We start from the raw sequence: 207,524 nt of genomic DNA on the forward strand, positions 1-207,524 counted from the left end.
TGACGCAGAGCGTCACGAACTGCATGCCTACGCGGAGCGCAGGCACGATAATCAACAGCCCTACCACGATCGCGAAGAGGTCACCTGCCACCTGCGCAGGCACGATAATCATCTTTGTTATAAAGATGAGCGAGCATGAGCCGAGCATTCGTGCGTATCACTCGCGCCACTCAACCAAACCCCACAATAGCCTTGGTCTCCAGATACTCTTCAAAGCCATGCACGCCATACTCACGGCCATTGCCCGAGCGCTTGTAGCCGCCGAACGGGGCCATCGGGTTCCAGGCGGGGTAGTTCAGATGCACTTGTCCGGCACGAATGCGCGAAGCCACCGAACGGGCCTGATCAAGATCCTGCCCCTGTACATGCGCGCCCAGACCGTAAACGGTGTCGTTGGCAATCGCCACCGCCTCATCAACCGTGTCGTAGGCAATCAGGCACAGCACCGGACCAAATATTTCTTCCCGGGCGATACGCATGGACGAGTCCACTTCGGAAAATACCGTCGGCCGGGTGTAGAAGCCTTGCTCATGGCCTTGCACACGCCCTGGCCCGCCGCAGACCAGCTTCGCGCCTTCACTCAGCCCGGCATCGATCATCGCCTGTACGCGGTGAAACTGTGCCTCGTTGGCGATCGGCCCCAGCACTGTTTCCTCCCGCTGCGGATCTCCCACAATGATTGCCGCAGCCGTTTCGGCAGCCAGCGCTTCAACCTCCGCCAGTCGGTTCCTGGGCACGATCATGCGGGTCGGCGCGCTGCACGACTGGCCAACGTTGCGGAACGCGGCCATCACGCCGGGCGGCACCGCTTTGGCGAAGTCGGCGTCGGGCAGCAGAATGTTCGGTGATTTACCGCCCAGTTCCTGAGTTACCCGTTTCACAGTCGGTGCGGCGGCCTGCGCCACCAATGCGCCTGCACGGTTGGAACCGGTGATCGAGATCATGTCGATGTCAGGGTGCGCAGCCATCGCGCCGCCCACTTCAGGGCCGCTGCCATTGACCAGGTTGAACACTCCCGGCGGCAGGCCCGCGTCGTGCACCAGTTGCGCGAACAGCAAGGCGCTCAATGGCGAGAGTTCACTGGGTTTGAGCACCACCGTGCAGCCAGCGGCAATCGCCGGGGCGACTTTTGCAGTAATTTGATACAGCGGCCAGTTCCACGGCGTGATCAGCCCGCACACACCGATGGGTTCGCGTTCAATCGCGGTGCCGCTTTCGACGCTCTGGAAGCGATAGGTCGCCAGCAGGTCACGCGCAACACGAACGTGCTCTGCGGCAAGCGGCACCTGCATCGCCCGCGCAGAACTGATAGCTGCGCCCATCTCCAGCGAGATGGCCTGCGCCAGTTGTTCCTTGCGCTCGAGGATAAGCTCGTGGATGCGCCCGATTATCTCGGCCCGGGCGGGTGCCGAGGTGCCGGACCAGCCCGCAAAGGCTGCCCGCGCCGCTGCAGCCGCGCGGTCGACGTCGGCGGCCGAGCCACTGGCAACGTGCGCCACCACTTCTTCGGTCGCCGGGTTGATCACCGCAATACTGGCCGGGTTGAGCGGCGCCGACCAGCGACCATCGATATAGAATTTCTGCGCGGTGTCTGGATCAACGCGATGGCTGTTCAAGGACTGTGAGGTCATCCAGTGGGCTCCCTGGAGCGATAATGGGCGAGGTCAGGCCGTTTGATATCAGGCCGTTATATGCCTATAAGCTAACAAAGCGGTCTGGATAAAAAGCGCCGATCTGCCTTGCTGCAAAGAATAATCTGCTGTATGCAACCCGCTAACATTGCGGACCTGTTCCGGGGCGTTATCCGCGCCGATTTCAGCCTATGGCCTGGGTCACCAGCGCAAACTGCTGCACGTCCTTGCTTGATGGCGGTGGCGTTCCGAGCACCATGCGCGGTGCCCTGTCGACACACGGCAGGCCCAGGCTTTCGAGCCACGGCGCCAGGCCGCAATCAGCCAGAATGTCGAAGCGCACGAACATGCCGGGTATCCGTTGCAGCAGATGGGCAATCAACTGCCGTGCCTGCCCCACGTCACGGGCCACCAGCGGGCCGATGATATGCCCGCGGCCGAAGCGACGCAGCAGGGCGATGCCTGTCAGGCGCCCCTCATGGTCGATGCCCACCACCTCTTCTGCATCGCGCGACAACAGGTCATTCAGCACGACGGTGCGATCCAGACCGCTGCCCGCGTTGGCCAGCCTGATCAGTTCGGCATGGTCGGCCTGACCTAGCGTGCGAATCGGCAGACCATCGCTCGGTGTCGCCAGCCCTGACAGGTCAGCAATGCCCTGATGCTGCTGGATCCGCGCAAAATCGACAAAGCCAAGGCTCCGGTACAACGGCGCGCCCAGTTCCGTGGCATTGAGGATCGGTGTGCGCGGTGCGGTTGCGTCAAGGCACAGATGCATCAGGCGGCGACCGATGCCTTTGCCCTGATGTTCATCGCTGACAATCACCAGGCCGATGGATGACCAGTCGCCCTGATGGCAGGTGAATGCCACGCCCACCAGTTGGCCGTCACGTTCGGCGACAAAACCCTCTGAGGTTCGTTGCACCATGGCCCAGTCTTCTTCGCGGTGCGGCCATTTGAGGTGTACCGAGAGGGCATGGGCCGCAGGAATGTCCGCCTCAGTCACCGGGCGATATCGATAGAGGGTATCTGGGGTCGCGTGCATGGAGCCTCCGTTGCGAGGGTGAAGTGGGTCGTTTCGGCTCATATGAGCTTGCCTGTGCTCATCAGGCTGGACGTGAACGGCATCTCGATAGCCGTCGGGTCAGTGAAGCGGCGGATATCGAATGGGGAGATCAGCGTGCGCGTGCTGCCGGTGCTGATCAGCTCGGCCATGACATCGCCGACGCCGGGGCCGAGCTGAAAGCCGTGGCCGCAGAAGCCAAACGCGTAGAACAGGCCGTCCACCTTGCCACTGCGGCCCATGATCGGCAGCGAATCCGGCGTATAGCTCTCGATGCCGCTCCAGACACGGATGATGTTCAGCTTCTCTGCGCCGGGTAACAGGCGTTTCATCTGCTTCATCTGGTTGATCAGGCTTTCCGGCTTGAAGTAGGCGCGGCGATTGAGCATGTCCGGTTTGTTGCGATTACCACCGCCGATGATGATGTTGCCGCGCGGTATCTGGCGGAAATAGATCACTTCTTCCTTGATTTTGGTGAACACTCCGATCACCGTCGGCAGGGCGTAGGGCACCGGTTCGGTCACTGACATTTGCGGCCCGTTGGGCTCCAGCGGAACCGGCTCGCCGAACTGCTCGGCCAGCTTGGCCGCCCAGGCCCCGGCGGTGATCAGCAATTGCTCGGCGACGAACAACTGGCCGTCGGTGGTGCTGACGTGAAACTCGCCGCCGACCTTCTGCACCTCTGCCACCTCGGTGCGCTCTTCGATTCTTGCCCCGGCGCGAATCGCCGCACGGGCGAAGGCGGGTGCGGCCAGGCGCGGGTTGGCGTGCCCGTCGTGGGGCGCATAAGAGCCGCCTTTGACCTCCGGGCCGAGAAACGGGAAGCGCTCATGCAGCGTCTTGCCCCTGATCACCTGCAAATCCAGCTCGCGGGCTTCGGGTGCGGCGGCATAGGCCTCCAATTCAGCGATTTCGTCTTCGCGATAACACACGCGCATATGGCCGCTTGGAATGAACTCCAGGTCTTCGCCGATCAGTTCGGGCAGGCGTTTCCACAGCGCCCAGGAGCGATTGGAGAGTTCCAGCTGGCCGAGAAAGCGGCCCTGGCGGCGCACGTTGCCGAAGTTGACGCCGCTGGCGTACTGGCCGATCTGGTCGCGCTCCAGCAGAGTTACCGAGCGCCCGTGCTGGCGCAGGAAAAACGCTGATGACGAGCCCATGAAGCCGCCGCCGATAATCAGAACGTCGCTTTTTTGCGGGGTCATGAGGTGCTCCCGATAGTGTTCATCGTACGGTGCGCGCCAGGGCTTCGATCTCGATCAGGTAGCCGTGGTGCAATTCTGGAACCGGCACCACGGCGCGGGCCGGGCGATGGTCGCCTAGATAGCCTGCATAAATGCGATCGAAGGCCTGCCAGTGCTGGATGCCTGCGATGTAAATGGTCACTTTCAGCAGGTCATCGGTCGTGCATCCTGCTGCCTCAAGAATGGCAGCCAGGTTGTCCAGCGCAATAACGGCCTGCACCTCGAATGGCTCGTCGACGCTGTGGCTGCCGTCAGCGCGCACCGGCAGTTGCCCGGAAACATGCAGCGTGCCTTCATGCAACACTGCCTGGGAATAATGCCCGCCTGGCGCGGCGGCCAGGGGTGTGCGAATCAGTTCGATATCACCAGCCATGCAAGCGACTCCAGGTGTGAATTGCGCCTTCGGCATCGCAGGCGTGGTAGTCCGGGAACTGCGCACCGGTAGCACAGGCGTGGTTGGGCAGAATGCGCAGCCGGCTGCCGATGGGGAAGCGCGTAGTAATGTCTGCCTGGCTGCCGGTGGCGAGCGTGATGATGCCATGCTCCTGATTGGCACCCGTCACCCGCGCGCCGTCGATCCACTCGCCGGTTTCGCTGCACACCTGGCCGTAGCCGAAATCCTCACGCTGGCGCTGGGTGCCGCGATCCCGGCTCATGGCCATCCAGCCTGCGTCAACGATGATCCAGCCCTTGTCTTGCTGATGGCCGATGACCGTGGTCAGCACACTCAGGGCCAGTTCGTCGGCGCGGCACACGCCGATGTTGTGCATCACCAGATCGAAGAATACATAGACCCCGGCACGTACTTCGGTCACGCCTTGCAGGCTCTGCGCCGACAGCGCGGTAGGCGTCGAGCCGATGCTGACTTCCGCGCAGGGCAGCCCCGCTTGCCGAATGCGCTCGGCGGCGCTGACGCAAAGCCTGCGCTCCTGCTCGGCGAGGGCTTGCAGCGCTTCGGGGGTGTCGAGGTCGTAACTGGACCCGGCATGGGTCATGACCCCTCGCAGGTGCATGCCGCCCTCGATCAGCGTTCTCGCGACTTCGACGAGCGAAGGGTCGTCGACGGTCAGCCCGGAACGATGGCCGTCGCAATCGATTTCGATCCACACATCAAAGTTCTCATCATGTCGCTGGCCGAAGGCGACAATCGCCTGGGCAGCGACCATGCTGTCGGTCAGGATGCTCAGGCGGCAACCGTTGCGCCGCAGTTTGAGTGCCTGGTCCAGTTTGCCAGGTGCGATGGCGACGGCGTAGAACACGTCGTCGATGCCCTCGGCAAAGCAGTGTTCGGCCTCCTTCAGGGTCGAGACCGTCACGCCGCTGGCACCTGCAACTATCTGCGCCTGAATCACCGGCAGGCATTTGCTGGTCTTCACGTGCGGACGCAAACGCACACCCAGCTCATTCATGCGGTGTTGCATGCGCTGGATATTGCGCTGCATACGCGGCACATCAAGCAACGCGACAGGCGTATCGAGAGAAGACAAAAGGGCAGACATGGACAGAGCTCGCGTGACTGGGGACGGCTGCCACTCTACTCACGGGTGATGAAGCTGTGGTTCAATGCCTTGTCATCAATCCTTAAGCTGAGCTGAATGATCGCTATCGAAGACCTGCGTCTGGCCGTGGCGCTATCGCGCTGCGAGTCCCTCAGTGCTGCGGCCAGAGTCCTGAATGTCTCGCCGCCCGCGCTGTCGATGCGCTTGCGCAAGCTGGAGACGCAGCTGGGCATTACCCTGGCCAATCGCGACGCCAGACGCCTGAGCCTGACGGCAGATGGCGAACGTTTCGCACAGGAAAGCGCGCATCTGCTGGAACAGCTTGAAGCGCTTCCGGAATCGTTCAAGCAGCACGATGAGCGACTGGTCGGCACCCTGCGTCTGGCAGCGCCGTTTGGTTACGGTCGCCAGCGCATTGCGCCGTTGCTGGCGCGCTTTGCCAAACTGCACCCGCAATTGCGTCTGCACCTGGACCTGCGCGAAACGCCGTGGCCCGATCGGCATGACAGCGACGCAGTGATTCATATCGGCAGCCTCAATGACAGTCTGTGGATCGCCAGACCTCTGGCGCACAACCATCGCTGGCTGTGCGCCAGCCCGGCTTATCTGGAGCAGCACGGCGTGCCTTCGACGCCTGACGAGCTGGCGTGTCATCGCTGCATCTGCATCCGCGAAAACGATGAAGACGTGACCCTCTGGCACCTGAGCAAGGGCCAGGCGAAAAAGACCCTGCGCATCGAGCCTGCGCTGCTCAGCAACGACGGCTCGGTTGCCCGGCGCTGGGCCGAGCAGGGGCTGGGCATCGTCTTGCGCTCGCAGTGGGACGTCAGCGACGCCATTGCCAGCGGCAGGCTGGTGAGGGTGCTGGCCGATTGGCAACTGGCCAGCGCGCCGATCAACCTGCTGGTGCCCGTGCGCAAGCACCGCAGCGCCAGGGTGCAGGCACTGACGGAGTTTCTGGAGACGGCGCTGAAGGGCTGATCACATTAATCGCGTAGGCGCTGTTGGTCGCAGTATCGAACACCTCAATTGACGCTCACGGCAACGCGCGGGTATAAACCGCGTCTTGTGTTTTTGTCGGATTTTTCTCCATGAGCTTCAGCCCCCTGATTCGCCAGTTGATCGATGCCTTCCGCGTGCTGCCGGGCGTCGGTCAGAAAACCGCTCAACGCATGGCGTTGCAGCTGCTGGAGCGCGACCGCAGCGGCGGCTCACGGCTGGCGCTGGCCTTGGGGCAGGCGATGGATGGCGTTGGTCATTGCCGCTCATGCCGCACCCTCACCGAAGAGGAGCTCTGCCCGCAATGCGCCGACCCGCGCCGTGATGACACGCTGCTGTGTGTGGTGGAAGGGCCGACGGATGTCTACGCGGTGGAGCAGACCGGTTATCGCGGTCGCTACTTTGTGCTCAAGGGCCATCTGTCGCCACTCGACGGCCTGGGACCGGAAGCCATCGGCATTCCGCAACTGATGGAGCGTATCAGCCAGCAGGGCACCTTCACTGAGGTGATCCTCGCCACCAACCCGACGGTGGAAGGCGAAGCGACGGCGCATTACATCGCCCAGTTGCTCCACGAAAAAGGCCTGGTCGCGTCGCGCATCGCCCACGGTGTGCCATTGGGTGGCGAGCTGGATCTGGTCGACGGCGGCACCCTGGCGCACTCGTTTGCAGGGCGCAAGCCGATTTCGTTGTGATGCGCACTTGTTCCTGCGCTATCAGTAGCGCGGGGTAATATCCCGCTCCACAGGCGGCGCATCCGGGTCCTGGCCTGCCGGAAACTTGCCTTTCAGGTGCCAGGCGAAGGCGATGATTTCGGCAATCGTGCGGTACAGCGGCTCGGGGATGCTATCGCCCAGTTCCATGCGTGCCAGCAGTTTGACCAGTTCGGCGTTCTCGTAGATCGGCACTTCATATTCACGGGCAATGGCCAGAATGGCCTCGGCCAGCTGGTCGTCGCCCTTGGCGCTGAGCGTCGGGGCCTGTTGGCCGTCGTAGCTCAGGGCAATAGCCTGGCGCGGGACATGGTCGGGTAGGGACATCAGGCGTTCTCGTCAATCCAGCGTTGTTCAAGGGCGGTGCGCGGACCACTGGGCGGTGCGCCGTGGCTGCAGGCCAGTTCGCCGACTGCCAGGCCGCAGGCAATCAGCCGCTCGCGCAAATATCCCAATTCATGTTCAATCAAGACCGCGCTGTCGGGCCGCTCGGCCCACAGCTGACTGGACAGCGTGCCGCGCAACAACTGCGCGTGCACCTGCAGCGGCCCCAACGGCTCAAGGTCGAATGCCAGATCGACTTTCCAGAGCTTTTCCCGGGTTTCCTTGACCTCGACCTCGTCACGGTCTTCGGCAGCTTCCTGATCCGGCTTGTCTTCACGCTGCACCTTGACCTGCAAGGGTACGATGTCATGCGCGTTACGCATTGGCACTTCCAATTGCCAGGTAGTCACCTGAGTGCCGTCGGTATTGGTGCGGGTCTGCTCCAGACCGCCCAACTGGTGGCTTTGCAGGCGCGAAACAGCTGCCGCAGCCAGCTTGAGCAGAATCTCCAGGTCGTCCTCTTTTTCGCCACCGCTGACGTTGCGCGACGGCAGCGGAAAGATGCTCGGCTGGGTGCGTGCGGCAACCAGCCCAAGGGTGCCCAGGGCATTGCGAATCGCGTTGGGCATGGCCCGCGCCAGGGTATTGGACGCAGCGGCGGCGCTGTAAGTGGTGTTGTCCGGCAACCCCGGAAGAATCTGCGCAATCAGGCGCATCAGGTTGGCTTTCATGTCCGGAACCTGAGCCGGATTGAGCCCGGCAAGCAGCTTCGCTTCCAGAAACACGCCGCTGGCATTGAGGGCCTGGGCGACGCCTTTCGGTGTGCTCATCTGCTCTATGTCGGGCAGATCGTCCAGCAACTGGCTGATGGCGGCTTGCAGCGGGGCACTGATCGCTGAGTTGCTGGCAGGGCTGGCACTGGTTGTATTGGCTGATTGCAGGTTTTGCAGGGCGTTGATCAGGTTATCCAGCGAGCCCTGGCGGTTTTGCTGAGCAGCCAGTTGCTGCGCCACGGCCAGTTGATCGAAACGACCGGGCAGGGCGACGAAGTTCAGCGCCTGGTTGCCTTGTACCTGCGCGCTCAGCAGGCTGCCGACCGTCAGCGGCTGCGGGCTTTCGATGGTCAGGCTGGAGCCCGCCAGCGCAGTATTGAGCAGCATCACGATGGAGCGATAAGTGGGCGTTGCGGCACCCGGGTTTTGCGTGGCCAATTGATTGACTGCCTGCGCGATCACCTGGCTGGTCATGACCTTGCCCTGCAACAGCGTGCCGACCGGCAATTGTTGCGTATCGATGCTGGTCATCGAGTTTTTCAGCGCGCTGTTGATCTGTTGCAGCGTCAGTGTCAGCTCGTTGGGCGAGGCTTGCGCCACCTGTAACAGACTGCCGGGCGTGAACGGTACGCTGCTGGTGACCTGCAGGTTGGTCAGGCTGCCATTGGCGAGTACCAGCCGCAGCAGCAACTGGAAGTTCTGGTTGACCTGCTTGAGGGTCAGCACTTCGGCGTCGACGGTTTCGCCTTCGGGAATCAGATTATCCGCCGATTGCAGCAGGGTCAGCACCTGCGCAGGGGAGATGCCGGCGCGCAGCAGGGTGGTGGTAGGGATTGTCGCCGGGACGCTGGTGATGTCGCCTGTCATTGAAATATCGACCTGAGGAAATTGCCCCTTTGATAACAGGACTCGCATGTATAATACCGGCCAAAACCGGACCAGCCGCCATTAACTTCTCTTCATGTAACGGCCATATCACCCCCGACTTGAACCGCCTTTTACTGCGTATGTGTCTGTTTTGGTACATTTCGCGACGCTCCAGCACTGGAAACGCCCGATGATCCCAGCCCCCCCATTTTTGCAAACGACGGCTCTGACGTGTGAGCGGGACGGGCGGATGCTGTTCGAAAACCTTGATCTGCAGGTGCGCACGGGGGACATGCTGCAGGTCAGCGGCCCCAATGGCAGTGGCAAGACCAGCCTGCTGCGCCTGTTGTGCGGGCTGATGCAACCCACGGCCGGGCACGTGCTGCTCAACGGCCAGCCAGCGGGCCGCCAGCCGACAGCGCCGGGGCTCAATCTGTTGTGGGTTGGCCATGCGTCGGCGCTCAAGGACCTGCTGACACCGCTGGAGAATCTTTCCTGGCTCTGTGCGCTTCATCATCCTGCCGATGCCGAGGCCATTTTCAATGCGCTTGACGCGGTCGGGCTGGCAGGTTTCGAAGGTGTGCCGTGTCACACCTTGTCGGCCGGGCAGCAGCGTCGCGTCGCGCTGGCGCGTCTGTATCTGCCAGGCCCGCCACTCTGGTTGCTCGATGAACCGTTCACCGCGCTGGATCGCCAGGGCATTGCCCAACTGGAAAACCATCTCGCCGGGCACTGTGAAAAGGGCGGCATGATTATCATGACCACTCATCACACCCTGAGCCGCCTGCCTGCGGGCTATCGGGACATCGATCTGGGGCAGTGGGCAGCATGAGCAACGTCTTTGCCCTGCTGATCGCTCGTGAGTTTCGCCTGCTGGCCAGGCGTCCGGCAGAGCTTGCCAACCCGCTGGTGTTCTTTGCGATAGTGGTCGCCTTGTTCCCGCTGGCGCTGGGGTCGCAGACGCAATTGTTGCAAGCCTTGTCACCGGGGCTGGTCTGGGTCGCGGCGCTGCTGGCCGTGTTGCTGTCGCTGGACGGGCTGTTTCGCAGTGATTTCGAGGATGGCTCGCTGGAGCAGTGGGTCCTTTCGCCGCACCCGCTGGCCCTTCTGGTCTTGAGCAAAGTGCTGGCACACTGGGTTTTTTCCGGGCTGGCACTGGTATTGTTGTCGCCCTTGCTGGCGCTGATGCTGGGGCTGCCGGTGCGGTGCCTGCCGGTGTTGATGGTGTCGCTGCTATTGGGCACGCCAGTGCTCAATCTGTTGGGTGCAGTGGGTGCGGCGCTGACCGTGGGTTTGAAGCGCGGCGGCCTGTTGCTGGCGTTGTTGATTCTGCCGCTGTACATCCCGGTATTGATTCTGGGCAGCGGTGCGTTGCAAGCCGCGCTGCAAGGCATGCCAGCGACTGGCTATCTGCTGTGGCTGGGCTGCCTGAGCGTGCTGGCGATCACTCTGACCCCCTTTGCGATAGCCGCTGGCCTGAAAATCAGCGTCGGTGAATAAATTGAGGTTCCGGGATCGAGAATTCGATGCCGGTCAACACCCTGGATACACCTGATGAAAAGCAACGCCATGAAAAGCAGCATCGGTTGGGCCTGGCTGCACACACTCGGCTCACCGAAAGGGTTTTACCGCATCAGCGCACGTCTGCTGCCGTGGCTGAGTGTGTCCGCTGCACTGCTGCTCGGCATCGGCATCATCTGGGGGCTGGCGTTTGCGCCGCCTGATTACCAGCAGGGCAACAGCTTCCGGATCATTTATATCCATGTGCCTGCTGCCATGCTCGCCCAGTCCTGCTACGTCATGCTGGCCCTGTGCGGCGTGGTCGGGCTGGTCTGGAAAATCAAACTGGCCGATGTCGCGCTGCAATGCGCTGCACCCATTGGCGCGTGGATGACCGCGCTGGCACTGGCGACCGGCGCGATCTGGGGCAAGCCGACCTGGGGCGCGTGGTGGGTCTGGGACGCGCGCCTGACCTCAATGCTGATTCTGCTGTTTCTGTACTTCGGCCTGATCGCGTTGGGCAGTGCCATCAGCAACCGCGCCAGCGCTGCCAAGGCCTGTGCACTGCTGGCCATCGTCGGCGTGGTGAATATCCCGATCATCAAATATTCGGTCGAGTGGTGGAATACCCTGCACCAGGGCGCGACGTTCAGCCTTACGGAAAAACCGGCCATGCCTGCCGAAATGTGGCTGCCGTTGCTGCTCACGGTGTTGGGTTTCTACTGCTTCTTCGGCGTCGTATTGCTGCTGCGTATGCGCCTTGAAGTGCTGCGTCGCGAGTCGCGCACCCAGTGGGTCAAGGCCGAGGTTCTGCGGAGCCTGGGGCAAACGCCAGAACCGTCGGAGGGCAGGTCTTGAACTTCGCGTCATTCAGCGACTTTCTCGCCATGGGCCGCCACGGGCTGTTTGTCTGGTCGGCCTACGGTCTGTGCCTGTTGGTGTTGCTGATCAACGTGGCAATGCCGCTGGTGGCGCGCCAGCGGTTCCTGAAACAACAGGCGCGTCGCCTGAAACGGGAGAATCGTTGGTGAACCCGTTGCGCAAAAAACGTCTGTTGACCATTGCCGCCCTGCTGGCTGGCGTCGGGCTGGCCCTGACCCTGGCGCTCGGTGCGCTGAAGGAAAACATCAATCTGTTCTACACCCCAAGCCAGATCGCCAACGGCGAAGCACCGCTGGACACGCGCATTCGTGCTGGCGGCATGGTGGAAAAGGGCTCATTGCAGCGTTCGGCGGACTCGCTGGATGTGCGTTTTGTGGTCACCGATTTCAACAAGTCGGTGACCATCACCTATCGCGGCATTCTTCCCGATCTGTTCCGCGAAGGGCAGGGCATTGTCGCGTTAGGCAAGCTCAATGCGCAGGGTGTGGTGGTGGCCGATGAGGTGCTGGCCAAACATGACGAGAAGTACATGCCGCCCGAAGTCACCAAGGCGCTACGCGACAGCGGCCAGGCGGCACCGGGCGGCTCTTCCACACCTGCGAAACAGGGCTGATCGATGATTCCCGAACTCGGCCATCTGGCGATGATTCTGGCACTCGGCTTTGCGCTGGTGCAGGCCATTATTCCGCTTATCGGTGCATGGCGCGGCGACCGCCTGTGGATGAGCCTGGCGCGTCCGGCGGCGTGGGGCCAGTTCAGTTTTCTGATCTTTGCCTTCGGTTGCCTGACCTACGCGTTCATGACCGACGATTTTTCCGTTACCTATGTGGCGCAGAATTCCAACACGGCGCTGCCCTGGTATTACAAATTCAGTGCCGTGTGGGGCGCGCATGAAGGCTCGTTGCTGCTATGGGCGCTGATTCTCGGCGGCTGGACCTTCGCTGTTTCGGTGTTTTCCCGGCAATTGCCTCAGGTAATGCTGGCGCGGGTGCTCGCCGTGATGGGCATGATCAGCCTGGGCTTTCTGTTGTTTCTGATCCTCACCTCCAACCCGTTCGCCCGTCTTCTGCCGCAAATGCCTGCCAACGGACGCGATCTCAACCCCCTGTTGCAGGATATAGGCCTGATCGTGCATCCGCCGATGCTCTACATGGGCTATGTCGGTTTTTCCGTGGCCTTTGCCTTCGCCATCGCCGCCTTGCTTGGCGGCCGACTCGACGCCGCCTGGGCGCGCTGGTCGCGGCCATGGACGCTGGTGGCCTGGGCCTTTCTCGGTGTCGGGATCAGCCTTGGCTCATGGTGGGCTTATTACGAACTGGGCTGGGGCGGCTGGTGGTTCTGGGACCCAGTGGAAAACGCCTCGTTCATGCCATGGCTGGTGGGCACTGCGCTGATTCACTCGCTGGCGGTCACGGAAAAACGTGGTGTGTTCAAGAGCTGGACGGTGCTGCTGGCGATTGCCGCATTTTCCCTGAGCCTGCTGGGCACGTTTCTGGTGCGTTCCGGGGTGCTGACTTCGGTGCACGCTTTCGCCTCGGACCCGGCACGCGGCGTGTTTATCCTGATGTTCCTGCTGGTCGTGGTGGGCGGCTCGCTGACCCTGTTTGCGATTCGTGCGCCGGTGGTCAAAAGCCATGTCGGATTCGGCCTGTGGTCGCGGGAAACCCTGTTGCTGGGCAATAACCTGTTGCTGGTGACTGCTGCGTCGATGATCCTGCTGGGTACCCTTTATCCGCTAGTGATCGATGCCATGAGCGGAGCCAAGATGTCGGTCGGCCCGCCGTATTTCAATGCGTTGTTCGTACCGTTGATGGGGCTGTTGCTGGTGGTCATGGCGGTCGGCGTGCTGGTGCGCTGGAAGGACACACCGCTGAAATGGCTGCTGGGCATGTTGGCACCGGTACTGGTTGGCAGCGCCGTGCTGGCAGTGCTCGCCGCTCTGCTCATGGGTGATTTTCAGTGGGCGGTGCTGGCCACCTTAATGCTCGCCGCCTGGGTGCTGCTGGCCGGGGTTCGCGACCTGCTCGACAAGACCCGTCACAAGGGCCTGCTTCGCGGCGCGCTTGGCCTGACCCGCAGTTATTGGGGCATGCAGCTGGCGCACCTTGGCATTGTGGTGTGCGCGCTGGGCGTGGTGTTGTCCAGCCAGAACAGCGCCGAGCGCGATTTGCGCATGGCCCCTGGCGAGTCCACTGAGCTGGGCGGTTACGTCTTTGTATTCGAGGGCGCGAAGCATTATGAAGGGCCGAATTTCACCTCCGATCGCGGCACCGTTCGCGTCCTGCGCAACGGGGCGCAGATCACTGAATTGCACCCGGAAAAACGTCTGTACAGCGTGCAGCAGTCAATGATGACCGAAGCAGGCATTGAGGCCGGTTTCAGCCGTGATCTTTACGTAGCATTGGGTGAACCGCTGGACAATGGCGCCTGGGCCGTACGGGTTCACGTCAAACCGTTTGTGCGCTGGATCTGGCTCGGCGGCCTGCTGACCGGTCTGGGCGGTGTGCTGGCGGCGTTTGACCGTCGCTATCGCACGCGGGTCAAAAGCAAGGTGCGCGAGGCGTTGGGCATGTCGGGAGTTGCACTGTGAAGCGCTGGGTCATGCTCCTGCCGCTGGCGTTGTTTCTCGGCGTGGCGGCGTTCCTGTATCGCGGTTTGTATCTGGACCCCGCCGAGCTGCCGTCGGCGCTGATCGGCAAGCCGTTTCCGCAGTTTTCGCTGCCCGAAGTTCAAAGCAGCCGCGTATTGACCCGCGCCGACCTGCTGGGCAAACCCGCACTGGTCAACGTCTGGGGCACCTGGTGCGTGGCCTGTCGGGTGGAGCATCCTGTGCTGACCCGGCTGGCGCAGCAGGGCGTGCTGATCTACGGCGTTAACTACAAGGACGTCAACGCCGACGCGCTGAAATGGCTCAAGGAATTTCACGATCCTTATCAGCTGAATATCCGTGACGACGACGGCTCGCTGGGGCTGAACCTGGGCGTGTACGGTGCGCCGGAGACCTTCCTGATCGACCGTCAGGGCATTATTCGTTACAAACATGTCGGGGTCATCGATGAGGCTGTGTGGCGAGAAAAGCTCGCTGCCCGTTACCAGCAATTGGTTGATGAGGCGCAGCCATGAAGCGCTGCCTGATGATTGTCCTGCTCAGCGTGCTGTGCTCAGGCATCGCCCACGCCGCTATCGACGCCTACACCTTTCGCGACGATGCCGAGCGTGCCCGCTACAGCGAACTGACCAAAGAACTGCGCTGCCCCAAATGCCAGAATCAGGACATTGCCGATTCCAATGCGCCGATTGCCGCCGATTTGCGCAAGGAAATTTACCGCATGCTGGGTGAAGGGCAGAGCAATCAGCAGATCATCGACTTCATGGTTGATCGCTACGGTGACTTCGTTCGTTACAAACCCAGCCTCAATGCGCGCACCTGGTTGCTCTGGTTCGGCCCGGCCGGTCTGCTGATCGGCGGTCTGGTGGTGATCGGTTTCATCGTCGGGCGGCGTCGCAAGGCGCACTCCGAACAGGCCGATGTGCTTTCCGAGGATGAGCGACAACGCCTCGCCGCTTTGCTGGATGACCACCGCCCATGATCGATTTCTGGATCGCGACCGGGCTTCTTTTGCTCGTGGCGCTGGGTTTTCTGCTGATACCAGTGCTGCGCGGCCATCGTGCGCAACGTGAAGAAGACCGCACAGCCCTGAACGTGGCGTTGTATCAGGAACGGCTGGACGAGTTGCAGGTTCAGCAAGAGCAGGGCGTGTTGTCGGTGACGCAATTGCAAGGCGCTCGTGCCGAAGCTGCGCGCGAGCTGCTCGCCGACACTGAAGGCGCAGAGCCTGCCCGCACATCGCGTCTGGGCAAGCCCTCGCTGGTGCTGGCTGCGGTGCTGGTCCCTGTATTGGGGCTGGCGGGTTATCTGCAACTGGGTGCCAGTGACCGGGTTGAACTGAGCCGCGAATTCGCTCGACCACCGACCTCGCTGGCAGACCTGACCCAGCGCCTGGAGCGCAGCGTGCAGGCTCAGCCGGATTCAGCCGAAAACCTGTATTTTCTGGCGCGCAGCTACATGGCGCAGAACCGCCCCGGTGACGCCGCGCAGATGTTCGAGCGCTCGGTGACACTGGCCGGAAGATCGCCAGAGCTGCTCGGGCAATGGGCGCAGGCGTTGTATTTCGCCAGCGACAAACACTTCACCGCACAGGTGCAGGCGCTGACCGACGAAGCGCTGCAGGCCGACCCCAACGAAGTCACCAGCCTCGGCCTGCTGGGGATTGCCGCGTTCGAAACACAGCGCTATCAGGCAGCCGTGGATTACTGGACCCGCCTGCTGGCGGCGTTGCCCGCGCAGGACGCTTCGCGCTCGGCGCTGGAAGGCGGCATAGCCCGCGCCAGAGAAAACCTTGCCGGGCAGGCCGCGCCGGTCAAGGCCAGGGCGCTCAAGGTGCGTGTCACGCTGGCTGCCTCGCTCAAGGGTAACGTTCAACCGGGTGACAGCGTGTTCATCTTCGCCCGTGCAATCAACGGCCCGGCCGCGCCACTGGCGGTCAAACGCATCACGGTGGCGGACCTGCCTGCCGAGGTTGAACTGAGTGATGCCGATGCAATGATGCCGCAACTGAACCTGTCGAACTTTGCGCAAGTCCAACTGGTTGCGCGAGTGTCTCGCGCAGGGCAGCCAACCACCGGTGAGTGGGTTGGCCGCAGTCAGCCGCTGGCCAGCGACATCGCGGCGCAGCAGTTAGTGACCATCGACAGTCCGGATAACTAGAGAAATTGCTTATGTACCGTACCGCACGCATCACCTTGTTGGGGCTGGTCGTTGGCCTGAGTGCCTGTGCTGTCCAGCATCCGGCACCGCCTCACAGCCAGGATCCGATCCTTAACCTGCCGGGCGGCCAGCAACCCGGCGCACCGCGCCCGAACACGGCGCCTGCCGAGCCTGCCAAAGCGCCAGCCGCAGCGCCGAAGACCTCGGCCAGTTTCGCCCCGCCACCGGGCGGTGGCAGCCATTGGGACCCGCGCCTGGGGGTGTACGTGATGGACGATCAGCCCAACACCTTCTATCGCCAGCGTACTTACTATCAGTGGAACAACGGCTGGAGCTGGGCAACCAACCCTAACGGTCCGTGGCAGGCGACCGACGCCAGCGGCGTTCCGGCCGGGCTGGGTAAGCAGTTCAGTAACTGATTCAAGCCTGCAAATGAAAACGGCGACCTGATGGGTCGCCGTTTTGCGTTTCGGGGGACTTATTTGCCCGGATAGATCTGGTCGAACACACCACCGTCAATGAAGTGGGTCTTCTGCACTGTGCGCCAGTCACCGAAGGTTTTCTCGACCGACAGGAAGTCCACTTTCGGGAAGCGGTCGGTGTATTTGGCCAAGACCTGCGGGTCACGTGGGCGCAGGTAGTTTTTCGCCGCGATTTCCTGACCTTCCGGTGACCACAGGTATTTCAGGTAGTCTTCGGCCAAGGCGCGGGACTGTTTCTTGTCCACGACCTTGTCGACCACACTCACTGGCGGCTCGGCTTCTGCCGACACGGACGGGTAGACCACTTCAAACTGGTCGCGACCGAATTCACGAGCGATCATTTCCGCTTCGTTTTCGAAGGTCACCAGCACGTCGCCGATCTGGTTGGTCATGAACGTCGTGGTCGCGCCTCGACCGCCCGTGTCGAGCACTGGCACATGGCGGAACAGTTCACCGACGAATTTCTTCGCGGCCGCTTCATCGCCACCTTTTTTCAGGGTGTAGCCCCAGGCCGACAGGTACGTGTAGCGGCCGTTGCCCGAGGTTTTCGGGTTAGGCACGATGACTTCCACGCCATCCTTGATCAGGTCCGGCCAGTCTTTGAGGGCTTTCGGGTTGCCCTTGCGCACGATAAACACAGTGGCCGAGGTGAACGGCGCACTGTTATTCGGCAGGCGGCTGACCCAGTCTTTCGGCACCAGCTCGCCATTGTCGGCCAGCGCGTTGATATCGGTCGCCATGTTCATGGTGATGACGTCAGCCGGCAGCCCGTCGATGACCGAGCGCGCCTGCTTGCTCGAACCGCCAAAGGACATCTGCACGGTCACGTCTTCATTTTTCTCGGCTTTCCAATGCTTCTGGAAGGCGCTGTTGTAGTCCTTGTAAAAATCACGCATCACGTCGTAGGAGACGTTGAGCAGCGTCGGGGCTGCCTGGGCAGCGCTGGCAAAGGCCAGGCCAGCGGCCAGTAGCGAGGCGGCGAAGAGTTTATTCACTGCAGGGTCCTTGAGATGAAGAGTCGTGTGTAAAGCCTGATGGCGTAATGCCGCGACACTATCAGTATCGCGCCTGCTGTTTAAAGACTGAAAAGGTCTTTGCTTATGCCTTGGACTCTACTTTTGCAAACAATTGATTACCGCAGCGTGAACAGAACGCAGCGCCGTGCTCGTGGAAATTCTTCGAGCACACCGGGCAATCGTGTTTCAGCTGTTCGCCGCGCATGGCGTTGGCCAGTTCGGCGGTGAATATACCGGTGGGCACGGCGATGATCGAGTAGCCGATGATCATCACCAGCGACGAGAGCATCTGCCCGACCGGCGTCTTCGGCACGATATCGCCAAAGCCCACAGTGGTCAGGGTCACGATAGCCCAGTAAATGCCTTTGGGGATGCTGGTGAAGCCATGCTCCGGGCCTTCGATCACGTACATCAGCGTGCCGAACACCGTAACCAGAGTGGAAACGGTGACCAGAAACACGATGATCTTCTGCTTGCTGCCACGCAGCGCAGCCAGCAAATAGTTGGCCTGGCGCAGGTAAGTGCCGAGTTTGAGCACGCGGAAAATCCGCAGCATACGGATGATCCGCACGATCAGCAGGTACTGCGCGTCGCTGTAATAGATCGACAGAACCCCCGGCACAATGGCCAGCAGGTCGACCAGCCCGTAGAAACTGAACGCGTACTTCAGCGGTCGGGGCGAGCAGTACAGGCGCAGGATGTATTCGATCGCGAACAGCAGCGTAAAGCCCCATTCGATCCAGGCGAACAGCATTGCGTAATCGCGATGAATACTCTCGATGCTGTCGATGACCGTGACCAGCAGGCTGAGCAGAATCGCGACCAGCACAATCTTGTCAAACGTTCTGCCGGCAGGCGTATTCGCCTCGAAAATAACGATATGCAACCGCTCGCGGCGGCTGAGAGAGGTGTCCATGGTGCTTCCCGATTCGAATATCGGCAGAGCCTAGGAGCATTGGGCAGGTGAGTGCAAGCACACAACACCTGCGGGAGCGAGTCGTGCGACGCTTCGCCTGCTCGCGAAGAGGTCGTTATAGCCCGCGTAAACAGGGTGTTTGGAGCAACGTCTTCGTGAGTAAGCTCACTCCCACAGAAGTCTTTACTCACAGTTCGACAGGCGGCAGCTCCCGCTTTTCGGGTTCTTGTAAGACCTACGTAGACAGATCGGCGCTGGAGCGTAAGGAACGACAGCCTCAACTATCGTGCGTCGCTCTGCGTCGCATGCCGTTCTGGACGCTCCGCGTCCTCTTGTGGCGCAGAGCGTCCAGTGCTTGAATCATCAGGGCTGCTTATAACAAGCCAGGTGGTGAGCGTCGGCAATGGCTGACGCGGGAGGATGCATGCAGTATTCAGGTGAGGGCTTTTCGATCAGGGTATTGGCGTTTGATGATTGCGAGTTGATCAACCGGTACGAAAAGGCCAATCGCAAGCATCTGCAGCCTTGGGAACCGTTCAGGGATGATGACTATTTCATTCTCGAAAACGCCAGATCCAGGGTTCAGCAGCAGTGGGAAAGCATGCAGTCCGGCAGCGCGGTTTTCTTCCTCGTCATCGACTCAGACGGCGGCGAATTGCTGGGGCGGTGCAGTTACACGAATATCGTGAGGGGCGTTTTTCAGGCCTGCAACCTCGGCTTCTCGCTGGCAGAGACTGCTCAGGGGCGTGGCTTGATGCAAAGGGCGCTTGAGGTGAGCAATCGCTATTGTTTCGAACAGATGGGGCTGCATCGAATCATGGCCAGCCACATGCCAGCCAATGTACGCAGCGAGCGACTTCTGCAATCACTCGGCTTCGAAAAGGAAGGGTACGCGCGCGCCTACCTGAAAATTGCCGGAGTTTGGGAAGACCATGTCCTGAGGGCACTGATCAATCCGAACGAGGCCTGATGGCGAGGCGAGCGCCTTTCCTACTTCTGCGCCACGTCATCCTTCTCCCAGCCGCCGCCGAGCGCCAGAAACAGGTTTATCTGTCCCATGGCCACCTGGGTGTTGGCTTCGGCCATTTGTGCGCGCACGTCGGTGTAAGTGCGTGTGGCTTGCAGGTCAGCGAGGAACGAGGCGCGTCCGGCCTGATAGAAGCGGTGGGTCTGGTCAGCCGCTTCCTTGGCCGATTGTTCGGCTTCCTTGAGAGCATCGCGACGGTCGAGCAGGGCGGTGTATTGCGCCAGACCGGTCTGGGTTTCACGGATGGCGTTGAGCACTACACCGTCAAAGCGCGCCAGAGCAGCCTGGGCCGAAGCTTCGGCCTGATGGATGCGTGCGCGTGAGCCGTTGGACGGGATGGTCCAGTTCAGCAGCGGCCCGAAGCCCCAGCGGTTGGCGGCCGGTTTGCCGAGGTTCTCGATCAGGCCGGTAGTGCCGATGCTCGCGCCGATGCTGATGTCCGGATACAACTCGCCGGTGGCAACACCGATCTGCGCAGTCGACATCGCCAGATGACGTTCAGCCTGACGCACATCCGGGCGGCGTTTGAGCAGTGTTGCGCCGTCGCCTACCGGCATGACCTGCGCAATGTGCGGCAGCGCATTGCAGCTGCTGACCCCGGCGGGCAGTTGCTCTACAGGTTTTGCCAGCAGCATCGACAGGCGGAACATCGCCGCCTGACGCCGCGCTTCGTAACGGGGCATTTCGGCTCGCAGTGACTTGAACTGCGTCTGCGAGCGAGTGACCTGGGTTTCATCGCCTCGCCCGGCATCGCGAAGACGCTGGTTGAGGGTTACGCTCTGTTGCTGCAGGTCCAGCGATTCGCGGGCGATGTCGAGTTCTTCGTTGGCAGCGCAAATCTGCGTGTAGGCGCGCACCACATCGGCGACTACGGTGATACGTGCCGTATCCACCGCAGCCTGATTGGCATCGACATTGGCCTGCGCTGCTTCGATGCCGCGCTGCAAGGTGCCGAACAGATCGAACTGATACGACGTAGTCAGACCCACATCCCCGACGTTGGCGACCGGCACCTTGTCGGTCAGCAGAAACGCTTCGCCCGATTCCTGCACGCGCTGTGCGCCGATTTTCGCGCCGTTGGTAAATCCGCCCGCCGCCTCGGCCTCCGAGGTCTGGTAGCGGGCGCGCTGCAGGTTGGCGGCGGCGATGCGCAGGTCGGTATTAGAGGCAATGGCCTGGCGCACCAGTTCATCCAGACGCGCATCCTGATACAGCCGCCACCAGTGCGCAGGCACCGGGGCCGATACCGTATTGACCGAGCGCCCGGCCAGTTCGCCCTGTAAATCCGGACGATTGATCGCGCCATCCTTGGGCAGTTGGTAATCCGGCCCGACTACCTGACAGGCCGACAACACGGCAGTAAAACCGAGTGCGGCCACGCGTAAGGCACGTTTCATCGTGTGCCCTCCTGCGTATCGTCGATGATTGACACCGTTGCAGTACGCCCGGCGATCATACGGAAGTCGGCAGGCACGTCATCGAAGGCAATGCGTACCGGAATGCGCTGTGCCAGACGCACCCAACTGAAGGCCGGGTTGACGTTGGGCAGCAGGTTCGAGCCACTGCTGCGGTCGCGGTCTTCGATGCCGGCAACGATGCTCACCACATGGCCGGTCAGCCGTGCGTTGTCACCGATGACACGAATGTCGACGCCCTGGCCGACATGAATGCCGTCCAGTTTGGTTTCTTCGAAATAGCCGTCGATATGGAACGATGCGGCATCGACCACCGATAACACCGGACGCCCGGCGGTGACAAATTCATGGTCGCGGGGCGCGCGGTCGTTAAGGTAGCCGTCCACCGGGCTGCGGATCACCGAACGATCCAGATTCAGCTGCGCGGCATCCACTGCGACCTTTGATTCACCAAGCGCAGAAAGGGCGCGGGCTTCGCGGGACTGGCTTTCTTCCAGTTGCTCACGCGCCACCAGGTTGCCCAGGCCACGGTTACGCCTGTTCTCGCGGCGTGCCTGCTCCCAGGTTTCCTGGCGCTCGGCGACTGTCGCCTGCGCCTGACGCAAGGCCAGGCGGAAGCGGTCCTGATCGATGGTGAACAGCACCTGGCCCTTGTGCACGGGCTGATTGTCGGTGACCTCGACCTTCTGGATCAGCCCGGACACGTCCGGCGCGATCTGCACGATATCGGCGCGAATATGCCCATCGCGGGTCCACGGCGCGTACATGTAATACATCACCATGCGCCATACAACGACGGCAGCCAGAGTGACAACCAGCAGGGTCAGGACCACGCGGCCCAGTGTCAGTATCGGTTTTTTCATGTCATCAGGTATCGACTTAGAGTATCCACGGCGCCGAGCAACAAAGCGTATAGACCTACGTTGAACAAAGCCCGGTGCCAGACCAGACGGTAGAAGTGGGCACGCGACAGCAGCGCGTGCACGGCGAGAAACAGCAGATAGGCGATGCCCATCATCGCCAGGAACGTGGGGATGAAGATCCCGCTGATATCCAGATCACCGATCACAGGGGCGCTCCATCGATGTTATGCGGCAGTTGCTCGGTCAGTTCGCCGCCCACGGTGACAATCTCGACCCCCGGCAACAAGGCCAGACGCAGGCCGCTGAGGGCGTGCAACAGATGCAACCGGGCCGGGTTGTCGCCCATCTCCTGAGCCGTCAACGAACGGCGTGCGCGGTCCATGGCCATCAGCAGGCCGCGGGGCGCGGGCAGCCTTTCACCGTTCTTGCGACAGTGTTTGAAATAGCCGCTGACTTCATCGATCACCTGACGCAACAGCACCTGGGCCGCAGGCGTGGCGCGTCGGGTGTAGGCCAGCAGGTCGAGCATGTTCAGCGCGACGCGCAATTCACGCAGGGCAATCCCGGTGTCCTGCGCGGTGAGTGTCAAACGCGGCAACTGCTGCATCAAACGGTCGAGCATTTGCACGCCCATGCGCCGGTGTTCGGCCAGAGACGCGTCTTGGCTAAGGCTGGCGATGTCACGCCAGCTGAAACGGGTCAGACGCTTGACCGCCAGTTCAACCCCGAACGGGCGGAACACCAGCGTCCAGATAAAGGCGAACAACAGCCCGGCAGGTCCGGCCAGGTTGGAGTTGAGAAAGTTCATGAAGTCCGCGTCGTAGGCGCTCTGAATGCTGATGAACGACGAGGTGTTGACGATGGTCAGCAGCGTGCCGAGAAAGAAGCGCGGTTGCACAGTCAGGGTGCCGACGCAGATGAAGGGCACCGCAAAGGCCAGCACCAGCATCGGAAAGTCGTGCAGGTTAGGCAGCACCACGAACAGGTACAGGCTGGCAAATACCACCGAAAGCAGAGTCCAGAAAAAGAACCGGTAGATTTGCGGGGCAGGGTCGTCCATGGCTGCAAAGAAGCTGCACGACACCGCTGCCAGCGCCACGGCACTGGCGCCGTCTTTCCAGCCCAGCAGAATCCACAACACCGATGCAGCGATGATCGCCAGCACCGTCGAGGTCACTGAATAGAGCATCAGGCCGCGGTCCAGAAACGGCGTCAACCGACCCAGACGCCAGTGGCGATAGACCGCTCTCCATGGCGATTGATCGTCTGTCTTGATCGCATATTGCAGGGTCCGGCAATCCAGCCACAGGTCAATCCACTCGCCGAGCCTGAAAAGCGTGTTGGAGAGCAGCAGCTGATCGCGGTCGTCCAGTTGCGTAGAGTTCGGCTGAAGGCGTTCCAGCTCATCATGCAACTGTTGCCATTGCTCCCGTTGCGGGCCGTCGGCAGTGCTTTCAAGCCAGTCGCAAGCCTTTTGCAGCACGGGTTTCAGGCTGGCCAACAGCTCAGGCGTGCGTCGCTCCAGCGCCCATAATGCGTCATCCAGTGCATCGATGACCGGCAAGAGATGGATCATCCGGCCGCGCAGCTCATTGGCGTTGCGTACGGTTTGCTTGCGTGCGCCCTCGTGGCTCAACTGGCCGATCATCATTTCCAGAGAGTTGAAGCTGCCAACCATCGAATTGCGCAGTGCGCCGATTTCCTCGGGCTGACAGGTGCGGCTGATAAAGCGCTGGCTGTAGGTCGAGGCGTCACTGAACCATTTTTCCGTGGTGGCCTGAAATACCGGTGCCAGACGTCTGGGCCAGAACATTGCACCCACGACGGCGGCGCAGATGATGCCGAGGAAAATCTCTTCGGTACGCGACACGGCGATGTCGAACACGGCCTGCGGGTTGTCGACCACCGGCAGGGAAATCAGCGGCATGGTGTAACCCGCCAGCATCAGTGCGTAGCTGTTGGCCGTGCGCAAGTGCAGGGAAAGGAACAACAGGGTGCCGGTCCACAGTCCGACCACGATGGCCAGTAGCAAGGGCGTCTGTACGAACATCGGTACCAGCAGCACCGACGCCGCTGCACCCGCCAGGGTGCCGGCGGCCCTGTACAGGGCTTTGGAGCTGGTCGGGCCGACAAAGGGGCTGGAGACAATGTACACCGTGGCCATGGCCCAATAGGGGCGAGGCATTTCCATCAACAGCGCGATGTACAGCGCCAGCATCGACGCGCCGAAGGTACGCACGCCGTAGAACCAGTCGCGTGCCGGTGGGACGCTGGAGAAAAATCCGTTCAAACCTGCCCCCCGTGCTCACCTTGTGCAGCCTCGGCGAAGGCCTGAAATACCCGCAAGGTGGCTTCGAGATCGGCAGGTTGAAGGCCCTGAAGCACATCCGCCCGCAGACGCGTCAGCTCCTGTTCTATCGAGCCTGCCAACGCACGACCCTTGTCCGTAAGGCTGAGGGCCTTGGCGCGGCGATCATTGGGGTCTTCGCTGCGGCAGACGATGCCGGCCTTGCACAGTTGGTCGAGCAGGCGCACCAGTGTCGGGCTTTCCATGCCGGCCGCCTGCGCGACTTTTACCTGATGCACGCCGTCACCCAGGCGCGCAATGGCCAGCAGTGGCCCGGCACATGCTTCAGAAATTTCATAGGTGACCAGTGTGTTCTGGCAAATGCGTCGCCATTGGCGAGAGGCGGCTACCAGGCCGCTACTGACAGCGCGATGCAGTGGGTCGACAAGCATGAATCACCGGGGGCTGAGTCGTGAACAATTTAGTTAGGAACAATATTGTTAGGGAGGATATTAGTAGGATGCTAACTAATATCTCGTAACAAGTTCTTACAGTCAACCCGTAACTGCCCAGTGGGGCTTTTTGGGTTGCAGGCACGCCCGAAAGGGTTTTTGAGGGGGCGTAGAGGCGATGAACGGCTGTTTGCGTCCGCTTTTAGCGGGGAAAGTTCATTATTTCAAAAAATAATTGCTACCGTTCGTCGGTAATAAGCCCAAAAATCCCGCGCATCTACGCAGCACCATTCAAAAAAATGGCGCGGCACCCGATAAGAGGGTCCTGATGAATCGCCGTCTGCAGCAAATGGATGGCAATCTGCCTTGTGTCGTGATCTGACATCAAAGTAGTGGCATCGGTCTTTTTGTGGCGGTTTATTGGCGTCATTGCGTTGTCGTTGCTGTTTAAAAAATAAACGATTGAGCCGATAGTCTGGTTGACCACAACGGGCCAGCACGCCCGTTCCAGAGCCATTCTGTCGGTGCGCAATGCGTACCTTGCGAGCTACTCCATGATCGACCTTGCCACCTGGAATCTTTCCGTCCCTGTCGGAAGTCCCGCTACCATCATCGAAACCCCCAAGTTGGTTAAGGGTTATCGGGATGGCTATTTTCAATCCGGGGATACGCTGTTTTTCTGGGCACCGGTGACCGGTTCCACCACAGAGAACGCCAAGTACCCGCGCTCCGAATTACGCGAGACGACGTCCGATGGCAGGGTCTTCAACTGGGCCTACTCAAGCGCTGACAATTTTCTGCGCGCGACGCTGGAGGTCGATCAAGTGCCTTCCACGGGCAAAATCGTGATCGGTCAGATTCACTGCTACCAGAGCACCGAGCCGCTGCTGAAGGTGGAGTACCAGTACAAGGAGAAGCTGCAGACCGGCAATATCGTCGCCAAGTTTCGTCGTACGCCAGACTCGGAAATCGAGGTCATTACCATTGCGCAGGGCGTGCCGCTCAACAAGCAGTTCAACTACACCATCAACCTGTCGCCCAGCGGCGACCTGACGGTCAATGCCTTCGACGCAGTCTGGTACGCCAAGCTGGATTCAGCCTGGGCCAGTAAACTGTTCTACTTCAAGGCAGGGGTCTATACCCAGGACAATACCGGTTACACCACTGAAGGCGGTTCGGCCACTTTCTACAAGCTGGCCATTGCCCACGAGAAAAAGAATTGATCGTTACGGTCTGGAAGATTCAGACCGCTGGAAATATCAGACTGAAGCAGATTCTGCCGGCGGCGGGTTGAGCCACTTCGACCCGCCCGCCATGCAGGTGCATGATTGCTGTAACAATGGCCAGCCCCAGGCCGTTGGAGTCCGAGCGCTCATGGCGCGAGGCGTCACCCCGATAGAAGCGGTCGAACAGTCGCGCGAGCGTGGCTTGGGGTAATACCGGGCCCTGATTTTCTACCTCGATTCGCCACTGACGATCAACTGCCGCAACACGAATCAGGATTTCGCTGTTTTCATTCGCATAGCGAATTGCGTTGGCGACCAGATTGCTCAGTGCACGGCGCAGCAGGATCGGGTCGGCCAGCAACGTGCCTTGTCCGCTGTGGCTCAGCCGCAGATTACGCTCTTCAGCCAGCCCTTCGAAATAACCAGCCACGCGTTGCAATTCATCGTGCAGGTCCAGCGGCTGGCGTTCCAGCGCAGCCTGGGCTTCGTCCGCTCGAGCCAGAAACAGGATGCTTTCCACCAGCCTTGAGATACGTTCCAGCTCTTCCAGATTGGAAGCCAGCAGGACCTGATATTCGTCGGCGCTACGGTTCTGGCGCAAGGCAACCTGGCAGTGGCCCATCAGCGAACCGACCGGCGTACGAATCTCGTGGGCCAGATCGGCGGAGAACTGCATCAGGCGTCGATAGCCATCGTCCAGACGGTCAAGCATGGCATTGAAGGCATCGCTCAATTGTTGCAGCTCGACAGGCGTGTCGTGGCTGTCGAGCCGTTTGTGCAGGCTGGCCGGGGTTATTGCGGCAGCGTGGGCGGCCATTCTGCGCAGTGGGCGCAAGCCGCGTCGCAGCAATATGTAACCCAGCACGGCGGTAATCAGGAACGCCAGCGCAACGGCGATATAAATGCTCTGCCGGAAGCTGGCGAGCATGGCCATCTCCTTGACCATCAGGTGCGCGGCCTGCAAACGCACTGCAACGCCATTGGACATTACTTGCACCGCCGCGGCACGCAACGGCACGCCTTGCAGGCTCAGGCCACTGCGCAGGTCATCGACCCGTAAAGGCTGATCCTGCGCCACGGTCGGTAGCTCTGGCAGTGGCGCGCGTTGCGGGTTGACCGATATCACCGGTGGCTTGCCCGGTTCGCCGATGATGAAAATATCTTCCTCGCTGTCGAGCATGTTCTCGAACAGTTGCGGGCTGCCTTTGAGGTTGTCCATCGTCAGGTCATAGCGCAACAGCTTGCGAAAGTGGTCCAGTCGCGCGAGCACGGCATGGTCACTGCGTTGCATCACTGTTGCTTCGATTGACTGATACAGATACAGGCCGGCACCGCTGACGGTGAGCATCGCCACCAGAGCAAATGCCAGGGTAGAACGCAGGGTCAGGGAAGGCTGGCGTCGCATGGCCGCACCTCACACACATAACCGATACCGCGCACGGTGTGGATGAGCTTGACCGGGTAGGGCAGGTCGACCTTGCTGCGCAGGCGCTTGATGGCGACGTCCACAACATTGGTGTCACTGTCGAAATTCATGTCCCAGACTTCCGAGGCAATCTGTGCCCGTGACAGCACGTCGCCTTCGCGGCGCAATAACAGGTGTAGCAGGGCAAACTCCTTGTTGGTCAGCACGATGACCTGCTGCTGACGCGTCACGCGGCGGCGCAGCAGGTCCAGTTCAAGGTCGGCCAGATGAAAATGGTCTGCCTCGCGCACCACGCCCCGGCGCAGGATGGTGCGGATGCGCAGCAGCAGTTCAGTGAAGGAAAATGGCTTGACCAGATAATCGTCGGCGCCCAGTTCCAGGCCGCGAATCCGGTCCTGCAACTGGTCGCGCGCGGTGAGAAACAGCACCGGCACGTCCTGCCGGGCGCGCAGTACTTCGATGATTTGCCAGCCGTCGATGCCTGGCAGCATCACGTCCAGCACGATCAGGTCGTAGCGGTTTTCCAGTGCCAGGTGCAGGCCGTCGGCACCGTGCTGGGTCCAGTCGACCTTGTAGCCGGACTCACCCAGGCCCTTCTTCAGGTATTCACCGGTTTTGGTGTCGTCTTCAATCAGCAGGATATGCATCGTTTTGTCCGCTACGCTTTTGCAGGCACCCACGGTGCGCCGATGCCAAAGTCTAACCAGTTGCCGACAAGGTGTCCGGCGAATGACAAAAATGTCATTGCCCGGTCATTCTGCGGTGCCGGTAACGGTGCAAGGATGGGTTTCAGATATCAACTGCCAAGGAAGTACCGATGAAGACTGCACTCTCTACAACGTTCGGCCTGCTGTTGCTCAGCGCTGCTGTCATGACTCAGGCTGCTGACATGAAGGTGGTTAAACCGATGCGCGGGACCGTCGACAGCGTCAGCGCCGACACCCTCGATTTCACCACCCGCTCGGGTCAGCACGAAAGTATCAAGCTGACTGACAAGACCGGTATTCGTCTTGTGTCCGAAGCTGACTTCAAGCAAATCAAAGGTGACAGTTTTGTCGGTTCGGCTGCCATCCCGCAGGCGGACGGCACACTGAAAGCGCTGGAGGTGACCGTTTTTGAAGCCAGCCTCAAAGGCAGCGGCGAAGGCCACTATGGCTGGGAAAACGCTGATGGCAGCACCGGCACCATGACCAATGGCACCGTTGGCACGTTGGCTGGCACCGATGGCCGCACGCTGACCGTCAAATACGAGGGTGGCGAGAAGAAGCTGGTGGTGCCGCAGGATGTGCCTATCGCCTACGTCGAGCCAGGCAAGGTTGATCAGTTGACCAAGGGCGCCAAGGTCGTGGTGTTCCCGGCTGACGACGGCAAGTCTGCTCGTGGTGTGGCAGTCGGCAAGGACGGGTTTACCCCGCCGATGTAATCACCGCCAGGGCTGTCAGGGGCGCAAGGCTGCCCCTGGCAGCCTTTTCCATGCCTGATCAGAGGGATCTCGACATGAAAACCCGCCCCATTCATCCGTGGCCGGTGCGCCTGACGCACTGGGTCAATGCCGTGGGCATGGTCTGTATGTTCATGAGCGGTTGGGCGATCTACAACGCATCGCCACTGATGCCGTTCACCTTTCCCAAAATCCTGACACTCGGCGGCTGGCTGGGCGGTTCCATTGCCTGGCACTTCGCGGTGATGTGGCTGTTGGTCATCAACGGTCTGACTTATGTGCTGTATGGCGTGTTCAGCCGCCATTTCAAACGCGACCTGCTGCCGGTCCGACCGTCCGAAGTGACGCGTGACATGAGTGACGCGTTGCGTTTTCGACTGGTCCACGTCAAAGGCCGTTACAACGCGGTGCAACGGCTGATGTACTGGCTGGTGCTGGCCATGGGTGTGTTGGTGGTGGTGTCCGGGCTGGCTATCTGGAAACCGGTGCAGTTTCAGGGCTTGGTTGCCCTGCTGGGCGGATTCGATTTTGCCCGCTGGGTGCATTTTGGCGCGATGACGGCCATCGGCGCGTTTGTTGTTGTTCATCTGGTGCTGGTCGTGCTGGTGCCTAGTACCTTGTTACCCATGATTACCGGCGGCCGCCAGCCGAACGAAGACGGAACTGCGCAACCATGAACGAACCTCGTAAACGCATCACCCAGCGCATTCGTCTGGAGCCTGCGCAGCAGAGCCAACTGGTCGATATTCAGCGCCGCTCGTTTCTACGCGCCGGGCTGACAGTGGGGGCGATGTCGATGCTCACCGGCTGCAACCTGCAGGATGGCGATCAGGTCGACAAAGTGCTGTGGGCCATGTCGCGCTGGAATGACCGGGTTCAGGCCTGGCTGTTCAACGGCCAGAAACTGGCCCCGACCTACAGCAAGGCGCAGCTGACCAACCCGTTCCCGTTCAATGCGTTCTACCCCGAATACAACGTGCCGGAGGTGGAGCTTTCCGACTATCGGCTGGCAGTGTCCGGGCTGGTGCGTGACAAGCAGCCGTGGACGCTGGATGCACTGCGCAAGTTGCCGCAACGCACCGACATCACGCGGTTGATCTGCATTGAGGGTTGGAGTGCGATAGGACAATGGGGCGGTGTGCCGCTGAAGACTTTTCTGGAGTACATCGGTGCCGATACCACGGCACGTTTCGTCGGCTTCAAGTGCGCCGATCGCTATTATTCAAGCCTGGATATGCCTACTGCGCTGCATCCGCAGACATTGCTGGCGCTGGACTTCGGTGAAGTCGCCCTGCCACCGGATTACGGTTACCCGCTGCGGGTGCGAGTGCCGACCAAGCTGGGCTTCAAGAACCCCAAGCACATCGTCGAGATCTTCGTCAGCAACGAGAATCCTGGCGGGTATTGGGAGGATCAGGGCTACAACTGGTTCAGTGGGATCTAGGCGCGGACGCAGAGCGTCCAGAAGGGCATTCGACGCAGAGCGTCGCACGATGGCGGTAGTGAGATTATCGTTCCTCACGCTCCAGCGTGGGAATGCCGTTCGTGACGCTCTGCGTCACATGGCGGTTTTTTCTTTGTCAGGTGGATGTAGGCTCGACTCAAGTCACCTTTTCGCCCCTCGGCGAGTTACTTTGATGGGGCCAAAGTAACCAAACCCCCTCGCTCCTGTTTCCGGCCCGACTTCGTCGGGTTCCTTCGCCCTGTCACTGATCCGGGGGTCGCCGCAACGGGCCATCCATGGCCCGGTGCGGCTAGCCTGGCGTCCTGCCAGGCTACCCCCGGATCAGCGCCAGGACTCAGCCGTCACTAACGTCGCACTCTGCGTCGTCAGTGCCATCGTGGTTGAAAAGCATTTCGGTGGTAGTTAATGCGATTTTGACTATCGTTCCTCACGCTCCGCGTGGGAATGCCGTTCGTGACGCTCTGCGTCACACAGCGGTTCTGTGGTGTCAGGTGGATGTAGGCTCGACTCAAGTCACCTTTTCGCCCCTCGGCGAGTTACTTTGATGAGGCCAAAGTAACCAAATCCTTTCGCTCCTGTTTCCGGCCCGACTTCGTCGGGTTCCTTCGCCCTGACACTGATCCGGGGGTCGCCGCAACGGGCCATCCATGGCCCGGTGCGGCTAGCCTGGCGTCCTGCCAGGCTACCCCCGCATCAGCGCCAGGACTCAGCCATCACTGACGTCGCACTCTGCATCGTCAGTGCCATCGTGGTTGAAAAGCATTTCGGTGGTAGTTAATGCGATTTTGACTATCGTTCCTCACGCTCCGCGTGGGAATGCCGTTCGTGACGCTCTGCGTCACACAGCGGTTCTGTGGTGTCAGGTGGATGTAGGCTCGACTCAAGTCACCTTTTCGCCCCTCGGCGAGTTACTTTGATGAGGCCAAAGTAACCAAAGCCTTTTGCTCCTGTTTCCGGCCCGACTTCGTCGGGTTCCTTCGCCCTGTCACTGATCCGGGGGTCGCCGCAACGGGCCATCCTTGGCCCGGTGCGGCTAGCCTGGCGTCCTGCCAGGCTACCCCCGGATCAGCGCCAGGACTCAGCCGTCACTAACGTCGCACTCTGCGTCGTCAGTGCCATCGTGGTAAAAAAGCGCTTTCAGGTGCAGTAACCGCTGGTACGGCAAAAAGCCGCACCTCGAACAGGCGCGGCGTTTCAGGTCAGTTCAGGCCCAGTTTGCCGCGCAGGGTCGAGAGGTCTTCGGCCAGGGTGTTGACCGGGCCGACCAGGGCTTTGCGGTCGTTCTCTTTCACCTTGTCGTAGGTTTCAAAGCCACCGTCCTTGGTCTTGTACTTGGCCAGAATCTTGTCCACGGTGGCGAAGTTCTTGTCGACTTTGCTGGAGAAGGCTTTGTCCTGCTGCTCGATCTGCGGGCGGAACAGGTCGACGATTTTCTTCGCGCCGTCGATGTTGCCCTGGAAGTCGTACAGGTCGGTGTGGCTGTAACGGTCTTCTTCGCCGGAGATCTTGGTCGCCGCAACTTCTTCCAGCAAGGCGGCTGCGCCACCGACGACTTTTTCAGGCGGGAAGGTCAGTTCGGCTACGCGCTTTTCCAGGTCCTTGACGTCGCTCATCAGTTTGTCGGCGATAGGGCCCTGGTCCTTGGTGGTGTTCTGCGAGAACAGCGCGTACTCCAGACGATGGAAACCGGTGAAGTCTTCTGCCGTGACGCCTTGTTCGTGGTCGTCGACGCGTGAGTCGATGGACGCGTCCAGGTCACTGAACAGTTCGGCAATCGGCTCTACCGACTCGTAGTACACGCGGGTAGGGGCATACAGCTTTTTGGCCGTCGCGATGTCGCCCTTCTTAACGGCATCGGTGAACTTCTGAGTGTGGCTGACCAGTTCTTCGATGTTTTCGGTCACGTAAATCTTGTAGTCCGAAACCGGACCTACCAGGTCCAGCGGCGCGGGGGCGGCAAAGGCAGCCAGTGGCGTCTGGAGCAGGCCAAGGGTCAAGAGCAAAGCCAGGGGCGTCTTTTTCATGGGTGTCTTCCGGGTCTGGAGTGGGTAGGTCATGCGGTTTTAGTGGGCGAAGCAGCTGCCAGCAGCGAGCGGCCGATGAAATCCTGGTCACCGGTTACCCCCGGCAGGGTGAAGAAATAACCACCACCGACCGGCTTGAGGTACTCCTCCAGCGGCTCGCCGTTGAGGCGGCTCTGAACGGTGATGAAGCCTTTTTCCAGGTCAGCCTGATAGCAGATGAACAGCAGGCCCATGTCCAGCTGACCGTTCTTGTTCACCCCATTGGAGTAATTGAACGGACGGCGCAGGATCAGGTTGCGCTGGCTTTCGGCGGTACGCGGGTTGGCCAGGCGGATGTGCGAATCCAGTCGGGTTTTCTTGCCTTCCGGGTCTGCCGCGTAGTTGGGTACGTCGGTCTCGACCTTGCCGTCCATAGGTGCACCGGTGCTTTTGCTGCGGCCGAAAATCGATTCCTGCTCCTGCAATGGCGTGCGGTCCCAGCGTTCCACGAAGTTACGGATGATCCGCACGGCCTGATAGCTGCCGTTGGCGGCCCACGCTGGCTCGTCGCTGCCCGGCTGCACCCAGACCAGCTCGTTCATGGTCTTCTGGTTGTTGGAATCCGGGTTTGCCGAGCCATCCCGGAAGCCGAGGAAATTGCGCGCGCTTTCCGGCGGCTGACCGGGCTTTTTCGGTGCCTGGGGCGGCACGGTGCCTTCCTGTTTCCAGCGCACCAGCAACAGGTCAGGCAGGTTCTTGACGATGTCGCGCAGGGCGTGAATGTTGCTGTCGGCGGTGTTGGCGCAGAACTGGATGCTCAGGTCGCCATGGCAACTGGCCGGATCCAGCGCGTCGTTGGGGAAGCCGGTCATGCGGATCAGACGTTTGGGTTTGACCGGGGTCAGGCCAAAGCGCTCATCGAACAGCGATTCGCCTACCGACACGGTAATGGTCAGGTTGTCCGGGGTGACCACAGGGCCAAGAATGCCGGAATCAGGCGGTGGCAGTTTCGGATCGATCTCCGGCACCGGGCCGCCGGTCATCAGGAACGCGATGCGCTCATTGAGCGTGCGGAACAGGCGCTCGAGATCTTCGCGGTCGGCAGCCAGCACGTCGAACGCGACCAGCATGCCTGCGGCCGGACGCGGGTTGACGATGCCGGTCTGATGCAGGCCATGAAAGTCGTTGTGGTCCTGGGTCTTTTCACTGTTCGGTGCTTCGGTGACTTGCGCCGGCGTTGCGGCCAGTACGTTGCCGCTCAGGCTGCTGCCAGCCAGCGCGGCACCGGCAGCACCGAGACCCATCAGGACACGGCGACGCTGTATTGAAGCGGGGGCGTTAGTGGCTTCTGGACTGTTGTCTGGGTTTTTCATGGTAGTGTGCTGTGCTCCAGTGAATCAGAGGTCAGAAAGGCCAAGTGCCGCGTCGATGCCGTTGAGTGCGTCAGCCAGCGCGCCAGCCTTGGCGGCGATTTGCCGACGCTGCGTCTCGTCCACCTGGTCATAGGGGCGCATGCCTCCCTCAGTGGTGCTCAACGCATCAAGTGTGGTGTCCAGATCAGCCATGGCCGCATCGATCTTCTGCAGCAGATCGGCAGCACTGCGGGTCAACAACGGACGCAGCAGATCGACGATTTTGCGGGTTCCGTCCAGGTTGGCGGCAAAGCCGTTGAGGTCGCTGTGGCTGTAGCGTTCCTCTTCGCCGTTACTGCGTACGTCAGCCAGGCTGCGCATCGTGCGGGTGGCGATGGCGGCCAGTTGTTCGGGGGCCAGCGATTGCGCCATCAACTGCTGTTTGAGCTGAGTGACATCGGTTTGCAGGCGCTGCGCGACGGGCGACAGGCCCTCGACGCTGTGCTGATCGAACAATGCGTATTCAATGCGGTGGAAGCCGGTAAAGCCCGGATCCTGTTCACGCTTCTCGTAGTAATCGGCGCGGGCATTGATGGCATTGTCCAGTTCCGAGAGGCGCTGAGCAGCCGGAGCAATACGCTGATACGCGGTGCGGGCGGGCAGGTAGGCCGCCTGAGCGGCGCTCAGGTCGCCAGCTTCAATGGCTTGTTGCAGAGCCGTCACGGCCTTGATCAGCGCCGAACCTTGCAGGCTCAGGTACACCCGGTATTCGGAAAGAGGGCCGATGAAGGCGGTCATCGACGGGCGCGCCTTGGCTTTTGCATCGGACTCGGCGGTCGGGGTGACGTGCAAGGTGCCGCGCGGGTTGCTGAGCAGGCCGCAGGTGATCGCGTAATCGCCGGGTGCCAGGTTGGCATTGATCACCTGGCTCAACCCCGGCGCAATGTTTTCCCGCTCTTCAACCACCAGCACGCCATCAAGAATTTCCCATTCGACGGCGCGTTCCGAGCGGTTGACGATGCGGAAGGCATTCTTGCCCGCCGCCACCGTCAGCACATTTGGCTCACAGTTGCGGGCGTGAATATTGACCACGGTTTCAGTGCCGGCATTGGCCGCGCGCTTTTTTGCCGCGACCTGCGAGGCGTAATAGAACAGCCCGCCTGCGGCAATCATCAGGATCACCGAACCGGCGACAGCCAATTGCAGGACACGGGGCGGCCGGGCGTTCTCGGAAGGCCCTGGGGTACGGATAGACATGGGTGCCCTTATTCGTTCGTCACAGAAGATGTTTTCGGCTGTACGGTCTTGCCGGACGCCGGGGTGTGCGGCATGAAGAACAGCAGCAGCGCCCCGATCAGGTAAATCAGGTAGACGCTCAAGGTGCTGACGGTCGGAGCGTCCTGGTAACCGAACATGCCAGCCAGTACCGAGCCGGCAGGCCCATCCATCGGCAACAGTGCGCTGATGTCGAAAACCACTTCCTGCAGATGATTCCAGACTCCGGCTTCATGTAGCGCCTGAACGGAATTAGCGAGAATGCCCGCGGCCACCACCAGAATAAACAGCCCGGTCCAGCGGAAAAACAGGCTCAGGTTCAGACGCATGCTGCCGCTGTAAATGGCCACGCCGAAGCCCACGGCCAGCAACAGCCCGAGCAGGGCACCCAGCGGCGCGCCCGAGCCTTCACTCTGCTGGAATACTGCGAGCAGAAAGAATACGGTCTCCAGCCCTTCGCGGGCCACGGCGAAAAACACCATGGCGATCAACGCGTAGGTCTGGTTTTTCGAGCCGGTGAGGGCAGCGTCCAGAGACTCATGCAAAGCGTGCTTGATCGAGCGGGCGACCTTGCGCATCCAGAACACCATCGAGCTTAAAATGCCCACGGCGATCAGGCCGACAATGCCTTCGAACAATTCCTGTTGCTTTTGCGGGAACTCGGCGCTCATCAACTCAAGCCCGCCACCGACGAACAGCGACAGCGCGGCAGCGAGGAACACGCCGATCCACACCGCAGGCATCCACTCGCCGCGGCCGGTCTGCTTCAGGTAACTGGCGATAATGCCAACAATCAGCGCGGCTTCGATGCCTTCGCGCAGCATGATCAAAAACGGAACGAGCATATCTCACCGGGTCAAAACTGTAGGCTGAACGTGCTTCAGCGAGCCATAAGCCGGAAACACTGCGTAACATAATGATACTCATTCTTGACTGCGGGTAGTTGTTTTTTATCTGCATCCCGGTTTTGGCAGGTTGTTCAGGTCAGGTTCAGCTGGGCTGGCTTGAGCGTAATAAATACCGGGGCGGCCTACTGTGTGGTCTGACCTGCCTATTTCAATTTGGGAAAACACGATGTCATCAGAATCAGACGCACCTGATAGCGAGTGCGTACCGCCACGTGACGCGAACGCTGCTGCACATGCAGAGGCGGTCGAAATGCTCAAAGCCATCGACAGGCGATGGGAATTACTGATCAATCACGTCGGCCCCTGCCTGCACCCGGTCACTGCCGCGCAGGATCCATTTCAGGCGCTGATCAAGGCCGTCGCCTATCAACAACTGCATGCCAAAGCGGGTGACGCTATGGTGATGAGGCTGCGCGCGCTGTTTCCAGACGCAACCTTTCCGGCCGCGCAGGCATTGATCGATCTGGATGAGCAAACACTGCGCTCCTGCGGTTTCTCGGCGTCCAAATGTCGAGCGATCAAAGCCATTGCCGCGGCACGGGTCGATGGTCTTGTCCCCGATGTCAGCGCTGCATTGGCCATGAGCAATGAAGCGCTTGTCGAACGCCTCATACAGTTGCCGGGCGTAGGTCGCTGGACGGTTGAGATGATGCTCATTTACGGTCTGGGCCAGATGGACGTAATGCCCGCCAGCGACTATGGCGTGTGCGAAGGCTATCGACGGCTGTATGCTCTTGAACTCAAACCGGGTCATAGGGAAATGGCCAGAATTGGCGAACGGTTCGGCCCTTACAGGACGATTGCCGCCTGGTATTTGTGGCGAGTACCGGCCAACTTCAGCGACATCGATTTATCTCGAATTTGAGAGCAAGACTCGGAGTGCCTGTGTGTTGCGACAGGGATAGGCTCATCGAAACCCAAGACAGGCCATCAGCATGGAAAACATGAAAGGCACGTTGAAAACGCGTGCGCCACGAACCGAAGAGGACCCGCGCTGGGAGATCCTGCTCAATCGTCGTTCAGGCGCGGGCGCTGACTTCGTCTACGGTGTGCTGACAACCGGTATCTATTGCAAGCCCGGCAGCCCTAGCAAACTTCCAAGGCCGGAAAACGTCGTGTTCTTTTCTTCGGCGAGCGAGGCTGAAGCTGCCGGGTTTCGCCTGTCGCGGCGCAGTGGCAGTGATCAGCAAAGCGTGGACCTCAAGCATGCTTCGGCCGTTTCCGAAGCCTGCAGGCTGATAGACGCCTGCGACTCGATGCCCAATCTCGCTGCGCTTGCAGAAAAGGTCGGGATGAGCAGTTTTCATTTTCATCGCACTTTCAAGAAACTCACCGGGTTGACGCCCAAAGCCTACAGCGTCGCGTCCTTGCGCTCGCGAGTGAAAGTCCAGCTTTCCCACGATGTGACCATCACCAGTGCGCTGTATGAAGCAGGTTTCAACTCCAACAGCCGATTCTATGAGGCTTCGCAAAAAATGCTGGGCATGAAACCTTCTGAGTACCGGGCAGGCGGGGCCAATGTCGACATCAGGTTTGCACTGGGTGAAAGCTCGCTGGGCTCGATTCTGGTGGCCAGAAGTCCCAAGGGTATCTGCGCCATTTCACTCGGAGACGACCCCAATGTGCTGGTCGAAAAGTTTCAGGATCAGTACCCCAATGCCAATCTGATCGGCGGGGATGAAGAGTTTGAACAACTTGTCGCCAGGGTCGTGGGCTTTGTCGAGTCGCCTGCGACCGGACTCGCGCTGCCGCTGGACATCCGCGGCACGGTTTTTCAGGAGCGGGTATGGCAGGCGCTCAGGGATATACCTGCCGGATCGACCGCAACCTACACCGATATCGCCACGCGTATCGGTATGCCCAGCGCAGTTCGCGCAGTGGCGAATGCGTGCGGTGCCAACACGCTGGCAGTTGCCATTCCCTGTCATCGGGTCGTGCGCAGCGACGGGTCGTTATCCGGTTATCGCTGGGGTGTCGAGCGCAAGCGCAAGCTGCTTGAAATCGAAGCTGCCGGGGGAACAGGGCTTCTTTCAGGGCTTTGAACAGCAGCCTGACTCGCCGAGAATCCGGTAGGCCAGCCTTACCCGTTCTTCATTCGGATAGTTCTTGTTGGCCAGAATCACGATGCCGAGCTGTTTTTCCGGTATGAACGCGACATAGCCACCGAAACCGTTGGTTGATCCGGTCTTGTTGACCCAGACCGCAGATTGCGCTGCCTGCGGCGGCTCGATCACTTCGGTTTTGAGGGTGTTCAGCATGGCACTGGCGTTGCCTTCAAGCAGCTGCCCCAAGCCAACCGGCATCGGATACTGCTCCCAGATCAGGTCCTGAGTCATGCCGCCGACTTTGAAATAGCTGATCCGTGTGTCACTGAGAGCGCGTTGCAGCGGCGCGTCGTACTGACCAGGCCCAAGGTGTGCCTCGACAAAACGAATCATGTCCCGAGCACTCGATTTCACGCCGTAGGCTTCACTCGCCAGAGGACCTGGGTTAACCCTGACCGGTTCGTCGAGTTTGTTGTAGCCCTGCGCATAAAGCTTCTGCTTTTCGTCGGGCACGTTCACGTAGGTGTTGCTCAGGTTCAGCGCCGGAAACAGGCGCTGCTGGAGGGCTTTTTCGTACGGCAGCTTCATGCTGCGCGCCGCAACCATGCCGAGCAGGCCCACACTGGGGTTGGCATAAGTGCGGTGGGTGCCGGGCAGGTAGTCGGGCTGCCAGGCCTTGAAATAGTCCATCAATTGACGAGTGTTCTGCACCTTGTCGGGCACTTGAAGGGGGAAGCCGCCTGCTGTGTGGGTGCCGAGGTGAAAGACCGGTATTTTGCCCAGGCGTGTGTCATTCAATTGCGGCAGGTAGGTGTCGATGCTGTCGGTCAGCGACAACTGCCCATTGGCCTGCGCCCAGGTGGCCAGTGTGGCGGTGAAGGTTTTGCTGATCGAGCCCAGTTCGAACAACGTATCGCTGGACACCGGCTGGCCGGTTGTTTTTGAGGCGACGCCGTAGTTATAGAACTGTTGTGTACCGTTGCGGGTGATAGCGATGGACATGCCTGCAATGTTGTTTTCCTGCATCACCTGCTGCGCCGCTTGCTGCACAACGGCATCAAGGTCAGGTGCCGGGTCTTGAGCGCAGGCAAGGGAAGCGTTCAGCACAAGCGCCGCGCATAACAGTGTCTTATTCCTTGGCATCACATGATTCCTTGTTGTTTTGGGTCGCCGCCGATCATCGAAGAACGCTGTTTTGAAGCCTTGCTGCGGTGGTCGGTGGCGGCGGGTTTGCGTAATATGCCTCCTTTTTTGCGCTTCCTCCACGGGGCGCGGTTCAGGTAACCCATGAAATCAATCCGTATACGCGCCGAAGTCCTGGCCGGGCTCACGACATCTTTTGCCTTGGTGCCCGAGTGCATTGCCTTTGCACTGGTGGCCCATCTCAACCCGCTGATGGGGCTCTACGGGGCGTTCATCATTTGTACGCTGACGGCCCTGTTCGGCGGGCGTCCGGGCATGGTTTCCGGCGCGGCCGGTTCGATGGCGGTGGTGATCGTCGCGCTGGTGGTGCAGCACGGCGTGCAATATTTGCTGGCGACCGTATTGCTGGGCGGTTTGATCATGATCCTGTTCGGGCTACTGCGGCTCGGCAAACTGGTGCGGCTGGTGCCTTATCCGGTGATGCTGGGCTTCGTCAACGGCCTGGCGATTGTCATCGCGATGGCGCAATTGGAGCACTTCAAGGTGGGTGAGTCATGGCTCAGCGGTACGCCGCTGTACGTGATGCTCGGTCTGGTGGCGTTGACCATGGCTATTGTCTATCTGTTGCCGCGCCTGACCCGTGTTGCACCGCCTGCGCTGGTGGCGATCCTGAGCGTCGGGCTGGCGGTTTATTTGCTCGGCCTGCCGACCCGCACCCTGGGCGACATGGCGCACATTGCCGGTGGCCTGCCGGTATTCGCCATGCCGGACATTCCGTGGAGCCTGGACACCCTGCGCATCATCGCCCCGTACGCCATCCTGATGGCGCTGGTCGGTCTGCTCGAAACCCTGCTGACCCTGAACCTGACCGACGAGACCACCGAAACCCGTGGCTATCCGGATCGAGAGTGCGTAGCGCTGGGCGCTGCCAACGTGGTCTCCGGTGCCTTTGGCGGCATGGGCGGTTGCGCGATGATCGGCCAGACGGTGATCAACCTCAGTTCCGGCGGCCGCGGTCGTGTGTCGGGCGTGGTGGCGGGTTTGATGATCCTGATGTTCGTGCTGTTTCTGTCGCCGCTGATCGAGCGCATTCCATTGGCGGCGCTGGTCGGGGTGATGTTTGTGGTTGCCCAGCAGACTTTCGCCTGGGCATCGTTGCGTGTGCTGCGCAAGGTGCCGGTCAATGACGTACTGGCGATCATTGCCGTGACCGTGGTCACGGTGCTCACCGATCTGGCCACTGCGGTGCTGTTCGGCATCATCATCGCGGCGATCAACTTTGCCTGGCAGCAGGCCCGCGAGCTGTATGCAGACAGCCATGTAGAGGCCGATGGCAGCAAGGTCTACCACCTGCACGGCACGCTGTTCTTCGCCTCGACCACACCGTTTCTCGACCAGTTCAACCCGGCCGAAGACCCGGCGCAGGTGACACTGGATTGCCGCCACCTGAGTTTCGTCGATTACTCGGCCATTGCTGCGCTCAAGACCTTGCGCGAGCGCTATGTCAAAGCGGGCAAGCATTTGCGCGTGGTGCATCTGTCCGAGCGCTGCAAGCGGCTGCTCAAGCGCGCCGGCGTGCAGCACGCATGAGCCGTTTTTAGACCGTATGTCTTTTCTCTGATACCGAAGGTGTGTGCCTGATGGATGCCGTTTCCCCGCTGCAAGCCTACGAACGTGCCGTCCAGCGTGGTTTTCAGCCTGATCAGGCGCAGTTGCAGGCTGCCCGACAGTTGCAGGCGTGCTATGAGGCCCTGGCCGATGCGCGGGGTCGGGCACAGGGCGTCTATTTGTGGGGGCCGGTCGGGCGCGGCAAGACCTGGTTGATGGACCGCTTTTTCGAAAGCCTGAGCGTGCCGGCCCGGCGTCAGCATTTTCATCACTTCATGCGCTGGGTGCACAAGCGCATGTTCGAGCTGATGGGCACGCCTCAGCCGCTGACCGTGGTCGCCAAAGAGCTGGCGCGGGAAGTGCGGGTGATGTGTTTCGATGAGTTGTTCGTGACTGACATCGGCGACGCAGTGATTCTCGGCGGGCTGCTGCAAGTGATGTTTGAAGAGGGCGTAGTGCTGGTCTGTACGTCCAATCAGCCACCGGAAAAGTTGTACAGCCACGGCCATAATCGTGAGCGCTTCCTGCCAGCGGTCGCCGCGATCCTGAAATACATGAATGTGGTGGCGGTCGACGGCGGCGAGGATCATCGCCTGCACCCCGGACAGTTGCACCAGCGTTACTGGGTTGCACAGGCCGGTCAGCCAAGTGCATTGAAGGGAATATTCGAAGCGCTGAGCGCTGGCCAGCCGGTTCACGACTCGCAGGTCATGCTCGGCTATCGCAGCATCAATGTGGTTCAGCATTCCGATACGGCAGTGTGGTGCCGCTATCGTGATCTGTGTGAACAACCGCTGGCGGCGATGGATTTTATCGCGTTGTGTGATCGTTTCTCGGTGATTCTGCTCAGCGAAGTGCCGCCCCTCAGCGCCGCCCAGCGCGAGGCGAAGATTGCCCGTGGCACCGAGGATGGCGTGGAGCAGGTGACGGCAGGCGACCGCGAGCTGCCGCAGTTATCGCCCAACGACGACGGCGTGCGACGTTTCATTGCGCTGGTGGACGAATGTTACGACCGACGCATTCCGCTGTATGTCGAAGCGCCTGTGCCGATGGACGAACTGTACACCCAGGGTTATCTGTCGTTTGCCTTTCGGCGCACCCTGAGTCGGCTTCAGGAAATGCAACTGGAGCGTTTCACCGAGACCTGAGCTTCAGGCTGCATCCCGACGGCGCTGGGTCAGCACGTGTTTGGCACCTTCGATCATCAGCACCACGACGGCCAGCCAGATCGGCAGGTAAGTCAGCCATTCATCGCGGCCGATGCTCTCGCCCAGCAACAGGGCGACGCCGACCAGCAGCACCGGCTCGACATAACTGAGCAAGCCAAACAGGCTGAACGGCAGCAAACGGCTGGCAACGATGTAACTGACCAGTGCCGAGGCACTGATGACCCCGAGCACGGGAATCAGCAGGTACAGCAGCGGTGCCTGCTGGATGGCTTGTGGATGACCGTTGGCGATAAACCACAGGCCGATGGGTAGCATCAGCAGCATGTCGAACCAGAGCCCGCCGAGGTGGTCGGTCTTGAGCTTGCGTCGCAGCACGAAGTACAGCGGATAACCGCCCGCGACCAATAGCGTCTCCCAGGAAAAGCTGCCCAGCCGCCATAGCTCATGGCCAACACCGATCATGGCAAATACCGCCGCGACCTTTTGCAGATACGAAAGGTGCTCGCCGTACACGATGCGGCCGGTGAGAATCATGCTCAGCGGCAGCAGGAAATAACCCAGCGATACCTCCAGACTGCGCCCGTGCAGCGGTGCCCACATGAAGATCAGCAATTGCGCGCCGAGCAGCACCGAAGACAGCAGCAGCGCGAAGATCAGCAGCGGTTGCTGCCTGAGCCGGACAGTCACTTCGCGGACTCGCCGCCAGTCTCCGCTGACCAGCATGAACAGCGTCGCGCATGGCACGGTGAGCAGCATGCGCCAGCCGAAGATCTCTTCACCGTCGAGCGGGGTCATCAGTGACGTATAGAAATACATGACCCCGAACAGCGTTGACGCCAGGATCGACAGCACCACACCTTTGTACACGACGGCCTCCGCGACAGCTGATTCGACAGATTGCGCACCTGTCTGGTGCGCGTGGTCGTCAGTCTACTGGCCTGAGGTGCAAAAAGCTGCAAATCGGACGGCCCTTGCACGACGATGGAACGAGCCTCATGCAAGTGCATCAGAGGTTTTGGCTAATCGATCAGCTTTGTTAGGCTGTCGCGCTGGCCGGTGTGACCGTACTCGGCAAATTACAAGGAGCATGCATGACCTCTTTCAGCACCGCAGCCCAGGATGCCAAGGCTCGGGCGGAGCAGTCTTCGACGCGTATCGCGTTTTTCATTGCCGGTTTCAGTGTCGCCTCTTGGGCGCCGCTGGTGCCTTACGTCAAACAGCGGATGGGCCTTGATGAGGGCACGCTCGGGCTTTTGTTGCTGTGCCTCGGCGTAGGCTCGATTCTCTCGATGCCGTTGGCCGGTGCGCTGGCAGCGCGGTTTGGCTGTCGGCGGTTGCTGGTCTGCTCGACGGTGTTGATCTGTCTGTGTCTACCGCTATTGGCGACGATATCCAGTCTGCCGCTACTCATAGCCACGCTGTTCCTGTTTGGCGCGAGCATGGGGGGAGTGGATTGCACGGCCAACGTTCAGGCGGTGATTGTCGAGCGTGCCAGCGGCAAGACCATGATGTCGGGATTCCATGGCCTGTTCAGCCTCGGTGGGATTGTCGGTGCCGCGGGTGTCGCCGGCTTGCTCAGTCTGGGCATCTCGCCGTTCACGGCGATGCTGATCGTGGTATTTCTGACGTTGGTTGCGCTGGCCAAAGCGGCGCCGAATCTGTTGCCTTACGGCAGTCCGGCCGATGGGCCAGCCTTTGCCATCCCGCGTGGCGTGGTGCTGTTCATCGGCCTGCTGTGCTTCACCGTATTTCTGGCCGAAGGCGCAATGCTTGACTGGAGCGCGGTATTCCTGACCTCGTTGCGTGGTGTCGAAGCGTCGTATGCCGGACTGGGCTATGCGGTATTCGCCGCGACCATGACCCTGGGGCGGTTGTTTGGCGATGCGGTGGTAAAACGGGTGGGCTCCAATCGAGTGATCATTCTTGGCGGGCTGTGTGCCGCAGCGGGGCTGGCCGTCGCGACATTGATCCCGGTCTGGCAGGCGGCGCTGCTGGGGTATGCATTGGTAGGCGCGGGTTGCTCGAACATCGTACCGGTCTGCTACAGCGCAGTCGGTCGGCAGAAGACCATGCCGGAAAGCGTGGCGATTCCGGCGATCACCACGGTTGGTTACGCCGGGATTCTGATTGGTCCTGCGGCAATCGGTTTCATCGCCCATGTCAGCAGCCTTGAGCTGGCGTTCATGATCGTTGCCGTGATGCTCTTGGGCGTGGCTATCGGCGGCAGCAAACTCAGGACCTGATTCTGACTACAACCTGCGCGCCATCCCCGACACCCGGATCGAACTCCCGGGCTGCTCGGGGATTTCGGCGCGCAGACGTGACGGGCTGCCCATGTCCTCGCCCTGAATAATGTCTATCAGGCCACCGTGCGGCCAGCCTATATCGCGCAGATAACCACCCAGGGCCGCCGTGGCCGCACCGGTAGCCGGGTCTTCATAAACGCCGCCGAAGGCAAACGGGTTGCGAGTGTGGAACAGCTGTTCGGTTTCGGCCCATACCAGCAAAATAGTCGCCCAGCCTTCGCGTACCATCAGCTCTCGACCGGCCTGCTGGTCATAGTGCATAGCCTTGAGCTGTGCCCGGCTGTTCAGCGCCAGCACAAGGTGCCCGGCACCGCCGTTGATATGCGCTGGCTTAATGCGTTCATCCAGATCGTTGTGCGTGTAGCCGAATAGCGCCAGGGCCTCTTCCAGCAACTGCGCGCTGATCGGCTTGCTGAAGGTCGGTGGCGATTGCAGTGCTGCCGAAGTCAGGGAGCCTTGCGCATGACCCTCGACAGTGATCTGCGCCTGATTGAGCGTCAGGTTGAACACGCCGTCGCCTTGCCGTGCCGCCAGCGCTGCGCCCAAAGCGATGGTCGCGTGTCCGCAGAACGGGACCTCTGCCAGCGGCGAGAAATAACGCACACGCCAGCAACCTTCCACAGGAGCGGCAAACACGGTTTCGGAAAAGCCGACCTCGGCGGCAAGCTGCTGCATGACGACGTCATCGGGCAGCGCATCGCCAATCCACACGCCTGCCGGGTTTCCACCGCGATCGCCATCGCTGAATGCCGCCAGTTTGAGTATTTCAGTTGTCATTGAAGGGTGTCCTTGCCGTGGTCATTGGGCGACAGTGTGCAACGGAGCTGATTTGATAATCCAGTGAGAAGAACTGATGCGGTGCATCTATATGGCTGATGCCTGAGCGCCCGCGCAGACGTCTTCTCTCAAAGCACCTCACACCTGGCCATACGCCGCTGCACTACACGTGCACGCAATGCGTCGTAGGCCCAATTGAACAGCATGGTGTAAGGCAGAAACATCAGCAGCAGACCGATATCCAGCCAGAATGCTTCCATCAGGCTGATCGTCAGCCACCATGCGGCCAGTGGCACGACGGCCAGAATCAGTCCGGCTTCGAAACCTGTTGCGTGCAGCACGCGAGTGGTCAAGCTCATGGCAAATCCGTACCTGTTGCGCAGCCTGTCGAACAGGGCGTTGTAGAGCATGTTCCAAAGCATGGCGATGGTGGAGATCATCACTGTCATGGCGCCCATCATTGCCAGCGAATGGTTCATGAGCCAGGCCAGCAGCGGTGCGACCAGAATCACGCCACCGATCTCGAACAGGCTGGCGTGCAGCGCCCTTTCACGCAGGGTCTTGGACGCTACGGATGCGTGCTGGCTGGCGTGTTGTGGGCTGTTGCTCATGATAAGACTGTCCTTTGTGCTCGTGGGTGGCAGCATTATCATCGGTGTTTGCGTTAACCTGAAAATCAATACCATCGGTAAAGCCGATAAGAGAGTGTCATGAGTTATTCACCGGAAGCCCTGGAAGCCTTCGCCCAGATTGCCGCGCTGGGTTCGTTCAGTGCAGCTGCACGCCGTCTGGGCAAGAGTCAGTCGACGATCAGTGAAGCAATTGCCCGCCTGGAGATCGATTTTGGGCTGGAGCTGTTCGATCGCTCTTCCAGGCAGCCGGTTCTGACCGAAGCCGGGCGGGTCATGCTTGGCCGTGTCGATGACCTGTTGTGCGCCTCGGACCGACTGCGCCGGGCTGCTGCAAGGCTTGCGGCAGGCGTCGAGCCAAGGCTGACGCTGGTGCTGTCGGACGCCAACCAGTTCGCCGATTTCGAGCGGCTGATGACCGAGCTGGATCAGCGCTTTCCAGAGTTGGAGATGGAATGCGTATTCGCCGAGCACGGTGATGCCATCAGCCTGGTGCAGTCGGGCAGGGCATCATTGGGGCTGCTGTCGGCGCAAGCCAGCTACCCACCGGAGATCGGTCACGCGACCATCGACGAAAGTGCCGATTTCGGTCTGTTCGTCTCGCATAAACATCCGCTTGCCGCGCTGGAACGGGTCGATTATCAGCAACTGGCGGGTTACCGCGCATTGCGCCTCAACACGCTGGTCGAGCACAGCATCCCCACCGACGACCTGCCCACCAGCGGTCACCGTCATTGGTCAGCGCCCAATTACCTGCTGTTGATGGACATGGCTGCCTTCGGTTTTGGCTGGTCGGCGTTGCCGCGCTGGCTGGTGTCGCGCTATTCGGGCGGGCTGCTCAAAGAGCTGAAAGTCTCGGGCTGGCCGCGTCGCTCGGCGGTCGATGTCATCTGGTCATTCCAGCGCAGCCTGGGGCCAGCAGGTGCATGGCTGCTGGAGTCGCTGGTGCCGTTTGCCGGAGAGTAAGCGGATCGGCTCTCATAACCGGCAGTCAGCAGTCGCGGGGCCTGCTGATTTCCAGCTATAAAGCACAGACTTTCAACACTGTCGGGTAGGGTAACGCATGACATTCGACTGGCACTCCGATCCTGTTACACGTGATACCCCGGTGGACGACCGCTACCGAAATACGCAGAACGTGAGGCGCTTCATGACCGGACAATGCGGGCCGTCGTTCAGGTTCGACCGGCCATTCATGGCGTGGATCACTGATGGCGAGCCCAAAAACATGGGCCAGGTCGTGGATGAATGGTTGCTTCTGCGAACAGCAGGATCGGAATGAGCTGACGTTGTGTGCTGTTGGAGGGCTGCTCGGCCGGGCTCGCTCTGGCTGTATCGAGAAGCACATACCGCCCTGACTTTCGAAAATCATCGATTTTCGAATGCAAAATGCCATTATTTTTGCAACTGAGCGTTTTTTCTCGTAGCGTGCTCGTGCCGCCCTGCCTGAAGGGAACTCGGCGCAACCCACACCGCAGGTGCCTCCGCCGTGACCCCGACAGATCTACAACATCTCCAGAGCCGATTATCGGCTCTGGAGCAGGAAAACGCCTCGCTTAAAGAGCGCCTGAGCGTCAGTGGTCAGGAGGCCGAAAACGCCCTGGCGCACTCTCAGGAGCGTTATCGTTTTCTGTTCAACGCGATGGATGAAGGCTTTTGCATCATCGAGTTCTTTGACGGCCCGCACGGCCCGTTGAGCGATTACATTCATATTGAAGCCAACCCGGCTTACGAGTATCACGCCGGCATTCCCAATGTGGTGGGCAAGAAGCTGCGCGAGATGGTTCGCGAAGAGGCGGATGGCTGGGTCGAGTTCTACGGCAAGGTATTGCGCACCGGTGAGCCGGTCCGCTTCGAGCGCGAGCTGGTGGCGACCGGGCGCTACCTGGCACTGACCGCGTTCCGCATCGAGCCGGCCAGCCGCAAGCAGGTAGCGGTGTTGTTTCAAGACATCACCGAACGCAAGCGCGCAGAGCTGGCGTTACAGCAGATGAATGAAACGCTGGAGGCTCGTATTGTCGAGGCCGTCGCCGAGCGCAATGTGCTCGCCGATGTCGTCAATGGCACCAATGCATTCATCCATGTCATCGACGCCAATTACCGCTGGATGGCCATCAATGGCTCAGCGCTACGCGAGTTCGAGCGTCTTTTTGGCGTCCGTCCTCAGGTAGGCGACAATATGCTCGACCTGCTGGACGACTGTCCGCAGAGCAAAGCGGGCCTTAAGCAGCGCTGGACGCGGGCGTTGGCAGGCGAGGAGTTTGCCGAAAGCGTCAGCTTCAGCGATTCGAAGGATCCGGCCAGCCACTTCGAAATGCGTTATAGCACGCTTCGCGATGCACAAGGCCAGGCCATTGGCGCGTACCTGTTTGCCTACGATGTCAGCGAACGGTTGCGAGAGCAGGAACGCTTGGCTCAGGCTGAGGATGCCTTGCGCCAGTCGCAGAAGATGGAAGCGGTTGGTCAGTTGACTGGCGGTATCGCCCACGACTTCAACAACCTGCTGACTGGTATCACCGGCTCGCTGGAACTGCTCAAGACGCGCATGAGCCAGGGCCGTTTCACTGAAATAGATCGCTACATAGGGGCTGCGCAGGATGCATCCAAGCGTGCAGCGTCGCTGACTCACCGGCTGCTGGCGTTTTCACGTCGACAAACGCTGGACCCCAAGGCGGTCGACATCAACCGGCTGGTGATCGGGATGGAAGAGCTGATTCGACGTACGGTCGGACCTCACATCACGCTGGAAGTCGTGACCTCAGTCGGGTTGTGGTCGACGTTCATTGACGCCCCGCAACTGGAAAATGCGCTGTTGAACCTGTGTATCAATGCCAGGGATGCCATGCCGCGAGGCGGGCGAATCACCATCGAAACCGCTAACCGGTGGATTGACGAGCGCGGCTCCCAGAGCCGGGACCTGACACCGGGGCAATACCTGTCGCTGTGTGTCAGTGACACCGGTACCGGCATGTCGCCTGAGGTTATCAACCGCGCGTTCGACCCGTTTTTCACCACCAAGCCACTCGGGCAGGGCACGGGTCTGGGATTGTCGATGGTGTACGGTTTTGTGCGCCAGTCCGGTGGGCAGGTGCGTATCTACTCTGAACCTGAGCAGGGCACGACCATGTGCCTGTACCTGCCGCGTCATTACCTTGGGGCTGCGGAAGAGGTCGAGGCTGTCGAGACTTGCGAATCGGCGCCTGCGCAGACCGAGCGTACGGTGATGATTGTCGACGATGAGCCGACCATCCGCATGCTGGTGGCCGAAGTGCTGGAGGATCAGGGGTATATCCCGATCGAGGCGGGCGAGGGCGCGTCTGCGCTGAAGATGCTGGAGTCCGATATGCGTATCGACCTGCTGGTAACCGACGTCGGGTTGCCTGGCGGCATGAACGGTCGGCAACTGGCGGATGCTGCGCGCATCATTCGACCAGACCTTAAAGTGCTGTTCATCACCGGTTATGCTGAGAACGCCATCATTGGTAACGGCCATCTGGATCCGGGGATGTGGGTGCTCACCAAGCCGTTCACCATGGACGCGTTCGCCAGCCGCATCTACGAAATGATCGAACGCAAGGATTGAGTCCAAAAAACGTCAGCGGGCAGGCAGTGTCTGGAATTCGCCTTTCGACAAGCCCTGCACGTCGTTGCCCATGCTGTCACGGATGGTCAGGTCGGCACCCCGGTCGGTCAACGCCTTGAGCACTTCAGTGCGTTTGAACAGCGCCGCGTACATGGCCGCCGTCTGCCCGGCATTGTTGGTCAGGTTTGGGCCGCAATCGGCCTGAACCAGGCGCTTGGCGATGCTCAGTTCACCCTTGAAAATCGCGCCCATCAGTGCAGTGTTGCCGCGATTGTCCTTGGCGCAAGGGTCAGCACCGGCATTGATCAGGCGTTCCACCGAATCTTCATGGCCGTGATAGGCGGCCAGAATAAGGCCGGTATAGCCCTGTTCGTCACGCACGTTGAGGTCGTAATGGGCTTCGATGAAGGTGTCCAGCATCGGGTTGTTGCCTTCACGGGACGCGTCGAAAAACAGCGTGCGCAACTGGCTGGCGGTCTGTTCAGCGGTCAGTTCGGAAGCGGGTACAGGGGCGGGTGGGGTTGCGTTTGCGGCTGCAGCAAACAGCAGCAAGGCATAGATCAGATTTTTCACAGGCGTTCTCCTGGCTGGAACCGCCCCGGCGTCGTAAACGCCGGAGCGGGACATCAGATCATCAGTCTTTGAGGCTTGCAGCCAGCGACTTGACCTTGCTCAGATCGCCCTTGGCGACTTCGGTTACCCGAGTGCCGTAGTCCGGATCTGCCTTGTACAGGAACGACAGCATAATGTTCTTGCTTTCGGTGTCGGTGTCAGCCAGCGACTCGCCAAAGCTCTGTACCAGGTCGGTCTTCTCTTTAGGGCTGTAGGAGCGATACAGATCACCCGCCTGCTTGAAGTTCTGCTCACGCGTAATCTTCGCCTGCTGGGTGGTGCCGCTGATCGGCAGTTCGCTGTAGCGCGCTTTTTCGTCGGCTGGACGTGGCTCCAGACGGCTCGGCTCATAGTTGACGCCGCTGGTGGTGTGACCGGTATTCAGAGCACCGTCCTGATTACCGTTGTTCACCGCAACCTTGGGCTGGTTGACCGGCAGGCTCAGACCATTCGCGCCCAGGCGATACATCTGGGTGTCGGCGTAGGAGAACACACGGCCTTGCAGCAGACGGTCCTCGGAAGGCTCGATACCAGGAACCAGGTTAGCCGGGGCCATGGCGACCTGTTCGGTTTCCTGGAAGAAGTTGTCGACGTTCTTGTTCAAGACCATCTGACCGATTTTCTTCTCAGGGACATCAGGCCAGATCTTGGTGGCGTCCAGAGGGTCGAAGTCGAATTTCGACAGCTCTTCAGGCTTCAGGACCTGAACGTACAAGTCCCATTTCGGGAAATCGCCTTTTTTGATGGCACCGACCAGATCGTTGGTCAGGTGGCTGTAGTCCTTGGACTGGACCTGAGCGACTTCTTTCGGATCAAGGTTCTTGATGCCTTGCAGGGTCTTCCAGTGGAACTTGACGTAGTGCACTTCGCCTTTGGCATTCACCAGTTTGTAGGCGTGTACGCCGTTGCCGTCCATGAAGCGATAGCCTGCAGGCGTACCCTCATTTGAATACAGCAGTGTCAGCGTACGGGTGGCTTCTGGAACATGCGAGAAGAAGTCAAAGCGACGCGAATCGTTGTCCAGGTTGGTACGCGGGTCAGGCTTGAAGGCGTGGACCATGTCCGGGAACTTGATGGCGTCACGGATGAAGAAGGTTGGAAAGTTGTTGCCTACCAGGTCCCAGTTACCGTCTGCCGTGTAGAACTTGGTGGCGAAGCCGTGTGGGTCGCGCAGGGTTTCAGGCGAGTGGTTGCCATGGACAACGGAGGAAAAGCGCACGAAGACCGGGGTTTTTTCGCCCGATTTGAACACCGTGGCCTTGCTCAGATCGCTGATATCGGCCGATGCGGTGAACTCACCTTTGACACCCGTGCCGCGAGCGTGGACCACGCGCTCCGGAATACGCTCGCGATCAAAGCGCTGCAGCTTTTGCAACAGCTGCACATCTTGCAGCAGGACAGGCCCTTGGGCGCCTGCAGTCTGAGAGTTCTGATTGTCGCCGACGACGGCACCATTGTCGCGAGTCAGGGTGTCTGCTGCATAGGCGGTCGGAACAGTAACGAGACCGACTGCAGTCAGACACACCATGTGTCTGGACCAGTTTAATAACGGCATTTTGAATCCCTCATATTTTTAGTAGGCCGGTTTATCTTAGGCGCGTGAGGGCAGGGCGGTGATTATAAAAATATATCGGGGTGATTAAGATAAATACTGAGAGGGGAGAGGAACCGAGTAAAAAACTTTCCCAATTAGTTGAATAATTTCCTTAGTTATGAGAAAGACGGGCTACAGGTGAACGTATAAAAAATCATGGTTTTAGTTATGTATGACAATGAAAATAAAGGAATTTTTATTAAATGTTGGTATTAATAAAAGGCACGTTTAATCACGCTATTCAAGGTTAATAGTAATCATTATCATTTTGAAAGCTCGTCAATAATAAAGTGCTGGCGTCCCGGTATGGAACGATCGTGCAACTAAATAATGTGACATTCAAGATTGCTGGCTTTTTGATATTGTCTTCTGAGGTCGTCGTATAAGTTACAACTAAGTTATCCTGCGGCAAAGTGACATTATCGGTTTTGAAAGCGTTGACGCGCTATCATGTGGCCACATCCTGTGCAGCCACACCCCGTTCAATGGAGCCCCTCGTCTCATGCCCACCATCATGTTGCTACAAACCCCGCCACCGGAGTTCATCCGTAGCCAGATCCAGCAGATGGTCGTGGACTACGTGACCGACATCAGCATGGTAGCCATTGCGCCGAGCAATCCGCTGTACAACTTGTATCAGTATGGCGTGGGGTATGAGGTGCATCTCTACCTGAACGCCATGGACGGCTCGCAAAACCTGGCGGTCGAACTGATCGTCGCGCTGGACGATGAGGACCCGGAAACCGTATTGGGGTTTTTACTGTACCTGCCTGTGCAGGATGATCCACAGGCTTGTGCCGTGGCCTATATGGCGGTGCGCGAAAGCCATCGTCGCCAGGGCATTGCACGCTCGATGCTGAATAAGATGGTCGGCCGCTACCCGCACGCAGAACTGTATTGCGTGGTGGGCAAAGTGGCGTATTTCGAAGCGCTGGGCTTCCAGGTCCTGGGCGCACGCGGCCCGCAGGTCATCATGAACACCTTGGATCATGGAACGGATGGCCTGCTTGCGGTCATGGACATCGCTCCGATCTACAGCTCGGTGGAAGTGCGTCAGATTCATGCGTACTTGCTCAAACAGCACGGCAAGAGAGCGATGGTCGATGCAGAGAAGCAGCGTGACCGTCATCTCGACCGTATGACCCGGGATGCCAGGGCGTTCGCCGAGCAGCGTCTTGAAAATCGTGGCGTGCCGGAAGGTGTTGCGCAAGCGTCAAGGCTGCACTGACAGCCAGGGTGTCGCGCAGGCAGACCTGTATTGATAGACGGAGGTAGTTGCACAAGCGCTATCTATCAAAAAGTGGGGAGTGCGTTGGAACGATCCAAATGGAGTGAAGTCATTATGACATCACGACTATTTGGTCACTCTCAGGCACGGATGTCGCCCCTCATTCAGCAACAGGTAAGCCCCATGAATTTCCTGCGTCAGTCCAAGTTTTCGACCAAGCTTCTTTCGGCATTCATTGTTTGTGCACTGATCACACTGGCCGTTGGCGGCCTGGGCATGGTCGGGGTTACCCGCTTGGGCAACGCGCTTGAGCTTACCTTTTCCAACAACCTTGTTTCTGTCAGCAACACTAATGAAACGCTGACCAGCCTCACCGCTCACAACCGTGGACTGTACCGTTTGCTGGATGCGCAGGATGGCGGCGTTCCTGAAGCCGACAAGGAACGTGTTCGACAGGCGTTGAGCGAAGATCTGGCTCGCGCACAGAGGGTATTCGCGATTTACCGTGCCACGCCGCTGGAAGATGACGAGCGTGCCGCCGGTGACCAGTTTGAGCTGATGATGCCCGGCTACGTTGCCGGAGCCCAGCAGGTTGTCGATCTGATCAAGGCCGGTGATTACGACGCTGCCCGCACCCGACTGAACACACTGTCTTCGGAAGGCTTTACCAAGGTGCGCAGCTATTTGCGCATTATGATTGATTCCAACAACCGTCAGATCAAAGAGGGTGCTGCGGCTGCCGCCGATCTACGGAATTCTTCGGTGATGATGCTTGAAATCGGCGTAGTCATCGCCTTTCTGGTGGCAATCATGTTGGGGCTGTTGATCACCCGCATGATTACCCGGCCGTTGGCGGTCGCGGTAGCAAGTGCTCAGCGCATTGCCGGTGGCGACCTGACCCAACCGATTGTTTCTGATCGTGGCGATGAGGCCGGACAACTGCTGGACGCACTGTCCGACATGCAGACCGGTCTGAAAAATACCATTCAACAAATTGCCAGTGCTTCAGACCAGTTAGCCTCTGCTGCCGAAGAATTGAGCGCCGTTACCGATGAAAGCACCCGCGGACTGACTCGCCAGAACGACGAAATCCAGCAGGCTGCGACTGCCGTGAATCAGATGACTGCTGCTGTGGAAGAAGTGGCGCGTAATGCGGTGTCGACCTCCGAGGCGTCGAAGGCTGCAACCGATGATGCAGTCGATGGACGTGGTCAGGTGGATCATACGGTCAAGGGCATCACCACCATGGTGCACGAGATCACCGAGTCCACTGGCGCTGTGTCAGAACTGGCCGGGCATGTGCGGGAGATCAGCAAGGTGCTGGACGTGATTCGCAGCATCGCCGAACAGACCAACCTGCTGGCGTTGAATGCCGCCATCGAAGCCGCGCGTGCCGGCGAACAGGGTCGTGGTTTTGCGGTGGTGGCTGATGAGGTTCGTGCCCTGGCACACCGTACTCAGGCATCGACAGTGGAAATCGAAGGCATGATCAGCACCGTGCAGTCCGGGGCCGATGGCGCCGTTGCTGCGATGGGCAAGAGCCTGTCTCTGGCCACCAATACTCAGGAGCTGGCGCTGCGTGCCGGTGCCGCGCTGGAAAAAATCACCCAGGGTGTGGCGACCATCAACGAGCGTAACCTGGTCATTGCTTCGGCTTCCGAAGAGCAGGCCCAGGTCGCACGCGAGGTGGACCGCAACCTGATCAACATTCAGGATCTTTCGACCCAGAGCGCCGCAGGTGCCAACCAGACCAGCGCTTCAAGTCAGGAACTGTCGCGACTGGCCACCTCGTTCAATTCGCTGGTCGCCAACTTCAAGCTTTGAGCCGTTTCAACACGGTACTGTCTGGCGCACGTCTTTGCCTTTTCGGTGGCTAATTTCCGCACTGACATGAAAAAGGCGTTGCGCCCGACCGGGTCATTTCGCGCATCATAGGCGGACTCAGCCCGAGAGAGACTTTTCATGCCTGTCATTTTCAACACCCTGCGCCTGTCGCTCCCGAGAGTATCGTTATCATTTGTGACCGTGCTGTGCTGTGGAATCTTTGCCAGTGCTGCGTTGGCCAGCGACGATACGCAACTGATCGAATCCATCAACGCCTATCGTGGTCAGGCACAGCGCTGTGGCGAGCAGGTATCCATGGAACTGCCGCCACTGACCAGTGATGCACGTCTGGTGCTGCCCGCCAGTGGCAATCTGGACCTGCAACAGGCGCTGACGCGTGCCTCCTATCCAATGGTCACTGTGCAGGCGATCAGTCTGTCCGGCCCAAATGACGCTGACTCGGCACTTAAAGCGGTGCTGGAGAGTTTTTGCCGGGTAGTGCTGGACCCGCAATTTGTCGACATCGGGGTTAGCCGGCAGGGGCGAGACTGGCGCATTGTCCTGGCACGCTCGCTGGTGGCTTCGCGTCTTGGCGATTGGCAGGTAGAAGGGCAAAAAATTCTGGAAATGGTCAATAACGCCCGTACCCAGGCGCGTCAGTGCGGAACGCAATCCTTCGCTGCTACCACGCCACTGGTCTGGAACGCTGTTCTGGGCAGTGCCGCACAACGTCATTCGCAGGCAATGGCCAATCAGAACTTTTTTGACCACAAGGATCGCGACGGCCGTACGCCTGGCGATCGGGCCGAACTTGCTGGCTATATAGGCCAGCAGGTCGGTGAGAACATCGCTGCAGGCCAGGACAGCGCGCGCAAGGTGGTGGATGGCTGGCTGCTGAGCCCCGGCCACTGCGCCAACCTGATGAGTCCTGATTTCCGCGAGTTGGGAGCAGCTTACGCGATGGACCCGAAAAGTGACGCAGGAATTTACTGGACGGCGATGTTCGGCACGCAGCAGTAGCGCCTGCTGCTGCCTTGAACCGGTGGGTTTAGAAGCGGAATGCCTGACGGCCGATGAGCAGCCATTGGCCATTCTGCTTCTGCCAGATCTGGAAGTTCTCGATTTCGGTCGGCACAACCTTGCCGCTGTTCACTGCCTGTGCCGAGAAATGATTGCGCACCAGGGCGGTGTCGCCGGAAAGAATGATTTTCTGATTGAGCATCTTCAGTTCGTTAAAGGCGCTCTTGCCGGTCTCGATGTCTGCGATGAACGCTTTCTTGTCCTGAATGGTGCCGCTGGAGTGTCCGTATGTGAGGTTGTCGGCGGTCAGCGCATTGAGTTGCTTTATGTCCTTGTGCCACATGGCTTGCGTGAGCTTGTCTACCGCCTCGGCAACATCAGTCTCGTCAGAAGTTGCCGCAGCGGCGTAGCCGGTAAACAGGCACAGAAACGCCATTAGCAGTGTCAGCTTTTTCATGTTCATCCCTTTTTCTTGTCGTTATTGAATGTGAGCGAAGCCCGCGCAGATGAGTAATTCATCTGTCGTCGTACAACTTAGATCAGGGCAGGCCATTCGACAAGGGGAGATGCCGGGAAGCGCGCTTCCCGGCGATAGAGCTTAAACGCGGAACTGCTTGGTAAGACGGTTCAGGCCTGACGCCAGCGTCGACAACTCGGCAGTGGCGATGGCGGTCTGATTGGAGCCCTCGGACGTCTGACTGGACAGGTCACGAATGCTGACCAGGCTCCTGTCGACCTCACGAGCAACCTGGGCCTGTTCTTCGGCAGCGGTAGCGATCATCAGATTGCGTTCGTTGATCTGGCTGATGGAGTCGGTAATTTCGAGCAGCGCCTTGCCGGCGCCATTGGCCATCTCCAGGGTCTTGTGTGCCTGAACGCTGGTCTGCTCCATGGCAGTGACAGCGTTGCCGGTGCCGGTCTGAATCGAGCCGACCATCTGTTCGATTTCGCGGGTCGATTGCTGGGTGCGGTGTGCCAATGCGCGTACTTCGTCCGCGACCACGGCAAAACCTCGCCCTGCTTCGCCTGCACGGGCCGCCTCGATCGCAGCGTTGAGTGCCAGCAGGTTGGTTTGTTCGGCGATGGCGCGGATCACATCCAGCACCTTGCTGATGTCCGTTGCCATGACCGCCAGGCCCTGCACCTCGGTTGAGGTGATCTGCACTTTGGAGACCATCAGGTTGATCGCCGTGACAGTCTCATCGACCTGCGCACGTCCGGCCATGGCTGCGGTGCTCGATTGAGACGTCACTTCCGATGCCGATGCGGCGTTGCTGGCCACTTCCTCTACCGCCGCGCTCATCTGGTTGACGGCCGTAGCTGCCATTTCGATCTCATTGCTCTGACGCTGAATGGTGCGCGATGCATCTTCGGTGACTGCGTGCATCTCTTCGGAAGTAGCGGCCAGTTGGGTGGACGAGTCGCCGATGAGAGTCAGGGCACTGCGCAGGTTGGCTTGCATCAACGCCAGTGCGGCGATCAGTCTGGCCGCTTCATCACTGCCGTCTTGTGGAATGTCTTTGCTCAGGTCATTGGCCGCAATGCGTTGCGCAATGTTCAGCGACTCACCGATCGGCTGAGTCAGGCTGCGGGTGTACATCCAGGCCAGCAGCAGGGTAGTAATCACGCCGACCGCGATAAAAATACTCACCATCAACAAGGTTTGCTGATAAGCAGATTCGGCTTGATCACCCGCTTTTTCCGCTTTGCTGTCGTTGATGCCGATGAGTTTTTTCAGCGTGTTTTCGACCTGATCCGCCGCAACTTTCATGTCGCCATTGGAAATGGCAACTGCCTCTTCCAGATTGCCCGCTGCAACAGAGGCCAGGTAGCGATCCTGGGCTGTTTGATAGTCGGCGTTGGCTTTGCGGAGCTCGTCGAATGCCTGACGCCCTTGAGGGGTAACGATCAGTTTGCTGAGAGAGTCCGAAAGACCGGCAATCAGCGAGCGGGCCTGCTGAATGTCGCTAAGTGCCTTGGTCCTGCGATCCTGCGGCTCAAGGGGGTTACGAAGTCGGGCGTTATTGCCCCTGATACCGACAAACTCCCTGTCCAGAGAGCCGAGCAGTTTTACGCTGGGTAGCACGTTGGTTTCGATGAATTTTTCTGCTGTGTTGAGAAGTGCTGCCTGACGCAAAGCCAGCAGGCCCAGTGCAACGATCATCAGGCAAAAAATACCGAAGCATAAAGCCGAACGCGGTGCAAGATTGAGTTTTCGCAGGATCATTATTATTTCTCCGAAGTGGGCAATAGGCTATCGCCTGCCTTCGGGTTTTCTTGACGAGCTATACGGGCCCGGAATCGAGGTTTGAATCAGGTTGTCCGGATAAATCGTAAGCAAATATGTCACGGCCTGGCAGCTTTACATTTTAACCAGCATTTAAAGAGGGCTACCTGTCGCAGCCCGGTGAATCAGCGCTTTTCCATGCCCAGCATAAAAGTATCAATTGCTCGTTTGACCATGCTTTGAATCTGCTCGACGCTCAAGCGTGCGGGTGTTTGTTGATAGAGGCGAATGTCGGTTTCCGCGGTCAGCAGCGAGGTGAGTTGCAGCGCTGCGATATGCGGATCAGTGGTACGTAGCTGGCCACGTTGCATGGCCGCATTCATCAGCGTCGTCACCGTTTGCAGGAATTCCCTGGGGCCTGAGTCATAGAACATTGTGCCGATGTCGGAGTGCCCGGATTCGGCCACTACCATGCGGTACACCGCCAACGCGCTGTCATCATTGATGAGTACCATCAACATTCGCTCCCCGAAGCGCGTGAACAGCGTTCGCAGGTCTAATTCTGCATCTGTGTCCTTGTCGACAGAGATCGCCAGTTCCGAAACGGCCTCGGCAAGATGAGCGGTTGCAACCCTGTTGACCACGGCGATGAACAGCTCCTCCTTGGAGGGGAAGTAGCTGTAGATCGTTGCTTTGGAGCCGCCCATCCGTTTGGTGACTTCATTCATCGACGCACGTTCGTAGCCCATTTCAAGGAAGACACTTGCTGCGGCATCGATGATGGCTTCGCGGCGTGCTTCAGTACGCACCTTCATTTATATCCTCAATCCCTTAGTGAACCGGGTAGTACAGTAAATGCAAAATTCTCTAGACTGGAACTGAACCGTTCGGTACGATTTCAGCCGGTTTCAAGGAGCTTACTGGAAAAGACAGCGCAGATAAATGCCGACGGATCGAGGCGCTCTATATTTTGCAAATCCGATGGCTGGGCCCAGCCATCCATTGCCCGAATTCATTCAACGATGGAGTGAACAGGTCCATGAACATCATCGATTTCAAGAAACCCGTCAAACGCTCTTTTCGTGGTAATACGGCAGTGGTGCCTCAGCTTGAGAAAGTGCTCACCGTCATTCTGAAGACCGACGTTCCTGTGCTTATGGGCATATGCAGCGATGGACTGCGTAGCAGCAGCAGGATTCTGGGCGGAGAGTTCCATGCCGAATATTTCAGCGGCTCGGTGCAGGCTGGCGGCAGCAGTATGCAGGTTGAATTGTCATCCGAGCTTGCCTTTCTGGACACTCGTTTCACTCTGGTCACGCAATTGGGTGAATTGATCAGCGTTGAAAGCCAGGGTGTCCTGCTCATGGACGAAGTGGGTCAGCAGGAATTGCAGAACGGGGTCTGGCCGATCAGTGACGGCCATTACCAATGCACATGCACGCCGCGCTTCAAGGTTTCCCTTGGGCCTAATGAATGGCTGGAAAAGAGCGCCTTCATTGGCAAGACCGAATACATTCAAGACAATGAAACGCTGATCAGTTTTTATCGGATGAAGTCCTGATTCGTCCCATTGGTTAGGCGTGGAGCAGGCCGTTGCAGGCCTGCTCCGTTGTAACTGGTTAAAAAGTGACACTGGCGCTCAGGCGCGCGGTGCGCGGCTCGCCAACGTTGACCTGCAACTGGCTGCCTGTACTGGACGGGTAGTACTGCTTGTCGAACAGGTTATCGACATTCAGTTGCAGGCGCGTCTTGTAACCGGCCATCGGCACATCCCAGCGTAGAAACGCATCGGCTACGGTGTAGCTGCTCATATAGAAGGTATTCGCATCATCACCAGCGCGCTCGCCCACATAGCGTGCGCCGCCACCTGCATGCCAGTCGCCCAGACCGGACGGGACTTGCAGATGGTGGGTGAGGTACAGGCTGGCCGTATGCTTGGGTGCCTGGCTAAGACGATTGCCCTTGTTGCTTGGATCATCCAGCACTTCGGTGTGGGTGTAAGCGTAAGTGCCGATCATGTCCCAGCGCTCGGCTATGCGCCCGGTCACGTCCAGCTCCACCCCTTGTGAGCCGACCTTGCCAGCTGCTTCGCTGACGCCGGTCACGCCAGTGGGGGTGACGACGTTTTTCTTCTCGATGTCGAACACCGCGAGGTTGAGGTTAAGCGCCGGTGCCAGTGCATATTTGGCACCGACTTCGTAACTGCGGCCTTCTTCCGGGTCGAAGGTCGTGCCGTCATCGTTCACATCGTCGTTGGGCACGAACGAACGGCTGTAGTTACCGTACAGCGAGAGGTCTTCATTGACCTTGAATACCAGACCGGCCATTGGCAGAAATACATCGTCATTCTTGTCCAGATTGGTGACTCGGCTAGCACCAAGGCCTTGTTTGATGTACTGGTCATAATGCTGATAGCGACCACCCAGGACCAGAATCCAGCGGTCATTCAGGTGCCAGTTATCCTTGAGGTACAGGGAAGATGAGGTCAGTTGATTGCTCAGGTTGCTGTTCGCCGCGCTGACCACACTGGGCTCGGCCAGGCTGCCATACACCGGTGAGAAGATATTGAAGCCGTTTTGAGCCGTGTTGCGGTAGGTCTTGCCACGATACTTGTCGGAGTCTTCCTGCTCGGCACCGATCAACAGATCATGTTGCTGGCCAAGAATCTCTTGCTTGCCGATGAAGTCCCAACTGGCATAACGCGTTTCATAATCATAGTGGCCGCCATTGGCCTGACGACGCAGCACACCGCTGCTGGACAATGTGCTTGGCTGGGCAATCGAGAGGCTGTAGCGGTCGTTGTTCCAGCCGTAGGTCAGACGGGTTTTCCAGTCATCACTAAGCTGGTACTCGAAGCGCGCGGTTGCGGTTTCGCTGATGCCCACGGTATTGGCCCACTTTTCGTCGAGCCGCTTGTCATAGCTGATATCGGCCGGATGACCACCTGTGAACACCGTGCCGCGGTCGAACGGGCTGATGTAGTCGTTGTATTCGTAGGCGAGCGTCAGGCTGGCGCGTTCTCCGGTCCAGGACAACGAGGGCGCGATCAGGGTGTGCTGATCGATGCCATAGTTACGCCAATAGTCCTCGCTCTGACGCTCTGCCACCAGTCGGTAGGCCAGCCCGGAATCGCCCAGCGGTCCGGTGGTGTCGATGCCGAAACTGCCACCGCCTTCGCTGTAGGCCGAGCCACTGAGCGTGGTGCTTTGCACATATTGCGGTTGTTTGCTGATCACGTTGATCACGCCACCCGGCTCCATCGCGCCGTACAGCAGCGATGCCGGACCTTTGAGTACTTCAACGCGCTCGGCTGTGGCACCGAAGTTTTTCGATACTACCGAGCGTACGCCATCGCGCAGGATCGAGCCGTCGTCGTTGGTACCGAAGCCACGCTTGATCACCGAGTCCTTGGTGTTGCCCAGTGTGTTGCCCTGGCTGACGCCGCTGACAAACTTCATGGCATCGTCCAGCGAGCGCACGTTGTAGTCGGCGATGGTCTGCGGCGTTACCACATTGACCGACTGTGCCTCCTCCTTGATCGGTACATCACTTTTGCTCGCGGTACTGGTGCTTTCGGCGCTGTAGCCTTCCCGGCCTTCGGTAGCGGCGGCGGATACCTGGGTGGCAGGCAAGGTTGCGGTTTCAGCAGCATGCACTGCGCCGCTGGCGCACATCGCCAGTGAAAGTGCGGACAGCAAAAAAGGGCCGGGACGGCGAGGGCATTGGGAGGAGGTGCTCAAGGGAAATGCTCAGCAAGGACGTTAATAGCAATAATTGTAATTTGATACTGATTCTCATGTAAATAAATGATTGAGCCCGGTGCTCTGCAAACAGGGGCGTTTTCAGGTTATCAATGACTATCGACGTTGGCGTCAATCCGCTTGCCCATGCTGATGATGGGCTCGGGCGTGTACCCCAATGTTTGATAAAAAGCCTGCACACTTTCGTTGAACGTATGAATTTGCAGATTGATCTTGACGCAGCCAAGGTCCGTAAGAGCTTGTTCTGCGTGCCTGACCAGTGCTGTTCCCAGTCCTTTGCCACGCTGGTGCGGGGCAACTGCAACCGAATACAGCCAGCCGCGATGGCCGTCGTAACCGGCAAGAATGGTCCCGGTCACGCGGCCGTCCATGACGGCGACGAAAAACAGCCGGTCCCCGGCAGCCAGTTTCTTGTCGATCGACAACTCCGGACGGTTATGCGGCATGGGGTCATTGAAGACGGTCTTCCACAGCTCGATGACGGCAAGGCGGTGATGCGGGTCTGAATACTCGACAATGCAGTTCATTGCGCGGTCTCTGAGTGATGAGCCCAGAGACTACTGCGTCGTGTCCGGCCATGTCTAACCGGCGTTCTTTGACGGCTGGTCCTGTGTTGTGACCCTGGGCAGTGATGCCGGTGTATCAAGCAACGTACGGATGGCCCGACTATAAGCGGGCTGTCCGATCTGCATGCTGTTGTTGTGTGTACCGCCAGGCACCAGTATCAGCTTCTTGGGTTCCCGCGCTGCTTCGAACAGCTGCTCGCTGAAGCGTGCCGGTACGTAGCGATCCTCGGTGCCGTGCACGATCAGCACTGGCATGTGGATGTCTGCAATCTTGTCCAGAGAGTCGAACTTCTGCGACAGCAACCAGCGCACAGGCAGCGAGGTATTGGCCAGCGCAGTGGCCACATCGGCCAGGTTGGTGAAGGTGGATTCTATTATCAGCCCGCGGGCCTGAATCGGCGCGTTGTCCTTTTCTGCGTCATTGCCCAGTTCGGCTGCCAGATCCACCGCAACTGCACCGCCCAGCGAGTGCCCATATATAAGTCTGCGTTGCGGATCGGGCTGCAGTTGTTTCAGGCGTGCCCAGGCGATGCGTGCATCTTCGTACACCGACTTCTCGGATGGCAGCTGGCCCATGCTCTGACCGAAACCCCGATAATCGATTGCCAGTATCGAGTAGCCCTGCGCCTTGAGTTGCTGGATACGGAACAACTGGCCGGTGAGGTTCCATCTTGAGCCATGCAGGTACAGCACGGCTGGGGCGTTCTTGTCCGATGCGGGCCACCACCAGGCGTGGATATTCTGCGATGGTCCAAATGACGGTGTGCTGAGTTCGATCTCCTGCACATCGGCGGGCAGGCCGCTGTACCAGCTTGCGGTGCCGGGCTCGATGCGAAACACCAGCTCGCGTTCCTTGTGCTCAAGCACTGCACAGCCGACCGGGAGGCCAATAATGATGGCTAATATGCAGATCCATTTGATCGGACGAGCCTTGAAGCGAGCCAGGGGCGAAATCGGCATAAGACGCATGATCCAGTCAACAAAGTGAAATAAATGCCGGTTCTGCGTCAGGGTTGCAAGATGAACCACCAAACATGGGTTACAGAATATTGCACAGCGGGGTTCCGGGTATGTTTTCAAGCTGAGCAATCATGATGTACACGCAAACCCCTACACTTCAATACGTTGCGCCAAGAGGTCCGAATGCAGCGTCAACAAAGGCGCTCAATAGCACAATTCGTTATTGAGGTGCCCTTTTCGATAGCCGGGGATATGCTGTGAAGGGACAGGCGCTGTATTTTTGTCACCAGCTGTCGCCCAAATCGCCGATCTGCTTAACGTTTACTCGCGCTTTCTTCAATTTCTTCAAGAGGTTACCGCTCATGTTCCATCACCGCCCCCTGGAAGAAAAAGACATCCCCACGATTTGCGAACTGCCGCAGAATGCCGACGAACTGTTCTACATGTTCCCCAGAGCGACTTACCCGCTGACTGCCTCGCAACTCAGCGAAGCACTGGAGACCCGACACGACTCGACCGTCATCGAGATGGATGGCGAAGTTGTCGGTTTTGCCAATTTCTCTCAATGCAAATTTCGCGGCCGTTGCTCGCTGGGTAATGTGATCATCGCTCCGAAGGCCCGCTCCAAAGGGGTAGGGCGTTACTTGATTACCAGTATGATGGGGATCGCATTTGACAAGCACGAAGCGACTGAGCTGATTGCATCCTGCTACAACCATAACGTCCCCGGGTTGCTGTTTTACCCGCGGATGGGCTTTCGCCCTTATGCCATCGAAGAGAAACGCGATAAACAAGGTGCCCGGGTGGCGCTGATCCATCTGCGTCTGTCTGGCTCGGAACAGTAAGTTTTTCATGCGGGGGCACGCACGGCCATTATTGCATCGGCCCGGGCGTGCCTTTTATCTTCAACCCGTTTTTCAAGCGACTCGATAACAGTGTCTGGTTATTTTTTCAGATAACGCCGTCCCGACAGTCGACCGTTCGTCAGTATTTATGCTGCTTTCTAGTGTGACTTCTGTACGCCGTGATTCACGTCAGGCCGTAGTACGCTGGAAATCATTACGGTGAATCGTTTTTTCTGTTGATTCTTCAATAAGGGACAGCATTAAAAGGAGCAAGGATATTCGGTTGTGGAAGTTGCTAGAGGGGCTGCGAGAGGTGTATAACTCGTTTAAGCATAACGCGAGTGACGACAGATAATTGGCGGGCTGGTCTGGGCCGTTTTTTAAAAGAGTCATCAACAATAAAAATTGTCAAAATTTGTCATGGTCGGGACATGCTTACACCCATAAGGAGATAAAGAGATGATTACGAGTGGACTGTCTGAGTTAGAACTCAGGAGTATCGTTGAACGTGCATTCCTGCCGTTGCGTTGCACCTGCACCATTGCCAACGATCAGATGACGGTGCAAATAAGCGATCCGGTGTCCGGGCGTACCCATCGTCAGACGAGCCTCCCGCTCAGCCGTATCAAGACTGTCCGGGATATCTCTGCACTGGTAGCCGGGTTGCGTGAAGAGCCGGCAAAAGCCAAGGCGTCACAAGCGCATTACAGCGCTGCCTGATACTGCTTCATCCCTCTGATGCCCAGGCATCACGCAGCAGGGCCTCGATCAGTGTTGATCGGGGCCTTGTCGTTTGTGCGGTTGCCGGTTCTACTTTTTCGGGCAAAACTCGCTGCCCGGTCGCCCGTCAATTTAACAGCGTCGGAGTCATGCTGTTTCGGAGATGGGCGATAAAAAAATAATAGAAATTCATGAAACTTTTTAACCGTCTTGAACCATGCGCACGTCAAGGTTTTAAAAAGGTACAAACGCCGTGAAATCATCAGGTTATAGCGCGCTATTGAACGGGTTGCTCAACGCCCTGCCTATTTGACACTTTTGCGTTTCTTTGCAACTATTTGATTGCCTCCTGAATGCGTAACGCATTGTCACGCTTTTCCACTTGATAAAAACGCCGCCTTAAAAAAAAGGGCGGTAGCATTGAGCGGTTTTTTACTGCCCACTCCGCTACTTCAAGGTCCCGCCTGTTTTACGTGTTGTAACTTTCTGTAAAAAAACACTGTTTCATGACGACTCATCACGTCGGTGAATGAGCCTTTGTCGGTGTTCGGTTGTATGTGTTTCGCCTCGAATCGTGCAGGGACGCTGGTTCGCCTGATCAGCCAGGCACTCGATCATCCAGAACTTCTGTGCTGCACCAACGTATGAAATGACGATGGAGCATCATCATGTTTGATAACGGTATGGAAACAACCTGCGGCTGCGTCGTCGGAGGGGCCGGGCTCGCCGGCATGGGTTTTTTGTTCAATGCCCTGAAAACCGGCGCAATGCCAAGAATTGCCGCGAAAGGATTGGTCGTCATTGACGCAAGCGACCGGCCCGGAGCAGGCGTGCTGGGGGAGTATCGGATTACCGCCAATTCTGTGGGCGATGTATTCATCGATTGCCTGCGCGATCCGGCCTTACGTGAGGTATTCGAGCCTTTGGAAAACTCGGCAGCGTATTGGCGTATCAAAGCGCAGGCGCAAAGCGCGCCGCAGCTGTCTGATGCCGGTCTGCTCATGGCCGAGGCCGCCAAGCTGGTACTGGACCACATCGTGCAACGCTACGGAGTAAAAGTCTGGTCCGGTACGACCATTAATGAAGTGGTCAGTGACGGCGACACATTTTGCCTGCACGTTGACGGTCCGTACGGCAAAAGACGTGTGCGCTGCCGGGCGCTGGTACTCAATCTGGGTGGGCGTCAGGATCCACAGCACCTGATTGATGCTCTTGCCGGGCAGGGGCTGGCGCTGCCAGGCAATGTGAGTATTCAGAGCGCCGACAGGTTGCTGCGTATGAATGCGGTGCAATTACGCGAAGTGTTCGGTCCCGCGCTGGCCGGTAAAGGGCGAATCACGATTGTGGGTGGCTCACACAGTGCCTTTTCAATGCTGGAAAATCTGGCAGATGCACTGGAGTTCGCGGGCTTGCAGGAACTGACGCTTATTCATCGAAGCCGGATCAGGCTGTTTTACGAAAGTGTCGAACAAGCACAGGCAGCTGGTTACCTTTTCGACGCCCAACACGATGTGTGTCCGGTATCAGGCCGAGTCAACCGCTCCGGCGGCTTGCGTTATAGAGCGCTGGACGTTGGGCGCGAGGCGCTGTGTAGCGGCCGTGTCGGCAAGACGGGCGTGCGGGTGCAGATGTTTCAGACGCTGGGCGGGCGACCTGGTTACCACGAGCCGGCCCGGCTCGCGCTTGCCGACTCGGCGGTGATCGTGCAGTGCTCTGGCTATCAACCTGTGCTGCCGACGCTAAAAGATGCCGAAGGCAACTTCATCAGCCTGCGCGAGACAAAGGGCGGTCTTGAGTCCGACGCTTGCGGCTGTCCGTTGGACCAGCAGGGTCGTCGAATGAAGGGCCTGTATCTTTTTGGTCTGGGGGCCGGGCTTGGCGCCGATCCGCATCTGGGCAGTGAACCCGCCTTCGATGGACGTATCTACGGCGTCTGGCAGTTTCACCATGATGCAAGCCGAGCAGTGGTTGAGGCCGTCACCAGCAGGCTGTCCTGTCCAGCTGCTGTTCCCGAGATGATCGGTATGGACTTATTCATGCAGGCAGCGCTTCACATTCAGGCGGGTTAGGCAGCAATTACAGGTAAACAGCACCATAAAAAACGGCGCCCCAAGGACGCCGTACGGCTGTCTGCCAGTAAATGGCAAATCAACATTGAATAAGGGGTACTGCAGGAATTATTGTGGGTCCTGGTTCGGAGCCAGTTCTGCCTGGATACGTTTGTAGATTTCTTCACGATGCACTGAAACATTTTTTGGTGCATTGATGCCCAGGCGGACCTGAAGCCCTTGAACGCCAAGAATCGTGACAGTGATCTCGTCACCGATGTTTATGCTTTCGCCTACTTTGCGAGTGAGTATCAACATAATCTTTTCCTTGATGGCCTCTTGAAAACGCCTCTCTCAAGAGGCTGGCGTTTGCCTTTGCGTGGTGATTGTTGCCGAGTGCATCCAAATGCATCCGTCTTATGACGTCACATGGGTGAATTAAATTCCCTCGGTTCATTTTCTTGTCATCGAGATTTGCATCTGCGATACGACGAGCGCGCCAATTCTGCCCGTTTCGACGTGAAAATGCCCGTATTTACTGGCGTCATGTAAAAAGTATCGTGAACCGCTGCACGCTGTGAGGTCGTCATCGTCTCACTCGACGAGGCGGGATAAGCCCATCTCGGCATGAGTGTAAGCGTAGGCATGACTTTGCGAGATTGCTCGGACTTTCTGAAAATTCAGTTGAAAGTGTCGAACAAGGATGTAGGAAAGGGCTGCCGGGTCGCCATCGCTACTACGCTCAGGCGTGTTGACGCTATCAGGGACACTGGGTGGCCGATCCAGAGTGCGCGCTGTGGCGCAGAGATGCGATGTACAGCAAGGCGTTGGCCTTCGCGGGTTTCATTGCCCGCAAAGGCCCTGCCGGAATGGGCTTAAAGCGCCATCGACAGCAACATGATGAAGATCAGGCCGACCACCGACAGGATGGTTTCCATCACCGTCCAGGTCTTGAAGGTTTCGGCAACCGTCATGTTGAAGTACTGCTTCACCAGCCAGAAACCGGCATCGTTGACGTGCGAGAGGATCAACGAGCCGGCACCGGTTGCCAGCACCAGCAGCTCGCGGTTGACGCCAGGAATCAGGCCGACCACGGGTGCCACGATCCCTGCGCCGGTGATGGTTGCCACGGTAGCCGAACCGGTTGCAATACGGATGACGGCAGCCACCAGCCAGGCCAGCATGATCGGGTTGATCTGAGCCTGCACAGCCATGTGTCCGATGACGTCGCCCACGCCGCTGGCGACCAGCATTTGCTTGAAGCCACCGCCTGCACCCACGATCAGAACGATTGCGGCAACCGGTGCCAGGCTCTGGTCCAGTAGTTTCATGATTTTTGTACGGTCAAAGCCACGCGCCGCACCAAAGGTGTAGAACGCCAGCAAAAGCGCTGCGAGGAGGGCGCTGATCGGGTGACCGATCAGGTCCATCCAGATGCGGAACATGTTGTTTTCCGGCAACACCACGTCGGCAAAGGTCTTGAGCAGCATCAGGAAGACCGGCAGCAGAATGGTCACCAGCGTGATACCGAAGCCTGGCAGGTTCTCAGTGCTCGACTCTTTGGCAATCTGGTCCATCAGTTCCTTTGAAGGAGTGCCAGGGATGCTTTTTGAAATCCAGCTACCGAAGATCGGGCCAGCGATGATGGCCGTCGGCAGTGCAACGATCAGTCCGTAGAAAATGGTCTTGCCAATGTCGGCACCGAAAATGCCGATGGCCAGCAACGGACCCGGATGTGGCGGAACCAGACCGTGCACGGCTGACAGGCCTGCCAGCAATGGAATGCCGATCTTGACGATGGATACGCCGGTACGACGGGCAACAATGAACACCAACGGGATCAGCAACACAAAGCCGATCTCGAAGAACAGCGGGATGCCCACCAGAAAGGCCGAGAACATCATGGCCCAGTGCACTTTCTGCTTGCCGAAGGTGCGTATCAACGTTTGCGCAATCTGGTCCGCGCCGCCCGAGTCCGCCATCAGCTTGCCGAGCATGGTGCCCAGGCCGAGGATGATACCGACGAACCCCAGTACGCCGCCGAAGCCGTCCTGAAACGATTTCATGACTTTTTCAACCGGCATTCCCGAGGTCAGGCCAAGAAAGCCTGCCGCCAGGGTCAGCGCGACGAAAGGGTGTACCTTGAAGGTGGTGATCAACAGTACAAGGCCGACGATGGTCACCAGCGCATCGACGAGCAGGAACGTCTCATGGGTCATACCGAACATGGGTGTTTCTCCGGTTTATTGTTTTAAGGAGCTGTTAACAGCGCCGACGTTAATATCGTGTGTACGCAAGACAGCGCTGTCTTCTGCGCTCACGCCTTTATCAGGCGTGGGAGTCTTTCCACCATGCTGCGGCTTGTTCACCGATGACATCGATAGGCTGCGATGCGTCGACGATCAACGTCAGCGGCTCGCCGTAAGGCGGCTCGAGGGTTGCGAACTGGCTGTCCACCAGACTGGCGGGCATGAAATGCCCCGGCCGGTGCGAGCAACGTTCGGCGGCAAGTTCCTTGGTAAGTTCCAGGAAAACAAAACCCAGGCCGGGTACGGCATCGCGCAGACGCTGGCGATAGATAAGCTTGAGTGAAGAGCAGGTCAGCACAGGGTGCTCACCGTTTGCCAGGGCAGCAGCCATCTCTTCGCCCAGGCGGGTCAGCCAGCCGGCCCGGTCGTCATCATTGAGAGGGGTTCCGGCGCTCATTTTTTCGATATTGGCGGGAGGGTGGAACGCATCGCCTTCGATCAGGCGACCGCCGCTGTTACGGGCGATCTCGGCACCGACGGCGCTTTTGCCGCAGCCAGAGACACCCATTACCACAAGGGCGGAAATAGCAGTATTCGCAGTTGTCACAGTAGGCACCTCATCTGGAGACAGCGCTGTCTTTGTCCGGTGGACATCAGGCTCAGCCCGGGCTGTTCCAGTTTTTGTCGTTGTTTTGGGCTCGTCAATAAGCATTGGAGGCTGTTCTCCGCGGCGACCCTGACCGGGTGGCCCCTGTGAAACCAGCGATAAAGCATTGTCACCTTCCATGAGACAGCGCTACCTTATGGGGCATTCGACACATTTGGCAACCCCTATGTTAGTTGGCAACGCATGATCCGCATTGGTTCCCGCTCTACTGGTCGCCCTACGCTCAATGAGGTGGCGAGGCTTGCTGCCGTGTCGCCGATCACGGCCTCCAGGGCGCTGCGCGGCGTCACCACCGTTGCGCCGGAGCTGGTGGAAAAGGTCCGCGCTGCGGCACAGACCCTGGGCTATGTCGCAAATTCTGCAGCCAGGGCGCTGGCCTCTTCCTGCAGCCAGACCGTCGTTGTGCTGGTGCCTTCACTTTCCAACCAGTTGTTTATCGAGACGCTGGAGGCCATTCAGGACGTGTTGCGCATCCGTGGTCTGGACGTGGTGATCGGCAACTACCACTACTCACCCGATGAGGAAGAGAAACTGCTGCGCAACCATCTGGTCAATCGTCCGCGCGGTATTCTGCTGACCGGTTTCGATCACACCGCAGCGTCGCGCCAGATGCTTGAAACCAGCGGCGTGCCTTGCGTGCACATGATGGAGCTCGATACGCGACTGGGTACCTATTGCGTCGGCTTCTCGCAACAGCAGGCAGGAGCCGAAGCCGCACGCCATCTGTTGGGCCGTGGTCGTCGCCGACTGGCTTACATGGCCGCTCAGCTCGACCCTCGCGTATTGCAGCGCGGGGCCGGGTTTCGCCAGGTGCTGGAAGACGCCGGGCTGTTCGACCCCGAGCTGCAGGTCTCGACGCCTCAGTCGTCCTCGATTGGCCTGGGTGGTGAGTTGTTTGCCCGCCTGCTGGAGCAACATCCGGATGTCGACGGAGTTTTCTTCTGCAATGACGACCTGGCGCAGGGCGCTGCCCTTGAGGCTTTGCGTCTGGGCGTCGCCATTCCCGAACGCGTATCGCTGGTGGGCTTCAATGACCTGCCCGGTTCTGCCCACATGGTGCCGCGCCTGACCTCGATACGCACGCCCAGGGAGGAAGTCGGGCAGCGTGCTGCACAGGTGCTGCTGGGCCTGCTCGACGGGGTCACGCAGCATTCGCAGGTGGATCTGGGGTTTGAGCTGGTGGTACGGGAGAGCTCCTGAGTATTGATTAAGGCCATCCCTGCATGCTTCCCCCCTGGCCATCACGCTGACCAGTGGTCGTTGCGCTCCGGGCCTTCCCGACGCTGGGCTGGAGTGCCCGACGGCCCTGTCCTGCAACGCTGCTGATACCCTCATTCGGACGGTTTCGGTGCGTCTGGACTGTTATTTCTGACAGTACCCATCCCCTCGTGTTGAGTATTCAATGACCCTACGTTTTTGGATCGGAGCGGCATAAGTGTCTTGGCCGCATCGTTGGATGACGGGGATATATCTTCTTATCTATTCCCCGTCCTGGCGGTCTTACAAGACCTATTGAAGGGTGAGAGAAATGCAAAAAAAAGCATCTCAAAACGTTAGAGCTCTGACTCACATTGCAGACCCGGTCGGTTCAGGAGTCCCTCTGGACATCGCATGGTTGACCGGCATTATCCCGCTGGGCTTTGTACCCGCTGAGATCGTTATCAGTCCCGATGAAACTACGCTGTATGTCGCTCATGAGAGTGGCCGCGAAGTCAGCGTGGTCGACATCGCCAGTGCAAGCGTGGTCGGCAGTATCAAGCGGGCAGGCGCGGGTGCGATTACCCTGAGCCCCGATGGGAAACGGCTTTATACCATTGGTCAGAAGAGGTGCTACGTGGTGGACACTCGCTTGCGCGAGGTCATCAGGATACTTCCGGCTGCCAACGTCAACCGCATCCTGTGCAGCCCGGATGGCCGGTTTATCTGCCTGTCCTTTCAGAATGCGCTTGGCGGGCTTATCCGCCTGATCGAGACCGAGAACTACACGGTCGAAAACGAGTTTGATCTGGGTGCCCTGACCAATGCGTCGCTGGCCCTCGGGATCAGCCCCCTGAATGACCGGTTTTACGCAACGATGCTGGTCGACCGGACGGCACCCACCGATGTTCTTGCAATCAGCAGGGTGGATTACCTGCAGCATGATATTCCCGGGTTTTCAGATCCGCGGTCGATGGCCTTCAGTTCCGATGGCGCCTGGCTGTATGTGGGCGGAATTGACGAGGTGTACATTATCGATGCCGCCACCAACAAAATGTTTTATCGGGAGAAGATAGGTACCCAAGGCTATCCGGTAAAAGTCATAGGCGTCACGCCGGATGAGCGCTATGTGTATGCGATCTACACCTGCAATTACGACGTCTACCGGATCGACACTGTGAAGGGAATCGCCACCTGTATCGCCTATTTTCCTTCGGTGGGCGGCGCAGTACTCAACAGGACCGGTACGTATATCTACTCCTCCCACCCGGACATGAGCTGGATTTCGATCTACAGGCTGTAGGTGCGCCTGCCAAACCTGCCACGGCGGATGACGCAGGCGCAGTGGCCGGTTGTATATAGTCATCGGCGGCTTGCGCTGTCAGTCGGCATTCAGCGCCGCGATGCCGGCCTTGGCCACTTGTGCATCCTGCTCGGCCTTAACGCCGGAAACACCCACCGCGCCAATCACCTGACCGTCGACGATGACCGGAACGCCGCCTTCCAGCGAGGTCAGCAGCGGGGCGCTGAGAAATGCCGTACGCCCGCCGTTGACCATTTCTTCGTAACCTTTGGACTCACGTTTGCCGAGTGCCGAGGTACGGGCTTTTTCGATCGAGATATAGCTGCTGATCGGCGACGCGTCGTCCAGTCGCTCGAATGCGAGCAGATGGCCGCCGTCATCAACGACAGCGATGGCCACAGCCCAGCCATTGGCCTGGGCCTCGTCGCGTGCGGCACCGAGCATCAGGCTCACTTCGGTTTGGGTAAGGACGGCTTTGATTTTCATGGGTTGCTCCGGAGCAGTGGTTATTGGATAGGAGTTCAGCGAGATTCTGGAGTGCCAAGCGCTTCATCAATCAGCTCGATCCAGTGCCGTACCGAAGTTCGGTTGGCGCTGGCCAGGTGAGTCTGACAACCGATATTGGCGGTGGCGATGACCTGAGGTTTGCCGCTTTCCAGCGCGTTCATGCGGTTGTCGCGCAATTGACGGGCCAAGGCCGGCTGAGTGATTGAATAGGTGCCGGCAGAGCCGCAGCATAAATGGCCGTCCGGCACCTGGGTCAGGTTGAAGCCTAGACGAGTCAGTACGCGTTCCACTTCACCACCGAGTTTCTGTGCGTGCTGCAAGGTGCATGGGCAGTGGAACGCCAGTCGCGTATCGACCTTTATGCCCAGGGTTTCCAGCGGCTCGTCACGCAGTACTTCGACCAGATCCTTTGTGCACGCACTGATGCGCTCGGCCTTGTCTGCATAGGCTGGGTCGTGGCGCAGCAAATGGCCGTAGTCCTTGACGAATGCACCGCAACCGCTGGCCGTCTGGATGAGGGTTTCGGCACCGCCTTCGAGCGCGGGCCACCAGACGTCGATGTTGCGCCGCGCCCGGTTCAGACCGGCCTCCTGTGCATTCAGATGGTAATCCACGGCGCCGCAGCATCCGGCCTTGCTGACCGCAGTAATACCGATGCCCAGACGATCAAGCACGCGTGCCGTGGCAGCGTTGGTATTAGGTGACAGACCTGGCTGCACGCAACCATCAAGCAGCAGCGCCTGACGCGCATGACGAGTGGTCGGCCGAAGCCCGGCAGCATGGACTGTTGCAGGCAGTTTGGTTGCCAGTGTCTGCGGCAACAAGGGCCTGAACTTCATGCCCATTCCGGTCAGCAAACGGAACAATCCGGCATTGGGAATTACCTGGCGCAGGCCTTCACGCAGCAACCGCTGGCCAAGCGGGCGGGGCACCAGGGCCTCAACCGCTGCACGGCCGATGTCCAGCAGGTTGTGATAATCCACGCCGGACGGGCAGGTGGTTTCGCAGTTGCGGCAGCTCAGGCAGCGGTCCAGGTGCAAGCGGGTTTTTTCGGTGACTTGCTGGCCTTCGAGCACCTGTTTGATCAGGTAGATCCTGCCGCGCGGGCCGTCCAGCTCATCACCCAACAGTTGATAGGTCGGGCAGGTGGCATTGCAGAAACCGCAATGCACGCAACTGCGCAGGATGTGTTCGGCCTCTTCGGCGCGGGGCAGGGTTCTGGCGTGTTCACTCAATGTGGTCTGCATGCTTAAAACTCCGCGTACAGTCGGCCGGGGTTGAAAATGCCCTGCGGGTCGAGCCGGGCCTTGAGGGCCTGGTGGTAACGCAGTACAGGTGCGGCCAGCGGCTGGAACGGGTTGTCGACAACGCCCTGGCTGTAGCAGGTTGCATGCCCGCCAGCCGCCGTGGTGATCGCTCGAATGGTTTCGCCGTCTGCGTCGGATTTCAGCCAGCGTTGTGCGCCGCCCCAGTCGAGCAGTTGCTCGCCTGGCAGTTCCAGTACGGCGCTTTGGGCAGGTACGCAGAGCCGCCATAAAGGTCGCGGGTCCAGAAAAAAGGGCAGACGCTGCTCATTCAACTGCTGCCAGTAAGCGCCATCGAACACTTCGCCACCGAGCCGCTCATGGGCTGCTGCCACCGAGCCTTCGCCGCCCTCAAGACGCAGGCGCAGCACTTGACCGTCGTGGCTGGCTGCGCTGATGGGCATAGGTTGCTGACCCCATTCGGCAAGGCGGGCCAGGGCTTGCGAGCTGTCCATCTGCAGCGCGATGCTGCTGCACAGACGCGGTTTGGGCAGCACCTTGAGCGACACCTCGGTCAGCACCCCAAGGCAGCCGAAACTGCCTGCCATCAGGCGTGAAACGTCATAGCCTGCAACGTTTTTCATGACTTCGCCGCCAAAGCGCAGATGCTTGCCGAGGCCGGTAATGACCCGGGTGCCCAGCACGAAATCACGCACCGACCCGCTCCAGGGGCGGCGCGGGCCCGACAGTCCTGCGGCGACCATGCCGCCGAGCGTTGCGCAGCCAAAATCGGGCGGCTCACAGGGCAGCATCTGGCCTGCGGCGTCCAGCACCTGCATCAGCTCGCTCAGCGGCGTACCGGCGCGGACGGTGATCACCAGTTCTGTCGGGTCGTAACTGACGATGCCACGGTGTTCGCGGGTATCGAGCACCTCACCTGTTGTCTCACGTCCAAGCAAGGCCTTGCTGTTGCCACCCTGAATACGTAACGGCGTGCTGTCCCGTAGCGCTTGATCGACCCGTTCGAGTAGAGCCTGGCTGACGTCTTTGTCCATCTCGCTCATCAGAAGCGCTCCAGTTCGGGAAACGGCAATTGCCCGGCATGAATATGCATGGCACCGAATTCCGCGCAGCGATGCAGGGTCGGGATGTTCTTGCCGGGATTGAGCAGGCCGCTGGCGTCGAATGCGGCCTTGATGGCATGGAAAAAAGTCAGTTCGTCACTGTTGAACTGCGCGCACATCTGGTTGATCTTCTCGCGACCGACACCGTGCTCGCCGGTGATGCTGCCGCCGACCTCGACGCACAGCTCAAGGATCTTGCCGCCCAGCGCCTCGGCGCGCTCCAGCTCACCCGGCTGATTGGCATCGAACAGGATCAACGGGTGCATGTTGCCATCGCCAGCATGGAACACATTTGCCACGCGCAGGCCGTACTGAGCTGACAACTCCTTGATGCTGCGCAATACCCCTGGCAACTCGCGTCGCGGGATAGTGCCGTCCATGCAGTAGTAATCCGGTGACAGACGGCCCACGGCGGGGAAGGCGTTCTTGCGCCCAGCCCAGAAGCGCACCCGTTCGGCCTCGTCTTTCGCCTGACGCACTTCGGTCGCGCCAGACAGTGTCAATACCTCGCGAACCCGTTCGCAATCGGCATGTACATCGGCTTCGACCCCGTCCAGCTCGCAAAGCAGGATGGCTTCTGCATCAACCGGATAGCCTGCGTGAATGAAATCCTCGGCGGCACGAATCGCCAGATTGTCCATCATCTCCAGCCCGCCGGGGATGATGCCTGCGGCAATGATATCGGCCACTGCACCGCCGGCTTTTTCCACGGAATCGAACGCCGCCAGCAGCACTTTGGCCACTTGCGGCCTGGGCAACAGCTTGACCGTGACTTCGGTAATGACACCGAGCATGCCTTCGGAGCCGGTAAACAGTGCCAGCAAGTCGAAGCCCGGTGAGTCCAGTGTGTCGCTGCCCAGGGTCATTGGCTCGCCTTCGACGGTCAGTATCTCGACCTTGAGCAGGTTGTGCACGGTCAGTCCGTATTTGAGGCAATGCACGCCGCCTGCATTTTCTGCCACGTTGCCGCCGATGGAACAGGCGATTTGCGAGGAAGGGTCGGGTGCGTAATACAGACCGTGGGGTGCTGCTGCCTGGGAAATGGCCAGGTTGCGTACGCCGGGCTGGACCCGCGCCAGACGAGCAGCCGGATCAATAGCGAGGATCTGATTGAAGCGCGCCATCACCAGCAGCACGCCTTTCTCCAGTGGCAGTGCGCCACCCGACAACCCGGTGCCCGCGCCGCGAGCGACCACCGGCACGCGATGCGCATGGCACAGTTTGAGCAGCGTCTGCACTTCTTCGACATGGCGTGGCAGCACCACCAGCATCGGCGTGGTGCGATAGGCCGATAACCCGTCGCACTCGTAGGGCCGAAGCTCTTCGGCGCGGTGCAGAATGTCCAGGTCGGGCAGTTGGCGTCGTAGCTCGTGCAGCAATTGTTGCTTGTCGACTGCGGGCAGCACGCCGTCGATGCGTTCGTCATAAAGAATATTCATGCAGGCACCCAGCGTTGTTTTTATCGGGTTAATGCATCCTAGCTCATTCAGCACAAGGCTTGAGTTGACAGCGTCAGGCGGATCGCGCAATTTACGCATTACGTAATGTGGTTACGAAAATAATAAACACAGCACCCGTGCGTCAGGCAGGCGACTTCCGTGGACCTATTCACTTACTACCGCTCGACCTCAAGTTACCGTGTGCGTATTGCGTTGGCCCTAAAAGGGCTGGATTACGCTGCGATCCCGGTCAACCTGCTGCTTGATGGCGGCGAGCAGCGCACACCCGGCTACAAGGCGGTCAACCCGCAGGGCAGGGTGCCTGCATTGAGGCTGGACGATGGCGTGGTCATCACCCAGTCACTGGCGATCATTGAATACCTGGAAGAGTGCTACCCGCAGCCTGCGTTACTGGCGCAGGATGCTGTTCTGCGTGCGCGCCAGCGGGCCGTTGCGGCGCTGGTCGGCTGTGACATTCACCCCTTGCACAACGTTTCGGTGCTCAACCGGTTACGCGGTCTGGGTCACGACGAACCCGCTATTCTGAGCTGGATCGAGCACTGGATCGGCGAAGGTTTGCAGGCCGTCGAGCAGTTGATCGAAAAGGATGGTTTCTGTTTTGGTACGAGCCCCGGCCTTGCGGACATTTACCTGTTACCACAGCTGTATGCAGCCCATCGCTACAACGTCCAACTGAGTGCATACCCGCGTATCCAGCGGGTCGAGCGTCTGGCCATGCAACATCCGGCCTTTCAACAGGCACACCCTAATGCACAATCGGACAAGCCGGAGTAGGCTGCCCTCATGAAGATTCTTGGTCTGCAACTGATATTCGGTGATTTTCTCGCGCGCAGCGTGCGAGGGATCCCGTGTGCGCCGCCCGCAGGACAGTGATTGCGCTGGTTTAACCACTCTCACTTTTCCTGCAAGGAGCCAGTCATGGCTGATCTCTACGAAAACCCCATGGGCCTGATGGGCTTTGAATTCATCGAATTCGCGTCACCGACCCCCAACAGCCTGGAGCCTGTGTTTCAGATGATGGGTTTCACCAAAGTCGCAACCCATCGCTCCAAGGACGTGACCCTGTATCGTCAGGGCGCGATCAACCTGATCCTCAACAACGAGCCGCACAGTCTGGCCTCATACTTTGCCGCCGAACATGGCCCTTCGGTGTGCGGCATGGCGTTCCGCGTGAAAGACGCGCAAAAGGCCTACAACCGGGCACTTGAACTGGGCGCACAACCGCTGGAAATCGCCACCGGCCCTATGGAATTGCGCTTGCCCGCCATCAAGGGCATCGGTGGCGCGCCGTTGTACCTGATCGACCGTTTCGGTGAAGGCACCTCGATTTACGACATCGACTTCAACTTCATCGAAGGCGTCGATCGCCACCCGTTCGGTGCCGGCCTTAAATTCATCGATCACCTGACCCACAACGTGTATCGCGGGCGCATGGCGTACTGGGCAGGGTTCTATGAAAAGCTGTTCAACTTCCGCGAGCTGCGCTATTTCGACATCAAGGGCGAATACACCGGTCTGACCTCAAAGGCCATGACCGCCCCGGATGGCATGATCCGCATTCCCCTGAACGAAGAGTCGTCCAAGGGTGCGGGGCAGATTGAAGAGTTCCTGATGCAGTTCAATGGCGAAGGCATTCAGCATGTAGCGTTCTTTACCGATGACCTGATCAAGACCTGGGACGCGCTGAAGACAACCGGCATGCGTTTCATGACGGCGCCGCCGGATACTTACTACGAAATGCTTCAGGGAAGACTGCCCGATCACGGTGAGCCGGAGGCCGAGCTCAAGTCACGCGGTATTCTGCTCGATGGCTCTTCCGAAGGCGGCGAGCGTCGCTTGCTGTTGCAGATATTTTCCGCAACGCTGATGGGCCCGGTGTTTTTCGAATTCATTCAGCGCAAGGGCGACGACGGGTTTGGCGAAGGCAACTTCAAGGCGCTGTTCGAATCCATCGAGCGTGACCAGATACAGCGTGGCGTACTGACGCCGGATTGAGCGATAAGCGGAAGTGTCCGCCTTGCGATCAGACGAGCCTGCTCAGGCTCGTTCTGAGTCATTTGTGCTTGAGCACGTCAGCCTGCCGATTGAGAGACGAGATATAACGCTCGGTAAATTCATGCGCTGGCATGGGACGACCATATAAATAGCCCTGACCCTCGTCGCACACATAATGGCGCATCAGACTTTCCTGCTCGCGGGTTTCTATGCCTTCTGCCGTGACCTGGAGATTGAAGCCGTTCGCCAGCCTGATAACGGCCTCAATGATGACTTCGTCTTTCTTGCTGCGCTCCACGCCACTTACGAATGAGCGGTCAATTTTCAGCCGTGTCACCGGATAGTCTTTCAGCAGGCTCAGGGACGCATAGCCGGTACCGAAATCGTCGAATGCAATGCCCACACCCAATGAGCGAAGGTGGCGCAACGGTTCCATAATGCGTTGTTCGTTTCGCAGGATGATGTTTTCCGTGATCTCCAGCTCGAGTGAGTGTGCCGGCAAGGAAAAGTCTTCAAGCGCACTTTCAACCATTTCGGCAAAGTCACGCATGCGAAACTGAGCGGCGAACAGATTGACGCCGATGCGAAATTCGTCACAGCCGGTGTTTCGCCATTGCGCTGCCTGCTCACAGGCTGAGCGCAGGATCCATTCGCCCACCGGTACCGCGAGAAGACCCGCTTCCAGTGCAGGTAGAAAAACCGCCGGAGACACCACACCCAGTGTCGGATGGTTCCAGCGTATAAGGGCTTCGGCTCCGGTAATACGACCGTCCGCAAGTCGTACCTGAGGCTGGTAGTACAGCTCGAACTCTTTGTTGGCCCACGCCTGACGCATCGATGAGCTGAGCGCGCCTCTTCTTGACGCGGTCTGTCGATGCTCGGAGGTGAAGGTGCGAACAAGGGAGCGTCCGTCAGACTTGGCCTGGTAGAGCGCCAGATCCGCATTGCCGAGCATTTGCTCCTCGTCGTAGTCGGAGCCGGACCTTACGGAGACGCCGATGCTGGCACCGATGTAGATTGAATTGTCTTCAAACTCAATCGGCTCCTCGATGACCGCTATGAGCGCCAGGCCCAGACTGGTTGCGTTGTCAGGGTCTGTCGTGTCTGACAGGAACACGACAAACTCATCGCCGCCCAGACGGGCGACCATATGGCAGGCCGGTACGTGTTCGCGAAGACGCTGAGAGGTCACCTTGAGCACAAAATCACCCGCAGCGTGGCCCAGCGTGTCGTTGACGTCCTTGAAACCGTCCAGATCGATCAGCAGGATAGCTGCTGGCAGCTGCGCATCGCACGCCTCCTTGATCCGCCTTTTGAGTGTCGATCGATTGGCAAGCCCGGTCAGATGATCGTATTCAGCCGCATGCTTGAGTAATTTGTCCGCCTCGACACGCTGGGTGACGTCACGAATGATCGCCCCGAATTGTGGCTCGCCGGCATACGTCCATTGTGAGAGCGAAAGCTCGATCGGGATTGTATGACCGTCGCGATGTATGGCCGTCAGGTTAATGGATTTTCCGATAATGGAGGTCGGGCCGCCTGACGCCACCCTCGACAAACCTGCATGATGCCTGGAGCGCATTTCGGGCGGAATAATAATGTCGAGAGGTTTTCCCATGGCGTCCTCGGATCGATGCCCGAAAATGAGCTCGGCCGAATTGTTCCATGAGATGATCCGGTTTTTGCTGTCCGAGCAGATAATCGCGTCGGGTGAAGTCGAGGTGATATTCATGAAGCGGGCGTGGCTGTCTTCATTCTCAAGCGCAAGCCGACGCAACTCCATTCTTTCGATGACTATGACCGCCAGATCCTGAAGAACCCATTGATCTCGCTGTGAGAAAGTCTCCCGAGGTTTATTGTCGATCAGGCACAGGCTGCCCAGCACATGACCGCTGGCGGTTATCAGCGGCGCCCCGGCATAAAAGCGAATATAGGGAGCGCCTACTACCAAGGCGTTTGAGCTGAACCTCTCATCCTGCAATGCATCAGGCACCAGAAAAACGTTACGGCCCATGAGCGCAAAATTACAGAATGAGACGTCACGGCCCGTTTCGCAGACATCGAGGCCGATACGCGCCTTGAAGAATTGCCGATCGCGATGAACCAGCGAAATCAGCGCAATGGGCACATCGAAAATCCGCGATGCCATTTGCACGATCTGATCGTATTCGTGCTCAGGTGGGGTATCCATCAACGAAAAAGCATTCAAAATCCGAATACGCTCTTCGTCGTCATCGCCGACTGGGTAAGTACTCATTTGAGGTCATCGCTATAAGCTGATCGCGCCTGAAACGCGAAGCGATCGATGTACAATGCCGCTGTGCCGGCATCGGTGAAAACACCCTGCCAACACGCGCTTGCGCCATGCCGGAAAAGCAAAGTTCGATACATTGCAGCACCTCTCACAGTAGTGTATCGGTAGCTGTCTCTAGCAGCCTAGAAGCTGTATCGTCAAAAAACCGAATACCTGTAATGACTTCTTGAGCAACTAGCCTGCGGGGCATTCATTCAACTAAGCCCCGCGTGACCTCGGTGTAACAACGTATTCGGGTTAGTGGCGCTAAGGTATGGAAACTGCATGGCGGGGTTCACTGCCAATTTGATGACAACCCTATGAAACGGCTTTCCTTTATTTCGACGAGGCTTACACCTTCGGCGCTCAGCAAAGCGTTGATCGGCTTCATTGCCCTGGTTTGTCTATCGCTGACCCTGGCTACCGTCTGGCAGATGAACCAGTCGAAGCTCGAGCGCGCGGCCACCGCCAGGATTGCGGTGTCCAATATCGTGCTTGCCGCTGAGCAGCAGGCTCAGGACACCCTGCAACAGGCTGACAATACGCTGCGTGACCTTGTCGAGCGTGTGGAACAGGACGGGGTCGCAGGCCAGCAGCAAAGCCGCTTGACCAGGCTGATGGCTCAAGACCTGATAAACGTCAAAGGGCTTCAGGGGCTGTTCATCTACGATGCTCAGGGCAACTGGGTCGCCAATTCCTTTGCCAACGGCGTGCACACCAGAAACAACGAAGACCGCGATTACTTCATTTACCATCGCGATAACCCTGACCCGTCCATTCATGTAGGGTCTATCGTAGAAAGCCGTAATACCGGGGATATGGTCATCCCGGTCAGTCGGCGTATCAATGCTGCGGATGGCAGTTTTGCTGGCGTTGCACTGGCCACCGTACCGGTGGCTTATTTCCAGGCGTTTTTCCAGCGCATGGATGTAGACGACAAGGGGGTGATCTTTCTCGCTCTGAACAATGGCGACCTGCTGGCGCGGCGCCCCACATTAACCGCACTGATGACCACCAATGTCGCCAAGGGCGATATCTTCACTCGCTATCTGCCCTACAGCGACAGCGGCACCGCGTTGATCAACTCCGTGGTGGACGGGGTGGAAAGGATCTACGCCTATCGGCGGGTGTCCGGGTTGCCGATCGTCGCCGCTGCAGGCGTCTCCTGTCAGCATGTGTTCGCGCCTTGGTGGGCCTATGCATACCGGTCCATGACCATCACCGGCATTATTATCCTTGCGCTGGTTTTGCTTGGCGTCCTGCTGTACCGGCAAATCCAGCAGTTGATCAATGCGGAAGGTGAACTGAACATCGCCAGGAACGAGCTGGAGATCATCGCTCACACGGACAGCCTCACGCACCTGGCCAATCGACGCTGCTTCGATGCGGCCTTGCAGCAGGAGTGGGGGCGGGCGAGTCGGAATACTGCAACTATCGCAATTATTCTGCTGGATATTGACTGGTTCAAACAATACAACGACACCTACGGTCATCTGCTGGGAGACGACTGCCTGAAGCAAGTGGCTGGGCTCATAGGCAACAGTCTTGACCGGGCTGGGGATATCGCGGCACGTTACGGCGGCGAAGAGTTTGTCATTCTGCTGCCTGAAACCGACCTGGCAGGGGCGCTGAAGATCGCGGAAAAAATCAGATCATCCGTTGAAACCAATCGTATAGAGCACTCGGCCAGCCCGCTGGGCAAACTGACCATCAGCTCGGGCGTGGTGTCGATCAACGCAGCAGAGAAGGATGGACATACCGCCGCGTTGGCGGAAGCGGATCGGCTGCTTTACCTGGCCAAAACCAGAGGGCGTAACCGCGTCGAAGGTCGGCTGATTCACGGCTGGCATGGAGCGAGCCATTTTGCCAGGGTATCAACCGCCTCTTCCTGAGTCAGTCTGACGGACGGCTACCGCCCATACGCTCGCTGATGGCCTGCGCCGTTTGCAAAAGCCGCCTGGCCGCCAGATTCTGCGTCTCGTCGTTCAACACCGATCCCGGCCCAACCACGGTGATCACGCCCACCAGCTTGTTGCCCATGGCGAACAGCGGCGAAGAGGCTGCGTTTATGCCCGGCATCAGCAAGCCCTGAATCTGGTGGACGCCCGTCGTACGGATCTGCTCGATATGCAGCTTGACGTCGCGCAACTGGTCGGCACTCAGCAAAGGCATTTCCTGCTCGCGAAGCGCAGCGGTTTCGCGCTCGTTCAGAAAGCTGTCGAATACCAGGCCGGTAGACGAGCCGAGCAACGGCAGCACCGAGCCGATTTGCGTCACCAGCGTCACTGCGCCCATCGACGCTTCGACATACACCACGGTCGGCCCTTTGTTGCCCCATACCGCCAGGAAGCACGTCTGGTTCAGTTCATCACGCAGGCTGGCCAGCCACGGCGCCGATACTTTCAGCACGTCCAGTTTGCCGAGTGAGGCCAGCCCGACCAGCAACGCTTCGCGCCCCAGCCCGTAGTGATTGTTGACAGCATCCTGCTCGGCAAAGCCACTGGCAATCAGCGCCTGTAGATAACGATGAACCTTGCTGGCAGGCATGCCCAGATGCTCGGCCAGTTTCGACAGGGAAGTGGAGGGCGACAGATCGGCCAGCGCCTTGAGCACGCCCAGTCCAACTTCGGCGGCCTGAACCTTTTGCTGACGTCCGCCTGTCGGGCTTTCGATGTCCTGGGTCATGGGTGCTGTGCGCCGATCGGGAAAGGCAGCTTTATAGCTTGACCGGCTGGCAAACTCAAATTACGTTATGCGTAATCGTTTTACGTTAAATGATGTTTTACCCGTCTCTGCCCGACCCCATAACAACAAGAGGTCCAGATGGCTATCCACTCCCGTTCCGACGCATTGGCTTATCAGTCGGGCTTTGGCAACCAGTTCAGCAGCGAGGCGCTGCCCGGAGCATTGCCGATTGGCCAGAACTCTCCGCAGAAGCACCCGCTGGGGCTGTATGCCGAGCAGTTCTCGGGTACTGCCTTCACGGTCGCGCGCAGCGAAGCCCGGCGTACCTGGTTGTATCGCATCAAACCTTCGGCGGCCCATCCGCGTTACCAACGCATGGGTCGGCAGATCGCCGGTCAGGAGCAGGGCCCGATCAACCCCAACCGGCTGCGCTGGAACGCTTTCGATATCCCCGCAGAGCCTGTCGATTTCATTGACGGCCTGATCCCTTTGGCGAGTACCTCGGCGGCGGATCAGGCAGACGGTGTGAGCGTCTACGTATACGCAGCCAACACTTCGATGCAGCGTGCGTTTTTCAGCGCCGATGGCGAATGGTTGATTGTGCCGCAACAGGGGCGACTCAGAATCATCACCGAATTAGGTCTGCTGGACATCGAGCCGCTGGAAATCGCCGTCTTGCCGCGAGGCATGAAGTTTCGCGTGCAACTGCTCGACAGCAGCGCCCGCGGTTACATCTGCGAGAACCACGGTTGCGCCTTGCGCCTTCCGGAGCTTGGTCCGATCGGCAGTAACGGGCTGGCCAATCCACGTGATTTTCTGACGCCAGTGGCCTGGTTTGAAGACAATCAGCAACCGGTGGAGCTGGTGCAGAAGTTCCTTGGTGAACTGTGGTCGACACACCTGGAGCATTCACCCTTTGATGTGGTGGGCTGGCACGGTAACAACGTTGCGTACAAGTATGATCTGCGGCGTTTCAACACCATCGGTACGGTCAGTTACGATCACCCGGACCCATCGATTTTCACTGTGTTGACTTCACCAGGTGCCGCCCACGGCCAGGCCAATATCGATTTCGTTATATTCCCGCCGCGCTGGATGGTGGCGGAAAATACCTTTCGCCCGCCGTGGTTCCACCGCAACCTGATGAACGAATTCATGGGCCTGATCGATGGCGCCTACGACGCCAAGGCTGAAGGCTTCATGCCCGGGGGCGCCTCGCTGCACAACTGCATGAGCGCGCACGGCCCGGATAATGTCACGGCAGAAAAGGCCATTACTGCCGAGCTGAAACCGCACAAAATCGAAAACACCATGGCCTTCATGTTCGAGACCGGCAAGGTATTGCGTCCCAGCCGCCACGCGCTCGGCTGCCCGCAACTGCAAGCCGATTACGATGCCTGCTGGAACGACATGACCAGGACATTCAACAAGGAACCGCGCCGATGACTGGCTCTCTCAATCGTCGCAGTTGGGTGGCATCGGCCAACGAGCACGCTGATTTTCCGTTGCAGAACCTGCCGCTGGGTGTGTTCAGCCATGGCACTACCGGCCCGCGTGGTGGCGTGGCGATTGGCGATCTGATTGTCGATCTGCGCGCAGCAACAGCCGCGGGGGTTTTTCACGGGCAGGCCGCTGAAGCTGCCGAAGTGGCCAGCCGTGACCAGCTCAACGATTTCTTTGCACTGGGCGCTCCAGCACGTCAGGCATTGCGCAGCGCATTGCTGCAACTGCTGGATGCGGACAACCCGCAACGTGACAGTGTGCAGGCGGTTGAAGGTTTGCTGCTGCCGATGAGCGAGTGCAGTCTGCACATGCCGGCGCGGGTAGGTGATTATTCTGACTTCTACGTTGGTATTCACCATGCGCTGAACGTCGGAAAGCTGTTCCGTCCGGACAATCCGCTGCTGCCCAACTACAAATATGTGCCAATTGGCTACCACGGCCGGGCATCGACCCTCTGCACATCCGGTACGCCGGTCCGGCGGCCCAGTGGGCAGACCCTTGCGCCGGGTCAGGATGTTCCCGTTTTCGGTCCCTGCAAACGCCTGGATTACGAACTGGAGCTGGGTGTGTGGATCGGGCCGGGGAATGCGCAGGGCGATGCCATCGCGATTGACCGGGCCGCCGAACACATCGCCGGGTTTTGCCTGCTCAACGACTGGTCGGCGCGTGACATTCAAGCGTGGGAGTACCAGCCGCTGGGACCGTTTCTGTCCAAGAGCTTTGCCACGACGATCTCGCCCTGGGTGGTAACCGCCGAAGCGCTGATACCCTTCCGCAGCCCCCAGTCACTGCGTCCGGAGGGCGATCCTCAGCCGCTGCCGTACCTGCTTGATCAGAATGATCAGCAGGGTGGCGCGCTGGACATCGAGCTGGAAGTGCTGCTGCTGACCGCGCAGATGAAGGCCGAGGGGCTGGAGCCTTACCGGTTGGGTCTGAGCAACTCGCTGAACATGTACTGGACCGTGGCGCAGATGGTCGCGCACCACAGCGTCAACGGTTGCAAGCTGCAACCGGGCGACCTGCTTGGCACCGGTACGCTGTCCGGCCCTCAGACAGGTCAGTACGGCAGCCTGCTGGAGATGACCGCAGGCGGCAAGCAGTCAGTGGCGTTGCCCAACGGTGAAAAGCGCATATTCCTGGAAGCTGGCGACGAGGTCATCCTGCGTGCCCGTTGTCATCGGGAAGGGCAGGTGTCGATTGGCTTTGGCGAGTGCCGGGGCGTAGTACTCGACTGAAAAACCGGATCAGAAGCCTCAGGGAGTCACTTCGTACCAGCCCAGAAACATGTTCAACGCCGACTCGACCACATCACTTTGCTCCTGAGGGTTGAGCAGTGCGGCATTGAAGGTTACCTGTGGCCAGAATGCGAACGACTTGAGCAACGCGTGCATCTGCGTTGCCGCAAAACCGGGGTCGACAGGCTTCAGGCGACCGCCTTTCTGGGCCGCCCGGATCCACGCGCTGAAGGTTTCTTCGCGCTCATTGATACGGGCCATCCACACTTGAGCACGCTCGGGCGAGTGAATGGTCGCGCCCACCACGACACGCGCCAGGTCGAGAAAATTACTGTTGGTCAGGTTGCGCATCTTGCCCCACAGCAGGTCTCGAAGTTGCTCGCGCAGACTGACATTGGGGTGATAAATCACTTCCGATTGCGGCGGGGCACAGCTCCACAGACGCTGCAGCATCTCGGCGAACAGCTCTTCCTTGCTGGGGAAATGGTTGTAGACCGTGCGTTTGGACACCTCGGCCCGAGCAGCGATGCGGTCCATGCTGGTGACCTCGAAACCACGATCGCCAAATTCGGCAATAGCTGCCTGGACGATGGATTCGCGTTTCTGATCGGTGAGGCGCATGGGTGCGGTCATAGGTTCGCTTCAAACGGACGTTTAGAGAAAGTTACACTCAGCAGTTTACTTGTCGCCAAGGATCATGCAAGCTTAAAACTACACCGTGTAGTGTAAAAAACTGTTACATATCTTTCATCGAGCATCCTGCAACGGGATCACGTACAAAGTATGCACGGCTGGAGCCTCAACCTGTTCCCAGGAGTCAGCAAACCATGGCCTCGACACATCAGAAAAAGGATGCTTCTTCACTGCCTGTCCTGTCCCGTCATGAGGGGCGATATCGGAATCACGCGACGATGAAACCGGCGAGTCTGCTGCGAACACTCCGCATTTTCTGGGATCAGGCATTCAATAAGCCCAAGGACACGCGTCCCGCAGGCGAAATTCCGGTACAGCCGCTGTCGCGTCAGCAGTTGCTGGCAGCGCCGAACAACACGGTGTATCGCCTCGGGCATTCGACGATCCTGCTCAAATTACGCGACCAGTTCTGGCTGACTGATCCCGTGTTTGCCGAGCGCGCGTCGCCGGTGCAGTGGGCGGGGCCGCAGCGCTTTCATCAGCCGCCGATCAGCCTCGAGGAGTTGCCACCGATCAAGGCAGTGATTCTTTCGCACAACCACTACGACCATCTGGATCGTATGGCGATCAAGGCGCTGACCGACAAGACCGAGCATTTTCTGGCACCACTTGGTGTAGGCGATACGCTGATTGAATGGGGCGTACCCGCGCACAAGGTCCGCCAACTGGACTGGTGGCAGTCCACCGAAGTGGCGGGCATCGAGTTCGTCGCTACGCCTTCGCAGCATTTTTCCGGGCGTACGCTGCTCGACAGCAACCGTACCCTGTGGGCGTCCTGGGTGATAATCGACGGCGATCAGCGGATCTTTTTCAGTGGCGACAGCGGCTATTTCGATGGCTTCAAGACCATCGGCGAGCAATACGGGCCGTTTGACCTGACGCTGATGGAAACCGGGGCCTATAACGTCGAATGGCCGCATGTGCACATGCAACCCGAGCAGACGCTGCAGGCGCATCTGGACCTGCGTGGTCGCTGGTTGCTGCCGATTCACAACGGCACCTTCGACCTGTCGATGCACGCCTGGCACGAACCGTTCGATCGTATCCTGGCGCTGGCCTGGGAGCAGAATGTTTCGATCACCACGCCGATGATGGGCCAGCCGTTCTATGTGCAATACCCGTGTCGCGGTTTGACATGGTGGCTGGGCGTCGATGAAGTTGCCGAGCCTGAACCCGAGCCCGAGCAGCACGGCCGAGTAACGAACTGCAAATGCCCTCGGCAGAATGCCTGAAACTGCCCGCGCCATTGCTGAACTGATTTTTAAATAGCAGCACCCAGATTTTGATTTGTCATATGAGCACGCGCCCGGCCTAATCCTGATCATCGAAAGTAATGGTGACGGTATGCAGGTGCGTAGCTTGGCGGTTCGGAATATGGGGTTGATGGTCAGTATCGTACTGGTGGCGCTCAACCTGCGCCCATCGATGGCAGCGGTCGGTCCGTTGCTTGCGGCGATTCGTCTGGAGGTGCCGCTGGGCTTCGGGATGGCGTCATTGCTGACCATGCTGCCGATCATGGCCATGGGGCTGGCGATGTTTTTCGGCATCGGCATCGCGCGTTACCTGGGGACGCATCGCAGCATCCTGCTTTCACTGGTGCTTATCGGCCTGGCAACCCTGGCGCGTCTGGTTCTCGATTCTGCTGTCGAACTGATTTTCAGCGCTGTGCTGGCAGGTCTTGGCATTGCCTTGATTCAGGCGCTGATGCCCGCATTGATCAAATCGCGTTTCAAGGCCAACGTCTCATTGTGCATGGGCCTGTATGTAACCGCGATCATGGGTGGCGCGGCCCTTGCCGCATCATTCAGCCCATTGGTGATGAGCAGCAGCGGCAGTTGGCGCGCTGGTCTGGCGGTGTGGTCGCTTCTGGCACTGTTGGCAGTGTGCGTCTGGTTCGCCCAGCGGCGCGTGTTACAGGTCGACACTTCAAACGCTGCCGGGCCCCGGCAGGCTTTTTTCCATATACCTCGGGCCTGGATGCTGGGAGTTTTCTTCGGCCTCGGTACTGCGTCCTATACCTGCGTACTGGCCTGGCTTGCGCCTTATTACCTGGAGAACGGCTGGAGCGAGCAGGATGCCGGTCTGTTGCTGGGCTTTCTGACCCTGATGGAGGTCGTATCGGGTCTGCTGGTTCCGGCGCTGGCTAACCGCAGTCGCGATAAACGCGTAGCGCTGGCGATGCTGCTGGTGTTGATGATGATCGGTTTTGCCGGGCTGATTCTGCTGCCGCAGCGGCTGGGCCTGCTGTGGACCTGTTTGTTGGGGTTGGGGATCGGCGGTTTGTTTCCGATGAGCCTGATTGTGTCTATGGACCATGCCGATGATCCTCGACAGGCAGGCGGCCTGACCGCATTCGTGCAGGGCGTGGGTTATCTGATTGCCAGCCTGTCGCCGCTGTTTGCCGGAATAATCCGCGACCTGACGGGCAGCTTTGCAGGCGCATGGTGGTCACTGATGGCGTTGGTCGCGATCATGCTGTTGATGGTGGTGCGGCTCGATCCCCGACGCTATGCTGAGCACCTGCGCAGCGCCGGCGTCAAACCGGTCACTATTGGCGAGGGGGCGGCATGATTGCATTTTGATGCTATCTTGTCCGCGTGGACCTGATCGTCCGGTCGCAGCGCCAGCGAGATGCCTCAATGCTCAACAGTAATGCCCTGAGAAAGCTGGACATGCAGGACCTGATGGTCTTTGTCTCGGTGTATGAACAGCGCAACCTGACCCTGGTCGCAGATGCGCTGCATGTCAGTCAGTCAACGGTTAGCTACTGCCTGAAAAAGCTGCGCGCCAACTTCGAAGACGATCTGTTCATCTGCACCCGCAATGGCATGCGTCCGACCCGCAAGGCATTGGCCATGCACGCCCATGTGCAGCAGATTCTCGAGTCGGTCAATTTGTGTCACGACGGCCTGGGCCTGTTTGATCCGACCCGCAGGCAAACCACCTTCACGGTATGTGCCCCCGAGTATTTTGAACTGCTGGTATTGCCGCACCTGATGCGCGACTTTGTCGCCGCTGGCTTTTCGGTAACGGTCAATGTGCAGAAGCTTGAGAAGCAGTTACCCGCCGAGCAATTGAACGATGGTCGTTTTGATCTCGCCCTGTGCTTCGGACCGGGCTTTCACCGAGTCCCGGACGGCCTGGTTTCACAAGTGTTGCTCGAAGATGACCTGGTCTGCGTCATGGACGCCCGGTTCGCGCCGCTCAGCGCCCTGATCGACATTCAGACCTTCATCGGGCACCGCCATGTGTACCCGACGCCATGGACGTCCGACACCAACATGGTCGATGGCTGGCTGCAACGTCAGGGGCTGGAGCGCAACATTGTCGCGCGCGCGAACAGTTACCGCGCGGCGTTGCAATTGCTCGAGGGCACAGATTTCATTCTGGTGCTGCCAAGGCGCATTCAGACGCTGCTGGGCAATGAGCCATGGATTGCCGTGTTCGAGCTGCCGCCGGATCTGCCTGGTTTCAGTCTGGACATGCTGTGGAGCGCTCAGGCCGATCAGGACGAGGCCAGTGGCTGGCTGCGTGAGCAAGTCGTGAAGGTCTGCGCCGAGCGCGGTCTGCTCTGACGCGTGGTCAGTTGCCAGACTTGTCTTTCTGCGGGTCTGGCGAAGTACCAGGCCGCGGTTGCTCGCCCTGTTGATTGAGCTGTTTGTTCTTCTCGCCCACCTTGCCGGCGTTTTCCGGTTTGTGCTCGAGGTCTTCGCGTTTGGATTCATCTGCCATGACCGTATTCCTTTTTGTCGGGGGGTGTGGTGATTGGTCAGTGTGGCGGGTGCAAGATTCGATTTAAATGACGCGCGGTTCATTGTCCGGTGCTGTTAGCGTCGGACGCTGAACCGCGCACATCGATCAGCTCAACAGAGTGATCAAGTCTTTGGCCGCCTGCGCAGAGCTGGCCGGGTTCTGGCCAGTTACCAGCTTGCCATCGGTCAGCACGTAGACGCCCCAGTCGTCGCCCTTGGAATAGTCACCGCCCAGTTGCTTGAGCGTGTCTTCGACCAGAAAAGGCACGACATTGGTCAGGCCGACCGCTTCTTCTTCACTGTTGGTGAAGCCTGTGACACGGCGGTCCTTGACCAGCGGTTGGCCGTCCGGCGACTTTACGTGACGCAATACGCCAGGTGCGTGGCAGACCATCCCGTGTGGCTTGTCTGCATTGGCAAAGGCCTCGATCAGCGCGATGGAGTCCTTGTCTTCAGCCAGGTCCCACAGCGGGCCGTGACCGCCCGGGTAGAACACGGCATCGAAATCGGCCGCATTGACGCCAGACAGAAGGCCCGTATTGGCGAGCGCTTTCTGCGCATCGGCATCTTTGGAGAAGCGCTTGGTGTCGTCGGTCTGAGCGTCAGGCTCATCGCTTTTCGGGTCCAGCGGTGGTTGACCGCCTTTCGGAGAGACCAGCGTAACGTCGGCCCCTGCCTCTTTGAATGCGTAATACGGCGCGACGAACTCTTCGAGCCAGAAACCGGTTTTCTTGCCGGTGTCGCCCAGTTGGTCATGGGATGTCAAAACCATCAGGATTTTCATGTGCATGCTCGTCTTCGAAGGGTGAGAGGGTGTAGACAGGCGAAACCCTCAAGTGTTGTGAGAATTTTTTACCTCCGGAACAAGCAGGGCCGGATGTCGGCACAATCGCTTGCGTCGACATCCGGCCCTGTTTCACCGCTGCGTTGGAGAAGCGTCAGATGAGGATCATTGCTCCTTGGTCAGATCCACCAGCGGCTCTTTGCGCACCTCAGTCTCGCGACCGTCCTGAATGCTCTTGACCTGGCCAAGCGCCTTGTCGACCGCGCCCTTGTCAGCCAGCAGGCTGTAGCTGATCTGGAACTGACGTTGCTCTTTGGACGCTATGGTCGGTACCAGATTCAGCGGACGCTGGAAGCGGCGGTTGTAGGAGAAGCTGGTGCCCGGTTCCAGCCCGGTCACGTAACCCTGGCCTTTGGTGTCAGTGTTTTTCCACAGTGAGAACACCGGCAACTGCCTGGTATTGAAACCGACCGACACACCCAGGTTGCCCGCCTTATTGTGCAGCACGGTCAGCGTATCGCCCTTGGCATCGCCATAAGGCACGACGTTGTAGACCGTTTCGTCGTAATCCGGCGTCGGCGCACGGTAGGTCTGCCAATCGCCCAGATCACCCTTGGCTTTCTCGTTGAACGGTGAAACCTGCTTGACCGGTGCTTCGAAGCGCGCCCCTTGCTCGAGGAACGGTGTGCTGAAGTTACTGTGGTACAGCGCCTGGTATTCTTTCGGATAATCGCCATTGTTGGTCAGCGTATCGTTGAGCGAAAAGCTCGTGCTGCCTGGCTCGGTGACCAGTTCGGTTTGCACTGAAAAGTCGACCTTCTTGAACGCCTGCTCCTTCAATTCACCCTTGAGGCGGATCGCGTAAGGCGGCTTTTCGTCGATCTGCAGCGTCACTTTGCTGGCCGGAATGTTGGCAGCGCGACCATGCAGGGTCAGCAGTTCGCCATTGTCCATGCCCGGGTGGCCCACCCACTCGTATCCGCAACGGGTCACCAGTTCGTTGAAACCCTCCAGCCAGCCCAGCCCGCCGCGGCCATTGAGTTCGATAAACGCCGGATTGACTACATCCTTGACCGGCGAATCCCAACCCATACGTACATCACCTACCGATGCCTGCAGCACATTCATGCCGCGGGTAGGCACCACCGAAATCTTCATTGTGCCGTTATCGATATCAATGATGCTCACGCCTTCCTGACGACCGCCGTGCAGGGTTCGCATCGTGACAGTGAACGGCTTGTCGGTCTTGACGCCCAGTTGCTGACTGGTGATCTGCTGATTCTGCGCAGCCTTGTCGGTGTCGAGCAGCACGTAATCCCAGGCAAACACACTGGAAGCGGCTGTGAGGGCACCGAGGCCCACGAGCAGGGGAAGGGATTTCATGGTGGTGGTCCTTCTGTAATTATTGGAATTATGGTGCTGCATATCGTTTGAACAGCTATTTAACGCCTAGTTAATCGATTCAGCAATGGGCCGAGTCCAGGCAAAGCGCTTTTCAATCACCATGGCACTGAAGACACGGAGTGCGACGTTATCGAAGTAACTCGCCGAGGGGCGAAAAGGTGACCTGAGTCGAGCCCCAATTCACCTTACACCACAGAACCGGCGTGTGACGCGGAGCGGCACGATAGTCATATCTGAATCGTGCCTTTAACCGGATTGCTCTAAGCGCTTTTCAATCACGATGACACTGACGACGCAGAGTGCGACGTTAGTGACGGCTGAGTCCTGGCGCTGATCCGGGGGTAGCCTGGCAGGACGCCAGGCTAGCCGCACCGGACCATGGATGGTCCGTTGCGGCGACCCCCGGATCAGTGCCAGGGCGAAGGAACCCGACGAAGTCGGGCCGGAAACAGGAGCGGGGACTTTGCTTACTTTGGTCCCTCAAAGTAAGGCGCCGTAAGGGCGCAAAGGTGACCTGAGCCGAACCTCAATCCACCTGAAATAACAGAACCGCCGTATGACGCAGAGCGTCACGAACTGCATTCCCAAACGGTGCGTGAGGAACGAGGGGTACCTCTGCCAAACTGTCGTGACTCAAGTGAGCATAGGCATGCCCGACGCCCGTTTTCGAACCTGCGGTACTCAGCCATTAATAACGGATGCGTTGCAGGAACGGTCATTGAGGCTCAGGTGACTGCCCCCGGACCTGATCGGCCGCCTCACCCAACAACCGCTCGATCTGCGCATGCTCCCAGCCACTGAGCAAACTGACCGGGTCGGTGCGCAACCAGCTTTCGAACGAGCCCTCCCGGCCTTGCGGACAGCAGCACGCCCGACAGCGCATCGGGCTGCCATCGGTTATTTCCAGCATCAGCAGCCAGCCGTCGATATCGACCTGTTGCAGCCCGGAGCCGGAGGTTGTGCCGATAAGCCTCAACGACCGTGTGCCCATCGCAGCATCCCGCAGTTGCTGATACACCTCACGAGTCGTCAGAGCTTTCAAAGGCGTCACCCGATTCCATTTTTTTGAGTAAAGCACGATTTCGAAGCGTGCAGGATGAGATAACTGTCAGCTCAAACGCCCTTCAGGGCGCCGCGCCAAACAGGCGCTCGATCTCGGGCCGGGTCTGATTGATCGCACCCAGTTGGCGGATCAGCTCGGCCTGTCTGCTGCCACGTATGCCTGCGGTGGTCATGACCGCGTCGCGCACGTAGGTATAGACACCGCTGACGCCAAACGGCGTGATGTAACGCACGTGCTCGCTGATCCCTCGAGTGATGGCCTTAAAGTGCTCGCTGGCGTAATAGGTTCGACGGGCCCAGGCCGATTCGAACACCAGTTCCATCATGATGATGTTCAGGCGTGACGCCTCGACCTTGTGATCAACGTCGGGCGCAGGCGGTGCCGGCTGCGCGTTGTCGTAGGGTTGCGCGAGGTGCAGGCGCAGTTTGAGTACGGCATCGGCACCGGCCATTTCATTCGCGAGCTTTTCAATGGCCTTGCGGGCGGCGGGCAGGTCATCGCTGGCGAGATGGAAATGCAGGTGCATTTTGTCCAGCGTCGCCGTTTCGTTGGGAATCGGATCGGGCAGTCGATCCACCAGTGTGCTGGAGCCATCCGGCACGTCGTAAGCAATGGTTTGCTCAAACATGTTCTGCTCGTCGGAGAACAGCAGAGCGCTGGCGTCCTTGAATTGTCGCTGACTTTCGGCGGATAGAAAGCCGATCTCCACACCGCCATCCAGCACGTAGCCCGGCAGTGGCGTGACGCCTTCGATCAGCGGCCATAAATGACCATCCTTTTCACGCGTCAGGTGATGCTGCACATACCAGCCAAGGCCCTCAAGCCTGGCGCACAAAGGGCCGTGGACATCGCGCCAGTAGGTGGCGAACAAGTCATGGGGAACGCCGTTCCTGCGCAACACCGTGGTATACGAATTGATAACGATGTTTTCATCGCGAGCGCCGTAGTTACCGGAAAATTCTGAGATATGCATGAGTGCTCTTTGTCCTGAAGATGTTTCTCTCAGGCGCTTCGTCCGCGAGGTAAGTTCAAGGGAAATTACCGGCGGACACATTGGCTCGAAGCGATGCAGGGCGAGACGAACAGATGTCCCCGGTAGGCGCCTGCCAGAGTACGTGCCGACACCACCGACCACATCAGTGCCAGCAGCGCGACAAGCCCGGTACCAAACACGTCGAAAAAGCTCAGGTGCAGGGTAGCGCCGAGTTTGAGCGTCGCCAGCGCATACACGCCGAGCGGGAAGGTAAATGCCCACCAGCCCAGATTGAATTCGATACCCTGCTTGAAGTAACGCGCGGTGATCAATACAGCCAGCGCCAACCACCATAGCCCCAGCCCCCAGAACAGCGTACCGACCATCACACCGATGCCAGCCACCACCGTGCCGAGCGACGCCAGGCCGTGGGCGGCAAAGATGACCGGGGCCTCGTTGCCCATCACCAGCATGCCCAATGCGCCTGTGCCGATAGGGCCAAGTGCCAGCCAGCTCGACGCCGCCATGCTTTCATGAGGCAGTTTGTGCAATGCCAGACGCAACAGCAGAATCACCAGAATGCTCAATGCCACCGGTACCGAGTAGGCCCACAACACGTAGCTGGTGATCAGCACGGTGAACTGCGAATCAGCGGCTGCGAGGTGCGGGGTCAGCAGTCCGCCGCAGGCTGCTGCAACTTCTGCTGCCACCACTGGCAACAGCCAGACAGCGGTCATCTTCTCGATACTGTGTTCCTGACGGGTAAACATCATGAACGGAATCAGCACGCCACACGCCAGGGCCATTGCTACATCCAGCCACCACAATGCTTCGGCCAGCGGCACGATGGCAGTGCCCCAGCGCGCCGGGCCATACACCAACAGGCCGCTGATGACAGTTGCCAGCCCCATGGGAATGGTGCCGAAGAACATCGACACGGTGGAATGCCCGAACACCTGACGCGCCTCGTCGAAAAACAGCAGCCAGCGACTGGCGTACATAACGCTGAAGAGGGTGAACAGGCCGATGTTCAGGAACCATAACGCTTCACCCAGCGTGCGCCATGCAGCAATGTCCCCCGGCAGTTGCGCCAGCGCCAGTGACAAAATTCCGGTGCCCATAGTCACTGCGAACCAGTTGGGGGTGAATTGTCGAACGGCCTCCAGCGGGCTCGTCAGCGCTGCGAGAGGCGCGTTGCCCTTGTTGATAATGGTGAACCTGCTCATGGCCGTGTCCTGCTGCTGAATGGGAACAGGTTTTCAGTCTACGCAGTCACAGAAAATCTTCTAAACGGGTAATCTATCTTCTTGTTACCTGATTTTCAGGTAGGTTTGCCCGGCTACGGAGTTCAGCCTTGAGACTCAACCTGCGTCAATTACAGATTTTTTGCGCAATCACCCGCTGTGGCAGTACCACCAGCGCGGGTCATGCCTTGTCTTTGTCCCAGTCGGCTACCAGTGCGGCATTGAACGAGCTGGAAAGTGCGCTGGGCACCCGGCTGTTCGACCGGGTAGGCAAGCGGCTGGTCCTCAACGATAACGGCCAGACATTGCTGCCACGTGCCATGAAGATGCTGGAAAACGCCCAGCAGATCGAAGACAGCTTTCTATTGCCGGGCGCGACCTTGAATGCTCGCCTGCGAATCGGCAGTAGCAGCACCATTGGCAATTACGTCGTGCCGCAGATAGTCGGCGCACTGCGCAGTTCGACGCCTCTGCTGCGAGTCGATGTGGACATCGGCAACAGCACACTGATTGCTCGCAAGGTCGCGCAGTTTGAAATCGATATGGGCCTCATCGAAGCACCGTGCCATCTGCCAGAGCTGATCGCCGAGCCATGGCTGGTCGATGAAATGGTCATTGTTGCCGGCAGCGCTCATCCGTTGGCTCGACAACAGCAGGTTTCACTGGGGGAGCTGCAAAACGCTGAATGGCTGTTGCGTGAGCAGGGTTCGGGGACCCGGGAGGAGGTCGAGCACTTGTTGCTCAGGCATTTGCACGATCTGCAGGACATGCGCCAGGTAGGCAGTTCTGAAGCAATAATGCGCACCCTCGCTCAAGGCATTGGCATCAGTTGTCTGTCTCGTCGTATCGTCGCTGATCTGCTGCTGAGCGGGCAATTGCGCACGCTCGCCAGCCCGCTGCCGCCGCTCAATCGTCGGTTCTTCATGATCACTCACCGCGACAAGTTCGTCTCACCGAGCCTGGAGCGGTTCAGGGAGGCCTGTCGGCAGTCTGCCGATCAGGCAGGCACGTTGCGCCATGGTTTGAGCCACAACGCCAGCCCGAGCAGCAGCAAAGCGCCGTAAACACAGCTCAGGCCCAATTGCAGCCAGGTGTCGTGAAGCGGGTGCAGGAGCAGGGCGGCGAAGATCATCAGCAGGCTGGCCAGCAGCCAGTGACTGCGCCACGGCAAAACGCCGAGCAACGCCTGACGGCGCATCAGCAGCACGCCTGTGACCAGCGCGCCGCCCAGCGCCGCGATGGCGATACCGGTCAGGCCGAAGACAAAGGGCAGCGTCGCCAGCAGCAGCGCGTTACACAGACTGCCGATCAACTCGCAGTTGAGCGGCAGGCGCGTGTCACCGGCGGCGTAGGCGTAGCGCGCCAGCAAGGCGTTCCAGGCACCAAACATCAGCGGCACGGCAAACCAGGCCAGCAGCTCAGGCAACGGACCCTCATGGCTCTGATTGGGCAGCAACAGGGTCACCAGCGCACCGGCCGCACCGATCAGCCCGGCTACGGCCGGCAGGGTCAGTAATGTGGCGCTGCCCAGCCCGCGTCTGAGTAGCGACAAACGCTGCTCGCCCGCGCTGCCGCTCATCAGTCCGAGCAGTACCTGGTTCAGGCTCATCAATGCAATGAGCGGCAGGTTGATCAGTTTGCGCGCCAGATTGACCCAGGTTACCGCGCCTTCACCGAGCAACGACGCGACCATTCGCTCAAGCAAGGCAAGGCCCTGGCTGGCCAGGTTGCTGCTCAGCAGTGGACCGATGCGTTGCAGCAGTTCGCGCACGGCACCGGCTTCTGATTGCCACTGCCAGGGTCGCCATCCCGAACGATACAGGGCAGGCAACAACACGCCCGGCATCAGCACGCTGCCCAGTACGCACGCGCTGGCTAGCCCGGTCGATGTTGCGGCGTGGCTGAACGTGGCGAGGTAGATAACGGGCGGCAGGTTGAACAGCAGCGAGCCGAGCCCGGTCAGCACGAAGCGCGAACGGGCCTGCAAAGGTACGCAGAACAGCGCGTGAAGCATGAAGCCGGGTGCGCACCAGGCCAGCCAGCGCAGGCCGCTGGCTGCCTGTGCATAGCCGTCGGCGTCCAGCCCTGGACCGATAAGACGCACCAGAAACCCTGCACCGATCGCCAGCACTGCGCTCAATGCCACCCCGGTCAATAACAAACGCGGTGTCATGCCGCCCAGCCAGCGTTGTTGCCGGTCAGCCGGACGCTGCTGATAAAGGGGCAGGGCGGCAGCGCTGAGCAGCCCCGCGGCCAGTGACATGCGCAGCGCTTCGGGCAAAAACATCGAGACCAGAAAGGCATCGCTCTGACTGCCGGCACCCCAGGCTGCTACCAGCAGCCATTCACGGGCAAAACCGGCTGCCAGGCCGGTGAGGGTGGCCAGTGTCAGCCAAAGTGTCGAGCCCAGCATCGCGCGCCCTGCCGATCAGTGAAACAGGGTGAACAGGCCTTTGCCGCCCACCTTGTAGTTGAGGCCGCGGGCGCGCTCACCCTTGACCTCGGCATTCGGCCCGCTGACGATCGCATACGGCGCGACAGGTTTGGACACCACACTGTTGCCGCCCACTACCGCGCCTTCGCCGATGTCTGCACCGAACGAGAGCAGCGCGCGGCTGCAGATCCATGCGTAGTCGCCGATGAACACCGGCCCGCCGACCGCCCAGAATTCGGGCTCGGCGAGGTCGTGTCCACCCGCGATAATCAGCACGTGTGAAGCGATGGTGACGTGATCGCCAATCACCAGCCCGCCACGGGCGTCAAGCTGGCAGTGCCAGCCCACGGTGGTGTCGTTGCCGATGCGCAGGCTGTCGACGCCCAGCACCTCGGTATTGCGCCACACCGTCGAACCCTTGCCGATTTTCGCTCCACCGATGCGCAACCACAGCAGGCGCAGGGTATGGCTGGGGATCTTGCAGATCAGGATGTTGTAAGCCTGTTCCCAGGTACGCAACATGCGGTCACGCAGGGTCGGCCAGTTGATTCCGTACAAAGGAATCAGCGCACCCAGGGTTTCGCTGGACAGCAGCTTGTAGAAGCGCCGCGCCAGCGGGTTTTCGATTCTTGGTTCGATATTCAGGTAGCAGATGAACGACAGGGTGCGATCCTTGATACGTGTTTCAAAGCACACTTCGTTGTCCAGCATCCACTGGTAGGCGGCTTCCAGCTCTTCGAGCGGCACCGCCATCTTGCGCGCGTAGTCGGGCAGTGCCTCTCTGAGATTATGAGAATGCATCATGCGGTGTTTCATGAGGAGGCTCCCGGCTCGGGTGAGGCGTCAGGGTGTTGAGGAGGCGTCGTGGTCCTGGCGCGCAGGCGTCTGGTTTCGTGCAGGCTGATGCCGACAAATAGCCAGAACAAGGCAACCAGCACGCTGGTGAAACTGAAGTAGTGGTCAAACAGGCCGCTGAACAAAGCAGACAGCACGCCCGTGGTGCAGCCCAGCGCAATGGCGTTTTCCCGAGTCAGCACTACCCGGTCGCTGCCTGGGCGAACTTCTTTCCACCAACTGATGGTCACGGCGATGAACAGCAACATGCCCGGCAGGCCGATCTTGTAGATGAAGTTCAGCCACAGGTTGGAAATACCGAATTTTGTATAGCCCAGTACCGGCGGGTCGACCTTGAAGCCGATGCCGAACGGGAAGGTGGCGACTGCGTCGGGAAAATGACTGTATTCCAGGAAGCGAATCGCGGTACTGGCGTCGTCGGAGGTGAACAACCCCATCAGTCGGTCCTGCAGCGGCGGGTAGAACGCCAGCAGGAAAATACCGGCGACCAGTCCGCCCATCAACAGCCGTCCCAGATGCGGAATGCGTCGTCGGGCCATCAACAGCATCACGGCGATCAGGCTCAGCAGCGCGCCGCGTGAGCCGGTCAGCAACAGACCGATGGCACCCAGTGCCGCCACCGTCAGGCCCAGCCTGCGCGCCGAGCCGGTGCGCGTCATACCGAAGCAGAATGCCAGTGGCAGCAACATGGCCAGAGCACCGCCTGCCACGTTGGGGTGCATCCACGGTGAGCCCATGCGGCTGGCAAGCGAAAGCAGGCTCTCGCTCAAGATGTCTGCACCGCTGTAGCCCAGGCTGCCTAGGATCGGAATGATGGCGGTTGCCGAGCCTTTGGTCACATACACCGAGATCGACAGCACCAAAAGCAGCAAAGTCCCGCCGAGCAGCGCCATGACCGCCTTTTCCAGGGTCTTGAGGTCGGTCAGCAAGCGCGGCACCAGAAACAGGATAGACAGGTTGAACAGCCAGCGAACCCAGTTGATCGGGCCGTTGCCGTCGGCGACGACGGTCAACTGGCCGACCAGAAACGGGAACGCACTGAACAGCATCAATGCCACCAGCAGTTTTTCGGTGCTCAGCATTTTGGGCACAGTGTTGCGTTCCTGAAAGACTGCATGCAGCAGGTAGCTGGCCCAGGTCAGCATGATCAGCGCTTCGGACACCGTGGTACGAACGCCAATCTGAATTGTAGAGTAGGGCAGGAAGGTCCCGATCAGGCAGAACAGCACGAGCCCACGGACCGGGCGGCGAATGATCGTGGCCGCCGCTGCCAGACCGATTGCTGCCGCCACGACGAACGGTGCAGGCAGCATGCAGATCATCACACCGAATATCAGGCTGAACATCAGCCCCAGGGGTAAGGCCAGTGGCATCAGCGCAATTCCTCCAGCGTCGCGTGCACGCGTTCGCAAAAGGCTTTCAACTGGTAGCGCTCTGTCCATTCCCTGGCAACTGCGGGGTCCTCTTCGGGCGCATGCGACAACGTGCCCATCAGTCTGATCAGGTTGCCACTGTCGACAGGTGAAAAGCGCGGGCTGTCGGGCGGAGCGATTTCATCCAGCGAAGAGCCGGTGGCCACGGCAACCGGCGTGCCTGTGTTCAGTGCTTCGATCACCGGTAGCCCGAAGCCTTCGCTTCTGGACGGCTGCCAGAGTCGCTCGGCACTTTGGTAGACCGCGTGCAGTTCTGCATCGCTCAGGCCGCTGAGCACGTGCAGGCCCGGTAACTGGCGCTGGGCTTCGGTCAGCGGATCGTCGCCACCGACCAGTACCAGTTCCGGGGTGTCGACAAATTGCATGCGTGCGGTCTGCCAGGCATCCACGAACCACTTGATGTTCTTGCGCGGTTCGCGTGTGCCCACGCATAGCCAGTAACGCAGGGGCATTCGCAGTTGGCTGATATCAGCCGGCTCACCCTTGAAACCTTCTACCAGCAACGGCACCACGCGCAGCTTGCCTTTGACCCTGGGAAACAGGCGCGCGACTTCGTTGGCAGTGAATTGCGACGGCACCCAGATCTGGTCGGCCACTTTCAGCGACCAGGCAATCGACAGGTAGTCGGTCAGCCGGTAAATCCTGGCTTTCAGTCGTGAGCCGTGACTGTTGTGCTGAGTGATCTGAAACAGATCGTGCAGCTGTAATACGTAGCGCATGTCAGCCGGTTTGCGCCCCAGCGGCAGGCCCATGTTGATGTTGGCGAAGTAGATCTGCACCCCGGCATCACGCAGGGCGCCCGGCAGGAACATGCCTTCGAAGCGCAAGCGATCCGGCAGGCGATGAACCGAGTCCAGTGGTGCCGCCCAGCGTGGGGTGTGCATCAAACGGCGTACCGGATGATCGTAGGGGGCCACGCCGAACAGCTGCAATTGCACGTCCGGATGTTCACGAAACGCCTGTTCCAGCGCGAAATTCTGGCGACCGATGCCGCTGATGGGGTAACCGGCTGCCGCGCGGTAGTCGAGTCCTATACGCATGAGCGCGATCCTTGCTTGGGGAGCGAAAAGCGGGTGTAGATCACTTCCAGCTGGGCGGCCGAAACGGACCAGTCGTGCCGGGCACGCACATAAACGCGGCCGGCTTCGCCAATCTGGTCGAGCCGTAACGGTTTATCGGTGTATTCAACGATCAGGGTTGCCAGCCCGGACGCGTCTTCGCTGCCCAGGTAATGTTCGCCATTGGTGACCGACAACCCGGAAACGCCTTGCGCGGTAGTGACTACCGGCAGTCCGGCGGCCATGGCTTCCAGTGTCTTGAGCTTGGAACCGCCGCCCTGGCGCAGGGGCGCGAAGAACATTGAGGCACTGGCCTGCAAGACGCGCAGGTCAGGTACGAAACCCAGCCATTCGATACGCGGGTCAGGCCAGCGTTCACGCCAGGCTTCAGGCAGCCCGAAGCCGCCGATGGCAAAGCGCACAGCAGGTGCCTGAGCCCAGACCAGCGGCATGATTTCGTCCAGCGCCCATTCGATGGCATCGATATTGGGGCCATATTCGTAGTTGCCGATGAACAGCAGGCGATGGCTGTTTCGGTCCGCATGAACGCTGGCGTAGTAAGCGCAGTCGACGCTGTTGACGACATAAGACGTGGCCCTGCCGCTCAAGCGCGACAGCACCTTGGCGTCGTCTTCGGTGACCGCGATCAACTCGCCGGTCTGGCGAAATACCCGGGTTTCCCAACGCCGGTAGCGCCAGCGGTCATACACGGCGAAGGCATTGGCCCAGCGTGGCAGGCGGTCGTAACTGGCAGCGCCAAGGTCTGATTCAACATTATGTTCGGTCAGCACGAACGGTTTGCCCGAACGCTTGAGTACGCGTTCGAATGGCTGAAAGAAATAGGTGTGCTGCAACTGGATGATGTCCCAGTCCTCTTCAAGCAATTGCTCGAAGACTTTTTCCAGTTTCGGGGCGTAGCCGTTGACGCTGGCGAGCATCGGCGCAGGTGCAAACGCCACGGCCAGCAACGTGCGCAGGCTTAACAGCGGGCGTCGATCGATCACGATCAAGCGCTCCAGCCAGGGTTCCAGTGCCGAACGAGCGCTATCGTCCAGCGCGTTCTTGGACTGCACCAGCAGGGTGATGCGATGGCCGCGCGCTGCCAGATTGCGCAGCAAATGGTATTCCCGGGTTTTGCCGCCGCTGGTGGTAGGCCAGGGCAGGTAAGGGAGCGTCCATAGAATTCGCATACTCAGGGCTTCCATTCCAGAATTTGCAGAGTCGGCTTCAGCAGCAGAGTGACACCCTGGCTTGCGGACAATGGAGTGCGGCTGCCGCTCAGCGGGTCATGCACGACCGCGTCGGTGATGTTCGGGAAATTCAGCGAGGTGCCGGTCGCACTCCAGAACATCAGTAGATGAGTGCCATCGTCACGGGTCCACGGCACTGCGTACAGATCGTCCGGTACACGGCTCACTGCGGGCGGCTCGGCGGGTTGCAGGCGCGGGCCGGTGATCTTGAGAAAATTCTGCAGTGCGGTGTAGACCGGTTTGGGGCTGGCTTGCAGGTCAAGCAGGCCGTAACCCTGATCGCGGGCCGAGGCGCGCTCATCCAGATCACTGAGATTGAACAGGAAGATGCGCTGAAAATCCATCGCACTCATCAGTGCCAGACGGCGCAGGGTGTAGTCGGCCTGACCTGAAGTGCCAATCAAATGTTGCATCTCCACTGGGCCTGCATAGCTTGACCAGCCCCATTCAGTGGCCCACACCTGCTTGACGCCATTGCTGTGCAGCAACTGGTTCATGGCATTGGCGCGCACCAGAAAATCGCGGTCCGGTAGCGAATCGCCTTCGGGGTACTCGGAGTACGGATGGTATGCCGCCACGATGTTCTGCTGGCCCAGGCCATTATCGAGCAGGGTCTGCATCATGTAGCCAGAGGTACTGTGCATCTGACTGTAATAAGCCATGCCCGCAGTGACGATGGTCTTGTCCGGCAGGGCGGCGCGAATCGCGCTGGCAGTGGTGGTCAGCAGGCGTCCATAGGCGGTCGGGTCTTCCTTGGGCAGCCAGACAATGTTCGGCTCGTTCCAGACCTGCCAGTTGTTCACCTGTGGATAGCGCTGGGCCAGGGCGGTCATGCGTGCGGCAAATACGTTGAAATCCGTGGGCGGATACTGATCGCGGCTTTTCGCACCGGCCGGTGCGCTGCTGGCGAAAGGTGCCGCGCCCACCAGATAAGCCACCGTGTTGTAGCTGTGCGCCTTGATTGCGGCCATGGCGGCATCCAGCTCGGTCAGTGCGTAGTGATCCTTTTGCGGCTCGATCACCGGCCAGTGAATGGTCAGGCGCACCCAGTTGAGGCCCAGTTCGTCCAGGCGGCTCATCTGTTGTTGATAGATATCAGGCGCAAAGTACTGAAACTGCACATTGACGCCCAGAAAGTCCGCCCAGACCACCTCGCGAGGTGCCTTGAGGACCGTTGCCGCGTGGGCCGCGCCAGTCATTGCTGCGCTGAGCAGTGCGCTCGCGACGATTTGCCGGAATCTGGATGGACGCTGCATGTCACTTCTCCTCGCACGCCTGGCGGAATACATCCCGAAAATGCTCTGCGGTGTGGCTCCAGACTCTGGCCTTGCCCATGTGCGAGGCGTTTTCGGCCCATTTTTTGACCAGCTCCGGATCCGCGCAAGCTTGCGTCAGAGCCTTTGCCAGTCCGTCCACATCGCCTTGCGGATAAATCATGCCGTTGCCGTGCGAGACTTCTTCGGCAAACGAGCGTGCATCAGAAGTAATCACGCCCCTGCCACACGCCACCGCCCATGACAGCGCGCCGCTGGTGCCGCGCAGTTTGCCCAGAAGCTTCAGTTTGCTCGATTCGCGATAAGGCAGGACCATCACGTGATGGGCCTGGATTACCTGCGGGATCTGCTCGGCAGGCAGGTCCAGTTGCCAGTCGATCAGATCGACAAGGCCCAGTTGGCGGATACGCAGGCGCAGTTGCTCCAGGTAGCTGCCGGACGGGCCGAAGGCCATTTCCGGCTCGCTGCCGCCTGCCAGGGTCAGGCGTACGGTCGACCTCAACGCAGGCTGCGCGGTGAAAACGCTGGCCAGCGCATCAAGCAGGTCTTCGATTCCCTTGCCGCGATAAATGAAGCCGAAATACAGCAGGCGCAATGGCTTCAGAGGTGGTAGCGGGGCGGGAGCGATGGCAACGTTGCCGTGACTGATCACCGCCATCTGTGCGGTTTTCAGCCCCATGCGCTGACGCAGGCTCTGGCTGCCCGCCTGGGTCAGTGTCACCAGACGGGTCATGTGCTGCGCCAATTGCCGTTCTTCACGCAGGCACAGCGGGTCGGCCAGCACCGTCGCCATTTCCGGCAGCGGTGAGCGCATGCCGCTGGCGATCGATAAGGGCCATGGCAGTTTTTCGCGCCGCCACACCAGCCGCTCGGGATCGTGCACTGTCGCGGTCAACGGCAGCTTCGGGAAGCGTCGACGCAAGGCACGCAGGGCCTGAAACTCTGCCAGCCGTCCGCCGCCCAGTTCGGCATGGACCAGATCGATTTCGCTCCAGTCCGTTTCGGCCACGCGCCGTTCTGCGGCACGTGGATCGTTGCCGACACCCAGCAGCGGTGTACTGACCTGCAGGCCGAGGCTTTCGAGCGCATGCCGCAGGTGACCGGCATAATCGGCGATGCCGTTCTGCTCGGGTGGCAGCGGCGCAAGCAGGGCAATGCGCATCAGCCTCGGCTCCCGATCCGTTTGAGGAAGTTAAGTACCTGCTCCGGTACCTCGAAACGACGGCGGTTGATAATGATGCCGTCGACTTTCTTGAATGCGGTGTTGAGGTTATTCAAGGTGTCTTCCAGCATCGGCACGGTGGTGTCTTCGGCACGCACCACCAACACGATCAGGTCAGCCTTGCGTAGCAGCACAAAAGCATCCTGATTGGCGGAAAGTGCCGAAGCGTTGATCAACACGATTTCGCCAGGACTGGCCGGCCCGCGGCCTTCGGTGCGGACCTGATGACCCTGTTCGATCAGCAAGGTGCTGAGCCGCTCGATCACGAACGACACGCCCGCGCCTGACTTGACCGAGGTGAAGCCGATGGTCAGGCCGCGCTCGTCTACCTGATCGAGCGGCAGAATGCCGTATACCCGGTGCAAATTGGAGGTGAAGGCTGCACTGCGCTCCTGAGCACGTTCCAGGTCGGGCAGACTGGTCCAGACCGGGACGCCGAAGCTGCTCTCGATCTTGTCGCCGTCGTGGATGCGCTGGTCCAGCAGGTAGAAGAAGTAAAGCGCCACGGCACCGACCACAATACTCAGCGGGAATGCCAGAAACAGCATCAGCAGGCTTTTCGGGAACACCCGGCTGGGGTTGAAGGTGGCGTCTTCGATGGTCGCGATATTGCTGATCTGGCTGTTGTCCAGCTCACGGTCAATACGCGATTTTTCCAGGCTGTCCTTGTACAGCGCATAGCTTTTCTCGGCCGCATCCAGTTCGTTCTGCAGGCGCGAAAGCTCCGGCTCCAGATTCAGTGCCTGCTGGCGGTCGCTTTCCAGCTGCGCGATCTGCGCATTTTGCTGAACGAGCTGGGTTTGCAGGCGCGCGTAGCTGGTCTGCTGATCGGCGTACACGTTCTGCATGCGGTTGTAGATGGGGTTGGGAGTGATGCTTTCAGAGCGCTGGACGGTGGCTTCCTGTTCCTTGAGCAGCTTCTTGAGGTTGTTGACCTCCTCATTGATCGCCCGGATTGGCGGCGCCTCTTCCTTGAACGAGCGGAGCATTTCCTGACGCTCCACTTCCTTGCCATTGATGCGGTTCTGCAAGTCCTGGCGATTGGGGTTCAACGCCAGTTCGCGACCTGCCGAGACTGTCTTGGGCTGCTCTGCCAACTGCTTTTTCAGCAGGTCCAGGCCGGCCTTGGTAGACGCAATGGAACGGGTTGTGTTGTTGCGCTCGGTACGCAGATCGTTGAGCCCCTGCGAGGTATCCGCCAGGCGCTGGGAAATGCTCACTGCGCTCAACTGGTTCAGGTAATTCTGGATTTGCTTCTTGTACTCGATGATGTTCGCGCCGGTCGTTTTCACTTCCGATTCATAGAACGCGTACAGGCTGACCCGGCCCAGTGTCTTTGTGCGTTGCAACTGGTACTCGGTGATCCAGGTCCTGAGCACGGTCTGGGCGATGTCCGGGTCGTTCCAGGTAAATCTCAGCTCCATCACCGACGAGCCCGGTTCGTGGCTGACCTTGAAGTTTTTCTCCAGATCCTCGGCCAGGCGTTCGGCCTGCGAGCGATGCTCCACCAGACCGATAAATTGCAGAACGTTGCGTACGCCGTTGACGACTGCCCCGACGACTGCCTTGAGGCCGTTTTTCACCGACGCCAGAACGCCGGTTTCAGGCGGCACCATAGACAGCTCGGCGAGGTATTTTTCGGACACGGCACGCATGATCGGCCGCCCGCTGAGCATGCGCTCTTCGTCGAGCAGCGGATCACGCAGGCCGCTCGGTATAACGATAGCCTGACGGTCGGACAGCTCGATAGGTACAGTGCTGCTGTCACGGCCGGGCTTGACCAGCAGCAAAGCTGTGGACTCGTAGCGGTTGGGGAGCAGAAACGCGCCCAGAAGGATGATGACGAAGGTCGCCAGCACGGTGATCCTGACTTCGCGCTTGAAAATGAACAGCAGGCGCAGCAGGTCGCGGAATGAGCGGATGTTGATCATGTCTGTTTCCCTGACAATTAATTGTTGTTGCGCAGCTCGTAGTTCATGCCCAGTCCGATCGACTTCGCGAAGGGGATCAGCTGGTTGAAATACAGGGATACGCCGTCAACCTTGTTGCCGACCGATGATTTGGGAACGAACACGATATCGCCACGTTTCAGCAGTACCGGCGCTGTAGGGCCACCCGCACCGCCCGCCCAGAGAAACTTGCTGTAATCAAAGAAATAGGTCTTGTAGAGCCCGTTTTCTTCCTGACGCAGCAGCGCGACCTGACCGGCATCGGCATCCAGCGCCACACCGCCCGCGCCGACAATCGCCTGATCGAGATTGGTAGCAACGTTAACCGGCAACGTTACCGAGTTACGTACGGCGCCGCCGACAAACACGGTGTTGCCCGGTGACTGGGAAATGTTGATGGTCAGTGCCGTCTCGCGGTAGACATTCTGCAGCTTGCTTTCCAGCAGGTCATTCAACTGCTGGAGTGTCAGGCCCGCAGCCTTGACAGTGCCGATGTAAGGGTAGGAAAAGGTGCCGTCGTTGAGCACCTGAAACAGGGTCAGCTCGTAGATGGAGTTGGCGGTAAACGCCGAAATCGACGGTGCCTCGCCACTGTTGCGCACGATTCGCAGGGTATCGCCAGGACGGATTCTTTCCGGCGGCAGCGGTTTGCCCGCCAGTGCGCGACCTGCCGCCTGACCGGCTTCAATTTGCGCACGGTCATCCGGCAAGCCCACCCTGGACGGGGTGTTACATGCACTCAACAGCAATAAGCTTGCGATCAGCATCATGCTTTTCATTGGTCCTGAACTCCTGTCGAGCACAAATACGGCTCCCTTGCGGGTAATAAATTCATGTTGGCGGGTACTGCCTGTTCCGGTTGCTATCAATTGAAAACCGAGTGAATCAAGCGGCGTTTGCCGCTCGTGGATCAGCTCTTCACAGTCTTGTCGGGAACACGTCCGTAAATATCGGTGAAACGCACGATATCGTCTTCGCCCAGGTACTCACCGCTCTGCACCTCGATCATCACCAGGTCGATGACGCCCGGATTGACCAGCCGGTGCGTGAACCCCGGTTTGATAAACGTCGACTCGTTGGTATCAAGCATGAATTCACGCTCGCCGTTGGTGACGGTGGCCATGCCGCTGACCACGATCCAGTGCTCGCTGCGGTGATGGTGCATCTGCAATGAGAGTGATGCCTGCGGGCGAACCACAATGCGCTTGATCTTGAAGCGCTTACCTTCTTCGAGCACCGTGTAGGTGCCCCACGGACGCGTGACGGTGCGGTGCAGACGGTAGGCATCATGGCCCTGGCGCTTGAGCTCCTGAGCGATGACCTTGACGTCCTGACTGCGGCGTCCGTCTGCGATCAGCAAGGCGTCGGGGGTGTCGATGATGATCAGGTTGTCGAGGCCAATAGCGCCCACCAGACGTTTGGGTGAGTCGATGTAGCAATTGCTGACGTCATGCAGCACGGCTTCGCCATTGCAGTAATTGCCTTGAGCGTCGACGGGAGACAGTTCACGCACGGCCTGCCAGGAACCGATATCACTCCAGCCGAGCTGGCAGGGCACTACGGCGACCTTTTCGGAGCGCTCCATCAGCGCGTAGTCGATGGAAATGTCCGGGGTCAGGGCAAACGATTCGCTGTCCAGCTCGACTTGCAGTTCACGATTGCCTTCCTTGCGCGGGCTCGATGCCAGGCAACTGCTGACCGCATTCAGCACGTCAGGTGCGTGAGTACGCAGCTCTTGAAGCACGGCATCGGCACGCATGCAGAACATCCCGGCATTCCAGAAATGCAGACCACCGTCCACATAGCCCTGGGCGGTGACTGCATCGGGTTTTTCGACAAAACGGGCGACCTGACAGGCATCGGCGTCAAGTGCCGGGCCTTTTTCGATATAGCCAAAACCGGTTTCCGCTGCGGTCGGCACGATGCCGAACGTCACCATCCAACCCTCAGTGGCCAGCTTCTGCGCGGCCGTCACTGCTCTGGAGAATTCCTCGACATTGGTAATCAGGTGATCAGCAGGCAAAACCAGCAACTGCGCGTCATCGCCATACAGCTGGCTGACATGCAGCGCAGCGGCAGCGACCGCCGCTGCGGTATTACGCCCGAAGGGCTCGAGGATGAAATCCAGACGCGCATTGCCTTTGTTCAACTGGCGGTAGTCGTCCACCGTGCGGAAGTACACCTCCCGGTTGGTAACCGTCAGCAGGCGGTCGACTCCGGGCAGGCCGACCGCACGCAGGAAGGTTTTCTGCAGCAGGCTCTGGCCGTCGGGAAGGCGCATGAACGGCTTGGGCATGGCTTCTCGCGAGACCGGCCACAGACGGGTGCCGGAGCCACCGGCGATGATGCAGGGAATAAGCGTGCTCATCAGTAAGCCTCGCGAGTGAATAGCACTGCAGGCACAGTGCGCATAAGGATGTACAGGTCGAACCAGACAGACCAGTTTTCGATGTACTCGAGATCAAACTCGACGCGTTTTTCGATTTTTTCCACGGTGTCGGTTTCACCACGATAGCCGTTAATCTGCGCCAGCCCGGTGATCCCCGGTTTGACGCGATGCCGCGACGTGTATTCTTTCACCGCTTGCTCGAACAAAATCCCTGCAGCCTTGGTGGCCGTCGCATGTGGGCGTGGCCCGACCATTGACATGCTGCCTGCCGCTACGTTGAACAGCTGTGGCAATTCATCCAGGCTGGTCTTGCGAATGAAGCGCCCGACCCGTGTGATTCTGGCATCGCCACGGGTGGTCTGGCGCTCGGCCGTTGCATCGGCCTGGTGCTGATGCATGGAGCGGAACTTGAATACTTCGATCAGGCGATTGTTGTAACCGTAGCGCTTCTGGCGGAAAAACACCGGGCCTGGGGAGTCGAGCTTGATCGCCAGCGCAACCAGCAGCATTACCGGTGACAACACCAGCAAAGCGAGCGACGACAGAACGATATCTTCGGCGCGCTTGATGAATGGAGACCAGCCACTGAGCGGCAGATCCGACGCATTGAACATCGGCAGCCGGGCCACTTCGGTAATGCGGTTGTGGGTATGCCGGAAGGCAATCATGTCCGGCACCAGCAACACGTTGACCGGTAGCCTGCGCAGTTCGCGAATGATGTAATCCATGCGGTTTTCCGCCGTCCAGGGCAGGGCGACCAGCACCTGGGTCACTTTCTCTTCGCGAATCAGCCGTTCCAGGTCGCTGGTATTGCCCAGCAGGGGCAGGTTGGCCACAGTCTTGGGCATGCGACCGATCCGGTCGTCGATAAAACCGGTGACACCCGAACGGATGTCCTGATGCTCAAGCAGGTACTCGGCCAGGCGCAGGCCATTTTCCGTCGCGCCCAGAATCACAGCGTGTTGCAGGAATACACCCTTGCGCATCTGCCGCTTGAACAGCATCAACAGCAGCAGGCGAATGATGCCGAACAGCGCCAGGCTGGTCAGGTACCAGATCAGCGATTCTTCGGGAGAGAGATAGCCGAACAGCCCCATTGCCTGTTGCATGAACAGCAATAGCCCGAAGGCTGCGGTCCAGGCAACTGCCAGCGCGCCCATGCGCAGATCGTTGCTGAACAACGCTTCGGAATAGACGCCCATGGCCTGAAACACCAACACGCCGACAAAGCCGAAAAACAGCAGCATGGTCATATAACCCTGCTGTGTTTCCGGGCCGTCATGCTTGATAAGCATCATGATTGCAAGGCCGGGCAGAATGCAGGCAATGCCATGGGCCAGCCGAATACCGAAAAGATAGTATTCGACCAGACTGGTGCGGGTGAGCGAAAGACTGTCGACCGGCTGCAACCTCATAGAACTCCCTTACTCCCTGTATGCGTCTGGATCCTGCTGATCCTGGGCGTTTTGCGATGACGCTTTTGCAGCTTCAAATAGGCATCTGTTCACAGATAGTGTCCAAGCGTAGCCAGTTACGTGTCGAGGTCATGACGAATCCGGCCTGTCTTTTGTGAATATCACTTTATATATGTCGTCCTGTTCCGAATTTTATTTAAGACTTTTCAACCATTTGTAGATGAAACTTCCCTCAAGTGAGGGGCCTGCTGTCAGTAAAGCTCATGAAACAAATAGCGTCAGTACAAAAGTGTGCCAACTCTGATGCAATCGTTGCTCCAGAGCTTCTGCTTCCGGGTTTTGCCCAGTATTGGCGGGGGTTGATCTGTTCTTGATGACGTGAAAAAAATTTCTGTGACGGGTGGGCCTTTTTGACATGTGCGGGGTCACAGTCATGCGTCGTGCGAAATGTATGCGGGCGCTGACTACAGAAAGAGCGTCGCTCGCAGGCTTCAATTCGTAGGGTTCGTCAGAGGAGGTGTCATGACACAACGCAGGGCAATGCTCATTCTTCACGGTAAACAGGCGCTCAACGAAGACGTGCGTGATGCCGTTGCAGACAAGCGCAAGCAGGGCTGGGAGCTGGACGTGAGGCTCACCTGGGAAGCTGGGGATGCCCAGCGCCTGGTTGGCGAAGCGCTGGCCGCCGGGCATCGGCATATCGTGGCGGGCGGTGGTGACGGTACCTTGCGAGATATCGCCGAGGCCCTGGCGCTGGCCGAAACACAAGCCAGCCTGACTATTTTGCCGCTGGGCACTGCCAACGATTTTGCCCGCGCAGCCGGGGTGCCTCTTGAGGTTTCCAAGGCTCTGCAACTGATGGACGTAGCACCGCGTGCCGTCGATCTGGGTGAAGTCGGCGGCAAACTGTTCCTCAACATGGCTACCGGCGGCTTTGGCAGTCAGGTAACGGCCAACACATCCGAAGACCTGAAAAAGGTATTGGGCGGGGCGGCCTATCTGTTTACCGGCCTGACAAGGTTCAGCGAATTGCATGCTGCCCACGGCGAACTCACCGGGCCGGATTTCCACTGGCGCGGCGATCTTCTTGCCTTGGGTATCGGTAACGGCCGGCAGGCTGGCGGTGGACACGAGCTGTGCCCGACCGCGTTGGCTGATGATGGCCTGCTCGACATCAGTATCCTGCCAGCGCCTCAGGAAGTGGTCGGCACGCTGAGAAGTCTGCTGGAAGGCGGACTGGGCATCGACAACATGTTCATCCGCGCGCGTCTGCCCTGGGTAGAACTCAAGTCGGCTCAGGGGCTGGATATCAACCTCGATGGCGAGCCGTTATCTGGCGAGGACCTGCGCTTCGAGGCGCGACCGGGCGCGCTACAGGTGCATTTGCCGGCCGATTCACCGGTGCTGAGCCGTGCACCGATGCTCAATCGTCCAGACTGATAATCCGTTCGCGAACGCAAAACAGGACCAGCCCGGCGACATCGAATATCTGCAGCCGCTTCATGACCTGGGAGCGGTGGGTCTCGATAGTCTTGATGCTCAGCCCCAGGCCGTCGGCGATCTCACGCGTGGACTTGCCACGCACGATCAGGCGCAGGATTTCCAGCTGGCGAGCGGTCAGGTGATATCGCTCCTTGGCCGCCTGGGCCCTGTCCGAGCGTGTTCCGCGCAGGGCGCGCTCGATAACGGTATGAGCGATGGCCGGGCTCAGATAGCGTTCGTTGTTGCGCAGCGCTTCCAGTGCCTGTTCCAGTTCGGTCGCGGTGGTGTCCTTGAGCAGATAGCCGCGAGCTCCGATGTCGAGCGCACGCATGATCATGTCCGGGTCGGTGTGCATCGACAGGATCAATACCTTGCAATGTGGCTGTACTTTCAACAAGTGTTCGAGCGCCTCAAGGCCGTCGACGCTCTTCATCCAGATATCGAGCAGGATGATGTCGGGCTTGAGTCGCTGCGCCAGGCTCGACAACTGCGCGCCGTCCGCCGTTTCACCGATAATGGCGTAGCCCGGCATTTCTGCAACCAGCGCTCGCACGCCGGCTCTGATCAGGGAGTGGTCGTCGACCAGTAACAGATTGCAGGTCATTGTGGCTTCTTGTGTAAATGGGACCGCCGAGGCGTGCTTTCAGTCCCTGTTCAACCTTTAAGACGATTTGAAAGCAGTGAAGACAATAGGACGGAAAACCCTGGCGTGACAACATCACTTCAATGACATTGCGTGTGTGATGCTCGACAGTCGAGCGTTATCGTTGGGTTGCGTCCTTCACCGCTGCCGATTGCGAGGAAGCGCTGGCCAGCTTTTCCAACAGCTCCAGCTGTTCGTTGTTGTCCATCGTCAACTCACCCGTTTGCGGATCGAGAAGCTCGACCTGCCAGGACATAAGCATCAGGCAGTTTTTGACGGTCAGCAGGGTTTCCTGTGAGAGTTCGTTGGCCTGATCGCCGCTTTTCAATAACTGACACAGCTGACGTGAAAACTCGGCAATACAAGGCACAGGCGCGGCTTCCGCCTCCTGGGCCAGCGTGCGCAGGGTGGTCAGAAGGCAGCCGGTGGCGTCCTCGTCGTTGGGGATCAACTCCAGGTGCGAAAGACATTCTTCCGACTTGTACAGAAGTGCCTGAGAGGTGCTCAGGAACTGGTCGTGCTTATGCTGCCAATCGTTGTTGCTCAGCATCCTTTGTCTCCACTGATCATGGATAGCGAACTTCCGCCCGCGGCGAATGGCTGACAGTTAATGTCGATTTCAAACAAAAGTATGTAGGGCATTTCTGAATGTTGCCAGCGCCGCTTGATTACAAGGTTTGAAAAGCGGACACGAACCTGACGCCATTCTTGTATTGAGAATGGCGTCACAATAGTGGCAATTAGATGTCGATCATATCAGGTTATCCCCGATTGACTTTTTGTGCTTCTTTGATTTTTACCTTGAGCGACTGGGTATGTTCAGGCTTTTCCAGAGCGCGCTCATCGTCGTATTTGTCTGGCAGGAAAGCGACACCAGTAAATCATGATGGTAAAGTGACATCAATGCTGAGAATGGCCTTTCATCGCCATTAAGGTCCGGCTGGTTTCAGCCGATACAGGCTCAACAGACTCATCGTGACCATTGCTTCAGGAGCTAATAATGGCAGGCATTCTCGACACAGTAGATCAGCGCACACAACTGGTGGGCGAGAATCGCCTGGAAATCCTCATGTTTCGCCTTGCCGGTCGGCAATTGTTTGCGATCAACGTGTTCAAGGTCCAGGAAGTATTGCAGCTACCCAAGCTGACCCTCATGCCGCAACGCCACTCGTTCGTCTGTGGCGTAGTCAACCTGCGTGGCCAGACCCTGCCGGTGATCGACCTTTCCCAGGCCATTGGTATGCGGCCGCTGGTGCCGGGGCCTGGCAGCACGATCATCGTCACCGAGTACAATCGCTCGGTTCAGGCCTTCCTGGTCGGTGGTGTGGATCGCATCGTCAACATGAACTGGGACGCGATCATGCCGCCGCCGGCCAGCGCCGGTCGTCAGCATTACCTGACGGCGATCAGCAAGGTCGATGACCAACTGGTAGAAATCATCGACGTCGAAAAAGTACTTGCCGAGATCGTGCCGTACAATGCCAAGGTGTCCCGCGAGAAGCTCGAAGACCCGGTACTGGAAAATGCCCGTGGTCGTGAGGTGTTGCTGGTCGATGACTCCAAGGTGGCACTGGCGCAGTTGCGCGACACGCTGTCTCAATTGGGCCTCAAGCTGCACGTGGCCAGTGATGGTCTCAAGGCGTTGAACATGCTCAAGGGTTGGGCGGACGCGGGCGAGAACGTCCATGAAAAGCTGCTGATGGTATTCACCGATGCCGAAATGCCGGAAATGGACGGTTATCGCCTGACCACCGAGATTCGCAACGATCCGCGTTTGCGCAGTCTGTACATCGTTCTGCACACCTCGTTGTCCGGCAGCTTCAACGAGTCCATGGTCAAGAAGGTCGGTTGCGACAACTTCCTCTCCAAATTCCAGCCCGACAAGCTGGTCGAAGTAGTGCGCGAACGTCTTTTGATGATTGGCTGATACCTTGCGCGATTGTTGATCGCGGATGCCTGCCGCTCCGGCTTCGGATAAGCTTCGATGTCTTCGTCAAAGCTTATCCCGCCATCAAAGGAACCGGCTCTCATGTTGCGTCTCAGCTCTCTCTATCGTTTCCCTCTCAAATCCTGCAAGGCGGAGACGCTGCAACGCGCGTCGTTCGACCAGTTGGGGTTGGCGGGGGACCGACGCTGGATGCTGGTCGACGAAAGCAACGGTCGGTTCTTCACCCAGCGCGCCCTGTCGCACATGTCCCAACTGACGGTGTTGTGGAATGCCAGCGGCGGTGTAACCCTTTCGGCACCCGGTTTCGAGCCTCTGGACGTCGCGGTTCCGCTGGATATCGAGTCAAACCTGCGCGGTGTGACAGTCTGGCGTGATTCGTTGCAGGTGCCGGACGCTGGCGACGTGGCAGCCGAATGGGTCAGCCGGTTTATTGGCAAGCCCACCCGCATGGTTTATCTGCCGGCAGAGCGTGCGCGCTGGCTGCCCGGGGGCTACCGGACCATTAACGACCGGGTGAGTTTTGCCGATGGCTTCCCGTTGCTGCTGATTGGTCAGGGCTCGCTCAATGACCTGTCGTTCCGCCTGGGCAGGCCATTGGAAATGCTGCGCTTCAGGCCCAATCTGGTGGTTGAAGGGGCCGAGGCCTTTGCCGAGGATGGCTGGAAGCGTATCCGTATCGGCGACATCGAATTCCAGCTGCTCAAGCCTTGCGCGCGCTGCATTCTCACCACTGTCGACCCGGCTACCGGCGAGCGCAGCGCGGATCGCGAGCCCTTCGCCACACTCAAGACCTATCGGGAGGTGGAGGGTAACGTGCTGTTTGGCCAGAACGTCGTCAACGAGGGGTTTGGCGAGCTTGAGGTGGGTATGCCGGTCGAAGTGCTGGAATAGGTGTTGCGTGGCGGCAGGAGTGCTCTGAGAAGCACTCCTGCCGACCGGTCACTGATCGTCGAAAAACCGCTCGTGCCAGTCAACCAGCGGCTGAGGCGAGTTGAGCTTCTGGCCGTAGATCACCGAATAGGACAACACGTTCTGTACGTACTGGCGGGTTTCATCGAACGGTATGCTCTCTACCCAGACATCGAAGGCCAAGTGATTGGCACCTTTCAGCCATTGGCGTACGCGGCCTGGCCCGGCGTTGTAGGCGGCTGAAGCAAGCACGCGGTTGCCGTTGAACTGGGCATGCACCGAACTCAGGTAGGCAGCGCCCAGCTGAATGTTGGTGTCCGGGTCCAGCACCTGCTGCGGCGAGGCCAGCGGGATGCTGAACTTGCGGGCAGTTTCCTTGGCGGTGGCAGGCATCAACTGCATCAGCCCGCTGGCACCGACGCCCGAGCGAGCGTCATCCATGAAGGCGCTCTCCTGGCGCGTAATGGCGAATACCCAGCTTGAGTGCAGCCCACGCACCTTGGCTTCGCGTACCAGCGTGTCGCGATGGGCCATCGGGAAGCGAATGTCCAGATCATCCCAGTATTGCGCCTGGCTGATCGTGCGAATGGCCGGGAAATACCATTTCAGGTCGTAAGCCAGTTTGGCCTGGGCAACCATTTCGTCACGGTTGAACTGGCGGCTGACGTGATACCACTCGCGTCGTCCATCGACGATTTCGCCGCGATCATGAAACTCCAGCGCACGACGCACTCCAGGGGTATTGCGTACCTTGTTGATCAGCGCCTGGCTGAGCACCAGGGGCTTGTTGTTGAGCTGATAGGGGCTTTGTGTGCGATCGGCCGCCAGAAAACCGTAGAAGTCGCGTTCTTTGGCCACGTCCTTGTACAGAGCGGCAATCAGCGGGCTGTTGGGCTGGGCCAGTTCCAGAGAGCGGGCTTCCCAGTAACGCCAGCGATTGGTTGCAGCAAGGTCCTTGGGCAGTCGGCGCGCCAGTTCGTAGGCATCTTCCCAGCGACCCAGCCGCAGCAGCAGACGCATACGCCACTCGGTAACCGTATTGTCGCGCAGCTCCGGGTCGTACCGGGTCATGACCTCCAGGGCGCGGTCGTCGTAGCGACGTGCCAGGGTCAGGCCGATTTCCTTGGCAATTTCCACCTGCTCTTCACGGGAGAAGTGCATGGTTGCCGCGTAGCCATCGAGCATCGACAGGGCTTTCTGCGGATCTTCCTTGGCCAGTCTGCGCAGGCCAAGGCCGACCACATCGGACATGGCTTCATCCACCGGCGCGAACTGCGCGGGGTTGTTGACCATTTCCGGCTTCTGGGCGACGGCCAGCAGCAGGCGTCCTTGCGGGGCCAGGGAGTTGAGACTGTTGACCAGGGTGTTGGCCAGGCTGTAATTGCGTGCCTGAGCGGCCAGTTTGGCCCGTTGCCAGCGTTTCTGCTCTGTCAACTGGCCTGCGGCTGCCCATTGCGCGAAAAAGCCGTCGCAGGCGGCTGGCAGTGTCTTGCCGGTCATCCACAGTTTTTCTGCACTGGCATAGCCTTCGGCACGCTTGTTGTTGCTCAACTGGTATTGGCCGTACAGGCAATCCAGTTCGACGAAATTCATTTTCGGGTCGTAGTACTTGACGAACGGTTGCCAGTCACCGCGTTCCGCCAGCCAGCGCAACCAGCGCAACTTCATCCAGTTGGCCTGTGGCAGGTCTCCATGCTCGGCAAGAAACTTCTCGATTTCCGCGTTGCTGGCAGTCTTCAGGCGCGCCGTCAGCTCGTCGTATTCGAGGTAGGGCTCCAGCGGATAATCGGCCAGCGCCGTGCTGTACATCTGATACGGGCCTGAATCGCCCTTGGCCAGCGCACGCTTGGCTTCGTCGTAATACTTGCGTTGTTGGTTGAGGTCTACCGCATGAGCAGTCTGGATGGCGGTGGTGGAGAGGAGCAGGCACGATAAAAAGCTGAACAAACGACTGCGCATGAGACTTCCGAGCAGATGAGTCGTGAAAAGTATTGCTAGCTTAGCCTTTTGCCAGCTCATGGTGAAAGCATTGCCGACGAGCTTGTCTCATATGGAAATAATTGTCGGTTATGAAGGGTATGTGGAAGTTGTCACGGGTGCCACGATTCCCGACATCCGCCGGTTATCTCAGGTAGAATGCGCGCCCGGTTTTTGGAGAAGCTCATGACCCTGCTCAAATTCAGCGATGTGTCCCTTGCTTTCGGCGCCATGCCGTTATTGGACAAGGTGTCCTGGCAGATCGCCCGTGGTGAGCGGGTGTGCATCATCGGCCGTAACGGCACAGGCAAATCCAGCATGTTGAAGCTGGTAAAAGGCGTTCAGAAGCCTGATGACGGGGCTGTCTGGCGTGCGCCCGGCCTCAAGATCGGCGAATTGCCCCAGGAATTGCCGGTAGCCGACGGACGGACTGTCTTCGACGTGGTGGCCGAAGGTCTGGATGGCGTCGGTGCGTTGCTGGCCGAATACCACCATCTGGCGCAGAACTGCGTCACCGAGGAAGACCTGAACAAGCTGATGCATGTTCAGCAGGACCTCGAAGCCCGTGATGGCTGGCGCTTGCAGCAGTTGGTCGAGAGCACTCTCAGCCGCTTGCAGTTGCCTGCCGACAAGACCCTGGCCGAGTTGTCCGGTGGCTGGCGTCGCCGTGTTCTGCTGGCTCAGGCGCTGGTTTCCGAGCCGGATCTGCTGCTGCTCGACGAGCCGACCAACCACCTGGATATCGGCGCTATCGCCTGGCTTGAAGAAGCCCTCAAGGATTTCCAGGGTGCGGTGCTGTTCATCACGCACGACCGGGCATTCCTGCAAAACCTTGCGACCCGTATTCTAGAGCTGGACCGCGGTGGCCTGATCGACTGGGACGGCGATTACGCCAGTTTTCTGGTCCACAAGGAAGCCGCACTGGCAGCCGAAGAGACTGCCAACGCACTGTTCGACAAGCGTCTGGCCCAGGAAGAGGTCTGGATCCGGCAGGGCATCAAGGCTCGACGTACCCGTAACGAGGGCCGCGTGCGTGCCCTGAAGGAGCTGCGTGTAGAGCGTAGCGAGCGCCGTGAACGTACCGGCAAGGCCAATATCCAGCTCGATATTGCCGAGAAATCCGGTAAGCAGGTCATGGTTCTCGACAACGTCAGCTTTGCCCATCCGGGTGGCCCGATGTTGATCAAGGATTTCTCCATGGTCCTGCAGCGCGAAGACCGTATCGGTCTGCTCGGCGCGAACGGCACCGGCAAGACCACATTGCTCAAGCTGATGCTCGACAACCTGCAGCCGACCGGTGGCAAGGTTGAAGTCGGTACGCGTCTCGATGTGGCCTATTTCGACCAGTTGCGTCACCAGCTCGACCTGGAAAAGACCGTGATCGACAACGTTGCCGAAGGGCGTGACTTCATCGACATCGATGGCCAGAGCCGTCATGTTCTGAGTTACCTGGGTGACTTCCTGTTCAGCCCGCAACGTGCCCGCACGCCAGTCAAGGCGCTGTCCGGTGGCGAGCGTGCCCGTCTGTTGCTGGCCAAGCTGTTCAGCAAGCCTGCCAACCTGCTGGTGCTCGACGAACCGACCAACGACCTGGACGTCGAAACTCTGGAGCTGCTCGAAGAGGTCTTGCTGACCTTTAAGGGCACCGTGCTGATGGTCAGTCACGACCGGGCATTCCTCGACAACGTCGTCACCAGCACGCTGGTGTTCGAAGGTGAAGGCAAGGTTCGCGAATACGTCGGTGGTTATCAGGACTGGCTGCGTCAGGGCGGTTCGCCGCGTCTTCTGGGTGTTGCCGACACCAAGTCGGGCAAGGCCGAACTGGCCAGCGCTGTGGTGCAGGCCGCACCGGTTGCCGCGCAGGACATGCCGGTCGCCAAGAAAAAGCTCAGCTACAAACTTCAGCGCGAGCTGGAGGCGCTGCCTGCGCAGATCGATGAGGTTGAAGGCAAGATGGCCGTCCTGACTGCAGAAATGGCCGAGCCGGGCTTTTACCAGCGTTCGGCGGAACAGACTGCTGCCGTGCTGGCGCAACTGGAAAACCTGCAGGCCGAGCTGGACAAGCTGCTGGAGCGCTGGGCCGAACTGGACGAGTGATCGCTGACGCGTTCGTGTGATGCAGAAAAGCCCGGGTAACCGGGCTTTTCGCTGTAGCAGGCCAGATTACTCGGGCTTTTTAAGGCTCACTGCCAGCACGTCACATGGTGCGCCGTGCAGGACGTCGTTGGCAGTGGAGCCAAGCAACAAGGCCAGGCCGTGGCGGCCATGGCTGCCGACGACGATCATGTCACAAGCCTTGCTCTTGGCGAGTTTGTGGATTTCCTGCCGTGGCTGACCAATCACTATGTGGTTTTCGCTGGTTTTCAGCTGCGGGTACTTGAGTTTGAGCTTTTCGAGCTTCTCCTGGGCCTGATCCATCTGTTGCTGTTGCAATTGCGAAAGGTCCATCGGGACGTCACCGCCGAACGCCATGGCGATTGGTTCGACGATGTGCACGACCGACAGTTTTGCTTCGCTGGCCTTGGCCAGCAAGCTGGCGCGACGGATGACCGGGTCACACTCATCGGTGAGGTCAATAGCAACCAGAATGTGTTCGTATGGCATGAGGGTGTCCTCCGGGAACATTGCGATGGTGGGAGTATGGCTCTTTCGTTCGCATCTGGGCAGACCCTTGTGCAAGCCATTGTTTTCAAAAATGTTGTGAGAAGTCCGAGATCGGGTGGGGGGCAAGAAATATGACGGTCTGGATAGTCCTGTCAATCATTGGTGTGATGCTGAGCCCGCTTGTGTGGTTGCGCCCGTCGCGTCATCAGAGCGGCAGGATGGCATTGCGCATGGAGGCGCGCCGTCTGGGAATGGGTATGCAGCTTGCCCCGCAAGAGTGGCCGCACTGGCTGACGAAAGAGCCGCCAAGCCCTTGCGCACAGTACCATCGCCCGCGGCTGAGCTCGCATGCAGATGCCTGGGTTTACTGGCAGAGCGAGCCGGGCGTCTGGCGCAACCGCTGGCGTGAGGTCTGCGAAGATCCAAAGCTGCTGCCTCATTTGCAGACGTTACCCGCAGATGCCTACAAGGTCGAGGCTGACGGGCAGATGGTTGCCGTGTACTGGGCGGAGCGGGGCGAGGCAGAAGTGTTGCAGCGTATTGATAAGCTGCTCAGGGAATTGGCCTGAGCCTGACTCAAAGGCATTAAATCGCAGGCATTAAAAAGCCCGATAACAACATCGGGCCGGGGTTGGCCAGGCAGGCCGATAATTCGTCGCGTGCCGACAGGCTTTCGCCGCCATGTCGGCCTTCGCTGTTGCGCACCCGCAAATCAGCTGCATTGCGAGCCTCTTGTGGCGCAGTGTTGCGACTCTAGCCCTTTTGCTCCATTTTGTCGCGATTCCTGCAAATATTTTTTGTATGTGCCCTCAGGCGGTGCGTCCGCGCCTGATTTTCCTGGCCTACAACTGTCTCGTGTCACGCTCTCTAGGTCAGGCTACAGCACCTGAGTTCGGCTACTATCACGCTGGCGAATGATGGCGGATCGCACACAGGCGTGGGCATTATGGAGTGCCTGCATATTCCCGCGAAAACGAATATTTTCGAGTGTTTAGTCGAATTGACAATCTCTCGGTTATGCCTGATGGTGTGCGTACCCAAATCAAACGGGCGTATGAAATGATCGTTTGGTCGTCAGAAGGCTCTGACAGAATCCTGGCTACCACGTCGCGGCGGGTAAACGTGTGATTTGGCGAGTTCATCGACGGCGACGTCGTAGCCCCGTCGGACATTAATGTCCGGCGGGTATTGTTCAGCTTCCATATTGTGGAGATCAGTTGATGATTTACGAAGGTAAAGCCATCACGGTTAAGGCTCTTGAAAGTGGCATCGTCGAATTGAATTTCGATCTCAAGGGTGAGTCCGTCAACAAGTTCAACCGCCTCACCCTCAATGAATTGCGTCAGGCAGTCGATGCAATCAAGGCCGATGCCTCGGTCAAGGGCGTGATCGTCAGCAGTGGCAAGGACGTGTTCATCGTCGGTGCCGACATCACCGAGTTCGTCGACAACTTCAAGTTGCCGGAAGCCGAACTGGTTGCGGGCAATCTGCAAGCCAACAGGATTTTCAGCGATTTCGAAGATCTGGGCGTCCCCACCGTTGTCGCTATTAACGGCATTGCGCTGGGCGGCGGTCTGGAAATGTGCCTGGCCGCAGACTATCGGGTCATCTCCAGCAGTGCTCGCATCGGTTTGCCCGAAGTCAAGCTGGGCCTATACCCTGGTTTCGGCGGTACCGTGCGTTTGCCGCGCATCATCGGTGCTGACAACGCAATCGAATGGATCGCGTCAGGCAAGGAAAGCTCCGCAGAGGATGCTCTGAAGGTTGGTGCCGTTGATGCGGTAGTTGCACCCGAGAAGCTTCAGGCCGCGGCCCTTGACCTGATTCAGCGCGCCATTTCCGGCGAGTTCGACTACAAGGCCAAGCGCCAGCCCAAGCTGGACAAGCTCAAGCTCAATGCCATCGAGCAAATGATGGCATTCGAAACCGCCAAAGGTTTTGTTGCAGGTCAGGCCGGACCGAACTATCCGGCACCGGTCGAGGCGATCAAGACCATCCAGAAAGCCGCCAATTTCGGTCGTGACAAGGCGCTGGAAGTCGAAGCCGCCGGTTTCGTGAAAATGGCCAAGACATCTGCTGCGCAGAGCCTTATCGGCCTGTTTCTGAACGATCAGGAACTGAAAAAGAAAGCCAAGGGCTACGACGCAGTCGCCAAGGATGTGAAACAGGCCGCCGTACTGGGCGCCGGGATCATGGGTGGCGGCATTGCCTATCAGTCGGCAGTCAAGGGCACGCCGATCCTGATGAAGGATATCCGCGAAGAAGCCATTCAACTGGGTCTGAACGAAGCCTCCAAACTGCTTGGTGGTCGCCTGGAAAAAGGCCGTCTGACTGCGGCGAAGATGGCCGAAGCGCTTAACGCGATTCGTCCTACGCTTTCCTACGGCGATTTCGGCAACGTCGACCTGGTGGTCGAAGCGGTTGTCGAAAACCCGAAGGTCAAGCAGGCGGTACTGGCGGAAGTCGAAGCCAACGTGGGTGAGCACACCATTCTGGCGTCCAACACTTCGACCATCTCGATCAGCTTGCTGGCCAAGGCCCTCAAGCGTCCGGAAAACTTCGTCGGCATGCACTTCTTCAACCCGGTGCACATGATGCCGCTGGTGGAAGTGATCCGTGGCGAGAAGTCCAGCGAAGAAGCGGTTGCCACGACCGTTGCCTACGCCAGGAAAATGGGCAAGAACCCGATTGTGGTCAACGACTGCCCGGGCTTTCTGGTCAACCGCGTACTGTTTCCGTACTTCGGCGGTTTTGCCAGGCTGGTCAGCGCAGGCGTGGATTTCGTGCGCATCGACAAGGTCATGGAGAAATTCGGCTGGCCGATGGGGCCTGCCTACCTGATGGACGTTGTCGGTATCGACACCGGCCACCATGGCCGTGATGTCATGGCCGAAGGTTTCCCTGACCGGATGAAGGATGATCGCCGCTCTGTGGTTGACGCGCTGTATGAAGCCAAACGTCTGGGACAGAAGAACGGCAAGGGCTTCTACGCCTACGAGACCGACAAGAAGGGCAAGCCCAAGAAGGTCAATGACCCGGCTGTGCTGGATGTGCTCAAGCCGATCGTCTACGAACAGCGTGAAGTGAGCGATGAAGACATCATCAACTGGATGATGATCCCGTTGTGCCTGGAAACGGTTCGCTGCCTGGAAGACGGCATCGTCGAAACCGCTGCCGAAGCCGACATGGGCCTGATCTATGGTATTGGTTTCCCTCCATTCCGTGGCGGTGCGCTGCGCTACATCGACTCCATCGGTGTTGCCGAATTCGTTGCCCTGGCTGACCAATACGCCGAGCTGGGTGCCCTGTATCAACCGACCGCGAAGCTGCGTGAAATGGCCAGTAAAGGCCAGAGCTTCTTCGGTCAAGCGTCTTCCGAGGAATGAACGAATGAGCCTTAATCCAAGAGACGTCGTGATTGTCGACTTCGGTCGTACCCCGATGGGTCGCTCCAAGGGCGGCATGCACCGCAACACCCGCGCTGAAGACATGTCCGCGCATTTGATCAGCAAATTGCTCGAGCGCAACAACAAGGTTGATCCGGCTGAAGTCGAGGACGTGATCTGGGGCTGTGTCAACCAGACCCTGGAGCAGGGCTGGAACATCGCGCGCATGGCGTCATTGCTGACCCAGATCCCGCACACTTCGGCTGCGCAGACAGTAAGCCGTCTGTGTGGTTCGTCCATGAGCGCGCTGCACACCGCTGCGCAGGCGATCATGACCAACAACGGTGACGTGTTCGTCATCGGTGGTGTGGAGCACATGGGCCACGTCAGCATGATGCATGGCGTTGATCCGAACCCGCACATGTCCCTGCACGCTGCCAAAGCCTCCGGAATGATGGGCCTGACCGCTGAAATGCTCGGCAAAATGCATGGCATCACCCGCGAGCAGCAGGATGCCTTCGGCCTGCGTTCCCACCAGTTGGCCCACAAGGCGACGCTGGAAGGCAAGTTCAAGGATGAGATCATCCCGATGCAGGGGTATGACGAGAACGGCTTCCTCAAGGTCTTTGACTACGATGAGACCATTCGTCCGGACACCACCCTGGAAAGTCTCGCCTCGCTCAAGCCGGCGTTCAATCCAAAAGGTGGCACCGTGACTGCCGGTACGTCCTCGCAGATCACTGACGGTGCGTCGTGCATGATTGTCATGTCGGCGCAACGCGCCCAGGACCTCGGTATCCAGCCTCTGGCGGTGATTCGCTCGATGGCCGTGGCCGGTGTCGACCCAGCGATCATGGGCTATGGTCCGGTTCCGGCAACTCAGAAAGCGCTCAAGCGTGCAGGCCTGACGATCGCCGATATCGACTTCATCGAGCTCAACGAAGCCTTCGCTGCACAGGCCTTGCCGGTGTTGAAAGATTTGAAAGTGCTCGACAAGATGAACGAGAAGGTTAACCTGCACGGCGGCGCCATCGCTCTGGGTCATCCGTTTGGGTGTTCCGGCGCGCGCATCTCCGGCACCTTGCTCAATGTCATGAAGCAAAATGGCGGCACCTTCGGTGTGTCTACCATGTGTATTGGTCTGGGGCAGGGCATCGCGACCGTTTTCGAACGCGTCTGATTCCTGTGTGTGATGCGAGCCGGGGCTTGGTGCCCCGGCTTTTGTTTTTTGAAAAAAAGGTTTCTTCAGCCAAATTTTTTGAACGTGTTACAAGAGGACCGCAGCATGCAACTGCAACCAGGGCTCTATCGCCATTACAAAGGCCCGCAGTACCGGGTTTTCAGTGTTGCCAGGCATTCCGAAACCGAAGAGGAAGTCGTGTTCTATCAGGCTCTGTACGGCGATTTCGGGATGTGGGTGCGTCCCTTGAGCATGTTTCTGGAGTCGGTCGAGGTTGACGGCGAGCACGTCCCGCGCTTTGCTCTGGTTGAGGCTGAACCCAGCCTGTTTTCACCAATGTGAGAAGGAATTGCACAACAGGCTGTGCTTGACCTCACCTTGTAGCCACTATATATAGCGTGGCCTTTACAAGCTCCTCACTGTCTTTCATCTAGTTATTCAGGAATTTTCTGATCCATGGGCAAATCGCTGGTCATCGTGGAATCCCCGGCTAAGGCCAAGACCATCAACAAGTATTTGGGCAACCAGTACGTGGTGAAGTCGAGTATCGGCCATATCCGAGACCTGCCCACCAGCGGTTCGGCTAGTGCCGCCAAAGACCCTGCCGCCAAGCGTGGCAAGGCTGCTGCGGGCGAGGGCCCGGTACTGACGCCTAAAGAAAAGGCGCAGCGCCAGCTGGTCTCGCGCATGGGAGTCGATCCGGAACATGGCTGGAAGGCCAAGTACGAGATCCTTCCTGGCAAGGAAAAGGTCATTGAAGAGCTGCGCAAGCTCGCCAAGGATGCCGACACCATCTATCTCGCGACGGACTTGGACCGCGAAGGGGAAGCCATTGCCTGGCACCTGCGCGAAGCCATCGGCGGGGATGACAGCCGCTACAAGCGCGTGGTGTTCAACGAGATCACCAAGAAAGCCATTCAGGAAGCGTTTTCCAAGCCAGGCGAGCTGGACATTGCCCGGGTCAACGCTCAGCAAGCGCGTCGTTTCCTTGACCGCGTCGTAGGCTACATGGTCTCGCCGCTGCTCTGGCAGAAAGTGGCCCGTGGTTTGTCTGCCGGTCGTGTGCAGTCGGTTGCGGTGAAGCTGGTGGTGGAGCGTGAGCGTGAAATTCGCGCGTTCAACCCTGAAGAATACTGGGAAATCCACGCCGATCTGGGCACCGCCAAAGGCGCCAATGTGCGGTTCGAAGTGGCGCGTGAAAACGGCGAAGCGTTCAAGCCGCTGAACGAAACCCAGGCCATGGCGGCCCTTGAAAAGCTCAAGGCGTCCAGCTACAGCATCGTCAAGCGTGAAGACAAGCCGACCAGCAGCAAGCCATCGGCGCCGTTCATCACCTCGACCCTGCAGCAGGCGGCGAGCAATCGCCTGGGCTTCGGCGTCAAGAAGACCATGATGATGGCACAGCGCTTGTATGAGGCTGGCTACATCACTTATATGCGTACCGACTCGACCAATTTATCGGCCGACGCGGTAAGCATGGCGCGTGACTACATTGAAACCGAGTTCGGCAAGAAGTACCTGCCGGAATCGCCTAACGTCTACAGCAGTAAGGAAGGCGCGCAAGAGGCTCACGAAGCGATTCGACCTTCCGACGTCAACACCCACCCGAGCAAGCTTGCCGGGATGGAGCGTGACGCCGAGCGCCTTTACGAGTTGATCTGGCGTCAGTTCGTGGCTTGCCAGATGCTGCCTGCACAATACCTGTCGACCACCGTCACGGTCGCCGCAAGCGACTTCGAGCTGCGCGCCAAGGGCCGCATCCTCAAGTTCGACGGCTATACCCGTGCGTTGCCACAGATGGCCAAGCCGGGCGATGACGACGTTCTGCCGGACATGGCGCAGGGCGAAGCGCTGAAGCTGAACAAGCTCGACCCCAGCCAGCACTTCACCAAGCCGCCAGCGCGTTATTCCGAAGCCAGTCTGGTCAAGGAAATGGAAAAGCGCGGTATCGGTCGCCCGTCGACCTACGCCGCGATCATTTCGACCATTCAGGACCGTGGCTACGTGGCGCTGCACAATCGCCGCTTCTACTCGGAAAAAATGGGCGACATCGTCACCGGACGTCTGTCCGAAAGCTTTTCCAACCTGATGGACTATGGCTTTACCGCCGGGATGGAAGAAAACCTCGACGACGTGGCTCAGGGTGAGCGCGACTGGAAAAACGTCCTGGACGAGTTCTACGGTGATTTCCGTAAAAAGCTCGACGTGGCCGAGGCCGCTGATGGCGGCATGCGTGCCAACCAGCCGGTGATGACCGATATCCCGTGCAAGGTATGCGGCCGCCCGATGCAGATTCGCACCGCCTCGACTGGTGTGTTTCTGGGTTGCTCCGGCTACAGCCTGCCGCCCAAGGAACGCTGCAAGGCGACTGTCAATCTGACCCCCGGCGACGAAATTGCCGACGATGACGAGGGCGAGTCCGAGTCGCGGGTTCTGCGCGGCAAACATCGCTGCCCGATCTGTAGCACGGCGATGGACGCGTATCTGCTCGACGAAAAGCACAAACTGCACATTTGCGGCAACAACCCCGATTGCACAGGTTACGAGATCGAGGAAGGTACTTACCGGATCAAAGGCTACGAAGGCCCGAGTCTGGAATGCGACAAGTGCGGCAGCGAAATGCAGCTCAAGACCGGTCGTTTCGGCAAGTTCTTCGGCTGTACCAATCCGGAGTGCAAGAACACCCGCAAGCTGCTGAAAAGCGGCGACGCAGCACCACCGAAGATGGACCCGGTGAAGATGCCGGAGCTCAAGTGCGACAAGGTCGACGACACCTACATTCTGCGTGACGGCGCTTCGGGCCTGTTCCTGGCTGCCAGCCAGTTCCCGAAAAACCGTGAAACCCGTGCCCCGCTGGTTATCGAGATCGCGCCGCACAAGGACGAAATCGATCCCAAGTACCACTTCCTTTGCGAAGCGCCGAAGAAGGATCCGGACGGTCGTCCAGCAGTGATCCGTTACAGTCGCAAGACCAAAGAGCAGTATGTCCAGACCGAAGTAGAGGGCAAGCCTACGGGCTGGCGTGCGTTCTACGACGGCAGCGCCTGGAAGGTTGAAGACAAGCGTTGATCGCAAGCGCCCGACGCAAACGTGTCGGGCGCTGTTTTCGACAGGCACGGCCTGCGGTGCCAGACTGATCCGGCGCCACAGGCTATGCTGTTCTCTATCCCATTGTTATGGAGAGTCTCGCCATGGCTCATGAGCTCTATACCCGTACCAACCAGAAGATCTATTTCGCAGGGCTTGCGCTCGAAGCGTTGGGTAAGGCGGAGAAGGGGCAGGCGGTGAACGCGCCTGCATTGTTGCAGGCCGAGCGTGAGTCCGCCCTGTTTCATCTGTATGGCGCGCTGCTCGGCTTGTGCCACGAGATCGCGGGGTTCTACCGACTGCCGCAGGCCGGCTCGCGTCGTGCGGAGGACTTGTTGACTCAGGAAGTGCTGAACGCCATAGCAATTCCCGAAATGGCCGAGTTGGTTGAGCTTGCCCAGAACCGCCAGACATGGCTGGCTCAGTTGCTGACGGCCTATAACGCGTTGTATGAGCCGCCGCGTGCACCGAAAAAGCTCAAGGGTGACGTCACACAGCCGATGATACAGGCTGTGAACCTGAACGCTGAGCCGGAGTCTGAACTGACACGTGAAGAGCTCGAAAACTGGCGTCAGCAACTCAAAAGGTTGGCCATCCGTTTTCGTGAAGGCCTGAGCGAGTGCTGAAAACCAATGAAGTGCAGGCTGGCAGGCTGTTACAATGCCCGCCTCTTGCGGAGTAACTGTAATGCCTACCTCTTTCCTGGAAATTGTCGAACTGCCTGACGGACGTATTGAACTGCGTCGTGCCGATGACGAGGGTTCTCTGGTGACGCTTGATTTCTCTGCGGATGCCAAAGCGTTCATGCAAGGTCAGCATGTTGAAGTCGCCAAGGCCATGTTGAGTGTGGGCGTACAGATGGCTGGCCGTCTGGCTGAGGGCGAAGTCGAGAAGGATGACGTGCCCCACGTCCTGCACTGATCGACGACCGGGCTTTTTAGCCCAGCCGGATGTTCAGGCTCTGTGCTTCCCCGATTTTTGCAGCACTGATCAATTGCTGACGCGCTGCGGCGCCAAGTGGATTGATCCAGCTCACAACCGTATGGCTACGGCCAAGTCTGAGTGCTTCGCGAGTCAGCTCCAGTACACTTTGTGTGCCGCGCGGCTGCAGTAGCAGAATCCGTTCCCTGTTGAGTCCTGCATCGCGCAACCAGGTCTGGGTCAGGCTTGAGGGTGGCGCAATCAGCGTCAGCCAGCGTGCGTCGATTTCTTCGCTCAGTTCCCGAAGGATAGGGGCCAGAAGGTTCAGGCAGTTCCCGGCGGCGCCGCGCAAAGACAGTTCACTGAAGAGTTCTGGCTCGTTGCCCCAGGGTGTTTCGACGGCATCGGCAAGCAGCGGGGCGATGGGCTGAGCCAGAAACGCCTCGAACAGTGGCAATTGTGAATGCGGTGCTTGATGGAACTGCATAACGCCTCCTTAGCGGCGAATGACGCCTACGCTCAAACCTTCGATCACCAGCTCCTGATCCTTGAGATCGACCTCGATAGGGGCAAAATCAGGGTTTTCAGCCAGCAGCCAGACTTTGCTGCCTTCACGCTTGAAACGCTTGACGGTGACTTCGTCGCCGATCCGGGCAACTACGATCTGGCCGTTACGTGCTTCGCGAGTGGTGTGCACCGCCAACAGGTCGCCATCCAGAATCCCGACGTCCTTCATACTCATGCCGTGAACGCGCAGCAGGTAGTTGGCGCTGGGGTGGAAAAAGGAAGGGTTGATGTTGCAGGACTCTTCGATATGTTGCTGAGCCAGAATCGGCGCGCCAGCTGCTACGCGACCAATGACCGGCAGGCTGCTTTCATCCGGCCGTGCTTCAAAGCCGGGAATGCGGATGCCGCGTGAGGCACCAGGGGTCATTTCGATGGCGCCTTTGCGAGCCAATGCCTTAAGGTGTTCTTCCGCTGCGTTGGGCGATTTGAAACCCAGCTCCTGGGCGATTTCCGCACGTGTAGGTGGAAAGCCGTTGTCTTCCAGGCAGCGTTTGATGAAGCCCAGGATTTCAGCCTGGCGTGGCGTCAGTTTGATCATGATGGGCGCTCTGGCTTTTTATACAGTGACTGGGATTATATACAGTGAACGCGCGTTGGCAATCATCCTTTTTACTTTCGCCGCCAGGCGGTGCGGTGGGGGGTTGCGAAGCCTTGCGTCAAAAAGCGCTGCATAAGCTGTCTATTGTCATTTAACATCCAGTTTCGTGACTGTTCAGCCACAAAATGAACGGGTCCGCTTGACAAACGGGGCGCCTGATACGTATGTTTCAAACGTTCGTTTGTTAGGCAGAGAGCCATGGCCCAGTCGGAAACCGTTGAACGCATTCTTGATGCTGCCGAGCAGTTGTTCGCAGAAAAGGGGTTTGCTGAAACCTCCTTGCGTCTCATCACCAGCAAGGCTTCGGTCAATCTGGCTGCTGTGAACTACCACTTCGGTTCGAAAAAGGCGCTGATTCAGGCGGTGTTCTCACGTTTTCTCGGCCCGTTCTGCATCAGTCTCGATCGCGAGCTGGAGCGTCGCCAGGCAAAACCCGAACACAAGCCGAGCCTGGAAGAACTGCTGGAGATACTCGTCGAGCAGGCGCTTGTCGTGCAACCGCGAAGCGGTAACGACCTGTCGATCTTCATGCGTCTTTTAGGGCTTGCCTTCAGTCAGAGTCAGGGACACCTGCGCCGTTATCTTGAAGACATGTACGGTAAGGTGTTCCGTCGTTACATGACACTGGTCAACGAAGCCGCCCCCCGTATTCCACCTATCGAGCTGTTCTGGCGCGTGCACTTCATGCTCGGTGCCGCTGCATTCAGCATGTCCGGCATCAAGGCCTTGCGTGCGATTGCCGAAACCGATTTTGGCGTCAATACCTCCATCGAGCAGGTCATGCGCTTGATGGTGCCGTTTCTGGCCGCAGGCATGCGTGCCGACACCGGCGTCAGTGACCCGACCATGATCGCCGCTCAACTCAGGCCGCGTAGCAAGAGCAGCACCGGCACGCCTGCGGTAGCCAAGGCCTGACGATCCAAGCCTTAATGTACCGGCGCATCGCATTGCGTCAGGCTTCAGGATCAAGCACCATGCCCGGATTGCAAATGGGCACTGGTGTGTAAGGGTTTTTTCTATGAGTTCTGGCCTGCAAGGCTCCCTGATGGTCGATGTCGCCGGCACCTGGCTGACCAGCGAAGACCGTCAGTTTCTGCGTCAGCCCGAAGTGGGCGGTTTGATTATCTTTGCCCGAAACATCGAGCATCCCCGTCAGGTTCGTGAACTGAGTGCGGCAATTCGCGCCGTTCGCCCGGACTTGCTGCTGGCAGTGGATCAGGAAGGCGGCAGGGTCCAGCGCCTGCGGCAGGGGTTCGTGCGTCTACCGCCGATGCGCGCTATTGCCGACAAGCCAGATGCTGTGCTGCTGGCCGAGCATTGCGGCTGGCTGATGGCCACCGAAGTATTGGCTGTCGGCCTGGACCTGAGTTTTGCTCCGGTGCTGGACCTGGACTACCAGCGCAGCGCGGTCGTCGGGACGCGTTCGTTTGAGGGCGACCCGGAGCGTGCGGCGCTGCTGGCAGGGGCGTTTATTCGTGGCATGAACGCGGCTGGCATGGCTGCGACCGGCAAGCATTTCCCTGGCCACGGCTGGGCCGAAGCCGACTCTCACGTGGCTATCCCGAATGACGAGCGCAGTCTGGAACAGATTCGCGCCAGCGATCTGGTGCCGTTCGCACGCCTGAGCCGACAGCTCGCTGCAGTGATGCCTGCTCATGTCATTTACCCGAAAGTCGATTCGCAGCCTGCCGGTTTCTCCAAGCGCTGGCTGCAAGACATCCTGCGCGACGAACTGAAATTTGACGGTGTTATTTTCAGCGATGATCTGTCGATGGCCGGTGCCCATGTGGTCGGTGATGCCGCCAGCCGTATCGAGGCTGCGCTGACGGCGGGTTGCGACATGGGGCTGGTATGTAATGACCGCGCTGCGGCAGAGCTGGCCCTCGGTGCGGCCCAGCGCCTGAAAGTCAGGCCTTCGCCGCGCATCGCGCGTATGCGCGGTCAGGCATCAGCCAGTACTGATTATCGGCAACACCCGCGCTGGCAGGCCGCGCTTCAGGCCCTGCGCGCTGCTCAACTGATCGATTAAGGATTTGCGATGACTGTTTACGCGATTATTGGTGGGACTGGCCTGACCCAACTGGAAGGCCTGAACATTCGGCAGTCCTTGCCGATGAACACGCCTTATGGCGCACCTTCCGGCGAAATCCAGATCGGCGATTATGCCGGTCGCGAAGTGATGTTTTTGGCGCGGCATGGTCATCCGCACCGTTTGCCACCGCATCAGGTCAACTACCGGGCCAACATCTGGGCCTTGAAGCAGGCTGGTGCCGAAGCGATTCTGGCGGTCAATGCGGTAGGTGGCATACATCCAGCGATGGGCACCGGGCACTTTTGCGTGCCGCATGATCTGGTCGACTACACCAGCGGTCGCCAGCACACGTTCTTTGCCGATGATCTGGAAGAGGTCACGCACATCGACTTCAGCTATCCCTACAGCGAAGCGTTACGGGCGCGTCTGGTTGCAGCACTGGCCGCTGAAGGGTGCGAGTTCTCTGATCGGGGTGTCTATGCATGTACTCAGGGGCCGCGCCTGGAGACGGTCGCCGAAATCATCCGCCTTGAGCGTGATGGCTGCGACATCGTCGGCATGACTGGTATGCCCGAGGCCGCTCTGGCCCGTGAGCTGGAGCTGGAATACGCCTGCCTGGCGCTGGTGGTCAATCCGGCAGCGGGCAAGTCGACCACTGTCATAACCATGGCAGAAATCGAACAGGCCCTGCGCGATGGTATGGGCAAGGTAAAAGCCACGCTCGCCCGGGTTCTGTCAGCCTCCTGACTTACAGCATGCGCTTGAGGGTATTGTCCTTGCGCACAAGGTGATGCCAGAGCGCGGCGACTACGTGCAGGGCGATGACGTAATAGAAGATCGAGCCCAGCAACTTGTGCACATCTTCGAACGTTTCGGCCCTGCGATCCGAGGTCGGCAGGGGCCAGGGTATCTGCAGGTCGGTGAGGGGAATGGGTAACGCGCCTTTTTCCACCATCACCGTCAGCAGACCCAATAAAGGCTGAGCGAACAGGAACGCATACAGCGCGTAATGCGTAAGTGTCGCGGCTAAGCGCAACGCGCCTTCAAGCGGCGGCGTTATGCCGGGCGGACGATGCCGTCGACGTTCGGCGACGCGGAAAAACGCCATGGCCAGAATCACAATCCCCACCCAGAAATGGCTCTGCACGACCAGTGTGCGGTATTCAGAACCCTTGCCAAACTGACTGCGGCTCAGAATCAGGGTATACGCCAGCACAATCAGTATGGCCATGACCCAGTGCAGCCATCTGGCTCGTGCGGTGTAGCGTTGAGAAGTCGGTGCATCCACGGTTGGATTCCTTGTCGCTTTTTTACAGGTCCGGTAAGCAGTTTAGGCAGTTGCCGGGATCCTGCGTTTCATTTGTACGCGTTTTTTTCAGCGTCAGATCAGTGCCATTGAATATGCCCGACTGAATATGGCAAATACGCAGCACAGGCGACACGGGACGGAACCTGTGCCGATGGGTGGCTTCATATGACGTGAATATTCACCCGGGAGCGAGTCTTGACCAGTGCCAATCCGCCTGTCGGCCCAGCAACGCCAGTGTCCGCCAGTGTTTCATTGAATGTACTGACCATGAACATGCACATGGGCTTTGGCATTTTCAATCGCCGCTTCATTTTGCCGGAGTTGCGTGAGGCTGTGCGTACTGTATCGGCCGATATCGTGTTTCTTCAGGAAGTGCACGGCGAGCACCAGAGCCATGCGCGCAGCGTCAAGGACTGGCCGACGATTTCCCAGTACGAGTTCCTCGCCGACAGCATGTGGAACGACTTTGCCTATGGTCGTAATGCGGTGTACCCGGATGGCGATCACGGTAACGCGCTGCTGTCCAAGTACCCGATCATCCAGCACGAGAACCTCGACATTTCCATTCATGGCACCGAGCAGCGCGGTTTGCTGCACTGCATCCTGGAGGTGCCATACGCCGGTCGGGTGCATGCGGTGTGTGTTCACTTGGGCTTGCGTGAAAGCCATCGACGTCAGCAGCTCAACCTGCTCGCCGAGCTGATGGAGCGTCTTCCCGAGGGTGAGCCGGTGATCGTTGCCGGTGATTTCAATGACTGGCGTCAGCGCGCCGATGCTTTGCTGGAGGGCACCGGGTTGCACGAGGTTTTTGTCGAGCGCTTCGGCGCGCCGGCCAAAAGCTTTCCGGCCCGCTGGCCGTTGCTCCGGCTGGACCGGATTTATGTCCGCAACGCGACTTCCCACAGGCCGAAAGTATTGTCCAGCCGCCCGTGGTCTCATCTTTCCGATCATGCACCGCTGGCGGTGGAGTTGACCTTATGAGTAATACGACAGGGCAGTGGTGTGATGGCAACTCGGTAGAGCTGCTGATCAACGGTGAAGACTTCTACGCCCGGGTGTTCGAGTGCATACGGGCCGCGCGCAAAGAGGTGTTGATCGAGACTTTCATCATCTTTGAAGACCGGATTGGCGAGGGCTTGCAACAGGCGTTGCTCCAAGCTGCGGCCAACGGCGCGAAAGTGGTTGTCACGGTAGATGACTACGGGACCTCGGACCTGAGTTCGGTGTTTGTCAAAACCATGATCGATGCCGGTATTCAGATTCAGCTGTTCGACCCGCGTCCGCGATTCATGGGTATGCGCACCAACCTGTTCCGCCGTCTGCACCGCAAGGTGGTCGTCATTGATGGCGAACTGGGCTTTATCGGCGGCATCAACTACAGCGTCGATCACATGACTGACACGGGGGTGACGGCCAAACAGGACTATGCCGTTCTGGTCCGTGGCCCGATTGTTGGCGATATTCACCATAGCGCGTTGAACATGCTCAGCAAGGTCGTTCGTGACAAATTGCCGCCCATTGCACTGAAGCTGGACCGCGCCGGTGACGCCAGTATGCTGCTCGCCGAGCGCGACAATGACGAGCACAGTACCGATATCGAAGAGCAGTACCTTGAGGCGATTCGCGCTGCGAAGCAACGGATCACCCTGGCCAACGCGTATTTTTATCCCAGCTACCGCTTTCTGCGTGAGCTGCGCAATGCATCACGGCGGGGCGTCAAGGTCACCCTGATTTTGCAAGGTCAGCCCGACATGCCGTTCGTGCGGGTCTGCTCGCGGCTGACCTACACCTACCTGCTGCGCGACGGCGTGGTCATTCACGAGTACAAGCAACGTGCATTGCACGGTAAGGTCGCGCTGATCGATCAGGACTGGTCCACCGTGGGCTCCAGCAATCTCGACCCGCTGAGCTTGGCGCTGAACCTGGAAGCCAATCTGTTCATCCGTGATCGCGGACTCAATGAGCATCTGCAAAACCATCTGATGGAGCTTGCCGCTGCGCACAGTAAGCAGATGAGCCTCAAGGGCGCGGCGCGCGGCCAGTGGTGGCGTGCGCCGATGATCGTTTTAAGCTTCTTTTTCCTGCGGCGTTTTCCGGCCATTGCCGGCCTGTTCCCGGTTCACGGTGTGCGCCTCAAGCCGTTACGGGCCGGTGACGTGGTGCCGGAAGCGAAAGTCATCGAACAGCAACAGAACAACCACGAGATGGACCAGGAGAAAACTTCATGACTCAGGCCGCAAATGCAGCGCCGCGAAGTGCGCAGGGAGCCAAATGGAAATGGGCAAAGCGGATATTCAATCTGTTTTTCTTCATTGCTGTCCCGGTCCTGTTGTTTCTGCTGGTCAAGAACCTTGACTGGCAAGAGGTCAAGCAGGCGCTGTCGTCCTACAAGGCCAGCACTCTGACCATTGCCGCTGTTGTGGCCTTTGCCAGTTACGCAACCTATTGCGGTTTTGACATACTGGCGCGGTATTACACCCGCCACACATTGTCGATCAAGCAGATCGTGCCTGTGACCTTTGTCTGCTACGCATTCAACCTCAATCTCAGTTCATGGGTTGGCGGCATCGCCTTGCGTTACCGGTTGTATTCCCGGTTGGGGCTGGACGTGTCGACCATCACCCGGATTCTGAGCCTCAGCCTGATTACCAACTGGCTGGGCTACATGCTGCTGGCCGGTTTCGTGTTTTCGATGCGTTTTCTGGAGTTGCCAGAGGAATGGTCGATCGGCACCACGACCCTGCAATTGATCGGTTTCGGACTGTTGGCCGTGTGTTTTGCCTACCTGTTGGCCTGCCGGTTTTCCAAAAAGCGCTCATGGACCGTTCGTGATCAGGAATTCAATCTACCGTCGATGAAGCAGGCCTTGATGCAGGCCAGCCTGGGGGCTCTGAACTGGTCGCTGATGGCTGCGGTGATTTACACGCTGCTGCCCGACAAGGCGTTTTACCCGGCGATTCTCGGTGTGTTGCTGATCAGCAGCATCGCGGGTGTCATTACTCACATTCCAGCCGGGCTGGGCGTGCTTGAGACTGTATTCATTACCTTGCTGGCTCACCAGTTCTCCAAGGGCAGTCTGCTGGCAGCTCTGATCGGCTACCGCGCCATTTACTTCTTGCTGCCGCTGTTGATTGCATTGGTGGTGTATCTGGTGCTGGAAAAACGCGCGAAGAAAATGGGCCAGAAGAACCAGCAGCGAATGGGGCAGGAAGCGAAGACCTGAGGGCCGGGAATCTCAGCCCTCAATCATCAAACCCGACCTGCTCGTGGATCTCGTCGACTTTCAGCTCCAGCCGATACGCCACTGCAATGAACAGTGCCTGGCACAGGCACAGGGTGGCGCTCAGCGAGCGGAAGGCGAACGAGCTGCCTTCATTGACCAGCAACACCGAGTTAGCACGCTTGGCCAGCGGCGACAGATTGCTGTCGGTGATGATCAGCGTCTTGGCCTGATGATGCTGGGCGATGCGCAGGCAATGCTGGGTTTCCTTGCCGTAGGGCGTGAAGCTGATGGCAATCACCAGATCGTTGGCACGCACGCTGCGCATCTGCTCTCGATAGCTGCCCCCCAGGCCCGATATCAAGTGAATACGCTTGTTGGTGTGTTGCAGGTTGTAGACCAGATAATCCGCCACGGCAAATGAGCGGCGCACACCCACCACGTAGATATTGTCGGCGTTGACCACCAGATCTACAGCCTTTTCGAACTCATCGTCGTCCAGCTCTGCACTCAAACGCTCCAGCCCGGAGAGCGTTGCGCTCACGCATTCGCGTGCCAGATCACCCGAGTGGGCCTTCTGAGACTTATTGGCGATCATGCTGCGGATTCGTTGCTGGTAGTTCTGCACCGGCGTGGTCTTGTGCGTGTAAGCCTCGCGAAACAACGCCTGCATCTCACTGAAGCCGCTAAACCCGAAACGCTGGGAAAAGCGCACGATGGCCGAGGGGTGGACTTCGCACTCGCGGGCAATGTCACTGATCCGGTCAACCATGATCCGGTCGCTCTGCTGGCTCATATAGCTGGCGATGCGCTTGAGCTGACGCGGTAAACCGTCGTACTCATCAGTGATCAGCCTTAGCAGGCCTTCGGCATTGGTCGGCGGCATGTCGACGCTCGTCTCGGGCAGAGTGGGCTGATCGGCGCGGGTCATATTCAAATCCTTTCTACTTGTTCTTTCAGGGCAATTTCTTACAGAGCAACATCTTTCAAGGTAACGCAGTTGTGTGCCCGACGATGGAGGCTGCCTTGGGCCGGGACGACTATAGCTTACCCGTCTGTGCATTGTGCCAGCACTTGAATAGCGGTATGGAAAAAATATTCCACTAAAAATAATTATAGAATAAATATTGATTGATGAGGCTCGACGTTTTACGCTGCATTCACAAAGCAGCGTGTACACATGATGCAGGCGCTGCAGGCTGATAAAAATAACAGGAGCCACCATGGGCCAGACACGCTTTGCCACTGGGCGTCAGTTGGATCTGATCTGCCTCGGACGCCTGGGCGTCGATCTTTATGCGCAACAAGTAGGTGCGCGGCTGGAAGACGTTTCCAGTTTCGCCAAATACCTGGGCGGCTCATCGGCCAATATCGCATTCGGTACTGCCAGGCTGGGGCTCAGGTCGGCCATGCTGAGCAGGGTAGGTGATGACCATATGGGTCGCTTCCTGGTCGAGTCGCTGGCCCGCGAAGGCTGTGATGTCAGCGCTATCAAGCGCGATCCCGAGCGCCTGACCGCCATGGTGCTGCTGGGGCTGAAAGACCGTGAAACGTTCCCCCTGGTGTTCTACCGCGAAAATTGCGCCGACATGGCTTTGCGCGCCGAGGACATCGACGAACAGCAGATCGCGTCGAGCAAGGCGCTGCTGATCACCGGCACGCATTTTTCTACCGATCAAGTGTTCAAGGCCAGCAGCCAGGCGCTCGACTACGCCGAAAAGCACGACGTCAAACGCGTGCTGGATATTGATTATCGCCCGGTGCTTTGGGGCCTGGCGGCCAAGGCTGATGGCGAGACACGTTTTGTTGCCGATCAGAAGGTCAGTCAGCATGTGCAGCGCATCCTGCCGCGTTTTGACCTGATTGTCGGTACTGAAGAAGAATTTCAGATTGCCGGCGGCTCTACCGATTTGCTCACTGCCCTGCGTACCGTGCGCGAACTGACGGCCGCGACGCTTGTGGTCAAGCTCGGCCCGCAAGGTTGCACAGTGATTCACGGTGCGATTCCTGCGCGGCTTGAAGACGGCGCAATCTACCCCGGCGTGCGGGTTGAAGTGCTCAACGTGCTGGGCGCTGGCGATGCGTTCATGTCCGGTTTTCTCAGCGGCTGGCTCAAGGATGCCAGCGACGAGCGCTGCTGCCAGCTGGCCAATGCCTGTGGCGGGCTGGTGGTATCGCGCCATGCCTGCGCGCCTGCGATGCCGACGCCTGCCGAACTGGATTACCTGTTCAGCAGCCCGCACCCCATTACCCGGCCTGATCAGGATGTTGTCCTGCAACGGCTGCATCAGGTCAGCGTGCCACGCAAGCAGTGGCGGCAGTTGTTCATCTTCGCCTTCGATCATCGCGGCCAACTGGTCGAGCTGGCCCAACAGGCCGGGCGCGACCTGAGCAGCATCAGCCAGCTCAAGCAACTGTTCGTGCAGGCGGTTGAGCGGGTCGAAGCCGGCCTGCGCCAGCGTGGCATCGAAGCCGATGTCGGGCTGCTCGCCGATCAGCGCTTCGGTCAGGATTCACTTAACGCTGCGACCGGTCGCGGTTGGTGGGTGGCGCGTCCGGTGGAAGTGCAGGGTTCAAGACCCCTGGCGTTCGAGCATGGCCGCTCCATCGGCAGCAATCTGCTCGCCTGGCCGCAAGAGCAGATCATCAAGTGCCTGGTGCAATATCACCCCGATGACGAGCCCATGCTGCGTCTGGAACAGGAAGCGCAGATCAAGGCGCTCTACGACGCGTCAAAAGTCAGTGGTCACGAACTGCTGCTGGAAATCATTCCACCCAAGGATCACCCCTCGTCTCATCCTGACGTGATGGTCCGGTCGCTGAAGCGTTTGTACAACCTGGGCATCTACCCGGCGTGGTGGAAGATCGAGGCGCAGAGCGCGCAGGTCTGGCAGCAGCTGGACGAATTGATCCAGCAGCGCGATCCGTATTGCCGTGGCGTGGTACTGCTCGGGCTCAATGCGCCTGTCGAAGACCTCGCTGCCGGTTTTGCCGAAGCACGACACAGCCGCGTCTGCCAGGGTTTTGCCGTCGGCCGGACCATATTTCGCGAGCCAAGCCGGGCCTGGATGGCCGGGGAAATAGACGATGCGGCGCTGGTCAGTCGGGTGCAGAGCACCTTCAACTGGTTGATCGAGTCCTGGCGCGAAAGCCGCGCCTGACTCTTTCTTGATCTGACGTCGCGATAACAACAAAAAAGGTGCAGCCATGCCCGTTTCCATTTCCACACCCAGGATCCGCATCGGCATCAACCCGATCTCCTGGAGCAACGATGACTTGCCGGCCCTCGGCGGAGAGACGCCTCTGAGCACAGCCTTGAGCGAGGGCAAAGCCATTGGTTACGAGGGCTTTGAGCTCAACGGCAAATTTCCGAAAGATGCCAAGGGTGTCGGCGATGTGCTGCGGCCCTATGATCTGGCGCTGGTTTCCGGCTGGTATTCAAGCCGTCTGGCGCAGCGCTCGGTGGCCGAAGAAATCGAAGCCATTACCCCGCATGTGCAATTGCTCGCCGAGAATGGCGCTTCGGTACTGGTGTACGGTGAAGTGGCTGACTCGATTCAGGGGCAGCGCATTCCGTTGGTTGAACGACCGCGTTTTCACACCGATGCAGCCTGGCTTGAATATGCCGAAAAACTCACCGAACTGGCGCGTTTCACCCTGTCCCGAGGGGTACGCCTGGCGTATCACCACCACATGGGCGCTTACGTCGAGTCGCCACAGGATATTGATCGGCTAATGACACTGACCGGCAAGGAAGTCGGACTGCTGTTCGATTCGGGGCATTGTTACATGGGCGGCGGCGAGCCTTTGCAGGTGCTGAGCAAGCACATCGAGCGTGTCTGCCATGTGCACTTCAAGGATGTGCGCAAACCTGTGGTGCAACTGGCGCGCAACAATCTCTGGAGCTTTCCGGACTGCATCATCAATGGCACGTTCACGGTGCCAGGCGACGGCGATATCGACTTTTCTGCGCTGCTCAAGGTGTTGTTGCAAGCCAGCTACAGCGGCTGGCTGGTGGTCGAGGCCGAACAGGACCCAGCGGTAGCGCCGAGTTATGTGTATGCCAAAAAGGGCTATGACACCTTGCGCCAACTGCTGGCCGATGCGCAATAAGGAGGATTGAACCATGAATCTGCTGACCAAGAGCAAACCCCAGGGCCGTGACATCGTGGCGCTGGCGCCCGGCTCGCTCGAGTACGTGAACTTTGCCGCCTACCGACTGGAGGGCGGTGAGCGCCTGCCTCTCGCTGCAGAAGAAAACGAACTGTGCGTGGTCTTGCTGGCCGGGCACGCCAGCGTGAATGGCGAAGCACCGGGGCAGGGCGCTTTCAGTTGGGAAAATATCGGCGACCGGCAATCGGTGTTCGAGGAAAAATCGCCGTTTGCGGTCTACCTGCCACCGCATAGTCAGGCAGAGTTCGTTGCGCGTGGTCCGCTGCATCTGGCCGTATGCACGGCACCGGGCGATGCGGGCAAACAGCTTGCGGCGCGGCTGATCATGCCGGGCAGCATGAAACGCAGCGTACGCGGCAAAGGGGCAAACACCCGTTACGTGTGCGACATCCTGCCGGACAGTGAACCGGCGCATTCGCTGCTGGTGGTCGAGGTACGGACTCCTTCGGGACATTCGTCCAGCTACCCGCCGCACAAGCACGACCTGGACAATCTGCCCCACGAGAGCTTTCTCGAAGAGACCTACTACCACCAGGTCAACCCGCCGCAGGGTTTCGTTTTCCAGCGGGTTTACACCGACGACCGCAGTATCGATCAGGCCATGGCTGTGGAAAACAATGATCTGGTGACAGTGCCCAAAGGCTATCACCCGGTGTCTGTGCCCTACGGTTACGAATCGTATTACCTGAACGTGATGGCCGGTCCGACACGCGCCTGGCAGTTCCACAACGACCCGCAGCACAGCTGGCTGCTGGATCTTTGATTTCCCCTTTTTACTCTGGAGGCATGAGATGAACGAGTCACCGGTAATCGGCCATTACATCAACGGACACCTGAATGACGGCGATGGTGAGCGTTACAGCGATGTCTTCAACCCGGCAATCGGCACTGTTCAAGCGCGCGTTGCGCTGGCCAGCGTGAAAACCGTGGATGAAGCGGTCGCTTCGGCCAAGGCTGCTTTTCCCGGCTGGGCCGATCAGTCCTCGCTGCGCCGGGCGCGGGTCATGTTCAAGTTCAAGGAATTGCTGGACCGGCACCACGACGAGCTGGCGCAGATCATTTGCCGCGAGCACGGCAAGGTGCTGTCCGATGCGCGTGGTGAAGTGGTGCGCGGTATCGAGATTGTCGAATTTGCCTGCGGTGCGCCCAGCCTGCTGAAAAGTGATTTCAGCGACAACATTGGCGGTGGTATCGATAACTGGAACCTGCGTCAGCCACTGGGCGTCTGCGCCGGGGTCACGCCGTTCAACTTTCCGGTCATGGTGCCACTGTGGATGATCCCTATGGCATTGGTGACCGGCAACTGCTTCATCCTCAAACCTTCCGAGCGCGATCCGTCGGCCAGCCTGCTGATGGCGCGCCTGCTCAAGGAGGCCGGTCTGCCTGATGGCGTATTCAACGTGGTGCAGGGCGACAAGGTCGCGGTCGATGCCTTGCTGCAGCACCCTGACATCGAGGCCATTTCGTTCGTCGGTTCGACGCCGATTGCCGAGTACATCCACCAGCAGGGCACGGCCCACGGCAAGCGCGTGCAGGCGCTGGGCGGGGCCAAGAATCACATGATCGTGATGCCCGATGCGGACCTGGATCAAGCCGCCGATGCCTTGATCGGGGCGGCGTATGGTTCGGCGGGTGAGCGCTGCATGGCGATTTCCATTGCAGTGGTGGTAGGCGATGTCGGCCAGCAACTGATCGACAAGCTGCTGCCGCGCATCGATCAGCTCAAGGTCGGCAATGGCATGCAGGCTGATTCGGACATGGGGCCGTTGGTCACTGCCGTGCACAAAGCCAAGGTAGAGGGCTTCATCGATCAGGGCGTCAAAGAGGGGGCGAAGCTGATTGTCGATGGTCGCCACTTCAAGGTGCCGGGTGCCGAGCAGGGCTTTTTCGTCGGGGCGACGCTGTTCGACCACGTCACGCCGCAGATGCAGATCTACAAGGAAGAAATCTTCGGCCCGGTGCTGGGCATCGTCCACGTCGCGGATTTCGCCAGTGCCGTCGAGCTGATCAACGCACACGAATTCGGCAACGGTGTGTCGTGCTTTACCAGCGATGGTGGTGTGGCCCGTGCGTTTGCGCGGACCATCAAGGTCGGCATGGTCGGTATCAACGTGCCGATCCCGGTGCCCATGGCCTGGCATTCGTTTGGCGGCTGGAAACGTTCACTGTTTGGCGATCACCACGCGTATGGCGAAGAAGGCCTGCGCTTTTACAGTCGCTACAAGAGTGTCATGCAACGCTGGCCGGACAGCATCGCCAAAGGCCCCGAGTTCAGTATGCCGACTGCCAAATAGCCTTCATCAATGGAATGTTGCGGAGAACAAGAACAATGAACCAACCTTTGCGTTTCGCCCTTAATCGAATGGTCGCGCCGCGCCTGTCTCTGGAAGGTTTCGTCGATCTGGCGGTGAAGCTGGGTGCCGATGCCATCGAGATTCGCAACGACCTCAAGGGTATCGAGATCGAGGACGGCACTGCACCCCAGGTCGTTCGTGACCTTTGCGCTGCCCGAGGGGTAAAAGTGCTGTCCATCAACGCCCTGTACCCATTCGATGTCTGGAATGAAGAGCGCGCAGCCCAGGCGACGAAGCTTGCGCAGTACGCTCGCGACTGCGGTGCGCGCGGTCTGGTGCTATGTCCGCTCAATGACCGTGCAGATCCGCGTAACGGCGCGCAGCGCGCTTCGGGGTTGCGCACCGCGTTGACTGCGTTGGCACCGATTCTTCGTGAGCACGGCATTCTCGGCTTCGTCGAACCGCTGGGCTTCGAGGAGTGCTCGTTGCGCCTCAAACGTCAGGCGGTGGACGCAATCAGGGCGGTGGGTGGGCTGGACGTTTATCGGCTGGTTCATGACACCTTTCACCACCACCTGGCCGGTGAGGTCGAGCTGTTTCCAGAGTTGACCGGGCTGGTGCATATCTCCGGTGTCGAGGATGCGCAGGCACCGCTCAACAGCATTCGCGATGGCCATCGCGTGCTGGTCGGCGAAGCTGACATTCTGGGTAATGCATCGCAGATCGAGCGTTTGCTGGACAGCGGCTATGAGGGCCATCTGTCGTTCGAACCATTCGCCGAAAGCGTCCATGCGCTGGCCGACATCCCTCAGGCGATAGCGGCGAGCATGACGCACTTGTCACGAGCCGTTTCGCAGCGTCACTGACGTCAGCCGTCAGGCCGCCTCAAACCCTGGCCACCTCAAACAACAACAAGGTGCGAACATGAGTACAACCCGACTGACCATGGCCCAGGCCCTGGTGAAGTTTCTCGATAATCAGTACGTCGAAGTCGACGGCGTGCAGAGCAAATTCGTCGCTGGCATCTTCACCATTTTCGGGCATGGCAACGTGCTGGGTCTTGGGCAGGCGCTGGAACAGGACAGCGGCGACCTGGTGGTTCATCAAGGCCGTAACGAGCAGGGCATGTGCCACGCCGCCATCGGTTTTGCCAAGCAGCACCTGCGGCGCAAGATCTACGCGTGCAGCTCTTCGGTCGGGCCAGGCGCGGCGAACATGATCACCGCCGCCGCAACCGCCTCGGCCAACCGCATTCCGTTGTTGCTGTTGCCGGGGGACGTCTACGCCAGCCGCCAGCCTGACCCGGTGCTGCAACAGATCGAGCAGTTTCACGACCTGAGCATCAGCACCAACGATGCGTTCAAGGCGGTGAGCAAATACTGGGACCGTATCAACCGCCCCGAGCAGTTGATGAGCGCGGCGCTCAATGCCATGCGCGTACTGACCGATCCGGCTGATACCGGTGCCGTCACGCTGTCGCTGCCTCAGGATGTGCAGGCCGAGGCCTACGATTATCCGGACAGCTTCCTGCAAAGACGTGTGCACCGTATCGACCGCCGCCCGCCCAGCAAGGCCATGCTTGACGACGCATTGAAGCTGCTGGCCGGCACGCGCAAACCGCTGCTGATCTGCGGTGGTGGCGTGCGTTATTCCGGCGCAGCCGATGCCTTGCAAGCCTTTGCCGAGCGCTTCGATATCCCGTTCGCCGAAACCCAGGCAGGCAAGAGTGCCATCGTTTCGGCGCACCCGCTGAACATGGGCGGCATCGGCGAAACCGGCACGGTGGCGGCCAATCGGTTGGCGAAAGAGGCGGACCTGATCATCGGCGTCGGCACCCGCTATAGCGATTTCACCACCGCGTCGAAATGGCTGTTCCAGAACCCGGATGTGCAGTTTCTCAACCTCAATGTCGGTGCCTTCGATGTGCAGAAGCTGGATGGCGTGCAGGTCCTGGCCGATGCGCAGGTGGCATTGCAGGCACTGACCGAAAGCCTGCAAGCCAGCGGTTACCGTGCTGCCTGGGGCGATGCGCCGCGGACAGCCCGTGCGCAGCTGGATGCCGAGGTTGATCGCCTGTATGCGGTCGAGTACCAGAGCGAGGATTTCGTCCCGGAAATCAACGATCACCTGGACCCGGCCGTGCTGCGCGAGTTCATCGAGCTGACCGGCTCGTGTCTGACCCAGAGCGGCGTACTGGGCATCCTCAACCAGAGCGTACCTGACGACGCAGTGATCGTCGCGGCGGCGGGCAGTTTGCCGGGTGATCTGCAGCGTGCCTGGCGCAGTACCGGGGTCGACACCTATCACGTCGAATATGGCTATTCATGCATGGGCTATGAGGTCAATGCGGCACTGGGCGTCAAGCTCGCTGCGCCGCACCGCGAGGTCTTCGCGCTGGTCGGTGATGGCTCTTACATGATGCTCCATTCAGAGCTGGCGACCTCGATTCAGGAGCGGCGCAAGATCAACGTGGTGTTGCTGGACAACATGACCTTCGGCTGCATCAACAACCTGCAGATGGAGCACGGCATGGACAGTTTCGGCACCGAGTTCCGCTTTCGCAATCCCGACACAGGCAAGCTCGACGGCGACTTTGTACCGGTGGATTTCGCCATGAGCGCTGCCGCCTATGGCTGCAAGACCTATAAGGTCAGCACCGCCGAACAACTGCGTCAGGCGCTCGTCGATGCGCAACGTCAGACGGTCTCGACGCTGATCGACATCAAGGTCCTGCCCAAGACCATGATCCACAAATACCTGTCGTGGTGGCGTGTCGGCGTTGCCGAAGTATCAACGACCGGCACCACGGCCCAGGTTTACGAAAAACTCAACCGCGAACTGGCCAAGGCTCGACAGTACTGATCACTGTTTATCGTTCAGCACCCGTGACCCGTTCACGGCAACATCCAATAAAAAAAGGAACATGAAAATGGCATTGAAACTCGGTGTGATCGGTACAGGCGCAATCGGTCAGGATCATATCCGGCGTTGCAGCAAGACGCTGGTTGGCAGTGAGGTGGTAGCCGTCACCGACATCAACCTGGAGCAGGCAGCCAAAGTGGTGCGCGAGCTGGACATCGGTGCCGAAGTGTATGCCGACGGCCACGCGCTGATTGCCGCGCCCGACGTCGAAGCGGTGCTGGTCTGTTCCTGGGGCCCCAGCCATGAAGAGTACGTGCTGGCGGCCATTGCCGCAGGCAAGCCGGTGTTCTGCGAAAAGCCTTTGGCCGTTACCGCCGAGGGTTGCCGGCACATTGTCGAGGCCGAGATCGCCAGCGGCAGGCGTCTGGTTCAAGTGGGCTTCATGCGCCCCTATGATCAGGGCTATCGCGCCCTGAAATCGGTGATCGACAGCGGCCGGATCGGCGAACCGCTGATGCTTCACTGTGCGCACCGCAACCCTCGGGTCGGCGAGAACTACAAGACCGACATGGCGATCACCGACACGCTGATTCATGAGCTCAATGTGCTGCGCTGGCTGCTCAACGATGACTATGTGTCGGTACAGGTGGTGTTCCCGCGCAAGACCAGCAAGGCCCTTGCGCACATGAAAGATCCGCAGATTGTGATGCTGGAAACGGCCAGAGGCACGCGCATCGACGTCGAAGTGTTCGTCAACTGCCAGTACGGCTACGACATCCAGTGTGAAGTGGTCGGCGAGAGCGGCATTGCCAAACTGCCTGAGCCTTCTCAGGTGCAGTTGCGTAGCGAAGCGAAATTGTCCAACGCGATCCTGATGGACTGGAAAGACCGGTTCATTGCTGCCTATGACGTCGAGTTGCAGGACTTCATCGATGGCGTCAACGCGGGCACGATTTACGGGCCTTCTGCCTGGGACGGTTATGCCGCTGCGGTGGCCGCCGATGCCTGTGTTCAGGCGCAGAACAGCGGAGCGGTCGTACCGATTGCCCTGGAGATGCGTCCCGCGTTTTATGACTGACAGAGGTATCTGGAGTCGGGTTGTTTTTCAAACAATAAAAAGGAGGGCATCATGCGCATCGCACTGGATCCTTACATGTATCGCCACCTGTCGCTGGGTGCGATGGTCGATAAGGCGGCGGAGCTGGGCTACGACTACATAGAGCTTTCACCGCGCGAAGATTTCATGCCGTTCTACAAGTACCCGCGCGTGGATCGTGCGCGGATCAGGGAGTTTCGCAAAGCCCTGAGCGATGCCGGTGTGAAGCTCTCCTCGCTGCTGCCGCTGTACCACTGGGCTGCGCCGGATGAAGACTTGCGTATTGCAGCGGTGCGCAACTGGAAACGCGCCATTCAGGTGGCCGTGGAAATGGACTGCGACCTGATGAACACAGAGTTCAGTGGGCAATCTGATCATGCACTGGTGTGCGAAAACCAGTTCATGAAATCCATGGATGAACTGATGCCGCACTTCGAGCGAGAAGGCATCCGGCTCGATATCCAGGCCCATCCTTATGACTTCTGCGAACGCAACAACGAGTCAGTAGACATCATTCGCGGCCTGGACCGGGACTGGATCAATTACCTGTATGCCGCGCCACACACCTTTTTCTACGATGATGGCGTGGGGGACATTGCCTCCATGCTGAGGTACGCAGGTGACAAGCTCACCCACCTGATCATTGCCGACACCTATAATCACCGGGCTTCGTCCAACCTGCGCTACATCGTCAACCCGCCTGGCGTCACGGCAACGGTGCATCAGCATCTGGACATCGGGCAGGGCGAGGTGGACTGGGACGCGTTCTTCTCGACATTGCGGGACATTGATTTCGACGGTATTGCCACAGTGGCCGTATTTGCCTGGGAGGAGCGTGCAGATGAATCGAGCCGATTCATGCTGGAGCGGGTCAAAAGCGAGCTGCTTCGTTGAAACGGTGGCATCCAATACACGACCGATGGCTGCGGCCATGAGGTTCATGGACTACAGGAGATATCCATGCGAGCAGGGCTGGTGGGCTACGGCAAAGGCGGGCGTTACTTTCATGCAACGCTGATTTCGAGTTTGCCCGGTGCCACATTTGCAGGCGTTGTCACCCGTTCACCCGAGCGAAAACAGGAAGTGGTCAACGATCATCCCGGCGTGGCAACCTTCGACACGCTGGCCGAGCTGGTCGCTGCCGGGGTAGATGTGGTGGTGATTTCCACGCCCCTGGCTTCGCGCCGAGCGTTGATCCTTGAAGCGATAGAGCTGGGCGTCGGGGTGGTCAGCGACAAACCCTTTGCCAGCGACGCCGCCCAGGCGCGCGAGCTGGTGGAAGCGGCCGAACGGCGGGGCGTGCTGCTTAGCGTTTATCAGAATCGGCGCTGGGATTCCGACTTCCTCACCGTACGCAAGTTGATAGACAACAAGGCGCTGGGGCAGATCAGCCGGTTCGAGTCCAGTATCGAGCGCTATTCGCCACGCTCGGTAGGCAAGGCCAGCGGTGGTGGCATGCTGCGTGATCTGGGCAGTCATCTGGTGGATCAGGCACTGGTACTGTTCGGGCCGGTCGAGCGGGTGTATGCAGAATTGCAGTTCGCTACGCCGCAAGACGAACTGGACCACACGTTCTTCGTGTCCTTGAGGCATGCCAGCGGTGTGACTTCGCACCTGTCAGGCAGTTGTCTGCAAAATACCCCCAAGCCGCGTTTCAGGGTCAGTGGATCAAAGGGCTGTTACAGCGTCGAAGGGCTGGACGGTCAGGAGGAGGCTGCGTTTGCCGGCCTCACGCCACGGTCCGAGGGCGAGCGCTGGGGTGTCGAAGAGCATCGGCGCTGGGGCTGGTTCGAGCAGGGTGACCATCGCGAGCGTGTGCCTTCGGAGCGCGGTTGCTGGCTTGAGTTCTACCGCCTGTTGCAGAGCGCCGTTGACGAGCAGGGCGGTAATCCGGTTGATCCTCATGATGCCATCGCATCGGCACAGGTCATGGATGCAGCTCGCTTGAGCGCCAGTGAAGGGCGGGTTGTGGTGTTGTAATCATCGCGTGCCACGCTGCACATTCAAGCCTGCCATCGGACAAAGCCCGACGCCTGACAAGCGTCGGGCTTTGTCGTATGTGCAGCCGAATAAAAATGAAATGGAATAAAATTCTAAAATCAGTTGAATTGGAAAATATTTTCCAATAGAGTCTTTTTCAGGTTACCGACTATCGAATCACTCGGGCTTTGAAGGTCTTTCAAGTCACGAGATGCACACCAACAAAAACAAAACAAAAGATAGGTACTGTCGATGAAAACCCCTACCTCTGGCCTCACCGCCAAGCGTTCTGCCACCTCTTCATTCTGGATTCGGACCATGGAGCGATTTCTCACAATCGTTGCCCGTGGCATGTGCGTGCAACACAAGGACGCGCAACTGTTCTGCATTCCCGGAGCGACCGGGATCCGCCTGTCACGCTGATTCGCTGCATCCGAACAACAATAATTTGGAGACAGATCCTCATGAAGACCAAGATTGCTTTGACCTCATTGGCCATGGCGCTGATGTTGGGCAGCGGTGCAGCTTTGGCCGATATCAAGATCGGTGTGGCCATGTCGCAGTTCGATGACACCTGGCTGACCTACCTGCGTGACGACATGAATGCCAAGGCCAAAGCCATGTCCACGACCGAGAAAGTGGACCTGCAGTTCGTCGATGCCCGCGCGGACGTCAACAAACAGCTCGACCAGGTCAAGGACCTGATCAACAAGAAAGTCGACGCCCTGATCGTCAATCCTGTGGACACCGCTGCCACCGCACGGATCACCAAGGACGCGGTCGCCGCCGGCATCCCGCTGGTCTACGTCAACCGCCGCCCTGACGATCCGAAACTGCCAGCAGGCGTCGCCACCGTTACGTCGGATGACATGGAGGCAGGTCGACTTCAGGCGCAATACATCGCCGACAAACTGAAAGGCAAGGGCAGTGTCATGATTCTTCTGGGTGACCTGGCCAACAACTCCACGCAAAACCGCACCAAGGGCATCAAGGAGGTGTTGGCCAAGTACCCGGACATCAAGATAGATCAGGAGCAGACCGGCATCTGGCTACGCCAGAAGGGCATGGACCTGACCAACGACTGGCTTACCCAGGGCCGTAAATTCAACGCGGTGCTGGCCAACAACGATGAAATGGCCATTGGCGCGGCGATGGCGCTGAAGCAGGCAGGCGTGGATGTGGATAAAGGCAGCGTGTTAGTCGCCGGTGTCGACGGTACACCAGACGGGCTCAGCGCCGTTACCAAGGGCGACCTCGCAGTCTCCGTTTTTCAGGACGCCAAGGGCCAGGCCGACGGGGCGATTGATGCCGCCGTGAAAATGGCGAAAAAGGAAAAGGTCGAGCCCCAGGCGATCATCATCCCTTATCGCCTGATTACGCCTGAAAACGTCGCCACCTTCAAATAACAGCAATCGGCAGGCCAGGGAGGATCGTTCCTCCCGCAGCCTGCCGCTTGAGGAGTTGTGATCATGTTCGGTTCAGCTACTGTCAACCCGCCCGCACAACGCGATCTGCCGTCCAGTGACAGCGATAGCCCGACGCCGGATGCCCAGCCGCCTTATCTGCTTGAAATCAGCCATATCAGCAAGGGCTTCCCCGGTGTCATCGCGCTCAACGACGTCCAACTGCGTGTGCGCCCTGGCAGCGTGCTGGCGCTGATGGGCGAGAACGGTGCCGGAAAGTCAACGCTGATGAAAATCATCGCTGGCATCTACCAGCCGGACTCGGGCGAAATCCGTTTGCGTGGCAAGCCGATTCGCTTCGAGACGCCACTTTCGGCCTTGCAGGCCGGCATTGCGATGATCCATCAGGAGCTGAACCTGATGCCGTTCATGAGCATCGCCGAGAACATCTGGATCGGTCGCGAACAGCTCAACGGTCTGCACATGGTCGATCACCGGGAAATGCACCGCTGCACTGCCGAACTGCTGGAGCGCCTGCGCATCAGGCTCGATCCCGAAGACCTGGTGGGCAACCTGAGTATCGCCGAGCGGCAGATGGTCGAGATCGCCAAAGCTGTGTCATATAACTCGGACGTGCTGATCATGGATGAGCCGACTTCGGCCATCACCGAAACCGAAGTCGCTCACCTGTTTTCGATCATCAACGACCTGCGCGCTCAGGGTAAAGGCATCATCTACATCACCCACAAGATGAACGAAGTCTTCGAGATTGCCGACGAAGTAGCGGTTTTTCGCGACGGCGCCTATATCGGCCTGCAGCGCGCCGAAAGTATGGACGGCGACAGCCTGATCACCATGATGGTGGGGCGTGAGTTGACCCAACTGTTTCCCGAGCGGGAAAAGCCGCCAGGCGAACTGCTGCTTTCAGTCAGCAACCTGTGCCTGAACGGCATTTTCAAGGACGTGAGTTTCGATTTGCGTGCCGGAGAGATTCTTGGCATTGCCGGATTGATGGGGTCGGGCCGGACCAATGTGGCCGAGACCCTGTTCGGCATAACCCCCAGCGACAGCGGCGAGGTACGCTTTGATGGCACTACGGTACACATTGCCGACCCGCATCAGGCCATTGAACTGGGTTTTGCGCTTTTGACGGAAGACCGCAAGTTGACTGGGCTGTTTCCATGCCTGTCGGTGATGGAAAACATGGAAATGGCCGTGCTCGCCAACTATGCCGGCAACGGTTTCGTGCAACAGAAGGCACTGCGTGCGCTGTGCGAGGACATGTGCAAAAAACTTCGGGTCAAGACCCCGTCACTGGAGCAGTGCATCGACACCTTGTCGGGCGGTAACCAGCAGAAGGCGTTGCTGGCACGCTGGCTGATGACCAATCCCCGGGTACTGATTCTGGATGAGCCCACCCGCGGCATCGACGTAGGGGCCAAGGCGGAAATCTATCGCCTGATCTCCCTGCTCGCCAGTGAAGGCATGGCCGTCATCATGATCTCTTCAGAGCTGCCGGAAGTCCTCGGTATGAGCGACCGGGTGATGGTCATGCACGAAGGCGAAATGATGGGCATCCTCGATCGAGGCGAAGCGACCCAGGAAAAAGTCATGCATCTGGCCTCCGGCCACAAGGTTCATTGAGTTCGCACTACAGGGCTCGGTAGAAGAAGAACAAAAGGGGAACGAACATGAGCAACGCGATTTCGCAAAACAAACCAGCCTTGGCACCGACCAGGAACAAACGGCGGCTGCCAACCGAGCTGAGTATTTTTCTGGTGCTGATCGGTATCGGTCTGATCTTTGAGCTGTTTGGCTGGATCGTCCGTGATCAGAGCTTTCTGCTCAACTCCCAGCGTCTGGTACTGATGATTCTTCAGGTGTCGATCATCGGCTTGCTGGCCATCGGCGTGACTCAGGTGATCATTACCACAGGCATCGACCTGTCGTCCGGTTCGGTGCTGGCACTGTCAGCGATGATTGCCGCGAGCCTGGCGCAAACCTCGGACTTTTCCCGGGCAGTATTTCCTTCCTTGACCGACCTGCCCGTGTGGATTCCGATCGTGGTCGGGCTCGGAGTCGGGCTGCTGGCGGGTGCCATCAACGGCAGCATCATTGCCATAACCGGTATTCCGCCATTCATTGCCACGCTGGGCATGATGGTCTCCGCGCGTGGCCTGGCGCGCTTCTACACCGAAGGTCAGCCGGTGAGCATGCTCTCTGACTCCTACACGGCTATCGGACAGGGCGCGATGCCGGTGATCATCTTTCTGGTGGTGGCGGTGATCTTCCACATTGCCCTGCGTTACACCAAGTACGGCAAATACACCTACGCCATCGGCGGCAACATGCAGGCTGCGCGTACTTCCGGGATCAACGTCAAGCGCCACCTGGTTATCGTCTATAGCATCGCCGGGCTGCTGGCCGGGCTGGCAGGGGTGGTTGCCTCGGCACGTGCCGCAACCGGGCAGGCCGGAATGGGCATGTCCTATGAACTGGACGCTATCGCTGCCGCAGTCATCGGCGGCACCAGCCTGTCCGGTGGAGTAGGGCGAATCACCGGCACTGTGATCGGTGCGCTGATTCTCGGCGTAATGGCCAGTGGTTTCACCTTTGTCGGCGTAGACGCTTATGTTCAGGACATTATCAAAGGCCTGATCATTGTAGTGGCGGTGGTAATCGATCAATATCGCAACAAGCGCAAGACCAAGCGCTGATATTCAATAATCTGCATCAAAGGGCCTTTTCAGGCCCTTTTGTGCGTTGAATGTTGCAGGAACCGATTAGCTGTCAGCAGGTCAGAGCCTCATCAAGCAGCATGCTGGCCGGGTCTTTCGCCCGCATTTCAAGGGTTTTACGGCAATTGTTGTACAAAAATCCTTCAATTGTGTTGCCGAGCCCGCTAGCCGGCCTTAGACTGCCGCCCCTCGTAAATTGAGTGCCAGGTGGCGCTTGGAGATTATTGGTTTGCACGGCAACGTCAAGCCGCTCCTCAATGCACGTTTTTTTATAGAGAAATAAATGACAAAGGAAAAGTTGCTGGCCATGCCGGCCGATGACTACATGAACGCCGAGCAGCACGCTTTCTTCGTCGAGCTGTTGCAGGGCATGAAGGTCGAGATCCACGAGCGAATCGAGCAGAGCCGTATTGCGATCGAGAGCCTGGACACGCCTGCCGATCCTGCAGACGCCGCTTCGGTTGAAGAGGAGCGTCACTGGCTGGTCAATGTGATCGACCGCGACCAGCGCATGCTGCCCCAGTTGGAAATGGCCCTCTCGCGTATTGCCGACGATACCTTCGGCTGGTGCGATGACAGCGGTGAGCCAATCGGCCTGAAGCGTCTGCTGATCAGCCCGACCACCAAATATTGCATCGAGGCGCAAGAGCGCCACGAGCAGATCGACAAGCACCAGCGCCAGGCCTGATACGCAGGCAGCAGCTGAGTGACCGAACCGGGAGGCAAGCGATTGCCTCCCGGTTTTGTTGTGCCCGGAATTTGTCCAAAACGTATTGCTCGCTACGACCAACGGGGCATGGCATAAGGCCGTTATCTAGCGTTTAATAAACGTAATAATGATAAATACCGATGGGGTGACGCAGCATGGCCGAGAACCTATCCATGGCAGCCGGATTACCACTGGCCGATGCTCGCGGCGCTGCGTCGAAGTGGTGGGTGCCAGCGGTGCAAAGTGTCGTGTTGTGCCTGCTCTTCGCCGCAATGAGCGTTATCGGTTTGTCTCTTTATATCGTCATTCCCGCAGCGCTGCTGGTCGCCTGGCTGCCGCTTTTGTTGCGCAGAAGGCAGCCTGGCCTGCAAGTCGAGGCAAGTGACAGTGATATCGCGCTGCTGACCCGCGACCTGTCGCGCACCACTAGCCACAACGCATTGTCGGCCGCTCAGGTGGCATTTTCTGTCGGGCAACTGGCGGGCAAGGTGCAGTCGCAGCTGGGTGCTGCCGGACAGATAGTCAACAGCGCCGAACAGATGATTGCGACCGAGCAGCAGACTGCCCAGTTGAGTCAACAGGCATTGGTTGCAGCCAGTAAGGCGCGCCAGCGCAGCGAATCAGGAAGCGGCGTTCTGAATGAGTCTATCGAGCGCATGCACCTCTTGAGCAAGCGTGCTGTCGGCAGTCGTGAGTTGATCGAGGCGTTGAGCCAGCGCAGTGAAGAAATCCAGCGTGTGACGCTGGTCATTCAATCTATCGCCAGCCAGACCAACCTGCTGGCGCTCAATGCGGCCATCGAAGCTGCCCGGGCAGGTGAGCACGGGCGCGGTTTTGCGGTGGTCGCTGACGAAGTACGCGGGCTTGCGGGCCGTACTGCCAGTGCTACCGGGGAAGTCGGGCAGATGGTGGCCGATATCCAGCAACGCACCGCACAGGTGGTGGAGCAGATTCGCGAGCTGTCTTCTGATCTCGATGCGGGGGTCGAGCAGGTCGAGCTGACCGGACAGCATCTGGGCAATATCGCCCGGCTTGCGATCGAGGTGGAAAGCCAGGTCAGCGAAATTGCTCAAGGCGCGAGGAGCAACCAGGACCAGTTGGCCAGCCTGTTCGATGCCGTCGAGCACATGCGCAGTGATCTTGCCGTCAGCGATGAACAAACCCGGCAACTGGCCAAAGCCGCAGTACAGATGGAGGGGCAGGCCGAGACCATCAGCCAGCGGCTGGCTCAGGTCGGTCTGGATGACTATCACCAGCGTATTTACGACCTGGCCCGCGAAGGTGCGCGGCTGATCGCGGAAAAATTCGAGGCTGACATTGTGCAGGGGCGCGTCAGCCTGGATGACTTGTTTGATCGCAACTACAAACCCGTCCCCAATACCTCACCCACCCGCTTTACCACGCGTTTTGATCGTTACACCGATCAAGTATTGCCGGCATTGCAAGAACCGTTGCTTTCGCGCCATGAAGGTCTGGTATTCGCTATTGCCTGCACGCAGCAAGGGTATGTGCCGACGCACAACAACGCTTTCAGTCAGCCTTTGACCGGCGATGCGACGGTGGACAATGCGCGTAATCGAAGCAAGCGCAAGTTTGATGATCGTACCGGCATTCGCTGCGGCAGCCATCAACAGCCTGTTCTGCTGCAAACCTACACCCGGGACACCGGCGAACTGATGCACGACCTGTCTGTGCCTATTGTGGTCAACGGGCGACATTGGGGTGGTCTGCGCCTTGGGTACAAACCGCAAAGCCGCTGATTCTTTAAAACAGGCGGCTCAGGTTAGATCAAGTATTAAATAACCTGCCCGGTTGGTTTTTCTGTTTGGTGAAATTGCGGGTTCTGAAACCCGTTTGCACAAACGTGTAGGTGTTTGTTTATAAATAATAAATACCTGACGACAGAAGTTGTAGGAATACTCTGAATACGCGCTGCATGACTTGACTGATCACCGTCTTTAAGCAAGCTGTTTAAATCAACGTTATTTACGTTTTGATTTAAGTGCGGCCTTTTCTTGGCCTGCCTCTAGGGATGGAAAAGATATGAACGATAAATGGAGTGTCGAACAAACAGCAGCAATCTCGGATGTGGTAACGCGGCGTGTTACCGCACGGATCGGAATTTTCTTCGACGGCACGGGAAATAATCGCGTCAACAGCCAGATCGGGGCTGACTGTCAGGCACTGATTGAAATGAATGATGGTCAGCACATTAAAGAGTGTGCGGGTCGTCATGTTCATCCTGGCAGTAGTTATAGTAATGATCTGAGTAATATAGCCAGGCTGGTTGATCTTTATCGGCTGCAACGTGTTGCCGAAAATGACAGTGCAGGCTTGAAGGTGTACTACCCGATCTATGTAAGCGGGGCGGGTACTACCTCCGGCGGGCGTGATTCGGTATGGCCGGGACAGAGTTTCGGCCGTGGCACCACTGGTGTGATATGCAAAGTGGAAAATGCATTCAGAAAGCTTGAAACGGTATTGAAGGCATTTCCACACGACAACCCGGATTGTGTACTGGAAGCGCTTGAACTGGACGTATTCGGCTTCAGTCGAGGGGCTGCGTCGGCCAGGCACCTGGCCAACGAAATCCTGAAACAGCGGGCAGGAATGCTTGAGCCGATACTTCAAAGCCGCAAAGTCAGGCTGAGTGAGCATTTCAGCTGGCGCAACGGCAGTGTACAGCTCAAGGTTATCGGCCTGTTCGACACGGTCGCCGCCATCGGCAGTTTCAGGGATATGGGTAATACCCGGTACGCGAGCAACAGGAGGGTCAATCTGTACCTGCCGCCGGGTTGTGCCCAACAGGTGCTGCATCTGGTTGCTCGTGATGAATCACGGCGCAACTTCGCGCTTAACAGCGTCCTGCCGGAATGGCCGAAAGAAATCGTTTTACCCGGTGCCCATTCCGATATCGGCGGTGGTTATCCTCCTCAGATGGAAGAAAGCGTGTTGCTCACGCGTCCGCAAAGCAGCCTGGTCAACCGTGACAGCCCGTGTGAGGCGGCGCCTTGCTGGAAGAACGCCCAGGCCCTGTTAAGTGCCATGAGCCGGGATGACTGGATCGACCCGCTGGACAGCCAGGCATTTCTGAGGGTTCAGACCTGCGAAAGCAAATGTTACCCATGCAGAAAATCCCTGAGAGGCATGAAAACGATCGTTGCTGCAGTGGGTATGAACCGCCAGGTCTTTGGTCACTTGTCGAGGGTGTCGTTACAGGTCATGCATGCATTGGCCTGTGATGAGGGGGTACCTTTCGACCCGGTGCCGAACAGCCCTGAATTTCAGCTTCCTCCCGAGCTCGAAAGCATTTCAGCCCGCCTGATCGATTATGCGCGAGGCGGGCCTTACTTACTGGACAGTCAGGAAGAGCAGCTATTGCGCCGGCGCTATATCCATCAGTCTGCGCACTGGAACGCAGTAGTCGGCAGAGTGGGCACCTTTAGTGACGCTGTTTTTGTGCATGCCCCGCAACCGGGTGGCAGGACATTGCACCCCAATGTCGGCCAGCCCGGTTATCCGCAATAGGAATCAACGCCCGAGTGGTTCACTCGGGCTTTTTGTGAAGGCGCACATTCAGTTCGTCGACCACCATCGCCCACTCGGCATCCTCATGCAGCTGCTCCTTGAGAAAGTCAGCCTGCCGCGGCGTCCAGAAGTCTGCATCAATCAGCTTCACGTCGTCAGGCAGGGGATGGCTGGCGATGAACGCTTCGATGCTCTCATCGTCCGAATCCAGTGCCAATTGGGCGAACAGGTCGTTGATGGTCGTTGTAGTCTGTTCCATGTCATCTCCTCGCCGGGGGATATCCCCGTCTTCATCAGTTCTTATGGGAGTGGCCGACGCACGCAAGAGTTCGATGCATTTGGCCGTGTGAGAAGATGGCCTTTTGTGCTCTGCCTACAAGTGATATGTTTCCAGTATCGCCGAATGCACATTGATCGCCTGGCTGGAACCCGTCCAGCCTTTAAGTCCTGGTCAAGCTGGCCGCCGGTTTCAGGGCTCCAGCGCTTTTGCGACACTGCAGTGTACAAAAGGTATATATCCCGTAGCTGCCATGAGCCGGTAGAATCCGCCACCCGCCTGCACAAGGTTTGCGGTGGCGCTTTCAGCGCTTCCGCGTGCAGCGTGCCGGAAAAAATCCGGTCGCTTGACGCGGTCTATGGATTAACCACTTTCTTGACTGCCCTGACATCAGGCAGCCTCATTTTTATGTTTGAGGGTTTGTACTTTGGCTGTAAGTAATCTGGATACCCATGCCTTGTTCGTGCTCGGCGATCTCCGCGCACAGTTGGTCAAGCAGTTTCAGTCCCGTTTTGTCTACATCACCGAGCAGTCAGCCGAAGGTATTTATATCGCTGAAATCGACACCGAAACCGCTCTGGTCGTCGATGACAAGCCGCGCCTGGAGCTCAAGGTGGGCGATCATTTCCGCGCGTCGGTATTGCCAAGCCGTGAAGGCGGCAAGCTCGAATTGAAATTCCGTGAAATCAAAATGACTGTGTATGGATTGGGCGAATATGCATTCGTCGATATCCCTGAAGGCCACGGCATTGTGTTCAAGGAAGGTCAGGCTGTGGTCATGGTGTTTGCCGCAAAAGAGCAGCTGCAGACCGGTATGAGCAAGGTTCTCAAAGGCGCAGTCGGCAAGGCCGCCAAATGGCGCAAGGGCGAGCTGACCTTCAAGGCCAGCGAGTAACGCTGGCCAGGCTGAAGATTCAGCCGCCTGCCGATTCTCCATTGCCAGTGCCGCTACTGACTTCTGCGGGCACATCGTCACCGGCCATGCGCTTGCGGAACAGCGCCGTACGTGCCAGCAGCAGCGTGGTCACAGGCACGGTGATTGCCAGCAGCACCGGAATCAGCCAGGCGTGAATCACCGGCTCTGTCTTCAGTGCAGAGAAATAGATGATCGACGCCAGCGCAACGCACCAGGCGCCCAGCGTCGACGCGAGGGCTGGCGGGTGCATGCGCTGGAAGAAGTCCTTGAGGCGCAGCAGCCCGAGGGCACCGGTCAAGGCAAACAGACTGCTGGCGATCAGCAGCCCGGCGGTCAGTATCTCAGCCCAGAAGGGCACGGTGTTCGGCAGTCCGGTCATTCGATCACTTCTCCGCGCAGCAGGAATTTGGCCAGAGCGAAGGAGCCGACAAAGCCGAACAGGGCAATCAGCATGGCGGCTTCGAAGTACGTGTCACTGGCGTAACGGATGCCGAGCACCAGCATCATCAGCATGGCAATGATGTACAGGTAGTCCAGCGCCAGCACCCGGTCCTGGGCTGACGGACCCTTGAGCAGGCGCAGCAGGGTGATCACCATCGCCAGGGCGAAGATCAGCAGGCTGATCAGGATCGCGTTGTCGAGCAATGCACTCATTGAAAGATCTCCATCAACGGTCGCTCATAGGTGGTCTTGAAGTGTTCGATGAATTGCGCTTCATCCTCCAGATCAAAAACATGCATCAGCAGCACACTGCGATCCAGCGCCAGTTCCGACCATACCGTTCCGGGTACGACCGTGGTGACCATCGCCAGCGCGGCGAGACCATGGGCATCGTGCAGGTCCAGCGGGATACGCACGAAAGCCGAGCGTGGCGGACGACTTTCGAGCCGCCATACGCTCAAACCGACCTGAAGATTGGACACCACCACATCCCACCCGACCAGGCACAGAAACTTCAGGATTGTGCCAGGTTTGCGGATGCGCACCGGCAGCGGGCGCAGCGGTGCCATCAGCAAGGGCGCGAGCAAGCCCAGCACCGCACCCAGTAGCAGGTGGCCGGGGCTGATCGACAGGTTCAGCACCAGCCACAACAGCCACAGTGCCAGAGAAAGCAGAGGAGCCGGAAACAGGCGCTTCATGGCTGCCCCTCCGAACTGATTTCCTGGCTGGTAGGGCCGGGTATCGGACGTGTGGCAAGGACCGACTGCACATACTGCTTGGGCTCATGCAGCGCGGCGGCGGTGTCCTGGGTATAGCGCAACAAGGGCTCGGCCTTGAACGTCAGCGCAACGCAGAGGCCCAGCAGGATGATGATCGGCAAGCATTCATTGCGTCGCAGCAACGGCGAAGGGCGCTCGTGTGGTGTCCAGAAGCGCTGTGTGCCAAGCCTGGAAAAAGCGATCAGCGACGCCAGCCCGGAGAAGATCAGCAGGCCGATCAGCATCCATGCCGGGGTCGAGAGCGCTTCGTCCTGCGCGACGTCCAGCCCCAGCGGGTTCATCAACGCGCTGAGCAGCGTGAGTTTGCCGATGAACCCCGATAGCGGTGGCATGCCGATAATCAGCAACGCACAGGCGATAAAGCTCAGGCCCAGAAATGCCATGGTCATGGGTATGACCTGACCGACTACGACTTTCTGCTCGTCGTCCAGGTTGGTGCCGGGTGGCGGATGCAGCGACTCAAGGGTGCGGGGCAGTTGATCCACGTCGTACTCCAGAGGGATCTCGTTGGCCGAGCGGGAACGCTCGACCAATTCGCCCAGCAGGAACATTGCGCTCAGCGCCAGCGTCGAGCTGACCATGTAGAACAGCGCACCCGAAGTCAGGCTCGGCTGGGCAAAACCGACCGCTGACAGCAGAATGCCCGCTGATACCAGTATGCTCAGGCTGGCGAGGCGCTCCAGGCGCTGGGCAGCGATGATTGCAATAGCAGCTGTGAAAATCGTCGCCATGCCGCCGTAGATCAACCAGTCGCCGCCGAAGAATGCCGAGGCCCCGGCCTGACCGGAAAACAGTAGTGTCCACAGGCGTAGCAGGGTGTAAACGCCCACTTTGGTCATGATCGCAAACATGGCCGCTACCGGCGCGCTGGCTGCCGAATAGGCCGGGACCAGCCAGAAGTTCAGCGGCCACATACCTGCCTTGGCCAGAAATGCCGTGGCCAGAATGGCAGCGCCTGCATGCAGCAGGCCCAGATCGGACTCTGCCACTTGCGGGATCTTGATCGCCAGATCGGCGAAGTTAAGCGTGCCGGTTACGCCGTAGATCAGCGCAGCGCCGATCAGGAACAGCGACGAAGCCAGCAGGTTGATCGAAATGTAATGCAGGCCGGTCGACACCCGCGCCCGGCCGGAGCCATGCAGCATCAAGCCGTATGACGCTGCCAGCAGCACTTCAAAGAATACGAACAGGTTGAACAGGTCGGCGGTCAGGAATGCGCCATATAGCCCCATAAGCTGGATCTGGAACAGTGCGTGGAAACTGGCACCGGCCCGGTCCCAGCGCGCCAGCGCGAACAACAGGGCGCAGACACCGATTATGCCGGTCAGCACCAGCATCAGTGCCGATAGGTGATCTACCACCAGCACGATACCGAACGGCACACCCCAGTTGCCTGGCAGGTAGACACCGATCGAACCACTGCTGCCGCTGTGCTGCACCCAGAAAAACAGCACCACGGAAATGCCCAGCCCGAGGATGCTGGAAAACAGATTGATACGTCCCTTGAGCGGCCGATGCTTTTCGCCCAGCCAGAGCATCAGCCCTGCGGTCAGTAACGGCAGCAGGATCGGCGCAATGATTAATTGATTCATCCAGCTCATGCCTTGGGCTCCCGGCCATCTACATGGTCGGTGCCGGTCAGGCCTCTGGAGGCGAGCAATACCACCAGAAACAGCGCGGTCATGGCGAAGCTGATGACAATGGCGGTCAGTACCAGCGCCTGCGGCAGTGGATCAGTGTAATTGAGCAGGTCTTGGGGAATGCCGTCCTTGATGATCGGTTCTCTGCCGATGAACAGGCTGCCCATGCTGAAAATGAACAGGTTGACCCCGTAGGACAGCAGGCACAGCCCCATGACCACCTGAAAGGTGCGTGGGCGCAGGATCAGCCAGACGCCCGAGGCGGCCAGCACGCCGATGGCGATTGCAATGACTTCTTCCATCAAAGGATTCCTTGCGGGTTGGCAACGGGCTTGGGCAGTTGCGTCGGACGGTGGCTGCGCACCGACTGGTGGGCCAGTGCGGTGAGGATCAGCAGCGTCGAGCCAACGACCACGGCGTACACGCCGACATCAAAGAACAGCGCACTGGCAATGTGAATATCGCCCAGAACCGGCAAATCGACGTGCGCGGTGTGCGTAGTCATGAACGGATAACCCAGCACCATGGAGCCGGCTCCGGTCAGAACCGCGCACAACAGGCCTGTGCCCATCCAGCGTAACGGGCGCAGGCTCATTTGCGCCTCGACCCATTGGGTACCTGCCACCATGTATTGCAGAAGGAACGCCACCGACATCACCAGACCGGCCACAAATCCGCCACCTGGCTGGTTATGACCACGAACGAACAGGTACATCGAGATGATGAAGGCAATCGGCAACAGTAATCGCACCAGCGCTGCCGGAACCATCATGAAACCGAGTGCGGTATCGCTGGCACTGCGCGGGTTAACCAGATCAGTCACCACGTCACGGGCCAGCAGGCGTTGCTGTGTGGGCAGCAGAATGCTTTCCTTCGGCGGGCGGAAGCGTCGCAACAGGGCAAACACTGTCAGGGCTACCGCCGCCAGCACGGTGATTTCGCCAAATGTATCGAAGCCGCGGAAATCCACCAGCATCACGTTGACCACGTTGGTACCACCGCCCTGAGGCAGCGCGCGGCTCAGGTAAAAGGACGAAATAGCGTTAGGTGTCTGACGGGTCAGCATGGCGTAGGACAATATCGCCATACCCAGGCCGACAAGAACCGCCAGCCCGAAGTCGCGTATTCGCCGGGTACGAGCGCGCAGGCGCGCGCTCAATGGGGCGACGTCTTCATTGCGTCGCGGCAGCCAGCGCAGACCGAGCAGGATAAGTACCGTCGTCACTACCTCCACGACCAGTTGAGTCAGCGCCAGATCAGGTGCCGAGAACCAGACGAAGGTGATGCAGGTCATCAGGCCGCAGACGCTGACCATGACCAGTGCCGCCAGACGGTGATACTTGCCTTGCCAGGCTGCACCTATTGCGCAGGCAATTGCGATAAGCCAAAGCGTGACAAACACCCCGGAGCCCGGAATCTTCGGCCGGTCGCCCCAGGTCAGGCCACTGAAATACATCGGGATGAAGCCGCCCAGTACGGCTGCCAGTACCAGCAGAAACAGTTGCGGCTGCAAGCGACGAGTGCTGACCTTGCGCTCGAAACGCCGCGCCCAGTGCATCATCGCTACCTGGCTGCGTTCGAAAAAGCGCTTGCCGTTGAGTCTGCCCACCAGCGGCGGGGCAGTAATGCGCTCGTACTTGAGAGGTTTGCGCAGCAATAGATACAGGATGATACCGCCAGCCATCGCCACCAGGCTCATGACCATCGGCAGGTTCCAGCCGTGCCAGATCGCCAGGCTGTATTCGGGCAATGTTCCGCCGACGACCGGACGCGCAGCGGCGGCGAGCAGGGGAGCGACCGATTGCGCCGGGAAAATCCCCACGATCAGGCACGTCAGCACCAGCAGTTCTACCGGCGCACGCATCCAGCGCGGCGGCTCATGCGGCAAGTGCGGCAGGTCCTTGGCCGCCGGACCGAAAAACACATCGACCGTGAAGCGCAGCGAATAGGCAACGCTGAATATCCCGGCGATGGTCGCGATCACTGGCAAGGCAATTTCGACCCAGGCAGTGGCGGAAATGAACACGGTTTCGGCAAAGAACATTTCCTTGGACAGAAACCCGTTGAGCAGCGGCACGCCTGCCATCGATGCACTGGCGACCATCGCCAATGTTGCGGTGTAGGGGAGCAGCTTCACCAGCCCACTGAGACGCCGGATATCTCGCGTTCCGCTCTCGTGGTCGATAATCCCGGCGGCCATGAACAGCGAGGCCTTGAAGGTAGCGTGGTTGAGAATGTGAAAGACCGCAGCTACCGCAGCCAGCGGGCTGTTGAGGCCCAGCAACAGCGTGATCAGGCCCAGATGACTGATGGTCGAGTAGGCCAGCAGGCCCTTCAGATCATTCTGGAAGATGGCCGCGTAGGCGCCGAGAATCAGCGTGCAGGCACCTGCGCCGCTGACGATCCAGAACCATTGCTCAGTGCCGGACAACGCAGGCCACATTCGTGCCATGAGAAACACCCCGGCCTTGACCATGGTCGCCGAGTGCAGATACGCCGACACGGGTGTAGGGGCGGCCATTGCGTGGGGCAGCCAGAAATGGAAGGGAAATTGGGCGCTTTTGGTCAGCGCGCCGATCAGAATCAGGGTCAGTAACACCGGGTACAGGGCATGCGCACGAATCGCGTCGCCGGAGGCCAGGACACGGTCCAGGTCGTAACTGCCGGCCACATGGCCGAGGATCATCATGCCGGCCAGCAGCGCCAGCCCCCCCGCACCGGTGACCATCAGCGCCATGTAAGCGCCGCGCCGTGCATCGGCGCGGTGGTGCCAGTAGCCGATCAGCAGGAACGAGAACAGGCTGGTCAGCTCCCAGAAAAACACGATCTGAATCAGATTGCCGGACATCACCAGGCCGAGCATGGCGCCCATGAAAGCCAGGAAAAACGCGAAGAAACGCGGTACCGGATCATCTGGCGACATGTAGTAGCGGGCGTAGAGCGAGACCAGCGCACCAATGCCCAGCACCAGCATCGAAAACAGCCAGGCGAAGCCGTCGATACGCAGAACGAAGTTCATCCCCAGGCTCGGCAGCCAGAAGTACTCTTCGCGAATAACGCCGCCGTCGGCGATCTGCGGGAACCACAATGCCATCTGGATAGCGCCGCTGAGGGCGACCAGACCGGCCAGAAACGATTCTGCGTTACGCGCGTTTTGCGGCAAAAAGGCCGCCAGACAGCTGCCGATGAAAGGCAGAAGCAGTAGAACTATCAGGGACATAGGCTTCTAATCTGCAGGGGAATGTCAAGCATCATACGTGCCAGACACCCCGATACCAAAGGGACTGTTTCCGAAATTTCCTACAAAAAGTGTCTGCTGTTTTTAAGACAGCAAAAAGTTGTCACGGGACATGTGTTTCACGGCGCACAATAGCCGCCGTTCACTCGGCTTTGCGCATGCCATCTTCTTCAGCAAGGCTCTGTTCACCGGGGGCAGAACGCCGCTTCATTTCGCTGACGATCACCCCGGCCACAATCAGTGCTGCGCCCAGCAGGGCGATACCCGGCAAGCGCTCCCCGGCAAGTCTTCCGACAATCCCGGCCCAGACCGGTTCACCGGCATAAATCACGGTGGCGCGTGTAGGCGAAACACTTTTCTGTGCCCAGTTCATCGCGATCTGGATAATCGCACTCATCGCGCCAAGTCCCACCGCGCTGAGCACCAGCAGCCAGGAGAAATCCGGCAAGCGTTCCTGAGTCGGCACGATCATCAGAAAGGCCAGGGCGGAGGCGGTTGCCAGCTGCACCACGGTGACCCGCCGCACATCGACCTTGCCGGCATAGGCGCTGATCATGATGATCTCGGCGGCGATGGCCACCGCGCTGATCAGCGTGACGATCTCGCCGGAGTTGAGTTGCAGAGAAGCACCTTGCGGCCCTGATACCAGCATCAGCCCGGTAAAGGCGAGGAGGATGCCCAGTGTCGGCATCAGGCCCGGTCGACGGCCAAGCACCAACCATTGCAATAAAGGCACGCAGGGTACGTAGAGCGCTGTGATGAAGGCGGACTGGCTGCTTGGGATGGTTTGCAGTCCAATGGTCTGCAAGCCATAACCAAGCATGATCGCGGTGCCGATGAATACGCCGGCCTTGAGTTCAAGAAAGGTCAGTCCGCGCAGCACCTTCATTGAAAACAGCGCTACGATAAGCGCCGCTGCGGCGAAACGCAGACCGACGAAGAGCATGGGGCCGCTGACGGTCAGCGCATGCTGTACCAGTAAAAAAGTGCCTCCCCAGAGCATGGTAATCAGAATCAGAACGGCTTCTGCCTTGCTGATGCGGGGTAATCGGCTGATAGACTTCATGTCAGCTCCAGATTCCTGTGAACGGCTATAAATGACGATGCGCCTGATGAGAGGCTGAGCACCCTGAAAATGGTTTCGAATTGGGCAGTATAATGCGCAACGGTTTGATGTGAGCACCACCATGCACAAAGAAAATTCCCCGCGCCCAGCCGTGTTGCAGCACGTCAGCCAGAACGTACGGCGTTTGCGCAACTGCGCTGACCTCAGCCAGACCGCCCTGGCAGAAAAGTCCGGGGTCAGCCGCCGCATGCTGGTCGCTATCGAGGCGGGAGAGAAAAACGTCAGTCTGGCGACGCTGGACCGGGTAGCAGAAGCATTGGAGGTGGCGTTCAGCGATCTGATCCAGGCCCCCGAAAATCGTGATTACAGCCGTATCAACGAACTGGCCTGGGCGGGTACGATTTCTGGCAGCAAGGCCGTGCTGCTGGCCCGAGCGATTGCCCGCCGGGAAGTCGAGCTGTGGGAGTTCTGCCTGGAGCCCGGCGATGCCTATGTCTCGGAAGCCGATCCGGACGGCTGGAGTGAGCAGGTGTATATCGTAGAAGGGTATCTGACTCTGCGCCTCTCCGATCCTGCGGCCGTGCAACAGATCGGTCCAGGCGAGTTTTTCATGTTCCCCAGCAATCAGCCGCACCGCTATTGCAATGAGGCTGACGTGCCCTTGCGCTTTGTGCGTAACGTCGTGCTCTGACCTTCCTGTTCTTTTATCGCAACTGACCGAGGCGCTGTTCGATGAGTGAAGACCCTAACCAGACAGCTGACATTCTGATCATCGGCGGCGGTCTGAGCGGCACCATGCTGGCGGCGCAGTTGCTACGCAGGCCTGGCCAGCGCCGGATCCTGATCATCGAAACCCGCAGCGAGCTTGGCCGGGGCGAGGCCTACAGCGCAACAGAGCCGGGCCATACGCTCAATGGCAATGCGGCGCGCATGAGCGTCGACCCCGATGACCCGGACGACCTCACGCGCTGGCTGACGGCCTATCTGGCCGAGGGCGGCTGGCCTGAAGCGGCCGCGCAGAAGGTCCCGGTCGCCGAGCTGTTCCCGCCGCGCGGTGTGTTCGGGCTTTATGTCCAGCAGCGATTGCGTGAAGCCCGTGGCGCTGGCGAGGTGTTTGGCTCGACGGCAACGCATGTGCCCGGCGAAGCGGTCGATGTACAGATCGATGAACACGGCGTGAGCGTGACGCTGGCCGACGGTCGTCTATTGCGTGGCAGTCGGGCCGTGCTGGCGACCGGTATGTACGCCGCTTCACGCACACCGCAGCGTGAGTCGAACGCACTGAACGCGGCAGCGCTGGACCCTTGGAATGTACAGGCAATGCAACAGCTCGATGCACAGTCCAGGGTGTTGATCATTGGCTCGGGGCTGACCATGGTCGATGCGCTGGTCTCACTGGAAAAGGCCGGGCACCGCGGGCCGATTCAGATCTATTCCCGGCATGGCCTGCTGCCCCATGTGCGGCGCCAGCCCCCGGAATGGTCTGATTTCCTGGCGCAGGACCCGAGTATCCGCAGCACTCGCCAACTGGTACGCAAGGTGCGCGAGCAGTGCGAGCTGGCCATCGAAAGCGGCATTGACTGGCAGGCCCCGCTGGACACCGTGCGCGCCAACGTCGGCAGGCTGTGGAATCAGGCCAGTGACAGGCAGCGCCGCCAGTTTGTCCGTCATGTACGGCCATGGTGGGAGAGTCATCACCATCGCTCGCCGCCACCCAGCGCCGCACTGCTGGCGCAACTGATCAGGCAAGGTCGGCTGAGCATTGACGCCGCTTCGTTGCAGGCTGTTGCGAGCCTGCCGTCAGGCCAGGTGCAGATCAGCGTGCGTCGGCGCGGTGATAGCGAACCGACGCAGATCGTTGGCGATGCCTTGATCAACTCCACCGGCATCGAGTACGACTGGCGACGCGTGGATCGCCCGTTGCCTCGGCAATTGCTGCTGCGAGGTTTGATTCAGCCCGGACCGCTTGCGCTGGGCATTGCTGCCGACGCCGGTGGCGCGGTGCTCGACGCGCAAGGTCACTGCTCGTCACGCCTGTTCGCCATGGGCCCGCCACTGCGCGGCATGTGGTGGGAAAGCACCGCAGTGACCGACGTGGCGATTCAGGCCAAGGCTCTGGCGATGCGTTTGTCGTGAAGCGCCGCGTGATCAGGAGAGGACGCAGAGCGTCCAGAAAGGCATACCCATGCGGAGCATCGGCACGATAGCGTTCTTGCGGACAGCGCTCGTTCCTCACGCTCCAGCGTGGGAATGCCGTTCATGACGCTCCGCGTCACCGGTCTGGACCTTCACACCGACAAATGCAGCATCCGGTCGCCCTGTATATTTTCACCCGGCCTGCGTTTGTTGACCGCCAGCTCACCGATCTTGATCAGACGAGTGCGTGTCACGTTGCGGGTCAGGCCCAGCAGGCTGGCGGTGTGTACCTGGTTGTGATGGCAGTAGCGATACGCGGTCCTCAGCAACGTGTCTTCGACCTTCTCGTGCAAGGCACCTGCCTGTTCTTCAAACAGCTTTTGGAACGCCCGATTGAGCAACTGTTCGGCTGACTCGTCAGCCGGATTCTGCTCGTCCTGACGCTCGATCCTCAGGTTCGACAGGCGCAGGTCGTCACGCTGAATGACTCCTTCGCGGCAGACCAGCAAGGTGTGATGAATAACGTTTTCCAGCTCGCGAATATTGCCTGGCCAGCTGTAGGTCTTGAGCTTGTGCTCGGCTTCGGCGCTGATGCGCACCGGGCCATGGCGCAGACGCTGGCTGTAGACCTCTATGAAATGCCGGGCCAGCGGCAGGATATCGCCGGGCCGGTCGCGCAGCGGGCTCAATTCCAGATTGACCACGTCCAGGCGGTAGTAAAGGTCCTCGCGAAAATGCCCGGCATTGATGGCTTTTTCCAGTTGTACGTTGGTGGCTGCGAGCACCCGCACGTCAATAGGCACGCTCTTGCGCGAGCCCAGGCGGACCACTTCACGTTCTTGAAGTACGCGCAGCAGCTTGACCTGGAGAGTCATGGGCAGGTCGCCGATTTCATCGAGAAACAGCGTGCCGCCATTGGCCTCTTCGAACCAGCCCGCCTTCGCGCTGATCGCGCCGGTGAAGGCGCCTTTCTCGTGGCCGAACAACTCGGCCTCGATCAGGTTCTCGGAGAATGCTCCGCAGTTGACCGCCACGAACGGTTTGTCGCGACGGGCACTCAGTTCGTGGACGTGCCGTGCCACCAGTTCCTTGCCAGTGCCGGTTTCACCAATGATCAGTACGCTGGCATCGCTGGGCGCCACCTGGCGTACGTGAGCGAGCAGATCCTTGGATTTGGGGTCCTCGAATACCTGCGCAGTGGCTCTGATCGAGGTCGCCAGCGCAGGCGAGTGCGGTAAGGTCAGCAGTTGCCCTGACATCACTTGGCCTGCGGGGGCAGATCGTTGGCGATCATTTCGCCGAACGGGCCCGTCAAATTGGTGATGCCGCGCCCGGCGAGGCTGGCGTAAGGCTCAGGCAGCAGCGGGAAGACCAGTTCGGCAAAGCGGTACGCTTCTTCCAGGTGCGGGTAGCCCGAGAAAATGAAGCTCTCGATGCCCAGGTCTGCGTATTCCTTGATGCGTGCCGCGACTTCCTGCGGGTTGCCGACCAGTGCCGTGCCAGCACCGCCACGAACCAGACCCACGCCCGCCCACAGGTTAGGCGCGATTTCCAGGTTGTCGCGGCGTCCGTCATGCAGCGCAGCCATACGGCGTTGACCTTCGGAATCAAAGCGCGAGAAAGATTTCTGGGCCGCAGCGATGGTTTCGTCGCTGATGTGTTCGATCAATGTGCTGGCGGCTTTCCAGGCTTCTTCACTGGTTTCGCGCACGATGACGTGCAAGCGAATGCCGAACTTCACGGTACGACCTTTGCGGGCTGCCCGTTCACGCACATCGGCCAGCTTTTGGGCCACAGCTGCTGGAGGTTCGCCCCAGGTCAGGTAAACGTCCACCTGATCGGCCGCAAGGTCATGCGCGGCATCGGAAGAGCCACCAAAGTACAGCGGCGGATAGGGCTTTTGAATCGGTGGATACAGCGCTTTGGCATTCTGCACGCGCAGGTGCTTGCCTTCGAAGTCGACTGCTTCGCCCTGTAATACGCGACGCCAGATCTTCAGGAATTCGTCGGTGACTTCATAGCGTTCGCTGTGATCGAGGAAGCTGCCGTCGCCACGGTTCTCGTCCGGGTCGCCACCAGTCACCACGTTGATCAGCAGTCGGCCGCCGGATAAACGATCCAGCGTGGCCGCCATGCGTGCCGAGACGGTAGGGGAGATGATTCCCGGACGGATCGCCACCAGGTACTTCAGACGCTCGGTCAATGGCACCAGTGCCGAGGCGATGACCCACGAGTCTTCGCAAGAGCGACCGGTCGGAATCAATACCCCGTAATAGCCCAAGTCATCGGCGGCCTGCGCCACCTGTTTCAGGTAATTGAGGGTGACGGGACGTGCGCCCTTTGTCGTGCCCAGATAATGGCCGTCGCCGTGAGTCGGAAGAAACCAGAAAACGTTCATGACAAATCCTTGGGAGTGATCAGCTGAGTGAAAGCTGACGGGACCAACTGTTGATTCGCAGACAGTTCGCCAACAGCGTTCGGGGTGGGGCCATTTATAGAACGTCTTATTTATTCCGCAAAAGAACGTTAAACCATATTTTTAGATCTTAAACGCATATGTGACTTGAAAAATCCTGATTCTCTTTGCGCGAACCCCTCTACTACAAGGCTTTGACGGCTGTAAGCATCCCGTTAATACAGTTCGCACCAAAAGCCAAAACGTTGACAGTCATATTGCCAAGATGAAAAACGGGCTGCGCCTGCGCGGATTTTCCGGCACTCGTCAGGCTGTCGAAACTTTTGTTCGACCGGTCCAGTCACTTTTTCAGGATCAACAGGAGTCAGACCATGGCAAGGGCAATCTGGAAGGGCGCAATCAGCTTCGGGCTGGTGCATATACCGGTCGCATTGGTGTCGGCGACAACGTCGACCAGTGTCGACTTTGACTGGCTCGACAAGCGCAGCATGGACCCGGTTGGCTACAAGCGAATCAACAAGGTCACCGGCAAGGAGGTCACCAGCGAAAATATCGTCAAGGGCGTGGAGTACGAAAAGGATCGTTATGTCGTACTCAGCGAAGAGGAAATTCGCTCCGCGCACCCCAAATCGACGCAGACCATCGACATATTCGCCTTTGTCGACAGCCAGCAGATTCCTTTGCAAAACATCGACACGCCTTATTTTCTGACCCCGGATAAACGCGGCGAAAAAGTCTATGCGCTGCTGCGCGAAACCCTTGTCGACACCAAAAAGGTGGCGCTGGCCAATGTCGTGCTGCATACCCGCGAACACCTGGCGGCGGTCATGCCGCTGGAGTCGGCGCTGGTCATGGTGATCCTGCGCTGGCCTGCCGACGTGCGTGAGCTGGACACGCTGGAACTGAGCGACGCAGTGACGGACGTACAGTTGAACAAGAGCGAACGCGACATGGCCAAGCGTCTGGTCAAGGACATGAGCGCCGACTGGCAGCCTGAGCAGTACCGCGACACTTTTCAGGAAAAGATCATGCACCTGGTCAAAACCAAGGCAGACGAAGGCGAGATCGAGGATGTCGAGACGGATCCGGCCGAGGAAGAGCGCAAAAGTGCCGACGTCATTGACCTCACCGACTTGCTGCGACGCAGCCTGGCGGGCAAGGGGGGTGCCAGTAAAGGCAAAGCGAGCAAGCCCGCAGCAAAAGAAAAACCTGCTGACAAGGCCGCGGCCAAGCCCAAGCGGCCCGCAGCCCGCAAGAAAACCAGCAAAGCCTCTTGAGCCAGACGGAGACACCGGACATGGCCAAGCCCGCCAGTGAATACACGCGCAAGCGCAATTTCGCCATCACCTCCGAGCCTGCCGAAAGCACGCGCAAAGGCAAGTCTTCGTCCAAGGCCAAGGCGCTGGGTTTCGTGATTCAGAAGCATGACGCACGCAACCTGCACTACGACTTTCGACTGGAGCTGGAGGGAACGCTCAAGAGCTGGGCGGTGCCCAAAGGCCCGAGCCTGGACCCCAAGCAAAAACGTCTGGCGGTGCATGTTGAAGACCATCCGCTGGACTATGCCGATTTTGAGGGCAGCATCCCGAAAGGGCAGTACGGCGGCGGTGATGTGATTGTCTGGGACCGTGGCGTCTGGCAGCCGCACGGTGATCCGCAAAAAACCTATGAGGAAGGCAAACTCAAATTTACCCTGGTCGGCGAGAAGCTCAGCGGCGACTGGGCGCTGGTGCGCACGCGGCTCACTGGCAGTGGTAGCAAGGAGCAATGGCTGCTGATCAAAGAAAAGGACGCCATTGCACGGCCTGCTGCCGAATATGACATCACTCTGGAGCAACCGCAGAGCGTGATCAGCGGCGCGCACGTAGGGGCAGGGCGTGCAGCGCCAGCGAAGCCAAAAGCCAGCGCCGCAAACGAAAAAGCCAAAGCCGGTGCAGCGAAGCCTGCGCGCAAGCCCGCGCAAAAGAAGTCGAAAACGGTTTTCCCGGAAACCCTTTCGCCGCAACTGGCCACGCTGGTGGATGCACCGCCAGCGGGTGACTGGCTGTATGAGATCAAGTTCGATGGCTATCGCATTCTGACCCGCATTCAGGGCGACGAAGTGCGCCTGTTCACCCGTAACGGCCACGACTGGACCGAACGGCTGCCCGAGCTGGTCAAGGCGCTCAAGGGCCTGAAATTGCAAAACAGTTGGTTCGACGGCGAAGTAGTGGTTCTCGACGAGCAAGGGTTGCCCGACTTTCAGGGGTTGCAGAATGCCTTTGACGCAGGGAACAGCAAAAACATCCTGTATTACCTGTTCGATATGCCGTTCCTGAGTGCGGAGGATCTGCGTGAAGTGCCCCTTGAACAGCGCCGCGACGCCTTGAAACAAGTGCTCGACGCCCAGCGCAGTCGCCTGCTGCGTTATTCGGATGCGTTTCAGGCCGGGCATCAGGATATTGTGGCAAGCGCTGCGGCAATGGGCCTGGAAGGGGTGATCGGCAAGCGGGCCGGCAGTGTTTATATCGGCAAGCGCAATGCCGACTGGATCAAACTCAAATGCCGGTTGCGTCAGGAGCTGGTGATCGTCGGCTACACCGCCCCACAAGGCAGCCGCTCCGCATTCGGGGCCTTGTTGCTGGCGGTCAATGAAGGCGATGAAGGGCTGGTCTATGCCGGGCGGGTGGGCACCGGCTTCAGTGAGGTGACGCTTGAACAGCTTTATCAACAACTCAAACCGCTGCAGCGCAAGGATTCGCCCCTGGCGAAAAAACTGACCTCGGCTCAGGCCCGCGGCGTGCAGTGGGTAGAGCCGCAGCTGGTCTGTGAGGCGGAATTCGCCCAGTGGACCCGCGAAGGCATTGTGCGACAAGCCGCATTTGTTGGGTTGCGCAGTGACAAGCCTGCCAGTGAGGTGGTGCGCGAAGACGCTCAGCCCGCCAGGGTTGCCAGCCAGACCCGGACGCAATCGACATCGGCGGCGCCGCGTTCAGGCAAGAAAACCGCTGCCGGCAAAGGCAAAGTGGACGTAGCGGGCACGGGCATCAGCCATCCGGATCGGGTGATCGACAGCAAGACCGGCACCAGCAAGGTCGAACTTGCGCAGTTCTACGCGTCTATTGCCGAATGGATTCTGCCGTATCTGAACAAGCGTCCTGTGGCATTGTTGCGTTGCCCGGAAGGCATCGACGGCGAGCAGTTCTTCCAGAAGCACGCCGAGCATCTTGCGATTCCACACATCAAACAGCTGGATCGTGCTCTGGACCCCGGGCATGCCGCGCTGATGGAGATCGATTCATTGCAGGCGCTGGTCGGTGCCGCGCAAATGGGGGCCATCGAGTTGCACACCTGGGGCGCTACGCGTGACAGGATCGAAACGCCGGATCATTTTGTACTGGACCTTGATCCCGACCCGGCGCTGCCCTGGCGCAGCATGATCGAAGCCACGCAAATGGTGCTCGCCGTGCTGGAGGAACTTGGGCTGGAAGCTTTTCTCAAGACCAGCGGTGGCAAGGGCATGCACATCATCGTGCCATTGGCGCGGCAGGCTGACTGGGACACGGTTAAAGCCTTCGCCAAGGCTATCGCCGAATTCGTCAGCCGTCAGTTGCCCGAACGCTTCACCGCGACCATGGGGCCGAAAAACCGGGTAGGGAAAATTTTCATTGATTACCTGCGCAACAGCCGTGGCGGCAGCACCGTGACTGCGTATTCGGTGCGCGCCCGGCCAGGTTTGCCGGTCTCGGTGCCGATTGCTCTGGATGAACTGGCAGGCCTGAAATCCTCGGCGCAGTGGGACATCACCAACCTTGAGCAGCGTTTAAAGAAACTCAAGGCCGACCCGTGGGCAGGCTACAGCAACCGCCGCAAAATCACGCAAAAGATGTGGAAGCAGTTGGGGGCGAAACGGCCCTGACACACCCTGTTTCTTTGGTTGTATGGCCGACATGCCAGGCATGTCGGCCTCAGGCTTGAGGGTCAGAGTATCCGGTACAGCAATCGCTCGACCCGCACACGGCTGACGCGCTTGAGGAATTTGCGTACCCCTTCGGGATAATTGGCCAGTGTGTCGAGTTCGTCGTACTGGTTGACGCGTTGGGTGTTGCGCATCAAATGGGCGATTTCCGCCTCGCGCGTTTCGCTCCACTGGCCCTGCGGATCATCGATCAGCAAGGCGTTTTCCAAATCAAGATTGAAGGCGCGAGGGTTCAGGTTGTTGCCTGTCAGCAGTGTATAGCGCTGATCGACCCAGATGCCTTTGAGGTGGAACGTATTATCGCCGTGTTTCCACAGGTGCACGTTGAGGCGGTTCTGCGCGATTGCCTTCTGATGCTTGTGGGCAAAGCGTCGCAGGCTGATTTCATACAGATAGGGCAGGGCCGAGATCACCTTGAACGGCTCGTCCGGGTCGATGAAGAAGTCGTTGGCGGTTTTGTCACCAATGATGATATCGACCTGCACACCGCGCTTGAGCGCCCGATTGATTTCGCGGGTGACCGCCACCGGCAGGTTGAAATACGGCGTGCAGATGGTCAGCTGGATCTTGCTCGAGGCGATCAGGTCGCAGATGGCACGATTCAGATTGTTACGCGGCCCGACGCCCAGCAGCGGAATCACCCGCAGCTCGCCGTTTTCCTTTTCGCCTGCTGAAGTGTCGTACGCAGCGCGTTTCAGATCCGCACGAAAAGCGCGAATCTCGCTGCGAATGCTGCGCGAGCCAGGTGGCGATTGCAGGTCGAGGCGGTGCACCGCCGGTGAAGGGAGTATTTCGCGCTGCACCAGGTTCTGGAAAGCGTCGGCCAGTGGCGCACTTTCGATCAGGTGGTAACGGTCCAGACGATATTTGTCGAGCTTGTGCAGGTAGACGTTGTTGATGCTTGCGCCACTGTAGATCACACAATCGTCGATCACGCTGCCCTTGAGGTGCAGCACGCCGAATAGCTCACGGGTTTGCACCGGCACGCCGTAGATCGGCACTTCTTCATCGTATTCAAGGTTCTGCGCCTGATACCAGGTCGAGTTGCCCGGTTGCCGCCCGGCACCGATCAGGCCCCGCTGCGCGCGGAACCAGTCAACCAGAACCACGACATCCAGCTCAGGCCGTGCGGCCTTGGCCGCGTACAGTGCGTCGAGGATCTCCTGACCAGCTTCATCCTGTTGCAGATACAACGCGATGATATAGATGCGCCGGGTGGCCGAAGCGATCCTTTCCAGCAGACAGCGCCGATAGTCGGCGGCAGAAGGAACAATGGAGATTGCACCGCTTGGCAAGGCAAAACCACGAAGTGCTGCCAGTGTCGAGCGTCGGAAAGTGGATTGCATAGGCCTCTCGATGGGAAAACCAATAGCGTACGAGCTTACACGAGAGTCGCACTCAGGTGGCTGTCCCCTACCTGTTTCAAAGCATTGCTGTGTGAGACGTAGCGATGAGCGTTGGTTATGTGACGCCCTGCACATAAATTAATGATAAGCATTCCCAGTAACATGTGGTAGCATTTCGCATCCACTGAGTCGGTCATCTCCAGGAAGGTTTCTTCCGATCTCGCTCATCTCGTCAGCAGGACCTTTTCATGCACACCCCATCGATCCCGATGCGCCTCACGTTGCTCGCATTTTGCTGTTCCATTGGTTCTCCGGCCTGGGCCGCTATTGCTGCCGCCAGTCAGCAGGAAGGCCCGATGGTTCTCGGAGAGACCGATATCAGTGCCGACAAGGCCGACCCGCACGCGCTACCGCCTGTGTACGCAGGAGGGCAAGTGGCTCGCGGCGGGCAGTTGGGTGTTCTGGGCAATGCCGACGTCATGGACGTGCCGTTCACCATGACCAGCTACACCGAACAATTGATCGAGGACCAGCAGGCCGAAGACGTCGGTGATGTGCTGCTCAATGATGCATCGGTTCGCCAGTCAAGCGGCTATGCCAACGCCTCGAAGATCTTCGTCATTCGTGGCCTCAAACTGACCACCGATGATATTTCCTACAATGGCCTTTACGGCGTGCTGCCACGCCAGATCATCTCCACCGATGCGCTGGAACGGGTTGAGGTTTTCAAAGGCCCCAATGCCTTCATCAACGGCGTAACACCGACCGGCTCCGGTATTGGCGGCGGCGTAAACCTGCAACCCAAGCGCGCTCAGGACACGCCGACACGGCGTTTTACCACCGACATCAGCAGCGACGGCCGGGTCGGCGAGCACCTGGACCTCGGCCAGCGCTTTGGCGAAGGCAATCGATTCGGCGCACGCCTCAACCTGTCTCAGCGCGAAGGCGAGACCGGCGTTGAAGACGAAGAGCATCGCAGCAAGCTGTTCGCGCTGGGGCTTGATTATCAGGGTGACAACTTCCGTCTTTCCGGCGATTTTGCCTACCAGAAGCAGCGCATCAATCAGAATCGCAACATGGTGTTCGTTGGCAGTGGCCTGACCCGTGTGCCGCATGCACCGGATGCCGACACCAATTACGCGCCGAACTGGACCTGGACCGAAACCGAAGACACCTTCGGCATGAGCCGGGCCGAATACGACCTCAACGATGACTGGACGCTGTACGCTGCAGCCGGTGCCAAGCACACCCGTGAAAATGGTATCTATGGCTCGCCGACTATCAATGACGCCGCAGGCAACATCACGGCGTCACCGTCTTCCATTCCGCATGACGAAGACAACAAGACAGCCATGGCCGGCATCAACGGCAAGCTGCAGACCGGCGCGGTCAGTCACAAGGTCAACTTCGGTCTGTCCGGCATCTGGACCGAGCAGCGCAGTGCCTACCTGTTCGGCAGTCCGGCTGGCAGCAACCTGTACAACCCAGTGGAAACAACACGTCCTGCGCTGGACAGCTTCTCGGGTGGCGATCTCAGTGATCCCGGTATCGTCGGCAAGAGCCGTATGCGCAGCGTAGCGTTCTCCGACACGCTGGGCTTTTTCGATGATCGCCTGCTGCTGACCGCAGGCCTGCGTCGCCAGCAACTGCGCGTCCAGGGCTACGACTATGGCAGCGGCCCGCGCAACGCACTGTATGACGAGGCAATCACCACGCCGGTCTACGGGCTGGTGTTCAAGCCTTGGCGCTATGTGTCGTTCTATGCAAACCGCATTGAAGGCCTTGCGCAGGGGCCGACGGCGCCGAGCACCGTGACGATCAACCCTGGCGAGGTGTTCGCGCCGGCGCGTTCAAAACAGATTGAAGCGGGCGTGAAGCTGGACATGGGCACCTTCGGTGCAAGCCTGGGTGTATACCGTATTGAACAACCGACTGATGGCTACCAGATTCAGGATGGCAGCGGAACGCGCTACGTCCGTGATGGCGAGCAGCGCAACCGTGGCGTGGAAATGAACGTGTTCGGCGAGCCCGTCAGCGGCCTGCGTCTGCTAGCCGGTCTTACTCTGATGGACACCGAGGTGAGCGGCACGTCGGGTGGCAGCAACGATGGCAACAGGGCCATTGGTGTGCCGACCTTCCAGTTCAACGCGGGTGCCGATTGGGATGTGCCAGGCGTCACGGGCGCAGCCATCAATGCGCGCATGCTGCGCACCGGCGGGCAATATGTCGACGCTGCCAACAATCTGAGCATTCCGACCTGGAACCGCTTTGATCTGGGCGCGCGCTATACCTTCAACGTTGCGCAAAAGGACGTCACGCTGCGTGCCAACGTCGAAAACCTGATGAACAAGGATTATTGGGCATCGGCCAATGGTGGCTATCTGACTCAAGGCGAGCCACGCACCTTGAAGCTGTCCGGCACCATCGATTTCTGATCAATCGGCGCTGGCCGCATCGCAGGATGCGGCCAGCCAGTCGATCAGTAGCCGTTACGCTTCAGAATCGTCTCGATGCTCTCTTTCGCTGGCCGCCCGTAGAACTTCAACAGTTCGGCAGTGCGGTTGGTGAAGAAACCGTCAACTCCATCATTGCTGATCCGCTTGAAGTCCTCTGCGTCGTCCACCGTGTAAGGGTGGATCACCATGCCTTTCTCGTGGGTCAGGTTGTTCATCCAGGGTTTGACCAGGTCCATGTAGCTCTGATCGCCACCCTTGGCCAGTTGCGAAGAAGGGCCGGTGCCGATCGCACCATGAGCCTTGGCCCAGTCAATCCACTTCTGGAATTCCTCCGGCGATTTGACTTCCTGCGCTGCGTAGTAGCTGGCCTTGTCCTTGGCCCCCGAGTCTTTGAACGCGACGCTGGATTTAGGCTCTATCGAGCCTTCGCCAATCCACAGCAGCATGACCTTGGGCACTTTCGGCATTTCTTTTTGCAGGAGTTCCAGGCTCTGCTTCTCGAACGTCTGCAATACCACACGCCCCGGCATGTGCGCGACGTTCACATGACCGGCCGCAGCAGCAGGTCGCTGAGCCAGCCAGCCACGTTTGGTCAGCACCTTTTTAAGATCGGCTTCGACACCGGGAAACTTGTTCGGCACCTTGGTCTCGATATACAGCCCAGGCTTGTTCGCGCCGCCTTCGGCGATATCGATGACCTCATCCAGCGTCAGGATCTGCAACCCGCTGTAGCTTGCGCGCGCCCGGTCGGGGTAAGCCTTGTTGAACCATGAGCCGGCGTCCAGTTGCTTGAGCTCCGCCAGGGTGAAGGTGCTGACCGGGTCCTTGACCCGTGTCGGGAACACTTCGGCAATATTGGTCGTGCGTTCCAGTACGTCATCGTGCAGCGCTATCAGCACGCCATCTTTAGTGCGCTGGATGTCCATCTCCAGATAGTCCGCGCCCAGGTCGCGTGCCAGGGTATACGCCGGAATGGTCTCCTCCGGAGCGTCGAACGAAGCTCCGCGATGGGCGATCACGGCTGGCCAGGGCAGACCGTATTTTTCGCTCAGCACCTTGCCCGGTGCATCCGCCGCCGCTGCCATACCGGATGACAGCATCAGGCCCGACATGACCGCTGCGGCCAGGAAGGTCTTTTTCAACAGGGTTGTGGTCGACAGAGTGGCGGAAAATCCTTGCATGGGCGGTTGGTTCCTTATGGTTGGAAGGTGTTCGACTGCACCAGCCAATACCGTTACTGGTCACAGCGTTGCACGCAACGATAGCGCACTATCGCGTTGGCGAGGTTGCTTGTAACGCAGTCTGTCCGGCAAATGCGTCCACTTCATGAACACCTGGCGTTATCGCGAAAGGTTTTTTTCCAACGAGCGCCATTGGCTCTGCACAAGCGCACCGAGTCGCGTTACTGTCAGCGTTTTGCTGACCGAACGGGAGTGCGCATGACAACGGTATTGGTGCTGGTGGAAAATCTGGACATGTATTTGCCGATTCTGGAAAGCAGCGGTTATCAGTTGATTCGTGCGCCGACGGCCGAACTGCGCGCCGAGGCAATTGCTGCACACGGGAAGAGCATCAGCGCCGTGATGACGCGTGGGCCACTGGGTTTTTTCGCCGAGGAAATGGATGCACTGCCGAACCTGCGTATCATTTGCGTGAGCGGTGCCGGCTACGAGAAGGTTGATTTGCCCGCCGCCCAGGCACGCGGCATCACCGTGACCAATGGTGCAGGCGTCAACGCCGCCACAGTGGCTGACCATACGCTGGCGCTGTTGCTGTCGCTGGTACGCGACATCCCGCAGGCCGATGCGTCGGTACGCCGTAGCGAATGGCGCAAGGTGGTTCGACCGTCGCTGGCAGGCAAGCGCCTGGGAATCGTCGGACTGGGGGCGGTTGGGCTGGCGATTGCCAGGCGTGCAGCCGCGTTCGACATCGCCATCGGCTATCACAATCGCAAACCGCGCACCGACTGCGACTACACCTGGCACGCCACCGCACAGGCGCTGGCTGCGGCGTCGGATTTCCTGATCATTGCCACACCCGGTGGCAGTGGCACGCAGCACCTGATCGATGCCGGTGTGCTTGAAGCGCTGGGCCCTGACGGCTTTCTGGTCAACATTGCGCGTGCCAGTGTGGTGGATACCCATGCGCTGGTCAGTGCACTTCAGAACGAGCAGATTGCCGGGGCCGCGCTGGATGTGTTCGACGATGAGCCCGCTGTGCCGGACGTACTCAAAACGCTGGGCAATGTTGTGCTTACGCCCCATGTCGCAGGCCTGTCGCCCGAGGCTTCCAGAGACAGTGTGCAAATGGTCAACGATAACCTGCTGGCGTTCTTTTCCGGGCAGCCGGTGCTGACGCCGGTAACTGGCTGAAGAAACGTGCAGCGCTGCACGCCAGGCATTGCTGCAATGCCCATTCTGCTGGTTTTGCTGCCTGTTTATAGTCCGCCCGGGTTATACGAAAATCGAACAGGGGGCAGGGCATGGGCACAATCAATAACGTACGCAACACTTTGCAGATCGGGCTGGTGGGCGATTTCAACGCCGATGTGCCAGCCCATCAGGCCATTCCGCTGGCGTTGGCGATGGCGGCTGAGACCGTTCACGTGCCGGTCAGTTTTGAATGGCTACCGACGCCACAGATCGGCAGCGGTGCACGGCTTGGCGAATTCGACGGTCTATGGTGTGTACCGGCCAGTCCGTACCTGGACATGCAGGGTGCGTTGACGGCCATCCATTTCGCACGCGAGCGTCTCGTACCGTTTCTGGGGACGTGCGGCGGCTTTCAGCACGCACTGGTGGAGTACGCCCGCAATCAACTGGGCTGGGCAGACGCCGAGCACGGCGAAACTGCGCCGCAGGCGGCAAACGTCATCATCGAACCATTGAGCTGCTCGCTGGTTGAATCCGTGGCGGCGATTCACCTGCAACCTGACACTTTGATTGCCCAAGCCTACGGCACGCTGAATATCGAGGAGCGTTATCACTGCCGCTACGGTCTGCGTCGTGAGCTTGAGCCAGCGCTGTTCGGCGATGCATTGAACGTCAGCGGCCGCGGCCCTGAAGGCGAAGTGCGCAGTATCGAATTGCAGGGCCACCCGTTCTTCGTCGCCACACTGTTCCAGCCGGAGCGGGCTGCGTTGCAGGGCAAGGGATCTCCTGTGGTTGCTGCGTTCGTCCGCGCGTGCAGCCAGGCCGCGCAGAGGAATCGATCATGATGGCAGCGCGCTTTCCCACACCCTACTTTGCGGTGGTGTTCACCTCACTGCGTACGTCTGACGAGGGGCAGGCGTACGCAGATGCGGCGCAGCGGATGATAGAACTGGCCAGGCAGCAGCCCGGCTTTCTGGGCGTGGAATCGGCTCGCGACGAACACGGACTGGGCATCACCGTGTCCTACTGGAGCGACGAAACCGCGATTCTGGGCTGGAAACAGCATGCCGAACATACCGAGGTCCGTGAGCAGGGACGCGCGCGCTGGTATCAGGCGTTCACCACGCGAATCTGCAAGGTCGAGCGTGATTACTCGTTCAACGGCTGACGATCAGGGCATTACCGGTGGCGTATAGACCAGCGTAGTGCCCAATGCCCAGAGCAGAAACAGCACCAGCGGCGTGTGGACCAGCAACTGCACGAACGAGAAACCGATCAGGTCACGTGCCTTGAGGCCCAGTACGCCCAGCAGCGGCAGCATGTAGAACGGATTGATCAGGTTGGGCAGCGCTTCGGCTGCATTGTAGATCTGCACCGCCCAACCGAGGTGATACTGCAGGTCGTTGGCGACTTGCATCACGTAAGGCGCTTCAATGATCCACTTGCCGCCGCCCGACGGAATGAAGAAGCCCAGAATGGCCGAATAAACGCCCATCAGAATCGCGTAGGTGTCGTGGGAGGCAATGCTGGTAAAGAATGTCGAGATGTAGTGCGCCAGGGTCTGCGCATCAGCGCCTTTGACTGTGGTCAGTAACGCAGCAATCGAACCGTACAGGGGGAATTGAATCAACACGCCAGTGGTGGTGGGTACGGCCCGCGCTACGGCATCGAGAAAGCTGCGTGGTCGCCAGTGCAGCAACGCACCCAGCATGATGAACAGAAAATTGTAGGTGTTGAGCCCGGAAATTGCGGTGATCGCCGGTTTGCTCGAAAACTCGCTGAACAGCCAGCCGACCCCCAGCAGCACCATCAGGATGATCAACAGCGGGCTGTATTCCAGCCATTCGCCCGGCCGTGTGCGAGGTGCCAGTGGCGGCAGGCTGAATGCCGGGTCGACACCGCAGGCTTTGGCGTCACGGGCACTGTTCGGGCCAGGGGCGGTGGCATAGGCCACGATCAGCGATATGACTACCAGCGCGGCGAGCATGACCCCGGATTGCCAGAGAAAGATGGTTTCAGTGAAAGGGATCACGCCGGTTATCGCCAGGATCGACGGCGGCAGACTGGCCGGGTTGGCCTGCAACTGTGCCGCCGAAGACGACAGCCCCAACGCCCAGACTGCGCCCAGCCCCAGATACGCGGCAGCACCGGCTGCGCGATAATCCATGCGCAGGTCCGTACGGCGGGCGAGGGCGCGCACCAGCAGGCCGCCGAACACCAGTGACAGCCCCCAGTTGAGCAGCGAAGCCAGCATGGAAATCAGCGCCACCCATGCCACTGCCGAACGACCGTTACGCGGCACAAGGGCCAAGCGGTCGATCAGGCGCACCGCGGGCGGCGAACTGGCCACGACGTAACCGCCGATGACCACGAAGGCCATTTGCATGGTGAACGGAATCAGGCTCCAGAACCCGTCACCGAACGCTTTGGCAGCCTCGGCCGGACGTGCGCCAATGGCCAGTGTTGCCAGTGTGACGATGACCACCGCCAGCGCGGCAAATACCCATGAATCGGGAAACCAGCGTTCAGCCCATGCGGCGCAGCGCAAGGCGAATCGGGCAGAGCGGCTTTCTTCTATGTTGGCGTTGGCGGCCATTGGGGGCACCTCTTTTTGTAATTATTATCGGGGAGTTACTTGAACAGCCGACTATTGCGGACGCAGAGCGTCCAGAACGACAAATCCTGTGGGAGCGAAGAGGCCAGTACAGCCCCTGGATATCGAGTGTTTGAACCAACGTCTTCGTGAGCAAGCTCACTCCAACAACTGTCCGGAATCTGTGGGAGCGGATTTGTCCGCGAACTGCCGGGAACCGGCAGCAAAACGAAATCATAGAATCTCCCACAGAGATGTATCCATCCTGCTCGAAGATGCCCGTGTTCAGAAACTCATCTCGATCACATCATCTGGCACGATCAGTTTGCCTGCGGTTTTTGCCACGATTTCTTCTACGCTGACCCCCGGCGCACGCTCGCGAAGGATGAAGGCACCGTTGTCGATTTCCAGATACGCCAGGTCAGTCAGAACCTTGCGGATGCAGGCCGCGCCGGTCAGTGGCAGGCTGCAGCGGGGCAGCAGTTTGGATTCGCCATCTTTCGAGGCATGGGTCATGGTCACGATGATGTTGTCGGCACCTGCCACCAGGTCCATTGCGCCGCCCATGCCTTTGACCAGCTTGCCGGGGATCATCCACGACGCGATATTGCCCTCGACATCCACCTCGAAAGCGCCGAGCACTGTCAGGTCTACATGACCGCCGCGGATCATGGCGAAGGATTCGGCCGACGAGAAAATCGACGCGCCGATACGCGCCGTAACCGTCTGTTTGCCGGCATTGATCATGTCAGCGTCTATGGTGTCTTCGGTCGGAAATGCGCCCATGCCCAGCAGACCGTTTTCCGACTGCAACATGACGTCGATGTCGTCCGGTACATAGTTGGCCACCAGGGTCGGAATGCCAATGCCCAGGTTCACGTAATAACCGTCCTTGAGTTCACGGGCGACGCGTTGAGCCATTTGTTCGCGAGAAAGTGCCATGGTCTGAAATCTCTTTGTTGTTGTATGGCCGAGCTGCTCTGTCAGGGTTTTCTGACGGTGCGCTGTTCAATGCGCTTTTCGAAGGTGCCCTGAATCACCCGGTCGACGTAAATGCCAGGCGTGTGGATCTGCGTCGGCAAAAGCACACCTGGCTCGACGATTTCCTCGACCTCAACCACCGTGATTCGTCCAGCAGTGGCTACTACCGGGTTGAAGTTCTGCGCGGTGTGACGATAGATCACGTTGCCGAAGTGGTCGGCTTTCCAGCCCTTGACCAAGGCGAAGTCGCCGGTGATGGCCTCTTCCAGGATCACATTGCGGCCATTGAACTGCCGGGTTTCCTTGCCTTCAGCCACTGGCGTGCCATAGCCGGTCGCGGTGTAGAACGCAGGGATGCCCGCGCCGCCTGCGCGCAGTTTTTCTGCCAGGGTGCCTTGCGGGGTGAGTTCAACTTCCAGCTCGCCGCTGAGCAACTGCTTTTCGAACAAGGCGTTTTCGCCCACGTAGGACGAAATCATTTTCCGGATCTGCCGGTCCTCAAGCAGGATGCCCAGGCCGAAGCCGTCAACGCCACAGTTGTTGGAAACGACGGTAAGGCCCTTGATGCCCATACGCTTGATCTGCGCGATGAGGTTTTCCGGAATGCCGCACAGACCGAAGCCGCCGCAGAGTACCGTCATGTCGTCGGTCAGCCCGGCAAGGGCTTCTTCGTAGGTCGTTACTCGTTTATCGAGTCCAGCCATGTTGATCCGCCTTTTATAGTTGTTGACCGACAGTCGCACTGTCGGAGGATCGGGTGACTTGCATCTTCTCTCGCAGCGACTGATTTGTTAATTTTGTTTTTCTGATCAATTGATAAGAAAAACAAATATATGAACGTCAAGCAGCTTCGGGCTTTTCTGGCAGTGGCGAAGTACCTGAGCTTCGCCCAGGCCGGGGAACGACTGAACATCTCGCAACCGGCGTTGAGCCTGACCATCAAAAGCCTGGAGGAGGACCTTGGCGGTCAATTGCTGACACGCACCACTCGCAACGTCGGCCTGACACCCGAGGGCGAAACCCTGTTGCCGCTGGCGCGCCAGTTGCTGGCTGACTGGGACAACACCGAAGAGCTGTTGCGACAGCGGTTTACCTTGCAAACGGGCCGGGTTTCGGTCGCCGCCATGCCGTCGTTTGCCGGCAATCGATTACCGGCAGCGCTGAAGGTGTTTCGCGGGCGCTACCCACGGGTCAATGTCGCGGTGCATGACGTGATCAATGAGCAGGTGCTGGAGATGGTGCGTCACCGCCGTGTCGAGCTGGGCATCGGCTTTGAGCCCGAGTCGAACAACGCGTTGTCGTTCACTCCGTTTTATATGGATCGCTTCGTGGCTGTGGTCTCGAAGGATTCACCGCTGGCCGGGCTTGGCGAAGTGTCCTGGGCCGAGCTGTTGGGCGAAGACTTCATTGCCCTGCAAAGGCCTTCGGCTGTGCGTTTGCTACTGGAGCAGGCCATCGAGCCGATGCACGGCAAACTGGCGGTGGCGTTTGAAAGCCATCAGCTGTCCACCATCGGGCGCATGGTTGCCAATGGCCTGGGTGTCAGCGCGGTGCCGTCGCTGTGCATCGGGCAGATGCAGGAACTGGGTGCTTGCTGCATCGCGCTGGTGGAACCGCGTATCGAGCGTCGTATCGGCCTGATGATGCTGGCCGATCACAAGCTTTCCGCTGCGGCTCAGGCGTTGCGCGAGGTATTGATCGAGGATGCTCGCAATAGTCGATAGCGACTATCACGGCGGATGATTTTTGCTGCGTCGGGGGCGGGCGTAACCTTGCGTCATTCCTGAAATGAAGCCTGCCCCGGAGGCCCCAGATGAACCGTATACTTGCCCTTGCGCTTGTCCTCACATTCACCGTTGCACTGCTCTCCGGCTGCTCCACCCACCATGCTGTCGAGCAGCGTCCCTTCAGCGCCGAAGAAAGCCATCAACTGGCGCTTGAAGACCTTAACCGGCGCGGCCTGTCGTTTGATGAATACCAGGCACGCAAGGCGCAATTGATGGCTGATCCGCAGGCACAGCAGGCGCGCGAATTCGATGATAAAGGCGAAGCAAGCGTTGACCTGAATGTGACTGGCCAGCAGCCACAAGGTTAACAGTCCGCTTTAAAAGAGTTTTTTATCAAACTGTACGGTAATAATTACCGGTCAACTGTCCGTGTGTTTCTTGCAGCGCCTTCTATAGGGTAAGTGCCTGACTCACTGATCTGGACAGGCTGTATGGTGCTCTCTTTCGATTTGCTTCTTGCCTTCACACTCTTCGCGTTCGTCACCTCTATTACCCCCGGCCCGAACAACATGATGCTGCTGGCCTCGGGCGTCAATTTCGGTTTCAGCCGTACGTTGCCGCACATGCTGGGTATCAGCATCGGTTTTTTTGTCCTGGTGCTGGCCGTCGGTTTCGGGCTGGGTAGTGTGTTCAAGGCATGGCCGCTTCTCTACACCATCCTGCGCTATGTCGGCGCCGCTTATCTGTTGTACCTGGCGTGGAAAATCGCCACGTCAGGTCCTGCCTCCGATAACGTCGACAGTCAGGGTAAGCCGCTGAGTTTCATGAGTGCAGCGCTGTTTCAATGGGTCAACCCCAAGGCCTGGATCATGGCGATTGGTGCCATTAGCACCTACACGCCGATGCAGGGCTATTTCTACAATGTGGTGGTGATCTCGGCGGTGTTTGCGCTGATCAACCTGCCCAGTGTCGGCATCTGGGCAGGCTTTGGCAGTTTGTTGCGCAATGTTCTGCGTGACCCGCTGGGGTTGCGCATCTTCAACGGCGTGATGGCCGTGCTGTTGGTGGCCTCGTTGTACCCGCTGTTTGTCGAGCATTGATGCCGGGCTATAAAGCCAGTTGCAAATGCCCGCCGGCCTGCTTGTGACATGCTTGCAAACGACGTTGCAGGCCGTGATGGAAGTGCTCCAGCCCCTCATGCAGGCGCTCGGTGAGGATTTCGTCCAGGGTGCCGCCTTCTTCGTTGTCGTCGTAGCTGATCTGGGTATCGATGGCGAAGATGCCGTGCAGCACTTCCTGCGATTTGAGCGCCGACAGTACCGGTTTGAGCGCGTAATCCACGGCCAACATGTGCGCGATACTGCCGCCGGTGGCCAGCGGCAAGACCACTTTGCCATGCAGTGCGCGCTCGGGCAGTAAGTCGAGCAGGGTTTTCAGTGCGCCTGAAAATGACGCCTTGTAGACCGGCGTACCAATCAGCAGACCATCTGCTTGCCTGACCGCTTCGATAAATTCCAGCACTTGTGGGCTGTCGAAGCGGGCAAAAAGCAGGTCCTCGGCATTGAAGTCGCGTATGCGCAGCGTGGTGACTTCAACCCCGCGGCTTTGTAACCAGCGGCTGGCATGAGCCAGCACTACGCCGGAACGGGATTTGGGCGAAGGGCTGCCGGAAAGTGAAACAACGAGCATATGGGATTTCCTTGCGATAAGCGTGTGTCTGTAAAGCAGCTTGTGTGCCAGCCTTCGCAAGGTCCGGCGATGGCTCGCAGACATTGGGTTTGCGCGCTTTTCATACCGATGGTGCGGCGTTGCCATGCTGACGAAAAGCCAGCCAACTGTTGAACCACTGTTGCTCAGGCAACAGTTTTGCGTTGTTCGGCGGGCCAAAAAAAAATCCCGCAAAACTGCTTGCAGGAAGATTTTCAAAGCTTCGTCAGAGTCAGTTGCGGAACGCTGCGCCGGTCTGCACCACACTGGCCGAACCGAGCAACTGGCTGATGAATCGGCTCCAGCGGGTGATATCGGCCGTGCCGACAAATACCACGTCCTGCGCCTTGAGCTCGAACTGCCCCGCCAGCAGGTAGGCGGTGGGCTTCCTGGCATTGATGTGGTAAACGGTAGACGTCGCTTCGGCAAAGTTTTCCGCACCGCGTATCACATACACCGCATCGCCATCTGCGCTGTCCGGGCTGAGGCCGCCGGAGTTGCCCAGTGCCTCCAGCAATGTCAGGCGGGTGGTGCCGAAGGAGATCACTTGCGGGTTACGTACTTCGCCCAGCACGTAGATCTTGTTTCGCGAATTGCTGTTCAGGTGCAGGTAATCGCCATCCTTCAGGAAGATTCTGCTCAGTTGCGAGTCTCTGCGGTTCAGCGAATCGATGTCGATCAGGTAATCGCGGCCATCGCGGCGCAGGGTCAGACCGGCCAGATTGGCATCGGTCAGGTCAACGCCCGCGACACTTACGGCCTGCACCAGGCTCAACGGAATATTGGTAATAGGTTGCGGGCCGGGCACTTTGAAGGAGCCGGACAGGAGTATTCGCTGACTGTTGTAGCGCAGCACTTTGACGTCGACCTTGACCTCGGTGTATTGAGGCGCCAGTCCCATGCGCAGCTGCTCGCGCACTTCGCTCACCGTTCTGCCGCTCGCGCGGATGCGTCCGACGTAGGGGAAGTAGAGCGTGCCATCGTTCAGCACCTCCCGGGTGTTGGCATCCAGCTGGTCCTGCGAGCCCGGCGCGGTCAGCTCCGGGTGTTCGAACACGGTGACCAGCAAGGTATCGCCAGCGCCGATCACGTATTCCGGAGTCTTGTAGTCAAGCAGCGCCTGCGGCAGTGCCTTGGCATCTGCGGTGGCGCGTTGTTGCTGTTGCTGAAGATTTTTCGGTGTGACCTCGACCAGTTGCGCCCGGGGCTCGTCCGGTTTGCCAGTGGTGACGTCGTCCGGCGTCATGTGCTGCCCCGGGGCGAATGCGCAGCCATGCAGCGCCAGGCTGGTGAGCAGTAAAGCAACTAACCTTGGATTCATTGCGTTTTTCCTTTCATGGCATTGCTCCTTTCTTTCGGCGTACCGACGAATTTCGGCGCGTTCGTTCACTCAGGGGAAGCGTCAGAAGGCGTTCTTGTTGACGAAGCCTTTGAACAGCGTCAGCAGAATGATTTTGAGGTCGAGCCAGATCGACCAGTGCTCGATGTATTCCAGGTCGAATTCCACGCGCATGCGCATCTTGTCGAGTGTGTCGGTTTCACCGCGCCAGCCATTGATCTGCGCCCAGCCGGTGATGCCGGGTTTGACCTTGTGGCGCAACATGTAGCCGCTGACCTGCTTGCGGTACTGCTCGTTATGGGCGATGGCGTGAGGGCGCGGGCCGACGATGGACATATCGCCGTGCAGCACATTGAAAAACTGCGGCAGTTCATCCAGCGAAGTGCGCCGCAAAAATGCCCCCAGCGGCGTTACCCGCGCGTCATTGCGCGTTGCCTGAAGCACCACATCGGCGTTTTCCTGGACGCTCATGCTGCGAAATTTCCAGACCATGATGGAACGGCCGTCCAGCCCATAGCGGCGCTGGCGAAACAGCACCGGGCCCGCAGAGGTGAGCTTGATGGCCGCCGCGATGGCCAGCAGTGGCAGGGCGATCAGCAGCAGAATCAGACTGGACAGGACGATGTCTTCGGCGCGCTTTACCAGGCTCCAGGCACCGTCCATGGGCGAATCGAAAATGCTGATACTGGCCAGACCATTGATGCTTTCACTGCGGGCATGCAGCAGGTCTAACATGAACACGTCGGGAATCAGGTACACCGAGGCGGTGGTGTCGCTCAAACCGGTAATCAGCTCGCGCAATTGCGGCTCGGCGCTGAACGCGAGGGTGATGTACACCTTGTCTAAACGGCCTGCACGGGCATCCTCTATCAACTGCTCCAGATCACCCAGCACTGGCAGACGACGTTTTTCAGCCCGCAGATTCATCTGCTGCGGGTGCGAGTCGTAAAACCCTAGCAGGTTCAGTCCCATCCACGGCGCGAGGGAGATGGAGCGGGCCAGTCGCTCGCCGACCTGACCGGTCCCGACAATTGCCACCCGGCGCGTATTGAAGCCGTGCCGACGCAGAGTGTGCAGGACCAGGCGGATCAGCAGTCGATAGCCGCACAGCACCGCAAGCGTCAGGGCGAACCAGCTCATCTGGCCGTTATCGGGCAATTGCGTCTGGTTGAGCAGCAGGCTGTTCAGTGACAGCAGGGTAATGAAGGTCATCGCCCAGTAACTGAAGATCTTGGTCAGTTCGCGCAGGATGCGCTCGCCACGCCATGAACCGTATAGCTGGTGATATTCGCTGACCCAGTGAAATACCAGTACCGCGAGGATAATGTGCGACCAGGCCTCGGTGCTGTCGGTGACCAGCAGCCCGGTTTGCCAGTAGCCGATCAACACGATGATGATCAGGTCCAGCAGACGATGGGCGAGCGACAGCGCTGACTGATGGGCATGCAGAATGCCGCGGACGGAAGTGCGCATTGGAGAGGCTCGCTCAGACGGTTTTTATGGGGACGACACGGCCTGGCAGTTCGCTGCCCGAGACCGGCGCTGGTTGAGCGACGCGGTGCGGGTGGGGCAGGCGAGCCAGATGCACAAGATGCGAGGTGGCCAGACGATTCTCGACGAAGGCTTTGATCTCCTGCTCGAAACGCGCCACCGAAAACCGTTCGGCGTTGGCCCGGCAGGCCTGCGGCGAGATGCGTGATTGCGCAGCTTCAAACTCGCCGATGGCGGCGCTCAGCGCTGCCACGGTTTGCTGCCGGTAGAGCACGCCGGTCGGTTGCGGGTGATCCAGGCCGTGCACGGTCTCCATGATGCCGCCCTTGCCGAACGCTATTACCGGCGTGCCGCAGGCTTGGGCTTCAACCGGGCTGATGCCGAAATCCTCCTCGGCGGCGAAGACGAACGCCTTGGCGCTGCGCATATGTTCCAGCAGTACCGCGCCAGGCTGGAAACCCAGCAGCGTTACGTTAGGCGCCTGCCTGGCAATGGCCTGCGCCTTGGCCAGGTCCGGTCCGTCACCGATCATGATCAGGCGTTTGTCCGGCATGGCGGCGAAGGCTTCGACGATCATTGGCATGCGCTTGTAGGGCACCATCCGCGAGGCACACAGGTAGAAGTCCCCACGCGCGCCTTGGGGGGTGAAACCGAGCGTGTCCACTGGCGGATAGATGACGGTGGAGTCACGTCGATACGCCTTCGAGATGCGTGCGCCGATAAAGCCCGAATTGGCAATGAATGCGTCCACACCGGTCGACGTGCGTTGGTCCCACAGGCGCATGTAATGCAGGACCAGGCGCGCCAGACTGCCCTTGATTCCCTTGCCCAGCCCTGATTCCTGCAAGTACTGGTGCTGCAAGTCCCAGGCGTAGCGAATTGGCGAATGCACATAGCTGATGTGCAGTTGGTCCGGGCCGCAAAGCACGCCCTTGGCCACTGCGTGGCTGCTGCTGATGATCAGGTCGTAGCCGGAGAGGTCCAGTTGCTCGATGGCCAGCGGCATCAGCGGCAGGTAGCGTGAATAATGTTTGCGCGCGCCGGGCAGCTTCTGGATGAACGTTGTTCTGGCTACCTTGCCGCGCAGCTGCGCGCGGTCCTGATCGTTGAGAAAGTCGATGACTGCAAACAGATCCGCATCGGGCCAGACGTTGATCAGTGAAGCAAGCACGCGCTCGGCACCGGCGTAACTCACCAGCCAGTCGTGGACAATAGCAATTCTCATGGGCGTTCCTTGCTGTAATGGCCCGCGCTACTGCGGATGCGACAGGGCGCATCCTGGCGTTACTGTTGTGGGTTCAGGGTTTGCCGGCGGACGACTCGGGTACGACGTGCTGCTTGCTTGGCGACGCAGGAGCAGACTCCAGCAGCGCATCGATACGCTGGGAAAGGCGCTGCGCGGAAAGGTCCCAGGAAAAACGCTGCACGTTATGCAATCCCTGAACACGCAGCGCATTGCGCAACGGCGCATCCACCAGCACGCGCTGCATTGCTGCGGCCATGTGGCTGACGTCCAGCGGGTCGAAATACAGTGCGCTGCCTTGCAGGACTTCGGGAATCGAAGCGGCATTGGCGGCCAGCACCGGGCAACCGCAGGCCTGTGCTTCAAGCGGCGGAATGCCGAACCCCTCGTAAAGCGAGGGAAATACGAACGCTGTGGCACCCTGATATTGGCTGATCAGCTCGGCATCGCTGAGTCGCCCCAGAAAACGGATGCGCGGGTCACGGCAGGCGAGGTGTTGCAGATCAGGGTCGGCGAACAATGCGCTGGCTGCGCCGACAATATGCAGTTGCAGGTCGGTGTGGCCACGCAAACTCAGAAATGCCTGAATCATCCGGTTGAAATTCTTGTGTACGGCGGGTGAGGAAACTGCAAGCAAGTATTTCGGCTGATCGACAGGTGTCGGCCTCGGCGTGAATTCGTCACTGACCGCAGCGGGCACGACCAGCACCTTGTCCTCGGCGTAGCCATAGAACGAGGTTATTTCCCTTCGCGAGAAGTTGCTGCCGGTGATCAGCGTTCTGGCGCGTGACAGCAGAATCGGGGTGATGGTCCGATAGGCCAGGCGGAATAGCCGGGTGTAGCTTTGCGGATAGCGCACATAGGTGATGTCGTGGTGAGTCGCTATCTGGTTGCCATAGAACATTGGCCCTGTGTTGCTGACTGAAATCAGCAGCGGGCTGCCCTGACGTTTCAAGTGAAGCGGCAGGTCGATCTGCTCCCACATATGCCCGGTGGAATGACCGATGCACTGGGCCTCCAGTGCGCTGGCACAGTCATGCAGCCTGATGGTGCGCGGAGCGACGAATACCAGATCGTCGCGCAGCCGCTTCAGGGCTCTGCACATATGCTCTGCGTAACGCTGTACACCGCTGACATCCTGGGTGAGGAACCGTGAATTGATGACAATCATCTCGAGCATCCTGCTGATGAGGGTGATCTGGCTGGTGCCAGATCCTGTCCTTGAACGGGCTTGATGGGGCAGATTGCGCCCCTTCACTGTGTGACGTACGTGCGGCGGTCCTGCAGGGTCTGGGCAAAGATGCTTTCGTACTGGTCCAGCATGAGGTCCAGGTTCATCAACGACGCGACGCTGTTGCGCGCCTGGCTGCCGAGGCGCTTAAGCAATTCGGGTTGCTGGTGCAGTTTGAGCATTGCCATCCCCAACGAGTCCGGGTCATCGGGGCTGCACAGCAGACCGTTGAGCGGTTCCTGAATGATTTCCGTCAGCCCGCCCATGCGGCTGGCGATGACTGGCAGAGCATGTGCGCAGGCCTCGACGGCCACCATGCCGAACGGCTCATTCCACAGGGAGGGGACGATTGCCACGTCGATCTGGCGGTAGAAGTCTTCGGGCTTCTGGACGCCGACAAAACTGATGTCCGGTGATGTGGCCATGGCCCTGAAGTGCTTTTCATCAGATGCCTGCCCACGGCCGGCAATCTGCAGGGTGGCTTTGAACGGCAGATGCTGAAACTGATCAATCAACCATCCCAGCCCCTTGTTTGTGGACAGCGTGCCCAGGTAACCGAAGCGCAACGGTGCATCATCGGCGGGTGCCTTGGGCTGCCCCGAAATCGGTGGAGTGAACGGGCTGGCGTTATGCACTACGTAACCCCGCGCGCCGTTGAAATAGCCCTGCGCCTGCAAGGTGTCGAGCATGAAGCGGCTGACACCCACGACCGTGTCGACCTGTTCTGACTGCTGTGCATGATTGCTGCGCAACTGCGTGCACATCGTGCATTGGCGCTGGCAGTTATGACCCTTCTTGAACATGGTGCTGGCCGGGCAGAGCAAGTAAAAGTCATGCAGGACCTGCACGATCGGGCGATTGGCCCTGCTTATTTCGTCCCACGCCGACACCGACCAGCCGGTCAGGTTATGGCACACCACCAGCTCCGGTTGCTCCAGTTCCATCACCCGCCCTACGTATTCGCGCATGCCGGCGTTGTAGCGATCACGCCAGTGCCAGGCAAGCCGCGCCAGACGGCCCGGACGCTGGGCCATGAAGTGCCAGTACCGGTTAAGCAGGCCGGCGCGATAGACCTTGACCCGATTGACCTCTGCCAACTGCAAACCGGGCCGGTCGGTGGTGGCCAGCACGGCGACGCTGTGCCCGCGTTGCTGCAAGCCCTCGACAGTACGTTGCAGAATGATCTCTGCGCCGCCGCCGATATCGGGCGCATAAAGGCTGCTGATAAACAGAATTTTCATAACGGGTAGGCCTTGTTCAGGCCCAGCACGCTGGCTTCCCCATCGTGAATGGCGTCGTTGAGCAGGTTCAGGCGCGCATCGGCGTCATAGCGCCAGGCATACAGGCTCAACAGGCAGAGAAATACCAGGCGATTGACTTGATAGAGCAGTGGGGAGGACGCCCAGATATGCCTGTCGAACCACGCCTGGTTACGCGCGGCGTAATAAGCGCGCAGGTCCGATCCGCCCGACAAGTAGCTTTCATAGACGTTGCGGGTGCGCGCCTTGATGTTCCATGAATCCTCGAGATCCTCCAGCAGCGCTTCGGGGACCAGAAATACCTTCCCGCCACCGTCGGTAATGCGCCAGGTGTATTCGGTGTCATCGCTGTACAGCTTGAGCGCGTCCAGTGGCAGTCCGATCTTCTTGTACAGGCTGCGATGGGCCAGTAACCCCCCGTAGGTGGCGAAAGGGAGCTGCACCCGTTCCGGCATGGGCACGCTGGCACCGGGCTTTCCGAAGGGCAGGCGTCGCCAGATCTTGTATGGCAACTGGGCGATGTGAAAGCCGAAGAAGCTTGAGCGCCGCTGAATTGCGTAACGCAGCGGTACACCCGCGGCGATGTCCGCTTGATGCGTGGGGCGAAAGCCGAGCACTGCGCAATTGTCCCTGCCGTCGATCGTTTCACGTTCATGAAGAGACCGGTGTAACACCTCAATGGCATGGGTGGTCGGCGCGTTATCGTCGTCCATCAACCAGATGTAATCGTCGCCGGTTTCCAGCGCGGCCTTGATGCCTGTCGAATAGCCGTTGGCCGAGCCGGTGTTGTCAGGCAGCCAGAGCACCTGAATCCGGTCGGGCCACTCATCGCACAGCGCCTGCAAGGGTGCAACGGAAGCATTGCTGACAATGATCACACGACCGATCAGCGGGCTCTCCAGCGAGCGGCTGATCAATGTGTGCAGATAGCTGAAACGGTCACCATAGGTGAGCGTCACCAAGGTGGTCTGGTGGGGCATGGTGTGGTTCCGGGGCTGGTTAAGCAGGCTGAGACGCATGTTTCAGGCACACGCCTTGGGCAGTTTCCTACAGGTGCGGCAGGTCTTACGCGCGGGCTTCGACCCTTGACAGGCTGCTGATGGGCAACACCATTTTTTGCTGGCGTTGCAGCATGTTGAGCAGAATCACCGCACGCTCGGTACCGTCTTCGCTCAGAAAGATGGCTTCCACATCACTCCAGCTGCCCGTCGTGATCATTACCGGATCACCTTGAATAAATCGTGCTTTGGGCGCAGGTGTGGAGAGTCGCTGGCGGATCTGCTCGATCAGATGATCGCGGACCGGCACCGGGTGCCCGCCGAACGTCACAATGCGCGAGACTCCGCGTGTGGAGCGAATCGGGTACCAGTTGTCCTGTACCTGATCCATCTGAATGAACAGGTAACCGGGAAACAAAGGCTCGTCGGCCTGAACCCTGGCAGCGGTTTTTTTCACATCGACCTGCAGCGGTCGGTAGCACTGGAAATGCTGGCGTCGCAAATGCTCTTCGGCGCGGGCTTCCTGACGCGGTTTGGTCTGGATCAGATACCAGCGAGCTTCCTGGGCGGAGAGGGCCATGATTAATTCCTTTTAAATGAAACAGCTCAGTGAACGGCAGGCGTCAATACGGGTTATCGGGGCGCAGGGTGGTAGTTGTAGCCATAGGCCGCGTAGTCGTAATCGGACGTCGTGGCCTTGCGTACCACCGCGTTGAAAATGGCACCCTTGATCAGAATTCCGTTCTGGCCCAGGCGGCGCTTGCAGGCTTCGATTTCCTGGGCGGTGGTCATGCCGAAACGAGCAACCAGCAGACAGGTGCCTGCCTGGCGACCCACCAGCGTCGCGTCGGTCACAGCGAGGATGGGTGGCGTGTCAATCAGGATCAGGTCATACAGTGGCGACAATTCGGCCAGCATCTTGTTGAAGTTGTCATGCATCAGCAGTTCCGAGGGGTTGGGTGCCGCGAAACCACAGGACATAAAATCCAGATGCCGGACCCGCGTCTGATGGATGACTTCGGTGCACCGCAAACGGGCGGCCAGCGTGTCGGACAGACCGTGTTTGGGCTGCAGGCCAAAGAGGCGATGCAGGTAGCCTTTGCGCATATCGGCATCGATCAGCAGAACCCGCCTGCCGGTCTGGGCAATGATGGTTGCCAGATTGCTCGATACAAACGATTTGCCGGCGCCTGGTGTCGGGCTCGATATCATCAGTACGTTGTTACGCGCCTCCAGCATGGCGAAGTGCACGCTGGTACGCAGGCTGCGCAGCGATTCGATGGCCAGCTCGCCGGGTGCGGCAATGCTCAGCAGTCTTGAATCCTTGCTGTCCTGATCGCGCTTTTCCAGGCGTTCCTGCTGACGCGAATGGGGCAGTGATGCGTAGACCGGCATGCCCAGACTTTCGATGATTTCGGCGCTCTCGATGCCCCGATAGAACGCCTGGCGCACGAATACGATGGTCATCGCGACCAGTGCGCCGATCAGCGTGGCGATCAGCACAATCAGCGTCTTCATCGGTTTGACGGGTTTCTCGACATTGGTGTCGGCGTTGTCGATGACCCGCACATTACCAATGCTGCCAGCACGCAGAATGTCCTGCTCCTGACTCTTGTTGAGCATCAATGTGTAGGTCTGGCTGATGACCTGCATATCGCGGGTCAGACGCAGCAACTCCTGCTGGGTCATGGGCAGCGCGTCGATCTTCTTCAACAGGCCTTGTTTCTGTTGTTCCAGCTGGTTCATCTGGCTCATCAGGCTGCGATAGGTCGGGTGCTCACGGGTGTACAACCGTTCCAGCTCTACGCGCCTGAGTTTCAGTTCGGAAAGCATCGAGTCGAGGCTGACCACCTGATCAAGCACGCCTTTGGTTTCGATGCTCAGGTCCACCGACCTGGCGCTGGTCTGGAAGGTGTTCAGCGCAGTCTCCGCGTCCTCAAGCTGTTTGCGCACGGCAGGCAACTGCGAGCGTAGAAACTGCAGCCGTTGTGCGGCCTCGGCCGAACTGCGCTCCACGTTCTGGCGTACATAAAGATGGCTGACTTCGTCGAGAATCCGGTTGGCCCGCTGTGCGTCCTGGTCCTCTATGGACAGGTAGATGATGCCCGAGTCCCGGCCGGCTTCGGCTATTTTCAACCGGTTCTGATAAACCAGCGCGGTGCTGAGCGTGCGCTGTCTGGAGACACTGAAATCGGTACCGGGACGCGCCCGCAGGGCAGCGACCTGAATCTTCACCCCGTTACCTTCGACAATGCGGTTGATGGTGCCGCCAAGCAGCAGATTGTGCTCGTTGTCGTAGAGCGAGAACTGGCCAGGCTTGCCTGCGATGAGGGTGAGTTTTTCGCCCAGCAGGTGCTCCGGCACCTCCAGTTGGAATACCTCGATTTTCTCGCCACCCCACGCGTATTGCGTAAGGCTGAATAACGGCTTAGCCAATTCACCTTCGCGCACTGGCTTGAAGGTACGGTATAGGTAAGGGCCGATTACCGGAAAGAAATCAGGTGTCTGCAGCGTATTGAGCTTCAGATCGTCGACGACCTTGCCCAACAATGCGCGCGACTTGATCAGCTCGATCTCGGTGGTCGCCTGCGACACTGACAATGGCTTGGCGCTGACCTCCGGGGTGCCCTCGATGCCGATTTTTCGGGGCTCTATCTGGATCATGGCGGTGGCCTGATACACCGGCGTGGCCAGAATGGCATAGCCCAGACCGATCAGAAAAAACAGGCTGACGGTCCACAGGATCAGCGCTTTGTGATCGAACAGCATGCGCAGGACCGTTGCCAGATCAATCCGGGAGTCCTGGTGGAAATCCAGCGAAGGACGGTTCATGACGGTCATTTATCCTGTTGCTCCTGACTGAAAATGAGGAAGCCAGTCGTCAATGCAGCGTGAGAGCTGCGTGTAGGTCTGTTCAAAGGCTGATGCGGGACGTCGGTAAGGGTCGGCGATGTCGAGCGGGTGCTGCCATTTACCGATCAGAAAGGCTTTGCCGCGTACTTCGGGTGCGAGTTTGAGGACGTCGGCAAAATGTGCCTGCTCCATCAGCAGAATCAGGTCGGCCTGGCGTAGCAGATCACGGCTCATCTGCCGAGCTGCATGGCGCTGCGGCTGTACCCGGTGCGTTTGCAGAACCTGCCGAGCCGCCGGGTCGATGGACGAACCTGACAGCGCGGCGATGCCTGCTGACTGAACGCGCACCTGCGTGGCCTCCAGGCGTTGATGCAGTATCGCGACGGCCATCGGGCTGCGGCAGATGTTGCCGACGCACAACACCAGTACGTTACTGAACATGTGCTTTGCCACTGGTCTGGAACAGGCGTCTGCTCAGGTTGACGACAACATTGCCGGCCACTTTCCACAACGTCTGCAGTTTGTGGCGGGGGGCGAGCGCGGCCAGCGAGAGGCACACCGTCTGCATCAGGAAGTGTTCGTACAGGGGCTGATTGCCCAGACGATTGTAATAGTTGGCCAGGCTTGAACAGGTCTGCAGGTTCATATGCAATTTGCGTTTGTCGCTGCGCATGGAAAACACGCCGCCGGGGTGCAGCCGATAGGCAGCCGGCTTGATCTGCGCCATGAACTTGCCTTTGCCGTAGGCCCCCAGCAATGACCACCAGCACATATCGTTCAACGGTGCTCCGCACATGCTCAATTCGGGCGGCATTGTGCTGAACACATTGCGAAAGCAGACGGTCAGGGTCGACAGGCGTCTGGCCTGTTGCAGCTCCAGCGCCGTAGCATCGTTGCGCAACAGGCCTTGCAGTTGCACGCCGTACTGGCCGTATTCGTCGAAGGCGAACGCGTCGTGATAGGTAATGACGTAATCGGCATGGCTCTCGAGAAAGTCCACTTGCAGCTGCAGCTTTCGCGGATCAGTCCAGTAATCGTCGGCTTCGCAGTAGGCGATATAACGGCCGCGGGCTTCGGCGAACAGGCCCGGAACGCAAGGTGCGCCCTGACTGTACTGGTTGACCTGTTGATAGAAGGGCCGAATGATCGTCGGATACCGCTCGGCGTAGTGCGCAATGATGCGTGCAGTGCTGTCCGTGGATGCATCGTCGTTGATCAGGATTTCAAACCTGAAATCGGTCTGCTGTGACAGAAACCCTTCCAGTGCCTGAGCAATGAAGGCCTCCTGGTTGTAGGCGGGGCATATGATGCTCAGCAACGGCGATGCCACGCAGGGTTCGCCGGTATTTTTTGCAGTGTCGTCCATGGCTCAGGTACTCGGTTTGCTGAACAAAACATAGATTTTTGACGCTAGCGGCCCATGGCTTGCCGCCACCAGTGCCAGAGTGACAAGGCCGCTGGCGGCGAGCGCCAGCAGCAGGCTGCCACGGCTTTCATCGGCAATCAGATGGAATACAGGCGCGCTGATCGCCAGGCCCGCAGCGGTCATCGCACTGATACGCAGAATGTCGCTCAACCATTGCCGATGAAGACCCGGTGCCAAGTGCTGATGGACGATGACGGGCCATATGGCGAAGGACGTCGCACGCAGGAAAAACCACGCCAGCGCTGCGCCGTAAACGCCTTGATAATGGATAGCCACGAACATTACAGGCACGCTGATCAGTGTCGAAATCACGCTGTACCACAGGTGCAAGTGCATTCGGCCATAGGCGTATTGCAGGTAGAACTGGAAAGCACTGGCAGCCATGATTGCGCTGCCCAGCGCGTACCAGCCCAGCACCGGTCCACTCCAGCGCGCAGCTGTGTGATCACCCGTCCAGGCGATAATCAGCGGCTCGGCATATAGGGCAATTACGCCTGCCAGAGGGAACAGAAAGGTACAGGCAAGGCGATTGGCTGCCAGAAACAACGTGTGCATGTCGTCGCGCCTACCTTCGGCCACCAACACAGTCAGGCGCGGCAAGAGCGTCTGAACCAGCGGGTTGCTCAGCATCACGATGCCCGTGGCGATCAACGCAACCAGTGAGAAGTAGCCGTACTGGTCCAGTGGCAGCAGATTCGACAGCAGCACCTTGTCCACCTGAGTCAGCACAATCCACAGCACTGCGCTCAACGACAGACTGGCGGCGAACGGCAGCAGCGGCTTGATCAGTTGCCAGTCCAGGCCGGTCAGCCAGCGCGGCGCAGGCATCTGCCTGCGGGCTTTGCTGGCAAAAAGCAGGGCTTCGAGCAGCCCGACCCCGAGCTGAAATACAAAAAAGTCTTGTGGGTCTCGGGAGAACTGACTGACCAGCAGCAAGCCGCCGAAGTAGCGCAGCGTTGCAATCGACACATTGGCAGCGTTCAGCCAGGCGTGCTGCTCAAGGCCCTGAATGGCGCTTTTATAGAGTGTCGAATACAGGCGCAAGGCGATGACGATGCCCATCAAGGTGATGCAATGCGCCAGAGTGTCGGGTTGCAGCGTATTGGCGTTCAACCATTGTGCTGCGATCCAGGGACTGGCGACATGGACAAGCAGGCCGCAGAGCATCGTGATCGGTAGAAATATCAGTTCGAATGAGCGCAGTAGACGGCCCAGGCTTTTCTCGCTCACGGGAGTGCCTTGCTGATGTGCCACTGCGCGCACCAGGCTGGGAGACAGTCCCGCGTCCAGCAGTTGCAGCCAGGCTTGCAGCAGGGTGAAGAAACCGATCAAGCCGTAGGCCTCGGCACCCAGATGGCCCAGATAAAACGGCATGATCAGAATCCCGACCAACATTACATAGGCCTGTCCGCTGTAGTTCAGGACGGTGTTGCGAATGATCGAGCGGCCGCGAATGACCGGGCTTGTGTCACGCATGATAGTCAGCAGACCCTGGCAGCGGAGCAAGCCGGGTAGTCCATATCTGTCACAGCACAGGTTTCGATCAGCGTGCGTATGATCAGGTCCTGCTCGCTTTTCAGCAGGCCGGGATAGATCGGTAGGCACAGCACTCGTTCGCTCAATGCTCTGGATACAGGCTGGCCGGGCTGTGGTTGCAGGTATTCAAGGGTGTCCAGTGAGGGGTAAAAATAGCGGCGAGGGTTGATCTTGCGCAGGTTGAGCGCGGTGCGCACCGTCAACAGCTGTTGTTCGTTACGCAGCGCCACCGGGTAATAGCTGTTATTGAGTTCGCTGTCGGCCTGGGTTTTTTGCAGATCCAGGTAGCTTTCCAGCGCTGACGTATAGCGGTGAGCGATTTGCGCGCGCTCTTCAAGGATGTTGCCTATGTTGTCGAGAATGCACAGCCCCATGGCTGCGGAGAATTCGTTGAGCTTGGCATTGATGCCGATGCCGTCGATTCGGTCTACTCCCGATATGCCAAAGTTGCACATCAGGTGGGCGCTTCTGGCCAGTTCGTCATCGTTGGTGATGATCGCGCCGCCTTCAATCGTGTGGAACAGTTTGGTGGCATGAAAGCTCAAGGTGCTGATATCGCCATGATTGAGCACCGACTGGTCGGCATGACGTACGGCAAATGCATGTGCGCCGTCATAGATCACCTTGAGCTTATGTTCGCGGGCAATCTGCTGAATGGCTTCTACGTCGCAAGGATTGCCAAACACATGGGTGCCCACGATTGCCGTAGTGTCTTCGGCGATGCTGCGTTTGATGTGCTGTGGCGAGATATTCCAGGTGTCCGGATCAATATCGGCAAAGACCGGGCGAATACCTTCCCATTGCAGCGAGCTGCTGGTGGCGACGAAACTGAATGGCGTTGTAACAGCGCTGCCACTCAAGCCCAGAGCCCGATAGGCAATCTGCAGGGCCAGGGTGCCATTATTGGTCAGAATAATGTGTTTGACGCCCAGATAGTCCTTGAGCCGGTCCGTCAGATCCTTGGCCAGCGGGCCGTGATTGGTCAGCCAGCCGCGGGCGTAGATACCTTCAACGTAGCGTTTGAACTGGTCAATATCACCCAGATACGTCTTGGTCACATTAATCATCGAAGCCTCCATGTTTCTCTGAATCGGGGTGTTGCCGAGTGAGTGACCAGACATCTTTTTCGCGCACGGGCGCTGCATTGCTTCAGGCAACGCTACCGCCACACCGAACGTGTTCAGTACTTTAAAAATAGAATGGAGAGTCAACAGACATCCGCCGGCGCCTGCTGAGCACCGTGGAAATAACTGAAAGCGTGGGACGGAAACAGCGGTCAACTTCGGCTTGATTATCCCGACGCCATGCTCTGCGGCATGTGCGTGACAACGGAATGCGCCTGACGGTCCTATATATCGGTCGCGGCAGGGTATCTGTCAAATTATTTCGTCACCTTTCTGTTATATTTTTCATAAATGGTAAATCAGATTTCATAACTAACTGATTTATAAGGGTGTCAAAAAAATATCATCTTGCAGGTGTATTTAAATGACACGCTGAACGTGCTTTGCAAGACGTCAATAAGTCGCTGGATTTTACAATCTGTGCCTCTTTATATTTCCAATCGATCTATTTAAATATCAATTAATAATTTTTGGTTCTATGCGGTTTGGTGCATGATCGTGTTCATGGACTGCAGGCAGGAGAACGAACATGAAAGAGCCAGTGCTGTATTTTGATTACGCCGCCACTACGCCTGTGGACGAGCGTGTTATCAGGGTCATGGTCGATTGTCTGGGTGTGTCAGGCAATTTTGGCAACCCTGCATCCAGCGCTCATTCATTCGGACAAAAGGCCCGCGTTGCGGTAGAGATTGCCCGTGAGCAGGTTGCCCGTCTGGTAGGTGCTCAGGCCTCGCAGATCATCTGGACCTCCGGTGCCACCGAATCCAGCAATCTGGCGCTCAAGGGCGTGGCTCAAGAACGCGCGAAGAGGCAGGCAGCATTCGCCGGAGGCAGATCCGGTCATATCATCACCAGTCAGATCGAACACAAGGCAACCCTTGATACTGCGCGGCAACTTGAGGAAGAGGGCGTCGAGGTTACCTGGCTGGCACCGGACAGCGATGGCCTGATCAGCGCCGACGCGGTCAGTGCCGCTTTGCGCGATGATACGTTTCTGGTCTCGCTGATGCTGGTCAACAACGAACTGGGTACGGTCAACGACATCGCGGAAATCGGCAGGCGGGTAAGGGCTCACGGCGCATTGTTGCATGTCGACGCTGCGCAGGGCGCTGGCAAGTTGCCGATTGACTTGAGTCAGCTCGCGGTAGACCTGATGTCGCTTTCTGCACACAAAATCTATGGGCCCAAAGGGATTGGCGCGCTGTATGTCGGCCCGCGCGCGCAGCAACGGGTTCTCGCCCAGATTCACGGGGGCGGGCATGAATGTGGTCTGCGCTCCGGCACCCTGGCGACGCATCAGATTGCCGGGATGGGTGCGGCCTTTGCCCTGGCGGCCGAAGTGCTTGAAGAAGAAGTTTTTGAAATACAGCGGCTCAATAGTCTTCTGTGTGAGCGACTGGCCGATATTCCGGGTGTGTGTATCAACGGCAGTCCCACCCAGCGGATTGCCCACACCCTCAGTTTTACATTCACCCACAATGATCTCGACGTTGCAGCGCTGGGTGACAAACTTGCCTTCTCTTCTACCTCGGCCTGTAACTCTGCAAAGAACCTGCCTTCACACGTCCTGCTGGCTCTGGGGCTGAGCCCGCAGGCTGCCGGTCAGACCATACGTCTGAGCCTGGGGCGCTTCACTCGTGATCAGGATATCGAGCGTGCGGCCGAGTCGATTCATGCCTGTCTGATTCAGCCAGCGTTCTGGGCGGTTGCTCAGTCTCGATGAGTGCTCCATTATCTGAACCGGTGAAAGCAGTCAATTTCCGGGTCAGCAGGAGAGTCAATGAGCACGCAATCCAATGCCAGTTCAGAAGTGGCAGAACGTTTGGCGCAAACCCGCGCCTTGATGAGCAGGGAGCGCATCGATGCCTATCTGGTGCCGTCAGCGGATCCGCATCTCTCCGAATACCTGCCCGGCTATTGGCAGGGGCGCCAGTGGCTGTCGGGTTTTCACGGTTCGGTCGGTACACTGATCATTACCCAGGACTTTGCAGGCATATGGGCTGACAGTCGCTATTGGGAGCAGGCAACCAAGGAACTGGCAGGTAGCGGTATCGAGCTGGTGAAACTGTTGCCGGGCCAGCAGGGGCCGCTTGAATGGCTGGCGGACGAAGCCAAAGCCGAAAGTGTAGTTGCCGTAGACGGTGCGGTCCTGGCCGTTGCCTCTTCGCGCACTCTTGCAAGCAGGCTTTACGCGCGTGGTGCTCGCCTGCGCACGGATATCGATCTGCTCACCGAGCTGTGGCAGGACCGTCCTGCCTTGCCGTCTCATCCAATCTACGAACACTTGCCCCCTCAGGCATCTCTGGACCGTGCTGAAAAACTGGCTCGTGTTCGCCAGATCGTTGCCGAGCGAAACGCTGACTGGCACTTCATCGCAACACTGGATGACATAGCCTGGCTGTTCAATCTGCGTGGCGCTGACGTTTCCTACAATCCGGTTTTCATCGCCTTCGCCTTGATCGGTCCGCATAGCGTCACGCTGTTCGTGGACTCAAGGAAAGTGCCTGACCCGGTGCGCTCGCGTCTGGAGCGCGACGGCATCAATCTCATGGAATACACGCAGATTGGCGCAGCCTTGCGCGAGCTGCCGAAAGACGCACGACTGCTGGTTGATCCGGCGCGTGTTACCTGCGGCTTGCTCGATTACCTGGACAGTGAAGTCACCCTGGTTGAAGGGCTTAATCCGAGTACGCTGCTGAAATCGCAAAAAACCGAGACCGATACAGGTCACATCCGTCAGGCAATGGAGCAGGATGGTGCGGCGCTCTGCGAGTTCTTCGCCTGGCTGGACAGTGCGCTGGGACGTGAGCCCATCAGCGAAGTGACGATTGATGAAAAGCTTACTCAGGCACGGGAGCGACGTCCTGGATATGTTTCACCCAGCTTTGCAACCATTGCAGGGTTCAATGCCAACGGCGCGATGCCGCATTACCGAGCGACTGAAGCTGAGCACGCGCAGATAGAAGGTGATGGCTTGCTGTTGATCGACTCGGGCGGTCAATACCTTGGTGGCACCACCGATATCACGCGCATGGTTGCGATCGGAACGCCGAGTGCCGAGCAGAAGCAGGACTGTACGCGGGTTCTCAAAGGCGTTATTGCGTTATCGCGCACGCATTTTCCCAAAGGCATTCTTTCGCCGTTGCTGGATGCCATTGCCCGAGCGCCAATCTGGAGTGAAGGCGTCAACTACGGTCATGGCACCGGGCATGGTGTCGGGTATTTTCTGAACGTCCACGAAGGGCCACAAGTTATTGCCTATCAGGCACCTGCAACGCCTCAGACAGCAATGCTCCCAGGCATGATCACGTCTATTGAACCTGGTACTTACCGGCCCGGGCGCTGGGGTGTGCGCATCGAAAACCTGGTGATTAATCAGGAAGCGGGCACTACCGAGTTCGGCGAGTTCCTGCGTTTTGAAACCCTGACGCTTTGCCCGATCGATACGCGTTGCATCGAGGTCTCGATGTTGAACGAGGAAGAACGCACCTGGTTGAACGATTACCACGCTCACGTTCTTGCGCGATTGAGCCCTCTACTGCAGGGTACAGCGCTGTTGTGGTTGCAGGCACGCACGGTCGCTGTCTGATATCTCGAAGCGCGTTACCGCAGGCTCAGTCCTGCGGTAACGGATCCGTCAGTGGTGTGCTTTTTCTGCAGACGATAATCATGCTGCGGCTGGTATAGCCTGCGGGGTTGAGGCCGAACGGATAGTCTTCCGGCTCTTCGGTGGCATCGCCCGATTTTGCGATGACCTTGAACGTCCTTGACGCACAGGCGTTGGTCGCAAGCTCGTAGCATTTGGCCCAAGAAGACGTCAGGCCAGAGCAGTTGATGTGAATGCCGCGCTTGCTTTGCTTGACAGGCTTGGATGTGGCTGCACAACCTGCCACAGCCAACATGGCCAATACGATAAAAATGTATTTCATTCCTTTCCTTAGCAGGCCATTGCTAATCGCGATCCATCCAGATGACTGGATCATGAGTCGATAAAACTGTAACGCAGAACTCTCGAACATCTGTAGGTCAGGTGTAAACATGGCGCATGCGCTTAACAAATGCTAGTGCCATGTCGCTTCTTGACCTTATGACCGCGTGGTCAGTTCAGTCGGCAGGGACCAATTGAGGTTTTGTGTTTGCAGAACCAAGGGTGGCACCGATGGATGCGAAGATGATTGCGCCAATTGCCAGCCATTGGGTCAGCGAAAGGCTCTCGTGAAGAAACACCAGACCTGATAGCGCTGCGAAGACAGGCTCCAGGCTTGCCAGTGTGCCAAATGTGCGTGCCGACATTCGCGTCAGAGCGATCATTTCCAGGCTGTAGGGCAGGGCGGTCGACAGAATGGCGACACCCAGCGCTGCCGGTACCAATGAAATGTCAAATAATGCAGAGCCTGCGTGTATCACGCCGACAGGTCCGATGAAGAGTGCGGCAATCATTACGCCAAGCGCGGCGGTCTGTACGCCGTTGTCTGCACCTGCTTTATGCCCGAACACTATATAAGCGGCCCAGCACACTCCGGCCCCCAGGGCATACGCAGCGCCGAGCAGATCAATCGCTTCGTTCGAGGCCCCGAGGGGGATCAATAGCAATAAGCCGATGACTGCCAGAGAAACCCATAGAAAATCGATGGGCTTGCGCGAAGACAGCAGAGCTACAGCCAGTGGACCGGTGAACTCCAGCGCGACCGCGATTCCCAAAGGCACAGTCTGCAACGACATATAGAAAAGGAGGTTCATGCTGCCCAGCGCAATGCCGTAGATCACCACAGTGCGTAGCGATTTTGCGGTCAGATTCGCTCGCCATGGGCGCAGGATGGCGATAAGGATAAGGCTCGCAAATACCAGCCTCAAGGTCGTGGTGCCTTGCGCGCCCACTACGGGGAAAAGACTCTTTGCCAGTGACGCGCCGCTTTGAATGGAGATCATGGCGATCATCAGCAGCCCCAGGGGGAAAAGGGCGGACGCTATAGTGTGGGGTTTCTCAGACATTTTGGTTGTACATCCTGGGTGTGATCCGGGCACTGATAATCGAACATGATGCGCAACAATCGATGCATGGGCAATATATTGCGCAATCTTTGCTTTTCCTTCTATATAGGTAATCACGAAACGGGCAATTTCGGTGATTTTGAAATTAACGGTTGACGCCCTCTGTGATCTGTCTATAATTCGCCCCACTTCCGGCGCAGA

The 207,524-nt window shown here is 59.0% G+C and carries 189 protein-coding genes; 90 read left to right on the top strand and 99 right to left on the bottom strand.

The genetic code is table 11. From position 1 onward, the window contains the following. Positions 1-170: 170 nt before the first annotated feature. The 5 genes from RYC18_RS23200 to RYC18_RS23220 form a co-directional block, all read right to left on the bottom strand. Positions 171-1,631 (bottom strand): aldehyde dehydrogenase family protein, encoded by a 1,461-nt coding sequence (locus RYC18_RS23200; protein WP_316886897.1) that lies wholly within the window; start codon positions 1,629-1,631, stop codon positions 171-173. A 184-nt stretch (positions 1,632-1,815) separates the two neighbouring features. After that, the gene (locus tag RYC18_RS23205; RefSeq protein ID WP_316886898.1) at positions 1,816-2,676 is read right to left on the bottom strand and encodes a GNAT family N-acetyltransferase; all 861 of its coding nucleotides are present in this window, start codon (positions 2,674-2,676) and stop codon (positions 1,816-1,818) included. A gap of 38 nt (positions 2,677-2,714) precedes the next feature. Continuing rightward, the gene (locus tag RYC18_RS23210) at positions 2,715-3,899 is read right to left on the bottom strand and encodes an NAD(P)/FAD-dependent oxidoreductase (protein WP_044320921.1); all 1,185 of its coding nucleotides are present in this window, start codon (positions 3,897-3,899) and stop codon (positions 2,715-2,717) included. A 19-nt stretch (positions 3,900-3,918) separates the two neighbouring features. Further along, positions 3,919-4,311, bottom strand: a complete 393-nt coding sequence (locus tag RYC18_RS23215; protein ID WP_004657118.1) for a RidA family protein — start codon at positions 4,309-4,311, stop codon at positions 3,919-3,921. Then, a complete protein-coding gene (locus RYC18_RS23220) occupies positions 4,301-5,437 on the bottom strand; it encodes a DSD1 family PLP-dependent enzyme (RefSeq protein WP_316886899.1) in 1,137 nt (378 codons plus the stop codon). The genes RYC18_RS23215 and RYC18_RS23220 overlap by 11 nt, the downstream gene beginning before the upstream one ends. A gap of 96 nt (positions 5,438-5,533) precedes the next feature. Here RYC18_RS23220 and RYC18_RS23225 point away from each other — a divergent pair, with 96 nt between their 5' ends. Both RYC18_RS23225 and recR read left to right on the top strand, forming a co-directional pair. Beyond that, positions 5,534-6,418 carry a LysR family transcriptional regulator gene (locus tag RYC18_RS23225; RefSeq protein WP_016980907.1) on the top strand — a complete coding sequence of 295 codons (885 nt, stop codon included), beginning with the start codon at positions 5,534-5,536 and terminating at the stop codon, positions 6,416-6,418. A gap of 110 nt (positions 6,419-6,528) precedes the next feature. After that, on the top strand, positions 6,529-7,131 hold the full coding sequence (gene recR, locus RYC18_RS23230) for a recombination mediator RecR (protein WP_016980906.1): 603 nt from the start codon (positions 6,529-6,531) through the stop codon (positions 7,129-7,131). A 21-nt stretch (positions 7,132-7,152) separates the two neighbouring features. On the opposite strand, the gene RYC18_RS23235 is transcribed toward recR, so the two are convergent. Together RYC18_RS23235 and RYC18_RS23240 are read right to left on the bottom strand one after the other, a co-directional pair. Then, on the bottom strand, positions 7,153-7,476 hold the full coding sequence (locus tag RYC18_RS23235) for an EscU/YscU/HrcU family type III secretion system export apparatus switch protein (protein WP_016980905.1): 324 nt from the start codon (positions 7,474-7,476) through the stop codon (positions 7,153-7,155). After that, positions 7,476-9,113, bottom strand: a complete 1,638-nt coding sequence (locus RYC18_RS23240; RefSeq protein ID WP_316886900.1) for a flagellar hook-length control protein FliK — start codon at positions 9,111-9,113, stop codon at positions 7,476-7,478. The genes RYC18_RS23235 and RYC18_RS23240 overlap by 1 nt, the downstream gene beginning before the upstream one ends. A 190-nt stretch (positions 9,114-9,303) precedes the next feature. Between RYC18_RS23240 and ccmA the strand changes: the two genes are divergently transcribed. From ccmA to RYC18_RS23290, 10 genes are read left to right on the top strand one after another with little or no spacing between them, the layout of a single operon-like run. Beyond that, positions 9,304-9,945: a cytochrome c biogenesis heme-transporting ATPase CcmA gene (gene ccmA, locus RYC18_RS23245; protein ID WP_316886901.1), complete on the top strand. Its 642-nt coding sequence runs from the start codon at positions 9,304-9,306 to the stop codon at positions 9,943-9,945. Next, positions 9,942-10,613 carry a heme exporter protein CcmB gene (gene ccmB, locus RYC18_RS23250; RefSeq protein WP_316886902.1) on the top strand — a complete coding sequence of 224 codons (672 nt, stop codon included), beginning with the start codon at positions 9,942-9,944 and terminating at the stop codon, positions 10,611-10,613. Before ccmA ends, ccmB begins: the two co-directional genes overlap by 4 nt. Before the next feature lie 54 nt (positions 10,614-10,667). Continuing rightward, positions 10,668-11,471, top strand: coding sequence for a heme ABC transporter permease (locus RYC18_RS23255; protein WP_316886903.1), 804 nt, complete (start codon positions 10,668-10,670; stop codon positions 11,469-11,471). Beyond that, positions 11,468-11,644 carry a heme exporter protein CcmD gene (gene ccmD / locus RYC18_RS23260; protein ID WP_002554222.1) on the top strand — a complete coding sequence of 59 codons (177 nt, stop codon included), beginning with the start codon at positions 11,468-11,470 and terminating at the stop codon, positions 11,642-11,644. The genes RYC18_RS23255 and ccmD overlap by 4 nt, the downstream gene beginning before the upstream one ends. Continuing rightward, positions 11,641-12,108, top strand: a complete 468-nt coding sequence (ccmE, locus tag RYC18_RS23265) for a cytochrome c maturation protein CcmE (RefSeq protein WP_316886904.1) — start codon at positions 11,641-11,643, stop codon at positions 12,106-12,108. Before ccmD ends, ccmE begins: the two co-directional genes overlap by 4 nt. A 3-nt stretch (positions 12,109-12,111) precedes the next feature. Next, positions 12,112-14,085 carry a heme lyase CcmF/NrfE family subunit gene (locus RYC18_RS23270; RefSeq protein WP_316886905.1) on the top strand — a complete coding sequence of 658 codons (1,974 nt, stop codon included), beginning with the start codon at positions 12,112-12,114 and terminating at the stop codon, positions 14,083-14,085. Next, positions 14,082-14,618 carry a DsbE family thiol:disulfide interchange protein gene (locus tag RYC18_RS23275; RefSeq protein WP_002554219.1) on the top strand — a complete coding sequence of 179 codons (537 nt, stop codon included), beginning with the start codon at positions 14,082-14,084 and terminating at the stop codon, positions 14,616-14,618. Before RYC18_RS23270 ends, RYC18_RS23275 begins: the two co-directional genes overlap by 4 nt. Next, a complete protein-coding gene (locus RYC18_RS23280) occupies positions 14,615-15,085 on the top strand; it encodes a cytochrome c-type biogenesis protein (protein WP_004665807.1) in 471 nt (156 codons plus the stop codon). The genes RYC18_RS23275 and RYC18_RS23280 overlap by 4 nt, the downstream gene beginning before the upstream one ends. Then, complete coding sequence (gene ccmI / locus RYC18_RS23285; protein WP_316886906.1) at positions 15,082-16,263, top strand: c-type cytochrome biogenesis protein CcmI; 1,182 nt, start codon at positions 15,082-15,084, stop codon at positions 16,261-16,263. Before RYC18_RS23280 ends, ccmI begins: the two co-directional genes overlap by 4 nt. An 11-nt stretch (positions 16,264-16,274) precedes the next feature. Next, positions 16,275-16,682 (top strand): hypothetical protein, encoded by a 408-nt coding sequence (locus RYC18_RS23290; protein ID WP_002554216.1) that lies wholly within the window; start codon positions 16,275-16,277, stop codon positions 16,680-16,682. Between the two features lie 59 nt (positions 16,683-16,741). Here RYC18_RS23290 and RYC18_RS23295 read toward each other — a convergent pair whose 3' ends face one another. Both RYC18_RS23295 and RYC18_RS23300 read right to left on the bottom strand, forming a co-directional pair. Then, positions 16,742-17,740 (bottom strand): sulfate ABC transporter substrate-binding protein, encoded by a 999-nt coding sequence (locus RYC18_RS23295; RefSeq protein WP_005780521.1) that lies wholly within the window; start codon positions 17,738-17,740, stop codon positions 16,742-16,744. 103 nt (positions 17,741-17,843) lie between these two features. After that, complete coding sequence (locus tag RYC18_RS23300) at positions 17,844-18,677, bottom strand: ion transporter (protein WP_002554214.1); 834 nt, start codon at positions 18,675-18,677, stop codon at positions 17,844-17,846. A 424-nt stretch (positions 18,678-19,101) separates the two neighbouring features. Here RYC18_RS23300 and RYC18_RS23305 point away from each other — a divergent pair, with 424 nt between their 5' ends. Then, the gene (locus tag RYC18_RS23305; RefSeq protein WP_004657079.1) at positions 19,102-19,647 is read left to right on the top strand and encodes a GNAT family N-acetyltransferase; all 546 of its coding nucleotides are present in this window, start codon (positions 19,102-19,104) and stop codon (positions 19,645-19,647) included. Positions 19,648-19,667: 20 nt separating this feature from the next. Here RYC18_RS23305 and RYC18_RS23310 read toward each other — a convergent pair whose 3' ends face one another. The 6 genes from RYC18_RS23310 to RYC18_RS23335 all read right to left on the bottom strand — a co-directional run bounded on the left by RYC18_RS23310 (position 19,668) and on the right by RYC18_RS23335 (position 25,238). Beyond that, entirely contained in the window at positions 19,668-21,101 is a 1,434-nt protein-coding gene (locus tag RYC18_RS23310; protein ID WP_058400924.1) for an efflux transporter outer membrane subunit, read from the bottom strand. Further along, complete coding sequence (locus RYC18_RS23315; protein ID WP_005744634.1) at positions 21,098-21,982, bottom strand: HlyD family secretion protein; 885 nt, start codon at positions 21,980-21,982, stop codon at positions 21,098-21,100. Before RYC18_RS23315 ends, RYC18_RS23310 begins: the two co-directional genes overlap by 4 nt. Further along, positions 21,979-22,188 (bottom strand): DUF1656 domain-containing protein, encoded by a 210-nt coding sequence (locus RYC18_RS23320; RefSeq protein WP_005744635.1) that lies wholly within the window; start codon positions 22,186-22,188, stop codon positions 21,979-21,981. The genes RYC18_RS23315 and RYC18_RS23320 overlap by 4 nt, the downstream gene beginning before the upstream one ends. Beyond that, the gene (locus RYC18_RS23325) at positions 22,185-24,272 is read right to left on the bottom strand and encodes an FUSC family protein (protein ID WP_316886907.1); all 2,088 of its coding nucleotides are present in this window, start codon (positions 24,270-24,272) and stop codon (positions 22,185-22,187) included. The genes RYC18_RS23320 and RYC18_RS23325 overlap by 4 nt, the downstream gene beginning before the upstream one ends. Next, a complete protein-coding gene (locus RYC18_RS23330; RefSeq protein ID WP_002554194.1) occupies positions 24,269-24,721 on the bottom strand; it encodes a MarR family winged helix-turn-helix transcriptional regulator in 453 nt (150 codons plus the stop codon). The genes RYC18_RS23325 and RYC18_RS23330 overlap by 4 nt, the downstream gene beginning before the upstream one ends. Positions 24,722-24,998: 277 nt before the next feature. Then, entirely contained in the window at positions 24,999-25,238 is a 240-nt protein-coding gene (locus RYC18_RS23335; protein ID WP_316886947.1) for a hypothetical protein, read from the bottom strand. 37 nt (positions 25,239-25,275) lie between these two features. Here RYC18_RS23335 and RYC18_RS23340 point away from each other — a divergent pair, with 37 nt between their 5' ends. Continuing rightward, positions 25,276-25,944 (top strand): polysaccharide lyase family 7 protein, encoded by a 669-nt coding sequence (locus tag RYC18_RS23340; protein ID WP_005733740.1) that lies wholly within the window; start codon positions 25,276-25,278, stop codon positions 25,942-25,944. A gap of 19 nt (positions 25,945-25,963) precedes the next feature. Here RYC18_RS23340 and RYC18_RS23345 read toward each other — a convergent pair whose 3' ends face one another. Together RYC18_RS23345 and RYC18_RS23350 are read right to left on the bottom strand one after the other, a co-directional pair. Next, a complete protein-coding gene (locus RYC18_RS23345) occupies positions 25,964-27,352 on the bottom strand; it encodes a heavy metal sensor histidine kinase (protein ID WP_057405137.1) in 1,389 nt (462 codons plus the stop codon). Next, positions 27,331-28,020 carry a heavy metal response regulator transcription factor gene (locus RYC18_RS23350; RefSeq protein WP_002554192.1) on the bottom strand — a complete coding sequence of 230 codons (690 nt, stop codon included), beginning with the start codon at positions 28,018-28,020 and terminating at the stop codon, positions 27,331-27,333. Before RYC18_RS23350 ends, RYC18_RS23345 begins: the two co-directional genes overlap by 22 nt. A gap of 170 nt (positions 28,021-28,190) precedes the next feature. On the opposite strand from RYC18_RS23350, the gene RYC18_RS23355 reads away from it, so the two are divergent. From RYC18_RS23355 to RYC18_RS23365, 3 genes are all read left to right on the top strand, one after another. Then, a complete protein-coding gene (locus RYC18_RS23355) occupies positions 28,191-28,796 on the top strand; it encodes a hypothetical protein (RefSeq protein WP_002554191.1) in 606 nt (201 codons plus the stop codon). 74 nt (positions 28,797-28,870) lie between these two features. Next, positions 28,871-29,491 carry a cytochrome b/b6 domain-containing protein gene (locus RYC18_RS23360; protein ID WP_316886908.1) on the top strand — a complete coding sequence of 207 codons (621 nt, stop codon included), beginning with the start codon at positions 28,871-28,873 and terminating at the stop codon, positions 29,489-29,491. Further along, complete coding sequence (locus RYC18_RS23365) at positions 29,488-30,258, top strand: molybdopterin-dependent oxidoreductase (RefSeq protein ID WP_002554189.1); 771 nt, start codon at positions 29,488-29,490, stop codon at positions 30,256-30,258. The genes RYC18_RS23360 and RYC18_RS23365 overlap by 4 nt, the downstream gene beginning before the upstream one ends. A 1,220-nt stretch (positions 30,259-31,478) precedes the next feature. On the opposite strand, the gene efeO (RYC18_RS23370) is transcribed toward RYC18_RS23365, so the two are convergent. Genes efeO (RYC18_RS23370) through efeU form a run of 4 tightly spaced genes read right to left on the bottom strand, consistent with a single transcriptional unit; the run spans position 31,479 to position 35,754 of the window. After that, positions 31,479-32,303, bottom strand: a complete 825-nt coding sequence (gene efeO / locus RYC18_RS23370; RefSeq protein WP_005744532.1) for an iron uptake system protein EfeO — start codon at positions 32,301-32,303, stop codon at positions 31,479-31,481. A 29-nt stretch (positions 32,304-32,332) separates the two neighbouring features. Next, positions 32,333-33,655 (bottom strand): iron uptake transporter deferrochelatase/peroxidase subunit, encoded by a 1,323-nt coding sequence (efeB, locus tag RYC18_RS23375; protein WP_002554187.1) that lies wholly within the window; start codon positions 33,653-33,655, stop codon positions 32,333-32,335. 24 nt (positions 33,656-33,679) lie between these two features. Next, positions 33,680-34,891: an iron uptake system protein EfeO gene (gene efeO / locus RYC18_RS23380; protein WP_054996441.1), complete on the bottom strand. Its 1,212-nt coding sequence runs from the start codon at positions 34,889-34,891 to the stop codon at positions 33,680-33,682. A gap of 8 nt (positions 34,892-34,899) precedes the next feature. Beyond that, positions 34,900-35,754 carry an iron uptake transporter permease EfeU gene (gene efeU / locus RYC18_RS23385; RefSeq protein WP_316886909.1) on the bottom strand — a complete coding sequence of 285 codons (855 nt, stop codon included), beginning with the start codon at positions 35,752-35,754 and terminating at the stop codon, positions 34,900-34,902. Positions 35,755-36,067: 313 nt separating this feature from the next. On the opposite strand from efeU, the gene RYC18_RS23390 reads away from it, so the two are divergent. Together RYC18_RS23390 and ada are read left to right on the top strand one after the other, a co-directional pair. Beyond that, positions 36,068-36,682, top strand: coding sequence for a DNA-3-methyladenine glycosylase family protein (locus tag RYC18_RS23390; protein WP_004657053.1), 615 nt, complete (start codon positions 36,068-36,070; stop codon positions 36,680-36,682). A 70-nt stretch (positions 36,683-36,752) separates the two neighbouring features. Next, a complete protein-coding gene (gene ada / locus RYC18_RS23395; protein ID WP_316886910.1) occupies positions 36,753-37,859 on the top strand; it encodes a bifunctional DNA-binding transcriptional regulator/O6-methylguanine-DNA methyltransferase Ada in 1,107 nt (368 codons plus the stop codon). Here the strand turns inward: ada and ampC are convergent. Both ampC and RYC18_RS23405 read right to left on the bottom strand, forming a co-directional pair. Then, positions 37,848-39,005 carry a class C beta-lactamase gene (ampC, locus tag RYC18_RS23400; protein WP_316886911.1) on the bottom strand — a complete coding sequence of 386 codons (1,158 nt, stop codon included), beginning with the start codon at positions 39,003-39,005 and terminating at the stop codon, positions 37,848-37,850. The genes ada and ampC overlap by 12 nt on opposite strands. Then, positions 39,005-39,151, bottom strand: coding sequence for a hypothetical protein (locus RYC18_RS23405; protein ID WP_005744526.1), 147 nt, complete (start codon positions 39,149-39,151; stop codon positions 39,005-39,007). Before RYC18_RS23405 ends, ampC begins: the two co-directional genes overlap by 1 nt. Between RYC18_RS23405 and RYC18_RS23410 the strand changes: the two genes are divergently transcribed. Together RYC18_RS23410 and zapE are read left to right on the top strand one after the other, a co-directional pair. Continuing rightward, positions 39,150-40,595, top strand: coding sequence for a SulP family inorganic anion transporter (locus RYC18_RS23410; RefSeq protein ID WP_316886912.1), 1,446 nt, complete (start codon positions 39,150-39,152; stop codon positions 40,593-40,595). The genes RYC18_RS23405 and RYC18_RS23410 overlap by 2 nt on opposite strands. Positions 40,596-40,645: 50 nt before the next feature. Continuing rightward, entirely contained in the window at positions 40,646-41,761 is a 1,116-nt protein-coding gene (zapE, locus tag RYC18_RS23415) for a cell division protein ZapE (protein ID WP_004665791.1), read from the top strand. A 3-nt stretch (positions 41,762-41,764) separates the two neighbouring features. On the opposite strand, the gene rarD is transcribed toward zapE, so the two are convergent. Continuing rightward, complete coding sequence (rarD, locus tag RYC18_RS23420; protein ID WP_005744523.1) at positions 41,765-42,649, bottom strand: EamA family transporter RarD; 885 nt, start codon at positions 42,647-42,649, stop codon at positions 41,765-41,767. A gap of 224 nt (positions 42,650-42,873) precedes the next feature. On the opposite strand from rarD, the gene RYC18_RS23425 reads away from it, so the two are divergent. Beyond that, the gene (locus tag RYC18_RS23425) at positions 42,874-44,025 is read left to right on the top strand and encodes an MFS transporter (RefSeq protein WP_005744522.1); all 1,152 of its coding nucleotides are present in this window, start codon (positions 42,874-42,876) and stop codon (positions 44,023-44,025) included. A 6-nt stretch (positions 44,026-44,031) separates the two neighbouring features. On the opposite strand, the gene RYC18_RS23430 is transcribed toward RYC18_RS23425, so the two are convergent. Then, positions 44,032-44,865, bottom strand: a complete 834-nt coding sequence (locus RYC18_RS23430) for a PhzF family phenazine biosynthesis protein (RefSeq protein WP_316886913.1) — start codon at positions 44,863-44,865, stop codon at positions 44,032-44,034. A gap of 128 nt (positions 44,866-44,993) precedes the next feature. After that, positions 44,994-45,476 (bottom strand): multidrug/biocide efflux PACE transporter, encoded by a 483-nt coding sequence (locus RYC18_RS23435; RefSeq protein WP_054077791.1) that lies wholly within the window; start codon positions 45,474-45,476, stop codon positions 44,994-44,996. A gap of 99 nt (positions 45,477-45,575) precedes the next feature. Here RYC18_RS23435 and RYC18_RS23440 point away from each other — a divergent pair, with 99 nt between their 5' ends. The 3 genes from RYC18_RS23440 to RYC18_RS23450 all read left to right on the top strand — a co-directional run bounded on the left by RYC18_RS23440 (position 45,576) and on the right by RYC18_RS23450 (position 49,077). Beyond that, positions 45,576-46,460: a LysR family transcriptional regulator gene (locus RYC18_RS23440; RefSeq protein WP_002554175.1), complete on the top strand. Its 885-nt coding sequence runs from the start codon at positions 45,576-45,578 to the stop codon at positions 46,458-46,460. Positions 46,461-46,557: 97 nt separating this feature from the next. Further along, positions 46,558-46,776, top strand: a complete 219-nt coding sequence (locus RYC18_RS23445) for a DUF6434 domain-containing protein (RefSeq protein WP_005744517.1) — start codon at positions 46,558-46,560, stop codon at positions 46,774-46,776. Positions 46,777-46,983: 207 nt separating this feature from the next. Beyond that, complete coding sequence (locus RYC18_RS23450; protein WP_316886914.1) at positions 46,984-49,077, top strand: PAS domain-containing sensor histidine kinase; 2,094 nt, start codon at positions 46,984-46,986, stop codon at positions 49,075-49,077. Positions 49,078-49,089: 12 nt separating this feature from the next. Here RYC18_RS23450 and RYC18_RS23455 read toward each other — a convergent pair whose 3' ends face one another. Next, complete coding sequence (locus tag RYC18_RS23455) at positions 49,090-49,650, bottom strand: ankyrin repeat domain-containing protein (protein ID WP_316886915.1); 561 nt, start codon at positions 49,648-49,650, stop codon at positions 49,090-49,092. A 61-nt stretch (positions 49,651-49,711) separates the two neighbouring features. Continuing rightward, complete coding sequence (katB, locus tag RYC18_RS23460; RefSeq protein WP_004665787.1) at positions 49,712-51,217, bottom strand: catalase KatB; 1,506 nt, start codon at positions 51,215-51,217, stop codon at positions 49,712-49,714. Positions 51,218-51,785: 568 nt separating this feature from the next. Here katB and RYC18_RS23465 point away from each other — a divergent pair. From RYC18_RS23465 to RYC18_RS23475, 3 genes are all read left to right on the top strand, one after another. Next, the gene (locus RYC18_RS23465; protein WP_316886916.1) at positions 51,786-52,511 is read left to right on the top strand and encodes a GNAT family N-acetyltransferase; all 726 of its coding nucleotides are present in this window, start codon (positions 51,786-51,788) and stop codon (positions 52,509-52,511) included. 183 nt (positions 52,512-52,694) lie between these two features. Beyond that, complete coding sequence (locus RYC18_RS23470) at positions 52,695-54,335, top strand: methyl-accepting chemotaxis protein (protein ID WP_004657015.1); 1,641 nt, start codon at positions 52,695-52,697, stop codon at positions 54,333-54,335. A gap of 138 nt (positions 54,336-54,473) precedes the next feature. Continuing rightward, positions 54,474-55,355 (top strand): CAP domain-containing protein, encoded by an 882-nt coding sequence (locus RYC18_RS23475; RefSeq protein ID WP_316886917.1) that lies wholly within the window; start codon positions 54,474-54,476, stop codon positions 55,353-55,355. 28 nt (positions 55,356-55,383) lie between these two features. Here the strand turns inward: RYC18_RS23475 and RYC18_RS23480 are convergent, their stop codons facing one another. From RYC18_RS23480 to RYC18_RS23490, 3 genes are all read right to left on the bottom strand, one after another. Then, positions 55,384-55,812 carry a nuclear transport factor 2 family protein gene (locus tag RYC18_RS23480; RefSeq protein WP_032701925.1) on the bottom strand — a complete coding sequence of 143 codons (429 nt, stop codon included), beginning with the start codon at positions 55,810-55,812 and terminating at the stop codon, positions 55,384-55,386. A 141-nt stretch (positions 55,813-55,953) separates the two neighbouring features. Continuing rightward, positions 55,954-57,582, bottom strand: coding sequence for a methyl-accepting chemotaxis protein (locus RYC18_RS23485; protein ID WP_316886918.1), 1,629 nt, complete (start codon positions 57,580-57,582; stop codon positions 55,954-55,956). A 185-nt stretch (positions 57,583-57,767) separates the two neighbouring features. Beyond that, entirely contained in the window at positions 57,768-58,397 is a 630-nt protein-coding gene (locus tag RYC18_RS23490) for a TetR/AcrR family transcriptional regulator (RefSeq protein ID WP_005780575.1), read from the bottom strand. 224 nt (positions 58,398-58,621) lie between these two features. Here RYC18_RS23490 and RYC18_RS23495 point away from each other — a divergent pair, with 224 nt between their 5' ends. After that, a complete protein-coding gene (locus RYC18_RS23495) occupies positions 58,622-59,143 on the top strand; it encodes a DUF3237 domain-containing protein (protein WP_002554164.1) in 522 nt (173 codons plus the stop codon). A 58-nt stretch (positions 59,144-59,201) separates the two neighbouring features. On the opposite strand, the gene RYC18_RS23500 is transcribed toward RYC18_RS23495, so the two are convergent. The 3 genes from RYC18_RS23500 to RYC18_RS23510 all read right to left on the bottom strand — a co-directional run bounded on the left by RYC18_RS23500 (position 59,202) and on the right by RYC18_RS23510 (position 62,869). Then, complete coding sequence (locus RYC18_RS23500) at positions 59,202-61,322, bottom strand: TonB-dependent siderophore receptor (protein WP_316886919.1); 2,121 nt, start codon at positions 61,320-61,322, stop codon at positions 59,202-59,204. A 110-nt stretch (positions 61,323-61,432) separates the two neighbouring features. Continuing rightward, positions 61,433-61,870, bottom strand: a complete 438-nt coding sequence (locus RYC18_RS23505; RefSeq protein ID WP_316886920.1) for a GNAT family acetyltransferase — start codon at positions 61,868-61,870, stop codon at positions 61,433-61,435. A gap of 54 nt (positions 61,871-61,924) precedes the next feature. Beyond that, complete coding sequence (locus RYC18_RS23510) at positions 61,925-62,869, bottom strand: alpha/beta hydrolase (RefSeq protein WP_316886921.1); 945 nt, start codon at positions 62,867-62,869, stop codon at positions 61,925-61,927. A gap of 362 nt (positions 62,870-63,231) precedes the next feature. Between RYC18_RS23510 and RYC18_RS23515 the strand changes: the two genes are divergently transcribed. The 3 genes from RYC18_RS23515 (at position 63,232) to RYC18_RS23525 (ending at position 66,503) form a co-directional block, all read left to right on the top strand. Continuing rightward, entirely contained in the window at positions 63,232-63,714 is a 483-nt protein-coding gene (locus tag RYC18_RS23515; RefSeq protein ID WP_005780581.1) for a GNAT family N-acetyltransferase, read from the top strand. Between the two features lie 459 nt (positions 63,715-64,173). Then, entirely contained in the window at positions 64,174-64,434 is a 261-nt protein-coding gene (locus RYC18_RS23520) for a DUF1652 domain-containing protein (RefSeq protein ID WP_002554159.1), read from the top strand. A 668-nt stretch (positions 64,435-65,102) separates the two neighbouring features. Then, positions 65,103-66,503: a pyridine nucleotide-disulfide oxidoreductase gene (locus RYC18_RS23525; RefSeq protein ID WP_057405105.1), complete on the top strand. Its 1,401-nt coding sequence runs from the start codon at positions 65,103-65,105 to the stop codon at positions 66,501-66,503. 108 nt (positions 66,504-66,611) lie between these two features. Here the strand turns inward: RYC18_RS23525 and csrA are convergent, their stop codons facing one another. The 3 genes from csrA to RYC18_RS23540 form a co-directional block, all read right to left on the bottom strand. After that, on the bottom strand, positions 66,612-66,800 hold the full coding sequence (gene csrA / locus RYC18_RS23530; protein WP_002554157.1) for a carbon storage regulator CsrA: 189 nt from the start codon (positions 66,798-66,800) through the stop codon (positions 66,612-66,614). A 557-nt stretch (positions 66,801-67,357) separates the two neighbouring features. Next, on the bottom strand, positions 67,358-68,710 hold the full coding sequence (locus RYC18_RS23535; protein WP_004667761.1) for a GntP family permease: 1,353 nt from the start codon (positions 68,708-68,710) through the stop codon (positions 67,358-67,360). Between the two features lie 100 nt (positions 68,711-68,810). Continuing rightward, on the bottom strand, positions 68,811-69,299 hold the full coding sequence (locus tag RYC18_RS23540) for a gluconokinase (RefSeq protein WP_005732609.1): 489 nt from the start codon (positions 69,297-69,299) through the stop codon (positions 68,811-68,813). Positions 69,300-69,581: 282 nt separating this feature from the next. Here RYC18_RS23540 and RYC18_RS23545 point away from each other — a divergent pair, with 282 nt between their 5' ends. Next, positions 69,582-70,598 (top strand): LacI family DNA-binding transcriptional regulator, encoded by a 1,017-nt coding sequence (locus RYC18_RS23545; RefSeq protein WP_316886922.1) that lies wholly within the window; start codon positions 69,582-69,584, stop codon positions 70,596-70,598. Between the two features lie 328 nt (positions 70,599-70,926). Next, positions 70,927-71,898: a WD40 repeat domain-containing protein gene (locus RYC18_RS23550; RefSeq protein ID WP_002554154.1), complete on the top strand. Its 972-nt coding sequence runs from the start codon at positions 70,927-70,929 to the stop codon at positions 71,896-71,898. A gap of 78 nt (positions 71,899-71,976) precedes the next feature. Here the strand turns inward: RYC18_RS23550 and RYC18_RS23555 are convergent, their stop codons facing one another. The 4 genes from RYC18_RS23555 to glcD are packed head-to-tail and all read right to left on the bottom strand — an operon-like array spanning position 71,977 to position 76,212. Next, complete coding sequence (locus RYC18_RS23555) at positions 71,977-72,384, bottom strand: heme-binding protein (RefSeq protein WP_002554153.1); 408 nt, start codon at positions 72,382-72,384, stop codon at positions 71,977-71,979. A 35-nt stretch (positions 72,385-72,419) separates the two neighbouring features. Further along, positions 72,420-73,652 (bottom strand): glycolate oxidase subunit GlcF, encoded by a 1,233-nt coding sequence (gene glcF, locus RYC18_RS23560; protein WP_002554152.1) that lies wholly within the window; start codon positions 73,650-73,652, stop codon positions 72,420-72,422. A gap of 2 nt (positions 73,653-73,654) precedes the next feature. Beyond that, positions 73,655-74,713 (bottom strand): glycolate oxidase subunit GlcE, encoded by a 1,059-nt coding sequence (gene glcE, locus RYC18_RS23565; protein WP_002554151.1) that lies wholly within the window; start codon positions 74,711-74,713, stop codon positions 73,655-73,657. Beyond that, positions 74,713-76,212: a glycolate oxidase subunit GlcD gene (gene glcD, locus RYC18_RS23570; RefSeq protein ID WP_016980886.1), complete on the bottom strand. Its 1,500-nt coding sequence runs from the start codon at positions 76,210-76,212 to the stop codon at positions 74,713-74,715. The genes glcE and glcD overlap by 1 nt, the downstream gene beginning before the upstream one ends. Positions 76,213-76,371: 159 nt before the next feature. On the opposite strand from glcD, the gene maiA reads away from it, so the two are divergent. Beyond that, positions 76,372-77,007 (top strand): maleylacetoacetate isomerase, encoded by a 636-nt coding sequence (gene maiA / locus RYC18_RS23575; RefSeq protein ID WP_316886923.1) that lies wholly within the window; start codon positions 76,372-76,374, stop codon positions 77,005-77,007. A 144-nt stretch (positions 77,008-77,151) separates the two neighbouring features. Next, the gene (gene hppD / locus RYC18_RS23580) at positions 77,152-78,228 is read left to right on the top strand and encodes a 4-hydroxyphenylpyruvate dioxygenase (RefSeq protein ID WP_005780599.1); all 1,077 of its coding nucleotides are present in this window, start codon (positions 77,152-77,154) and stop codon (positions 78,226-78,228) included. Positions 78,229-78,286: 58 nt separating this feature from the next. Here the strand turns inward: hppD and RYC18_RS23585 are convergent, their stop codons facing one another. Next, positions 78,287-80,485 carry a putative bifunctional diguanylate cyclase/phosphodiesterase gene (locus RYC18_RS23585; RefSeq protein ID WP_005744494.1) on the bottom strand — a complete coding sequence of 733 codons (2,199 nt, stop codon included), beginning with the start codon at positions 80,483-80,485 and terminating at the stop codon, positions 78,287-78,289. Positions 80,486-80,841: 356 nt separating this feature from the next. Between RYC18_RS23585 and RYC18_RS23590 the strand changes: the two genes are divergently transcribed. Next, positions 80,842-82,413, top strand: coding sequence for a sensor domain-containing diguanylate cyclase (locus RYC18_RS23590; RefSeq protein WP_005744492.1), 1,572 nt, complete (start codon positions 80,842-80,844; stop codon positions 82,411-82,413). A gap of 1 nt (position 82,414) precedes the next feature. Here RYC18_RS23590 and RYC18_RS23595 read toward each other — a convergent pair whose 3' ends face one another. Further along, entirely contained in the window at positions 82,415-83,206 is a 792-nt protein-coding gene (locus tag RYC18_RS23595) for an IclR family transcriptional regulator (RefSeq protein WP_005744491.1), read from the bottom strand. A 138-nt stretch (positions 83,207-83,344) separates the two neighbouring features. On the opposite strand from RYC18_RS23595, the gene hmgA reads away from it, so the two are divergent. Beyond that, complete coding sequence (gene hmgA, locus RYC18_RS23600) at positions 83,345-84,652, top strand: homogentisate 1,2-dioxygenase (RefSeq protein WP_057405110.1); 1,308 nt, start codon at positions 83,345-83,347, stop codon at positions 84,650-84,652. Next, positions 84,649-85,944, top strand: coding sequence for a fumarylacetoacetase (gene fahA, locus RYC18_RS23605; RefSeq protein WP_117139575.1), 1,296 nt, complete (start codon positions 84,649-84,651; stop codon positions 85,942-85,944). The genes hmgA and fahA overlap by 4 nt, the downstream gene beginning before the upstream one ends. Positions 85,945-85,962: 18 nt before the next feature. Here fahA and RYC18_RS23610 read toward each other — a convergent pair whose 3' ends face one another. After that, entirely contained in the window at positions 85,963-86,577 is a 615-nt protein-coding gene (locus RYC18_RS23610; protein ID WP_005732625.1) for a TetR/AcrR family transcriptional regulator, read from the bottom strand. Positions 86,578-86,771: 194 nt separating this feature from the next. On the opposite strand from RYC18_RS23610, the gene RYC18_RS23615 reads away from it, so the two are divergent. The 3 genes from RYC18_RS23615 (at position 86,772) to RYC18_RS23625 (ending at position 90,212) form a co-directional block, all read left to right on the top strand. Next, the gene (locus RYC18_RS23615) at positions 86,772-87,869 is read left to right on the top strand and encodes an MBL fold metallo-hydrolase (RefSeq protein WP_005744488.1); all 1,098 of its coding nucleotides are present in this window, start codon (positions 86,772-86,774) and stop codon (positions 87,867-87,869) included. Positions 87,870-87,981: 112 nt separating this feature from the next. Further along, positions 87,982-89,208, top strand: coding sequence for a cyanate transporter (locus RYC18_RS23620; protein ID WP_316886924.1), 1,227 nt, complete (start codon positions 87,982-87,984; stop codon positions 89,206-89,208). Positions 89,209-89,276: 68 nt separating this feature from the next. Then, a complete protein-coding gene (locus tag RYC18_RS23625; RefSeq protein WP_005780606.1) occupies positions 89,277-90,212 on the top strand; it encodes a LysR family transcriptional regulator in 936 nt (311 codons plus the stop codon). Positions 90,213-90,219: 7 nt separating this feature from the next. Here RYC18_RS23625 and RYC18_RS23630 read toward each other — a convergent pair whose 3' ends face one another. From RYC18_RS23630 to RYC18_RS23655, 6 genes are all read right to left on the bottom strand, one after another. Then, positions 90,220-90,369, bottom strand: a complete 150-nt coding sequence (locus RYC18_RS23630; protein WP_004656957.1) for a hypothetical protein — start codon at positions 90,367-90,369, stop codon at positions 90,220-90,222. Positions 90,370-90,495: 126 nt separating this feature from the next. Continuing rightward, positions 90,496-91,173 carry a type 1 glutamine amidotransferase domain-containing protein gene (locus tag RYC18_RS23635; RefSeq protein WP_005744484.1) on the bottom strand — a complete coding sequence of 226 codons (678 nt, stop codon included), beginning with the start codon at positions 91,171-91,173 and terminating at the stop codon, positions 90,496-90,498. 165 nt (positions 91,174-91,338) lie between these two features. Further along, the gene (locus RYC18_RS23640) at positions 91,339-92,556 is read right to left on the bottom strand and encodes an aldose 1-epimerase family protein (RefSeq protein WP_316886925.1); all 1,218 of its coding nucleotides are present in this window, start codon (positions 92,554-92,556) and stop codon (positions 91,339-91,341) included. A gap of 736 nt (positions 92,557-93,292) precedes the next feature. Then, complete coding sequence (locus tag RYC18_RS23645) at positions 93,293-93,619, bottom strand: hypothetical protein (protein ID WP_316886927.1); 327 nt, start codon at positions 93,617-93,619, stop codon at positions 93,293-93,295. Between the two features lie 82 nt (positions 93,620-93,701). Next, positions 93,702-94,613 (bottom strand): hypothetical protein, encoded by a 912-nt coding sequence (locus tag RYC18_RS23650; RefSeq protein ID WP_316886928.1) that lies wholly within the window; start codon positions 94,611-94,613, stop codon positions 93,702-93,704. Positions 94,614-94,678: 65 nt separating this feature from the next. Next, positions 94,679-95,839, bottom strand: a complete 1,161-nt coding sequence (locus tag RYC18_RS23655) for a TDT family transporter (protein ID WP_316886929.1) — start codon at positions 95,837-95,839, stop codon at positions 94,679-94,681. A gap of 128 nt (positions 95,840-95,967) precedes the next feature. Between RYC18_RS23655 and RYC18_RS23660 the strand changes: the two genes are divergently transcribed. Continuing rightward, the gene (locus RYC18_RS23660; RefSeq protein WP_016982106.1) at positions 95,968-96,921 is read left to right on the top strand and encodes a LysR family transcriptional regulator; all 954 of its coding nucleotides are present in this window, start codon (positions 95,968-95,970) and stop codon (positions 96,919-96,921) included. Here RYC18_RS23660 and murJ read toward each other — a convergent pair. From murJ to RYC18_RS23715, 11 genes are all read right to left on the bottom strand, one after another. Beyond that, complete coding sequence (gene murJ / locus RYC18_RS23665; RefSeq protein WP_316886931.1) at positions 96,855-98,270, bottom strand: murein biosynthesis integral membrane protein MurJ; 1,416 nt, start codon at positions 98,268-98,270, stop codon at positions 96,855-96,857. The genes RYC18_RS23660 and murJ overlap by 67 nt on opposite strands. 15 nt (positions 98,271-98,285) lie before the next feature. Beyond that, complete coding sequence (locus RYC18_RS23670; protein WP_005732638.1) at positions 98,286-99,107, bottom strand: acyltransferase; 822 nt, start codon at positions 99,105-99,107, stop codon at positions 98,286-98,288. Beyond that, a complete protein-coding gene (locus RYC18_RS23675) occupies positions 99,104-100,519 on the bottom strand; it encodes an O-antigen ligase family protein (RefSeq protein ID WP_316886932.1) in 1,416 nt (471 codons plus the stop codon). The genes RYC18_RS23670 and RYC18_RS23675 overlap by 4 nt, the downstream gene beginning before the upstream one ends. Beyond that, positions 100,519-101,619 carry a glycosyltransferase family 4 protein gene (locus tag RYC18_RS23680; RefSeq protein ID WP_057424066.1) on the bottom strand — a complete coding sequence of 367 codons (1,101 nt, stop codon included), beginning with the start codon at positions 101,617-101,619 and terminating at the stop codon, positions 100,519-100,521. Before RYC18_RS23680 ends, RYC18_RS23675 begins: the two co-directional genes overlap by 1 nt. After that, on the bottom strand, positions 101,610-102,827 hold the full coding sequence (locus RYC18_RS23685; protein ID WP_005780622.1) for a glycosyltransferase family 4 protein: 1,218 nt from the start codon (positions 102,825-102,827) through the stop codon (positions 101,610-101,612). Before RYC18_RS23685 ends, RYC18_RS23680 begins: the two co-directional genes overlap by 10 nt. Before the next feature lie 2 nt (positions 102,828-102,829). Continuing rightward, positions 102,830-104,143, bottom strand: a complete 1,314-nt coding sequence (locus RYC18_RS23690) for a cellulase family glycosylhydrolase (protein ID WP_316886933.1) — start codon at positions 104,141-104,143, stop codon at positions 102,830-102,832. Position 104,144: 1 nt separating this feature from the next. Beyond that, on the bottom strand, positions 104,145-105,323 hold the full coding sequence (locus RYC18_RS23695) for a glycosyltransferase (protein WP_004656925.1): 1,179 nt from the start codon (positions 105,321-105,323) through the stop codon (positions 104,145-104,147). Beyond that, positions 105,323-107,314 (bottom strand): GumC family protein, encoded by a 1,992-nt coding sequence (locus tag RYC18_RS23700; RefSeq protein ID WP_005744471.1) that lies wholly within the window; start codon positions 107,312-107,314, stop codon positions 105,323-105,325. The genes RYC18_RS23695 and RYC18_RS23700 overlap by 1 nt, the downstream gene beginning before the upstream one ends. Before the next feature lie 17 nt (positions 107,315-107,331). Next, a complete protein-coding gene (locus RYC18_RS23705; RefSeq protein WP_004656922.1) occupies positions 107,332-108,111 on the bottom strand; it encodes a polysaccharide biosynthesis/export family protein in 780 nt (259 codons plus the stop codon). 131 nt (positions 108,112-108,242) lie between these two features. Beyond that, entirely contained in the window at positions 108,243-109,700 is a 1,458-nt protein-coding gene (locus RYC18_RS23710; RefSeq protein ID WP_005744470.1) for a mannose-1-phosphate guanylyltransferase/mannose-6-phosphate isomerase, read from the bottom strand. Then, positions 109,700-111,136: an undecaprenyl-phosphate glucose phosphotransferase gene (locus RYC18_RS23715; RefSeq protein ID WP_005744468.1), complete on the bottom strand. Its 1,437-nt coding sequence runs from the start codon at positions 111,134-111,136 to the stop codon at positions 109,700-109,702. The genes RYC18_RS23710 and RYC18_RS23715 overlap by 1 nt, the downstream gene beginning before the upstream one ends. Positions 111,137-111,658: 522 nt before the next feature. Between RYC18_RS23715 and yegS the strand changes: the two genes are divergently transcribed. Then, entirely contained in the window at positions 111,659-112,576 is a 918-nt protein-coding gene (gene yegS, locus RYC18_RS23720) for a lipid kinase YegS (protein ID WP_002554118.1), read from the top strand. Here yegS and RYC18_RS23725 read toward each other — a convergent pair. Together RYC18_RS23725 and RYC18_RS23730 are read right to left on the bottom strand one after the other, a co-directional pair. After that, positions 112,560-113,222 carry a response regulator gene (locus tag RYC18_RS23725; protein ID WP_005744465.1) on the bottom strand — a complete coding sequence of 221 codons (663 nt, stop codon included), beginning with the start codon at positions 113,220-113,222 and terminating at the stop codon, positions 112,560-112,562. The two genes, yegS and RYC18_RS23725, sit on opposite strands and share 17 nt — an antisense overlap. Before the next feature lie 157 nt (positions 113,223-113,379). Continuing rightward, positions 113,380-113,811 carry a hypothetical protein gene (locus RYC18_RS23730; RefSeq protein WP_002554116.1) on the bottom strand — a complete coding sequence of 144 codons (432 nt, stop codon included), beginning with the start codon at positions 113,809-113,811 and terminating at the stop codon, positions 113,380-113,382. A 450-nt stretch (positions 113,812-114,261) separates the two neighbouring features. Here RYC18_RS23730 and RYC18_RS23735 point away from each other — a divergent pair, with 450 nt between their 5' ends. Beyond that, positions 114,262-115,188, top strand: coding sequence for a chemotaxis protein CheV (locus RYC18_RS23735; protein WP_002554114.1), 927 nt, complete (start codon positions 114,262-114,264; stop codon positions 115,186-115,188). Positions 115,189-115,290: 102 nt separating this feature from the next. Further along, positions 115,291-116,100, top strand: a complete 810-nt coding sequence (locus tag RYC18_RS23740) for an MOSC domain-containing protein (RefSeq protein WP_316886934.1) — start codon at positions 115,291-115,293, stop codon at positions 116,098-116,100. 48 nt (positions 116,101-116,148) lie between these two features. Here RYC18_RS23740 and RYC18_RS23745 read toward each other — a convergent pair whose 3' ends face one another. Next, on the bottom strand, positions 116,149-118,077 hold the full coding sequence (locus tag RYC18_RS23745; protein WP_002554112.1) for a transglycosylase SLT domain-containing protein: 1,929 nt from the start codon (positions 118,075-118,077) through the stop codon (positions 116,149-116,151). A gap of 204 nt (positions 118,078-118,281) precedes the next feature. On the opposite strand from RYC18_RS23745, the gene RYC18_RS23750 reads away from it, so the two are divergent. After that, positions 118,282-120,192 (top strand): ATP-binding cassette domain-containing protein, encoded by a 1,911-nt coding sequence (locus RYC18_RS23750; RefSeq protein WP_316886935.1) that lies wholly within the window; start codon positions 118,282-118,284, stop codon positions 120,190-120,192. Between the two features lie 66 nt (positions 120,193-120,258). Here RYC18_RS23750 and RYC18_RS23755 read toward each other — a convergent pair whose 3' ends face one another. After that, on the bottom strand, positions 120,259-120,699 hold the full coding sequence (locus RYC18_RS23755) for a universal stress protein (protein WP_004665751.1): 441 nt from the start codon (positions 120,697-120,699) through the stop codon (positions 120,259-120,261). A 131-nt stretch (positions 120,700-120,830) separates the two neighbouring features. Between RYC18_RS23755 and RYC18_RS23760 the strand changes: the two genes are divergently transcribed. The 7 genes from RYC18_RS23760 (at position 120,831) to RYC18_RS23790 (ending at position 129,273) form a co-directional block, all read left to right on the top strand. Next, a complete protein-coding gene (locus RYC18_RS23760; protein WP_004656900.1) occupies positions 120,831-121,268 on the top strand; it encodes a hypothetical protein in 438 nt (145 codons plus the stop codon). Between the two features lie 651 nt (positions 121,269-121,919). Then, entirely contained in the window at positions 121,920-124,085 is a 2,166-nt protein-coding gene (fadB, locus tag RYC18_RS23765; protein ID WP_316886936.1) for a fatty acid oxidation complex subunit alpha FadB, read from the top strand. A 4-nt stretch (positions 124,086-124,089) separates the two neighbouring features. Beyond that, complete coding sequence (gene fadA / locus RYC18_RS23770; protein WP_005744459.1) at positions 124,090-125,265, top strand: acetyl-CoA C-acyltransferase FadA; 1,176 nt, start codon at positions 124,090-124,092, stop codon at positions 125,263-125,265. A 105-nt stretch (positions 125,266-125,370) separates the two neighbouring features. Further along, positions 125,371-125,607 carry a DUF1653 domain-containing protein gene (locus RYC18_RS23775; RefSeq protein ID WP_005732650.1) on the top strand — a complete coding sequence of 79 codons (237 nt, stop codon included), beginning with the start codon at positions 125,371-125,373 and terminating at the stop codon, positions 125,605-125,607. Between the two features lie 114 nt (positions 125,608-125,721). After that, complete coding sequence (gene topA, locus RYC18_RS23780) at positions 125,722-128,334, top strand: type I DNA topoisomerase (protein ID WP_005744458.1); 2,613 nt, start codon at positions 125,722-125,724, stop codon at positions 128,332-128,334. A gap of 122 nt (positions 128,335-128,456) precedes the next feature. Next, positions 128,457-128,978, top strand: a complete 522-nt coding sequence (locus tag RYC18_RS23785) for a DUF6586 family protein (RefSeq protein ID WP_316886937.1) — start codon at positions 128,457-128,459, stop codon at positions 128,976-128,978. Positions 128,979-129,039: 61 nt separating this feature from the next. Continuing rightward, positions 129,040-129,273 carry a hypothetical protein gene (locus tag RYC18_RS23790; protein WP_002554102.1) on the top strand — a complete coding sequence of 78 codons (234 nt, stop codon included), beginning with the start codon at positions 129,040-129,042 and terminating at the stop codon, positions 129,271-129,273. A gap of 16 nt (positions 129,274-129,289) precedes the next feature. Here RYC18_RS23790 and sulA read toward each other — a convergent pair whose 3' ends face one another. Further along, positions 129,290-129,760: an SOS-induced cell division inhibitor SulA gene (gene sulA / locus RYC18_RS23795; RefSeq protein ID WP_005780643.1), complete on the bottom strand. Its 471-nt coding sequence runs from the start codon at positions 129,758-129,760 to the stop codon at positions 129,290-129,292. Between the two features lie 9 nt (positions 129,761-129,769). Further along, positions 129,770-130,378 carry a transcriptional repressor LexA gene (gene lexA / locus RYC18_RS23800; protein ID WP_002554100.1) on the bottom strand — a complete coding sequence of 203 codons (609 nt, stop codon included), beginning with the start codon at positions 130,376-130,378 and terminating at the stop codon, positions 129,770-129,772. A 258-nt stretch (positions 130,379-130,636) separates the two neighbouring features. Between lexA and psrA the strand changes: the two genes are divergently transcribed. The 3 genes from psrA to RYC18_RS23815 all read left to right on the top strand — a co-directional run bounded on the left by psrA (position 130,637) and on the right by RYC18_RS23815 (position 133,217). Beyond that, a complete protein-coding gene (psrA, locus tag RYC18_RS23805) occupies positions 130,637-131,353 on the top strand; it encodes a transcriptional regulator PsrA (RefSeq protein WP_004665746.1) in 717 nt (238 codons plus the stop codon). Positions 131,354-131,468: 115 nt separating this feature from the next. Further along, the gene (nagZ, locus tag RYC18_RS23810; RefSeq protein WP_170947350.1) at positions 131,469-132,467 is read left to right on the top strand and encodes a beta-N-acetylhexosaminidase; all 999 of its coding nucleotides are present in this window, start codon (positions 131,469-131,471) and stop codon (positions 132,465-132,467) included. Between the two features lie 9 nt (positions 132,468-132,476). After that, a complete protein-coding gene (locus RYC18_RS23815; protein WP_002554097.1) occupies positions 132,477-133,217 on the top strand; it encodes an S-methyl-5'-thioinosine phosphorylase in 741 nt (246 codons plus the stop codon). 1 nt (position 133,218) lies between these two features. Here RYC18_RS23815 and RYC18_RS23820 read toward each other — a convergent pair whose 3' ends face one another. After that, positions 133,219-133,758, bottom strand: coding sequence for a cytochrome b (locus RYC18_RS23820; protein ID WP_004656874.1), 540 nt, complete (start codon positions 133,756-133,758; stop codon positions 133,219-133,221). 216 nt (positions 133,759-133,974) lie between these two features. Here RYC18_RS23820 and RYC18_RS23825 point away from each other — a divergent pair, with 216 nt between their 5' ends. The 3 genes from RYC18_RS23825 to RYC18_RS23835 are packed head-to-tail and all read left to right on the top strand — an operon-like array spanning position 133,975 to position 137,002. Then, positions 133,975-134,760 (top strand): endonuclease/exonuclease/phosphatase family protein, encoded by a 786-nt coding sequence (locus RYC18_RS23825; protein WP_002554095.1) that lies wholly within the window; start codon positions 133,975-133,977, stop codon positions 134,758-134,760. Next, complete coding sequence (gene clsB, locus RYC18_RS23830) at positions 134,757-136,007, top strand: cardiolipin synthase ClsB (RefSeq protein ID WP_002554094.1); 1,251 nt, start codon at positions 134,757-134,759, stop codon at positions 136,005-136,007. Before RYC18_RS23825 ends, clsB begins: the two co-directional genes overlap by 4 nt. Beyond that, on the top strand, positions 136,004-137,002 hold the full coding sequence (locus tag RYC18_RS23835) for a lysylphosphatidylglycerol synthase domain-containing protein (RefSeq protein WP_316886938.1): 999 nt from the start codon (positions 136,004-136,006) through the stop codon (positions 137,000-137,002). The genes clsB and RYC18_RS23835 overlap by 4 nt, the downstream gene beginning before the upstream one ends. Before the next feature lie 19 nt (positions 137,003-137,021). Here the strand turns inward: RYC18_RS23835 and RYC18_RS23840 are convergent, their stop codons facing one another. Continuing rightward, positions 137,022-137,930: a MurR/RpiR family transcriptional regulator gene (locus tag RYC18_RS23840; protein ID WP_002554092.1), complete on the bottom strand. Its 909-nt coding sequence runs from the start codon at positions 137,928-137,930 to the stop codon at positions 137,022-137,024. 292 nt (positions 137,931-138,222) lie between these two features. Here RYC18_RS23840 and RYC18_RS23845 point away from each other — a divergent pair, with 292 nt between their 5' ends. The 16 genes from RYC18_RS23845 to RYC18_RS23920 all read left to right on the top strand — a co-directional run bounded on the left by RYC18_RS23845 (position 138,223) and on the right by RYC18_RS23920 (position 157,782). Further along, positions 138,223-140,160, top strand: a complete 1,938-nt coding sequence (locus RYC18_RS23845) for a bifunctional 5-dehydro-2-deoxygluconokinase/5-dehydro-2-deoxyphosphogluconate aldolase (protein ID WP_005744452.1) — start codon at positions 138,223-138,225, stop codon at positions 140,158-140,160. Positions 140,161-140,206: 46 nt separating this feature from the next. Continuing rightward, positions 140,207-141,112, top strand: coding sequence for a myo-inosose-2 dehydratase (gene iolE, locus RYC18_RS23850; RefSeq protein ID WP_005754445.1), 906 nt, complete (start codon positions 140,207-140,209; stop codon positions 141,110-141,112). 13 nt (positions 141,113-141,125) lie between these two features. Continuing rightward, the gene (gene iolB / locus RYC18_RS23855) at positions 141,126-141,935 is read left to right on the top strand and encodes a 5-deoxy-glucuronate isomerase (protein ID WP_057404142.1); all 810 of its coding nucleotides are present in this window, start codon (positions 141,126-141,128) and stop codon (positions 141,933-141,935) included. Positions 141,936-141,963: 28 nt separating this feature from the next. Continuing rightward, positions 141,964-143,466, top strand: coding sequence for a CoA-acylating methylmalonate-semialdehyde dehydrogenase (locus RYC18_RS23860; RefSeq protein WP_004665737.1), 1,503 nt, complete (start codon positions 141,964-141,966; stop codon positions 143,464-143,466). A 35-nt stretch (positions 143,467-143,501) separates the two neighbouring features. After that, positions 143,502-144,332: a TIM barrel protein gene (locus RYC18_RS23865; protein ID WP_002554086.1), complete on the top strand. Its 831-nt coding sequence runs from the start codon at positions 143,502-143,504 to the stop codon at positions 144,330-144,332. 58 nt (positions 144,333-144,390) lie between these two features. Further along, a complete protein-coding gene (gene iolD, locus RYC18_RS23870; RefSeq protein ID WP_005780650.1) occupies positions 144,391-146,328 on the top strand; it encodes a 3D-(3,5/4)-trihydroxycyclohexane-1,2-dione acylhydrolase (decyclizing) in 1,938 nt (645 codons plus the stop codon). A 67-nt stretch (positions 146,329-146,395) separates the two neighbouring features. Continuing rightward, entirely contained in the window at positions 146,396-147,406 is a 1,011-nt protein-coding gene (locus RYC18_RS23875) for a Gfo/Idh/MocA family protein (RefSeq protein WP_005744448.1), read from the top strand. Positions 147,407-147,457: 51 nt separating this feature from the next. Then, positions 147,458-148,318, top strand: a complete 861-nt coding sequence (locus tag RYC18_RS23880; protein WP_005780652.1) for a sugar phosphate isomerase/epimerase family protein — start codon at positions 147,458-147,460, stop codon at positions 148,316-148,318. A gap of 66 nt (positions 148,319-148,384) precedes the next feature. After that, positions 148,385-149,404 carry a Gfo/Idh/MocA family protein gene (locus RYC18_RS23885; RefSeq protein ID WP_002554082.1) on the top strand — a complete coding sequence of 340 codons (1,020 nt, stop codon included), beginning with the start codon at positions 148,385-148,387 and terminating at the stop codon, positions 149,402-149,404. A 252-nt stretch (positions 149,405-149,656) separates the two neighbouring features. Continuing rightward, positions 149,657-149,827, top strand: coding sequence for a hypothetical protein (locus tag RYC18_RS23890; RefSeq protein WP_154618444.1), 171 nt, complete (start codon positions 149,657-149,659; stop codon positions 149,825-149,827). A gap of 41 nt (positions 149,828-149,868) precedes the next feature. Then, positions 149,869-150,810: a sugar ABC transporter substrate-binding protein gene (locus RYC18_RS23895; protein ID WP_004665734.1), complete on the top strand. Its 942-nt coding sequence runs from the start codon at positions 149,869-149,871 to the stop codon at positions 150,808-150,810. Positions 150,811-150,873: 63 nt separating this feature from the next. Beyond that, positions 150,874-152,451: a sugar ABC transporter ATP-binding protein gene (locus RYC18_RS23900; protein ID WP_316886940.1), complete on the top strand. Its 1,578-nt coding sequence runs from the start codon at positions 150,874-150,876 to the stop codon at positions 152,449-152,451. 47 nt (positions 152,452-152,498) lie between these two features. Further along, positions 152,499-153,524 carry an ABC transporter permease gene (locus tag RYC18_RS23905; RefSeq protein ID WP_002554079.1) on the top strand — a complete coding sequence of 342 codons (1,026 nt, stop codon included), beginning with the start codon at positions 152,499-152,501 and terminating at the stop codon, positions 153,522-153,524. 304 nt (positions 153,525-153,828) lie between these two features. Further along, positions 153,829-154,233 (top strand): TraR/DksA family transcriptional regulator, encoded by a 405-nt coding sequence (locus tag RYC18_RS23910; RefSeq protein WP_002554078.1) that lies wholly within the window; start codon positions 153,829-153,831, stop codon positions 154,231-154,233. Positions 154,234-154,793: 560 nt separating this feature from the next. Further along, positions 154,794-156,014, top strand: coding sequence for a methyl-accepting chemotaxis protein (locus RYC18_RS23915; RefSeq protein WP_410478385.1), 1,221 nt, complete (start codon positions 154,794-154,796; stop codon positions 156,012-156,014). Between the two features lie 283 nt (positions 156,015-156,297). Then, the gene (locus RYC18_RS23920) at positions 156,298-157,782 is read left to right on the top strand and encodes a DUF2235 domain-containing protein (RefSeq protein WP_316886942.1); all 1,485 of its coding nucleotides are present in this window, start codon (positions 156,298-156,300) and stop codon (positions 157,780-157,782) included. A gap of 19 nt (positions 157,783-157,801) precedes the next feature. Here RYC18_RS23920 and RYC18_RS23925 read toward each other — a convergent pair whose 3' ends face one another. Then, positions 157,802-158,041, bottom strand: coding sequence for a DUF2789 domain-containing protein (locus RYC18_RS23925; RefSeq protein ID WP_002554074.1), 240 nt, complete (start codon positions 158,039-158,041; stop codon positions 157,802-157,804). A gap of 445 nt (positions 158,042-158,486) precedes the next feature. Between RYC18_RS23925 and RYC18_RS23930 the strand changes: the two genes are divergently transcribed. Next, on the top strand, positions 158,487-158,954 hold the full coding sequence (locus RYC18_RS23930) for a hypothetical protein (RefSeq protein WP_002554073.1): 468 nt from the start codon (positions 158,487-158,489) through the stop codon (positions 158,952-158,954). 19 nt (positions 158,955-158,973) lie between these two features. On the opposite strand, the gene RYC18_RS23935 is transcribed toward RYC18_RS23930, so the two are convergent. The 7 genes from RYC18_RS23935 to RYC18_RS23965 all read right to left on the bottom strand — a co-directional run bounded on the left by RYC18_RS23935 (position 158,974) and on the right by RYC18_RS23965 (position 166,139). Then, positions 158,974-159,354 carry a Na+/H+ antiporter subunit G gene (locus tag RYC18_RS23935; protein ID WP_316886943.1) on the bottom strand — a complete coding sequence of 127 codons (381 nt, stop codon included), beginning with the start codon at positions 159,352-159,354 and terminating at the stop codon, positions 158,974-158,976. Beyond that, positions 159,351-159,629, bottom strand: coding sequence for a K+/H+ antiporter subunit F (locus RYC18_RS23940; protein ID WP_002554071.1), 279 nt, complete (start codon positions 159,627-159,629; stop codon positions 159,351-159,353). The genes RYC18_RS23935 and RYC18_RS23940 overlap by 4 nt, the downstream gene beginning before the upstream one ends. After that, positions 159,626-160,114, bottom strand: coding sequence for a Na+/H+ antiporter subunit E (locus tag RYC18_RS23945; RefSeq protein WP_005732668.1), 489 nt, complete (start codon positions 160,112-160,114; stop codon positions 159,626-159,628). The genes RYC18_RS23940 and RYC18_RS23945 overlap by 4 nt, the downstream gene beginning before the upstream one ends. Next, positions 160,111-161,796: a monovalent cation/H+ antiporter subunit D gene (locus RYC18_RS23950; RefSeq protein ID WP_005744440.1), complete on the bottom strand. Its 1,686-nt coding sequence runs from the start codon at positions 161,794-161,796 to the stop codon at positions 160,111-160,113. The genes RYC18_RS23945 and RYC18_RS23950 overlap by 4 nt, the downstream gene beginning before the upstream one ends. Continuing rightward, positions 161,793-162,137, bottom strand: a complete 345-nt coding sequence (locus RYC18_RS23955) for a Na+/H+ antiporter subunit C (protein ID WP_002554068.1) — start codon at positions 162,135-162,137, stop codon at positions 161,793-161,795. Before RYC18_RS23955 ends, RYC18_RS23950 begins: the two co-directional genes overlap by 4 nt. Beyond that, on the bottom strand, positions 162,137-165,055 hold the full coding sequence (locus tag RYC18_RS23960) for a monovalent cation/H+ antiporter subunit A (RefSeq protein ID WP_316886944.1): 2,919 nt from the start codon (positions 165,053-165,055) through the stop codon (positions 162,137-162,139). Before RYC18_RS23960 ends, RYC18_RS23955 begins: the two co-directional genes overlap by 1 nt. 160 nt (positions 165,056-165,215) lie before the next feature. Beyond that, complete coding sequence (locus RYC18_RS23965) at positions 165,216-166,139, bottom strand: DMT family transporter (protein ID WP_005744435.1); 924 nt, start codon at positions 166,137-166,139, stop codon at positions 165,216-165,218. 121 nt (positions 166,140-166,260) lie between these two features. Here RYC18_RS23965 and RYC18_RS23970 point away from each other — a divergent pair, with 121 nt between their 5' ends. Together RYC18_RS23970 and RYC18_RS23975 are read left to right on the top strand one after the other, a co-directional pair. Continuing rightward, the gene (locus RYC18_RS23970) at positions 166,261-166,830 is read left to right on the top strand and encodes a helix-turn-helix domain-containing protein (protein WP_004665725.1); all 570 of its coding nucleotides are present in this window, start codon (positions 166,261-166,263) and stop codon (positions 166,828-166,830) included. A gap of 41 nt (positions 166,831-166,871) precedes the next feature. Continuing rightward, a complete protein-coding gene (locus tag RYC18_RS23975; protein WP_005780669.1) occupies positions 166,872-168,275 on the top strand; it encodes an FAD/NAD(P)-binding protein in 1,404 nt (467 codons plus the stop codon). Positions 168,276-168,427: 152 nt separating this feature from the next. On the opposite strand, the gene RYC18_RS23980 is transcribed toward RYC18_RS23975, so the two are convergent. Further along, entirely contained in the window at positions 168,428-169,534 is a 1,107-nt protein-coding gene (locus tag RYC18_RS23980) for a sigma-54 interaction domain-containing protein (protein ID WP_005744433.1), read from the bottom strand. Next, entirely contained in the window at positions 169,534-170,673 is a 1,140-nt protein-coding gene (gene ssuD, locus RYC18_RS23985) for an FMNH2-dependent alkanesulfonate monooxygenase (RefSeq protein WP_002554062.1), read from the bottom strand. The genes RYC18_RS23980 and ssuD overlap by 1 nt, the downstream gene beginning before the upstream one ends. Positions 170,674-171,062: 389 nt before the next feature. On the opposite strand from ssuD, the gene RYC18_RS23990 reads away from it, so the two are divergent. Both RYC18_RS23990 and ligD read left to right on the top strand, forming a co-directional pair. Next, positions 171,063-171,968, top strand: a complete 906-nt coding sequence (locus RYC18_RS23990; RefSeq protein ID WP_005744432.1) for a Ku protein — start codon at positions 171,063-171,065, stop codon at positions 171,966-171,968. Between the two features lie 20 nt (positions 171,969-171,988). Further along, positions 171,989-174,589, top strand: coding sequence for a DNA ligase D (ligD, locus tag RYC18_RS23995; protein ID WP_005744431.1), 2,601 nt, complete (start codon positions 171,989-171,991; stop codon positions 174,587-174,589). A 62-nt stretch (positions 174,590-174,651) separates the two neighbouring features. Here ligD and pssA read toward each other — a convergent pair whose 3' ends face one another. Beyond that, positions 174,652-175,995 (bottom strand): CDP-diacylglycerol--serine O-phosphatidyltransferase, encoded by a 1,344-nt coding sequence (gene pssA / locus RYC18_RS24000; RefSeq protein ID WP_004656805.1) that lies wholly within the window; start codon positions 175,993-175,995, stop codon positions 174,652-174,654. A gap of 248 nt (positions 175,996-176,243) precedes the next feature. Here pssA and RYC18_RS24005 point away from each other — a divergent pair, with 248 nt between their 5' ends. Further along, complete coding sequence (locus RYC18_RS24005; RefSeq protein WP_005744427.1) at positions 176,244-178,430, top strand: TonB-dependent receptor; 2,187 nt, start codon at positions 176,244-176,246, stop codon at positions 178,428-178,430. A 44-nt stretch (positions 178,431-178,474) separates the two neighbouring features. Here RYC18_RS24005 and RYC18_RS24010 read toward each other — a convergent pair whose 3' ends face one another. Continuing rightward, positions 178,475-179,632, bottom strand: a complete 1,158-nt coding sequence (locus RYC18_RS24010; RefSeq protein ID WP_004656799.1) for a glycerophosphodiester phosphodiesterase — start codon at positions 179,630-179,632, stop codon at positions 178,475-178,477. 258 nt (positions 179,633-179,890) lie between these two features. Between RYC18_RS24010 and RYC18_RS24015 the strand changes: the two genes are divergently transcribed. The 3 genes from RYC18_RS24015 (at position 179,891) to RYC18_RS24025 (ending at position 181,991) form a co-directional block, all read left to right on the top strand. Continuing rightward, positions 179,891-180,823 (top strand): 2-hydroxyacid dehydrogenase, encoded by a 933-nt coding sequence (locus RYC18_RS24015; RefSeq protein WP_005744425.1) that lies wholly within the window; start codon positions 179,891-179,893, stop codon positions 180,821-180,823. 110 nt (positions 180,824-180,933) lie between these two features. Beyond that, on the top strand, positions 180,934-181,668 hold the full coding sequence (locus RYC18_RS24020; RefSeq protein ID WP_005744424.1) for a CTP synthase: 735 nt from the start codon (positions 180,934-180,936) through the stop codon (positions 181,666-181,668). Beyond that, positions 181,665-181,991 (top strand): antibiotic biosynthesis monooxygenase family protein, encoded by a 327-nt coding sequence (locus tag RYC18_RS24025; RefSeq protein ID WP_005744423.1) that lies wholly within the window; start codon positions 181,665-181,667, stop codon positions 181,989-181,991. Before RYC18_RS24020 ends, RYC18_RS24025 begins: the two co-directional genes overlap by 4 nt. A 3-nt stretch (positions 181,992-181,994) precedes the next feature. Here RYC18_RS24025 and RYC18_RS24030 read toward each other — a convergent pair whose 3' ends face one another. The 3 genes from RYC18_RS24030 to RYC18_RS24040 form a co-directional block, all read right to left on the bottom strand. After that, positions 181,995-183,419 (bottom strand): short-chain fatty acid transporter, encoded by a 1,425-nt coding sequence (locus RYC18_RS24030; RefSeq protein WP_004667748.1) that lies wholly within the window; start codon positions 183,417-183,419, stop codon positions 181,995-181,997. A 282-nt stretch (positions 183,420-183,701) separates the two neighbouring features. Further along, positions 183,702-184,358, bottom strand: a complete 657-nt coding sequence (locus tag RYC18_RS24035) for a CoA transferase subunit B (protein ID WP_005741198.1) — start codon at positions 184,356-184,358, stop codon at positions 183,702-183,704. A gap of 41 nt (positions 184,359-184,399) precedes the next feature. Beyond that, positions 184,400-185,101 (bottom strand): CoA transferase subunit A, encoded by a 702-nt coding sequence (locus RYC18_RS24040; protein WP_005744420.1) that lies wholly within the window; start codon positions 185,099-185,101, stop codon positions 184,400-184,402. Between the two features lie 129 nt (positions 185,102-185,230). On the opposite strand from RYC18_RS24040, the gene RYC18_RS24045 reads away from it, so the two are divergent. The 3 genes from RYC18_RS24045 to RYC18_RS24055 all read left to right on the top strand — a co-directional run bounded on the left by RYC18_RS24045 (position 185,231) and on the right by RYC18_RS24055 (position 187,224). Continuing rightward, the gene (locus tag RYC18_RS24045) at positions 185,231-186,121 is read left to right on the top strand and encodes a LysR family transcriptional regulator (protein WP_005744419.1); all 891 of its coding nucleotides are present in this window, start codon (positions 185,231-185,233) and stop codon (positions 186,119-186,121) included. Between the two features lie 89 nt (positions 186,122-186,210). After that, positions 186,211-186,492, top strand: a complete 282-nt coding sequence (locus tag RYC18_RS24050; protein WP_002554048.1) for a hypothetical protein — start codon at positions 186,211-186,213, stop codon at positions 186,490-186,492. Positions 186,493-186,615: 123 nt separating this feature from the next. Then, on the top strand, positions 186,616-187,224 hold the full coding sequence (locus RYC18_RS24055) for a LysE family translocator (protein WP_004661013.1): 609 nt from the start codon (positions 186,616-186,618) through the stop codon (positions 187,222-187,224). Positions 187,225-187,231: 7 nt separating this feature from the next. On the opposite strand, the gene ssuE is transcribed toward RYC18_RS24055, so the two are convergent. From ssuE to RYC18_RS24120, 13 genes are all read right to left on the bottom strand, one after another. After that, positions 187,232-187,813: an NADPH-dependent FMN reductase gene (gene ssuE, locus RYC18_RS24060; RefSeq protein ID WP_316886945.1), complete on the bottom strand. Its 582-nt coding sequence runs from the start codon at positions 187,811-187,813 to the stop codon at positions 187,232-187,234. Positions 187,814-188,063: 250 nt separating this feature from the next. Further along, on the bottom strand, positions 188,064-189,152 hold the full coding sequence (locus RYC18_RS24065; RefSeq protein WP_010197496.1) for a polysaccharide biosynthesis/export family protein: 1,089 nt from the start codon (positions 189,150-189,152) through the stop codon (positions 188,064-188,066). A gap of 81 nt (positions 189,153-189,233) precedes the next feature. Continuing rightward, a complete protein-coding gene (locus RYC18_RS24070) occupies positions 189,234-190,643 on the bottom strand; it encodes an undecaprenyl-phosphate glucose phosphotransferase (RefSeq protein ID WP_316886946.1) in 1,410 nt (469 codons plus the stop codon). 13 nt (positions 190,644-190,656) lie between these two features. Further along, positions 190,657-191,886 (bottom strand): glycosyltransferase family 4 protein, encoded by a 1,230-nt coding sequence (locus tag RYC18_RS24075; RefSeq protein WP_005780693.1) that lies wholly within the window; start codon positions 191,884-191,886, stop codon positions 190,657-190,659. A 73-nt stretch (positions 191,887-191,959) separates the two neighbouring features. After that, positions 191,960-193,075 carry a glycosyltransferase family 4 protein gene (locus RYC18_RS24080; RefSeq protein ID WP_016981469.1) on the bottom strand — a complete coding sequence of 372 codons (1,116 nt, stop codon included), beginning with the start codon at positions 193,073-193,075 and terminating at the stop codon, positions 191,960-191,962. Between the two features lie 83 nt (positions 193,076-193,158). Next, complete coding sequence (locus tag RYC18_RS24085) at positions 193,159-194,376, bottom strand: glycosyltransferase family 4 protein (RefSeq protein WP_016981470.1); 1,218 nt, start codon at positions 194,374-194,376, stop codon at positions 193,159-193,161. Then, complete coding sequence (locus RYC18_RS24090) at positions 194,373-195,374, bottom strand: glycosyltransferase (RefSeq protein ID WP_005780700.1); 1,002 nt, start codon at positions 195,372-195,374, stop codon at positions 194,373-194,375. The genes RYC18_RS24085 and RYC18_RS24090 overlap by 4 nt, the downstream gene beginning before the upstream one ends. 85 nt (positions 195,375-195,459) lie before the next feature. Further along, the gene (gene rfaH, locus RYC18_RS24095; protein ID WP_004660994.1) at positions 195,460-195,972 is read right to left on the bottom strand and encodes a transcription/translation regulatory transformer protein RfaH; all 513 of its coding nucleotides are present in this window, start codon (positions 195,970-195,972) and stop codon (positions 195,460-195,462) included. A gap of 53 nt (positions 195,973-196,025) precedes the next feature. Next, the gene (locus RYC18_RS24100; RefSeq protein ID WP_005780702.1) at positions 196,026-198,233 is read right to left on the bottom strand and encodes a polysaccharide biosynthesis tyrosine autokinase; all 2,208 of its coding nucleotides are present in this window, start codon (positions 198,231-198,233) and stop codon (positions 196,026-196,028) included. After that, positions 198,234-198,686, bottom strand: coding sequence for a low molecular weight protein-tyrosine-phosphatase (locus tag RYC18_RS24105; RefSeq protein ID WP_002554036.1), 453 nt, complete (start codon positions 198,684-198,686; stop codon positions 198,234-198,236). It lies immediately after the preceding gene. Continuing rightward, positions 198,676-199,611 (bottom strand): glycosyltransferase family 2 protein, encoded by a 936-nt coding sequence (locus RYC18_RS24110; protein WP_005754376.1) that lies wholly within the window; start codon positions 199,609-199,611, stop codon positions 198,676-198,678. Before RYC18_RS24110 ends, RYC18_RS24105 begins: the two co-directional genes overlap by 11 nt. Positions 199,612-199,614: 3 nt before the next feature. After that, on the bottom strand, positions 199,615-201,147 hold the full coding sequence (locus tag RYC18_RS24115) for a lipopolysaccharide biosynthesis protein (RefSeq protein ID WP_039847417.1): 1,533 nt from the start codon (positions 201,145-201,147) through the stop codon (positions 199,615-199,617). A gap of 5 nt (positions 201,148-201,152) precedes the next feature. After that, on the bottom strand, positions 201,153-202,274 hold the full coding sequence (locus tag RYC18_RS24120; RefSeq protein ID WP_016980614.1) for a DegT/DnrJ/EryC1/StrS family aminotransferase: 1,122 nt from the start codon (positions 202,272-202,274) through the stop codon (positions 201,153-201,155). 586 nt (positions 202,275-202,860) lie between these two features. Here RYC18_RS24120 and RYC18_RS24125 point away from each other — a divergent pair. Together RYC18_RS24125 and RYC18_RS24130 are read left to right on the top strand one after the other, a co-directional pair. Further along, a complete protein-coding gene (locus RYC18_RS24125; RefSeq protein WP_005780709.1) occupies positions 202,861-204,054 on the top strand; it encodes a cysteine desulfurase family protein in 1,194 nt (397 codons plus the stop codon). A gap of 57 nt (positions 204,055-204,111) precedes the next feature. Further along, a complete protein-coding gene (locus RYC18_RS24130; RefSeq protein ID WP_019741843.1) occupies positions 204,112-205,920 on the top strand; it encodes an aminopeptidase P family protein in 1,809 nt (602 codons plus the stop codon). 25 nt (positions 205,921-205,945) lie between these two features. On the opposite strand, the gene RYC18_RS24135 is transcribed toward RYC18_RS24130, so the two are convergent. After that, on the bottom strand, positions 205,946-206,260 hold the full coding sequence (locus tag RYC18_RS24135) for a hypothetical protein (protein ID WP_002554031.1): 315 nt from the start codon (positions 206,258-206,260) through the stop codon (positions 205,946-205,948). Positions 206,261-206,435: 175 nt separating this feature from the next. After that, positions 206,436-207,323, bottom strand: a complete 888-nt coding sequence (gene rhtA / locus RYC18_RS24140; RefSeq protein WP_016980612.1) for a threonine/homoserine exporter RhtA — start codon at positions 207,321-207,323, stop codon at positions 206,436-206,438. Positions 207,324-207,524 lie beyond the last annotated feature (201 nt).

It is taken from the genome of Pseudomonas syringae group sp. 247E2, assembly GCF_032587795.1.
GTDB lineage: Bacteria > Pseudomonadota > Gammaproteobacteria > Pseudomonadales > Pseudomonadaceae > Aquipseudomonas > Aquipseudomonas amygdali.

Coding starts and splice junctions, on each gene's coding strand:
- RYC18_RS24105 (WP_002554036.1), bottom strand. CDS start 198,686: ATGTTCAGTAACGTACTGGTGTTGTGCGTCGGCAACATCTGCCGCAGC.
- ccmI (WP_316886906.1), top strand. CDS start 15,082: ATGATCGATTTCTGGATCGCGACCGGGCTTCTTTTGCTCGTGGCGCTG.
- RYC18_RS23775 (WP_005732650.1), top strand. CDS start 125,371: ATGCAACTGCAACCAGGGCTCTATCGCCATTACAAAGGCCCGCAGTAC.
- RYC18_RS24110 (WP_005754376.1), bottom strand. CDS start 199,611: ATGGACGACACTGCAAAAAATACCGGCGAACCCTGCGTGGCATCGCCG.
- ccmA (WP_316886901.1), top strand. CDS start 9,304: ATGATCCCAGCCCCCCCATTTTTGCAAACGACGGCTCTGACGTGTGAG.
- recR (WP_016980906.1), top strand. CDS start 6,529: ATGAGCTTCAGCCCCCTGATTCGCCAGTTGATCGATGCCTTCCGCGTG.
- RYC18_RS23435 (WP_054077791.1), bottom strand. CDS start 45,476: ATGAGCAACAGCCCACAACACGCCAGCCAGCACGCATCCGTAGCGTCC.
- rhtA (WP_016980612.1), bottom strand. CDS start 207,323: ATGTCTGAGAAACCCCACACTATAGCGTCCGCCCTTTTCCCCCTGGGG.
- psrA (WP_004665746.1), top strand. CDS start 130,637: ATGGCCCAGTCGGAAACCGTTGAACGCATTCTTGATGCTGCCGAGCAG.
- RYC18_RS23670 (WP_005732638.1), bottom strand. CDS start 99,107: ATGAAACACCGCATGATGCATTCTCATAATCTCAGAGAGGCACTGCCC.
- RYC18_RS23220 (WP_316886899.1), bottom strand. CDS start 5,437: ATGTCTGCCCTTTTGTCTTCTCTCGATACGCCTGTCGCGTTGCTTGAT.
- RYC18_RS23345 (WP_057405137.1), bottom strand. CDS start 27,352: ATGCGACGCCAGCCTTCCCTGACCCTGCGTTCTACCCTGGCATTTGCT.
- RYC18_RS23280 (WP_004665807.1), top strand. CDS start 14,615: ATGAAGCGCTGCCTGATGATTGTCCTGCTCAGCGTGCTGTGCTCAGGC.
- glcF (WP_002554152.1), bottom strand. CDS start 73,652: ATGCAGACCACATTGAGTGAACACGCCAGAACCCTGCCCCGCGCCGAA.
- RYC18_RS23960 (WP_316886944.1), bottom strand. CDS start 165,055: ATGTCCCTGATAGTTCTACTGCTTCTGCCTTTCATCGGCAGCTGTCTG.
- RYC18_RS24135 (WP_002554031.1), bottom strand. CDS start 206,260: ATGAAATACATTTTTATCGTATTGGCCATGTTGGCTGTGGCAGGTTGT.
- RYC18_RS24085 (WP_016981470.1), bottom strand. CDS start 194,376: ATGAAAATTCTGTTTATCAGCAGCCTTTATGCGCCCGATATCGGCGGC.
- RYC18_RS23335 (WP_316886947.1), bottom strand. CDS start 25,238: ATGGCTCTGGAACGGGCGTGCTGGCCCGTTGTGGTCAACCAGACTATC.
- RYC18_RS23490 (WP_005780575.1), bottom strand. CDS start 58,397: ATGAAGGTGCGTACTGAAGCACGCCGCGAAGCCATCATCGATGCCGCA.
- RYC18_RS23695 (WP_004656925.1), bottom strand. CDS start 105,323: ATGCGCATTGCCCTGCTTGCGCCGCTGCCACCCGAGCAGAACGGCATC.
- hmgA (WP_057405110.1), top strand. CDS start 83,345: ATGGCTATCCACTCCCGTTCCGACGCATTGGCTTATCAGTCGGGCTTT.
- RYC18_RS23590 (WP_005744492.1), top strand. CDS start 80,842: ATGAAACGGCTTTCCTTTATTTCGACGAGGCTTACACCTTCGGCGCTC.
- RYC18_RS23655 (WP_316886929.1), bottom strand. CDS start 95,839: ATGAGCAGGTTCACCATTATCAACAAGGGCAACGCGCCTCTCGCAGCG.
- RYC18_RS23480 (WP_032701925.1), bottom strand. CDS start 55,812: ATGAAAAAGCTGACACTGCTAATGGCGTTTCTGTGCCTGTTTACCGGC.
- RYC18_RS24050 (WP_002554048.1), top strand. CDS start 186,211: ATGAACCGTATACTTGCCCTTGCGCTTGTCCTCACATTCACCGTTGCA.
- RYC18_RS23685 (WP_005780622.1), bottom strand. CDS start 102,827: ATGCGAATTCTATGGACGCTCCCTTACCTGCCCTGGCCTACCACCAGC.
- RYC18_RS23390 (WP_004657053.1), top strand. CDS start 36,068: ATGCTCAAAGCCATCGACAGGCGATGGGAATTACTGATCAATCACGTC.
- hppD (WP_005780599.1), top strand. CDS start 77,152: ATGGCTGATCTCTACGAAAACCCCATGGGCCTGATGGGCTTTGAATTC.
- ligD (WP_005744431.1), top strand. CDS start 171,989: ATGGCCAAGCCCGCCAGTGAATACACGCGCAAGCGCAATTTCGCCATC.
- RYC18_RS23895 (WP_004665734.1), top strand. CDS start 149,869: ATGAAGACCAAGATTGCTTTGACCTCATTGGCCATGGCGCTGATGTTG.
- RYC18_RS23875 (WP_005744448.1), top strand. CDS start 146,396: ATGGCATTGAAACTCGGTGTGATCGGTACAGGCGCAATCGGTCAGGAT.
- ssuE (WP_316886945.1), bottom strand. CDS start 187,813: ATGCTCGTTGTTTCACTTTCCGGCAGCCCTTCGCCCAAATCCCGTTCC.
- RYC18_RS23445 (WP_005744517.1), top strand. CDS start 46,558: ATGACATTCGACTGGCACTCCGATCCTGTTACACGTGATACCCCGGTG.
- RYC18_RS23745 (WP_002554112.1), bottom strand. CDS start 118,077: ATGCGCAGTCGTTTGTTCAGCTTTTTATCGTGCCTGCTCCTCTCCACC.
- RYC18_RS23535 (WP_004667761.1), bottom strand. CDS start 68,710: ATGTTCGGTATGACCCATGAGACGTTCCTGCTCGTCGATGCGCTGGTG.
- RYC18_RS23890 (WP_154618444.1), top strand. CDS start 149,657: ATGAAAACCCCTACCTCTGGCCTCACCGCCAAGCGTTCTGCCACCTCT.
- RYC18_RS23690 (WP_316886933.1), bottom strand. CDS start 104,143: ATGCAGCGTCCATCCAGATTCCGGCAAATCGTCGCGAGCGCACTGCTC.
- fahA (WP_117139575.1), top strand. CDS start 84,649: ATGACTGGCTCTCTCAATCGTCGCAGTTGGGTGGCATCGGCCAACGAG.
- RYC18_RS23235 (WP_016980905.1), bottom strand. CDS start 7,476: ATGTCCCTACCCGACCATGTCCCGCGCCAGGCTATTGCCCTGAGCTAC.
- glcD (WP_016980886.1), bottom strand. CDS start 76,212: ATGAATATTCTTTATGACGAACGCATCGACGGCGTGCTGCCCGCAGTC.
- RYC18_RS23785 (WP_316886937.1), top strand. CDS start 128,457: ATGGCTCATGAGCTCTATACCCGTACCAACCAGAAGATCTATTTCGCA.
- RYC18_RS23980 (WP_005744433.1), bottom strand. CDS start 169,534: ATGTCAGGGCAACTGCTGACCTTACCGCACTCGCCTGCGCTGGCGACC.
- RYC18_RS23705 (WP_004656922.1), bottom strand. CDS start 108,111: ATGAAAAGCATGATGCTGATCGCAAGCTTATTGCTGTTGAGTGCATGT.
- RYC18_RS24030 (WP_004667748.1), bottom strand. CDS start 183,419: ATGGCCGCCAACGCCAACATAGAAGAAAGCCGCTCTGCCCGATTCGCC.
- RYC18_RS23290 (WP_002554216.1), top strand. CDS start 16,275: ATGTACCGTACCGCACGCATCACCTTGTTGGGGCTGGTCGTTGGCCTG.
- RYC18_RS23950 (WP_005744440.1), bottom strand. CDS start 161,796: ATGAGCTGGATGAATCAATTAATCATTGCGCCGATCCTGCTGCCGTTA.
- RYC18_RS23735 (WP_002554114.1), top strand. CDS start 114,262: ATGGCAGGCATTCTCGACACAGTAGATCAGCGCACACAACTGGTGGGC.
- efeB (WP_002554187.1), bottom strand. CDS start 33,655: ATGAAAAACCCAGACAACAGTCCAGAAGCCACTAACGCCCCCGCTTCA.
- murJ (WP_316886931.1), bottom strand. CDS start 98,270: ATGCTGGGCTCGACACTTTGGCTGACACTGGCCACCCTCACCGGCCTG.
- RYC18_RS23815 (WP_002554097.1), top strand. CDS start 132,477: ATGACTGTTTACGCGATTATTGGTGGGACTGGCCTGACCCAACTGGAA.
- RYC18_RS24065 (WP_010197496.1), bottom strand. CDS start 189,152: ATGAATCCAAGGTTAGTTGCTTTACTGCTCACCAGCCTGGCGCTGCAT.
- clsB (WP_002554094.1), top strand. CDS start 134,757: ATGAGTAATACGACAGGGCAGTGGTGTGATGGCAACTCGGTAGAGCTG.
- RYC18_RS23210 (WP_044320921.1), bottom strand. CDS start 3,899: ATGACCCCGCAAAAAAGCGACGTTCTGATTATCGGCGGCGGCTTCATG.
- RYC18_RS23360 (WP_316886908.1), top strand. CDS start 28,871: ATGAAAACCCGCCCCATTCATCCGTGGCCGGTGCGCCTGACGCACTGG.
- RYC18_RS23585 (WP_005744494.1), bottom strand. CDS start 80,485: ATGAGTACTTACCCAGTCGGCGATGACGACGAAGAGCGTATTCGGATT.
- efeU (WP_316886909.1), bottom strand. CDS start 35,754: ATGCTCGTTCCGTTTTTGATCATGCTGCGCGAAGGCATCGAAGCCGCG.
- RYC18_RS24070 (WP_316886946.1), bottom strand. CDS start 190,643: ATGCGCACTTCCGTCCGCGGCATTCTGCATGCCCATCAGTCAGCGCTG.
- RYC18_RS23545 (WP_316886922.1), top strand. CDS start 69,582: ATGATCCGCATTGGTTCCCGCTCTACTGGTCGCCCTACGCTCAATGAG.
- RYC18_RS23640 (WP_316886925.1), bottom strand. CDS start 92,556: ATGAAATCCCTTCCCCTGCTCGTGGGCCTCGGTGCCCTCACAGCCGCT.
- RYC18_RS23405 (WP_005744526.1), bottom strand. CDS start 39,151: ATGGGTTACCTGAACCGCGCCCCGTGGAGGAAGCGCAAAAAAGGAGGC.
- RYC18_RS23955 (WP_002554068.1), bottom strand. CDS start 162,137: ATGGAAGAAGTCATTGCAATCGCCATCGGCGTGCTGGCCGCCTCGGGC.
- RYC18_RS23240 (WP_316886900.1), bottom strand. CDS start 9,113: ATGACAGGCGACATCACCAGCGTCCCGGCGACAATCCCTACCACCACC.
- RYC18_RS23990 (WP_005744432.1), top strand. CDS start 171,063: ATGGCAAGGGCAATCTGGAAGGGCGCAATCAGCTTCGGGCTGGTGCAT.
- RYC18_RS23845 (WP_005744452.1), top strand. CDS start 138,223: ATGGGCCAGACACGCTTTGCCACTGGGCGTCAGTTGGATCTGATCTGC.
- RYC18_RS24130 (WP_019741843.1), top strand. CDS start 204,112: ATGAGCACGCAATCCAATGCCAGTTCAGAAGTGGCAGAACGTTTGGCG.
- RYC18_RS23725 (WP_005744465.1), bottom strand. CDS start 113,222: ATGACCTGCAATCTGTTACTGGTCGACGACCACTCCCTGATCAGAGCC.
- RYC18_RS23835 (WP_316886938.1), top strand. CDS start 136,004: ATGACTCAGGCCGCAAATGCAGCGCCGCGAAGTGCGCAGGGAGCCAAA.
- RYC18_RS23330 (WP_002554194.1), bottom strand. CDS start 24,721: ATGCTTGTCGACCCACTGCATCGCGCTGTCAGTAGCGGCCTGGTAGCC.
- RYC18_RS24015 (WP_005744425.1), top strand. CDS start 179,891: ATGACAACGGTATTGGTGCTGGTGGAAAATCTGGACATGTATTTGCCG.
- csrA (WP_002554157.1), bottom strand. CDS start 66,800: ATGTTGATACTCACTCGCAAAGTAGGCGAAAGCATAAACATCGGTGAC.
- RYC18_RS23510 (WP_316886921.1), bottom strand. CDS start 62,869: ATGCCGATTTCGCCCCTGGCTCGCTTCAAGGCTCGTCCGATCAAATGG.
- sulA (WP_005780643.1), bottom strand. CDS start 129,760: ATGCAGTTCCATCAAGCACCGCATTCACAATTGCCACTGTTCGAGGCG.
- RYC18_RS24035 (WP_005741198.1), bottom strand. CDS start 184,358: ATGGCACTTTCTCGCGAACAAATGGCTCAACGCGTCGCCCGTGAACTC.
- RYC18_RS23525 (WP_057405105.1), top strand. CDS start 65,103: ATGTTTGATAACGGTATGGAAACAACCTGCGGCTGCGTCGTCGGAGGG.
- RYC18_RS23495 (WP_002554164.1), top strand. CDS start 58,622: ATGAACATCATCGATTTCAAGAAACCCGTCAAACGCTCTTTTCGTGGT.
- RYC18_RS23915 (WP_410478385.1), top strand. CDS start 154,794: ATGATTGCGACCGAGCAGCAGACTGCCCAGTTGAGTCAACAGGCATTG.
- topA (WP_005744458.1), top strand. CDS start 125,722: ATGGGCAAATCGCTGGTCATCGTGGAATCCCCGGCTAAGGCCAAGACC.
- iolD (WP_005780650.1), top strand. CDS start 144,391: ATGAGTACAACCCGACTGACCATGGCCCAGGCCCTGGTGAAGTTTCTC.
- RYC18_RS23910 (WP_002554078.1), top strand. CDS start 153,829: ATGACAAAGGAAAAGTTGCTGGCCATGCCGGCCGATGACTACATGAAC.
- RYC18_RS23790 (WP_002554102.1), top strand. CDS start 129,040: ATGCCTACCTCTTTCCTGGAAATTGTCGAACTGCCTGACGGACGTATT.
- RYC18_RS24005 (WP_005744427.1), top strand. CDS start 176,244: ATGCACACCCCATCGATCCCGATGCGCCTCACGTTGCTCGCATTTTGC.
- RYC18_RS23925 (WP_002554074.1), bottom strand. CDS start 158,041: ATGGAACAGACTACAACGACCATCAACGACCTGTTCGCCCAATTGGCA.
- rfaH (WP_004660994.1), bottom strand. CDS start 195,972: ATGGCCCTCTCCGCCCAGGAAGCTCGCTGGTATCTGATCCAGACCAAA.
- RYC18_RS23315 (WP_005744634.1), bottom strand. CDS start 21,982: ATGAAAAAACCGATACTGACACTGGGCCGCGTGGTCCTGACCCTGCTG.
- RYC18_RS23920 (WP_316886942.1), top strand. CDS start 156,298: ATGAACGATAAATGGAGTGTCGAACAAACAGCAGCAATCTCGGATGTG.
- RYC18_RS23485 (WP_316886918.1), bottom strand. CDS start 57,582: ATGATCCTGCGAAAACTCAATCTTGCACCGCGTTCGGCTTTATGCTTC.
- RYC18_RS23520 (WP_002554159.1), top strand. CDS start 64,174: ATGATTACGAGTGGACTGTCTGAGTTAGAACTCAGGAGTATCGTTGAA.
- RYC18_RS23225 (WP_016980907.1), top strand. CDS start 5,534: ATGATCGCTATCGAAGACCTGCGTCTGGCCGTGGCGCTATCGCGCTGC.
- RYC18_RS23840 (WP_002554092.1), bottom strand. CDS start 137,930: ATGACCCGCGCCGATCAGCCCACTCTGCCCGAGACGAGCGTCGACATG.
- RYC18_RS23860 (WP_004665737.1), top strand. CDS start 141,964: ATGAACGAGTCACCGGTAATCGGCCATTACATCAACGGACACCTGAAT.
- RYC18_RS23675 (WP_316886932.1), bottom strand. CDS start 100,519: ATGCCACTGGCCTTACCCCTGGGGCTGATGTTCAGCCTGATATTCGGT.
- RYC18_RS24055 (WP_004661013.1), top strand. CDS start 186,616: ATGGTGCTCTCTTTCGATTTGCTTCTTGCCTTCACACTCTTCGCGTTC.
- RYC18_RS23625 (WP_005780606.1), top strand. CDS start 89,277: ATGCTCAACAGTAATGCCCTGAGAAAGCTGGACATGCAGGACCTGATG.
- RYC18_RS23730 (WP_002554116.1), bottom strand. CDS start 113,811: ATGCTGAGCAACAACGATTGGCAGCATAAGCACGACCAGTTCCTGAGC.
- RYC18_RS23755 (WP_004665751.1), bottom strand. CDS start 120,699: ATGCCATACGAACACATTCTGGTTGCTATTGACCTCACCGATGAGTGT.
- RYC18_RS23470 (WP_004657015.1), top strand. CDS start 52,695: ATGAATTTCCTGCGTCAGTCCAAGTTTTCGACCAAGCTTCTTTCGGCA.
- fadA (WP_005744459.1), top strand. CDS start 124,090: ATGAGCCTTAATCCAAGAGACGTCGTGATTGTCGACTTCGGTCGTACC.
- katB (WP_004665787.1), bottom strand. CDS start 51,217: ATGGTGTGTCTGACTGCAGTCGGTCTCGTTACTGTTCCGACCGCCTAT.
- RYC18_RS23215 (WP_004657118.1), bottom strand. CDS start 4,311: ATGGCTGGTGATATCGAACTGATTCGCACACCCCTGGCCGCCGCGCCA.
- pssA (WP_004656805.1), bottom strand. CDS start 175,995: ATGCAATCCACTTTCCGACGCTCGACACTGGCAGCACTTCGTGGTTTT.
- RYC18_RS23355 (WP_002554191.1), top strand. CDS start 28,191: ATGAAGACTGCACTCTCTACAACGTTCGGCCTGCTGTTGCTCAGCGCT.
- RYC18_RS24100 (WP_005780702.1), bottom strand. CDS start 198,233: ATGACCGTCATGAACCGTCCTTCGCTGGATTTCCACCAGGACTCCCGG.
- RYC18_RS23340 (WP_005733740.1), top strand. CDS start 25,276: ATGATCGACCTTGCCACCTGGAATCTTTCCGTCCCTGTCGGAAGTCCC.
- RYC18_RS23350 (WP_002554192.1), bottom strand. CDS start 28,020: ATGCATATCCTGCTGATTGAAGACGACACCAAAACCGGTGAATACCTG.
- RYC18_RS23650 (WP_316886928.1), bottom strand. CDS start 94,613: ATGCATATCTCAGAATTTTCCGGTAACTACGGCGCTCGCGATGAAAAC.
- RYC18_RS23610 (WP_005732625.1), bottom strand. CDS start 86,577: ATGACCGCACCCATGCGCCTCACCGATCAGAAACGCGAATCCATCGTC.
- RYC18_RS23885 (WP_002554082.1), top strand. CDS start 148,385: ATGCGAGCAGGGCTGGTGGGCTACGGCAAAGGCGGGCGTTACTTTCAT.
- RYC18_RS24010 (WP_004656799.1), bottom strand. CDS start 179,632: ATGCAAGGATTTTCCGCCACTCTGTCGACCACAACCCTGTTGAAAAAG.
- ssuD (WP_002554062.1), bottom strand. CDS start 170,673: ATGAACGTTTTCTGGTTTCTTCCGACTCACGGCGACGGCCATTATCTG.
- RYC18_RS23550 (WP_002554154.1), top strand. CDS start 70,927: ATGCAAAAAAAAGCATCTCAAAACGTTAGAGCTCTGACTCACATTGCA.
- RYC18_RS23935 (WP_316886943.1), bottom strand. CDS start 159,354: ATGACCGGACTGCCGAACACCGTGCCCTTCTGGGCTGAGATACTGACC.
- RYC18_RS23615 (WP_005744488.1), top strand. CDS start 86,772: ATGGCCTCGACACATCAGAAAAAGGATGCTTCTTCACTGCCTGTCCTG.
- RYC18_RS23505 (WP_316886920.1), bottom strand. CDS start 61,870: ATGAACTGCATTGTCGAGTATTCAGACCCGCATCACCGCCTTGCCGTC.
- RYC18_RS23680 (WP_057424066.1), bottom strand. CDS start 101,619: ATGCGTATAGGACTCGACTACCGCGCGGCAGCCGGTTACCCCATCAGC.
- RYC18_RS23205 (WP_316886898.1), bottom strand. CDS start 2,676: ATGCACGCGACCCCAGATACCCTCTATCGATATCGCCCGGTGACTGAG.
- RYC18_RS23940 (WP_002554071.1), bottom strand. CDS start 159,629: ATGAGTGCATTGCTCGACAACGCGATCCTGATCAGCCTGCTGATCTTC.
- RYC18_RS23975 (WP_005780669.1), top strand. CDS start 166,872: ATGAGTGAAGACCCTAACCAGACAGCTGACATTCTGATCATCGGCGGC.
- RYC18_RS24115 (WP_039847417.1), bottom strand. CDS start 201,147: ATGCGTGACACAAGCCCGGTCATTCGCGGCCGCTCGATCATTCGCAAC.
- iolB (WP_057404142.1), top strand. CDS start 141,126: ATGAATCTGCTGACCAAGAGCAAACCCCAGGGCCGTGACATCGTGGCG.
- RYC18_RS23905 (WP_002554079.1), top strand. CDS start 152,499: ATGAGCAACGCGATTTCGCAAAACAAACCAGCCTTGGCACCGACCAGG.
- RYC18_RS23200 (WP_316886897.1), bottom strand. CDS start 1,631: ATGACCTCACAGTCCTTGAACAGCCATCGCGTTGATCCAGACACCGCG.
- RYC18_RS23700 (WP_005744471.1), bottom strand. CDS start 107,314: ATGATCAACATCCGCTCATTCCGCGACCTGCTGCGCCTGCTGTTCATT.
- RYC18_RS23760 (WP_004656900.1), top strand. CDS start 120,831: ATGACGGTCTGGATAGTCCTGTCAATCATTGGTGTGATGCTGAGCCCG.
- RYC18_RS24025 (WP_005744423.1), top strand. CDS start 181,665: ATGATGGCAGCGCGCTTTCCCACACCCTACTTTGCGGTGGTGTTCACC.
- ccmB (WP_316886902.1), top strand. CDS start 9,942: ATGAGCAACGTCTTTGCCCTGCTGATCGCTCGTGAGTTTCGCCTGCTG.
- RYC18_RS23555 (WP_002554153.1), bottom strand. CDS start 72,384: ATGAAAATCAAAGCCGTCCTTACCCAAACCGAAGTGAGCCTGATGCTC.
- RYC18_RS23595 (WP_005744491.1), bottom strand. CDS start 83,206: ATGACCCAGGACATCGAAAGCCCGACAGGCGGACGTCAGCAAAAGGTT.
- RYC18_RS23635 (WP_005744484.1), bottom strand. CDS start 91,173: ATGAAAATCCTGATGGTTTTGACATCCCATGACCAACTGGGCGACACC.
- RYC18_RS24090 (WP_005780700.1), bottom strand. CDS start 195,374: ATGCCCCACCAGACCACCTTGGTGACGCTCACCTATGGTGACCGTTTC.
- yegS (WP_002554118.1), top strand. CDS start 111,659: ATGACACAACGCAGGGCAATGCTCATTCTTCACGGTAAACAGGCGCTC.
- RYC18_RS23305 (WP_004657079.1), top strand. CDS start 19,102: ATGCAGTATTCAGGTGAGGGCTTTTCGATCAGGGTATTGGCGTTTGAT.
- RYC18_RS23750 (WP_316886935.1), top strand. CDS start 118,282: ATGACCCTGCTCAAATTCAGCGATGTGTCCCTTGCTTTCGGCGCCATG.
- RYC18_RS23865 (WP_002554086.1), top strand. CDS start 143,502: ATGAACCAACCTTTGCGTTTCGCCCTTAATCGAATGGTCGCGCCGCGC.
- RYC18_RS23440 (WP_002554175.1), top strand. CDS start 45,576: ATGAGTTATTCACCGGAAGCCCTGGAAGCCTTCGCCCAGATTGCCGCG.
- RYC18_RS23900 (WP_316886940.1), top strand. CDS start 150,874: ATGTTCGGTTCAGCTACTGTCAACCCGCCCGCACAACGCGATCTGCCG.
- RYC18_RS24075 (WP_005780693.1), bottom strand. CDS start 191,886: ATGAGAATTGCTATTGTCCACGACTGGCTGGTGAGTTACGCCGGTGCC.
- RYC18_RS23630 (WP_004656957.1), bottom strand. CDS start 90,369: ATGGCAGATGAATCCAAACGCGAAGACCTCGAGCACAAACCGGAAAAC.
- RYC18_RS23945 (WP_005732668.1), bottom strand. CDS start 160,114: ATGAAGCGCCTGTTTCCGGCTCCTCTGCTTTCTCTGGCACTGTGGCTG.
- RYC18_RS23425 (WP_005744522.1), top strand. CDS start 42,874: ATGACCTCTTTCAGCACCGCAGCCCAGGATGCCAAGGCTCGGGCGGAG.
- RYC18_RS23475 (WP_316886917.1), top strand. CDS start 54,474: ATGCCTGTCATTTTCAACACCCTGCGCCTGTCGCTCCCGAGAGTATCG.
- fadB (WP_316886936.1), top strand. CDS start 121,920: ATGATTTACGAAGGTAAAGCCATCACGGTTAAGGCTCTTGAAAGTGGC.
- glcE (WP_002554151.1), bottom strand. CDS start 74,713: ATGAGCGAGATGGACAAAGACGTCAGCCAGGCTCTACTCGAACGGGTC.
- RYC18_RS23970 (WP_004665725.1), top strand. CDS start 166,261: ATGCACAAAGAAAATTCCCCGCGCCCAGCCGTGTTGCAGCACGTCAGC.
- ada (WP_316886910.1), top strand. CDS start 36,753: ATGGAAAACATGAAAGGCACGTTGAAAACGCGTGCGCCACGAACCGAA.
- RYC18_RS24020 (WP_005744424.1), top strand. CDS start 180,934: ATGGGCACAATCAATAACGTACGCAACACTTTGCAGATCGGGCTGGTG.
- lexA (WP_002554100.1), bottom strand. CDS start 130,378: ATGATCAAACTGACGCCACGCCAGGCTGAAATCCTGGGCTTCATCAAA.
- RYC18_RS23365 (WP_002554189.1), top strand. CDS start 29,488: ATGAACGAACCTCGTAAACGCATCACCCAGCGCATTCGTCTGGAGCCT.
- RYC18_RS23270 (WP_316886905.1), top strand. CDS start 12,112: ATGATTCCCGAACTCGGCCATCTGGCGATGATTCTGGCACTCGGCTTT.
- RYC18_RS23715 (WP_005744468.1), bottom strand. CDS start 111,136: ATGAGGTTGCAGCCGGTCGACAGTCTTTCGCTCACCCGCACCAGTCTG.
- RYC18_RS23515 (WP_005780581.1), top strand. CDS start 63,232: ATGTTCCATCACCGCCCCCTGGAAGAAAAAGACATCCCCACGATTTGC.
- RYC18_RS24045 (WP_005744419.1), top strand. CDS start 185,231: ATGAACGTCAAGCAGCTTCGGGCTTTTCTGGCAGTGGCGAAGTACCTG.
- RYC18_RS23465 (WP_316886916.1), top strand. CDS start 51,786: ATGCCCACCATCATGTTGCTACAAACCCCGCCACCGGAGTTCATCCGT.
- RYC18_RS23540 (WP_005732609.1), bottom strand. CDS start 69,299: ATGGGTGTCTCTGGCTGCGGCAAAAGCGCCGTCGGTGCCGAGATCGCC.
- RYC18_RS23880 (WP_005780652.1), top strand. CDS start 147,458: ATGCGCATCGCACTGGATCCTTACATGTATCGCCACCTGTCGCTGGGT.
- RYC18_RS23255 (WP_316886903.1), top strand. CDS start 10,668: ATGAAAAGCAACGCCATGAAAAGCAGCATCGGTTGGGCCTGGCTGCAC.
- RYC18_RS24080 (WP_016981469.1), bottom strand. CDS start 193,075: ATGATTGTCATCAATTCACGGTTCCTCACCCAGGATGTCAGCGGTGTA.
- RYC18_RS23430 (WP_316886913.1), bottom strand. CDS start 44,865: ATGACAACTGAAATACTCAAACTGGCGGCATTCAGCGATGGCGATCGC.
- RYC18_RS24125 (WP_005780709.1), top strand. CDS start 202,861: ATGAAAGAGCCAGTGCTGTATTTTGATTACGCCGCCACTACGCCTGTG.
- RYC18_RS24040 (WP_005744420.1), bottom strand. CDS start 185,101: ATGGCTGGACTCGATAAACGAGTAACGACCTACGAAGAAGCCCTTGCC.
- ampC (WP_316886911.1), bottom strand. CDS start 39,005: ATGCCAAGGAATAAGACACTGTTATGCGCGGCGCTTGTGCTGAACGCT.
- iolE (WP_005754445.1), top strand. CDS start 140,207: ATGCCCGTTTCCATTTCCACACCCAGGATCCGCATCGGCATCAACCCG.
- efeO (WP_005744532.1), bottom strand. CDS start 32,303: ATGAAAAAGACGCCCCTGGCTTTGCTCTTGACCCTTGGCCTGCTCCAG.
- RYC18_RS23310 (WP_058400924.1), bottom strand. CDS start 21,101: ATGAAACGTGCCTTACGCGTGGCCGCACTCGGTTTTACTGCCGTGTTG.
- efeO (WP_054996441.1), bottom strand. CDS start 34,891: ATGTCTATCCGTACCCCAGGGCCTTCCGAGAACGCCCGGCCGCCCCGT.
- RYC18_RS23965 (WP_005744435.1), bottom strand. CDS start 166,139: ATGAAGTCTATCAGCCGATTACCCCGCATCAGCAAGGCAGAAGCCGTT.
- RYC18_RS23740 (WP_316886934.1), top strand. CDS start 115,291: ATGTTGCGTCTCAGCTCTCTCTATCGTTTCCCTCTCAAATCCTGCAAG.
- RYC18_RS23300 (WP_002554214.1), bottom strand. CDS start 18,677: ATGGACACCTCTCTCAGCCGCCGCGAGCGGTTGCATATCGTTATTTTC.
- zapE (WP_004665791.1), top strand. CDS start 40,646: ATGGATGCCGTTTCCCCGCTGCAAGCCTACGAACGTGCCGTCCAGCGT.
- RYC18_RS23620 (WP_316886924.1), top strand. CDS start 87,982: ATGCAGGTGCGTAGCTTGGCGGTTCGGAATATGGGGTTGATGGTCAGT.
- RYC18_RS23410 (WP_316886912.1), top strand. CDS start 39,150: ATGAAATCAATCCGTATACGCGCCGAAGTCCTGGCCGGGCTCACGACA.
- RYC18_RS24120 (WP_016980614.1), bottom strand. CDS start 202,274: ATGATTAATGTGACCAAGACGTATCTGGGTGATATTGACCAGTTCAAA.
- RYC18_RS23710 (WP_005744470.1), bottom strand. CDS start 109,700: ATGAGCACGCTTATTCCCTGCATCATCGCCGGTGGCTCCGGCACCCGT.